The organism is Psychromarinibacter sp. S121 (genome assembly GCF_049801035.1).
Lineage (GTDB): Bacteria > Pseudomonadota > Alphaproteobacteria > Rhodobacterales > Rhodobacteraceae > Psychromarinibacter.
On sequence record NZ_JBNAGE010000002.1, the window covers coordinates 601,755 to 822,486 of the forward strand.

At 65.0% G+C, this 220,732-nt stretch carries 224 protein-coding genes and 2 tRNA genes (1 of these 226 running past the window's edge); 107 read left to right on the top strand and 119 right to left on the bottom strand.

Annotated elements, in window-relative coordinates; all coding sequences use genetic code 11:
- The 4 genes from ACP156_RS11270 to ACP156_RS11285 form a co-directional block, all read left to right on the top strand.
- Window positions 1-235: ribosome-binding factor A (locus ACP156_RS11270; RefSeq protein WP_425051423.1), on the top strand; the 235-nt coding region annotated here is incomplete at its 5' end.
- A 4-nt stretch (window positions 236-239) separates the two neighbouring features.
- Window positions 240-977, top strand: a complete 738-nt coding sequence (locus tag ACP156_RS11275) for a phosphodiester glycosidase family protein (protein ID WP_425051424.1) — start codon at window positions 240-242, stop codon at window positions 975-977.
- A gap of 53 nt (window positions 978-1,030) precedes the next feature.
- Window positions 1,031-1,936 carry a tRNA pseudouridine(55) synthase TruB gene (gene truB / locus ACP156_RS11280; protein ID WP_425051425.1) on the top strand — a complete coding sequence of 302 codons (906 nt, stop codon included), beginning with the start codon at window positions 1,031-1,033 and terminating at the stop codon, window positions 1,934-1,936.
- Entirely contained in the window at window positions 1,933-2,442 is a 510-nt protein-coding gene (locus ACP156_RS11285) for a DUF1643 domain-containing protein (RefSeq protein ID WP_425051426.1), read from the top strand. Before truB ends, ACP156_RS11285 begins: the two co-directional genes overlap by 4 nt.
- Here ACP156_RS11285 and ACP156_RS11290 read toward each other — a convergent pair.
- The 3 genes from ACP156_RS11290 to ACP156_RS11300 all read right to left on the bottom strand — a co-directional run bounded on the left by ACP156_RS11290 (window position 2,439) and on the right by ACP156_RS11300 (window position 5,162).
- The gene (locus ACP156_RS11290; RefSeq protein ID WP_425051427.1) at window positions 2,439-3,128 is read right to left on the bottom strand and encodes an anti-sigma factor; all 690 of its coding nucleotides are present in this window, start codon (window positions 3,126-3,128) and stop codon (window positions 2,439-2,441) included. The genes ACP156_RS11285 and ACP156_RS11290 overlap by 4 nt on opposite strands.
- On the bottom strand, window positions 3,125-3,667 hold the full coding sequence (locus ACP156_RS11295; protein WP_425051428.1) for a sigma-70 family RNA polymerase sigma factor: 543 nt from the start codon (window positions 3,665-3,667) through the stop codon (window positions 3,125-3,127). The genes ACP156_RS11290 and ACP156_RS11295 overlap by 4 nt, the downstream gene beginning before the upstream one ends.
- A gap of 85 nt (window positions 3,668-3,752) precedes the next feature.
- Window positions 3,753-5,162: an FAD-binding oxidoreductase gene (locus tag ACP156_RS11300; RefSeq protein ID WP_425051429.1), complete on the bottom strand. Its 1,410-nt coding sequence runs from the start codon at window positions 5,160-5,162 to the stop codon at window positions 3,753-3,755.
- 97 nt (window positions 5,163-5,259) lie between these two features.
- Between ACP156_RS11300 and ACP156_RS11305 the strand changes: the two genes are divergently transcribed.
- Window positions 5,260-7,299, top strand: a complete 2,040-nt coding sequence (locus ACP156_RS11305; RefSeq protein WP_425051900.1) for an FAD-dependent oxidoreductase — start codon at window positions 5,260-5,262, stop codon at window positions 7,297-7,299.
- Window positions 7,300-7,395: 96 nt separating this feature from the next.
- Here the strand turns inward: ACP156_RS11305 and hemN are convergent, their stop codons facing one another.
- Window positions 7,396-8,751: an oxygen-independent coproporphyrinogen III oxidase gene (gene hemN, locus ACP156_RS11310; RefSeq protein ID WP_425051430.1), complete on the bottom strand. Its 1,356-nt coding sequence runs from the start codon at window positions 8,749-8,751 to the stop codon at window positions 7,396-7,398.
- A 68-nt stretch (window positions 8,752-8,819) separates the two neighbouring features.
- Between hemN and fnrL the strand changes: the two genes are divergently transcribed.
- Window positions 8,820-9,560 carry a transcriptional regulator FnrL gene (gene fnrL / locus ACP156_RS11315; RefSeq protein WP_425051431.1) on the top strand — a complete coding sequence of 247 codons (741 nt, stop codon included), beginning with the start codon at window positions 8,820-8,822 and terminating at the stop codon, window positions 9,558-9,560.
- Between the two features lie 21 nt (window positions 9,561-9,581).
- Here the strand turns inward: fnrL and ACP156_RS11320 are convergent, their stop codons facing one another.
- Window positions 9,582-10,421, bottom strand: coding sequence for a universal stress protein (locus ACP156_RS11320; protein WP_425051432.1), 840 nt, complete (start codon window positions 10,419-10,421; stop codon window positions 9,582-9,584).
- Between the two features lie 207 nt (window positions 10,422-10,628).
- Here ACP156_RS11320 and ccoN point away from each other — a divergent pair, with 207 nt between their 5' ends.
- The 4 genes from ccoN to ccoP are packed head-to-tail and all read left to right on the top strand — an operon-like array spanning window position 10,629 to window position 14,092.
- Window positions 10,629-12,230 carry a cytochrome-c oxidase, cbb3-type subunit I gene (gene ccoN, locus ACP156_RS11325; protein ID WP_425051433.1) on the top strand — a complete coding sequence of 534 codons (1,602 nt, stop codon included), beginning with the start codon at window positions 10,629-10,631 and terminating at the stop codon, window positions 12,228-12,230.
- A 12-nt stretch (window positions 12,231-12,242) separates the two neighbouring features.
- Complete coding sequence (gene ccoO, locus ACP156_RS11330) at window positions 12,243-13,016, top strand: cytochrome-c oxidase, cbb3-type subunit II (protein WP_425051434.1); 774 nt, start codon at window positions 12,243-12,245, stop codon at window positions 13,014-13,016.
- 9 nt (window positions 13,017-13,025) lie between these two features.
- The gene (locus ACP156_RS11335) at window positions 13,026-13,208 is read left to right on the top strand and encodes a cbb3-type cytochrome oxidase subunit 3 (RefSeq protein ID WP_425051435.1); all 183 of its coding nucleotides are present in this window, start codon (window positions 13,026-13,028) and stop codon (window positions 13,206-13,208) included.
- Complete coding sequence (ccoP, locus tag ACP156_RS11340) at window positions 13,205-14,092, top strand: cytochrome-c oxidase, cbb3-type subunit III (protein WP_425051436.1); 888 nt, start codon at window positions 13,205-13,207, stop codon at window positions 14,090-14,092. Before ACP156_RS11335 ends, ccoP begins: the two co-directional genes overlap by 4 nt.
- Window positions 14,093-14,239: 147 nt before the next feature.
- Here the strand turns inward: ccoP and ACP156_RS11345 are convergent, their stop codons facing one another.
- The gene (locus ACP156_RS11345) at window positions 14,240-14,497 is read right to left on the bottom strand and encodes a hypothetical protein (protein WP_425051437.1); all 258 of its coding nucleotides are present in this window, start codon (window positions 14,495-14,497) and stop codon (window positions 14,240-14,242) included.
- A gap of 104 nt (window positions 14,498-14,601) precedes the next feature.
- Between ACP156_RS11345 and ACP156_RS11350 the strand changes: the two genes are divergently transcribed.
- The 6 genes from ACP156_RS11350 to ACP156_RS11375 all read left to right on the top strand — a co-directional run bounded on the left by ACP156_RS11350 (window position 14,602) and on the right by ACP156_RS11375 (window position 20,661).
- Complete coding sequence (locus ACP156_RS11350) at window positions 14,602-15,480, top strand: LysR family transcriptional regulator (protein WP_425051438.1); 879 nt, start codon at window positions 14,602-14,604, stop codon at window positions 15,478-15,480.
- A 142-nt stretch (window positions 15,481-15,622) separates the two neighbouring features.
- Window positions 15,623-17,161 carry a cytochrome c oxidase accessory protein CcoG gene (ccoG, locus tag ACP156_RS11355; RefSeq protein ID WP_425051439.1) on the top strand — a complete coding sequence of 513 codons (1,539 nt, stop codon included), beginning with the start codon at window positions 15,623-15,625 and terminating at the stop codon, window positions 17,159-17,161.
- Complete coding sequence (locus tag ACP156_RS11360; RefSeq protein WP_425051440.1) at window positions 17,158-17,616, top strand: FixH family protein; 459 nt, start codon at window positions 17,158-17,160, stop codon at window positions 17,614-17,616. Before ccoG ends, ACP156_RS11360 begins: the two co-directional genes overlap by 4 nt.
- Window position 17,617: 1 nt before the next feature.
- A complete protein-coding gene (locus tag ACP156_RS11365) occupies window positions 17,618-19,798 on the top strand; it encodes a heavy metal translocating P-type ATPase (protein WP_425051441.1) in 2,181 nt (726 codons plus the stop codon).
- Between the two features lies 1 nt (window position 19,799).
- Window positions 19,800-19,961, top strand: coding sequence for a cbb3-type cytochrome oxidase assembly protein CcoS (gene ccoS / locus ACP156_RS11370; RefSeq protein WP_425051443.1), 162 nt, complete (start codon window positions 19,800-19,802; stop codon window positions 19,959-19,961).
- Window positions 19,962-19,986: 25 nt separating this feature from the next.
- Complete coding sequence (locus ACP156_RS11375; RefSeq protein ID WP_425051444.1) at window positions 19,987-20,661, top strand: DNA-3-methyladenine glycosylase I; 675 nt, start codon at window positions 19,987-19,989, stop codon at window positions 20,659-20,661.
- Here ACP156_RS11375 and ACP156_RS11380 read toward each other — a convergent pair.
- From ACP156_RS11380 to ACP156_RS11390, 3 genes are all read right to left on the bottom strand, one after another.
- Window positions 20,658-21,503 carry a 4-(cytidine 5'-diphospho)-2-C-methyl-D-erythritol kinase gene (locus tag ACP156_RS11380; RefSeq protein ID WP_425051445.1) on the bottom strand — a complete coding sequence of 282 codons (846 nt, stop codon included), beginning with the start codon at window positions 21,501-21,503 and terminating at the stop codon, window positions 20,658-20,660. The two genes, ACP156_RS11375 and ACP156_RS11380, sit on opposite strands and share 4 nt — an antisense overlap.
- Window positions 21,496-23,205: a tetratricopeptide repeat protein gene (locus tag ACP156_RS11385; protein WP_425051446.1), complete on the bottom strand. Its 1,710-nt coding sequence runs from the start codon at window positions 23,203-23,205 to the stop codon at window positions 21,496-21,498. The genes ACP156_RS11380 and ACP156_RS11385 overlap by 8 nt, the downstream gene beginning before the upstream one ends.
- Before the next feature lie 218 nt (window positions 23,206-23,423).
- Window positions 23,424-25,070 carry an electron transfer flavoprotein-ubiquinone oxidoreductase gene (locus tag ACP156_RS11390; protein WP_425051447.1) on the bottom strand — a complete coding sequence of 549 codons (1,647 nt, stop codon included), beginning with the start codon at window positions 25,068-25,070 and terminating at the stop codon, window positions 23,424-23,426.
- A gap of 169 nt (window positions 25,071-25,239) precedes the next feature.
- On the opposite strand from ACP156_RS11390, the gene ACP156_RS11395 reads away from it, so the two are divergent.
- From ACP156_RS11395 to ACP156_RS11415, 5 genes are all read left to right on the top strand, one after another.
- Window positions 25,240-25,623 (top strand): VOC family protein, encoded by a 384-nt coding sequence (locus ACP156_RS11395; RefSeq protein ID WP_425051448.1) that lies wholly within the window; start codon window positions 25,240-25,242, stop codon window positions 25,621-25,623.
- 137 nt (window positions 25,624-25,760) lie between these two features.
- Entirely contained in the window at window positions 25,761-26,231 is a 471-nt protein-coding gene (gene greA, locus ACP156_RS11400) for a transcription elongation factor GreA (RefSeq protein ID WP_425051449.1), read from the top strand.
- 33 nt (window positions 26,232-26,264) lie between these two features.
- The gene (locus ACP156_RS11405) at window positions 26,265-27,278 is read left to right on the top strand and encodes a hypothetical protein (RefSeq protein WP_425051450.1); all 1,014 of its coding nucleotides are present in this window, start codon (window positions 26,265-26,267) and stop codon (window positions 27,276-27,278) included.
- Window positions 27,275-27,982: an AzlC family ABC transporter permease gene (locus tag ACP156_RS11410; RefSeq protein ID WP_425051451.1), complete on the top strand. Its 708-nt coding sequence runs from the start codon at window positions 27,275-27,277 to the stop codon at window positions 27,980-27,982. Before ACP156_RS11405 ends, ACP156_RS11410 begins: the two co-directional genes overlap by 4 nt.
- The gene (locus ACP156_RS11415; protein ID WP_425051452.1) at window positions 27,979-28,308 is read left to right on the top strand and encodes an AzlD domain-containing protein; all 330 of its coding nucleotides are present in this window, start codon (window positions 27,979-27,981) and stop codon (window positions 28,306-28,308) included. The genes ACP156_RS11410 and ACP156_RS11415 overlap by 4 nt, the downstream gene beginning before the upstream one ends.
- Window positions 28,309-28,324: 16 nt before the next feature.
- Here the strand turns inward: ACP156_RS11415 and ACP156_RS11420 are convergent, their stop codons facing one another.
- From ACP156_RS11420 to ACP156_RS11440, 5 genes are all read right to left on the bottom strand, one after another.
- Entirely contained in the window at window positions 28,325-28,921 is a 597-nt protein-coding gene (locus ACP156_RS11420; RefSeq protein WP_425051453.1) for a hypothetical protein, read from the bottom strand.
- Between the two features lie 25 nt (window positions 28,922-28,946).
- Window positions 28,947-29,081 carry an aa3-type cytochrome c oxidase subunit IV gene (locus ACP156_RS11425; RefSeq protein WP_425051454.1) on the bottom strand — a complete coding sequence of 45 codons (135 nt, stop codon included), beginning with the start codon at window positions 29,079-29,081 and terminating at the stop codon, window positions 28,947-28,949.
- An 87-nt stretch (window positions 29,082-29,168) separates the two neighbouring features.
- Window positions 29,169-29,681, bottom strand: a complete 513-nt coding sequence (locus ACP156_RS11430; protein WP_425051455.1) for a DUF6173 family protein — start codon at window positions 29,679-29,681, stop codon at window positions 29,169-29,171.
- Window positions 29,659-30,726 carry an MBL fold metallo-hydrolase gene (locus tag ACP156_RS11435; RefSeq protein ID WP_425051456.1) on the bottom strand — a complete coding sequence of 356 codons (1,068 nt, stop codon included), beginning with the start codon at window positions 30,724-30,726 and terminating at the stop codon, window positions 29,659-29,661. The genes ACP156_RS11430 and ACP156_RS11435 overlap by 23 nt, the downstream gene beginning before the upstream one ends.
- Entirely contained in the window at window positions 30,726-32,441 is a 1,716-nt protein-coding gene (locus ACP156_RS11440; RefSeq protein ID WP_425051457.1) for an acyl-CoA dehydrogenase, read from the bottom strand. Before ACP156_RS11440 ends, ACP156_RS11435 begins: the two co-directional genes overlap by 1 nt.
- 97 nt (window positions 32,442-32,538) lie before the next feature.
- On the opposite strand from ACP156_RS11440, the gene ACP156_RS11445 reads away from it, so the two are divergent.
- Window positions 32,539-33,480, top strand: a complete 942-nt coding sequence (locus tag ACP156_RS11445; RefSeq protein ID WP_425051901.1) for an L-threonylcarbamoyladenylate synthase — start codon at window positions 32,539-32,541, stop codon at window positions 33,478-33,480.
- Window positions 33,481-33,539: 59 nt separating this feature from the next.
- On the opposite strand, the gene ACP156_RS11450 is transcribed toward ACP156_RS11445, so the two are convergent.
- A complete protein-coding gene (locus ACP156_RS11450; protein ID WP_425051458.1) occupies window positions 33,540-34,115 on the bottom strand; it encodes a YqgE/AlgH family protein in 576 nt (191 codons plus the stop codon).
- Window positions 34,116-34,266: 151 nt separating this feature from the next.
- Here ACP156_RS11450 and ACP156_RS11455 point away from each other — a divergent pair, with 151 nt between their 5' ends.
- Window positions 34,267-35,058 (top strand): protein-disulfide reductase DsbD domain-containing protein, encoded by a 792-nt coding sequence (locus tag ACP156_RS11455; RefSeq protein WP_425051459.1) that lies wholly within the window; start codon window positions 34,267-34,269, stop codon window positions 35,056-35,058.
- A 17-nt stretch (window positions 35,059-35,075) separates the two neighbouring features.
- Here the strand turns inward: ACP156_RS11455 and ACP156_RS11460 are convergent, their stop codons facing one another.
- Complete coding sequence (locus ACP156_RS11460) at window positions 35,076-38,486, bottom strand: efflux RND transporter permease subunit (protein WP_425051460.1); 3,411 nt, start codon at window positions 38,484-38,486, stop codon at window positions 35,076-35,078.
- A 36-nt stretch (window positions 38,487-38,522) separates the two neighbouring features.
- Window positions 38,523-39,983, bottom strand: a complete 1,461-nt coding sequence (locus tag ACP156_RS11465; RefSeq protein WP_425051461.1) for an efflux RND transporter periplasmic adaptor subunit — start codon at window positions 39,981-39,983, stop codon at window positions 38,523-38,525.
- A gap of 167 nt (window positions 39,984-40,150) precedes the next feature.
- Between ACP156_RS11465 and ACP156_RS11470 the strand changes: the two genes are divergently transcribed.
- The gene (locus tag ACP156_RS11470; protein WP_425051462.1) at window positions 40,151-40,981 is read left to right on the top strand and encodes an oxygenase MpaB family protein; all 831 of its coding nucleotides are present in this window, start codon (window positions 40,151-40,153) and stop codon (window positions 40,979-40,981) included.
- An 80-nt stretch (window positions 40,982-41,061) separates the two neighbouring features.
- Here the strand turns inward: ACP156_RS11470 and moaB are convergent, their stop codons facing one another.
- The 5 genes from moaB to ACP156_RS11495 all read right to left on the bottom strand — a co-directional run bounded on the left by moaB (window position 41,062) and on the right by ACP156_RS11495 (window position 44,111).
- Window positions 41,062-41,604, bottom strand: a complete 543-nt coding sequence (gene moaB / locus ACP156_RS11475; protein WP_425051463.1) for a molybdenum cofactor biosynthesis protein B — start codon at window positions 41,602-41,604, stop codon at window positions 41,062-41,064.
- On the bottom strand, window positions 41,601-42,212 hold the full coding sequence (locus tag ACP156_RS11480; RefSeq protein ID WP_425051464.1) for a LysE family translocator: 612 nt from the start codon (window positions 42,210-42,212) through the stop codon (window positions 41,601-41,603). Before ACP156_RS11480 ends, moaB begins: the two co-directional genes overlap by 4 nt.
- Window positions 42,209-42,808: a metallophosphoesterase family protein gene (locus ACP156_RS11485; RefSeq protein WP_425051465.1), complete on the bottom strand. Its 600-nt coding sequence runs from the start codon at window positions 42,806-42,808 to the stop codon at window positions 42,209-42,211. The genes ACP156_RS11480 and ACP156_RS11485 overlap by 4 nt, the downstream gene beginning before the upstream one ends.
- A complete protein-coding gene (locus ACP156_RS11490; protein ID WP_425051902.1) occupies window positions 42,805-43,593 on the bottom strand; it encodes a uracil-DNA glycosylase in 789 nt (262 codons plus the stop codon). Before ACP156_RS11490 ends, ACP156_RS11485 begins: the two co-directional genes overlap by 4 nt.
- A 62-nt stretch (window positions 43,594-43,655) precedes the next feature.
- Window positions 43,656-44,111 (bottom strand): N-acetyltransferase family protein, encoded by a 456-nt coding sequence (locus ACP156_RS11495; protein ID WP_425051466.1) that lies wholly within the window; start codon window positions 44,109-44,111, stop codon window positions 43,656-43,658.
- A 339-nt stretch (window positions 44,112-44,450) separates the two neighbouring features.
- Between ACP156_RS11495 and ACP156_RS11500 the strand changes: the two genes are divergently transcribed.
- From ACP156_RS11500 to pyrC, 5 genes are all read left to right on the top strand, one after another.
- Window positions 44,451-45,407, top strand: coding sequence for an aspartate carbamoyltransferase catalytic subunit (locus ACP156_RS11500; protein WP_425051467.1), 957 nt, complete (start codon window positions 44,451-44,453; stop codon window positions 45,405-45,407).
- On the top strand, window positions 45,400-45,855 hold the full coding sequence (locus tag ACP156_RS11505; RefSeq protein WP_425051468.1) for a hypothetical protein: 456 nt from the start codon (window positions 45,400-45,402) through the stop codon (window positions 45,853-45,855). The genes ACP156_RS11500 and ACP156_RS11505 overlap by 8 nt, the downstream gene beginning before the upstream one ends.
- On the top strand, window positions 45,852-46,427 hold the full coding sequence (locus ACP156_RS11510; protein ID WP_425051469.1) for a hypothetical protein: 576 nt from the start codon (window positions 45,852-45,854) through the stop codon (window positions 46,425-46,427). Before ACP156_RS11505 ends, ACP156_RS11510 begins: the two co-directional genes overlap by 4 nt.
- The gene (locus ACP156_RS11515; RefSeq protein WP_425051470.1) at window positions 46,424-46,951 is read left to right on the top strand and encodes an aspartate carbamoyltransferase catalytic subunit; all 528 of its coding nucleotides are present in this window, start codon (window positions 46,424-46,426) and stop codon (window positions 46,949-46,951) included. Before ACP156_RS11510 ends, ACP156_RS11515 begins: the two co-directional genes overlap by 4 nt.
- Before the next feature lie 87 nt (window positions 46,952-47,038).
- On the top strand, window positions 47,039-48,316 hold the full coding sequence (pyrC, locus tag ACP156_RS11520; protein ID WP_425051471.1) for a dihydroorotase: 1,278 nt from the start codon (window positions 47,039-47,041) through the stop codon (window positions 48,314-48,316).
- On the opposite strand, the gene ACP156_RS11525 is transcribed toward pyrC, so the two are convergent.
- Window positions 48,313-49,308 (bottom strand): polyprenyl synthetase family protein, encoded by a 996-nt coding sequence (locus ACP156_RS11525; RefSeq protein WP_425051472.1) that lies wholly within the window; start codon window positions 49,306-49,308, stop codon window positions 48,313-48,315. The genes pyrC and ACP156_RS11525 overlap by 4 nt on opposite strands.
- A gap of 61 nt (window positions 49,309-49,369) precedes the next feature.
- On the opposite strand from ACP156_RS11525, the gene ACP156_RS11530 reads away from it, so the two are divergent.
- The 3 genes from ACP156_RS11530 (at window position 49,370) to ACP156_RS11540 (ending at window position 50,613) form a co-directional block, all read left to right on the top strand.
- Complete coding sequence (locus tag ACP156_RS11530) at window positions 49,370-49,585, top strand: DUF2007 domain-containing protein (protein WP_425051473.1); 216 nt, start codon at window positions 49,370-49,372, stop codon at window positions 49,583-49,585.
- A complete protein-coding gene (locus ACP156_RS11535) occupies window positions 49,578-50,351 on the top strand; it encodes a tRNA1(Val) (adenine(37)-N6)-methyltransferase (RefSeq protein ID WP_425051474.1) in 774 nt (257 codons plus the stop codon). Before ACP156_RS11530 ends, ACP156_RS11535 begins: the two co-directional genes overlap by 8 nt.
- A gap of 94 nt (window positions 50,352-50,445) precedes the next feature.
- A complete protein-coding gene (locus ACP156_RS11540) occupies window positions 50,446-50,613 on the top strand; it encodes a YdcH family protein (RefSeq protein WP_425051475.1) in 168 nt (55 codons plus the stop codon).
- A 196-nt stretch (window positions 50,614-50,809) separates the two neighbouring features.
- Here ACP156_RS11540 and phbB read toward each other — a convergent pair whose 3' ends face one another.
- The 4 genes from phbB to ACP156_RS11560 form a co-directional block, all read right to left on the bottom strand.
- The gene (gene phbB, locus ACP156_RS11545) at window positions 50,810-51,532 is read right to left on the bottom strand and encodes an acetoacetyl-CoA reductase (protein ID WP_425051476.1); all 723 of its coding nucleotides are present in this window, start codon (window positions 51,530-51,532) and stop codon (window positions 50,810-50,812) included.
- Between the two features lie 60 nt (window positions 51,533-51,592).
- Window positions 51,593-52,420, bottom strand: coding sequence for a patatin-like phospholipase family protein (locus ACP156_RS11550; protein WP_425051477.1), 828 nt, complete (start codon window positions 52,418-52,420; stop codon window positions 51,593-51,595).
- A gap of 36 nt (window positions 52,421-52,456) precedes the next feature.
- Window positions 52,457-53,632, bottom strand: a complete 1,176-nt coding sequence (locus tag ACP156_RS11555) for an acetyl-CoA C-acetyltransferase (protein WP_425051478.1) — start codon at window positions 53,630-53,632, stop codon at window positions 52,457-52,459.
- Between the two features lie 197 nt (window positions 53,633-53,829).
- Window positions 53,830-54,573, bottom strand: a complete 744-nt coding sequence (locus tag ACP156_RS11560) for an EAL domain-containing protein (RefSeq protein WP_425051479.1) — start codon at window positions 54,571-54,573, stop codon at window positions 53,830-53,832.
- Between the two features lie 219 nt (window positions 54,574-54,792).
- Between ACP156_RS11560 and ACP156_RS11565 the strand changes: the two genes are divergently transcribed.
- Window positions 54,793-55,371 carry a DNA-3-methyladenine glycosylase I gene (locus ACP156_RS11565; protein ID WP_425051480.1) on the top strand — a complete coding sequence of 193 codons (579 nt, stop codon included), beginning with the start codon at window positions 54,793-54,795 and terminating at the stop codon, window positions 55,369-55,371.
- Between the two features lie 4 nt (window positions 55,372-55,375).
- Here the strand turns inward: ACP156_RS11565 and ACP156_RS11570 are convergent, their stop codons facing one another.
- Window positions 55,376-55,939 (bottom strand): TlpA family protein disulfide reductase, encoded by a 564-nt coding sequence (locus ACP156_RS11570; protein ID WP_425051481.1) that lies wholly within the window; start codon window positions 55,937-55,939, stop codon window positions 55,376-55,378.
- A gap of 26 nt (window positions 55,940-55,965) precedes the next feature.
- Between ACP156_RS11570 and argH the strand changes: the two genes are divergently transcribed.
- The 3 genes from argH to ACP156_RS11585 are packed head-to-tail and all read left to right on the top strand — an operon-like array spanning window position 55,966 to window position 57,814.
- Complete coding sequence (gene argH, locus ACP156_RS11575; RefSeq protein ID WP_425051482.1) at window positions 55,966-57,357, top strand: argininosuccinate lyase; 1,392 nt, start codon at window positions 55,966-55,968, stop codon at window positions 57,355-57,357.
- Window positions 57,354-57,494, top strand: coding sequence for a hypothetical protein (locus ACP156_RS11580; RefSeq protein ID WP_425051483.1), 141 nt, complete (start codon window positions 57,354-57,356; stop codon window positions 57,492-57,494). The genes argH and ACP156_RS11580 overlap by 4 nt, the downstream gene beginning before the upstream one ends.
- 2 nt (window positions 57,495-57,496) lie before the next feature.
- A complete protein-coding gene (locus ACP156_RS11585; protein ID WP_425051484.1) occupies window positions 57,497-57,814 on the top strand; it encodes a DUF2834 domain-containing protein in 318 nt (105 codons plus the stop codon).
- On the opposite strand, the gene ACP156_RS11590 is transcribed toward ACP156_RS11585, so the two are convergent.
- The 5 genes from ACP156_RS11590 to ACP156_RS11610 form a co-directional block, all read right to left on the bottom strand.
- Entirely contained in the window at window positions 57,811-58,545 is a 735-nt protein-coding gene (locus ACP156_RS11590) for a glutamine amidotransferase (RefSeq protein ID WP_425051485.1), read from the bottom strand. The genes ACP156_RS11585 and ACP156_RS11590 overlap by 4 nt on opposite strands.
- Window positions 58,546-58,933: 388 nt before the next feature.
- Window positions 58,934-61,024, bottom strand: a complete 2,091-nt coding sequence (locus ACP156_RS11595) for a methyl-accepting chemotaxis protein (protein WP_425051486.1) — start codon at window positions 61,022-61,024, stop codon at window positions 58,934-58,936.
- Between the two features lie 68 nt (window positions 61,025-61,092).
- Entirely contained in the window at window positions 61,093-61,857 is a 765-nt protein-coding gene (locus ACP156_RS11600) for a LamB/YcsF family protein (RefSeq protein WP_425051487.1), read from the bottom strand.
- Window positions 61,854-62,861 (bottom strand): biotin-dependent carboxyltransferase family protein, encoded by a 1,008-nt coding sequence (locus tag ACP156_RS11605; protein WP_425051488.1) that lies wholly within the window; start codon window positions 62,859-62,861, stop codon window positions 61,854-61,856. The genes ACP156_RS11600 and ACP156_RS11605 overlap by 4 nt, the downstream gene beginning before the upstream one ends.
- Window positions 62,858-63,586 carry a 5-oxoprolinase subunit B family protein gene (locus ACP156_RS11610; protein WP_425051489.1) on the bottom strand — a complete coding sequence of 243 codons (729 nt, stop codon included), beginning with the start codon at window positions 63,584-63,586 and terminating at the stop codon, window positions 62,858-62,860. Before ACP156_RS11610 ends, ACP156_RS11605 begins: the two co-directional genes overlap by 4 nt.
- 132 nt (window positions 63,587-63,718) lie before the next feature.
- Between ACP156_RS11610 and mtnA the strand changes: the two genes are divergently transcribed.
- Window positions 63,719-64,801: an S-methyl-5-thioribose-1-phosphate isomerase gene (gene mtnA, locus ACP156_RS11615; protein ID WP_425051490.1), complete on the top strand. Its 1,083-nt coding sequence runs from the start codon at window positions 63,719-63,721 to the stop codon at window positions 64,799-64,801.
- A 150-nt stretch (window positions 64,802-64,951) separates the two neighbouring features.
- Here mtnA and ACP156_RS11620 read toward each other — a convergent pair whose 3' ends face one another.
- The 13 genes from ACP156_RS11620 to ACP156_RS11680 all read right to left on the bottom strand — a co-directional run bounded on the left by ACP156_RS11620 (window position 64,952) and on the right by ACP156_RS11680 (window position 77,555).
- Window positions 64,952-65,464: a CoxG family protein gene (locus ACP156_RS11620; protein WP_425051491.1), complete on the bottom strand. Its 513-nt coding sequence runs from the start codon at window positions 65,462-65,464 to the stop codon at window positions 64,952-64,954.
- A 69-nt stretch (window positions 65,465-65,533) separates the two neighbouring features.
- On the bottom strand, window positions 65,534-66,280 hold the full coding sequence (locus tag ACP156_RS11625) for a sulfite exporter TauE/SafE family protein (RefSeq protein ID WP_425051492.1): 747 nt from the start codon (window positions 66,278-66,280) through the stop codon (window positions 65,534-65,536).
- Between the two features lie 67 nt (window positions 66,281-66,347).
- Window positions 66,348-66,968, bottom strand: a complete 621-nt coding sequence (locus ACP156_RS11630) for an SOS response-associated peptidase (RefSeq protein ID WP_425051493.1) — start codon at window positions 66,966-66,968, stop codon at window positions 66,348-66,350.
- Window positions 66,969-66,978: 10 nt separating this feature from the next.
- Window positions 66,979-68,352: a dicarboxylate/amino acid:cation symporter gene (locus tag ACP156_RS11635; protein ID WP_425051494.1), complete on the bottom strand. Its 1,374-nt coding sequence runs from the start codon at window positions 68,350-68,352 to the stop codon at window positions 66,979-66,981.
- A gap of 132 nt (window positions 68,353-68,484) precedes the next feature.
- Window positions 68,485-68,919 carry a PACE efflux transporter gene (locus ACP156_RS11640; RefSeq protein WP_425051495.1) on the bottom strand — a complete coding sequence of 145 codons (435 nt, stop codon included), beginning with the start codon at window positions 68,917-68,919 and terminating at the stop codon, window positions 68,485-68,487.
- 21 nt (window positions 68,920-68,940) lie between these two features.
- Window positions 68,941-69,993 carry an ABC transporter ATP-binding protein gene (locus ACP156_RS11645; RefSeq protein ID WP_425051496.1) on the bottom strand — a complete coding sequence of 351 codons (1,053 nt, stop codon included), beginning with the start codon at window positions 69,991-69,993 and terminating at the stop codon, window positions 68,941-68,943.
- Complete coding sequence (locus ACP156_RS11650) at window positions 69,981-71,246, bottom strand: MGH1-like glycoside hydrolase domain-containing protein (RefSeq protein ID WP_425051497.1); 1,266 nt, start codon at window positions 71,244-71,246, stop codon at window positions 69,981-69,983. The genes ACP156_RS11645 and ACP156_RS11650 overlap by 13 nt, the downstream gene beginning before the upstream one ends.
- A 51-nt stretch (window positions 71,247-71,297) precedes the next feature.
- Window positions 71,298-72,515: a carbohydrate ABC transporter permease gene (locus tag ACP156_RS11655; protein WP_425051498.1), complete on the bottom strand. Its 1,218-nt coding sequence runs from the start codon at window positions 72,513-72,515 to the stop codon at window positions 71,298-71,300.
- Window positions 72,516-72,621: 106 nt separating this feature from the next.
- The gene (locus ACP156_RS11660; RefSeq protein WP_425051499.1) at window positions 72,622-73,869 is read right to left on the bottom strand and encodes a carbohydrate ABC transporter permease; all 1,248 of its coding nucleotides are present in this window, start codon (window positions 73,867-73,869) and stop codon (window positions 72,622-72,624) included.
- Window positions 73,870-73,945: 76 nt separating this feature from the next.
- Window positions 73,946-75,301 (bottom strand): ABC transporter substrate-binding protein, encoded by a 1,356-nt coding sequence (locus tag ACP156_RS11665; RefSeq protein WP_425051500.1) that lies wholly within the window; start codon window positions 75,299-75,301, stop codon window positions 73,946-73,948.
- Window positions 75,302-75,517: 216 nt separating this feature from the next.
- Window positions 75,518-76,324, bottom strand: coding sequence for a metal ABC transporter permease (locus ACP156_RS11670; protein ID WP_425051501.1), 807 nt, complete (start codon window positions 76,322-76,324; stop codon window positions 75,518-75,520).
- Window positions 76,321-77,082: an ATP-binding cassette domain-containing protein gene (locus ACP156_RS11675; RefSeq protein WP_425051502.1), complete on the bottom strand. Its 762-nt coding sequence runs from the start codon at window positions 77,080-77,082 to the stop codon at window positions 76,321-76,323. Before ACP156_RS11675 ends, ACP156_RS11670 begins: the two co-directional genes overlap by 4 nt.
- Window positions 77,079-77,555 (bottom strand): Fur family transcriptional regulator, encoded by a 477-nt coding sequence (locus tag ACP156_RS11680; protein ID WP_425051903.1) that lies wholly within the window; start codon window positions 77,553-77,555, stop codon window positions 77,079-77,081. Before ACP156_RS11680 ends, ACP156_RS11675 begins: the two co-directional genes overlap by 4 nt.
- 86 nt (window positions 77,556-77,641) lie before the next feature.
- On the opposite strand from ACP156_RS11680, the gene ACP156_RS11685 reads away from it, so the two are divergent.
- Window positions 77,642-78,601: a zinc ABC transporter substrate-binding protein gene (locus ACP156_RS11685; protein ID WP_425051503.1), complete on the top strand. Its 960-nt coding sequence runs from the start codon at window positions 77,642-77,644 to the stop codon at window positions 78,599-78,601.
- On the opposite strand, the gene ACP156_RS11690 is transcribed toward ACP156_RS11685, so the two are convergent.
- A complete protein-coding gene (locus ACP156_RS11690) occupies window positions 78,598-79,248 on the bottom strand; it encodes an exopolysaccharide biosynthesis protein (protein WP_425051504.1) in 651 nt (216 codons plus the stop codon). The two genes, ACP156_RS11685 and ACP156_RS11690, sit on opposite strands and share 4 nt — an antisense overlap.
- 287 nt (window positions 79,249-79,535) lie before the next feature.
- Between ACP156_RS11690 and ACP156_RS11695 the strand changes: the two genes are divergently transcribed.
- The 4 genes from ACP156_RS11695 to ACP156_RS11710 are packed head-to-tail and all read left to right on the top strand — an operon-like array spanning window position 79,536 to window position 85,376.
- Window positions 79,536-80,597, top strand: a complete 1,062-nt coding sequence (locus ACP156_RS11695; protein WP_425051505.1) for an efflux RND transporter periplasmic adaptor subunit — start codon at window positions 79,536-79,538, stop codon at window positions 80,595-80,597.
- Window positions 80,594-81,658: an efflux RND transporter periplasmic adaptor subunit gene (locus tag ACP156_RS11700; RefSeq protein WP_425051506.1), complete on the top strand. Its 1,065-nt coding sequence runs from the start codon at window positions 80,594-80,596 to the stop codon at window positions 81,656-81,658. The genes ACP156_RS11695 and ACP156_RS11700 overlap by 4 nt, the downstream gene beginning before the upstream one ends.
- The gene (locus ACP156_RS11705; RefSeq protein WP_425051507.1) at window positions 81,655-84,699 is read left to right on the top strand and encodes an efflux RND transporter permease subunit; all 3,045 of its coding nucleotides are present in this window, start codon (window positions 81,655-81,657) and stop codon (window positions 84,697-84,699) included. Before ACP156_RS11700 ends, ACP156_RS11705 begins: the two co-directional genes overlap by 4 nt.
- Complete coding sequence (locus ACP156_RS11710; RefSeq protein WP_425051508.1) at window positions 84,696-85,376, top strand: TetR/AcrR family transcriptional regulator; 681 nt, start codon at window positions 84,696-84,698, stop codon at window positions 85,374-85,376. The genes ACP156_RS11705 and ACP156_RS11710 overlap by 4 nt, the downstream gene beginning before the upstream one ends.
- Before the next feature lie 21 nt (window positions 85,377-85,397).
- On the opposite strand, the gene ACP156_RS11715 is transcribed toward ACP156_RS11710, so the two are convergent.
- From ACP156_RS11715 to ectA, 5 genes are all read right to left on the bottom strand, one after another.
- Window positions 85,398-85,889 (bottom strand): hypothetical protein, encoded by a 492-nt coding sequence (locus tag ACP156_RS11715; RefSeq protein ID WP_425051509.1) that lies wholly within the window; start codon window positions 85,887-85,889, stop codon window positions 85,398-85,400.
- A gap of 459 nt (window positions 85,890-86,348) precedes the next feature.
- Window positions 86,349-87,785, bottom strand: coding sequence for an aspartate kinase (locus tag ACP156_RS11720; protein ID WP_425051510.1), 1,437 nt, complete (start codon window positions 87,783-87,785; stop codon window positions 86,349-86,351).
- Window positions 87,786-87,788: 3 nt separating this feature from the next.
- Window positions 87,789-88,190, bottom strand: a complete 402-nt coding sequence (locus tag ACP156_RS11725; RefSeq protein WP_275631600.1) for an ectoine synthase — start codon at window positions 88,188-88,190, stop codon at window positions 87,789-87,791.
- Between the two features lie 5 nt (window positions 88,191-88,195).
- On the bottom strand, window positions 88,196-89,488 hold the full coding sequence (gene ectB, locus ACP156_RS11730) for a diaminobutyrate--2-oxoglutarate transaminase (protein WP_425051511.1): 1,293 nt from the start codon (window positions 89,486-89,488) through the stop codon (window positions 88,196-88,198).
- A gap of 55 nt (window positions 89,489-89,543) precedes the next feature.
- Entirely contained in the window at window positions 89,544-90,077 is a 534-nt protein-coding gene (gene ectA / locus ACP156_RS11735; protein ID WP_425051512.1) for a diaminobutyrate acetyltransferase, read from the bottom strand.
- Between the two features lie 226 nt (window positions 90,078-90,303).
- Here ectA and ACP156_RS11740 point away from each other — a divergent pair, with 226 nt between their 5' ends.
- Window positions 90,304-90,810, top strand: a complete 507-nt coding sequence (locus ACP156_RS11740; RefSeq protein WP_425051513.1) for a MarR family winged helix-turn-helix transcriptional regulator — start codon at window positions 90,304-90,306, stop codon at window positions 90,808-90,810.
- A gap of 94 nt (window positions 90,811-90,904) precedes the next feature.
- Window positions 90,905-90,981, top strand: a tRNA-Met gene (locus tag ACP156_RS11745).
- A gap of 752 nt (window positions 90,982-91,733) precedes the next feature.
- Here the strand turns inward: ACP156_RS11745 and ACP156_RS11750 are convergent.
- From ACP156_RS11750 to ACP156_RS11775, 6 genes are all read right to left on the bottom strand, one after another.
- Window positions 91,734-92,309: a hypothetical protein gene (locus ACP156_RS11750; RefSeq protein ID WP_425051514.1), complete on the bottom strand. Its 576-nt coding sequence runs from the start codon at window positions 92,307-92,309 to the stop codon at window positions 91,734-91,736.
- Between the two features lie 61 nt (window positions 92,310-92,370).
- A complete protein-coding gene (locus ACP156_RS11755) occupies window positions 92,371-92,547 on the bottom strand; it encodes a hypothetical protein (RefSeq protein WP_425051515.1) in 177 nt (58 codons plus the stop codon).
- Window positions 92,548-92,769: 222 nt separating this feature from the next.
- A complete protein-coding gene (locus ACP156_RS11760) occupies window positions 92,770-93,267 on the bottom strand; it encodes a hypothetical protein (RefSeq protein WP_425051516.1) in 498 nt (165 codons plus the stop codon).
- 68 nt (window positions 93,268-93,335) lie between these two features.
- Window positions 93,336-93,566: a hypothetical protein gene (locus ACP156_RS11765; protein ID WP_425051517.1), complete on the bottom strand. Its 231-nt coding sequence runs from the start codon at window positions 93,564-93,566 to the stop codon at window positions 93,336-93,338.
- A gap of 11 nt (window positions 93,567-93,577) precedes the next feature.
- Window positions 93,578-94,039, bottom strand: coding sequence for a hypothetical protein (locus ACP156_RS11770; protein WP_425051518.1), 462 nt, complete (start codon window positions 94,037-94,039; stop codon window positions 93,578-93,580).
- Between the two features lie 14 nt (window positions 94,040-94,053).
- Window positions 94,054-94,632 (bottom strand): hypothetical protein, encoded by a 579-nt coding sequence (locus ACP156_RS11775; RefSeq protein WP_425051519.1) that lies wholly within the window; start codon window positions 94,630-94,632, stop codon window positions 94,054-94,056.
- Between the two features lie 107 nt (window positions 94,633-94,739).
- Between ACP156_RS11775 and ACP156_RS11780 the strand changes: the two genes are divergently transcribed.
- The 3 genes from ACP156_RS11780 to ACP156_RS11790 all read left to right on the top strand — a co-directional run bounded on the left by ACP156_RS11780 (window position 94,740) and on the right by ACP156_RS11790 (window position 98,009).
- On the top strand, window positions 94,740-94,988 hold the full coding sequence (locus ACP156_RS11780; protein ID WP_425051520.1) for a helix-turn-helix domain-containing protein: 249 nt from the start codon (window positions 94,740-94,742) through the stop codon (window positions 94,986-94,988).
- A gap of 230 nt (window positions 94,989-95,218) precedes the next feature.
- Window positions 95,219-95,572, top strand: a complete 354-nt coding sequence (locus ACP156_RS11785; protein WP_425051521.1) for a thermonuclease family protein — start codon at window positions 95,219-95,221, stop codon at window positions 95,570-95,572.
- A 139-nt stretch (window positions 95,573-95,711) separates the two neighbouring features.
- Window positions 95,712-98,009 (top strand): DUF4114 domain-containing protein, encoded by a 2,298-nt coding sequence (locus ACP156_RS11790; protein ID WP_425051522.1) that lies wholly within the window; start codon window positions 95,712-95,714, stop codon window positions 98,007-98,009.
- A gap of 906 nt (window positions 98,010-98,915) precedes the next feature.
- On the opposite strand, the gene ACP156_RS11795 is transcribed toward ACP156_RS11790, so the two are convergent.
- Window positions 98,916-99,554, bottom strand: a complete 639-nt coding sequence (locus ACP156_RS11795; protein ID WP_425051523.1) for a GntR family transcriptional regulator — start codon at window positions 99,552-99,554, stop codon at window positions 98,916-98,918.
- Between the two features lie 220 nt (window positions 99,555-99,774).
- On the opposite strand from ACP156_RS11795, the gene ACP156_RS11800 reads away from it, so the two are divergent.
- Window positions 99,775-100,134, top strand: coding sequence for a hypothetical protein (locus ACP156_RS11800; RefSeq protein WP_425051524.1), 360 nt, complete (start codon window positions 99,775-99,777; stop codon window positions 100,132-100,134).
- Window positions 100,135-102,628: 2,494 nt separating this feature from the next.
- Here ACP156_RS11800 and ACP156_RS11805 read toward each other — a convergent pair.
- The 10 genes from ACP156_RS11805 to ACP156_RS11850 form a co-directional block, all read right to left on the bottom strand.
- Window positions 102,629-102,895 (bottom strand): hypothetical protein, encoded by a 267-nt coding sequence (locus tag ACP156_RS11805; RefSeq protein WP_425051525.1) that lies wholly within the window; start codon window positions 102,893-102,895, stop codon window positions 102,629-102,631.
- 497 nt (window positions 102,896-103,392) lie between these two features.
- Window positions 103,393-103,791 (bottom strand): DUF5681 domain-containing protein, encoded by a 399-nt coding sequence (locus ACP156_RS11810; protein ID WP_425051526.1) that lies wholly within the window; start codon window positions 103,789-103,791, stop codon window positions 103,393-103,395.
- A 13-nt stretch (window positions 103,792-103,804) separates the two neighbouring features.
- Window positions 103,805-104,092 (bottom strand): hypothetical protein, encoded by a 288-nt coding sequence (locus tag ACP156_RS11815; protein WP_425051527.1) that lies wholly within the window; start codon window positions 104,090-104,092, stop codon window positions 103,805-103,807.
- Window positions 104,093-104,249: 157 nt separating this feature from the next.
- Window positions 104,250-105,998, bottom strand: a complete 1,749-nt coding sequence (locus tag ACP156_RS11820; protein WP_425051528.1) for a hypothetical protein — start codon at window positions 105,996-105,998, stop codon at window positions 104,250-104,252.
- A gap of 192 nt (window positions 105,999-106,190) precedes the next feature.
- Window positions 106,191-107,744: a DUF3987 domain-containing protein gene (locus ACP156_RS11825; protein WP_425051529.1), complete on the bottom strand. Its 1,554-nt coding sequence runs from the start codon at window positions 107,742-107,744 to the stop codon at window positions 106,191-106,193.
- Complete coding sequence (locus ACP156_RS11830) at window positions 107,741-108,121, bottom strand: hypothetical protein (protein ID WP_425051530.1); 381 nt, start codon at window positions 108,119-108,121, stop codon at window positions 107,741-107,743. Before ACP156_RS11830 ends, ACP156_RS11825 begins: the two co-directional genes overlap by 4 nt.
- Entirely contained in the window at window positions 108,118-108,261 is a 144-nt protein-coding gene (locus tag ACP156_RS11835) for a hypothetical protein (protein WP_425051531.1), read from the bottom strand. Before ACP156_RS11835 ends, ACP156_RS11830 begins: the two co-directional genes overlap by 4 nt.
- 107 nt (window positions 108,262-108,368) lie before the next feature.
- A complete protein-coding gene (locus tag ACP156_RS11840) occupies window positions 108,369-108,587 on the bottom strand; it encodes a hypothetical protein (RefSeq protein ID WP_425051532.1) in 219 nt (72 codons plus the stop codon).
- Between the two features lie 78 nt (window positions 108,588-108,665).
- Window positions 108,666-109,427, bottom strand: a complete 762-nt coding sequence (locus ACP156_RS11845) for a hypothetical protein (protein WP_425051533.1) — start codon at window positions 109,425-109,427, stop codon at window positions 108,666-108,668.
- A complete protein-coding gene (locus tag ACP156_RS11850) occupies window positions 109,424-110,614 on the bottom strand; it encodes a tyrosine-type recombinase/integrase (RefSeq protein ID WP_425051534.1) in 1,191 nt (396 codons plus the stop codon). The genes ACP156_RS11845 and ACP156_RS11850 overlap by 4 nt, the downstream gene beginning before the upstream one ends.
- Before the next feature lie 372 nt (window positions 110,615-110,986).
- On the opposite strand from ACP156_RS11850, the gene ACP156_RS11855 reads away from it, so the two are divergent.
- From ACP156_RS11855 to ACP156_RS11875, 5 genes are read left to right on the top strand one after another with little or no spacing between them, the layout of a single operon-like run.
- Window positions 110,987-112,516: an ABC transporter substrate-binding protein gene (locus ACP156_RS11855; RefSeq protein WP_425051535.1), complete on the top strand. Its 1,530-nt coding sequence runs from the start codon at window positions 110,987-110,989 to the stop codon at window positions 112,514-112,516.
- Window positions 112,517-112,574: 58 nt separating this feature from the next.
- A complete protein-coding gene (locus tag ACP156_RS11860; RefSeq protein WP_425051536.1) occupies window positions 112,575-113,492 on the top strand; it encodes an ABC transporter permease in 918 nt (305 codons plus the stop codon).
- A complete protein-coding gene (locus ACP156_RS11865; RefSeq protein ID WP_425051537.1) occupies window positions 113,489-114,409 on the top strand; it encodes an ABC transporter permease in 921 nt (306 codons plus the stop codon). Before ACP156_RS11860 ends, ACP156_RS11865 begins: the two co-directional genes overlap by 4 nt.
- Window positions 114,406-116,037, top strand: coding sequence for an ABC transporter ATP-binding protein (locus ACP156_RS11870; RefSeq protein WP_425051539.1), 1,632 nt, complete (start codon window positions 114,406-114,408; stop codon window positions 116,035-116,037). The genes ACP156_RS11865 and ACP156_RS11870 overlap by 4 nt, the downstream gene beginning before the upstream one ends.
- Complete coding sequence (locus ACP156_RS11875; RefSeq protein ID WP_425051540.1) at window positions 116,034-117,368, top strand: lyase family protein; 1,335 nt, start codon at window positions 116,034-116,036, stop codon at window positions 117,366-117,368. Before ACP156_RS11870 ends, ACP156_RS11875 begins: the two co-directional genes overlap by 4 nt.
- Here ACP156_RS11875 and ACP156_RS11880 read toward each other — a convergent pair.
- Entirely contained in the window at window positions 117,365-118,294 is a 930-nt protein-coding gene (locus ACP156_RS11880) for a LysR family transcriptional regulator (RefSeq protein WP_425051541.1), read from the bottom strand. The genes ACP156_RS11875 and ACP156_RS11880 overlap by 4 nt on opposite strands.
- 525 nt (window positions 118,295-118,819) lie before the next feature.
- Here ACP156_RS11880 and ACP156_RS11885 point away from each other — a divergent pair.
- The 6 genes from ACP156_RS11885 to ACP156_RS11910 all read left to right on the top strand — a co-directional run bounded on the left by ACP156_RS11885 (window position 118,820) and on the right by ACP156_RS11910 (window position 124,521).
- Window positions 118,820-119,554: a GntR family transcriptional regulator gene (locus ACP156_RS11885; RefSeq protein ID WP_425051542.1), complete on the top strand. Its 735-nt coding sequence runs from the start codon at window positions 118,820-118,822 to the stop codon at window positions 119,552-119,554.
- A 20-nt stretch (window positions 119,555-119,574) separates the two neighbouring features.
- On the top strand, window positions 119,575-120,981 hold the full coding sequence (ligM, locus tag ACP156_RS11890; protein WP_425051543.1) for a vanillate/3-O-methylgallate O-demethylase: 1,407 nt from the start codon (window positions 119,575-119,577) through the stop codon (window positions 120,979-120,981).
- An 84-nt stretch (window positions 120,982-121,065) separates the two neighbouring features.
- Window positions 121,066-122,046, top strand: a complete 981-nt coding sequence (locus tag ACP156_RS11895) for a TRAP transporter substrate-binding protein (RefSeq protein ID WP_425051544.1) — start codon at window positions 121,066-121,068, stop codon at window positions 122,044-122,046.
- A 7-nt stretch (window positions 122,047-122,053) separates the two neighbouring features.
- Entirely contained in the window at window positions 122,054-122,563 is a 510-nt protein-coding gene (locus ACP156_RS11900) for a TRAP transporter small permease (RefSeq protein WP_425051545.1), read from the top strand.
- Window positions 122,560-123,864: a TRAP transporter large permease gene (locus tag ACP156_RS11905; protein ID WP_425051546.1), complete on the top strand. Its 1,305-nt coding sequence runs from the start codon at window positions 122,560-122,562 to the stop codon at window positions 123,862-123,864. The genes ACP156_RS11900 and ACP156_RS11905 overlap by 4 nt, the downstream gene beginning before the upstream one ends.
- Before the next feature lie 69 nt (window positions 123,865-123,933).
- Complete coding sequence (locus ACP156_RS11910; protein ID WP_425051904.1) at window positions 123,934-124,521, top strand: VOC family protein; 588 nt, start codon at window positions 123,934-123,936, stop codon at window positions 124,519-124,521.
- Window positions 124,522-124,606: 85 nt separating this feature from the next.
- Here the strand turns inward: ACP156_RS11910 and ACP156_RS11915 are convergent, their stop codons facing one another.
- The 4 genes from ACP156_RS11915 to ACP156_RS11930 are packed head-to-tail and all read right to left on the bottom strand — an operon-like array spanning window position 124,607 to window position 128,543.
- Window positions 124,607-125,344, bottom strand: a complete 738-nt coding sequence (locus tag ACP156_RS11915; protein ID WP_425051547.1) for an SDR family NAD(P)-dependent oxidoreductase — start codon at window positions 125,342-125,344, stop codon at window positions 124,607-124,609.
- Entirely contained in the window at window positions 125,337-126,494 is a 1,158-nt protein-coding gene (locus tag ACP156_RS11920) for a class I SAM-dependent methyltransferase (RefSeq protein WP_425051548.1), read from the bottom strand. Before ACP156_RS11920 ends, ACP156_RS11915 begins: the two co-directional genes overlap by 8 nt.
- 1 nt (window position 126,495) lies before the next feature.
- On the bottom strand, window positions 126,496-127,260 hold the full coding sequence (locus ACP156_RS11925; RefSeq protein WP_425051549.1) for a DUF1365 domain-containing protein: 765 nt from the start codon (window positions 127,258-127,260) through the stop codon (window positions 126,496-126,498).
- Window positions 127,257-128,543, bottom strand: a complete 1,287-nt coding sequence (locus ACP156_RS11930) for an NAD(P)/FAD-dependent oxidoreductase (RefSeq protein WP_425051550.1) — start codon at window positions 128,541-128,543, stop codon at window positions 127,257-127,259. Before ACP156_RS11930 ends, ACP156_RS11925 begins: the two co-directional genes overlap by 4 nt.
- Window positions 128,544-128,760: 217 nt before the next feature.
- Here ACP156_RS11930 and ACP156_RS11935 point away from each other — a divergent pair, with 217 nt between their 5' ends.
- Together ACP156_RS11935 and ACP156_RS11940 are read left to right on the top strand one after the other, a co-directional pair.
- Window positions 128,761-129,288 (top strand): sigma-70 family RNA polymerase sigma factor, encoded by a 528-nt coding sequence (locus ACP156_RS11935; RefSeq protein ID WP_425051551.1) that lies wholly within the window; start codon window positions 128,761-128,763, stop codon window positions 129,286-129,288.
- A complete protein-coding gene (locus ACP156_RS11940) occupies window positions 129,285-129,920 on the top strand; it encodes a ChrR family anti-sigma-E factor (protein WP_425051552.1) in 636 nt (211 codons plus the stop codon). The genes ACP156_RS11935 and ACP156_RS11940 overlap by 4 nt, the downstream gene beginning before the upstream one ends.
- 64 nt (window positions 129,921-129,984) lie before the next feature.
- Here the strand turns inward: ACP156_RS11940 and ACP156_RS11945 are convergent, their stop codons facing one another.
- Window positions 129,985-131,178, bottom strand: coding sequence for an alpha-D-ribose 1-methylphosphonate 5-triphosphate diphosphatase (locus ACP156_RS11945; protein ID WP_425051553.1), 1,194 nt, complete (start codon window positions 131,176-131,178; stop codon window positions 129,985-129,987).
- Between ACP156_RS11945 and ACP156_RS11950 the strand changes: the two genes are divergently transcribed.
- Window positions 131,177-131,851, top strand: coding sequence for a DUF1045 domain-containing protein (locus ACP156_RS11950; protein WP_425051554.1), 675 nt, complete (start codon window positions 131,177-131,179; stop codon window positions 131,849-131,851). The genes ACP156_RS11945 and ACP156_RS11950 overlap by 2 nt on opposite strands.
- Here the strand turns inward: ACP156_RS11950 and phnN are convergent.
- From phnN to ACP156_RS11990, 8 genes are read right to left on the bottom strand one after another with little or no spacing between them, the layout of a single operon-like run.
- Complete coding sequence (gene phnN, locus ACP156_RS11955) at window positions 131,833-132,375, bottom strand: phosphonate metabolism protein/1,5-bisphosphokinase (PRPP-forming) PhnN (protein WP_425051555.1); 543 nt, start codon at window positions 132,373-132,375, stop codon at window positions 131,833-131,835. The genes ACP156_RS11950 and phnN overlap by 19 nt on opposite strands.
- Window positions 132,372-133,055 (bottom strand): phosphonate C-P lyase system protein PhnL, encoded by a 684-nt coding sequence (gene phnL / locus ACP156_RS11960; RefSeq protein WP_425051556.1) that lies wholly within the window; start codon window positions 133,053-133,055, stop codon window positions 132,372-132,374. The genes phnN and phnL overlap by 4 nt, the downstream gene beginning before the upstream one ends.
- Complete coding sequence (locus tag ACP156_RS11965) at window positions 133,052-134,035, bottom strand: magnesium transporter CorA family protein (protein ID WP_425051557.1); 984 nt, start codon at window positions 134,033-134,035, stop codon at window positions 133,052-133,054. Before ACP156_RS11965 ends, phnL begins: the two co-directional genes overlap by 4 nt.
- 2 nt (window positions 134,036-134,037) lie before the next feature.
- Window positions 134,038-134,808: a phosphonate C-P lyase system protein PhnK gene (gene phnK, locus ACP156_RS11970; RefSeq protein WP_425051905.1), complete on the bottom strand. Its 771-nt coding sequence runs from the start codon at window positions 134,806-134,808 to the stop codon at window positions 134,038-134,040.
- A 4-nt stretch (window positions 134,809-134,812) separates the two neighbouring features.
- Window positions 134,813-135,214: a VOC family protein gene (locus tag ACP156_RS11975; RefSeq protein ID WP_425051558.1), complete on the bottom strand. Its 402-nt coding sequence runs from the start codon at window positions 135,212-135,214 to the stop codon at window positions 134,813-134,815.
- Window positions 135,211-135,726 carry a GNAT family N-acetyltransferase gene (locus ACP156_RS11980; RefSeq protein WP_425051559.1) on the bottom strand — a complete coding sequence of 172 codons (516 nt, stop codon included), beginning with the start codon at window positions 135,724-135,726 and terminating at the stop codon, window positions 135,211-135,213. The genes ACP156_RS11975 and ACP156_RS11980 overlap by 4 nt, the downstream gene beginning before the upstream one ends.
- Window positions 135,723-136,595 (bottom strand): alpha-D-ribose 1-methylphosphonate 5-phosphate C-P-lyase PhnJ, encoded by an 873-nt coding sequence (locus ACP156_RS11985; RefSeq protein ID WP_425051560.1) that lies wholly within the window; start codon window positions 136,593-136,595, stop codon window positions 135,723-135,725. The genes ACP156_RS11980 and ACP156_RS11985 overlap by 4 nt, the downstream gene beginning before the upstream one ends.
- Before the next feature lie 4 nt (window positions 136,596-136,599).
- Window positions 136,600-137,445, bottom strand: a complete 846-nt coding sequence (locus ACP156_RS11990) for an EamA family transporter (protein ID WP_425051561.1) — start codon at window positions 137,443-137,445, stop codon at window positions 136,600-136,602.
- Window positions 137,446-137,534: 89 nt separating this feature from the next.
- On the opposite strand from ACP156_RS11990, the gene ACP156_RS11995 reads away from it, so the two are divergent.
- A complete protein-coding gene (locus ACP156_RS11995; RefSeq protein ID WP_425051562.1) occupies window positions 137,535-137,798 on the top strand; it encodes a hypothetical protein in 264 nt (87 codons plus the stop codon).
- Between the two features lie 5 nt (window positions 137,799-137,803).
- Here the strand turns inward: ACP156_RS11995 and ACP156_RS12000 are convergent, their stop codons facing one another.
- The 4 genes from ACP156_RS12000 to phnG all read right to left on the bottom strand — a co-directional run bounded on the left by ACP156_RS12000 (window position 137,804) and on the right by phnG (window position 140,525).
- Window positions 137,804-138,148, bottom strand: a complete 345-nt coding sequence (locus ACP156_RS12000; protein ID WP_425051563.1) for an endonuclease domain-containing protein — start codon at window positions 138,146-138,148, stop codon at window positions 137,804-137,806.
- A gap of 255 nt (window positions 138,149-138,403) precedes the next feature.
- Window positions 138,404-139,492 carry a carbon-phosphorus lyase complex subunit PhnI gene (locus tag ACP156_RS12005; RefSeq protein WP_425051564.1) on the bottom strand — a complete coding sequence of 363 codons (1,089 nt, stop codon included), beginning with the start codon at window positions 139,490-139,492 and terminating at the stop codon, window positions 138,404-138,406.
- The gene (gene phnH, locus ACP156_RS12010; protein ID WP_425051565.1) at window positions 139,492-140,064 is read right to left on the bottom strand and encodes a phosphonate C-P lyase system protein PhnH; all 573 of its coding nucleotides are present in this window, start codon (window positions 140,062-140,064) and stop codon (window positions 139,492-139,494) included. Before phnH ends, ACP156_RS12005 begins: the two co-directional genes overlap by 1 nt.
- On the bottom strand, window positions 140,064-140,525 hold the full coding sequence (gene phnG / locus ACP156_RS12015) for a phosphonate C-P lyase system protein PhnG (RefSeq protein WP_425051566.1): 462 nt from the start codon (window positions 140,523-140,525) through the stop codon (window positions 140,064-140,066). Before phnG ends, phnH begins: the two co-directional genes overlap by 1 nt.
- Before the next feature lie 91 nt (window positions 140,526-140,616).
- Between phnG and phnF the strand changes: the two genes are divergently transcribed.
- The gene (gene phnF, locus ACP156_RS12020; protein ID WP_425051567.1) at window positions 140,617-141,348 is read left to right on the top strand and encodes a phosphonate metabolism transcriptional regulator PhnF; all 732 of its coding nucleotides are present in this window, start codon (window positions 140,617-140,619) and stop codon (window positions 141,346-141,348) included.
- Here the strand turns inward: phnF and ACP156_RS12025 are convergent.
- Complete coding sequence (locus ACP156_RS12025) at window positions 141,345-142,235, bottom strand: LysR substrate-binding domain-containing protein (protein WP_425051568.1); 891 nt, start codon at window positions 142,233-142,235, stop codon at window positions 141,345-141,347. The two genes, phnF and ACP156_RS12025, sit on opposite strands and share 4 nt — an antisense overlap.
- 175 nt (window positions 142,236-142,410) lie before the next feature.
- On the opposite strand from ACP156_RS12025, the gene katG reads away from it, so the two are divergent.
- The 3 genes from katG to ACP156_RS12040 all read left to right on the top strand — a co-directional run bounded on the left by katG (window position 142,411) and on the right by ACP156_RS12040 (window position 147,578).
- Window positions 142,411-144,591 (top strand): catalase/peroxidase HPI, encoded by a 2,181-nt coding sequence (katG, locus tag ACP156_RS12030; RefSeq protein ID WP_425051569.1) that lies wholly within the window; start codon window positions 142,411-142,413, stop codon window positions 144,589-144,591.
- Window positions 144,592-144,728: 137 nt separating this feature from the next.
- Window positions 144,729-145,295 (top strand): GNAT family N-acetyltransferase, encoded by a 567-nt coding sequence (locus tag ACP156_RS12035; RefSeq protein ID WP_425051570.1) that lies wholly within the window; start codon window positions 144,729-144,731, stop codon window positions 145,293-145,295.
- 435 nt (window positions 145,296-145,730) lie between these two features.
- Window positions 145,731-147,578, top strand: coding sequence for an amidohydrolase (locus ACP156_RS12040; protein ID WP_425051571.1), 1,848 nt, complete (start codon window positions 145,731-145,733; stop codon window positions 147,576-147,578).
- A 284-nt stretch (window positions 147,579-147,862) separates the two neighbouring features.
- Here ACP156_RS12040 and phnE (ACP156_RS12045) read toward each other — a convergent pair whose 3' ends face one another.
- The 9 genes from phnE (ACP156_RS12045) to ACP156_RS12085 form a co-directional block, all read right to left on the bottom strand.
- A complete protein-coding gene (gene phnE / locus ACP156_RS12045) occupies window positions 147,863-149,212 on the bottom strand; it encodes a phosphonate ABC transporter, permease protein PhnE (RefSeq protein ID WP_425051572.1) in 1,350 nt (449 codons plus the stop codon).
- Complete coding sequence (phnE, locus tag ACP156_RS12050; RefSeq protein WP_425051573.1) at window positions 149,209-150,090, bottom strand: phosphonate ABC transporter, permease protein PhnE; 882 nt, start codon at window positions 150,088-150,090, stop codon at window positions 149,209-149,211. Before phnE (ACP156_RS12050) ends, phnE (ACP156_RS12045) begins: the two co-directional genes overlap by 4 nt.
- A gap of 64 nt (window positions 150,091-150,154) precedes the next feature.
- Complete coding sequence (phnD, locus tag ACP156_RS12055) at window positions 150,155-151,072, bottom strand: phosphonate ABC transporter substrate-binding protein (protein ID WP_425051574.1); 918 nt, start codon at window positions 151,070-151,072, stop codon at window positions 150,155-150,157.
- Between the two features lie 47 nt (window positions 151,073-151,119).
- Window positions 151,120-151,932, bottom strand: coding sequence for a phosphonate ABC transporter ATP-binding protein (gene phnC, locus ACP156_RS12060; RefSeq protein WP_425051575.1), 813 nt, complete (start codon window positions 151,930-151,932; stop codon window positions 151,120-151,122).
- Window positions 151,933-152,136: 204 nt separating this feature from the next.
- Entirely contained in the window at window positions 152,137-153,372 is a 1,236-nt protein-coding gene (locus ACP156_RS12065; protein WP_425051576.1) for a Tm-1-like ATP-binding domain-containing protein, read from the bottom strand.
- Window positions 153,369-154,856, bottom strand: a complete 1,488-nt coding sequence (locus tag ACP156_RS12070) for an aldehyde dehydrogenase (protein ID WP_425051577.1) — start codon at window positions 154,854-154,856, stop codon at window positions 153,369-153,371. The genes ACP156_RS12065 and ACP156_RS12070 overlap by 4 nt, the downstream gene beginning before the upstream one ends.
- A gap of 9 nt (window positions 154,857-154,865) precedes the next feature.
- Window positions 154,866-156,389, bottom strand: coding sequence for a tripartite tricarboxylate transporter permease (locus ACP156_RS12075; RefSeq protein WP_425051578.1), 1,524 nt, complete (start codon window positions 156,387-156,389; stop codon window positions 154,866-154,868).
- The gene (locus tag ACP156_RS12080) at window positions 156,390-156,935 is read right to left on the bottom strand and encodes a tripartite tricarboxylate transporter TctB family protein (protein WP_425051579.1); all 546 of its coding nucleotides are present in this window, start codon (window positions 156,933-156,935) and stop codon (window positions 156,390-156,392) included. It abuts the gene before it with no gap.
- A gap of 103 nt (window positions 156,936-157,038) precedes the next feature.
- Complete coding sequence (locus ACP156_RS12085; protein WP_425051580.1) at window positions 157,039-157,989, bottom strand: tripartite tricarboxylate transporter substrate-binding protein; 951 nt, start codon at window positions 157,987-157,989, stop codon at window positions 157,039-157,041.
- Between the two features lie 130 nt (window positions 157,990-158,119).
- Here ACP156_RS12085 and ACP156_RS12090 point away from each other — a divergent pair, with 130 nt between their 5' ends.
- From ACP156_RS12090 to ACP156_RS12100, 3 genes are read left to right on the top strand one after another with little or no spacing between them, the layout of a single operon-like run.
- On the top strand, window positions 158,120-158,905 hold the full coding sequence (locus tag ACP156_RS12090) for an IclR family transcriptional regulator (RefSeq protein ID WP_425051581.1): 786 nt from the start codon (window positions 158,120-158,122) through the stop codon (window positions 158,903-158,905).
- 10 nt (window positions 158,906-158,915) lie between these two features.
- A complete protein-coding gene (locus ACP156_RS12095) occupies window positions 158,916-160,271 on the top strand; it encodes an aspartate aminotransferase family protein (protein ID WP_425051582.1) in 1,356 nt (451 codons plus the stop codon).
- A complete protein-coding gene (locus ACP156_RS12100; protein ID WP_425051583.1) occupies window positions 160,271-161,032 on the top strand; it encodes an SDR family oxidoreductase in 762 nt (253 codons plus the stop codon). The genes ACP156_RS12095 and ACP156_RS12100 overlap by 1 nt, the downstream gene beginning before the upstream one ends.
- 17 nt (window positions 161,033-161,049) lie before the next feature.
- On the opposite strand, the gene ACP156_RS12105 is transcribed toward ACP156_RS12100, so the two are convergent.
- A complete protein-coding gene (locus ACP156_RS12105; protein WP_425051584.1) occupies window positions 161,050-161,772 on the bottom strand; it encodes an aspartate/glutamate racemase family protein in 723 nt (240 codons plus the stop codon).
- 81 nt (window positions 161,773-161,853) lie between these two features.
- Here ACP156_RS12105 and ACP156_RS12110 point away from each other — a divergent pair, with 81 nt between their 5' ends.
- The 6 genes from ACP156_RS12110 (at window position 161,854) to ACP156_RS12135 (ending at window position 168,669) form a co-directional block, all read left to right on the top strand.
- Window positions 161,854-163,551 (top strand): thiamine pyrophosphate-binding protein, encoded by a 1,698-nt coding sequence (locus tag ACP156_RS12110; protein WP_425051585.1) that lies wholly within the window; start codon window positions 161,854-161,856, stop codon window positions 163,549-163,551.
- A gap of 22 nt (window positions 163,552-163,573) precedes the next feature.
- Window positions 163,574-164,815 carry an NAD(P)/FAD-dependent oxidoreductase gene (locus ACP156_RS12115; protein WP_425051586.1) on the top strand — a complete coding sequence of 414 codons (1,242 nt, stop codon included), beginning with the start codon at window positions 163,574-163,576 and terminating at the stop codon, window positions 164,813-164,815.
- Between the two features lie 49 nt (window positions 164,816-164,864).
- On the top strand, window positions 164,865-165,839 hold the full coding sequence (locus ACP156_RS12120; RefSeq protein ID WP_425051587.1) for a TRAP transporter substrate-binding protein: 975 nt from the start codon (window positions 164,865-164,867) through the stop codon (window positions 165,837-165,839).
- A gap of 74 nt (window positions 165,840-165,913) precedes the next feature.
- Window positions 165,914-166,444, top strand: coding sequence for a TRAP transporter small permease (locus ACP156_RS12125; protein ID WP_425051588.1), 531 nt, complete (start codon window positions 165,914-165,916; stop codon window positions 166,442-166,444).
- Between the two features lie 4 nt (window positions 166,445-166,448).
- Entirely contained in the window at window positions 166,449-167,762 is a 1,314-nt protein-coding gene (locus ACP156_RS12130; protein WP_425051589.1) for a TRAP transporter large permease, read from the top strand.
- 1 nt (window position 167,763) lies between these two features.
- Complete coding sequence (locus tag ACP156_RS12135; RefSeq protein WP_425051590.1) at window positions 167,764-168,669, top strand: hypothetical protein; 906 nt, start codon at window positions 167,764-167,766, stop codon at window positions 168,667-168,669.
- Here ACP156_RS12135 and ACP156_RS12140 read toward each other — a convergent pair.
- The 7 genes from ACP156_RS12140 to ACP156_RS12170 form a co-directional block, all read right to left on the bottom strand.
- Complete coding sequence (locus ACP156_RS12140) at window positions 168,666-170,294, bottom strand: calcium-binding protein (protein WP_425051591.1); 1,629 nt, start codon at window positions 170,292-170,294, stop codon at window positions 168,666-168,668. The two genes, ACP156_RS12135 and ACP156_RS12140, sit on opposite strands and share 4 nt — an antisense overlap.
- A 62-nt stretch (window positions 170,295-170,356) precedes the next feature.
- Complete coding sequence (locus ACP156_RS12145) at window positions 170,357-171,112, bottom strand: copper homeostasis protein CutC (protein WP_425051592.1); 756 nt, start codon at window positions 171,110-171,112, stop codon at window positions 170,357-170,359.
- A gap of 1 nt (window position 171,113) precedes the next feature.
- Window positions 171,114-172,322, bottom strand: coding sequence for an amidohydrolase/deacetylase family metallohydrolase (locus ACP156_RS12150; protein WP_425051593.1), 1,209 nt, complete (start codon window positions 172,320-172,322; stop codon window positions 171,114-171,116).
- Between the two features lie 45 nt (window positions 172,323-172,367).
- On the bottom strand, window positions 172,368-172,754 hold the full coding sequence (locus ACP156_RS12155; RefSeq protein WP_425051594.1) for a RidA family protein: 387 nt from the start codon (window positions 172,752-172,754) through the stop codon (window positions 172,368-172,370).
- Between the two features lie 39 nt (window positions 172,755-172,793).
- On the bottom strand, window positions 172,794-173,642 hold the full coding sequence (locus ACP156_RS12160) for a carbohydrate ABC transporter permease (RefSeq protein WP_425051595.1): 849 nt from the start codon (window positions 173,640-173,642) through the stop codon (window positions 172,794-172,796).
- On the bottom strand, window positions 173,632-174,555 hold the full coding sequence (locus tag ACP156_RS12165; protein ID WP_425051596.1) for a carbohydrate ABC transporter permease: 924 nt from the start codon (window positions 174,553-174,555) through the stop codon (window positions 173,632-173,634). Before ACP156_RS12165 ends, ACP156_RS12160 begins: the two co-directional genes overlap by 11 nt.
- A 77-nt stretch (window positions 174,556-174,632) precedes the next feature.
- Complete coding sequence (locus ACP156_RS12170; RefSeq protein WP_425051597.1) at window positions 174,633-175,883, bottom strand: ABC transporter substrate-binding protein; 1,251 nt, start codon at window positions 175,881-175,883, stop codon at window positions 174,633-174,635.
- A gap of 172 nt (window positions 175,884-176,055) precedes the next feature.
- Here ACP156_RS12170 and ACP156_RS12175 point away from each other — a divergent pair, with 172 nt between their 5' ends.
- The 6 genes from ACP156_RS12175 (at window position 176,056) to ACP156_RS12200 (ending at window position 182,549) form a co-directional block, all read left to right on the top strand.
- Window positions 176,056-177,231: a hypothetical protein gene (locus tag ACP156_RS12175; protein WP_425051598.1), complete on the top strand. Its 1,176-nt coding sequence runs from the start codon at window positions 176,056-176,058 to the stop codon at window positions 177,229-177,231.
- Between the two features lie 14 nt (window positions 177,232-177,245).
- Window positions 177,246-178,037, top strand: coding sequence for an SDR family oxidoreductase (locus ACP156_RS12180; RefSeq protein ID WP_425051599.1), 792 nt, complete (start codon window positions 177,246-177,248; stop codon window positions 178,035-178,037).
- A 1-nt stretch (window position 178,038) separates the two neighbouring features.
- Window positions 178,039-179,112, top strand: coding sequence for an ABC transporter ATP-binding protein (locus tag ACP156_RS12185; protein WP_425051600.1), 1,074 nt, complete (start codon window positions 178,039-178,041; stop codon window positions 179,110-179,112).
- Window positions 179,109-180,164 (top strand): alanine racemase, encoded by a 1,056-nt coding sequence (locus ACP156_RS12190; RefSeq protein ID WP_425051601.1) that lies wholly within the window; start codon window positions 179,109-179,111, stop codon window positions 180,162-180,164. Before ACP156_RS12185 ends, ACP156_RS12190 begins: the two co-directional genes overlap by 4 nt.
- Window positions 180,165-180,177: 13 nt before the next feature.
- Window positions 180,178-181,434, top strand: a complete 1,257-nt coding sequence (locus tag ACP156_RS12195; RefSeq protein ID WP_425051602.1) for an MFS transporter — start codon at window positions 180,178-180,180, stop codon at window positions 181,432-181,434.
- Between the two features lie 77 nt (window positions 181,435-181,511).
- Window positions 181,512-182,549, top strand: coding sequence for a LacI family DNA-binding transcriptional regulator (locus ACP156_RS12200; RefSeq protein WP_425051603.1), 1,038 nt, complete (start codon window positions 181,512-181,514; stop codon window positions 182,547-182,549).
- 21 nt (window positions 182,550-182,570) lie between these two features.
- Here the strand turns inward: ACP156_RS12200 and ACP156_RS12205 are convergent, their stop codons facing one another.
- Window positions 182,571-183,473, bottom strand: coding sequence for an ExeA family protein (locus tag ACP156_RS12205; RefSeq protein ID WP_425051604.1), 903 nt, complete (start codon window positions 183,471-183,473; stop codon window positions 182,571-182,573).
- A gap of 450 nt (window positions 183,474-183,923) precedes the next feature.
- Between ACP156_RS12205 and ACP156_RS12210 the strand changes: the two genes are divergently transcribed.
- Complete coding sequence (locus ACP156_RS12210) at window positions 183,924-184,526, top strand: sugar transferase (protein WP_425051605.1); 603 nt, start codon at window positions 183,924-183,926, stop codon at window positions 184,524-184,526.
- Between the two features lie 62 nt (window positions 184,527-184,588).
- Here the strand turns inward: ACP156_RS12210 and ACP156_RS12215 are convergent.
- The 4 genes from ACP156_RS12215 to ACP156_RS12230 all read right to left on the bottom strand — a co-directional run bounded on the left by ACP156_RS12215 (window position 184,589) and on the right by ACP156_RS12230 (window position 188,565).
- Window positions 184,589-184,664, bottom strand: a tRNA-Thr gene (locus ACP156_RS12215).
- A 49-nt stretch (window positions 184,665-184,713) separates the two neighbouring features.
- Window positions 184,714-186,273: a heme biosynthesis protein HemY gene (locus ACP156_RS12220; RefSeq protein WP_425051606.1), complete on the bottom strand. Its 1,560-nt coding sequence runs from the start codon at window positions 186,271-186,273 to the stop codon at window positions 184,714-184,716.
- Window positions 186,274-186,283: 10 nt separating this feature from the next.
- Window positions 186,284-187,726, bottom strand: coding sequence for a hypothetical protein (locus ACP156_RS12225; RefSeq protein WP_425051607.1), 1,443 nt, complete (start codon window positions 187,724-187,726; stop codon window positions 186,284-186,286).
- Between the two features lie 80 nt (window positions 187,727-187,806).
- A complete protein-coding gene (locus ACP156_RS12230) occupies window positions 187,807-188,565 on the bottom strand; it encodes a uroporphyrinogen-III synthase (RefSeq protein WP_425051608.1) in 759 nt (252 codons plus the stop codon).
- Window positions 188,566-188,581: 16 nt separating this feature from the next.
- Here ACP156_RS12230 and tsaD point away from each other — a divergent pair, with 16 nt between their 5' ends.
- The 4 genes from tsaD (at window position 188,582) to ACP156_RS12250 (ending at window position 191,581) form a co-directional block, all read left to right on the top strand.
- Window positions 188,582-189,679, top strand: coding sequence for a tRNA (adenosine(37)-N6)-threonylcarbamoyltransferase complex transferase subunit TsaD (tsaD, locus tag ACP156_RS12235; protein ID WP_425051609.1), 1,098 nt, complete (start codon window positions 188,582-188,584; stop codon window positions 189,677-189,679).
- Entirely contained in the window at window positions 189,676-190,641 is a 966-nt protein-coding gene (locus ACP156_RS12240; protein ID WP_425051610.1) for an NAD(P)H-dependent glycerol-3-phosphate dehydrogenase, read from the top strand. The genes tsaD and ACP156_RS12240 overlap by 4 nt, the downstream gene beginning before the upstream one ends.
- A gap of 66 nt (window positions 190,642-190,707) precedes the next feature.
- A complete protein-coding gene (locus ACP156_RS12245) occupies window positions 190,708-191,127 on the top strand; it encodes an EVE domain-containing protein (protein ID WP_425051611.1) in 420 nt (139 codons plus the stop codon).
- Between the two features lie 67 nt (window positions 191,128-191,194).
- Window positions 191,195-191,581, top strand: a complete 387-nt coding sequence (locus ACP156_RS12250) for a DUF1761 domain-containing protein (RefSeq protein ID WP_425051612.1) — start codon at window positions 191,195-191,197, stop codon at window positions 191,579-191,581.
- A gap of 278 nt (window positions 191,582-191,859) precedes the next feature.
- Here the strand turns inward: ACP156_RS12250 and ACP156_RS12255 are convergent, their stop codons facing one another.
- From ACP156_RS12255 to ACP156_RS12275, 5 genes are all read right to left on the bottom strand, one after another.
- A complete protein-coding gene (locus ACP156_RS12255) occupies window positions 191,860-192,201 on the bottom strand; it encodes a DUF2853 family protein (protein ID WP_425051613.1) in 342 nt (113 codons plus the stop codon).
- Between the two features lie 109 nt (window positions 192,202-192,310).
- On the bottom strand, window positions 192,311-193,279 hold the full coding sequence (locus ACP156_RS12260; protein WP_425051614.1) for a ketopantoate reductase family protein: 969 nt from the start codon (window positions 193,277-193,279) through the stop codon (window positions 192,311-192,313).
- Between the two features lie 108 nt (window positions 193,280-193,387).
- Window positions 193,388-194,086, bottom strand: coding sequence for a hypothetical protein (locus ACP156_RS12265; protein WP_425051615.1), 699 nt, complete (start codon window positions 194,084-194,086; stop codon window positions 193,388-193,390).
- A gap of 167 nt (window positions 194,087-194,253) precedes the next feature.
- Window positions 194,254-195,645: an adenosylhomocysteinase gene (gene ahcY / locus ACP156_RS12270; protein WP_425051616.1), complete on the bottom strand. Its 1,392-nt coding sequence runs from the start codon at window positions 195,643-195,645 to the stop codon at window positions 194,254-194,256.
- 91 nt (window positions 195,646-195,736) lie between these two features.
- The gene (locus ACP156_RS12275) at window positions 195,737-196,057 is read right to left on the bottom strand and encodes a hypothetical protein (RefSeq protein WP_425051617.1); all 321 of its coding nucleotides are present in this window, start codon (window positions 196,055-196,057) and stop codon (window positions 195,737-195,739) included.
- A 150-nt stretch (window positions 196,058-196,207) separates the two neighbouring features.
- Between ACP156_RS12275 and ACP156_RS12280 the strand changes: the two genes are divergently transcribed.
- From ACP156_RS12280 to ACP156_RS12295, 4 genes are all read left to right on the top strand, one after another.
- Window positions 196,208-196,804, top strand: coding sequence for an HD domain-containing protein (locus ACP156_RS12280; RefSeq protein ID WP_425051618.1), 597 nt, complete (start codon window positions 196,208-196,210; stop codon window positions 196,802-196,804).
- Entirely contained in the window at window positions 196,801-197,286 is a 486-nt protein-coding gene (locus ACP156_RS12285) for an N-acetyltransferase family protein (RefSeq protein ID WP_425051619.1), read from the top strand. Before ACP156_RS12280 ends, ACP156_RS12285 begins: the two co-directional genes overlap by 4 nt.
- A gap of 169 nt (window positions 197,287-197,455) precedes the next feature.
- Entirely contained in the window at window positions 197,456-198,685 is a 1,230-nt protein-coding gene (locus ACP156_RS12290; RefSeq protein ID WP_425051620.1) for a putative DNA modification/repair radical SAM protein, read from the top strand.
- A 3-nt stretch (window positions 198,686-198,688) separates the two neighbouring features.
- On the top strand, window positions 198,689-200,101 hold the full coding sequence (locus ACP156_RS12295; RefSeq protein ID WP_425051621.1) for a UdgX family uracil-DNA binding protein: 1,413 nt from the start codon (window positions 198,689-198,691) through the stop codon (window positions 200,099-200,101).
- A gap of 16 nt (window positions 200,102-200,117) precedes the next feature.
- On the opposite strand, the gene ACP156_RS12300 is transcribed toward ACP156_RS12295, so the two are convergent.
- A complete protein-coding gene (locus tag ACP156_RS12300) occupies window positions 200,118-200,957 on the bottom strand; it encodes an SDR family oxidoreductase (RefSeq protein ID WP_425051622.1) in 840 nt (279 codons plus the stop codon).
- A gap of 147 nt (window positions 200,958-201,104) precedes the next feature.
- Here ACP156_RS12300 and ACP156_RS12305 point away from each other — a divergent pair, with 147 nt between their 5' ends.
- The 6 genes from ACP156_RS12305 (at window position 201,105) to ACP156_RS12330 (ending at window position 205,857) form a co-directional block, all read left to right on the top strand.
- On the top strand, window positions 201,105-201,461 hold the full coding sequence (locus ACP156_RS12305; protein ID WP_425051623.1) for a winged helix-turn-helix transcriptional regulator: 357 nt from the start codon (window positions 201,105-201,107) through the stop codon (window positions 201,459-201,461).
- Window positions 201,462-201,530: 69 nt separating this feature from the next.
- A complete protein-coding gene (gene plsY, locus ACP156_RS12310) occupies window positions 201,531-202,118 on the top strand; it encodes a glycerol-3-phosphate 1-O-acyltransferase PlsY (RefSeq protein WP_425051624.1) in 588 nt (195 codons plus the stop codon).
- Window positions 202,115-202,339, top strand: coding sequence for a toxin-antitoxin system YwqK family antitoxin (locus ACP156_RS12315; RefSeq protein WP_425051625.1), 225 nt, complete (start codon window positions 202,115-202,117; stop codon window positions 202,337-202,339). The genes plsY and ACP156_RS12315 overlap by 4 nt, the downstream gene beginning before the upstream one ends.
- A gap of 199 nt (window positions 202,340-202,538) precedes the next feature.
- On the top strand, window positions 202,539-203,639 hold the full coding sequence (gene hisC / locus ACP156_RS12320) for a histidinol-phosphate transaminase (RefSeq protein ID WP_425051626.1): 1,101 nt from the start codon (window positions 202,539-202,541) through the stop codon (window positions 203,637-203,639).
- Window positions 203,636-204,556 carry a prephenate/arogenate dehydrogenase family protein gene (locus ACP156_RS12325; RefSeq protein ID WP_425051627.1) on the top strand — a complete coding sequence of 307 codons (921 nt, stop codon included), beginning with the start codon at window positions 203,636-203,638 and terminating at the stop codon, window positions 204,554-204,556. The genes hisC and ACP156_RS12325 overlap by 4 nt, the downstream gene beginning before the upstream one ends.
- Complete coding sequence (locus ACP156_RS12330; protein WP_425051628.1) at window positions 204,553-205,857, top strand: extensin family protein; 1,305 nt, start codon at window positions 204,553-204,555, stop codon at window positions 205,855-205,857. Before ACP156_RS12325 ends, ACP156_RS12330 begins: the two co-directional genes overlap by 4 nt.
- 18 nt (window positions 205,858-205,875) lie before the next feature.
- Here the strand turns inward: ACP156_RS12330 and ACP156_RS12335 are convergent, their stop codons facing one another.
- Window positions 205,876-206,664, bottom strand: a complete 789-nt coding sequence (locus tag ACP156_RS12335; protein WP_425051629.1) for a DUF2125 domain-containing protein — start codon at window positions 206,662-206,664, stop codon at window positions 205,876-205,878.
- A gap of 65 nt (window positions 206,665-206,729) precedes the next feature.
- Here ACP156_RS12335 and ACP156_RS12340 point away from each other — a divergent pair, with 65 nt between their 5' ends.
- The 4 genes from ACP156_RS12340 (at window position 206,730) to ACP156_RS12355 (ending at window position 211,558) form a co-directional block, all read left to right on the top strand.
- Entirely contained in the window at window positions 206,730-207,275 is a 546-nt protein-coding gene (locus ACP156_RS12340) for a gamma-glutamylcyclotransferase (protein ID WP_425051630.1), read from the top strand.
- A gap of 90 nt (window positions 207,276-207,365) precedes the next feature.
- Complete coding sequence (locus ACP156_RS12345) at window positions 207,366-208,547, top strand: biopolymer transporter ExbB (RefSeq protein ID WP_425051631.1); 1,182 nt, start codon at window positions 207,366-207,368, stop codon at window positions 208,545-208,547.
- Window positions 208,548-208,551: 4 nt separating this feature from the next.
- The gene (locus ACP156_RS12350) at window positions 208,552-211,140 is read left to right on the top strand and encodes a peptidoglycan -binding protein (RefSeq protein ID WP_425051632.1); all 2,589 of its coding nucleotides are present in this window, start codon (window positions 208,552-208,554) and stop codon (window positions 211,138-211,140) included.
- Between the two features lie 67 nt (window positions 211,141-211,207).
- On the top strand, window positions 211,208-211,558 hold the full coding sequence (locus tag ACP156_RS12355; RefSeq protein ID WP_425051633.1) for a DUF6614 family protein: 351 nt from the start codon (window positions 211,208-211,210) through the stop codon (window positions 211,556-211,558).
- Between the two features lie 78 nt (window positions 211,559-211,636).
- On the opposite strand, the gene clpA is transcribed toward ACP156_RS12355, so the two are convergent.
- Window positions 211,637-213,958, bottom strand: coding sequence for an ATP-dependent Clp protease ATP-binding subunit ClpA (gene clpA / locus ACP156_RS12360; RefSeq protein ID WP_425051634.1), 2,322 nt, complete (start codon window positions 213,956-213,958; stop codon window positions 211,637-211,639).
- A 187-nt stretch (window positions 213,959-214,145) separates the two neighbouring features.
- Window positions 214,146-214,907, bottom strand: coding sequence for a hydroxyacylglutathione hydrolase (gene gloB / locus ACP156_RS12365; protein ID WP_425051635.1), 762 nt, complete (start codon window positions 214,905-214,907; stop codon window positions 214,146-214,148).
- 63 nt (window positions 214,908-214,970) lie between these two features.
- Here gloB and ACP156_RS12370 point away from each other — a divergent pair, with 63 nt between their 5' ends.
- The 6 genes from ACP156_RS12370 to ACP156_RS12395 form a co-directional block, all read left to right on the top strand.
- The gene (locus tag ACP156_RS12370; protein WP_425051636.1) at window positions 214,971-215,714 is read left to right on the top strand and encodes a class I SAM-dependent methyltransferase; all 744 of its coding nucleotides are present in this window, start codon (window positions 214,971-214,973) and stop codon (window positions 215,712-215,714) included.
- Window positions 215,715-216,077: 363 nt separating this feature from the next.
- Window positions 216,078-216,644, top strand: a complete 567-nt coding sequence (locus tag ACP156_RS12375) for a F0F1 ATP synthase subunit delta (RefSeq protein ID WP_425051906.1) — start codon at window positions 216,078-216,080, stop codon at window positions 216,642-216,644.
- 1 nt (window position 216,645) lies between these two features.
- Window positions 216,646-218,184, top strand: a complete 1,539-nt coding sequence (atpA, locus tag ACP156_RS12380; protein WP_425051637.1) for a F0F1 ATP synthase subunit alpha — start codon at window positions 216,646-216,648, stop codon at window positions 218,182-218,184.
- A gap of 12 nt (window positions 218,185-218,196) precedes the next feature.
- Window positions 218,197-219,075: a F0F1 ATP synthase subunit gamma gene (locus tag ACP156_RS12385; protein ID WP_425051638.1), complete on the top strand. Its 879-nt coding sequence runs from the start codon at window positions 218,197-218,199 to the stop codon at window positions 219,073-219,075.
- 19 nt (window positions 219,076-219,094) lie between these two features.
- Complete coding sequence (atpD, locus tag ACP156_RS12390) at window positions 219,095-220,519, top strand: F0F1 ATP synthase subunit beta (protein ID WP_425051639.1); 1,425 nt, start codon at window positions 219,095-219,097, stop codon at window positions 220,517-220,519.
- 11 nt (window positions 220,520-220,530) lie between these two features.
- Window positions 220,531-220,732, top strand: partial view of a F0F1 ATP synthase subunit epsilon gene (locus tag ACP156_RS12395; RefSeq protein ID WP_425051640.1) — the 5' portion only. It continues 194 nt past the right edge of the window; 202 of the gene's 396 nt are visible here — the first part of the coding sequence; its start codon is at window positions 220,531-220,533; its stop codon lies beyond the right edge, outside the window.

Sequence of the window (220,732 nt, forward strand, 5' to 3'; positions counted from 1 at the left end):
GGACCTGAAGGTCGCCACGGCCTATGTCATGCCGCTGGGCGGCGGCAACCGGGACGAGGCGCTGGCGGCGCTGCGGCGGAACCGGCACGAGCTGCGCCGCGCGGTGAACAAGGGTCTGACCCTGAAGTATTCCCCCGAGCTGCGTTTCGTGATCGACGAAAGCTTCGACCGGATGGACGAGACGCGGCAGCTGCTGAACCGCGACGACGTGCGCCGCGATCTCGACGAGGACTGAGCCGATGCGCCTGCTGGCGTTTCTTCTCGGGCTGGCCGCGGCACCGGCCGCCGTCCACGCGGGCGCCTGCCACAGCGACAGTTTCGACGGCGCGCGCTTTACATGGTGCACCGTGGACCTTGCCGCCGAAGAGATGCGGCTGTGGCTGAACGATGCCGAGGCCGCGCCTTATGGCACCTTCGCCCGGATCGACGAGTCGCTGGCGCCGAAGGGCGAGCGGCTGGGCGTCGCGATGAACGCGGGCATGTACCATCAGGACCGCGCGCCGGTGGGCCTGTATGTCGAGGACGGGGTGGAACTGTCGCCGATCGTCACCTCGAAGGGACCCGGCAACTTCGGCATGCTGCCCAACGGGGTGTTCTGCCTTCAGGACGACGGGGCGCTGGTCGTCGAAAGCCGCGCTTTCGCCGCCAACCCGCCCGCCTGCCGCTTCGCCACCCAGTCGGGGCCGATGCTGGTGATCGACGGCAAACTGCACCCGCGGTTCTTCGCGTCCAGCAACAGCACCTATGTCCGCAACGGCGTGGGCGTTCGGCCCGGCGGCCGCGAACTGGTGCTGGCGATCTCTGACGAGCCGGTGAACTTTCACCTGTTCGCGCGGTTTTTCCGCGACATGGCCGGAACGCCGAACGCCCTGTATCTCGACGGCAATGTCTCGCGCCTGTACGCGCCGCAGTTGGACCGGATCGACGGCGGGCGGCCGATGGGGCCGGTGCTGGGCACGGTGGTGCCGGCAGGTTGACTTGACGCCCGCGCCGGGCTAGCCCGCGCGTTCGGTTTTCAACGGAGACGGTGATGGGACGCAGACGCAAGGGCCGCGACATTTCCGGGTGGCTGGTGGTGGACAAGCCCGCCGGCATCACCTCGACCTCGGTGGTCAACAAGGTGCGCTGGGCGTTCGACGCGAAGAAGGCGGGACACGCCGGGACGCTGGACCCCGAGGCGACCGGCGTGCTGGCGGTGGCTTTGGGCGAGGCGACGAAGACCGTGCCCTACATCACCGATGCGATGAAGGCCTACAGCTTCGTTGTCCGGCTCGGGCAGGCGACCAACACCGACGATGCCGAGGGCGAGGTGATCGCCGAAAGCGACGCGCGCCCCTCGGACGACGAGATCCGCGCCGCGCTGGGGCAGTTCACCGGCGACATCATGCAGGTCCCGCCACAATTCTCGGCGGTGAAGATCGACGGCGAGCGCGCCTACAAGCGGGCCCGCGACGGCGAAGAGATGGAACTGGCCGCGCGGCCGCTGTTTGTCGAGGAACTGAACCTTGTCGCGCGCCCCGATGCCGACCACGTCGAGCTGGAGATGGTCTGCGGCAAGGGCGGCTATGTCCGGTCCATCGCGCGCGATCTGGGTGCGGCGCTGGGCTGTAACGGGCACGTCGTGTCGTTGCGCCGCGTCTGGTCCGGTCCGTTCGAGGCCGAAGACGGCGTGTCGCTGGCGCTGCTGGACGAACTGGCGAAATCCGAGGAGCTTGATCAGTATCTGCGGCCGCTGGAGGAAGGTCTGGCCGACCTGCCGGAACTGCGGGCGACGGCCGAGGGCGCGGCGAAGCTGAAGAACGGCAACCCGGGCATGGTGCTGACGTCCGACGCGGAATACGGCGACGAAGCCTGGGCGTCCTATGACGGGCGCGCGGTGGCCGTAGGCACCTACCGCGCGGGCGAGTTGCACCCGAGCCGGGTGTTCAACCAGTGATCAGCCGAGATTTCCAGAAGGGCGACGCGCAGTCCACCGCCGTCTATTCCGACTGCGAGCAGTATCGCTATCTTCTGACCCGCACGTGGGAGCCGGCAGGCCGCAAGGCGCTGTTCGTGATGCTGAACCCGTCCACCGCGACCGAGGTGCAGAACGATCCGACCGTCGAGCGCTGCGAGCGCCGGGCGCGGGCGCTGGGGTTCGGAGCGTTCAGGGTCACAAATATCTTCGCGTATCGCGCCACCGATCCGAAGGTGATGCGCGCGGCTGTCGATCCGGTCGGGCCGGAGAACGACGCGGCCATCGCCGACAGCGCGCCCTGGGCCGACCAGATCGTCTGTGCGTGGGGAACGCATGGCGCGCATCTGGATCGCGGGCCGCAGGTGGAACGCCTGCTGCGGGAAACGGGGCTGCCGCTGTTCCATCTGGGGCTCTCGAAGCATGGGCATCCGAAGCACCCGCTGTACATCGGCTATGCGGTGCAGCCGGAGGCGTGGAGCCTTTAGGCCGCGGGCGAGATTTCCCCGACCGCCAGCACTTCGCCTGTGGGCGCGCCGGTCGGCGAGCCGCCTTCGGGTTCGTCGGACACCGCCAGTACCGCGCCCTGAAGCGCGGCGCGCTGTTCGGGGGCCAGCGTCAGCACGGTGACCTCGTCATCGCCCAGAAGGCCAAGCGAGATCGGGCCGTCGGCGCCTTCCGGGATCAGCCAGAGTTCCAGCGACCGGCCCGCGCGGGCGGCACCTTCGGTGCGGTGCAGGCGGATCTCGCCGGTGTCGTCGTCAAGCGTCGCCGCGATCAGCAGCGACCGGTCCTCGGCGGCGATCTGCGCCGTGTGGGTGGCGAGGGCGTCCGGCTGGTCGGGCGGGGTCAGGAACATCAGCCCGACGATCAGCGCCGCCGCAATGATCCCACCGGCCAGAGTGCCCTGCCACGGCAGCGGCCAGCGGCGGCGCGGCGCGCCGAACAGGCGGCGTTCCACCCGCGCCTGAATGGCGGGGGGCGGCGCGACCTCGGGGATTTCCGCCGCCAGCGGGATGAAATACTCGTCCCACTCGACGACAAGCCGGCGCATGTCAGAGGAATCCCGCAGGCGAAGTTCGAACCCGCGCAGGTCATCGGCGGGCAGCAGACCAAGGACGTATTCGCCGGCAAGGGCGACATCGTCGTCGTTATGGTCCGTCGCAGCGGTCATCGCGTCAGGCAATCCCTTAGGCTCAGCAGGCTGCGACGCAGCCATGTGCGCATCGTGTTCAGCGGGACGCCGTAGCGTTCCGCCAGATCCTTGTAGCTGTCCCCGTCAAGGTAGGCGCCGCGTACGGCGCCTGCCCGGTCCGCTTCCAGTTCCTCGAGGCAGTCCATGATTCGCTGCCGTTCGGATGCGGCGATCACTTCCCCCTCGGGCGTCAGCCCCGGCGAGGCGAGGTCCGCGGCTTCCTCGATGCCCGAAGACGGCGCCTTGCGCGCCCGCAGCTTGTCGATGGCGATATTGCGCGCCATCGTGATCAGCCACGTCATCGGGGAATAGCCGTTGGCGGAATACGCATCCGCCTTTTTCCAGATCCGCACGTAAACGTCTTGCAACGCCTCGTCGGCTTCCGCCCTGTTCTTCAAGACACGAAGGCAGACACCGTAGAGTTTCGCCGAAGTCTCGGCATACAGCGTCGAGAACGCCTGCCGATCCCGCAGTTTGACCCGCGCGATCAGTTCCTCGATTTCGTCCCGTGTCGCCATCGGCGTCCGATTTCCTCCCGGCAGGAAGGCCGCCGCCGCAGGCTGCGGCGCGGGCCCTCTGCTGGCCCAAGCCTAGCGTACCCGTTCAATCGGGCAAGACCTTGCCGGGGTTCAGCAGGTTCTGAGGGTCAAGCGCGGTTTTGATGGTACGCATCACGTCGATCGCCACGGGGTTCTTCCGCCGCGCCATCGAGGGCTTCTTGTACTGCCCGATCCCGTGTTCCGCCGAGAACGAGCCGCCAAGCGACAGCACCACGTCCTCGACCCGTTCGACCAGCGCGTCTTGCAGCGCCGGGTCCTTGCTGGAGGGGTAGGCGGTGTAGTGAACGTTGCCATCGCCAAGATGCGAGACGCAGATCCATTCGGCATCGGCGTCCAGTTCGGCCAGCACCTGTTCCATCCGGTCAAGGAACACGTGCACCTTGTCCAACGGCAGCGCGACGTCGCAGTTCACCAGCGGCAGGCGGCCCGTGGTGACCTGCGCGGCTTCCTCCCGGCGCTGCCACATCTCGCGGCGCTGCGCTTCGTTGCGGGCAACGACCGCGTCCAGCACGGCGCCCTCTTCCATCAGTTCCGCCAAAACCTCTTCGAGGTAGTCGACGATCGGGACCGAACCGACGTCGCCCGGGGTCGCATCGCGCGGCGCAAGCGCGCCGACCTCGACCATCACGTTGATGTCATGCGGGGCATCGAAGGGTTCGCGCTGGTCCGGGAAGCAGGCGAGGTGCCCCTCGATATAGCTGCGCGGCATGTATTCGAACGCCTCGACCGCGCCGCCGGTGGCGATCTGCAGGCGGTTCAGCAGCTTCAGCGCGTCCGGCAGCGAAGGCGTCGCGACCATGGCGGTCGCATAGGCGGCGGGCTTGGGAGACAGCTTCATCACGGCGGCGGTGATGATTCCCAGCGTGCCCTCGGCCCCGATGAACAGGTCCTTCAGGTCGTAGCCAGAGTTGTCCTTGTGCAGCTCGCTCATCAGGTCCATCACGCGGCCGTCCGCCAACACGACTTCCAGCCCAAGGCACAGCCCGCGCGTCGAGCCATAGCGCACCACGTTCGACCCGCCCGCGTTCGTCGACAGCACGCCGCCGATCATCGCCGAGCCTTTCGCGCCGAACGTCAGCGGGAACACAAGGTTCTTTTCTTCGCAGGCGTCGTGCAACTGGCTCAGGATCACGCCCGCCTCGACGATGGCGGTGCGCGCTTCGGGCCGGATTTCGCGGATCTTGTTCATCCGCTCGACCGACAGCAGGATCTGCCCGTTCGCCTGTGCGCCGCCGGTCAGGCCGGTGCGGCCGCTGGCGGGGACCACGGGCGTGCCCGCTTCGCCTGCCAGCTTCACGATGGCCGAGACTTCGGCGGTGTTGGCGGGGCGCACCACGGCCAGCGGGTCGGACGGGAACTTCTTGGTCCAGTCGTCGCGATACGGGGCGGTTTCCGCGCCGGTCAGCACCTGCGTGTCGCCCACGATGTCCTTGAGCCGTGCGATAAGATCCATGCGTCCCTCCCATGATGCGCGGATGAACCTTCACATGACGTTTTTCGCCCTGACCGGCAAGGGCTTGGCCGCTAGGGTCGCGCCCGGAGGTACTGCCATGTCCAACGATCCGTTGCTTCAGCCCTACCGCCTGAAGCACCTCACGCTTAAGAACCGCATCATGTCGACAGCGCACGAGCCGGCCTATTCCGAGAACGGGATGCCGACCGAGCGTTATCGCCTTTACCATCAGGAAAAGGCCAAGGGCGGCTGTGCGCTGACGATGACGGCGGGCTCCGCCGTGGTGTCGCGCGACAGCCCCGAGGCGTTCGGCAACCTGCTGGCGTGGAAGGACGAGATCGTTCCGTGGCTGTCCGAGCTGACGGACGCCTGCCACGAGGAAGGCTGCGCGGTGATGATCCAGCTGACCCACCTTGGCTGGCGGACCGGCTGGAACAAGGGCGACTGGCTGCCGGTCGTTGCGCCGTCGGCGCTGCGCGAACCGGCGCACCGGGCCTTTCCGAAGGCGATGGAGGACTGGGACATCGAGCGGATCGTGGCAGACTATGCCACCGCCGCCCAGCGGATGCAGGCGGCGGGCCTCGACGGGATCGAGTTCGAAAGCTACGGCCACCTGATCGACGCCTTCTGGTCGCCGTATCAGAACCGGCGCGACGACGACTATGGCGGGTCGCTGGACAACCGGCTGCGGTTCATGTGGCAGGTCATCGACGGCGTGCGAGATGCGGTGGGGCCGGATTTCATCGTCGGCTTGCGGATGGTCGCCGACGAACAGTTCGACAAGGGCGTCACGCGCGAGGAAGGTGCCGAAATCGCGCGTCGTGTCGCCGACAGCGGCAAGTTCGACTTCATCAACCTGATCCGTGGCCGCATCGCCACCGACGCCGAACTGACGAACGTGATCCCGGTACAGGGCATGGCCAGCGCGCCGCACCTTGATTTCGCGGGTGAGGTGCGCGCTGCTACGGATTTCCCGATGTTCCACGCCTCGAAGATCTCGGACGTGGCGACGGCGCGGCACGCGGTGGCATCGGGCAAGCTGGACATGGTGGGCATGACCCGCGCCCACATCGCCGACCCGCACATCGCGCGGAAGGTGGCGGCGGGGCACGAGGATCGCATCCGGCCCTGTGTCGGCGCGACCTATTGCCTTGACCGGATCTACGAAGGCGGCGGCGCGCTGTGCATCCACAACGCCGCAACCGGGCGCGAGGCCGACCTGCCGCATGACATCCCGAAGGCGGAAACGCCGAAGCGCGTGGTCGTCGTGGGTGCCGGGCCAACGGGGCTCGAGGCCGCGCGGGTGGCCGCCGAGCGGGGGCACGAAGTCGTCGTGTTCGAAGCCTCTGACCGCGCGGGCGGGCAGGTGAACCTGCTGGCCGCCAATCCGCGCCGCCGCGAGATGATCGGGATCGTCGACTGGCGGCTCGAGGAACTCGACCGACTGGGTGTCGAGATCCGCTATAACCTGTACGCCGAGGCCGAGGATGTGCTGGGCCAGCGGCCCGACGTGGTGATCGTCGCCACCGGCGGGTTGCCGCAGCCGCCCGAGATGCAGGGCGACGCGCTGACCGTCTCAAGCTGGGACGTTCTGTCAGGCGAAGCCAAGCCGGCGGGCCGCGTTCTGGTCTACGACGACAACGGCGGCCATCCCGGCATGAGCGCGGCCGAGATCATTGCCGCCACCGGCGCCACGGTCGAGATCGTCAGCCCCGAGCGCCAGTTCGCCCCCGAGATCGGCGGCATGAACCACGCGCCATACATGGCGGCGTTTCAGAAGACCGGCGTGCGGGTCACGATCAACACCCGCGTCATGGCGCTTCGGCGCGAGGGCAACGAGCTGGTGGCGGTTCTGGGGTCGGACTACGCGCCCGGCTACACAGAGGAGAGGCGCGTCGATCAGGTGGTGGTCGAGCACGGCACCGAGGCGCTGGACGAGTTGTATTTCGCGCTGAAGCCGATGTCGCGGAACCTTGGCGCGGTGGACTACGATGCGCTTGCGACCGGCAAGGGAGAGCTTCTGCCCGAGCGGAATGCGGACGGAGCGTTCCTGCTGTACCGCATCGGCGACGCGGTGGCCTCGCGCAACATCCACGCCGGGATCTACGATGCCGTGCGCTACGGGATCAGGTGGTAGGCGAAAAGGCGTCGCCTGCACACGGGCGGTCAGAACAAAAGAGAAAGCCGCGCGTATTCCGACGCACGGCTTTCTCTATTCAGGCATCGGCCGCCGTCAAACCGCGTGGCTGTGACCCGAAGCCGGGGCCGCGTAGGCGTCGAAGTGCCGTGCGATCATCCGCGCCAGCGGGCGGCCCTGTGGCAGGATCTCGACCAGACCGTCCTCGACCGTCAGCATGTCGGGGAACGCCTCGGCCAGTCCGTCGGTCAGCTTCCGCGCTTTCGCCGCATCCACGCCGGTTTCGTCCGCCGCCTGATCCACGTCGGCGCGGAAGTCGCACAGCAGCATCTCAATGATCCGGCCCCGCAGAAGGTCTTCGCTTGTGAAGGCGTGTCCGCGCGTGGTCGCCAGCACGCCGTCGCGCACGCGGCGCTGATAGCCCGAGGTCGACGGGTCGTTCTGCGCATAGCCCTGCGGGTAGCGTGAAATGGACGAGGCGCCGACCCCGATCAGCGTGGTCGAGCTGTCTTCGGTGTACCCTTGGAAATTGCGCCGCATCGAGCCCTCGCGCCACGCGACCTCCAGCCCGTCGCCAGGGCGGGCGAAGTGGTCGATGCCGATTTCCTCGAACCCGTCCCACAGGAACAGCCGCCGGGCGGTGTTGAACAGGGCAAGACGCTCTTCCGGTGCGGGCAGCGCGTCGGTTGGGATCAGGCCCTGCCGCTTCGCCATCCACGGCACATGGGCGTAGCCGAACAGCGCTACGCGGTCGGGGTTCAGCGACAGCAGTTTCTGCACCGAATCCGCGATCTTCGCCTCGGTCTGATAGGGTAGACCGTAAAGAATGTCGGCGTTCAGACTGTTGATGCCGCGCGCCCGCAGGCCGTCGACCGCATCGCGCGTGACGTCATAGCTTTGCGGACGTCCGATCGTTTCCTGGATCTGTGCGTCGAAGTCCTGAATGCCCAGCGAGGCGCGGTTCATCCCGGCCTCGGCCAGTGCGTCAAGGCGGGCTTCGTCGATCTCGTTCGGGTCGATCTCGACCGAGAACTGCGCCCCTTCCGCAAGCGGCGTGACGTCGAAGATCGCACGGGCGAGATCAAGGATCATGTCCCCCGACAGCAAGGTCGGCGTTCCGCCGCCCCAGTGCAGGTGTTCCAGCGTCACGCCCTCGGGCAAGGCGCGCCCGATGGTCGCAAGCTCGGTCTTCAGTGTCTCGATGTAGGCCGCGACCGGCGACAGCGTCGAAGTGCCCTGTGTTCGGCAAGCGCAGAACCAGCACAGGCGACGGCAAAACGGCACGTGAACGTACAAGGACACGCGACCGCCTGCAGGAACCGCCCGCAGCCACGACTGGGTTTCGTCGGCTCCGACAGCGTCGGAGAACTGCGGGGCGGTGGGGTAGCTTGTGTAGCGCGGAACGCGCGCGTCAAAGAGACCCAACCGCTTGAGTTGCGTTAACTGTTCCATGAGCGTAGCATTTCACGGCGCGATGGGGGCCACTTTGATCCGGATCAAGTGGCGGAAGAAAGACAGTCATGACCGAGTTGTTCCTGGAAGAACGGAATTGCGATACCTGCCCGATCCGACATCGGGCGGTGTGTTCCAAGTGCGAGGCGGACGAACTCGAACTTCTGGACAGTATCAAATACTACAGAACCTATGATGCCGGTCAGCCGGTGGTCTGGGCGGGCGACGAGATGGACTTCGTTGCTTCGGTCGTCAGCGGGATCGCGACCCTTAGCCAGACGATGGAAGACGGGCGCACGCAGATGGTCGGCTTGTTGTTGCCGTCCGATTTCCTCGGACGACCGGGCCGCGCCATCGCACCCTATGACGTGACCTCGAACAGCGACCTCACGCTGTGCTGCTTCCGCCGGAAACCGTTCGAGAAACTTCTGCACGACACGCCGTCCATCGCCCAGCGCCTGCTAGAGATGACGCTGGACGAACTGGACGCCGCGCGCCAATGGATGCTGATCCTTGGCCGCAAGACCGCGCGCGAGAAGATTGCGAGCCTGCTGATCATCATCGCCCAGCGCGAGGCGTCACTGCGCAAGCGTCGCCCGACCGACGGTTCCAGCTTTGAACTGCCGCTGACCCGCGAGGCGATGGCCGACTACCTTGGCCTGACGCTTGAAACCGTCAGCCGGCAGGTCTCGGCGCTGAAACGGGACGGGATCATCGAGCTGGAAGGAAAGCGCCTCGTAACCGTTCCCGATTTCGAGGCGCTTATGGCCGAGACCGGCGATGACTCGGATGGTGGCTTGCCGGTCTAGGCCGTTCGATGGCGCACTGTGTCAGTGCGCCATAAGAACCGGAATATCAGCGTTTTCCAGCATGTTGCGCGTCGCGCCGCCAAGAATCGCCTCGCGGAAGCGAGAGTGTCCGTAGGCGCCCATCACCACAAGGTTGGCGCCGCGGTCATCGCAGAGCCGCAGGATGATGTCCGAGATCTTCGGCATGGATTTCGCCAGCACGCTGATCTCGGTCCGGACGCCGTGGCGCACCAGAACCTGCGACAGTTCTCCGCCCGGGTCGGACCGGTCGGGCCCGTGCGCCGGCGGTTCGACGATGGCGATGCAGGTGTCGTCGGCCTGCTTCAGGAACGGCAGCGCACAGCGCACCGCCCGCAGCGATTCCGAACTTTCATTCCAGCCGATCACCACGTTCGAGAAGCTGGCGGGCAATTCGGTTCCATCGGGAATCACCAGCACCGGAACCGAGCCGTTGAACAGCGCGGCCTCTAGCACCGCTTCGGTTTCGACGTTCTTGCCCTCGCCATAGGGCTTGGGCAGCACGACGATGTCGGCCAGACGGGTGCGGTAGGCGACCAGCGGCGACATCGCGGCGATCTGAGTCGTGGACGCGCGGATTGCGAAGGGCAGACCCACCATCGCCAGCTTGGCCTCTACGGCCTTCTCCAGCGTCGCGACCTCGGCCTGCGCCTGAGCAAGGTTGTCCTGAAGCACGACGGCGCTGGCGCCGGAATAGTAGAAGCCCGGCTGCGTACGGTCGACGCCAAGGCAAAGCACATCAAGATGGGCCTCTTCGCGAGTCGCGAGCGCAATCGCCGCCTCCAGAGCCCAGCGGTCCTTTTCCAGATCGGTAACGATTGTGGCTATTGTTTTGTAGGACATGCTCCATTCCTCCGGAGATTGTTTTTTGGCTTTGCAGTCACGCAAAGCCCGATCCGTGCGGACAAATCCATATTGGCAAATTGGCCTGCCGGAGCCTTGACATGGATCAAGGAATTCCCGGCGGCGTGCGTGCAAATGCAGGATGTCGGAAAGGGACCGGCACACGGAAGATCCATGTGCCGGGATAAGGACAAAAGGGACGATTCCATGTGGAACACAGTGAAGCTGGTGGTGCTTGGACTCGTGGCGCTGTTCGCCGCGATCGCCGCCAACTACGGCCGTGACCTGTCATATCAGGTACACGCCGTGATCATCATGTTCGTCGCCGCCGGGCTGTTCATCTGGACACTGCGGCGCTTCGACGAACCGGTGGCGGTAGCCAATCCGAACGAATATCTGGACGGCCCGATCCGGGCCGGCGCAATCGCGACCGCTTTCTGGGGCGCGGTCGGCTTTCTGGCGGGCGTATTCATCGCCGCCCAGCTGGCCTTCCCGGTGCTCAACTTCGAGTGGGCGCAGGGTTATGCGAACTTCGGACGGCTGCGGCCGCTGCACACCTCGGCGGTGATTTTCGCCTTCGGGGGCAACGCGCTGCTTTGCACCTCGTTCTACGTGGTTCAGCGAACCTCGGCGGCGCGCCTGTTTGGCGGCAACCTCGCCTGGTTCGTGTTCTGGGGCTACAACCTGTTCATCGTACTTGCGGCCACCGGCTATCTGCTGGGCGGCACGCAGTCGAAGGAATACGCCGAGCCCGAGTGGTACATCGACCTGTGGCTGACGATCGTCTGGGTCGCCTATCTGGTCGTCTTCCTCGGCACGATCATGAAGCGCAAGGAACCCCACATCTACGTGGCGAACTGGTTCTACCTGTCCTTCATCGTCACCATCGCGATGCTGCACATCGTCAACAACCTGTCGATCCCGGTGTCGATCTTCGGCTCTAAGTCGGTGCAGGTGTTCGCCGGGGTGCAGGACGCGATGACCCAGTGGTGGTACGGCCACAACGCCGTGGGCTTCTTCCTGACCGCCGGCTTCCTTGGCATGATGTATTACTTCGTGCCGAAGCAGGCCGAGCGTCCGGTCTTCAGCTACAAGCTGTCGATCATCCACTTCTGGGCGCTGATCTTCCTGTACATCTGGGCCGGTCCGCACCACCTGCACTATACCGCGCTGCCCGACTGGGCCTCGACGCTGGGCATGGTGTTCTCGGTGATCCTGTGGATGCCGTCCTGGGGTGGCATGATCAACGGCCTAATGACCCTGTCGGGGGCATGGGACAAGCTGCGCACCGACCCGATCATCCGCATGATGGTCATCTCGATCGGCTTTTACGGCATGTCGACCTTCGAAGGCCCGATGATGTCGATCCGCGCGGTCAACTCGCTGTCGCACTACACCGACTGGACCATCGGTCACGTCCACTCTGGTGCGCTTGGCTGGAACGGCATGATCACCTTCGGCGCCCTGTACTTCCTGGTTCCGCGCCTGTGGAACCGCGAGAAGCTGTACAGCCTGTCGATGGTCAACTGGCACTTCTGGCTCGCGACGATCGGCATCGTTCTCTACGCCGCGTCGATGTGGGTCACCGGCATCATGGAAGGCCTGATGTGGCGTGAAGTCGATGCGCAGGGCTTCCTCGTGAACTCCTTCGCCGACACCGTGGCCGCGAAGTTCCCGATGTATGTCGTCCGTGCCCTCGGCGGGGTCATGTACCTCACCGGCGCGCTGATCATGTGCTACAACCTCTGGATGACCGTGCGGGCCCAGCCGAAAGTTTCGGATGAACCCGCCATGGTCCCGGCCGAGTAAGGAGTGCCGGAGATGGCTGATACCCAAGTCAACACGCCCGAAGCGCCGAAGCCGCGCAAGCAGGGCATCCTCGATCGCCACAAGATCCTCGAGAAGAACGCCACGCTTCTGCTGGTCTTCTCGTTCCTCGTGGTGACCATCGGCGGCATCGTCGAGATCGCACCGCTGTTCTACCTCGAGAACACCATCGAAGAGGTGGAAGGCGTGCGGCCCTACTCTCCGCTCGAACTGGAGGGGCGGAACGTCTACATCCGCGAGGGCTGCTATGTCTGCCACAGCCAGATGATCCGCCCGATGCGGGACGAGGTCGAACGGTACGGGCACTATTCGCTGGCGGCCGAGTCGATGTACGACCACCCGTTCCAGTGGGGCTCCAAGCGGACGGGGCCCGACCTTGCCCGCGTGGGTGGCCGGTACTCGGACGCGTGGCACGTCGCGCACCTTGTCGACCCGCAGTCGGTCGTGCCGGAATCGGTGATGCCAAAATACGGGTTCCTCAAGAACACCCTGATCGACGGCCGGTACATCGAGGACGTGATGGCCACCAACGCCTTCGTCGGCGTCCCGTACTCCGACGAGATGCTGGAAAACGGCCTTGCCGACTTCCGGGCGCAGGCGGATCCCGACAGCGACTATGACGACATGCTGGAACGCTATCCGGGCGCGCAAGTGCGCAACTTCGACGGCGAGCCGGGCATCTCGGAAATGGATGCGCTGATCGCCTATCTCCAGGTTCTGGGGACGATGGTCGACTTCTCGACCTTCAACCCGGACGAAAGCCGCTAGGGGGACACGATGGACTATCACATCCTTCGCGAAATCGCGGACAGCTGGGTTCTTCTGATCCTGTTCGCGTTCTTCGTCGGCGCCGTGCTGTGGGCGTTCCGCCCCGGCAGCCGCCAGGCACATCAGGACAGCGCGAACATCCCGTTCCGCCATGAAGACAGACCGATTGCGTCCAAGGAGAACCGGCCATGAGCAAGAAACCGGCCGATCAACCGACCAAGGTCGATACCACCGGCCATTCCTGGGACGGTATCGAAGAGTACAACAACCCCTTGCCGCGCTGGTGGCTGTGGACCTTCTACGCCACCATCGTCTGGGGTGTGATCTACACGCTGCTGTATCCGGCGTGGCCGCTGGTCGAGCGCGCGACGGGGGGCATCCTTGGCTTCTCGACCCGCGGTCAGGTGGAAGAGCAGATCGCCACCTTCGAGGCGCAGAACTCTGGCCTCGAAACCGAGCTTGCGAGCGTCGATCTGACGACGCTTGCGGACAACGGCGACCTGCACAACTTCGCCATCAACAAGGGCGCGGCTGTCTTCCGCAACAACTGTTCTCAGTGTCACGGCTCGGGTGCGCAGGGGGCGGAAGGCTTCCCGAACCTGCTGGACGACGACTGGCTGTGGGGCGGTGCGATCGACGAGATCGCCTATACGGTCACCAACGGCATCCGGAACGAGGACAGCTTTGACGCGCATTGGTCCGAGATGCCCGCCTTCGGTCGGGACGAGATCCTGACGGACGCACAGATTGCCGAAGTGGTGCAATACGTGCGCCAGATCTCTGGTCAGGACCACGACTCGGGCCTTGCGGCAAGCGGCGAGGAAGTGTTCCTCGAACAGTGCGCCGCCTGTCACATGGATGACGGCACCGGCGATGTCGGGCTGGGCGCGCCCAACCTGACCGATGCGATCTGGCTGTATGGCGGAGACGTCGCGACGCTTACCGAGACCATCACCAATTCGCGTTTCGGCGTGATGCCCGCGTGGTCGCAGGACTACCGCAGCGCCTTCGGCCTGTCGGAATCCGAGATCAATGCGGTCGCGGCCTACGTCCACCAGCTGGGCGGCGGTCAGTAAAAGAATTCTCCGCGGCTTCGGCTGCGGAGGAGGCGTCGGTTCCGGGATCCTGTTCGCGCGTTTCTTTCCGGACCCGACGCCGCAAATCAAAACCGGCCGTCCTTCTGGGCGGCCGGTTTCATTTTGTCTCGGTCGTGGGTCGCGGTGTCAAAGGCCGCGCAGTCCCGCCTCGGGGCGGCGGCCGAACAGACGGATGCCGGTCAGGCGCGGCAGACGGAACAGCGGGCGCCGGGTCTTGGGGGCGATGCCGGGCGCTTTTGCCGGGGTGCGGTTCACCTTCGGCGCGGCCAGCAGGCGCGGACGCAGTTCGCGGTCGCGGACATTGGCGAAGTGTTCGTTTTCCCAATAGGCGGAATGCCGGGTGCGGGTGGCGATCATGAAACTATCTGCAAGCGGGTTGATCATCGGTCTGGCTCCTGAATGCGCTGCGGTATGCTTGGAATATTGCGTTTTGGCGCTGTGAATGCGAATCAGAAAAAATTCGGATATGTAAGCTTGGGTTTCAGATCATGTTTCGAGAGCTTCCGCCCCTGTCCCAGTTGCGCGCCTTTGCGGCGCTTGCCGAAGCCGGGGGCATGTCGGCGGCGGGTGCGCTTCTGAATGTCAGCCATGCTGCCATCGGCCAGCAGGTCCGCGCGCTGGAAGAACGGCTTGGCGTCCAGTTGTTCGTGCGGGAGGGGCGCGGCATCGCGCTGACCGCCGAGGGCCAGCGGCTTGGCGGCGTCTTGCGGGATGCCTTCGGCACCATCGCGCGCGAGATCGACGATTTGACCGGATCGGACGCGGACCGCCCCTTGCAGATTACCACGACCCCCAGCTTCGCGGCCCGTTGGCTGATGCCCCGGCTTGGCAGCTTCCGCGCGCAACATCCCGAGATCGACCTGATGCTGAACCCGTCGGCGGACGTCATCGAACTGACGCCGGGCGGCGTGGAACTGGCCGTGCGGTTCGGCAAGGGCGACTGGAAGGGGCTGGAAAGCCAGATGTTCCTGCGCACGCCCTTCGTGATCACCGCCGCCCGCAGCCTGATCGGCGACCGCACCATCGACAGCCCCGCCGAGCTTCTGGATTTCCCTTGGCTGCAGGAGATCGGCACCGACGAGGCGAAGGAGTGGCTGACCGGGCAGGGCGTGACCGAGGGCCGCGTGCGCAACATGACCAGCCTGCCGGGAAACCTGTTGCAGGACGCGCTTCGCTCGGGCGAGGGCGTTGCGGCCACCGCTTTGGCCTTCGTCGAGCGCGAGGTCGAGAACGGCGATATCGTCGTTCTGTTTCAGGATGACGGCCGTGGACCCGGCTATTTCCTTGTCACCCGCCCCGGTGTGCAGCGCCCGGCTTTGCGCGCATTCATGCGCTGGCTGATGAAGGAAGCGCAGGCTGGGGCCTGACATATTCGCAGCCTTGCATGCGGCGTTCTGTCCTAGAGCCCTGAAAAGGTGACTTAAAGACACTTGATTCAGGTCAAGGACCGGTCCCTCGCCGCCTGCGAGAAGCGGGGACAGCCAGAATGCACCGAACGGAATCCGTTTCATGAGCAGCACAGAGCCACAAAGCCTTTACGCCGCGCGCGAGCCTGTCTTCCCGCGCCGGGTCAAGGGAAACTTCCGCCGCTTCAAATGGGTGATCATGGCGATCACGCTGGGCATCTATTATCTGACCCCGTGGATCCGCTGGGACCGTGGCCCGGAACTGCCGGACCAGGCGATTCTCGTCGACCTCGCCAACCGCCGGTTCTTCTTCTTCTGGATCGAGATCTGGCCGCACGAATTCTACTTTATCGCGGGCCTGCTGATCATGGCGGGGCTGGGGCTGTTCCTGTTCACCTCGGCGCTGGGCCGGGTGTGGTGCGGCTATACCTGTCCGCAAACCGTGTGGACCGACCTGTTCATCCTGACCGAGCGCTGGCTTGAAGGCGACCGCAACGCGCGGGTGCGCCTGTGGAAGGCGCCTTGGGATGCCCGCAAATGGCGGCTGCGGATCACAAAATGGGTGATCTGGGCCTTCATCGGTCTCGCCACCGGCGGGGCGTGGGTGTTCTATTTCACCGACGCGCCGACGCTTCTGGTCGACCTTGTGACGTTGAACGCGCATCCGGTCGCCTATACGACGATGGCGATCCTGACCTTTACCACGGTCCTGTTCGGCGGCTTCGCACGCGAGCAGGTGTGCATCTACATGTGTCCCTGGCCCCGCATTCAGGCCGCGATGATGGACGAGGACACGCTGACCATCGCCTACCGCGAGTGGCGTGGCGAGCCGCGCGGCAAGGGCAAGCGCCGGCGCGAGATCGCCGAGCAGGCCGAAGCCGTGACCTATGCCGCGGGCGACAAGCACGGGGGCACCTCGCCCAAGGTGCCGATGCCGGGCCTGCCGTCCGGTGTGGGCGGGCCGATCCCGACCAAGGATGGCTATGGCGATTGCATCGACTGCAACGCCTGCGTGAACGTCTGCCCCACCGGCATCGACATTCGCGACGGGCAGCAGATGGCCTGCATCACCTGCGGCCTGTGCATCGACGCCTGTAACGAGGTGATGGACAAGATCGGCAAGCCGCGCGGTCTGATCGACTATATGGCGCTGACCGACGAAACGCGCGAACGCGCGGGTCAGCCTCCGAAGCCGGTCATCAAGCACATCCTGCGCCCGCGCACGGTTCTTTACACGACGCTGTGGACGCTGGTGGGTGTCGGCCTGCTGGTGGCGCTGTTCATCCGCAGCGACATCGATGTAACCGTCGCCCCGGTGCGCAACCCGCTGTTTGTCACCCTGTCCGACGGGTCGATCCGAAACGCCTATGACGTGCGGCTGTTGAACAAGCACGGCGAGGACCGGCCGTTCCGGATCTCGATCACCGGCGACCCCGCGCTGCGCGTGTCTCTGGAAGGCACCCCGTACGAGACCGTCACGGTTCCGGCGGACGAAACCATGCTGCAGCGTGTATATGTCGTGGCGGCCCCCGACTCGGAAGCCGCAGACGGCGGACGCACGGACATCCGGATCTGGGTCGAAGACCTCGCGAACGGCGAACGAGCCTACAAGGACAGCACATTCCACGGGAGCGGCGAATGAGCGCGAAACCAATCACGGGCCGCAAGGTCTTTTTCATCACGGCCTCGGCCTTCGCGGTGATCATCGCGGTGAACGTGACGATGGCGGTCAAGGCGGTCGGGACATTCCCGGGGCTGGAAACCAAGAACTCGTACGTCGCCAGCCAACAGTTCGACGCCGCCCGCGCGGCGCAGGAAGCGCTGGGCTGGGACGTCGCCGCGACGGCGGACGGTGGGCAGGTCCGCATCTCGATCACCGGCCCCGACGGTGAACCCATCGAGCCGCCGGAAATCTCGGCGATGGTCGGCCGGACGACCGTCCGCGACCATGATGTGACGCCGGACCTGACCTTCGACGGCACCGCCCACATCGCAGATCTGGCGCTTGAGCCCGGCAAATGGGAACTGCGCGTCGCCGCCACCGCCGAGGACGGCACCGCTTTCCGTCAGCGGATCATCCTGAACGTCGAGGGCTGAATTGAGCGCGACCGTCCAGACCTCTGCCTGCCCGGCCTGCGCCGCGGCCCCCCTCGCGCAAGAGGTGGCGGGCCGCGCGCCTTCGGGTGGCGACGAGGTCATGCTGTCTCTTCCCGCGATCCACTGTGCCGCCTGCATCTCTGGCGTCGAGCGTAGCCTGTCCGCCATGCCGGGCGTTCGCCGCGCGCGGGTGAACCTGACGCTGAAGCGGGCGATGATCGACGTCGATCCCGGCACCGAACCCGCCACGCTGGCGCAGGCGCTGACGTCCGAGGGGTGGGAGGCGCACGAACTCGACGCCGCCACGCTGGCCGGCACGCAGGTCGACCGCACCGGGCGCGACCTGCTGATGCGGCTGGGCGTCGCGGGCTTCGCGATGATGAATGTCATGCTGTTGTCAGTCGCGGTCTGGTCCGGGGCCGAAGCGGCAACGCGCGACCTGTTCCACTGGATCAGCGCCACCATCGCGATCCCGACCATCGCCTTCTCGGCGCAACCCTTTTTCCGCAACGCGTGGACCGCCCTGCGCGCTGCGCGTCTGAACATGGACGTCCCGATCTCGCTGGCGATTCTGCTGGCGGCGGGGATGTCCGTCTACGAAACCGCGCAATCCGGCGAGCACGCCTATTTCGACGCGGCGCTGTCGCTGACGTTCTTCCTGCTGGCGGGACGATACCTTGACTACCGCACGCGATCCGTTGCGCGCTCTGCCGCGCAGGAACTCGCCGCGCTGGAAGTGCCGCGCGCGCTGCGAGTGGCCGCGGATGGCGAGGCGATGGTGCCGGTATCCGAACTGGCGGTGGGCGACATGGTGCGCGTTCTGCCCGGCGCGCGGGTGCCGGTGGACGGCATCGTGACCTCGGGCGCAAGCGAGATCGACCGCTCGCTGCTGACGGGCGAGAGCCTGCCGGTGGCGACCGGGGAAGGCGCAGAGGTGAACGCGGGCGAGGTCAACCTGACCGGCGCGCTGACGGTGCGCGTGACGGCCGCGGGCGAAGACAGCACGCTGCATCGCCTTGCCGACCTTGTCGCCGTGGCTGAAACCACGCGCAACCGCTATACCTCGCTCGCCGACCGCGCCGCGCGGATCTATGCGCCGGCGGTACACCTGCTGGCCTTCGCGGCCTTCGTCGGCTGGCTGTGGATCTCGGGCGGCGACGTTCGGCTTTCGCTGAACATCGCGGTCGCGGTGCTGATCATCACCTGTCCCTGCGCGCTGGGCCTCGCGGTGCCCGCCGTGACCACCGCCGCCAGCGGCCGCCTGTTCAAGCGCGGGCTGCTGATCAAAAGCGCCACCGCGCTGGAACGTCTGGCCGAGGTCGACACGGTCGTCTTCGACAAGACCGGCACACTGACCACCGGCGCGCCCGTGGCCGAGAACCTTGGCGACCACGCGCGCCGCGATCTGGAACTTGCGCTGGCGCTGGCCGAGGGGTCCGCGCACCCTCTGGCGCAATCGCTGGCACAGGCTGCCCGTACCGCCGGGGTCCGGCCCGCCAATGTGACCGACCTGCGCGAAGTGCCGGGCCACGGCGTCGAGGCGGTGTGGCAAGGCCAGCGCGTCAGGCTTGGCCGCGCCGACTGGACCGGTGCCGACGCCGCCGCGCAGACCGCGACCTATCTTCAGGTTGGTGGCCGGGTCCTGACTTTCCGCTTTGCCGACCGTCTGCGCGACGGCGCGGAACAAGCGGTCGCCGCGCTTCAGGCGCAGGGGATGCGCGTGCTGCTGCTGTCCGGCGACAACGCGACGGCGGTGGCAGAGCTGGCCGGACGCGTGGGCATCGACACCTTCGAGGCCGGTGTGCTGCCGCAGGACAAGGCCGCGCGGGTCGAGGCGCTGATGGCCGATGGCCGCCGTGTCCTGATGGTCGGTGATGGGCTGAACGACACCGCGGCACTGGCCGCCGCACATGCGTCCATCTCGCCCGCCTCGGCGCTCGAGGCGACGCGGGTCGTGTCGGATATCGTGCTGCTGGGCGGTTCGCTTGCGCCTTTGGGCGACACCCTGGCCACCGCCCGTTCGGCGACGCGCCGCATCCGCGAGAATTTCGGTATCGCCGCGATCTACAACATGATCGCGATCCCGATAGCCCTGACGGGCTTCGCCACCCCGCTTGCGGCGGCGCTGGCGATGTCCGGTTCGTCGATATGCGTGTCCCTGAACGCGCTGAGGCTGCGCTGAGATGGAAGTGCTCGTCTACCTCATCCCGATCTCGCTGATCCTTGGCGGGCTGGGCTTGGGTGCTTTCGTCTGGACGCTGAAATCGCGGCAATACGACGATCCCGACGGCGACAGCCAGCGTATCCTGTCCGATCAGTACGACGACAAGCCGAAGCAAGATTGACCCGACGCGACCTGCCGGTGTTACCATGGCCGGTATGAGGAGCTTTGCCGAGATCTACGAGATTGCCGCCGACCGAAAAGGTGGCGAAGACGTGCTGGAGTCGCTGCTGGACCGGCCGAAGTCGCCCGACGAACTGGCGGCGATCCCCGATGACCGGTGGCTTGCGAAGTTCACGCAGATGATCTTCAACTCCGGCTTCAACTGGAAAGTGGTCGAGGCGAAGTGGCCCGGTTTCGAAGAGGCCTTCGCCGGGTTCGACGTGGGCCGCTGTTCGATGATGGACGACGACTGGTTCGACGCGCTGCTGAAGGACACCGGGATCGTGCGGCACGGCGCAAAGATCCGGTCGGTGCGCGACAACGCGGTGATGCTGCGCGACCTTGCGGACCACCACGGCAGCGCGGGCCGGTGCTTTGCCGAATGGCCGCGCGAGAATTATGCAGGGCTTCTGGAACTGCTGAAGAAGCGGGGCAACCGGCTGGGCGGCAATACGGGGGCCTATGCGCTGCGGTTCATGGGCGTCGACAGCTTCATCCCCTCGCAAGACGTCGTCGCCCGGCTGGTGGCCGAGGGAGTCATCGACAAGCCGCCGACGTCGAAGACCGCGATGGCGCGGGTTCAGAGCGCGTTCAACGAATGGGCCGCCGAGTCCGGCCGCAGCTTTACCGAGATCAGCCGCGTTCTGGCGATGAGCGTCTAGGCGGCGCTGGCGCTGTAGGGCGCGGCGGCGGCGATCCACCAATCCGGGTGCAGGTCGGCAAGGACCGACGCGGCGGCTTCTGCCTCTGTCAGTGTTTCGTACAACGCGAAACAGGTCGCTCCGGATCCCGACATGCGCGCCAGCAGGCACCCGTCCGTCGCGCCCAGGCGGGACAGCGTGACGCCGATGGCGGGCGCGATGCCGCGCGCCGGGCCTTCCATGTCGTTGCGTTGCTCACCCAGCCAGCGCGCGAAGGCACGGGCGTCAGGCCAGTTCGGCAAGTCTGCGGGCATCGGGGCATTGTCGCGGCTGGACAGCGCGGCGAATACCGCTCCGGTCGGGACCGAAACGCCGGGGTTCGCCAGTACCATTCCAAAAGGCGGCAGCGGCGGCAGCGGGTCGACACGCTCGCCGATTCCGGACATGCGCGCCGGCTCGGCGGCCAGACAGACCGGCACGTCCGCGCCCAGCGACAGGCCCCGGTCGGCGGGAAGAGGGGCGCCGCTGACCTCTGCCAGCAGACGCAGCGCCGCCGCCGCGTCGGACGAGCCGCCCCCGATCCCCGCTGCGGCGGGAAGATGCTTTTGCAGGTGAAAGCCGATATCGCTGAGCCCCATCGCCTGCGCGGCGCGCAAAACGAGGTTGCTGTCGTCAACCGGGACGCCCTTGGCCATCGGTCCGGACACGCGCAGCGACGGTCGGTCTGACGGAAACACTTCCAGAAGGTCGCCGATGTCCGCGAAGACGACCAGCGAGTCGAGCAGGTGATACCCGTCGTCCCGCCGGCCTGTGACGTGAAGTGTCAGGTTGACCTTTGCCGGGGCAAACCCCGCGTCAGCCATCCGATTGTGTCATGCGGATCGGCTCTTCGCCTTCTTCCGTCAGGACCGCGTCCAGCCCGACCTCCAGCTTGCGCCGGATACGCTCGGCTTCTTCCTCTTCGGGGTCGAAGGACAGCGCGCGTTTCCACTGGAACTCGGCTTCCGTGACGCGACCCACAGCCCAGTAGGCATCGCCGAGGTGGTCGTTGATCACCGGATCCACCGCCATCAGTTCCGCCGCGCGTTCAAGGTTCACGACGGCCTCGTCATAGCGGCCCAGCTGGAACTGCACCCAGCCCAGCGAGTCGATGATGTAGCCCGAGTTCGGAGCGGCGGCGACGGCCTCTTCGATCATCTTCAGCGCTTCGTCGTAGTTCCGGCCCATCTCGACGAAGGAATAGCCGAGATAGTTCAGCACCTGCGGCTGGCCGGGGTTCAGTTCCAGCGCCTTGCGGAAATCGGCCTCTGCCGCTTCCCACCGCTTTTCACGTTCATGCGTGATCCCGCGGGCGAAATACAGGATCCACTGACCGATCTGCGGCTCGTCGAACAGTTCGAGGGCGGCATCATAGGCCTTGGTGGCCTCGTCATAGCGTTCCAGCCCGCGCAGCGTATCGCCAAGGGTGACGAAGACTGCCGGATTGTCGGGCTCGGACCGGGTCAGTTGCTCCATAACCTCGACCGCGGCCTCGGTCTTGCCGGACTTGCGCAGCGCTTCGGCGCGGCCAAGTTCCGCGGCGGCGAATGCCGGATGGTTGCGCGGGATGCTGTTGTAGGCTTCTGTCGCCAGTTCATAACGCTCGAGGCTTTCCAGCAGACCGGCCGACAGCAGGATCGCGTCGACATGGCCGGGACGCAGGTATTCCGCGATGCGGCTGTAAAGCAGGGTGTAGCTGTCCGCGGTCTCGCCCGACAGCGCGCCGGCGACGACAAGGAACACCTCTGCGGCGCCGTCCTTGGCGTTGCGGACGGAATCGAACGGCAGCACTTCGCCGTCCTCGAGGTCAGCCAGAATGCCTTCCAGCTCGGCGTCGAGGCTTTCGCCGAATGCCTGTTGCAGCAGTTCGATGGCGTCCGCGTTGCGTTCCAGCTGGCTCAGTACCTCGGCGTAGGCGATGATGCCGCGGCGCGTCAGGTTCAGCGGGCCCGCGGTCTCTCCCGACAGGATTTCCTCGGCACCCTCGAAGTCGCCCACCGTCGCAAGCGCCATGGCCTTGTGGTACAGGCCAAACAGTTCCATCCCGTCGTTCTGCGCGAGTTCGTCGAAGGTCGCGATGGCTTCGGACATGCGGCCGGCGCCGATCTGGGACCAAGCGCGGATCAGCGGATCCATCGCCTCGCCAATCGACAGGCCGCCTTCCATGTCATCGATGACGGTGTCGAAGCTTTCGGATTTCAGTTCCTCGGCCAGCAGCGCCATGTTGGCGATCTGGCTGCTGACGCCCAGCGAGCTTAGCCGGCGGGCCACGGCGGCCGCCTTGTCGACGTCACCCAGCGCGATGTAGGACATCGCGGCGCTTTCCAGCAGCGCGGGGTTCGACGGGTCTTTCATGATCGCCTGCCCGTAGTAGTCGGCGGCGGCACGGAAATCGCTGAAGATCGACGCGTGGCGGGCGGCCAGATAGGGCCCGGCCACGCCCTGCGCGGCGGCCGGCGCCGGTGCGCTCAGCCCAAGGCCGGCAAGGGCGAAGGCGATCACTTTCACGGAAAAACGGTCGGACACGGTCAAGCCTCTTTCTACCAGTCGGCGAAGACTAGACCCGGAGGGGTTACGACGCAATGAGCGGCGCCGCGACGGCAGGCCGCCACACGGGAGTGTTACCCTGCGGAACCAGCATTTGAAGGGAAATGCGCAGGTTTCCGCCCGGAAATGCCCGGAAACGCGGCGAACGGCCCGCGAAACAGCCCGAGAAACGGTTCTTCGCCGCGCCGGTCATCCGGTCACATGTTGGGATAGTTCGGCCCGTCCCCGCCCTGCGGCGTGGTCCAGTTGATGTTCTGGCTGGGATCCTTGATGTCGCAGGTCTTGCAGTGGACGCAGTTCTGGAAGTTGATCACGAACTCGGGCTTGCCGTCCTTCTCGACCACCTCGTAGACGCCTGCGGGGCAATAGCGCTGCGCCGGCTCGTCGAACTCGGGCAGGTTGACCTTGATCGGCACCTCCGGGTCTTTGAGCCGCAGGTGGCAGGGCTGGCTTTCCTCGTGGTTGGTCATCGAGAAGCTGACCGAGGTCAGGCGGTCGAAGCTGATGGTTCCATCCGGCTTGGGATAGTCGATCGGCTTGAAGCTCGACGCTTTGCCGGTCGCGGCGGCGTCGGTCTTGCCGTGCTTCAGCGTGCCGAACAGGGATAGGCCGAACAGGTTGTTCGTCCACATGTCGAACCCGCCCAGCGCCAGCGAGGCGGCCAGACCGAACTTCGACCACATCGGTTTCACGTTGCGGACCCGCTTCAGGTCCTTGCCGACCGGGCCTTCCTTCAGCTCGGTGGCGTAGCTGTCCAGCACGTCCCCCTCGCGGCCAGCCTTCAGCGCCTCATAGGCGGCTTCGGCGGCGGCCTTGCCCGACAGCATCGCGTTGTGATTGCCCTTGATGCGCGGCACGTTCACCAGCCCGACCGAGCAGCCCAGCAGCGCGCCGCCGGGGAACACCGGATGGGGCATCGCCTGATAGCCGCCCTCGGTGATGGCGCGGGCGCCATAGGCGACGCGCTTGCCGCCTTCCAGCAGGTCCGCGATCACCGGATGGTGCTTCATCCGCTGGAATTCCTGATAGGGGCGCAGGTACGGGTTCTTGTAGTTCAGGTGAACCACGAACCCGAGGAACAGCTGGTTGTTCTCGGCGTGATAGGCGAAGGACCCGCCGCCCGCGTTCGACCCAAGCGGCCAGCCCATCGTATGGGTGACCGTGCCCTCGCGGTGCTTCTCGGGGTCGATGTCCCAGATTTCCTTGATACCGATGCCGTATTTCTGGGGGCCGCTTTCCTTGGACAGGTCGTACTTGGCGATCAGCTCTTTCGCGAGCGATCCGCGCACGCCCTCGGCGATGAACACGTACTTGCCGTGCAGTTCCATCCCCGGCTCTGTGTTCGGGCCATAGCTGCCATCGGGCTCCAGCCCGAAGACGCCGGCCACGACACCCTTCACGCGGTCGCCGTCATAGACCAGTTCCGAGCACGCCATGCCCGGGAAGATCTCGACGCCCAGTTCCTCGGCCTGTTCGGCCATCCAGCGGCAGACGTTGCCCATCGAGACGATGTAGTTGCCGTGGTTGTTCATCAGCGGCGGCATCGGCCAGTTCGGCACCCGCATGTGACCGCCTTCGCCCAGAAGGTAGAAGTTGTCCTTCGTCACCTTCGTCTTGATGGGTGCGCCCTTTTCCTTCCAGTCCGGGATCAGCGCGTCGATGCCCGACGGGTCCAGAACGGCGCCGGACAGGATGTGGGCGCCGACTTCGGACCCTTTCTCTAGGACAACGACGCTCAGGTCGGAATCGAGCTGTTTCAGGCGGATGGCGGCGGACAGGCCGGCGGGGCCTGCGCCCACGATGACCACGTCATATTCCATCGACTCGCGTTCGATCTCCGCCATGCCTTGCGTCTCCCTGTCCTGCTGTCCGCGTGGTGCGCTGAGTTGGAACACAGGTAAAGTCAGGCGCGGCGGGGGTCAATCGGGACACGGCGTAGCAGGGCGCTTGACCTCAAGCGGACTTGAGGAACTACAACTCGATTCGGACCCGAAAAGCAGAGAGGAGATTTTCGTGACCCGTTCCGTACTCGAGCACACCAATTTCACCGTCGCCGATCCCGATGCCACCGCCGCCTGGCTGTGCGATGTGTTCGGCTGGAAGATCCGCTGGCAGGGCGACGCGATCCATGGCGGCCGGTCGATCCACGTGGGCACCGACGACAGCTATCTGGCGATCTACAATCCCGGCGGCGCGCGTCCCGCGACCGACGACAACTATCACACCATCGGCGGCCTGAACCATGTGGGCATCGTGGTCGACGACCTCGACAAGACCGAGGCCAGGGTCAAGGCGCAGGGGTTCGAAACCCACAGCCATGCCGACTATGAGCCCGGACGCCGCTTCTATTTCCACGACGGCGACGGCATCGAGTTCGAGGTCGTCAGCTACGCATGACACCTGCCGGCGGTCTGTTGCGTCCGCCCGGCGGCGCCGCGCCTGTCCGGGTGCGGCGCTTGACTTTCGCGGCCCATGCTATGAGGTAGTGCGCCAAGGCAAATCCAATCCCCAATCTAAATCTGGCCGCCGGACGCATGGAAAAGATACCGCTGACCCGCGCGGGTTACACCGCGCTGAACGACGAACTGAAGACGCTGAAGTCGATCGAACGGCCCGCCGTGATCCGGGCGATTGCCGAGGCGCGCGAGCATGGCGATCTGTCGGAGAACGCCGAGTATCACGCTGCCCGCGAAAAGCAGGGCTTCATCGAGACGCGGATCAAGGAACTCGAAGCGATCATCGGCCGCGCCGACGTGTTCGACCCGGAAAAGCTGTCGGGCACCATCAAGTTCGGTGCGACGATCAAGCTGGTCGACGAGGACACCGACGAAGAGAAGGTGTATCAGATCGTCGGCGAGCCCGAGGCGGACATCGCCGCCGGCAAGCTGAACATCGCCTCGCCGCTGGCGCGCGCGCTGATCGGCAAGGACGAAGGCGACAGCGTCGAGGTTCGCACCCCCGGCGGCGAGAAGAGCTACGAGGTTCTCTCGATCGAGTACAAGTAGGCTGCGGCCTCTTCTGGAAGCGTTGACACCGGCATGGCCGATACCGACACGAAGACCAGGCGACCGGCGGTGCCGCGGCAAGACACGCCTTACCGGATAACGGCGGCCGAGATCATCGCCATCGTCCTGTCGGTCATGTGGATCGCCAGCGTCGGCCTGTTCTTCCTGTTCACCAGCGGCGACCGTCCGTCCGTCGACTCCGGCAACTTCGTGATGACGCTGATTGCGATCTTCATGCCGGTCGCGGTGATCTGGGTCGCCGCTGCGACCGCCCGCGCCAGCCGCGTCATGCGCGAGGAGAGCGCGCGGCTTAACGCCACCATCGACGCCATGCGCAACACTTACATGCAGCAGCAGTACCCCGGCGGGCTTCCGCGCCCGACGGTCGAGGACAAGCTGGACGAGATCGCCCGCGCCGCCCGCAAGACGGAAACCGCGCTGGCAACCTTCACCTCGATCCGCGAGCCGGTCGAGATCCATACCCGCCACCTGCCGCCACCCGCATCGGCTTCCGCCGCCGCGACGGACGACCAGCCGGCGCTTGCGCTGGGGACTTCGGCGGAAGATATCGCCGAGCCGGTCTCTACCCCCGATTTCCTGCGGGCGCTCAACTTCCCGGAAAACGGCGAGGACAAGGAAGGCTTCCGCGCGCTGCGCCGTGCGCTGCACGACCGGCAGATCGCGCAGCTGATCACGTCGGCGCAGGATGTGCTGACGCTGCTTGCCGAGGAAGGCATCTATATGGACGATCTGGTGCCGGACCGGGCGCGCCCCGAGATCTGGCGCCGCTTCGCCCAGGGCGAGCGGGGCAGGGCGGTGGCCGGGCTTGGTGGCGTGCGTGACCGGTCCTCGCTGGCGCTGACGGCGGGGCGGATGCGGCAGGACCCCACATTCCGCAGCGCCGCGCACCAGTTCCTTCGTCGCTTCGACAAGATGCTTGCCGATTTCGAACCCCGCGCCAACGATAGCGAGATTGCCCAGTTGTCGAACACGCGCACCGCGCGCGCGTTCATGCTGCTTGGCCGTGTAACCGGCGTCTTCGCGTGACATCGCAGGTCCGGTCCGCCTATTGGCGCGGGTTCCGCGCTGGCGTGCCCTTCCTTGTGGTGCTGATCCCATTCGCGATGGTTTTCGGCGTCGTCGCGACCGAAGCGGGCCTGTCTGTGGCCGAGGTGCTGGGATTCTCGGCGCTAGTCATCGCGGGGGCGGCGCAGATCACCGCTTTGCAGCTGATGCAGGACAACGCGCCCGTGCTGATGGTGCTGGCCGCCGCGCTGGCGGTGAACCTGCGGATGGCGATGTATTCCGCCGCGCTGGTGCCGCACCTTGGCGCCGCGCCCCTGTGGCAGCGCGCGGTCATCGCCTATTTCAACGTCGACCAGACCTTCGCGCTGGCGCAGGCCGAGTACGAAAAGCGGCCCGCGATGACGGTGCCGGAACGCGTGGCGTTCTTCCTTGGCGTCGCGACGCCCGTCTGTCCGCCGTGGTATCTGTTCACGTGGATCGGCGCGGTTGTCGGCGCGCGTATCCCGCCCGAGTTGGCGCTGGATTTCGCTGTTCCGATCACCTTCCTCGCGATCATCGCGCCGGCGCTGCGCACGCTGGCTCATGTGGCGGCGGCGCTGACCTCGATCGTCATGGCTTTGTTGCTGGTCTGGATGCCGTCCGGCGTGGGCGTGCTTCTGGCGGCACTGGCGGCGATGGTCGTCGGCGCAAGGGTCGAACTTTGGCTGGAGGCGCGCAAGGCATGACCTACTCGTCCGCCGCGATCTGGGCGATTATCGTTCTTCTGGGCATCGGAACCTTCCTGATCCGCTTCTCGTTCCTTGGGCTGATCGGGGACCGCAAGCTTCCGGCTTGGGTGCTGCGCCACCTGCGCTATACGCCGGTCGCCGTTCTGCCGGGCCTGTGCGCCCCACTGGTGATCTGGCCAGAGGCGACCGGCGGCCAGCCCGACGCCGCCCGCATGACGGCGGCTGCGGCGACGTTGCTGGCGGGCTATTTCACCAAGAACTTCATGGCCGCCGCCGGATCGGGGGCGGTGGTTCTGGTCGTGATGCTGTACTTCTTCGGCTGAGAAAAAGCCGCGGCGCTTACAGCACCGCGGGAGCCTTGATGAAATCGTTGTTCGCGGGCGAGTCGTCGCGGAACACCGATTTTTTCACGCCAGGGATATTGTCGAAGGCGTTCATCACGGCAATCGGGCTGAAGGTCTGCGGCACATGCTGGAAGCCGGGCAGGTCGTTCAGGATGGACGAGGTTGCCTGCGCGCACATCGCCTTGGGCACCGCGCCGTAGGACTGGATCCGCTGAAGCGCGGCCTCTGCCACCTCGGGAGACACCACGACATCCTGCCGCACCACGTGCCACGTCACCCGAGCGTGGTAGTCGTTGTAGAACTGCACCGCCTTGTCGCTCATGCCGAACACGACATCGTTGCGTTCTGGAAGGGCGGGGTGCTGGAAGGTCCCGGCGGGGTCGAAGATGGCGCGGTGCGACCCGTTGACCATGATCGCGGAATGCCCGCCGGATCCGTTCTGGTTGGAAATGACGGTGAACAGCGTGATGGTCGGTGGCCCGTCGTGCCGATACAGCGAACGCTGCACCGCGTCGTCGGGCGCCCAGGTCGGTTCTGCGCCACAGGCGGCCAGAAACAGCGGCATCAGCAAAACAAGGGCTATCCGCCGCATCGCGCGTCTCCCGTCAGGTTCGGACTTAGCCGTTAATCATCGCAAGAAGCACAAGGAAGACCAGGATGCAGACAGCACCCCAACCCACGGCCTTGATGAACCCGTGGAAGGTCTTTTCCTGCTCGGTGATGTCCATTTCGCCCGGCTTGTAGTCGCCCATATCGCAAGTTCCCGATCGAGTTGTGTCTTTGTCGAACCGGGGTTTAGACGATTCCGCCCCCCCTGTCACGTGGCGCTGCGCCGCAGATCAGACCTGATCCGGCGTGGCCTCGTCGGCAGCGGACGCGTCTTCTTCGAGATCGGCGGCAAGCCGGAACCCGATACGCCTTGGCGCGTCCTCGGCAGTGCGTTTCGGCACCGCGCGCAGCAGCACGTTCAACTGGCTGACGTGTTGGATCAGCTGGTTCCGCCCACCGGCCGGGTCGGTGCCGTAAAAGGTAACGATATCGGGGTCGTAGTACCCGATTCCCTCGATCCGGATCACCCCGGCTTCGGCCCCGGTGAAGCCCATCGCGACCTCGTGCTGGTTGTCGAGCTGTTTCTCGAAATTGCGGATGTAGAGGATAAGCCGCTCATAGGCCCAACGGGCCGGGCTTTTCGCCGAAAGTGGCCTTTCCGCCACGACCTCGGGGATCTCAAGCGCGCAGTTCCGTGCCTCTTCCTCGGGGTCGGCATGCACGGAATGCGCGCGCGGAATGGCGTCGTCCTCGTGCGCTTCGGCGGTGGTCCTGATCTCGTCAGTGGTCCGTTCGTTGGTCATGGCCGGACCCTATCCGCTGCCACAGCCATGCACCATCCCCGCGCCGCTGACGCGAGACCTTGCCAAGGAACAGCAGGTGGTTCAGGTGCGCCACCGCCTCGACAAGGGCAAGGCCATAGTTCCCCTCGTTGATGGTCGAGCGGAACAGAACCGAGAAGCAATCCGCAGCGGTCTTCGGCGTATCCAGAGAATCCAGCAGCCGGGCCAGCGCCTCGTGATGGTTGTCCAGCAGTTGCACCATGCGGGTCGGCAAGCCGGTGTAGGGCAGCTTGTGCCCCGGCAGCACAAGCTGTTCGTCCACAGCAAAGGGCGCAAGGCGCAGGCAGCTGTCCAGCCATTCGCCCACGGGGTCAGCGTTCGGTTCGGTCGCATAGACGCCGAGGTTGGGCGAGATCGACGCCAGCAACTGATCGCCGCCAAGGACAAGCTCGCCATCCCGGCTCCAGAGCGTTGCATGCTCGGGCGCGTGCCCGTCACCCATCCGCACGTCCCAGTCGCGCCCGGCCAGATGCAGCACGTCGCCCTCGCGCAGGCGTGTGAAGCCCAGTGGCAGCGGCTCGACCACGTCGGCAAAGTTGAACGGGCGTTCGTCCTTCGCCTTCTCCAGCAGCTCCGCAGCCATGCCGGCAGCGCGCCAGAACTCTAGCTGCTCGGTCGCGGGCCGGTGCTGTTCGTCAAGAACCAGCATCCGCGCAAGAAGCCATGCGGTGCGGGGGATGATCAGCTCGGCCCCGAGTTCCGACTGGAACCAGCCGGCAAGCCCCACGTGGTCGGGGTGGTGATGCGTCACCAGAAGCCGCTTGACCGGTCGCGCCGACAGCGGCCCTTCAAGGGCCTCGCGCCAGTACCGCTTGGTCCGGTCGTCGGACACGCCGGTGTCCACGATGGTCCAGCCATCGTCATCCGCCAATGCGTAGCAATTCACATGGTCCAGCTTCATCGGCAGCGGCATGCGCAGCCACAGCACCCCCTTGGCCATCTCGACGGCCTCGCCGGGTTCCGGCGCCGTCTCGTGCGGGAAGCGAAGGGGGGCGGAGCCGTCCATCAGACTGCCAGCGCCTCGGTCGTCACGTCGTACAGCCCGGTCGAGCCCTGCCGGACATGGGCGCACAGCCCTTTGTGTTCAGGCAGCAGCCGCCGGATGTGGAAAGCGGCCAGCGGGCTGTGATCGCCCGCGCCGTCCTCGGCGAACGCCGCGCGCAGCAGGTAATGCGCGCCTAGCACCCGTGCCCACGCCTTCAGGAAGGGCACCGCGACGGCGAAGCGCTCGGACATCTCTTGCCCGGCCAGCCACTCGGTCGTTTCGCGAAGGTTCTCGGCGGCGTCCCAGACCTCTTGCGCAAGGTCGGCCATCACGCCGCGGGATTCCTCGGCGCAGGACTGGATTTCGTCCAGCAGGCGGTAGGCGCACTCGCCGCCGTCCATCATCTTGCGGCCGACAAGGTCCATCGCCTGAATGCCGTTGGTGCCCTCGTAGATCGCGGTGACGCGGACGTCGCGATAGTACTGTGCCGCGCCGGTCTCTTCGATATAGCCCATGCCGCCGTGAACCTGCACGCCAAGTTCGGCGACGGTAACGCCGGTGTCGGTGCCATAGGCCTTGGTGATCGGGGTCAGGAAAGCGGCGCGGGTCTTCCAATCCGCCTCGCCGGTGGCGTTTGCCATGTCGATGGCGATGGCGTTCGACAGGGCGATGGCGCGGGCGGCGAAGGTCTCGGCCTTCATCGTCGCCAGCATTCGCCGCACATCGGCATGATCGGCGATGGTGCCGGTGCCGTTCTGGATCGGGCTGCGGCCCTGCGTGCGCTCCAGCGCGTATTCCAGCGCCTTCTGCGTCGCCGCCTCGGCCACGGACAGACCCTGCACGCCCACGCCAAGCCGGGCGTTGTTCATCATCGTGAACATCGCGGCCATGCCGCCATGCTCGGGGCCGACCAGCCAGCCGGTCGCGCCGCTGTATTCCATTACGCAGGTGGGCGAGCCGTGCAGGCCCATCTTGTGTTCAAGGCTGACGACACGCAGGTCGTTCGCCTTGCCGGGATTGCCTTCGGCGTCCGGGATGTACTTGGGTACAAGGAACAGGCTGATGCCCTTCGTTCCCGGCACGCCATCGGGCAACCGCGCCAGCACGAGATGGCAGACGTTGCCTGTAAAATCGTTGTCACCCCAAGAAATATAGATCTTCTGGCCGCTGATCGCATAGGTGCCGTCGCCGTTCGGCTCGGCCTTGCTGCGCAGTGCGCCCACGTCCGATCCGGCCTGCGGCTCTGTCAGGTTCATCGTGCCGCACCATTCGCCAGAGATCAGCTTGGGCAGGTACAGGGCCTTGAGCTCGTCGCTGGCATGCGCCTCCAAAGCTTCGATCTGGCCCTGACTCATCAAGGGGTTCAGTTGCAGCGCGAGACAGGCAGAGCCCATCATCTCGTTGACCGCCGTCGTAAGGGTCAGGGGCAGGCCCATGCCGCCGTACTCGACGGGCGCGCTGGTCGAGATCCACCCGCCCTCGGCAATCGCGGCGTAGCCATCGGCGAAACCGGGCGAGGTGCGGACCACGCCGTTCTCAAGCCGGGCCGGGTTCAGATCGCCGGGCCGCTGCAGGGGCGCGAGCTTGTCCTCGCACATGCGGCCGGCCTCGGTCAGGATGGCGTCGACGACATCGGTCGTGGCGTCGGCGAAGGTTTCGGTCTCGGCCAGCTGTGCGAACCCCACCACGTGGTCGAACAGGAACCGGAACTCGGCGACAGGGGCGCGATACGGCATCCCAGGCCCTCCTCTCTTGCGCAGCGGGGACCCATCCCGCTACATCCCACGGAACCTAACATGCGGTTTCGCACCGCCGCAGCAAGGACGCAGCGTCATAACCGAATACCGGACCGAACACCTGCAACCCGATACCAAGGGGCTGGCCCGCGCCGCTGAATTGCTGCGCTCTGGCGCGCTGGTCGCGTTGCCGACAGAGACGGTCTATGGCCTTGGCGGAGACGCCACCGACGACACCGCCGTCGCGCGGATATTCGAGGCAAAGGGCCGTCCCAGTTTCAACCCGCTGATCATCCACCTCTCCGACGCCGCCAAGGCCGAGCGTTATGTCGAGATGGACGAAGACGCGCGGCGGCTGGCGGATGCGTTCTGGCCCGGCGCGCTGACGCTGGTATTGCCACTGAAACCGGACGCGGGCATCGCGCCGCTGGTGACTGCGGGCCTGCCCACGGTGGCGGTCCGCGTGCCCGAGCATCCGCTGGCGCGCGACCTGCTGCGTCTGACCGGACGGCCTGTGGCGGCACCCTCGGCCAACCCTTCAGGGCGGATCAGCCCGACCACGGCGCAGCATGTGCTGGACGGTCTGGATGGCCGTATCGCCGCCGTGCTGGATGGCGGGCCTTGCCCGGTGGGTGTGGAATCGACCATCGTCACGACCCAGCCGGAACCGACGCTGTTGCGTCCGGGCGGTCTGCCGGTCGAAGCAATCGAAGCCTGCCTTGGGGCGCCGCTGGCCGCCCACGGCGGCGGGATCAACGCACCGGGGCAGATGACGTCGCACTATGCGCCCGAGGCGGCGATCCGGCTGGAGGCCGACTCGGCGCGTCCGGGGGAAAGCCTGCTGGGTTTCGGACACATGGACTGCGACCTGAACCTGTCGCCTGCCGGCGACCTTGTCGAAGCGGCGGCGAACCTGTTCTCGGCAATGCGAAAGCTGGACGAGATCGGCAAACCCATCGCGGTGGCGCCGATCCCGGACCATGGGCTTGGCCGCGCGATCAACGACCGCCTGCGCCGGGCCGCCGCACCCAAAGACTGACGTAAAACGATCATCCGAAAGATCGCGCTTAGCCGATTATCCCGGAATGGTCCGAGGCGTCAGGCGTGACCGGCTTCCGCCGAGAGCGACAGCGGGTCGATGCCCAGCGAGGCCAGCGCCGCCGACCATTTGCCGCCGTTGTCCGCCGCGAACACGATCTCGGGCGTCGCGTCACAGGTCAGCCAGCCGTTCTGCTGGATCTCGTCCTCAAGCTGCCCCGGGCCCCAGCCGGAGTAGCCCAGCGCAAGAATGCGCTTCTCGGGACCGCCGCCGCTGGCCATGTCCTGCAGGATATCCAGCGTCGCGGTCATGCCGAACCGGTCGTCGACCTGAAGCGTCGAGGACTGCGTCGCGTAGTCGCCGCTGTGCAGGACGAAGCCGCGCCCGTGCTCGACCGGGCCGCCGAAGTGGACACCCACGCCTTCGCTTGCCGCGCCGCGCGGAATGTCGAGCTGTTCCAGAAGATCGTCCATCGCCACGCCGGGGGCGGGCTTGTTGACGATCAGCCCCATCGAGCCGTCGTCGGAATGGGCGCACATGAAGACGACGCTTTTCTCGAATCGCGGATCGCCCATTCCGGGCATCGCGATCAGAAGTTTGCCGCTCAGATCGTTGAAATGGCTGTCGGGGACCATGGTGCCATTCTCCGCAGATTCCGGTCCGTGCCGCAAGTGGGTGATTTAACACACCCACGATGGCATCGCCCGAATGTGATTTCCGGTTTCGCCGGTGATGCATAAGTTGGCGGCGATGATTAAGAAGCTGTGCGCATACGCCCTTTTGTCAATGGCGGCCGTCGGGTCGGGCAATGTTCTGCCCGCTCCCGCAGCCGCGCAGGCCGTCCTGCCCGAGCAGGCCGCGCAGGTGACGGTGCTGCCCGGATGGCGCACGCCTTCGGGCACGCGGATGACCGCGCTGCGCATTCAGTTGTCGCCGGGGTGGAAGACCTATTGGCGTGCGCCCGGCGATGCGGGCATCCCGCCGCGCTTCGACTGGCACGGCAGCAGCAACCTGCGGACGGTGGCGTTTCACTGGCCCGTGCCGTCCGTGTTCGACGTCAACGGCATGCGAACCATCGGCTACAAGCACGAGTTGATCCTGCCCATCGAACTGACCCCGGAACGCCCGGATCAACCCATCGTCCTGAATGCGGCGGTCCAGCTTGGCGTCTGCCACGACGTCTGCCTGCCGCTGAACGTGACGGTCTCCGCCGACCTGTCCGAGCCGGGGCAGGCCGATCCCCGCATCCGCGCTGCGCTGGCGGCGCAGCCGTTTTCCGAAACCGAAGCCAGCGTCGCCTCGGCCCGCTGTTCGGTCGAACCGATCAAGGATGGTCTGCGCATCACCGCGACCCTGTCGATGCCCAGCCTCGGGCCCGGAGAAGTCGCCGTGTTCGAGCATCCGGATCAGACGATCTGGGTCGCCGAAGCCGAAGCCCATCGTGACGGTGGCGCCCTGACCGCGGTAACAGAGATGGTGCCGCCCAACGCCAAGCCGTTCTCGCTGGATCGCTCGAAGCTTCGGATCACGGTTCTGGGCAATGGCCGCGCGGTCGACATTTGGGGCTGCACGGGCTGAACCGCCCGCGCCCCTGATCACTCTGCCGGTGTCGCCCCGCCGCGCCGGGCCGTGACCAGCGCCAGCACCACCGACACCAGCCACACCGCCAGCACCCAGATGGCCGTTCCCGCAAGGAACAGCACCAGCGCGACGGTCATGCCTTCTGCGCCCTCGGGCAACAGACCACTCAGCGGCTGCGGCAGCCCGCCAGTCGCGATCGTCCACCCAAGCGTTCCGACCAGCAGTGCGACGACCCCCAGCCCCGCGACCACCGCCGCTGCCGACACCGCGCGGCCCTGCGACGGCATCCGCAGCGCGCGGCGCAGCGCGCCCGTCTGCCGGGCAACGTCCTGCTGCATCGCCATCAGCGCCGGCACCACCATCAGCACCAGCACCATGCCGAAGCCAAGCCCGTAGACCAGCGTGACGACGGTGGGTTTCAGAAACTGCGCATCCTGCGAGCTTTCGTACAGCAGCGGCGCAAGGCCAAGTACGGTGGTGAGCGTGGTCAGCATCACCGCCCGCAGACGGTCGCAGGCGCCGTCCACGATGGCCGGGAAAAGCCCACGCTCGGCGGCGTACTCGTCGACCGTGGTCACCAGAACGATCGAGTCGTTGATGATGATCCCCGTCATGCCGATCAGGCCCACGACCGAGAACATCGACAGCGGCACCTCCCACAGGATGTGGCCGTAGAACGCCCCGATCAGGCCGAAGGGGATGATCGACATCACCACGACCGGACGCGTCCAGCTGCCGAAGATCCATGCAAGCACAAGGTAGATGCCCAGCAGGCACAGAAGGAACCCGGTGCGGGCGTCGTTCAGGAACTCGTTCTCCTGCTCCGACAGCCCGGCCAGTTGCGAGGACACGCCGAAGCGTTCTTCCAGCGCGGGCAGGATCACGTTTTCCAGTTCGGTCATCACCAGCGCGGCGCGGGCCGGATCGTCTTCGGACAGGTCGCCGTTGACCGAGATCAGCTGCAACCCGTTCTCGCGTCGAACGGTCGAGAAACCGGCCTCGCGCTGCACCGTCACGATATCCGCCAGCGCCACGTAGTCCCCGGCGGCCGACCGCATGCGGGTGCGTTCAAGGAAATCGGCGGTCAGTTCGCCGGGCGGCAGTTCGACCATGATCGACGCGGTGCGCGGACCGTCGGGATAGGTCGCGGCCTCGATCCCGTTCAGACGGTTGCGCAGAACGCTGCCAAGCTCGCCGATGGTGAAGCCAAGCGCCTGCCCCTGCGGCGTCAGTTGCAGGATCATTTCTTCCTTGTCGTAGGACAGCGAGTCCTCCAGCGCAGAGACCTCGGGATACTGCGCCAGCGACTGCTTCAGGCTTTCGGCGGCCTCTTTCAGGACATCCGCCGATGCGCCGTACAGTTGCACGTCGATGGCATCGCCGCCGGGCCCGGACCGCCAGCCGCGGAAGCTGACCGTCTCGGCCATCGGGTGCTGGCGTACCTCTTCCTGCAGCATCGCGACGAACTCGAAGCTGGAATAGGGCCGCAGGTCGGCCCCGATCAGCTCTATCGCGATGGACCCAAGCTGGTAGTCCTCCTTGTTCTCGGTCCCGGCCAGCCCGCGCCCGGTGTTGCCGCCGATCTCGGCGATCACATAATCCAGCGGGTTGGCGCCGTGCTCTTCCGCCAGACGTTCGGCGACGGCATCGGTGGCGCGCTGCATCTCGCGCATCATCGCCATCGTGTCCTCGCGCGTGGCGCCGGGCGCCATGGCAAAGTTGCCGGACACCGACCCCTGCTCGGGCGAGTTGAAGAACCGCCACTGAAGATCGCCTCGAATAAACGCCGCCGCCTGCAGCGCCAGCAGGACCACCGCCAGCGCCACCACCGGATACCGCGCCCAGACGACAAAGCACATGAACGGGCGGAACAGCGTCTCGCGGAACCAGCGGAAGCCCTTGTTCACCGTGCGGCTGGGCCAGTCGTACCAGTGCTCCTTGCCGGAATGGGCGATGGAGTGCGCCATGTGGTTCGGCAGGATCAGGAAGCACTCGATCAGCGAGGCCAGCAGGACCACGATGACCGTGAATGGAATATCCGCGATCATCTCTCCAAACCGCCCGCCGATGGCGACGAGGCCGAAGAAGGCGATAACGGTGGTGATGGTGGACGAGAACACCGGCGGGAACATCTTGCGCGCCGCGTTCTCGGCGGCCTCGACCGGGGATTCCGGCAGCCTGCGGGCGCGGTGATCGGCGTGTTCTGCAACGACGATGGCGTCGTCCACCACGATGCCCAGCGTGATGATCAGCGCGAACAAAGAGATCATGTTGATGGTCAGCCCGAAGGCATACATCATCGCGATGGCGCTGGTCATCGCCACCGGGATGCCGGCCGCCACCCAGAATGCGCTGCGGGCGTTCAGGAACAGGAACAGCAGAAGCAAAACCAGCCCCAGCCCCATCAGCCCGTTGTCGGTCAGGATGTTCAGGCGGTTGGTGATCGCCTCGGCCCGGGTGCGGATCAGGTCTATGGACACGCCGGCGGGCAGGGTGGTCTCCATCTCGGCGGCGACCTCTTCGACCTGCTGCTGAATGCCGATGGCGTCGCCCTGATCCGACCGGTCCACCCGGACCGAGATCGCGGGGTTCGGACCCACGAAATAGGCCCGCTCGCGGTCCACCCTGCCGACCGTCACCGTCGCCACATCCCCGATGGTCAGCTTCGAGCGGTCTTCGTTGGTGCGCAGCACGATGCCCGCGATCTCGTCGGCGCGCGTCTTGGCCACGCCGGTGCGCACCCGCGCATTCGCGCCGTCCACGTCGCCAGAGGGGTTCGCCTCTGCCTCGGCGGCGATGGCGTCGGCGATCTCCTGCATGGAGATGTCATGCTCGATCAGCGCGATGGTTGGCACCTCGACCACTGTCTCGGGCGCTGCAACACCGCGGATCGTGGTGCGTGTCACGCCCTCGGCGAACAGCCGCGTCACGAACTCGTCGGCAAAGCGGCCCAGCTGGTCCACGCCCACCGGCCCTGTGATCACCACGTCGGTCACGCGGTCGCGCCAGCCGCCCCGCGACACGCGCGGGTCGTCCGCGTCCTCCGGCAGGTTGCTGACGCTGTCCACTGCCGTCTCGACATCGTCCAGCGCGCGCGCCATGTCCCATCCGGGCTCGAACTCAAGGTCGATCCGCGCGCTGCCTTCCGACGACCGCGCTTCGGTCGACGCGACGCCTTCGACCGCCATCAGCACCGGCTCCATCAACTGAACGATGGCGCGGTCCACGTCCTCGGCCCCGGCACCGTCCCAGCTGACCGAAACCTCGATCTCGTCGACGATCACGTCCGGAAAGAACTGCGCCCGCATCCGGGGGAAGGCCAGAACGCCGGCGGCGATCAGCAGCACCAGCAGCAGGTTCGCCGCGGTGGCATGGCGGGTGAAGTAGGACAGGATGCCGCCGACCTGTCGGAAACGTTCAGCCATTCTCGCCTCTCATTCGGGCGCGCCTCCCTTGGGAGGTCAGCCGCCCATGCGGGATTCGATCCGTTCCACCGTGGCGACAGGCACCATCGGCTGCGCCAGCTGCGCCAGCACGCGGTCCTTCGCGGCCTGCGGCATGAACTGGTTCGCCTCGACCAGCGCCACCAGTTCCGCGCGCCGCTCGTCGCTTAGCTCGACCATCGCCGGCGCTTCGGCCTCGGCACTTTCAAGCTCGGGCGACACCGGCCGCACCTTGATGCCGGCTCCCAGCAGGGGCGACCGCTCGGCGACCACCAGTCGTCCGTCCAGCCCCGCGCCGCGCACGATCACGTCGTCGCCCTGTCTCCGCAGCAGGTCCACCTGCGCGACTTCCAGCCGGTCATCGTCACCGACGACAAGCACCGTGTTCGCCGCGTCCAGCGCGGTCGACGGCAGCACGGCCACGTTGTCCAGTTCCGGCTCGTTCACGTGAACGCTGACGAAATCGCCGGGCCGGAAGCCGCGCGGCGCATCGATCCGCGCGAAGATCAGCCGCCCGGTCGTGCCGGTCCCGACAGAAGCGCTTTCGCGGGTGATCACACCTTCGGTCACAAGGTTGCCGCCCAGCACGTCCAGCGAGATCCGAACCGGCGACCGCATCAGGTCGCCCGAGGCATCGAGGATCCGGGCGTATTCGGTGTTGGAGATCCGGAACGAGACTTCCAGACGATCCGGATCGACAAGGTTCGCCACCTGCTCGTTGTTCTGCACCAGCCGTCCCTCGACCACCGCCACGTCGGATAGAGTACCCGCGAACTCGGCATGAAGCTCGGTATCGGCCAGCGCCCGTTCGGCGTCGGACAGCGCGATCTCGGCGCGCGCCAGCGCGTTCTGGGCGCTGTCCACCCGCGCCTCTGCATCCGCCAGCGCCTGCCGGCGCGACAGGATCGCCTGCTTGGCAGAAGCTTCGGCCAGCGCGGCGTCGTCCACCGCAGCCTCGGTCCCGATGCCGCTGGACGCCATGTTGCGCGCCCGCGCCAGCGCCTGCGTCCTCAGCGCCGCCTGTTCCTCTGCCGAGGTCACATCGTCCCGCGCCAGCACCAGCGCGCGGCGCGCATCGCGCAACTCGGCCTCGGCCTCTGCAAGGTCGGTCTTCGCCACTTCCAGCGCGGCCTCCGCCGTGCGCGGGTCGACCCGCAGCAGCAACTCGCCCTGGCTGACCGAGCCGCCATCCTCGAAATCCTCCGCCAGTTCGACGACGGTGCCGGACGCGGTCGCCCGCACCTCCAGCGTGCGCCGGCTGCGGACCTCGCCAAAACTGGTCAGAACCGGGGTTACGGACACGGGTTCGTAGGCCCGCACGTTCACCGCGAAGACACGCTCGTTCGCCGGGCGCACGCGTTCCTCGCGGTTCCACACGGTTTCCAGCGCGCCATAGACGGCATAGCCGGCATAGGTCAGCAGCCCGACGGTCACCGCCATCAGGAAAAGGCCCACGAGGGATCGGCGCAGAAATCGCATTGGGGGGAGCAACCCTTGTTCTTGCTGTCTCAAACTACCCACAGCCCGGCTTAACGCCAAGCCACAACGGTGTTACGGCCCGCGCCGCGGATTCCGTCGCGGAAATTTCCCGCGCGGTGTGATAATCGCGATGCGACATTCCAAGTAAAGGAGCATCGCAGGTGCGCATGCGCGACAAGATCGCCCGTCTCGACCCGGCCACCGACGCGCGCGAGATCGTGTTCCTGCTGGGCGCGTGGGAGTTCCCGTGGGACATCGAAAAGGCGCTGGAATTCGCGCTGTTCCGCACCTACGCGGTCCCGTCGATCTCGGGCCTGCTCGCCCGCACCGGCGAATTCGAGCATCGCCCGGCGAAGCGTTACGACGACACCGCCCTGATCCTCGCCGAGATCCTCGAACATGGCGCCGACAGCGACCGTGGCGCGGCGGCGCTGGCGCGGATGAACGCGATGCACGGGCGATTCCGGATCGCGAACGAGGATATGCTCTACGTCCTGTCGACCTTCGTGATCGAGCCGATCCGATGGATCGCGCGCTTCGGCTGGCGCGACCTGACACCGGCCGAAACGCAGGCAATCTTCACCTTCTATCGCGACATGGGCGTCCGGATGGGCATCACGGACATCCCGGCGGACATCACCGCCTACGAGAGGTTCAACCGCGACTACGAGGCGCGTAACTTCCGGCGCGCCGACAGCAATGCGCTGGTCGGCAGCCGCACCCGCGACTTGCTGCTCGGCTTCTACCTCCCCAAACGCCTGATCCCCATGGGCCGCCCCGTGGTCCACGCCATGATGGACGACCCGCTGCGCAAGGCGATGGGGTTCCCGCCTGCGCCCCGCTGGCTGCGCGCCGCCGTCCCCGCCGGTCTCCGCCTTCGTGCCCGCGTGCTGCGCCTGCTGCCGCCCCGCCGCAAACCCTACCTTCAGACCGGGAAACGCCGCGCCACCTATCCCGACGGCTACGAGATCGACCGCCTCGGGACCTTCCCCCGCTAGGTTTCTTCTCTTTTGAAATACCTCGGGGAGTCGCGCAGCGACGGGGGCAGCGCCCCCACGGACGCGGCCGGTAAAGGGCGTTACTTCCGCCGCAGATGCTCGTCCAGACGCGGCATGATCTCGACGAAATTGCAGGGCCGGTGCCGGTAATCCAGCTGTCTCTCAAGGATCTCGTCCCACGCATCCTTGCAGGCCCCGGGCGAGCCCGGCAACGCGAACAGGTAGGTCCCGTTCGCCACCCCGCCGGTCGCGCGGCTTTGCACCGCCGAGGTGCCGATCTTCTGCATCGACACGATGGTGAACACCGTCCCGAAGGCGTCGATCTCTTTCTCGTAGACGTCGCGATGGGCCTCGACGGTCACGTCCCGCCCGGTCAGCCCGGTGCCGCCGGTCGAGATCACCACGTCCACCCCCGGATCGGCGCACCACTCTCTCAGCTTGGCCGCGATTTCTCCGCGCTCATCCCGCAGGATCTCCCGCGCGACGACTTCGTGGCCCGCTTTCTCGATCCGCTCCACCAGCACTCCGCCCGAGCGGTCCTCGTCCAGCGCGCGCGTATCCGACACCGTCAGCACGGCGATCCGCACCGGCACGAAATCCTTGGTCTCGTCGATCCGGCTCATGCCTTCTCCATCACAGCAAGCCGCAGCGCCAGCGCCGCGAACACCCCGGCGCTGACCCATCCCAGCGTCCTTGAAAACCGTTCCGACCGTGCCACCGTTCGGCCGATTCCGCCCGCGAACACGCCGACTGCGCCGTTCACGAAGAAGCCGCCCACCGACAGCACGCCCGCGAAGATCAGGAACTGCGGCAGCACCGCGCGGGACGGATCGACGAACTGCGGCACGAAGGCCAGCATGAACAGCACGATCTTCGGGTTGGTCAGGTTCACCACGAAGGCCTCGCGGAACGCATGGTGCGACCCGCCCGGTACATCGCGCACCGGCCCGCTGCGCAAAGCCTGCACCGCCAGCCACAGCAAATAGCCGACACCGACCCATCGGATCACGTCGAACAGCCACGGCAGCCCGGCCACCAGCGCGCCCAGCCCCAGCCCGGCCACCAGCCCGTGCGCCAGTCCGCCCATCGAGATCCCGGCGCTGGCGGCCACCGCCGCGCGCGGCCCATGGCGCAAGCCCTGCCCAAGACAGAACATCATGTCCGCCCCCGGCGTCAGGTTCAGCGCCAGAGAGGCCGGGACGAACGCCAGCAGCAGCAGCGGTTCGATCATGGCGCCACCTCGAACCGGTTCGGAACCGGGCCAAGGTTCACCACCCGCGTCCCGCCGATCATCCCCTCGGCGCCCCAGCTGTCGTGAATATGTCCACAGACCGCCAGCTTGGGCGCGATCCGCGCGATGGCGTCCCGGATCGCCACCGAGCCCACCGACTGCCCGCCCGAGGTCACGTCGGCCACACCCTTCGGCGGTGAATGCGTCACCAGCACGTCCGCCGCGTCGCACCCCGCCAGCTTCGCGACGGCCTCTTTCTCCGACAGGTCGCAGGACCACGCGCCGAACGGCGTCACCGGCACGCCATAGCCCAGCCCGAACAGGCGCAGCCCGCCGATCTCTGTGCCCTCGCCATGCAGCACGGTCACGCCGCCGGGCGCGGCGGCGCGCAGCTCGTCCGCGCTTTCGGCATTGCCCGGCACCACGACGAAGGGCGCCGCGATATCGGACAGCAAGGCCATCGCCTCGGGCAGACCCTTGCGCATGTTGCAGAAGTCCCCGGCGCCGATCACAAGGTCGGCCTCCGCCGCGGCGTCGACCAGCAACGCGGCGCGCGGCGCCGACAGGTGCAGGTCGGAGAACGCCATGATCTTCATTCGCCGCCCCTCAGCCGGTGCTGCAGCATCAGCAGATCGTGCCACGCGTCGCGCTTTGCGTGGGAATTCCGCAGCAGATAGGCCGGGTGGAACATCGGCAGCGCCGGCTTCCCCAGCGCCTCGGTCCAGGTGCCCCGCAGCCGCGTGATCCCCTTCCGCCCCAGCAAGGCGAGGCACGAGATATTGCCCATCAGCACCAGCACATCCGGGTCCGCCAATTGCACATGTCGCGCCACGAAGGGCAGCATCATGCCGATCTCTTCCGGCGTCGGGTCGCGGTTCTGCGGCGGGCGCCACGGCAGGATGTTGGTGATGTAGACCGACTGCAGCGCATCCGGATGGGCGCGCCCCATGCCGATGGCGTCCAGCATCCGGTCCAGCAACTGCCCGGCCCGGCCCACGAAGGGCTTGCCCTGCATGTCCTCGTCGCGCCCCGGCGCTTCGCCCACGATCATCACCCGCGCGGCGGGATTGCCGTCCGAGAACACCGTGTTCCGCGCCCCGCGCTTCAGGTCGCAGTGGTCGAAGGCGGCAATCGCCTCGGCCAGCGCCTCCAGCGAGCCCGCCTTGGCCGCATCGGCGCGGGCGATCCCGGAAGCATCGACCTTCTGCACCGGGACCGGCCCGGTCGCTTCGCCCTTCGCCGCCGCCTCGGCGGCGGGTTTCGGCGGTTTGTCCGGGATCTCATAGCGGTTGATGGGCGCTTCGCAGATGGCCTCGGTCGCGCCAAGCTCGACCTGCCATTCCAGAAGCGCCCTCAGCGCATAGTGATCCATCGATTCCACCTGCATGCCGCCATGCTAGGCCGCGCGGCGGGAAAGTTGAATGGCCCGCGACGCGCCTGCCGTCACGCCAGCCGCTTCCTCAGCCGCAGGGGGTCATGCGGCAGCGGCTCGTAGCCACAGGCAACGTAGGCCCCGCGCGCCGCCGCGTTCTCCGCCTGCGTGCCGATGGTAACGAAACTGCCGCCCAGCCGCCGCGCCGAGGCTTCGACCGCCGACAGCATCCGCCGCCCCACGCCGAAGCCGCGCCGGTCCGCGTCGACGTACAGGTGCTCGACCTCGATCCCGCGCAATCCATCGGCCAGCTTCGCGCGGCGCCCCATCGCGGCATAGCCGACACAGGTGCTGTCATCCTCGGCCACCAGCAGGGTCAGCCACGGCGTCGGCCCGAACAGGTCCCGCCGCAAATCGGCAACCGTGACCCCGGCCCCCTCACCATGGTGCGCGGCAAGCGCCATGATCATGTCGCGCACCTTTGGCAGGTCGCGCTGCTCTACCTGTCTGATCCTGATGTGTTCCATGTTCTTTTCCTTCTCCAGGCCGGAGGCGGAAAAGAAAAATGGCCGCCTTCCGGCGGCCATAAACTCACGTCACGACACCGCCCCGCTATTGCAGGACGAAATAAAAGCGCGTGTTGTGAAGACGTGTATCCATAACTGTCTTTTCCAGCGCGCCCGGCATTCTGTCAAGCACAAGTACACCTTCTTTTTTTTCCAAGTACCTCGGGGGAGTCGCAAAGCGACGGGGGCAGAGCCCCCACTCCGCCCTGTCGGCCCGAAATCCCGCTTGCGACCGGCCGCGGCTTCTTGCCCGCGCCGTCCGGGATTTCTATAAACGGGCAAGGCACCGCCGGGGGGCACATGAATTTCCGCCAGAAACACCTTCTTGGGATCGAAGAGCTTCACCCGCTCGAGATCACCGAGATTCTCGACCTTGCCGACACCTACGTCGACCTGAACCGGTCCGAGACAAAGCATGGCGACGTGCTGAAGGGTCTTACCCAGATCAACATGTTCTTCGAGAACTCGACGCGTACACAGGCGAGTTTCGAGATCGCCGGCAAGCGGCTGGGCGCGGACGTGATGAATATGGCGATGCAGGCCAGCTCGATCAAAAAGGGCGAGACCCTGATCGACACCGCGCTGACCCTGAACGCGATGCACCCCGACCTGCTGGTGGTGCGGCACCCGCATTCCGGCGCGGTGAACCTGCTGGCCGAGAAGGTGAATTGTTCCGTCCTGAATGCAGGAGACGGGCGCCACGAGCATCCGACGCAGGCGCTGCTGGACGCACTGACGATCCGCCGCGCAAAGGGGCGGCTGCACCGGTTGAACATCGCGATCTGCGGCGACATCGCCCATTCGCGCGTGGCGCGGTCGAACCTGCTGCTGCTGGGCAAGATGGAGAACCGCGTGCGCCTGATCGGGCCGCCGACCCTGATGCCCTCGCAGATCGGCGAGTTCGGGGTCGAAGTCTATCAGGACATGGAACAGGGGCTGAAGGATGTCGACGTCGTGATGATGCTGCGCCTTCAAAGGGAACGCATGGACGGCGGCTTTATTCCGTCCGAGCGCGAATATTATCACCGCTTCGGCCTTGATGCCGAGAAACTGGCATTCGCCAAGCCCGACGCCATCGTGATGCACCCGGGCCCGATGAACCGCGGGGTCGAGATCGACGGCACCATCGCCGACGACATCAACCGCTCGGTCATTCAGGATCAGGTCGAGATGGGCGTCGCGGTGCGGATGGCGGCGATGGACCTGCTGGCCCGCAACCTGCGGGCCGCCCGTGCCGGAGCGCTTGCCCATGCCTGACGGCGGGAACCGCACCCCCTCTGTCCCGCTGCGGGACGACGAGGAGATCGTGCACTCGTTCCGCCCGTCGCGGTCGGCATACATCCGCGACAACGCATGGATGGCGGCCATCGCCATGGCGGGCGGCATGCTGGTGCTGTGGATCGCGGGCAATCCGCATGTCTGGACCGGGGCGATCGGCGGGCTTGCCGCGATCGGCCTGCGCGGCTGGTATCTGGCGTCCGAGGAGCTTGCCGTGCGCTGGGATCTGACCCACCGCCGCCTGCTGGGTCCGGGCGGGCGCGAGATGCGGCTGGCCGAGATCACCAAGCTGCGGACCTTCGCAAGCACGGTGCAGGTCGTCACCGCCGGCGGCGACAAGCACCTGATGAAATACCAGCCCGACGTCACCGACACGCTTACCCGCCTGCGCGAAGCGGTGGAACGCGCCGGGGGGAACGCGGCATGACGGGCGATCCGCTTCACGTCCCGGCTGGCGAGGCCGAGGTGGTGCGGGTCTTCGCGCTGGACCTTCCCGAGGATCAGGCCGAACGGCTTGCGGATCAGCCCGCGTCGAACGGACGACCCTCTCCACTGGCCGAGCTTGCCGGGGTGCCGTTTCTTGACCGCGCCCATGTCGAGGTTTTCCCGGTCTCGGACCTGCGCGGGGTCGGTCTGGCGGGCTATCTTGTCGACGGCCTTGGCATCGACGACGCCGAGGTCGAACCGGCCCGCATCGGGCTGGAAGCCGAGACCGGGTATATCGTGATCCTGCATTCGCGGGCTTTCGGCGGCGGGGACGTGACCCTTGCGCCGAAGATGGGGCTTCGGTGGCTTGGCACGTACCACATGGCGCAGGCCGATCCGGCGGGACAGATGCCGCGCGTCGCCTCTGCCGAACGGCCCGAACCGACCGAACCGGAGCAGGAAACCACGCCGCCCGTCGGTCGTCTGCCGCGCGTTGCGATGTTGCTGATCCTGCTGGCCGCAGGGGTGCTGGTCTTGCTGCTGGCGTTCCTGTTCGGGAGCAGCCGCGGATGAGCACGGTGCCTGCGGGCTGGGAAGGCATTCTCGAAGAAGGCGAAACGATCCTGTGGCAGGGGCGGCCCGGTCAGCGGGTGGTGTTCGGCGTGGCCCAGATCGGCGCGATGATCTTCGGTCTGTTCTTCTCGGGTATCGCGCTGTTCTGGATGATCCTGGCGGCGCAGGCGGGCGGCTTCTTCTGGATGTTCGGCCTGATCCACTTTTCTGTCGGCCTGTCCATCGGCGTCCTGCCCCCGTTCTGGAGCGCATGGAGCCGTCGCCACACGTGGTACACGCTGACCAGCCGCCGGGCTTTCATCGCCACCGACATTCCGCTGATGGGGCGCAAGCTGAAGGACTATCCGATCGAGTCGCAGACCGCTTTGACGTGGGACGACGGCGAACCTGGCAACGTCTGGTTCGCCAGCGAATACCGCAAGACCAAGAAAGGCTCGCGCAAGATCCCCATCGGGTTCGAGCGGATCGTCGGCGCGCGCGAGGTCTACGATCTGTGCCGCAAGGTGCAGACCGGAACCGGATGACGACCGCACCATGAAGACTGTGGTCTTCCGGCGGGAATTGCGGCAGGACACGCCTGCCTACCCCGACCGCCAAGAAGGGAAACGCCCATGACCGGCACGCTTTTCACCAACGCCCGCCTGATCGACCCCGAGGCCGGGACGGACACGATCGGCGCTCTGCGTGTCACCGGCGGACGGATCGCCGAGATCCTGGCGGGCCCCGCCGACGCCACCGGAGACATGGTGATCGACTGCGGCGGCAAATGCCTTGCGCCGGGCATTGTCGATCTGGGCGTGAAGATCTGCGAACCGGGCGAGCGCCACAAGGAAAGCTTCCGGTCCGCCGGACGCGCCGCCGCGGCGGGGGGCGTCACGACGATGATCACCCGGCCCGACACGCTGCCGACGATCGACAGTCCCGAGCAACTGGAATTCGTCTCGCGCCGCGCCTCCGAGGCCGCGCCCGTCCGCATCCATCCGATGGCCGCGCTGACCAAGGGCCGCGAGGGCCGCGAGATGGTCGAGATCGGCTTTCTGCTGGATGCGGGCGCCATCGCTTTTACCGATGCCGACAGCGTCGTGGCCGACACGAAGGTCTTCACCCGCTGCCTGACCTACGCCCGGTCTCTTGGCGCGCTGGTCATCGCCCACCCGCAGGAGCCGATCCTGTCGAAAGGCACGGCGGCGACCTCGGGCAAGTTCGCCTCGCTCAAGGGCATCCCGGCGGTGTCGCCGATGGCCGAGCGGCTGGGGCTGGAACGCGACATGGCGCTGGTCGAGATGACAGGCGCGCGCTACCACGCCGACGCCTTGTCCACCGCCGCCGCGCTGCCCGCGTTGGAACGCGCGAAAGCCGCAGGGCTGGACGTGACCGCCGGTGTCGACATCCACCACCTGACGCTGAACGTGCTGGACATCGGCGACTACCGCACCTTCTTCAAGATCAAGCCCCCGCTGCGGGACGAAGACGACCGGCTGGCGATGGTCGAGGCCGTCGCTTCCGGCCTGATCGACATCATCAGTTCGATGCACACGCCGCAGGACGAGGAATCGAAACGCCTGCCGTTCGAAGAGGCGGCCTCGGGCGCTGTCGGGCTGGAGACGCTGCTGCCAGCGGCGCTGCGGCTGTACCATGCGGGCGCGCTGACGCTGCCGCAATTGTTCCGCGCGATGGCGCTGAACCCGGCGAAGCGGCTGGGCCTGCCGACCGGGCGGCTTGCGGCGGGCGCTCCGGCCGACCTTGTGCTGTTCGATCCGGACGCGCCCGTTGTTCTGGACCGCTGGACGCTGAACTCGAAGTCGAAAAACACGCCGTTCGACGGCGCGCGGCTTCAGGGCAAGGTGCTGAAAACCTACGTTGGCGGGTCCGAGGTCTATGCGGCTTAGCTGATCCGCGCGACCACGTAGTCGGCAAGGCCGTGCAGCATATCGCGAAGGTCGCTGGCGGGCAGGGTGCCGATGGCGGTCTTCGCCTTTTCGGACCATGCCAGCGCATCGGCGCGGGTCGCTTCCATCGCCCCGTGTTTGGCCAGCAGATCCAACGCGTGGTCAAGGTCGCCTTCACGCTGGTCGCCCTTTTCGATGACCCGCTTCCAGAACGCCCGTTCTTCCTCGTCCGCCGCGGCGACCGCCTTGATCACCGGCAACGTCAGTTTGCGCTCGCGAAAATCGTCGCCCACGTTCTTGCCGGTCGCGGCAGTGTCGCCGCCGTAATCCAGCAGGTCGTCGACGATCTGGAACGCGATCCCAAGCGCATCGCCGTAGTCGTACAGCGCCTGCACCTGTTCTTCGGGCGCGGCGGCGATCACGCCGCCCACCTGCGTTGCGGCCGAGAACAGCGCAGCCGTCTTGCCGCGCACCACCTGCAGATAGATCGCCTCGTCTGTCTTCAGGTCTTGCGCCGCGGTCATCTGCAGCACCTCGCCCTCGGCGATCACGGCGGCGGCGTTGGACAGGATATCCAGCACCCGCAGGTTGCCCGGCTCGACCATCAGCTGGAACGACCGGGCGAACAGGTAGTCGCCGACCAGCACGCTGGACTTGTTGTCCCACAGAAGGTTCGCCGTCGGACGCCCGCGCCGCTGGCGGCTTTCGTCGACGACGTCGTCATGCAGCAGCGTCGCGGTGTGAATGAACTCGACCGTTGCGGCAAGGTGCACGTGGTAGGGGCCGTCGTAGCCACACAAACGCGCCGCCGCGAGGGTCAGCATCGGGCGCAGTCGCTTTCCGCCGGCCTCGACAAGGTGCGCCGTTACTTCGGGAATACGCGGCGCATGCTCGGACGCCATCCGGGTCCGGATCAGGGCGTTCACCGCATCCATGTCACCGGCCAGCGTCTCGGCCAGTTGCTCGTGCGGTTTCAGCGGTGCGTCACGCATCGGTCTCACCATTCCGTCAGCCTACTCGACATCGGCCCCTTCTTATCCCTTAATCCACAGGATGAAAGAGCTTTTGCGCACCAATGATCCCACAGTCATCGCTTACGCTTCGGCACTTCTGGATGGCGAAGAGATCGACAGCTTCCAGATGGACGTGCACATGAGCGTGCTCGAGGGGTCCATCGGCATCCTGCCCCGCCGCCTGATGGTGCGCGACGAGGATCTGGACCGCGCCCGTATCGTCTTGCGCGACAACGACATTGCCGTGGATGACTGACGCGGAACTGACCCGCGACGGATTCCTTGGCGGACGGCTTCACGTATATCAGCCCGCGAAAGGCTACCGGGCCGGAGTCGACCCGGTGCTGCTTGCCGCGGCAGTCACGGCGCGGCCCGGTGACGCAGTTCTGGAACTCGGCTGCGGCGCCGGCGTCGCAAGCCTGTGCCTGCAATCACGGGTAGGCGGTCTGGATCTGGCGGGGCTGGAGCTTCAGCCGCTGTATGCCGGGCTGGCGCAGCGGAACGCTGACGAAAACAGACTGTCCATGGATGTGGTCGAAGGCGACATTTCCCATATGCCCCCGAGCCTGCGTGCGCGAAACTTCGACCATGTATTAGCCAATCCGCCTTACTACCTGCGCGATAGCGGCACCGCAGCACAGGGCAGCACGCGAGAGACGGCGCTGGGCGAGACGCTGCCGCTGGCCGCGTGGGTCGACGCGGCAACGCGGCGTCTGAAGCCTCGGGGAGTGCTGACGATGATTCAGCGCGCGGATCGCCTTCCCGACCTGCTGTCCGCCTGTGACGGAAGGTTGGGTGATCTGGCGGTACAGCCCATCGCTCCGCGCGAAGGCAAGCCTGCCGAGCTGGTTTTGATGAGGGCGCGCAAGGGCGCGCGCGGGCCGTTTCGCCTGCATTCTCCGATTGTGCTGCACAGCGGCGACCGACACGAGCGCGACGGCGACAGCTATACGCCGCAGATTCGCGGTGTCCTGCGCGACGGCGAACCGCTGCCGACCGGGTGGCAGACCGAATTAGGGTGATTAACTAATCGTTTACGTCCACGGGTGACAGTAGCGTGACAAAATCAGAATTTTGTGGTGCACTTGTCCCTATCAGCAGAGAAGGAGGACGGCGATGAGCTTGAGTTCACATCTCGAGGAACTCCGTAGAAAGCACGAAAATCTGTCGGCGCAGGTCGAAACGGCCTTACAGAGGCCAGGCACCGACGATTTGGAAATCACCGCACTCAAGAAGCAAAAGCTTCGCCTGAAGGAAGAAATTCACCGTCTTAGCAGCGCCTGAGCACAAAGCCACGCAAGACCGCTGCGGGCTGCGCGAGTGGCCCGGGCGCCCGCTTCACCGGCAAGATCGGTTCGGCGAAAGACCTTGGGCTACCGGCCGGCGTCATTAAAAGGCGCGGCGACAGGCGGCCAGCGAAAACGCCGGTCCCCAAGGGGACCGGCGCACCGCAAAATCCAGACTTTGAACAAGCCGCGTCTCAGACGAAGAACTGCGCCCCGTTGGCAGAGATCGTCGAGCCGTTGATGAAGCCCGCATCGTCCGACGCAAGGAACGCCACGCAGCGCGCGATCTCTTCCGGTTCGCCAAGACGGCCGGCGGGGATCTGGCCGATGATCGCTTCGCGCACCTTCTCGGGCACCGCCATCACCATCTCGGTCGCGATATAGCCGGGGCAGATCGCATTCGCCGTGATGTTGTAGCGCGCGCCTTCCTGCGCCAGCGACTTGACGATGCCAAGGTCGCCCGCCTTCGTCGCGGCATAGTTCACCTGCGCGAACTGGCCCTTCTGGCCGTTGATCGAGCTGATCACGATGACGCGGCCGAACTTACGCTCGCGCATGCCGGGCCAGATAGGATGAACCGTGTTGAACACGCCGGTCAGGTTCGTGTCGATCACGTCCTTCCATTGTTCCGGGGTCATCTTGTGGAACGGCGCGTCCCGCGTGATGCCGGCATTGGCGACGACGACGTCAATCGGCCCGAGATCGGCTTCGACCTTCTCGATACCGGCCTTGGACGCGTCATAGTCAGCGACGTTCCATTTATAGGTCTGGATCCCCGTCGCTTCGGTGAAGGCCGCGGCCTTCTCGTCGTTGCCCGCGTACGTGGCCGCGACGTCGTATCCGGCGGCTTTCAGGGCCTTCGAGATGGCCTCGCCGATGCCCCGGCTGCCACCGGTGACAAGCGCTACTTTACCCATGGAATTCCTCTCCTCTCCTCCACACTTCTGACGTTACGAAACTTTTTGCGTTCGCTCAAATCAGGCGTGGCCCTTTGGGTCAAGGAATCTACGCGCGTCATTTTCGCCCTGCGCCCATGTGTCCCGCAGCTTCTGCCCGTCGGTGAAATCAATCTTGTCCGCCGGGGTCTCTTCGGACGGCATGACATAGCGCCGTCCGTCGACCTCTGGCAGCGACTTGTAGCGCCGGGTGAGTAACACCAGCGTGTCGCCCTCATCAGGATCGGGCATCGGCGCCTGATCCGCCATTCCTGCGTCGATCACCGGTTTGCCGTCCCACTCGGCGGGCTCGAACACCGGGGGAATCACCGCCGCGCCGCAGACCAGTTCGGCCAGCTTGCCGTCGCGCGCCGCGGCGTTGGCGTCGATCAGGCGCGCGGTTAGGCCGACCTTCTCGGCCCAGTCGAAATGCGGCGATCCGACGATGTGCAGTTCCGCCTCGTAGGCCAGTGTCATCGCGGCGCCGGTCAGGATGGGCGAGGGGCGTTCCGGCGGATGCGCGATCAGGATCTGGAACGACGGGCCCGCCGCCACCTTTTCCTGCGCCTCGGCATCCAGAACTTTCTCGACCACTTCGCAGTACAGGCTTTGATGTGGGGTCAGGCCCTTGTCGCCGTCATGGAAGAGGTCGACGTTGCTGCCCTTGGTCTCGAAGACCTCGCACATCGTTTCAAGCAGTTGCCGTTCCCGGCCCGCAAGCCAAGCCGACCCGGCAAGCGCACCACCGCTGACGCCGGTCACGCGCTCGGGCCGCAGCGGGTGTTCTTCGTCCAGAACGGTCATGAAGCCGCCCTGCCAGAAACAGCGCAGGCCGCCACCGGAGAATACGATCTGTTTTGTGTTTTCCATATGAAAGGGGCGGGCACGTGGCCCGCCCGGTTCAGCTTACGGACGCTCGACGCACAGGGCGACGCCCATGCCGCCGCCGATACACAGCGTGGCAAGGCCCTTCTTGGCGTCGCGGCGCTTCATCTCGAACAGCAGCGTGTTCAGCACGCGGCAGCCCGACGCGCCGATGGGGTGGCCGATGGCGATGGCGCCGCCGTTGACGTTCACGATCGACGGATCCCAGCCCATGTCCTTGTTCACGGCGCAGGCCTGCGCGGCGAAGGCTTCGTTGGCTTCGACAAGGTCAAGGTCGCCCACGGACCAGCCGGCTTTTTCCAGCGCCTTGCGCGAGGCGTGGATCGGGCCGACGCCCATAATCGACGGATCGAGACCGGCGGTGGCGTAGGACGCGATGCGGGCCAGCGGCTCAATGCCGCGCTTCTCGGCCTCGGCGTCGGTCATAAGCAGCACGGCAGCGGCGCCGTCGTTGATGCCCGAGGCGTTCGCGGCGGTGACCGAACCATCCTTGGTGAAGGCCGGGCGCAGCTTTTGCATGGCGTCCAGCGTGGCGCCGTGGCGGATGTACTCGTCCTTGTCGACCACGATGTCGCCCTTGCGGGTCTTGATGGTGTAGGCGATCACCTCGTCATCGAACTTGCCGGCCTTCTGCGCGGCCTCGGCCTTGTTCTGGCTGGCGACGGCGAATTCGTCCTGCTGGTCGCGGCTGATCTGCCACTTCTCGGCGACGTTCTCTGCGGTCTGGCCCATGTGGTAACCGTTGAAGGCATCCCAAAGGCCGTCCTTGATCATCGTGTCGATGAACTTCATGTCGCCCATCTTCTGACCCTGACGGATGTTCTGGGCGTGGGGCGACATCGACATGTTTTCCTGGCCGCCGGCGGCGACGATCGCGGCGTCGCCCAGCATGATGTGCTGCGCGCCCAGTGCGACGGCGCGAAGGCCCGAACCGCAGACCTGGTTGATGCCCCACGCAGCCGCTTCCTGCGGCAGGCCGGCGTTGATATGGGCCTGGCGCGCCGGGTTCTGGCCCTGCGCGGCGGTCAGCACCTGACCAAGGATCGTTTCGCTGACGTCCGCTTTGTCGATGCCGGCACGTGCGACGATGGCCTCCAGAACGGCGGCGCCGAGGTCGTGGGCCGGGGTGTTCGCGAACGAGCCGTTGAAGCTGCCGACCGCGGTACGCGCGGCGGATGCGATTACGACATTGGTCATGACTGATCTTCCTCCATCAGGGTCGCCGGGCGGAGGCCGGTCCCCATGGTCAGAAAGCGTCGACGTTCCGCCCGTTTCGCATTCGGTGGTATGCGGTGGCGCAGGTCAATGCAAGAGATTGACGTGGGTGCAACAACCGGTCGCGGGGAAGCCCGACCGAGGTCGCCCCGCGCAACGCGTATCCGCGAGGCGCGTCGTCAGCCGACTTGCAGGTCGTCGGATTTCACGGTCCAGAAGGGCCGGGTCGTCGGCGCGCCGAAATAGTAGCCCTGCATGCAGTCGATGCCGATCGCGCTCAGGAACTCTGCATCCTCGGCGGTTTCGACGTATTCCGCGACGGTGAACATCTCGAAATGCCGGGCGATCGAGATCAGCGCCTGGGTCAGTACCTGGTTGTCGGGATTGTCGTGGATGTTGCGGATGAACTGGCCGTCGATCTTCAGGATATCGAAATAGAACTCTCGCAGATAACGGAAGGCGGTATAGCCCGCGCCGAAATCGTCCAGCGCGAAGGACAGGCCGCGATGCTGCATGTCGGCCATGAAGACCTGCACGGTGTCGGGCATCACCATGGCGGAGGATTCCGTAATCTCGAGGATCAGCCGTTCCGCCACCGTCGGATCGCGCCGCAACCCGCGATCCAGCGTTTCGGTCCAGCGGGGATAGCCGATGGATCGCGCGCTCATGTTGATCGAAAGGCGCAGGCCGGGGTGGTCGGCCAGCGTCGCAAGCCCGAGTTCAAGCGCAAGGCAGTCGATCTGGCGCCCGAGTTCGGTGGTTTCGACATCATTGATGAAGTCCCTTGCGGGAATGACCCTGCCGGAACTGTCGAGAATGCGGATCAAACCTTCCCAGAAGGCGGGGCGATAGGGCTCTGCCGCCTGCACGACAGGCTGGAACGCCAACAGTACGTTGCGATGCGCAATCGCGTCGCGAACCATTCCCTGGATACCCCTGTCGCGTTCCGTAACTGCGTGAACAAGCGGGCTTTCCGGTTCGTCCAAGGCAGGGACGGCAGGTCTGTCCGTCTGGGGCATCTCACACTCCGTTCAGTCCTTCGTACGGTGCGCGATGGATGTTTACATAAGGTGAAGTTTCTGGTTTGTTCTAATTTGAAAAGGATGCCCGAATTCTTTTATCTATTTGATGGAGAATGATAAATGGACGGCCGGTGCAGTTGGTGCGGGGACGACCCGCTTTACGTCGCCTACCACGACACCGAATGGGGCGTTCCCGAATACGACAGCCGCGCGCTCTGGGAAAAACTGATTCTCGACGGCTTCCAGGCGGGGCTTTCCTGGATCACCATCCTGCGCAAACGCGACAACTTCCGCGCCGCTTTCGAGGGGTTCGATCCCGAGGTCATCGCACGTTGGGGAGAGCCCGAGGTGGCACGACTTCTGGCCGATCCCGGCATCGTCCGTCATCGCGGCAAGATCGAAGCCACCATCGGCAACGCCCGCGCCTATCTTGATATAGAGGCGAGCGAGGGGTTCTCGGACTACCTGTGGAACCGCGTCGGCGGAACGCCGATCCAGAACGGATTCGCCTCGATGGCCGAGGTGCCGGCAGAAACGCCGCTGTCGCGTCAGATCTCGAAAGATCTCAAGAAAGCGGGTTTCAGGTTTTGCGGGCCGACCATCGTCTATGCGTGGATGCAGGCCTGCGGCATGGTCAACGACCACATGATCGGTTGCCCGCGCCACGCCGAGGTCGCGGCGATGGCCAAACCGATCTGATCCGTCAGCTGTCGCCCCCGATCAGCGCCGACACGATGGCCCGCGCACTGTCGCCGTGCCAGTCCGCGTCGCCCATCAGCCGCGCGATCTCGCGCCCCTCGGGGTCGAGGATCACGCTGACCGGCAGCGCCAGAACCGCCATCTGCCGGGCCAGCTGCTGCTTGGGGTCACGGTACAGCGGCAGGTTGTCGACGCCGACCTCTTCAAAGAACCGCCGCATCCCGGCGACCGGATTGCGGCCCGTTGCGATGGTGACGACCTCGAAACTGTCTCCGACGAACTCTTCCTGAAGCGCCGAAAGCGACGGCATCTCTTTCCGGCAGGGCGCACACCACGTGGCCCAGAAGTTCACCAGCACGTATTTGCCCCGGAACTGGTCCAGCCCGACCTCGGCATCCGCAGCGTCGACAAAGCTGACCTCGGGCACCGCTTCCGGCTCGGGATGAACCACCAGCTTGCGCATGTCGCCCTCGCGCATCGCCTCCAGCGCCGACGGATCGGCCGCCAAGGCGCCATTTGCGCCGAGGCCGAGGCAGGTGTAGAGGACGGCGAACCGGAACCAGCGCATGTAATTTTCCCTCCGAGGGTCAGCCAATGAACGACACGAAATCGAATGCCATGTGGGGCGGACGCTTCGCCGCGGGACCCGACGCCATCATGGAGGCGATCAACGCCTCGATCGGCTTCGACAAGCGGCTCTACGCCCAGGACATCCGGGGCTCGCGCGCCCACGCCGCGATGCTGGCGGCGCAGGGCATCCTTACCGATAAAGACGCCGAGGCGATCCGGGAAGGCCTGCTCACCGTTTTGTCAGAGATCGAAGGCGGCAGCTTCGAATTCTCGACCGCGCTGGAAGACATCCACATGAACGTCGAGGCACGGCTGAAGGCGTTGATCGGCGAACCCGCCGGCCGCCTGCACACCGCACGGTCCCGCAACGATCAGGTGGCGCTGGATTTCCGTATGTGGGTTCGTGACCAGTGCGACGCCGCCATTGACGGGCTGACCGCGCTGATGACCGCCCTGGTGGCGCAGGCCGAGGCCGGTGCCGATTGGGTGATGCCGGGCTTCACCCACCTGCAGACCGCGCAGCCGGTGACATGGGGCCATCACATGATGGCTTATGTCGAGATGTTCGCCCGCGACCGCAGCCGCTTTGCCGACGCGCGTGTCCGGATGAACGAAAGCCCGCTGGGCGCCGCGGCGCTGGCTGGCACCTCGTTCCCGATCGACCGCCACGCGACCGCCGAGGCGCTGGGCTTCGACCGCCCGTCGGCGAACTCGCTGGACGCCGTGGCCGACCGCGACTTTGCGCTGGAATTCCTGTCCGCCGCCTCGATCTGCGCCATGCACCTGTCGCGTTTCGCGGAAGAGCTGGTGATCTGGTCGTCGGCGCAGTTCCGCTTTGTCGCGCTGTCCGACCGGTTCTCGACCGGATCGTCGATCATGCCGCAGAAAAAGAACCCCGATGCCGCCGAACTGATCCGCGCCAAGATCGGACGCATCCTTGGCGCGCAGGTGGCGCTGTTCACCATCATGAAGGGCCTTCCGCTGACCTATTCCAAGGACATGCAGGAGGACAAGGAACAGACCTTCGACGCCGCCGACAGCCTGATGCTGGCGCTGGCGGCGATGGAAGGCATGGTCAAGGACATGGAAGCCAACCGCCCCAGCCTGGAGGCCGCGGCGGCGTCCGGCTTCTCGACCGCGACGGATCTTGCCGACTGGCTTGTCAGGGAACTGGACCTGCCGTTCCGCGACGCGCATCATGTGACCGGAACGCTGGTGGCCATGGCCGAGAAGAAGGGCTGCGATTTGCCCGACCTGACGCTGGCCGAGATGCAATCGGTACACGAGGGCATCCGCGAGGACGTCTTCGGGGTGCTGGGCGTACACAACTCGGTCGCCAGCCGGATGAGCTATGGCGGCACCGCGCCGGAACAGGTCCGCGCGCAGGTGGCGCGCTGGAAGGAGATGCTGGGATGAAACCGGTCTGGGCGCTGCTGATCCTGACGCTGGTCGCGGCCTGCGGGGTCGACGGCGCGCCCGTGCCGCCGGGGTCGGGCATCGACCCGCGCAACATCACCGATCCCAGCCAGATCGACCCGGACGGTTTCTTCTAGGGATGTCGCCGCTGCGCCTGATCTATCTTGGCCTCGCCGTGTGGGGCGCCGTACATCCGATGTGGTGGTTCGTGCGTCACTGGCGCGAGGAAGGCCTGTCGCTGGGGGGGCTGATCGACAGCTGGTTCGTGAACGCGGGCAGCACCGGGCTGGTCTGGGATCTGACAATCGCGGCCATCGCGCTGACCGTCTTCGTGCTGGCCGAGACATGGGTGCGCCGCAACTGGGTCGCCCTGTGGGCGATTCCGGCGACCTTCTGCATCGGCGTCAGCTGCGGCCTGCCACTCTACCTGTTCCTCAGAACGCGGCCCGTGACCTAACCGTAGCGCGCCACGAAATTCCGCAGGATCAGTTCCGGCGCGTGTACCTTTGCCGCGTCGATCATCGCGTGCAGATCGTCGGCCTCTTCCGGGCGGAAATAGCCGCGATGGCGATAGATATCGATCCGAACATGGAACCCCGCGGCATCCGCCTCGGGGTGGAACTGGGTCGCGTAGACGTTGGCGCCGTGGCGGATCATCTGGAACGGGCAGGCGTCTGACGCCAGCAGATGCGCCGCCCCGTCCGGCAGGTCCTGCGCGGCTTCCTTGTGGCCCACGAAGGCCTCGAAGCTTTGCGGCAGACCCGCCAGCAGCGGATCGGCGGCGCCGTCTTCGGTGATGCGGCACAGCGAGGTTCCCACCGGCTCGCCGAACTGCTTTTTCGAGACTTCCGCGCCAAGGTGGTGGGCAAGGATGCCAATCCCGTAGCAGCAGCCCAGAAACGGCAGGTCGCCTTCCGTGATCTGCGGCATCAGCGAAAGCATCGTGTGTTCGATCCGCGCTTCCACCTCCGTTTTCTTCTCGGGCGGGTCCGACACGCAGCCCGGCCCGCCACCGACGATGGTCCCGGCATAGCGGCCAAGGTCGAGATCGGTCGGCAGCGGTTCGCAATCAAGCCGGATCCGATGCACCCGGTCGGGCGACAGCGCACCTTTAGACAGGAACGCCTCGAACTCGTTGTCGGCGGCGTCCGTTTCGGGCCGCAGTTGCAGGATCAGGAAGGGTTTCATCGCAGGCGCCACCGGGTAGGGATCTGGCCCGGTGATGGCCGAGGATCAGGGTGCGGTCAACAGGCCGTGCGTCGCAGCCAAAGGGTTGCTTCTGCTGTCGAGGGGTGTCTCTTCGTCGCTCCCGTCGCTCCCGTCGCTCCCGTCGCTCCCGTCGCTCCCGAAGTTCCAAGTGCTGCCGGTGTTCCCGAAGCTCTCGAAGCTCCTGAAGCTCCCGACGTTTCCGGCGCTCCTACCGTTCTGGCCGCGCGGTGAAACTCTGGCCAACTCGCGACCCTCTGGCCACCTCGCGCTCTACCAGTCCGTGCCACTACCCGGTCGCGGTACAGCTGCCGCCTTGGCGATGTACAACTTCCCGCCGCGCCGGTGGGGTGGCGCGCACCCAGCTTCGTCAGGCGCTTCGTCGTGCGGCCGAGTCCTCGCCTTCGTCCCAGGCGTCAGCGTCGTCATCTTCGCTCAGCGAGAACTGGCGGGTGCTGTCCGACAAATCCTTTACTTCGCGCTTCAGCGATTGTGTCGCCGCAGTGGTTTCCTGGAACATCGCCGCGTTCTGCTGGGTGACCTTGTCCAGTTCGCCCGCCGCCGCGTTGATGTCGTCCAGCCCGCGCGACTGCTCTTGCGCGGCAGAGGCGAGGCCGGCCACCTTCAGGCGAATGTCGGCCACGAAGGCCGCGATCCGTTCCAGCGCCCCGCCGGAATCGTCGACCAGCTTGACGCCCGCCTGTATCTGGCTGGAGGTCGAGCGGATGAGATCGGCGATTTCCTGAGACGCTTCGGACGACCGCTGCGCAAGCTGCCGCACCTCGGATGCGACGACCGCAAAGCCGCGCCCGGTCTCGCCCGCGCGCGCCGCTTCCACCCCGGCGTTCAGCGCCAGAAGGTTGGTCTGGAAGGCCAGCGCGTCAATCGTGTCGGTGATGCGTGATACTTTGTTCGAGCTGTCGGCGATCTCGTTCATTGCCGCCACCGCGCGTTTCACAGTCTCGAGCCCGGTTGTCGTGCTGTCTTCAGCCGAGGTGGAAGTCGCCGCGGCCTCTTCCGCGCTGGCCGCCGCGTCGCGTACCGATCCGGCCATCTGGTCCAGCGCCGCGGCGGTTTCTTCAAGCGTGGCCGCCTGCCGTTCCGTCCGCACGCTGAGATCGTCGGCGGCCGATTCGATCTGGGCCGCATCCGACAGGATCCTGTCCGCCCGTTCCGAGATGCCGGCGATCACCGTGGAAAGCGCGTCCAGCGACTGGTTGAACTGGGATTTCAGCGCCTCGAATTCTGGCGGAACTTCGACCGCAAGGCGCACTGTAAGATCGTTCGACGCAAGCCGCGACATCGCGTTCTGGAACGCCGTGATCGCTGTCTTCGATCCGGTAATGTCGTTCGCGAATTTCTCGACCCGGAACACGCGCCCCTCGCTGTCGGCGATAGGGTTATAGGTGGCCTGCAGCCAGACTTCGCGATTGCCTTTCCCGATCCGCCGGAATTCGCCGGCGTGGAAGTGACCCTGCCGCAACTCGTCCCAGAACTGCGCATATTCAGGCGTCCCGGCTTCTTCCGGCGGCATGAACATGCGGTGGTGCTTTCCGCGTATGTCGTCCAGCGAATACCCGACGCAGGTCAGAAAGTTCTCGTTCGCGTCCCGGATCGTGCCGTCGGGTTCGAACTCGATGATGGCCTGCGCGTTGCTCAGCGCCTCGAGACGCGACTGTGACAGCAGCGAGTCGAGCTTTTTCGCCGTGATGTCCGACGCGATCTTGACGATCCCACGCGTGCTGCCGCGCGGTCCAAGGATCGGGTTATAGCTGGCCTGAAGCCAGATTTCGCGCCCGCCCTTGCCAAGGCGGCGGAACTCGCCAGACCGGAACTCGCCCTGCGCCAAAGCGGCCCAGAACTGGGCATAGTCGGTGCTTTCAGCAAGCTCCGGGTCGCAGAACATCCTGTGGTGTTTGCCGATGATCTCGTCCCGGGTATAGCCGACGACCTTCAGGAAATTGTCGTTGGCCATCCGGATCGTACCGCTCGGGTCGAATTCAACGCGCGCCTGGGACCGGTCCAGCGCATCCAGCCGGCTTTGCGCCTCGGCATCGCCACGCACCGCTTTCGTCACGTCCCTTGCAAACAGGATGACGCGTTGCAGGCTGCCATCCTCGCCCATGACCGGGAAGTAGTTCGCACCGATCCAGACCGCGTTGCCGCTGCTGTCGATGCGGGGAAAGGCGTCGTTGCCGCAGGTCTTTCCCGCGCGAAGATTGTCCCAGAATGCGCCATACTCGGAACTGCCGCGATCTTTCGGTTCCAGCAGGTCGTCGTGCGAGATGCCGGCCATGGTGCCTTCGTCATAGCCCAGCAGGCCACAGAACCGGTCGCTCGCATCCTCGATCCGACCCTCGGGAGAGATCCAGGCGACGGCCATATTACCCCGGACCGCTTGTGCAAGGTCGCCCGACAGCCCGCTGGCCTGCCCGGCGCCGCCCCGTTTTCCAGTCCGCATCACCCGCGTCTCCTTCACAAGGTTTCCGGGGGGCATAGGCGGATTCGGGTTAACAGCGGGTGTGCGTTTCAGCCACCAATGGGCCGGATGGCGATGTCCGCCTGTTCCAGCGCGTCGCGGACCGCGGTGCTAAGCGCCACGGCTTCGGCGTTGTCGCCATGGACGCAGATGGTGTCGATGCGTGTCGGGATTTCCTTGCCGCTTTCGCACAGGATCGCGCCCGCCTTCACCATCTTCACGATCCGCTCGGCGCCGTAGGCCGCATCATGGATCACCGCGCCGGGCTGCGACCGGTCCACCAGCGTCGCGTCGTCATTATAGGCCCGGTCGGCGAAGATCTCGGCGGCATAGGCGCAGCCCAGCGTCTCGGCCGCGCGCTGCTGGGCGGTGGCGGCGATCACCATGATCGTCAGGTCGGGGTCGACGTCCAGCGCTGCCTCGTAACAGGCGCGCGCCATCGCTTCGTCTTCCGACGTCATGTTGCCCAGCGCGCCGTGCAGCTTCAGGTGCCGGACCGCGCCGCCCACGGACCGCGCCATCGCCTGCGCCGCACCAAGCTGGTAGCGGACCCAGTTGGCAAGCGTGGCATGCGGTACCTGCATCCTGCGGCGACCGAAGCCCTGCAGGTCCAGCAGGCCGGGATGCGCACCGATGCCGACGCCGTTTTCGACCGCCAGCCTCATCACCCGCGCCATGTGATCCGGATCGCCCGCGTGGAAGCCGCAGGCGATGTTGGCGGAGCTGATGATCTTCAGCAGCTCGGCATCGTTCCCCATCGGCCAGGGGCCAAAGCTTTCGCCCATGTCGGCGTTCAGGTCCACGGAAAGGGTCATGTCTCGTCTCCGGCTGTGACACCTCCGATCAGCTGATAGCTCAGAAGGTCGGGAATGTCGTGCGGGTTGCGGATGCGGGGGCGCGGCGCGCGCGGAAGCCGCGCAATATGGTCGGCATGGGCGCGATGCGCGGCAAGCGCCTGCGCGCGGCTGACGAAGACGAACCGGACCGGCGCGCCGGGACCGGCCTGCGCGATGCGCGGCAGGTCGGCCGGGATCACGGTGGCGATCCGGGGATAGCCGCCCGTGGTCTGGCATTCCGACAGCAGGACGAAAGGCGCGCCATCACCGGTGGCCTGAATGTCGCCGGGCACGATGATCTCGGACAGGATGACAAGCTGATCCTGCGCGGCGAAGGGCGCGCCGTCGAAGCGCATCTTCACGCCCATCCGGTTGCCGCGCGGATCGCGGGAGAAGGCGGTTTCCTCGAACCGCCGAAGGTCGCCGGGGGCGAACTGGTCGGTTTGCATCGACGGGATCACCCGGACGGTGCCGCCCGAGAACCGGTCGGCGACGTCCAGCGTCAGCCCCGTCTCGCCCGCGCGGTCCTGCCCAAGCGGCAGCGTGTCGCCCTCGGTCAAACCGGCCCCCAGACCAGCAGCCAGATGTGCGGCGCGCGAGCCCAGAACCGGCTCGGTCGCGATGCCGCCGCCGATGTGAAGATATCCGTAGGCGCCACGCTCCGCCCCGCCGATGGCAAGGTGCTGACCCGCTTTCAGGTGGTGGCTGGTGTTCCAGTGCAGCCGCTCGCCATCGACGGTCGCCTGCATCGGCGCGCCGGTCAGCGCGATGCGCAGATCGCGATCGGCGGTGAACACGCCGCCCATGCCGGCCATCTCGATCGCGGCGGTCTCGGGCAACTGGCCAAGCAGCGCGGCCCCCTCGGCCAGCGCCAGCGGATCGGCGGCACCGCCGCGCGACAGGCCGGTGGCAAGGTGACCGGGGCGCCCCATGTCCTGCACGGTGACGCCCGGACCCGCGCTGATGACGGTCAGGCGGCTCATGCTATGGGCTCTGACGTGGCGCCGATACCGTCGCTTTCCGCCAGACGGGCGATGGCTTCGGGCGTGGCGGGCTCGAACCGGATCTCGTCGCCGGGCGTCAGCGGGAAAGGCGTGTCTGTCCCGGGCCGGAACGAGTGGAAGGCGGTCTGCCCGATATGCCGCCAGCCGGTCGGGGTGGTCCGCGCGAAGACGATCAACTGTCGGATCGCGGCCACCAAAGCGCCCTGCGGCACGTTGGGCGACAGCTGCCGCAGGCGAGGGATGTTCCAGTGCGCGGGCAACTCGCCCAGATACGCCTGCCCGGGTGCGAAGCCGATCGTCAGCACGCGGGTCCGCGCGGCTGCGATCTCTTCGGTGGCCTTTTCGGGGGTCAGCCCCGCCGCCTCGGCCGCCTCATCGAACTGCGGCCCGCTGTCGCCGCCAAGGGCGACGGGAATGGTCCACAACACGCGCCCTTGCGGCAAGGGTTCCGCCAGCCAGTCGCGGCCCGCCAGCATCTCGGTCAGCCGGTCCTTCAGCGCGTCGTGGTCCAGCGTCAGCGGATCGAACCGGACGAAGGCCGACGCGAGAGAGGTCGCCGTCTCCTGCACCCCGTCCCAGCCGGCATGGTCCACCGCCGCGCGAAACGCCAGCGCGGCGCGGTTCGCGGGCTCTGACAGACGGTCGGCGAAGGTGACGAGCATGCCGGACAGGCCGACGTCGCGGATCAGGGGGGTGGCGGTCATGGCAGGGACCGTCGCGCGCGGCGCGGCAGAGTGCAATGGGGTTCGGACATCGGACGGCCTGCCTTTCCACTTGATGCAAGCCCGGCCACGGGCGAGACTCCGGACGACACCCTGCAACCACGGGAGGCCCGCATGAAGGTCGGCGACACCCACTACCGCTCTATCTGGCTTGAAGACGGCGAGGTCCGGATCATCGACCAGCGCTGGCTGCCGCACGAGTTCCGCATCGTGCCGCTGGAAAGCCTTGACGATTTCGCCACCGCGATCCGCGACATGTGGGTACGGGGCGCGCCGCTGATCGGGGCGACGGCGGCCTATGGCGTGGCCTGCGCGATGGCGCGCGACGCGTCGGACGGCAACCTCGCCACGACCTGCGAGACGCTGAACGCCACGCGCCCCACCGCGGTGAACCTGCGCTGGGCGCTCGAGGCGATGCAGGCCGCGTTGCGCCCGCTGCCGGTCGGCGACCGCGCCACGGCGGCCTTCGCGAAGGCGGCGGCGATCTGTGACGAGGATGTCGAGACCAACCGGATGATCGGCGTGCATGGGCTGGAACTGATCAAGGAGATCGCGGCGAAGAAGGACGGGCCGGTCAACGTCCTGACCCACTGCAACGCCGGCTGGATCGCGACGGTCGACTGGGGCACCGCGACCTCGCCGATCTACCAGGCGCACGAGGCGGGAATTCCGGTGCATGTCTTCGTCGACGAGACTCGCCCCCGCAACCAGGGCGCTTTGCTGACCGCGTGGGAACTGGGCGGCCACGGTGTCAGCCACGACCTGATCGTCGACAACGCGGGCGGGCACCTGATGCAGCGGGGCGAGGTGGACCTCGTCATCGTCGGTACCGACCGCACCACTGCGCGCGGCGACGTTTGCAACAAGATCGGCACCTACCTGAAAGCGCTGGCGGCGCAGGACAATGGCGTCCCGTTCTACGTGGCGCTGCCTTCGCCGACCATCGACTGGACGATCTCGGACGGCTTCGACATCCCGATCGAGGAACGCGGCCCTGCGGAAGTCACCCACGTGCAAGGCAAGCTTGCCGACGGGACGGTGACGCAGGTGCAGATCTCGCCCGACACCACTGGCGCGCGGAACCCGGCCTTCGACGTGACCCCGGCCCGTCTGGTCACCGGCCTGATCACCGAACGCGGAATCGCCGCTGCCTCGCCCGAGGGGCTGGCCGCCCTGTTCCCCGACCGCGCGGCCTGATCGCCGGCGACGGAAGCGAGGGGCCTGCCCCTCGCGCTCCCCGAGGTATTTCGGAAGAGAAGAAGGCGAAGGGTGCTGCTTCTTCTCTTTTAAAATACCTCGGGGGAGACGCGCCGAAAGGCGCGGCGGGGGCAGAGCCCCCAACCGGCGTCAGCCTTTCAGGCGCGACAGCCAGCCTTTCTTTTTCTCTTCCTCCGGCGCATCGTCCGGCACGTCCTCGGCGGTGCCTTCGATGGCGGTCTGGAAGCGTTCGAAGAACTGGTCGGCCATCTTCTTGGCGAAGCCGTCGATGATGCGGCTGCCCAGCTGGGCCAGCTTGCCGCCGACCTTCGCGTCGACGTCGTAGCTCAGCAGCGTGCCGGTCTCGGTCGGCGTCAGCTTCACGTCGGCCGAGCCCTTGGCGAAGCCCGCAGGGCCGCCCTTGCCTTCGCCGACGAGCGTCAGGCTTTCGTGCTCGACCCGGTTGTCGACAGAGACCTGTCCCTTGAAGGTGGCTTTCACCGGGCCGACCTTTTGGACCACGGTCGCCTCGAAGCCCTCGTCGGCATTGCCGGACATCTCGGTGCAGCCGGGCACGCAGGCCTTCAGCACTTCGGGGTCGAGGATCGCGGCCCAGACTTCCTCGGGCGGGGCGGCGATCTCGCGTTCGGAACTCATCTGCATGGGGCGGTCCTCCTGTGACTGAGCGTCGAAGATATACGGGCGAACGGAAGTGGCAAGTGGGCGCGGCGGTCAGACGACCACGTCGTAGATCAGTTTCAGCGACAGGATCAGCAGCGCCGTCTCGACGAAGGCAAAGAACAGCTTCTCGGGCAGGATCTGCGTGAGACGGAACCCGGACCACGCGCCGAACAGCGCCACCGGGGTCAGCCAAAGGATCACCGACAGGCTGTGCAGCGTGATCTGCCCGGCGATCACATAGGGCGGCACCTTCATGATGTTCACGCAGGCGAACAGGATGGTCGAGGTGCCGGCGAACACCATCTTCGGCATCTTCTGCGGCAGGGCGTATGCCTGGAACGGCGGTCCGCCGGCGTGGGAGATGTAGCTGGTGAACCCCGCCAGCGCGCCCCAGAACAGCCCGCGCGGCACATCGGCGGGCCGGGGCGGAATGCTGGGGTTCAGCCGCCGCCGCAGCTTGTCGGCGAGATAGTACAGCCCGGTCAGCGCCACCGCGAGCTTCACCGCATCCTCGGGCACCCACGCCACCGTGGCGAAGCCCAGCGCGATGCCGATGGCGGCTGCGGGGATCAGGATCTTGAGGTTGCGCGCCGAGAACTCCCGCCGGTACAGCCAGACGCCATACACGTCCGAGATGATGTAGACCGGCAGCAACAGCCCGGCCGCCGCGGCGGCGGGCATCACGAACGACAGGATCGGCACCGCCAGCAGCGCGATGATCGGCAGGCCGCCCTTCGACATGCCGACGAACAGCGAGCCGAGCGCGGCGAGGATCCAGAAGGTCGCGGTGAGTTCCATGCCGGGATCATTGAACTGGCCGTGGGGGAAAGGAAAGCGGGATTAACGACAGTGCGGCGCGGACGCCTCAGGGCGCGGTCCAGTCGACGCCGGTCGCCTCCGTCACCGCGAGGCTGCCGTCCGGGTAGGGGCGCATCAGGGCCGCCGCCGCTTCGGTGTCGTCGCCCAGCCATGTCGCGAACTGCGACGGTTCCAGCAGGACGCCCATCCGGTCGTGGATGTCCTTCACATCGCCCGAGGGCGGGCAGGTGACGGTGGCCAGTTGCGGCAGCTGGATGCCGCCGGGTCCGTTCCAGACATCGTAGATCGCTGCGAAAGCCAGCAGGCGACCGTCGGGGCGGGCAATCCGCCATGCGGTCTTCTTCCGTTTCTCGCCGGTCCATTCGTACCAGCCGTTCACGGGCACCAGCGCACGGGTGACGCCTTCGAATGCGGATTTGGTGAAGACCGTCTCGGATCGCGCATTGACGATGGTTTCCATCACCGGCCGGCCACGCGCGTTCACCCGGCCCACGGGGATCATCCCCCAACGCATCTTCGTCAAAGCCAGACCGGGCGGGCAGGCGATGACCTGCTCGCCCGGGGCGATGTTGAAGCGGGGCGGGTCCGGCGCCACTCCGCCGGGGTCGGCGCCGAGGAAATCGGCGACCTCCTCCAACGGAGCGGTCAGAAACAGGCGCCCCGGCATGTCGCGCGGATCACTCTGCCGGTGCGCTCCGGGGTGGGTGCGCCGCGTCGGCCAGACGGGCCTCGGCCTCGGGGTCGATGTCCAGATCGTGATCGGTGATCACGCCCGCGTCGGGGTCGTTGAACACCGCCATGTCCAGCTTGCCCTCGGTCTTCGCCACGATGGTCGAGACGACGGCGTCGCCGGTGATGTTCACCGCGGTCCGGATCATGTCCATCAGGCGGTCGACGCCGAGGATCAGCGCGATCCCCTCGATCGGCAGGCCGACCTGACCCAGCACCATCGTCAGCATGACAAGGCCAACGCCCGGCACGCCCGCCGTGCCGATGGAGGCAAGCACCGCCATCGCGATCACGGTCAGGTAGCCGCCGATGCCAAGGTCGATGCCATAGACATTGGCAAGGAACACCGTCGCCACGCCCTGCATGATCGCGGTGCCGTCCATGTTGATCGTCGCGCCGAACGGCACGGTGAACGAGGCCACCGAGTTGTCCGCCCCGATGCGCTGTGTCACGCAACGGAAGGTGACCGGGATCGTCGCGTTCGACGAGGCGGTCGAGAAGGCGAAGATCTGCGCCGGGCGGATCTTGGTCATGAAGGTGAAGGGGTTCAGCCCCGACAGCACCTTGAGCATGATCATCAGCGTCACGAAAAGGTGGAAGAACAGCGCCACCGTCAGCGTGCCGACATAGGCGAGCACCGGCACGAACAGCTCGATCCCCTGCTCGGTGAAGGTCTTGGCGATCAGGCAGAACACGCCGTAGGGGGCGAAGGCCATGACGATGCCGACGACCTTCATCATCAACTCGTTCATGTATTCACAGGCTTCGATGAACGGCTTCGACCGGTCGCCCATCATCAGCGCGGCGATGCCGACGATGATGACGTAGAAGATGATCTGCAGCATCTCGCCGCTCGCGAAGCTGGCGATGGGATTGGTGGGAACGATGCCGGCGAAGACTTCCCACACGGTCGGCGCCTCGCGCCCGGTGACGCCCGAGGTGTCGACGCCGGTCATGTCGAACCCGTCGCCCGGCGCCACGACCAGCGCCATCAGGATGGCGATGGCGATCGCGACGGCGGTGGTGAACAGGTACAGCCCGAAGGACTTGCCGCCGACGCGGCCAAGGACCCGGATGTCGCCGATCCCGGTCACGCCGCAGATCAGCGAGAAGATCACCAGCGGCACGACCAGCATCTTCAGGGCGTTGACGAACATGCTGCCGACCATCGCGAACAGGCCGCCGACAATATGCGTGGCGATGAAATCGGACCCGATGGCGTTGAAGATGACACCGACGATCAGGCCCGCGACCATCCCGATCATGACCTTGACGGTCAGTGACATTCCCTTGCCTTCCGAAGCGGGGGTGCTGTCGGACATCTCTCTCTCCATCACTTGCTAAAACACTTCAATTCTGGCCCATCAATTGCCTGGGTCAAAGAACTTTTCGCAGCAGGGTTGTGCGGCTGGCCCGCGGCAGGCCCGGTTCCGGCGCAGGATTGTGCGGCCCGGTCAGGCTTTTGGCGATGCGGGCGCGGGCGGGATGGGGAACACCGCGTCGTAGGCGATGTTGTAAAGGAAGGTATAGACAAGGAAGAACCCGGCCAGCGACACGTCCATCGCCAGCGCGACCCAAAGCGTCACGCCCAAGTGCCACGCGATGAACGGCACCAGAAGGGCCAGAAGCCCGGCCTCGAACAGCACCGCGTGCAGAACGCGATGGCGAAGGGATTTCGCCGTGCCGCCGGTGGCGCGGAACATGGCCCGGTCGAACCCGATGTTGAACGCGTAGTTCCACAGCATTGCGACCATGCTGCTGACCAGAGCAACCGTACCGAAGTCGAACATCGGCACGCCGAACACCAGCGCGCCAAGCGGCGTGATGATCAGCAGCGCGAAGAATTCGAGCAGCAGCGAATGGCGGATACGGTCGGCGGTGGTTCTCATGGCCGTTCCGTATAGGGCGGCTTAGTGCCGGACCGCCAGCCCTTTGTCGTCGAAGAAATGCAGCCGGTCCTCGCGGAACTTCAGGCCGATTTCCTGGCCTGGCTCCGCCTCTTGCTCGCCATGGCTGCGGATCGTCATCTGGCCCAGCGGACCTGCATCGACGATCACGTAGCTGTCGGCCCCGAGGTACTCCAGCACGTCGACGCGGGCATCGAGTTGGCCCTCTCCCGGTGCGCCGATGTCGATGTGCTCGGGCCGGATGCCCAGCTGGACCGCGCCATGGTCGCCGGTGTAGACGCCGCCGCGCCCGCCTTCGAGCGCATAGCGGCCGTCCGACGTGGTGCAGGGCACGATGTTCATGGCGGGCGAGCCGATGAACTGCGCCACGAACAGGTTCGCGGGGCGCTCGTACAGCTCTTTCGGCGTGCCGACCTGCGCGATGGTGCCGAATTCCAGCACCACGATCCGGTCGGCTAGCGTCATCGCCTCGACCTGGTCGTGGGTGACGTAGATCATCGTCGCCTCAAGTGCCCGGTGCAGCTTGGCGATCTCGTAGCGCATCTCGACCCGCAGGGCGGCGTCGAGGTTGGACAGCGGTTCGTCGAACAGGAAGGCGGTGGGCGCGCGCACGATGGACCGCCCGATGGCGACGCGCTGGCGCTGGCCGCCCGACAGCGCCTTGGGCCGGCGGTCGAGATAGGGTTCCAGTTTCAGGATCGCCGCGGCGCGGTTCACCTTCTCTTCGATCTCGGACTTCGGCGCGCCCGCGGTCTTCAGCGAGAAGCCCATGTTGTCGCGCACCGACATATGCGGGTACAGCGCGTAGCTTTGGAACACCATCGACAGGCCGCGCTGGTGCGGCGGCTGGTCGGTGACGTCCTTGCCGTCCAGCAGCAGCTTGCCGCGCGACGTCTCTTCCAGCCCGCCGATCATTCGCAGCAGCGTGGACTTGCCGCAGCCCGAGGGGCCGACGAACACGACGAATTCGCCATCGTGTATGTCAAGGTCGATACCCTTAATGACCTGAAGATCGCCGAACCATTTCTCGACGCTTTGAAGGCTTATGCTGCCCATGGTGTTTTCCCCGTGTTGGGAGAGGCCCAAGCCAGCCAGACGGCGGCCGTCCATGTAAAGTCGCGCCCGCCCGCGGGGGCGCCGTTGGTCGGGTCGAAGTATTCCGCGAACCCGTTCTTCGAGATCAGCGCGCGGGTGTTCTCGGTCAGCGCTTGCGCGCGGTCGGTGTGGCCCGCCTCGCCCAGCCCGGTGGCGATCAGCATGTTCATCATCGCCCAGACCGGCCCGCGCCAATAGCGTTTCGGCTCGTAGGCCGGATGCGCCGGGTCGGTGGACGGGACGTAGTACTTGGTCAGCCCGGCGATGCGGTCGAACTGGTCGAGCATCCGGCCGCCGCCGACACCCGCGTACCATGTCAGGAACGACGCGTTCGAGACGACGCCGGTGTGCTTGCCCGCGCGGATATCATAACAGTCGTAGGTCCCGGCCTCGGCGTTCCACAGCCGTTCGGACCCTTCCTCCATCTCGGCGATCCAGCGGTCGAGTTCGTCCACCGGTTCTCCGAACCGTTCGGCCAGCACCTTCAGGTCGCGGGTCGAGCGCAGCAGCGTGAAGGTCATCGTCGGGTCCGCCACGCGGAAGGGCGTGGTGTCCTTCAGATAGGCCTCGTCCCAGCCACTCTCGGCTCCCAGCTTCACGAGGTACAGGTAGCGGTCATAATCATAGCGCCGCGGACGTTCCTCTTCGACGACGTGGGTGGTGTCGCGGCGATAGTACTGTTCGACGCCCTCGGGTTCGATCGCGGCAAAGGGGCCGTCCCAGTCGGGGCAGTTGTCGCGGCCGGTTTCCCACGGATGGGTGACGACGATGGCGCCGCCCTCGTTGCGCCATGTCATGAACCAGCGGTGCCAATCCATCAGCGGCTTGAACAGCGCGCGAGCGCGGGGCTGGGCGCCGGGGTTTCGGTCCAGAAGCCAGCGCACGAAGGTGCCCGCGATGGGCGGTTGCGAGATGCCCGAAGACGGGATCGGTCCGACGCCGCCCCACACGTCGGGGCCGGGGAAATAGCCGGGATCGACCTGGTGGAACAGGATGTGCGGCACCATGCCGTTGGGCCACTGGCCGCGGAACAGAGTCTCGATCTCGCTCCACGCGCGGTCCATGTCGTGCTCGGCAAAGCCAAGGGCGGCGAACACGCTGTCCCAATTCCACTGGTAGGGATAAAGCCCCGCCGTCGGCACGGTGTACCCGCCGCGATCGTTCTTCGCGAGGATGGCGCGGGCTTCGCGGTCGCAGGTGGTGGCGTCAGCCATGGGCAGGCGTGTCCTTTGCGTTTCGTGTCCGGTCGGTGGCGGCCAAGGTCGTCATCCTTTCACCGACCCGGCGGTCAGGCCCTTGGTCATGAACTTCTCCAGCCCCAGGAACAGCACCATGATCGGCACCGTCGCGATCACCGCGCCGGCCATCAAATGCTGGCGCGGAATCTCGGACGAGTTCAGCATCGCGACGCCACGGGTCAGGGTGAACTTGGAGGGGTCGTCCAGCAGCATGAAGGCCAGCAGGAACTCGTTCCACGCGATCATGAAGACATAGAGCGAGACCGAGGCCAGCGCGGGCAGCGACAGGGGCAGGGTGATCTTCCAGATCACCTTGAGCCGGGTCAGCCCGTCCATCAGCCCGGCTTCCTCGACCTCTGCGGGCAGGCCGCGGAAATAGCCCTGAAGCATGTACAGCGCGACGGGAATGGTCGTGACCGGGTAGATGATGACGATGCCGAAGATGGTGTTCCTGAGGCCGGTCATCGAGAAGACGATGTAGATCGGCAGCGCCAGAACGATCATCGGCACCATGTAGATCAGAAGGATCGAGCGCGAGAACGCCGTCCGTCCAGCGAAGCGCAGCCGCGCGACGGCATAGGCGCCGGGTACCGAGAACAGCAGCGTGATCGCGACGGTCAGGCAGGACACGTAGAACGAGGTCCACAGGTAGCTGCCGAAGTTGAACTGCCCGAACAGCTCGACATAGCTGGAAAACAGGCCCCAGCCTTTCGAGAGGTCCAGCGAGAAGTCGAGAGGGTTCTGCACCAGCTGCTGCTGGTTCTTCAGGCTGGTCATCACCATCACGTAGAACGGGATCGCGACGATGGCGGTGAAGACGATATAGCCGGTGCCGGTCAGGAACCGGATCACCGCGGCCTCGAACACGTGCCGGGTCAGCGCGCCGGTCGACATGGTGCCGAGGATGCGCGTCATCGACCACCCGAAGGCAAGGCCCAGTACCCCGTTGGTGACAGCCAGAAGCAGCGGTGTGGTCGCGTCGGTGCCGACGATCGGAGCCAGTTCCGCCGCGCCGAGAGCGGCGAAAACGACCGTGACGCCCGCCCACAGCACCGGGGGCGCCAGCCGCAGGGCCACGCAGGCCAGCCCCGTCACGGCGCCCAGCACCACGATAAAGGGGATCGCCGGGCGGATCGCGGCGCCGGCGCCGAACGCCACAGCCACGGCCACCGCGACGGCGAGGACGAACAGCCAGAGCACGCCGATGACAAGGCCGGTCAGCCATCCGTGACGCAGGGCGCTCATCGGGACACCTCCGCATGGATGGGCCGGGCAGGGGGCTCTGCCCCCACCGCGCTGGCGCGCGGCTCCCCCGGGATATTTCCGGACAGAAGAAGCGGCGAAGCGGTCATCACAGGCCCTCCTCGCGGCTTACGTATTTCAGGAAGAAGATCGAGAAGACCAGCAGCACGCAGAAGATCACCACCGCGACCGCGGCGCCGGCGCCGATGTTCGAGACGGCAAACGCCTGTTCGTAGACGTTGACCGTCAGCGTCCGCGTCCCGGCGTTGCCGCCGGTCAGCAGGAAGATGTCGTCGAACTTGTTGAAGGTCCAGATGAAGCGCAGCAGGAACAGCACCGACAGGATGCCCAGAAGCTGCGGCATAGACAGGTACCAGAACTGCTGGAACGGCGAGGCGCCGTCCATGTCGGCGGCTTCGTACATGTCGTGGTCGATCGACTGCATCCGGGCGAGGATGAACAGGAAGGACAGCGGGAAATAGCGCCAGATCTCGAACACGGTGACCATGATCAGCGCCAGCGGGCGCTGGCCGAAGAAATTGATCGGGCTGTTCACCACGCCCATTTGCACCAACAGCGCGTTGGCCGAGCCGGAGAACGGATCGAACAGCGTGACCCACGTGAAGGCCACCGCGATCACGGGGGCCACGTAGGGGAACAGGTACAGCCCGCGCAGGATGCCCTGCCCCTTGAATTCCTTGTTCAGCAGCATCGCCGCGAACAGGCCCACCAGTAGCGCGCCGACGGTGCCGAACACCGTGTAGAAGATCGTGGCCCAAAGCACCGTGAAGAACTCGTCGCCGCGGAAGATCCGGGCGAAGTTGTCCAGCGTGAACTCGGAGTTGGTCAGGATGTTGTCGGCGCGACCTGTGATCTCGGGCACGGTGCGCTCGACATCGGCGCCGCTGTCGAAATAGGCGGCCTCGGCGATGACCGGGATCTCGATCGTCTCGCGCTGGCCACCTTCCAGATCGCCGAAGTCGCAGAACAGGGCCCGGTCGTCGAGGGTGCAGCGCGGGTCGATGTCGCCGGTGACGGTCAGCCCCTCCGGCAGGGTGTCCGACAGGGTGACGCCGAGGATCGGCTTGTCCTGGGACGAGTTGCGCAGACGGTACTGCACCTCGCCCTCGTCGCCCGCCGCCTCGGGCCGGCCGCGCAGCGACTCGCGCACCACGGGCGCGGGCGGGCGCAGGTCGGCGAGGCCGATGGGTTTGAAGCTGATCCAGAAAATCGACAGCAGCGGCAGGATCACCACCAGCGAGACCGAGAGGATCGTGGGCAGCAGCAGGCCCCAGGCCAGCCGCGCCTCGCGGCGGGCAAGCGGGCCGCGGCCCGTCGGTGGTGTGGCTGAGGTCATGCGTCGCGTCCGGCTTGTGGGGACATCCCCCTTTGTGACCCTCCCCCCCGGTTGTGGGGGGAGGGCAGTATCTGCCTTACTCGATGGCGGACAGTTCGGTGTTCATCGCCTCGACAGCGGCGGCGGCTTCGATCTCGCCGTCGATGTACTGCCGCACGATCCGGTTGATCGCGCCAGAGTTGATGATCTTGGACGCCAGCGCCAGTTGACCGTCGTCGACGCCCCAGCGTTGCGCCACGTCGAGACCGCCGACGACCTCGTCGATCATCTCTTGCGCATAGACGTCACCCATCGGCGCCTTGCGGTCGACGCCCATCGGCAGGGTCGCCCAGGCTTCGATGAACTCGGTCGGGTTCTCGGCGGTGCCGTTGCGGACCGGGAACTTGCCTTCGGGCGCGATCGACAGGGTCGAGGTGTAGCCGGTGCTCATCGAATACTCGACGAACTGCATCGCCTCTTCGATGTCGGCGTCCACGGTGATGCCGAAATAGCGGATGTCGGCCCAAGCCGCGCCGTCCGGGTTCGAGGGGCCGGCGAAGTTGGTCACGATGCCGGTCTTCGACGCCAGTTCGGGCGAGGTGGGATCGTCGGTGATCGTGGGCGGAGCGCTGTCACGCAGGCCCGCGAGTTCGTCGAGGATGAACGGCGACCAGATGATCATCGCGGCCTGCCCGGCGAAGTAAAGCGTGCGCGACTGGTCCCAGTACAGCTCGCCCGGCGGCGAGGCTTCGGCGATGGCCTTGTAGAACTCCAGAACCTCGGTGGTCTTGGCCTCGTCGAAGCCGGTGAACCCGTCCGGGCCGACCGGCGTCGCGCCGTTGGCGAGGAACACGTGCTCCAGCACCTGGCTCATGAAGTTCTCGTCGACCTTGGTCGCGGCCACGAAGCCGAACATCTCGGGCGGGTTGTGCAGCGCCTCGAGCGCGGCAAGGACGTTGGCGTAGGTGCTGGGCGGCTCCAGCCCGGCCTCGTCGAAGAGATCCTTGCGGTAGATGATCATCTGCGTCCAGCCGTCGACCGGGACGCTGGCCCAGCCTTCGTCGACCGACGCCATGCCCAGTGCACCGGGGGCGAAGGTGTCTTCGCCGAGCGCTTCGATCACTTCGGTCGCGGCGTCGGAATCGAGGATGCCGGCCTCGTACCACGGCAGGGCGTATTGCAGCGTATGATAGATCACGTCGGGCAGGTCACCGGCCGCGAAGGCGGCGGTCGTGCGGGTGCCCAGATCGCTTTCGGTCACCGGAATGACCTCGACGGCGATGCCGGTTTCTTCCTCGAAGGCAGCCGCCATCTCCTGTTGCTTGGCCAGGCGTTCGGGCTGTTCCTCGGTGGTCCAGAACCGGATGTCGGCAAGCCCGGCGGTCGCAGTCAGCGCCAGCGCCATTGCGCCGCCGAGCAGATATCGCGCCCGAATAGAATGTCCGAAATGCATATGAAGGTCTCCCTGTTGGTACGTCGTCCGTAGCGTCTGTGCGAGAGGCCATCCCGTCCCCGAAACAGGGCAGAAGAATGCTCGCGGCGACCGGCCTCTGACGGGCCTTGATCACGGTCGACGGTACGAGCCGGGGATGCCTTCCATTCCTCCCAAGCGCATACTTGCGGCCCAAACCGCTTTGGGCAAGAAAATTTTTGAAATAATTTCGCTGCGTTAGCGAAATAGACGGCGGCGCAGAAGGTCGCCGGTGCTGGTGATCGCGAACAGGATCGCGGCGACGCAGACGATGGTCGGACCGGTGGGCGTGTCGAGCAGATAGGCGAACTGCATGCCCCCCGCGGCAGAGGCGACGCCCATCCCGGCGGCGACCAGCGCCATGCCTTCCGGGGTGCGGGCAAAGGGGCGCGCGGCGGCGGCGGGGACCAGCAACAGCGCCACGATCAGCAGGACGCCGACCACCTTGATCGCGACGGCGACGACGATCGCCAGCGCTACGGTCAGGACCATTTGCTCGCGCCGCGGGTCGATCCCGGCGGCATGTGCAAGATCGGGGTTCAGGGTCGCCGTCAGGATCGCCGACCACCGCCACCACATCAGCCCGAGAACCAGAACCGCGCCGCCCCAGATCAAAGCGAGATCGACGCGCCCGACCGCAAGAATGTCACCGAAGAGATACGCCATCAGGTCGATCCGCACGCCGTCGAGGAAGGACACGGCGACCAGACCGAAGGCCAGCGCCGAATGCGCCATCACGCCCAACAGCGTGTCCATCGCAAAGCCCCGCCCGGCCAGTACCGAGACCGAGGTCGCCATCGCAAGCGCGGCCAGCAGGACGCCGCCGAAGACCGGAACGTCGAAGGTCAGCGCCAGCGCCACGCCAAGGATCGAGGCGTGCGCCGTGGCGTCGCCGAAATAGGCCATGCGGCGCCAGACCACGAAGCAACCAAGGGGCGCGGCAGCCAGCGCGGTTCCGATTCCGGCCAGAGTGGCGCGGGCAAGGAAGCTGTCGAGAAGGCTCATTCGGCGTGCTCGTGGTCGTGGTGGCCGTGGTGGTCGTGCGCATGGTCGTGGTCATGGCTGTGCGTGTGCTCGTGCCGGTACAGTGCCAGCGCGCCGCGCGTTCCGGTGCCGAACAGTGCCCGGTATTCCGGGGCCGAGGCGACGTGTTCCGGCGCGCCTTCGCAGCATATATGTCCGTTCAGGCAGATGACGCGGTCGGACGCCGCCATCACGACATGCAATTCGTGACTGACCATCAGCACGGCGCAGCCAAGCTCGGTGCGCACTTTCTCGATCTGACGGTAAAACTCGGCAGAGCCCGGCTGGTCCATGCCCTGCGTCGCCTCGTCGAGGATCAGCAGATCCGGACGCGCCAGAAGCGCGCGGGCCAGCAGCACGCGCTGGAATTGCCCGCCGGACAGGTCGGCCATCTGCCGCGTGCCGAGGTCGCCCGCGCCGGCTTCGGTCAGCGCCATCTGCGCTTCGTCATCGCTGACGGGATGCGGCAGGCCTAGGAACCGGCGTACGGTGATCGGCAGGGTCGGGTCGATGTGCAGCTTCTGCGGGACGTAGCCGATGCGCAGCCCCGGCTTCAGCGCGACAAGGCCCGCGGTGGGCCGGACAGCGCCGACGATGCTGCGCAGAAGGGTGGACTTGCCCGACCCGTTCGGACCGACCACGGTGACGATCTCGCCGGGTTCGATGGCGAAGGCGACATCGTGCAGGATCTGCCGACCGCCGGCCCGCACCGCAAGCCCGCGGATATCGACAAGACTCACGCGGCCTCCCGGCAATTCGGGCAGACGCCTTCCGCCTCGACCACGGCGCGCTCGATCAGGAACCCCGTTTCTTCCGCGGCGCGGCCCAGCATGCCGCTGGCGGGATCGGCGCTGGCCTCTGCCACGCTGTCGCACAGGCGGCAGATCAGGAACGCGGGCGTATGGCTGGCGCCGGGATGAGCGCAGGCGACGAAGGCGTTCAGCCGTTCGATCCGGTGCGCGAAGCCGTGCTTTGTCAGGAAATCGAGTGCCCGGTACGCGACCGGGGGTTGCGAGCCAAGGCCTTCCTCACGCAGCACGTCAAGGATCTCGTAGGCGCCCAGTGCGCGGTGCTTTTCCAACAGGATCTCAAGCACCCGCCGCCGCGAGGCGGTGAACTGCAGGCCGTTCTCGGCGCAGAAGGCATCGGCGGCCGCGACGCCGTCGGCGATGCAGCTGTGATGATCGTGGCGTTCGAAACCGACAGGCTCCATCGTCATGCCCTCCGTGGATTCATGCTTGATATGTTATAGTGTATCAATTATCAACCCCGCTCGTGTTGGTTCCGGAGACCCATTCCATGTTCAGACAGACTGCCCTGACCGCCCTGCTTTCCGCAACTCCGCTGGCGGCTTTTGCCGATGTTCCCGTGGTGGTTACGGACATTGGACCGGTGCATTCGCTGGTGTCCATGGTGATGGGTGATCTGGGCGAGCCGGGATTGATTCTTCCGCCCGGTGCGAACCCGCATTCCTACTCGATGCGGCCGTCCGAGGCGAGCGTGCTGGAACAGGCCGATCTGGTCTTCTGGGTCGGCGATGCGCTGTCGCCTTGGCTGGTCGCGCCGCTGGGCACGCTTGCGGGTGGTGCCGAACAGGTGGCGCTGATGGAGGCCGCAGGGACAGAGGTGCTGCCGTTCCGCTTTGGCGGGGAAGACCATGACGAAAGTGCCGAGGACGGCGAACACGATCATGATCACGACCATGACCATGAGGCGCACGACGAGGCCGAGGGCGCCGACGAACACCACGATCACGGTGCTTACGATCCTCACGTCTGGCTGCTGCCCGCCAACGCGCTGACCTGGCTGGATCTGATCGCCGCGCAGTTGTCTGATCTCGACCCGGACAATGCCGAGACCTACCAAACAAATGCCCAAGCGGCGCGGGATCGACTGTCGGCGCTGTTCGCGGAACTGTCGGACACGCTTGCGCCGATACAGTCGGTTGATCTTGTCCTCTATCACGACGCGACGCAGTACTTTGAAAAGGGCTTCGGCCTGCACGCCGCCGGCACGATGACGGTCGGTGACAGCGCGCCAAGCCCTCGCAGTTTGAAAGAGCTTGCGGGAAGGGTCGCAGAACTCGATCAGGCCTGCATCGTGATGGAACCGCATGTCAGCCCGGGTCTGGCGCGTGCCGCGGGGGCCGATGTGCCCTATGTCGTCGTCGATCTGCAGGGCGCCGAATATCCGACCGGGCCGGACTTTTATGTCGAATTGATGCGCGGGATCGCCACCGACCTTGAAGGTTGTCTTTAGACGACCAGAACGTAGCCCAGCGTCGCCGCACAGGCGACCACGGCAAAGCCGAACACGGCGATCAGTCCGTCGCGCACCAGAAGCGACAGCGAGAACATCGTGACCGCGCCGCCGAGGATCGACGAGGTGAACGGCAAGAGTTCGAGGAACGGCATCGAGAGCCCGCAAAAAAGACAGGCCAGTTCTGTGATCCACGAGAACGGGCGGTCGACCAGAAAGCTGATGCGTTCGCGCGACATGCGGTCAAGGAAGCCAGCAGGTTTGCGAAGCCATTGGGTCGCCTTGCGCAGCGACTCGGTCTTGACCTTGCGCCGCATCATCCAGTCCGGAAGCCAGAGGTGGTCGCGGTTCAACAGAAGCTGGATCGCCACCAGCGCGATGGTGATGCCGCAGATCGACGAGAACACCGGGACGCCCGACAGCGGGGAAACGACCGCCAGCGCCGGCGCCATCAGGACCGGCACGAACGACGCTTCACCCAGTGCCGACACCACGTCGCGCAAGGTCGTCTCGGACCCCTCGGCCGCATTCTCCATGCGGTCGATCACCTCGGAGACCGAAGCGGGCCCAGAGTCGTGCGTCCCGTCGCGGTGAGCCGCGCCGTTGGCAATCGCGCTTTGACCCAATTGGGTGTCGGTGCTGGTCAATCTCGTGTCCTCGGACAAATAACCGTTCGGTACTCGCGGGGCCCCGCGTATGCCGGGCATATGTGGCGCGCGTCGAACCGGTGCAAGTCACGGTTTTCCAACGCTTAGGTCTCGGCGAAGCGTCGCGCACGCGCCGACTGGACAACGCACACGGGCGCGCGGGGTTCCGCGCGGCCCGTCGACGCGGGCGGGAAGCGGCCGACGGACTGTTTTTAAATGTAGTATTGACAGAAGTGTCATTTTGACCATTTTCCACCCGCGGGCCATTCGGTCCGGAGGTTGGGATAATGATCAAGACGTTGCACGCCGCGCTTGCGGTCGGGCTTGTCGTGGCAACTGCCGCGTCCGCCATCGCCGAAACGGCGCTTCCCGTACAGATTGCCACCGTGACGACGCGCTCGCTGCCGCGCGAGCATGTGCTTATCGGGTCTATCGAGGCGCAGAACAGCTATCCCGCAGGGTTCCGCACCGGTGGCCGCATCGTCGAAATCGCTGTCGAGGTCGGTGACCTCGTGGCGCGGGGCGAGTTGATCGCGCGCGTCGATCCGGCGCAGGCCAACGCCTCGCTCAGCGCTGCCGAGGCCTCGCTGGCCGCAGCCGAAGCGGCGTTGGTGCAGGCGGAACAGGCGCGCGACCGGGCGGCCAACCTTGTCGAACGCGGCGTGGGCACGCAGTCGACGCTGGACGAGGCGGAAGAGGCGCTGACCTCGGCGATCTCGTCCCGCGATCAGGCCTCTGCGCAGCTGGCCCGCGCCCGGCAAGCGGTCGAGGACACCGAGATCCGCGCCATCGAGGACGTGATCGTGATCGAACGTCTTGCCGACGTGGGCGAAGTGGCGACCGCAGGCACCGCCGTGGTGACGCTGGCCAGTCAGGGCAAGCGCGAGGCGGTGTTCTACGCCCCCGACGTGGGCGGTCTGTCTTCCTTCGTGGGTCACAGCTTTACCGTGTCGCCGCGCGACAGCGACGAGGAATTCAAGGCCCGCGTCCGCGAGGTGTCGCCGGTGCTGACCGACAGCGGCACCGTCGAGGTGCGCGCCGAGATCCCGGACGAACTGGCCGAAGCGATGGTGATCGGCGCGTCCGTCACCGGGTCGGTCACGATTGCAAGCATGCCCATCATGCGGGTTCCGTGGAACGCCCTGACGGCCACGGCGGACGGTCCCGCCGTCTGGCTGGTCGATCCCGAGACCATGCGGGTCAGCCTGTCCAGCGTCGAGGTCGGCGCCTATGCGGACGTTTTCGTGGCGGTGATCGGCGGACTGGAGGAAGGCGATTTGGTCGTCGGTGCGGGCTCGCAGTTCATGTACGAAGGGCGGCTGGTCGAAGCCGGGGAGGGGTCGGAATGAAGCGCCTGATCCTTGTGCTTTCGCTGCCCCTGCTGGGTGCGGCACCCCTCTTGGCCGAAGAACCCATCGTCGAGGCCGACGTGCCGCGCCCGGTGATCTCGGAAATCGTGTCGGAAGGGCAAAGCACCGAACGCGGTTTCGCGGGTGTCGTGCAGGGCGAGAACATCGTGACGCTGGCGTTCCAGACAAGCGGTCGCCTGTCGACGCTGGACGTGGACGCGGGCGATGTCGTTGCGCGCGGTGACGTGCTGGCGACGCTGGACGGTATCACGCTGGAAGAAGACCTTGCCGCGGCACGCGCCGCCGTCAGCGCCGCCGAAGCCGAGGCGCGGCTTGGCCGGCAGCAGTTCGAGCGCACGACGCGGCTGGTCGAGCTTGGCGTCGCCACGACCGCCGCGCTGGAACAGGCACGCGCCAACCGTGACGCCGCCGCCGCCAGCCTTCGCAGCGCCGAGGCCGAGCTTTCGCAGGCCGAAGACGCTGCCGCCTATGGCACCCTGACGGCGCCGCGCGACGGCATCATCCTGTCGACGCAGGCCGAAGCGGGTACGCTCGTCTCGCCCGGGACAGCGATCCTTGAACTGGTCGACGTGCGTGGCCGCGAGGCTGTGATCGACGTACCTGCCGAATATGTCGCCCTGTTGCCGCGCGGCGCGGTCTTCGACGTGCGGCACCATTCCGACACCGTCACGCCGGTCAAGGCGATCCTGCGACTGGTAGAGCCGGTGGCGGACGCCAACCTTGAAACCCGGCGGTTGCGCCTGACGTTGCAGGACCCACCGGACGATTTCCGCATCGGCAGCCTGATCACCGCGACCTACGCCACCGAAAGCGCGCCGGTCATTTCGGTGCCTGCGACGGCCATCTCCGGCACGGACGATGCGCCGGGCGTCTGGCGCGTCGGCGCGGGCCGCGCGGTCGAATTCGTCCCCGTGGAACTTGGCCCGGTGGTGGGCCGCCGCGTTGTGGTCACCTCGGGCGTCGGTGACGGCGACGAGATCATCGTGCGGGGCGCGGCAAGCCTCGAAGAAGGACAGATCGTCGGGGAGCATCTGCAATGAAGGGTTTCAACCTCTCCGACTGGGCGCTGGGGCACCGGTCCTTCGTCTGGTTCCTGATGCTGGTGTCGCTGGTCGGCGGCGCGCTGTCCTACCTGTCGATGGGGCGCGAGGAAGACCCCTCGTTCACCATCCGCACCATGGTCGTCTCGGCCTCGATGCCCGGAGCGACCGCGGAAGAGACGGTGACGCAGGTGACCGACCGGATCGAGCGGAAGTTGCAGGAACTGGACGTGCTCGACAGCACGCGGTCCGTCACCTATCCGGGGCAGGCCGTCGTCTATGTCGACCTGCGCGACGACATGGATTCGTCCGAGATCCCGATTGCGTGGAACAAGGTCCGCAACATGATGTCGGACATCCGGGGCGAATTCCCGGACGAATTCGCGGGCTTCGGGTTCAACGACAACTTCGGCGACGTCTACGGCAACATCTTCGCCTTCACCGCCGACGGATACCGTCCCGAAGAGCTGAAGGATTACGTCGAAGACGTGCGCGATGCAGTTCAGCAACTGGACGCCGCCGGCAAGGTCGACCTGATCGGAACGCGGGAACAGGTGATCTATCTCGAATTCTCGTCCGAACGCATGGCGGCGCTGGGCCTGAACGCGCAGACCGTGCTGAACACGCTGGCGGCCCAGAACGCAATCGTCCCATCCGGCACCATCCATACCGAGGGCGAGCGCCTTCTGATCCGTGTCGGCGGCCAGTTCGACGAGGCCGAAGACCTTGCCGCCGCGCCGCTTCGGTCGGACGATATCTTCTTCACCCTTTCCGACGTGGCAGAGGTGAGCGAGGGCTATATCGACCCGCCCGACTCGCTGGTGCGCTACAACGGCGAGCCGGCCATCGGCTTGATCATCGGCATGCGCCCCGGCGAGAACATCCTCGACTTCGGCGAAGAGATCGACGCGCTGATGGCCGAGATGATCAAGGAACTGCCGATCGGGATCGAGGTGCACAAGGTCGCCGACCAACCGCATGTCGTGGACGAGTCGGTGGGCCACTTCGTGCAGGCGCTGGCCGAGGCCGTGATCATCGTGCTGGCGGTCAGCTTCGTGTCGCTGGGCGTCCGCGCCGGGTTCGTCGTCAGCCTGTCGATCCCGCTGGTGCTGGCGCTGACGTTCCTGATCCTGAACGAGATGGGCATCACCCTGCAGCGGATCTCGCTTGGCGCGCTGATCATCGCGCTGGGCCTGCTGGTGGATGACGCGATGATCGCCATCGAAACGATGATCTCGCGGCTGGAGCGCGGCGAAAGCCGGACCAAGGCGGCGTCCTATGCGTGGACGACCATCGCATGGCCGATGCTGACCGGCACGCTGATCACCGTGGCGGGGTTCATTCCCATCGGGCTGAACGGCAGCCAGGCGGGCGAATACACGATCTCGCTGTTCTACGTCATCGCAATCTCGCTGGTCCTCAGCTGGATCGTCGCGGTGCTGTTCGCCCCGGTGCTGGGCGCGACCTTCCTGCCGAAGAAGTGGAAACACACCCATGGCGAGCCGGGCTGGCTGCGCCGCCGGTTCCATGGCGTGCTGCGGCAGGCGATGCGGTTCCGCTGGCTGACCATCCTGATCACGGTCGCGGCCTTCGCCGCCTCGGTCGTCGGCATGTCGAAGGTCGAACAGCAGTTCTTCCCGACCTCTGACCGGACAGAGATCGTGGTCGACGTCACCCTGCGCCAGAACGCCAGTTTCAACGCGACCAACACCGAGATGGCGAAGTTCGAGGCATGGCTGGCCGAGCAGGAGGAACCGTCGTTCTGGACCGCCTACATCGGCGACGGCGCGCCCCGGTTCATCCTGACCCACGACGCGCCCACCGCCGGGCCGAACATCGGGCAGGTCGTGATCATGACCCCCGACCTCGACGCGCGGAACGCTTTGACCGAGAAGATCCGCGCCTATTCGATGGCGCATGTCGCGGTCGAGTTCTTCCCGAAGTTCATCGAACTCGGGCCGCCGGTCGGCAAGCCGGTTCAGTACCGTGTCGCCGGTCCCGACTATGCCGTGCTTCGCGACGAGGCGCTGAAGCTGGCGGCGGTCCTGTCCGCGGATCAGCGGCTTGACGCGATCAGCCTCGACTGGAACGAGCCCAGCCGCGTGATCCGCGTCGATCTTGATCAGGCGCGTCTGCGGCAACTTGGGCTGACGCAGGCCGATGTGGCCAACGTTCTGACCAGCCTGTTCGAGGGTACTACCGTCACCCAGCTGCGCGACGAGCGCACGCTGATCGACGTGCTCGCCCGTGGCGAGGCGCAGGACCGCTCGACCCTGTCGTCGCTGGAAGATCTTCAGTTCGCCGGCGGCGACGGTACGCCGATCCCGCTGTCGTCCATCGCCAGCCTCACATGGACGACCGAACAGCCGATCATCCGGCAGGAGGACCGCAAGCCGGTCATCACCGTGAAGGCGGCCGTCATCAGCGACGATCAGCCCGCGACCATCGTCACCGACCAGACCGAAGCGGTCGAGGCGTTCCGGCAGGAACTGCCCACCGGCTACACGGTCGAAATCGGCGGCACGGTGGAATCCAGCGCCGAAAGTCAGGCGCCCATCGTGGCCGTCGTGCCGATCATGATCCTGATCATCCTGACGCTGACGATGATGCAGATGCAAAGCTTCCGTCTGATGGCCATCGTGATGGCCGTCGCGCCGCTGGGGCTGATCGGTGTGGTCGTGGCGCTTCTGGGGTCGGGTGCGCCGATGGGCTTTGTCGCGGTGCTGGGGGTGCTGGCGCTGGTCGGCATCCTGATCCGCAACTCGATCATCCTCGTGCAGGCGATTCAGGATCTTCTGGATGCCGGCCGAAACCGCTGGGACGCGGTGTTCGAGGCGTCGGACCAGCGCGCGCGGCCGATCCTGTTGACCGCGGCGGCGGCCAGCCTCGCGCTGATCCCGATCTCGCGCCAGATCTTCTGGGGGCCGATGGCCTTCGCGATGATGGGCGGGATCATTGCAGGGACGCTGATCACCCTGCTGTTCGTGCCGGCGCTGTATTGCGCCGTGTTCAATGTGAAACGACCGGAGAAGGAAGCATGACCGTGATGGGGGATCACCGCTCGCGCGTGGCCGAGCAAAGGCGGGTGAAGATGCGGCGGAGGCTGATCGAGGCCGCCACCCGCGTTTTCGCGCGGCAGGGGCCCGAGGGCACCGTGATCGAGCACGTCATCGAAGAAGCCGGCGTTGCGCGCGGCACGTTCTACAACCATTTCCGCAGCATCGACGCGCTGCTGGAGGCCGCCAAGAACGAACTGGGCTGCGAGATCATCCAACTGGCGTCGTCCTCTGCGAAGAAATACAGCGGCGACGCCCGCGCGCAGATGGTGCAGGGCCTGAAGGGCTTCATCGACGTGGCGCGGCGCTATCCGCTGTTTCTCGAGTTCCTGTCACGCCTCGGGATGCGCGGCGCCGGACCGGGCAGCTATGTCCGAGAGGTGACGCCGAAGTACCTTGAGGAAGGGGTCAAGGCCGGTCTCTTCCGCCCGATCCCGCCTCAGATCGCGATCGACATCCTCGAGTCCAGCTCGCTTGCGCTGCTGCGCCGCCTGCACAAGGGGGGCGAGGTCGACGTCGACGCCTTCGTCGCCGCGATGCTGCGGGCGATGGGTGTGGACCCCGACGACGCCGAACGCCTTGCGGCGGTCCCGCTCGACAAGCTGGACGTCCCGGAAGACAGCATGATCGCGCAAAGCGACGCGCTGCGGTCGGTGGGGTAAGGGCTGGCGTTCGAAAGGCCGTCAGCCCTCAAGGCTCAAGCGCGCGTTGATGCGCTGCGCCGCCGGTGCCGCCGCGAACCAGGCACGCGCATCTTTCAAGGCGTCTTTGACCTTGCCCGACTGCGTGTCGAGAACGGACAGCATCTCGGACGCCCGGTATAGCCCACCGATGGACGGCGGCGGCAGGTCACGTTTCTGCAAGGCCTGCCGCGAGACCTGAAGTCGCGCGGCAACATCGCCCTGACTGACGAGGTCAGGTTTTACCTCACGCAGGCGCGAGCCCTTGGGAAGGGCGTCGGTGGCCGACTGTATCGCGTCGCAGATCACGGCCTCGGCGTCCGGACCGCTGCGCAGAAACGCCAGCCCGACCATACCCGCCGCGCCAAGCCCAAGCAGCGCGTCATCGCAGCCGACCTCGAACAGGGCGTCGCCAACGGCATCCATGTCGATTGTTTTCGACGGAAGGGCGAACACCAGTTCAAATTCGAACTCGGTATCGGGCTCACTCGTCACTATCGTCATTCCCCTTTACGGCAACGCATCCTTTCGCCATCCGAACAAGCTGGCGCGCGTGAGAGCCGGGGTTCCTCGGCGTGCTCCAGACCTGGTTCCGGCAAAAGACGCCATTCCGGCACATGTGCCTTGCATTCTCCGGATACAGGACGAAACCCCAAGCATGAGCGCTTCTGCCGCTCGCCTTCTTGACGATCCAGCCAAGGGTTTCGAGTTCCGCCAGAGCAGCTTCGATGTCCTTGTCGGGGTGTCGTTGTCTTCCCATAATGGTCTTTCCGGCGGGTTGTCAAGTGACAACCGCCTCCGCTCGTGGTCTTACCCGCGTGTGAGCATTCGCCTGGACCGCTAAGGTTCTGTTAATCGGTGCGTGGACGTGAGCGGCGCGGGTTCAGCAGGTGCAAAGGAAAAAGGCCGCCCCTATCGGAGCGGCCTTCTCAGGTCTCTGTAACCCGTGACGCTTTACGCGGCCTTCTTGGGGAAGGCGACGGGTTGGTCTTCGATCAGTGCGCCATGCAGCGCCTTGATCGCCGGTTTCAGGTCGTCGCGTTCCAGCACGTACAGCACGTCCACGTTGCGCGGGCCCTGCGAAGCGCCGATGGACTCGAGCCCGGCATCGGCGATGGCTTGCAGGCCGCGTGTCAGGACGGACAGCCCGCGCAGGTCGCGGCCGATGACCGAGGCGACGCTTAGCGTGCGCGACCGGATCTCGGCCGACGGGTAGCGCTCTGCCAGATCCCGCTCTACCCGGCGCATCGTCTTCAGCGATGCGTCGACGTAGTGGGTGATCGTGTTGGCGTTCGACACTTTCGACACGATCCGGACGTTGTGGCGCGTGAGCACCTCGAGGATCGTCGCGTCGTAGCCTTTCACCCCGACCATGTCCTGCTCGAACAGTTCAAGCGCGATGATGTCGAGGCCGGTCACGATCTCGACCGCAGCTTCTTCAGCCGGCTGGTCGTCGATCAGCGTGCCCGGGTCGCCGGGTTCGAACGCGTTGGTCACGCGCAGCGGCACGTCGGCCTGTCGCAGCGTCTTGGCGGCTTTCGGGTGGATCGCTTCCATGCCCATGTTCGACAGCTGGTCGGCCACGTCATAGTTGGTCCGGCCCAGCTTGCGCACCGCGTTCTGCCCGACAAGGTTCGGGTCGGCGGACGACAGGTGGAATTCCTTGTGGATGATCGCCTCGCGCGCGCCCGTCAGGGCGGCGAGCTTCGAGAAGGTCACCTCGGAATAGCCGCGGTCGAACTCGCGCATCAGGCCCTCGGCGCATTGCGCATAGCCCGTCACGATCGCCATTTCGGTCGCCGGATCGACGCCCTCCATCGCGGTGGTGATGCGTTCCTCGAGCGACACGTCGCCCTGATCGCGCCAGCCCGACAGGTCCACGAGACGCGCATTCACGCCCGCGCGTTGAAGCATCTGGACCGTGACGAAGGCGGAATGCGCCTCGCCCAGTCCCGACAGCAGTTCGCGGATCTGCAGCATGTGCTCGGACAGGCGGAAGTGCCCGTAAGAGCACAGACGCTGCAGGTCGATCAGGCAGTTGCGCGCGCCTTCGATGCGTTCGCGGACAAAGCCGTCGGACCGTTCGATATCGGCCGAATGGTCCAGCACCTTTCGGTGCGCCTCGGTCATGGCCTCGGCCACCTTGTCCAGCGCCTCGTGCCAGCCGTGGTCGTTGTCGGAATTGGCGAACCGGGCATAGACGCCCGCGTCGCCGGTCTTCTTGTGTTCCAGCAGCAGGTTGGTGATGCCACCGAAAGCCGACACGACGAATACGCGGCCATACAGGTCGGCGCCCGCGCGCTCGCCGATGAACAGCGTGTCCCGCAGTTCATCGACGCGCGACATCGAGGTGCCGCCGATTTTCTCGACTGTGTGCATGTTCTGGGTCATGGCTTAGTCGGCAAGTTCCTTCGCCGGGGCGTAGGACCCGTCTTCCTGATGCACCTCGGTGCCGGTGACGGGCGGATTGAAGCAGCACGCCATGACCAGTTCTTCCTCGGCCTTCAGCGTGTGCTTGTCATGTTCGTTCAGCGCATACATGACGCCGGGCGTGATCTCGTGCGTCTCGCCGGTGGCGAGGTCGGTGATCGTACCCTTGCCCTGCATGCAGTAAACGCTCTCGAAGTGGTTCTTGTAGTGGAACGTGTGTTCCGAACCGGCTTCGAGGAAGGTGATGTGGAACGAGAAGCCCATGCCGTCCTGGGCCAGCAGCATGCGCACGCTGGTCCAGTTGGCGTCGGACACCACGCGGTCGCGCTCGTCCTTTACGATCTTGTTGAAGTCACGAACGATCATGTGGGTTACTCCGCAGCAATAGTGTTGTGGGCGGTGACGTCGCGAGCCGCATCGAGAACGATGTTCAGGCCCTTGCGGAACGTCTCCTTCGGGGTGGTCAGCGGCGCCAGCACTTTGACGACTTCGTCGTCGGGGCCGGAGGTCTCGATGATAAGACCTTTCTCGAACGCGCGACCGCAGATTTTCGAGGCCAGCTCGCCCGAGCCGACATCGACGCCGCGCATCAGGCCGCGGCCCTTCAGTTTGCCGTCGCCGACGATCTCGGCCAGATCGGCCAGCGCCTGCGTCAGGATCTCTTCCTTCTCGGCCAGCTCTTTTTCAAAGCTGTCGTCGGCCCAGAACTTCTCGATCGCCACGCGGGCGGTTACGAAGGCATGGGTGTTGCCGCGGAAGGTGCCGTTGTGCTCGGCCGGGCCCATCACGTCGTGTTCGGGGCGCACGAGGACAAGGCCCAGCGGCAGGCCGAAGCCCGAAACCGATTTGGCCATCGTCACGATGTCCGGCTGGATGTCCATCTTCTCGAACGAGAAGAAGGTGCCGGTGCGGCCACAGCCCGCCTGGATGTCGTCGACGATCAGCAGCGCGCCGTGTTCCTTGGCCAGCTTGGCGACCTTCTGAACCCACTCGGTGCGGGCGGCGTTCAAGCCGCCTTCGCCCTGCACGGTTTCCAGCAGGATCGCAGCCGGGGCGTCGACACCCGACGAGGCGTCTTTCAGCACGGCTTCAAGGAACTTCGTCGTGTCGCAGTCTTCGCCCATATAGCGGTCGAAGGGCATGCGCGTGACACCGGTCAGGGCGGCGCCGGCGGCGCCGCCACGGTGGTACCCGTTGCCGGTCGCGGCAAGCGCGCCCATCGTCACGCCGTGGAAGCCGTTGGTGAAGGCGATGATGTTGGTGCGGCCGGTGACCTTGCGGGCGATCTTCATCGCAGCCTCGACGGCATTCGCGCCGGTCGGGCCGGTGAACATCACCTTGTGGTCCATGCCGCGCGGCTCGAGGATGTGCGTCTCGAACGCGCTCAGGAAGTCGCCCTTCGTGTCGGTGTGCAGGTCAAGGCCGTGGGCCAGACCGTCCGACGAGATGTGGTCGATCAGCGCGCGCTTCATGTCCGGATCGTTGTGGCCGTAGTTCAGCGACGAACAACCGGCCAAGAAGTCGATGTAGGTGTTGCCTTTGTCGTCAGTCAGTTCGGAACCGGACGCGCTGGCAAAGGACGTCGGGAAGCCGCGGCAGTAAGAGCGCGCTTCGCTTTCGCGACGTTCATAGATCTCATAGCTTTTGTTCATGTCTTTCGGCATGTCATGCTCCTTTCAGGAAGGAATTTCTGTCAGGGGAAACCGGGTGCGGCGGCGCTTATGCAGCGCGCGCCAGCGGGGCCGGTTGGGGCAGCTCGATCGTCACCATGTGCTCGGTGTCGTGCTGGCCGCCAAAGTGTTCTTCGCTCTCGAAATGCGGCTCGTCCGACAGGTCGCCGCCGACATGGCGAGCAAAGCTGCGGAACAGGCCCCACGAGGCGTCGTTGTCTTCGGTGATCGTGGTCTTCAGATGCGTCGCGCCTTCGCACTCGTCACGGTTCACAAGCTCAAGCAGCATCTTGCGCCCGAGGCCGAGGCCGCGCGCCTTGGCGCCGACAGCCACCTGCCAGACGAAAAGCTCTTCCTTCGCCGGGATCATGTGACCCGAAATCCAGCCCACGATTTCGCCGTCCAGTTCCGCCACCACGCAGGTGTCGCGGAAATGATCGGCCTGAACCAGATTGCAGTACATGGAGTTTTCGTCGAGCGGCTTGCAGGCTTTCACCAGCTCCCAGATTTCGGCCCCGTCCGTCGCGTCCGGCTTGCGCAGAAGGGGCGTCCGCGATCGGGGTGTGATGGTGTCTTTCGGCATCGTTTTGACCGTTCCTCGCATTTCGTTCGGTAGACTAAATAGATTGGAGGGCATTTGGTTTCAACGAATGAAAGAAAAATCCACGAATTTGTTGCGAAAATGGCTATTGACGGAAAAAATCTTTCACATAGCGAAGGAATATGGCCCGAAAAGTCCTTCGCATTATGAAGGATGTGTCGTCGGCAGGGTGTTGCCGACCTGCACGGACCGGGGATAAACCGGGTCCATGGCCGAAGATCTAAGCCCCCGGACCGACCAAAGCCTGATCGCGTTGCGAAGGATTCTGCGCGCGACAGAGCTGTACGAACGCACCCTTGCGCAGGCGGCGGGGCTGACGCCTGCGCAGCTTCGCGTGTTGCAGTTGGTGGCTGGCGGAAAGAACGCCGGGGTGACGCCGAAAGAGCTGGCAAGCCGGATGGGCGTCAGCCAGGCGACGGTGACGGCGCTGGTCGACAAGCTGGTGGCCCGTGGCATGGTCACCCGCTACCGGTCCGAGGCCGACCGCCGCCAGACCGACGTGGTGATCACCGACGCGGGCCGCGCCGCGGTCGATACGGCGCCGGATGCGCTGCAGCAGCGCTTTGTGAAGTCCTTCGAGTCGCTCAAGGACTGGGAACAGGCGCAACTTATCTCGTCGCTGGAACGTGTGGCGTCGATGCTCGATGCCGAGGAAATGGATGCCTCGCCCGTGCTGACCTTTGGCGAGATCAAGTCTGGCGCGCCCAAGCGCTGAACGCGCCGCGGACGCCATTTGCAAAATCCGCCACGCGGGCGGTTTTTCCCGCTTGACGCCCCCCGCAGCCTCGCATACCTACGCCGGCGGTTCCGGCGGAGTAGCTCAGTTGGTTAGAGCAGAGGAATCATAATCCTTGTGTCGGGGGTTCAAGTCCCTCCTCCGCTACCATAACACCTAAAAAATCTCATTATTATCAGATAATTACCGCCGCCGGCGGTGGCGGCTACCATTTAATCTACCATTTTTGATCTCAAGAATGACGATGCTGCGCGCTCCGCGCCGGTTTTGGTGAGATCCAGCCGAGCCTCTCCCGCGACCTGAGTGCAGCTCGGGCGGTGGGTGAACGCGGCACAATGACCGCATCAGGTTGACGGGCCTTCTAAACGGCTCGGGAAGCGATGAAATGACTGGCTCGACCTGCCGCCTGTCGTCAGGGGTAGCCATCCCGCCGGTGGAGCGTATCCGTGGGGGCGAGCAATCGTGAGGCGCGGTTGGGGGACATATGGGGACAATCATGCCCTCCAATGATCTGATACGGTGCCAATTTCGACGAAAACCGTTCCATCCGTTTGGCGCAGTGTCGCCACCCCGCCACAAGGCAATACAAGATGATAGACTAGGCGCTGCGGAATCAGATCATTCGGGAGCACCGCTAGGGGCTGGAACACGTCGAGGCGATTCTGGCGATCCGGCAAGTTCGTAACCCCAACGTACTGCTCGGCTAGGGCGCTGACGCGGCGCGCGACGGCGTAATTGTCGTTAGAAACGCGCCCAGAATGCAGCGGGAACTGGTGGAGCATGTTGCTTCTAGCATGCCCAAGATACCGCCGGGTGGCCCTATTGGCGCACCGACGTGGTGCTGTCAAAGCTTCGCCTAAGGGGTTATTGCACCGCGATGGGCGAACGTGGCGTGCATACGTCTAAATCTCGCCGTTCTTTCTGCTTTGCAGCATGTCGAAACGACATATCATCTCCGCCACCTCCGGATGCAAGTCTTGAGCGGCGGCTATCGCAGCAACATCCATTCCGGATTTCAAATAGCGTTCAACGGTGTAGTGCGGAAGAATAACCTCAGCAGCGGCCAGGATCGCACTGTTGTCCGCTGCCACACTCGCACCATAACGCCCAGACGTTTTGCACAGCGCCTCAACGAGATTGGAGGCATCCGACGGCGTACCGGTGTAATGCTTGCCAGGGGTGAAGCAATGCATCATCTCCTTTACCGCGACGAACTCTCCCCAATGGGGCGGTAGTTCGCTATCGACGTACACTGCGGCTATTTCGCCGGTCCCGTCTACCTTCCCAAGTCGCGCAAACAAGCCATCCAACGGCGTGGGCAGCGCAGCCTTGTAGTACCGGATTTCTGTAATTGGCGTCTTCGGGGAGTCGAGTACGCTCTGCCAAACCTCAGCCATACGCATTGCGCCACCGACGACTCGGCCAGACCGCTCCGCCCGCAACTCGTGTAGGTGTTGAGATAAGTCAACGTACTTCATTTGCAACCCCTAGCGATTTTCGCTAGGGGCTTATACAAATTGTTGTATGGAGTCTAGCGCCCTACTTAAACGCTTCCAGCGGAAATGGCCCTTCCGCAGCTAGAATAGCGTCTGAAAACGCGTCATCCAATTCGGTTGCGCTTTGATCCGCAACCACATGTTGATTTGCCAGCAGTTTCACGTCCAGCACGTCGTAGCCGGGGTGCTGGTCGCGAATAGCTTGGAAAAGCTTTTCCATAGCGCACCTCCTTCGAGCGGTTATTGATTCTAACGGGTATCTAGCGATTCTGTTCCCTCCATACTAGGGGACTATGGCAAAAATATCCACGCTAGAGAGGAAACGCTGCGAGTATGTGATTACGCCGCGCGCTGCCAACACCCTTTTCAGTTCCGGCTGAAAGGCGCGCCCATTGGGCTCGGTTTTCTTCGTCACTGCGCCACCGAAGGCGGCCATCTCTGATCACCGGCGACTCGCGACCACCAAAGGCGGGTTCGATGGGAAAGACCGAATGTCGAACCACTTGAACCGCGTACCGTCCGGGTTCGTCCGGTCTCCGCAACGGATCGGATGCCCATTCGTTGCCTGCCGTATCAGCCCAGCGCGGAACGCGCGGAGGTCGATCAGCCACCAGGACGCAAGCTTATGTCCGCTCGTGTCGGCGTGGCCATAGAACATCCAGTCACCTTTGCCATTCACTATCTTGGATAGCTCGGTCTCTTTGCCTGACGGCACCTGGGCCCGGATGGTGAAGTCGAAAGGAAAAGCGTCCGCATAACCGGGCCTTCTGACACGCGCGGCAATACGCAGATCTCTCGCCTCCATCATCAAGAGGTCTGTGGCGTCGTACATATCCAGATTGTCTGGCGCGACTGACAAAAGATGCGCCCCGACAATCCTTTGGATCTCGGGAATGAAGCGATTGGACCAGTTTCTGTTGATGCTGTAGACTTGATTCACCTAGTCCACCGCTCACAAATGTAGGGGCCGCGACTTTGCGCGGCCCCTGTCGTGCTGCAGAGCCACGGCTATCCCATCACCCCCTCTCCATTCGCGTCTCCTTGCAGCGCGCGCTTCAATTCCGTCTCTGCCTGCGCAAGGCGATCATCGATCACCGCAGCCAAAGCGCTGATGCCGTGCAGGTCGCCATCAGCCCGGCCCGCAGATCGGCTCACCATATCGAACATTCGGTTGAGGTTGCGGACCTCGCCAAGTTTATCGAGGCCGTCGAGGATGAGGGGTTTGATCGGTTCTGGCATTGTCGCGTCTCTTACTCTGCAAAAGCGTTTTGTCTGGGCTGAATGATCGCGTCCCATTCCGACTGGCGTAGATCTGCAATTGCCTCCAACCGTTCCTTGATGGTTGTGATGAGGCCCATGAGCGCCATGCCCTCATCGGTCGGATTGCAGATGCCGTCAGCTTCCCGCCCGATGTCGTATAGGGCGCAGGCGAGACCGATCGTTGTGGTCAGATGATAGTCCACGGCGTTGTGTGCATCGCGGAAGTCCGTCTCGTCGAACTCCTTCGGCTTGCTCGCGACGGCATGGATCAGGGGCGTCACATCACCGGTGTAGATGTAGTCGAGGCTGGCACCGTGCTTTTCGCAGAAATCGATAACCTCGCTCGACGGTCCGCCATCCTCGTTGATAATGGGGCGAGGAACCTCGACGCCGACCGCTTGTGCGTAGAGCTTCAAGCGTTTCAGGACCTTTCCCACTTCTTTGACACTCATGTCTTTTCTCCTGTTTAGACTGCGTGGAATTCATGGATGTGGCCGTTCACAGCAATCCGGCTCACGGTCGCGAGATTGACCGAACGCGGGGCCTTGGCTTCCGTGTCCCAAACCGGCAGCAGGTGTGGATGACGCGCGGCACGCGTGGCGCTGGCCCGCCGGGCTGGCTCGCTGGCAGCATCACCCTTCACGTGGAATTTCAGCTTTGCGGGCTGCACTTTCATGGTGCGTTCGCTGCCGTCCTTCTTGGTGAAGGTGACGGCGCAAATCCGGCCCTTAGCGCTGTCGATCAGGTCGCGTTTTTCAGCCATCCGGGCCGCACGCTCTGCGGCGACGATCTCGCGCAACGCATCCATGCGGCGAAGGTCGGCAGTCATGGGGGTCCGCTGGTTCTCCAGTGTGACCAACTCACGTTCAGCAGTGCTGAGGTCCGCGACGGGGCGGGCGGCGGCGTACTTCGCTTCTGCCTTGGCCTCCCGCCATGCTGCGCTCAGGGCGCGGCTCTTGATGAGGCTCAATCCATGGCGCGCGACGTCGGCTTTCCGGATGATTTCCCAAGCGCGGCGCATGATGGCGGAACGATTGTAGGTCATTGCGTGGCCCCATGTTTACATTTGGCTCTTATGCGAACTAAAATAGGTCACATCCAGCCCGGTGTCAACCATTATGGATCACAAAAGAACTAAAATAGGTCACGGACATGATTACAGGCGCACAAATCCGTATGGCGCGCGGCTACGCGAAGCTTTCAGTCAAAGACCTTGCAGACGCTTCCGGGGTAGCTTCGTCAACGATCAAGAGGATGGAAGCAGCCGACGGAGTTCCCGCTTCTTCAGGTGCAAATCTCGATAAGGTGCTACGCGCACTCGAAGAGCAGGGCATCCAGTTCCTAGATGATGGCGACATTGCCGGTGGCCCCGGGGTCGCAATGAGAATGTCCGAGGTGTAAAGCTGACGGTCTGTCGCTGTGAAAGAAACTCCCGCGTTGAGCTTGCGTTCGTTCCGGATTGGACCTTGGTCAATGTTCTCCTTTTGCGCCCTGTATCGTTAAGAGATTGTTTCCGGGACGTTCCAGGAACACTTGCCTTGAGTTTTTGCTGCGTTTAGCGTGGTGCCATGTCGAGACCCCTCATCACATCTCTAGTCTTCTGCGCTTCTTTTGGTGTTGCACTACCCGGCATGGCCTACGAGATGTGTGGATCGGGCAAACGCGTGACCTGTATTGTCGACGGAGACACCTTCTGGCTTAAGGGGGAAAAGTTTCGTTTGGACGGCTACGACACACCGGAACCGCAGAACAACATCTGTGGCGGCGACGTCGAAAGGGCCCTAGCGCATAAAGCTAGCGCAGCTTTTATGGAATTAATGAACAGCGGAGTCGTCACCATTAGCCGTACCGGGAAGGACAGGCATGAGCGCACGCTCGCCCATGTCTATGTTGACGGCGTGAATGTTGGCGAAACTCTAGTCGCTATGGGTTTCGCTCGGCGTTGGCCCGACGGTTGCGAGTTTTGGTGCAATTTGTGTGAGTGATTAGCCGCCCCCGCGGCTCGCCTCAATCACTCAGGCATGCTCTAATTAGCAATCTTTGGTTGCGGGCCTCGGGACTCCCCACAACCCGCTCTGCTGCGTATCCTTCCCTTGGGTCAATTAGCTTTCTGGGGGGATTCGTATGGCTTGGCTGAAGCTCCAACTCGATTTTAACGTCACCTCTGTTGCATACGGCTCGGATTTTCCGGAGGTCGACAATACGCCACTTGCGTACAACGGCGAGCCGATCCCGCATCTTTGGGGGCTGCTCCCAGGACAATCTACAATGACCGATTACGGTTGGGACTCGGTTCTACACGCAACCGAGATTCCCATTGGGCCAAATGGCAAGCCGGATGAGGCCGATTTCTGCACCTTTGACACCTGCTGGATTGCTTCAGGGTATTCCTTTCTTATCTACGATTTCTCAATTGGCGAAGTCATCTCGGACGCGGAATTTGAAGCACGAGGCACACCAGACCCAGCGCCGATCCAGGTTTTTCACGAGGTAGACTACCTTGGCTACGTCTCTCACTACGAGCAGCCAACATATAGATGGTACCAGATTTCGGTTGATGAAGAAGACGATGTCAGCGTTTCGGTCAGCTATGCTGGAGGTGGGAGAGAGTTCGCCTTCGATGAAGGCGGCGAGAATGCCGTGGTTACGCTCAAAGTCTCGGAGGCGGTCGACTACGCGATACGAGTAGTACCAACGATCACCGACCCAGAGCTTTCCGCTGATCTGAATATTCAAAACTTGATCATACCTGCGGGTAAGACGAGCGTGGACATACCTCTCGGGTTCGCAATGTACGGAGATGGCGTTGAAGAAGGTATTGAATCTGGGTCGATCGAGTTTTCCGCAGAAGGCGATGGGGAAGAAATATCTATCGAAGGAAGCTCGACGCTAAACTTTAAGATTTACGATGAAGTATACCGGCAGGATGGAAAGCACACGCCGGAAATGGAAGATCCGTACGATTGGGGCGATTTAGTTAAGGGAACGTTGGACGCAGCGAGCTTCGTGGACAAATTGACCAGAACGGTCGATCCAGATTTGGCGAAGGAGCTTTTTACCAAAAAGATCGTCAAAGGCCTGAAGTTGGCCGATCTTGGGGTCGATGTTGGCGAAGAAATTCAGGAATACGGCGAACGGCTAGAATCAGCAAATGCTGAGTACGGCGCGTCCGACCGGGGGATCCAGGCCAAAGAAAAATATGCCAATGCGAGATACGACGCCTACATCGACGCAAACGTTAACATTAAAACGAAAATCGCAGATCACTTCTTTGTCGCGGGCGGAACGGCGAGTGGTATGGCTTTCGTTGCCGGGGTGGCGGGGTATGCTTCGACCGCTGCACTAGTTGCAGCCTCTCCCTTTCTGGCAGGCGTCGTTGGTGTCGTAATCGTTGGTGCAGCGGTAAAACTGGCCTATGACGCCGTGCTAAAAGACAAGGTCGGAGAGATCATTCGAAATGAGACAGAATCAAAGATCCCACGCGCGGAGTTCGTAGAATCCATTCTGGAAAATCTGAAGGAGGAAGACACGAACCCAAACCCTGAATTCATAAAGATGGAAGAGGATGATCCGGACCTAAACACCGACCTTTCCAACCTTGATGGCGACACCGTGGAGGGGTTCGATGACGGCAAAAAAATAGTCATTCAAGACAAGATCATTTCGGCAGAGAACATATCCTGGGTCTCGGGTTCGGCAATAATATCCATTGATGCTGATCTCGATGGGGAGTCCGATAGCACGTTTACGTTGCTGGGCGACTTCTCTGACGGCGACTTTATGGTCACGTCCAATGGAACCGGCTCAATTATAACCTTCGAAACATTTCTGCCGGATTTGGGCGAAGGCGTCGCGGTTGAAGCGGAGAGTGTCAACGGCATCAACAACCAAGAGTTTCTTACTGGAGACGGCGAGCGTGGTTTCCGCGTTGAGCTTAGCAAGGCGCTTTCTGCGGCCAGCTATTCTAACTCGCTCGGCGTCTACGAGGTGGATTTTGAAGGCAACATCGTGGACGTTCAGCTGCTAGTGTCCGACACGAAATCGAACCCGTCAGCTTCCATCGAGATCACGGACGTGGAAGATGGAAACATGCTTGGATTCTTCGTGATTCAAGATGGTGCCGAGTTGGTTGGTGATTTGAGTGCCAGTGATACGCTGGAATTCATTGATAGTGCAGATGGCGAACTGGCGAACGTAGGCGACGAAGGCAGCGTTGCCCTAACGCTAAACGGAAGTAAGGTTACCGAGGCGGTTTTTCACAGTTTCGCGAAGGCCTTAAATAGCGATGGCAAAGAGCATGCCCTGTCCGGCGTGGTGCCGGGCGGTGACGCGATTTCCGTCGGTTTCGAGGACTTGGAAGATCGCGGCGACAAAGACTTTCAGGATGTCGTATTCTCGGTCTCAGTCTTTGAGATCGTCTAGGCGGGGGCGTTTGTGTGCATTTGACTTAAACCTTTCAATGCGAGCCCAGCTGCTAGTGGGGATCTGAGGCTTAGCGCGCTCGATCGGGCCACACAATTACGCACTCCTGGCTCGTCCTCGCTATGAGAAAGTCTGGTAGCGGAAAAAGACGGACACCAAAGTGATCAAGGTGCAGCAGAATCAGCCAGCCAAAGGCGTTTAGGTGTGGGCCACTTGGTTGGATCGTGGGGGTGAGGAGATCAAATCCCGCCTACCAAAAACAACCTAGGCCCAAGCGTAGGCAACAGATCTCTGCCAGCCCCCCGCGTGGTTCGAGCCCCGAGGGCAATGGCGGAATCGGACGGGCTTGGAGCGCGCATGACGACAATCACCGTCGCGTCTCTGGCGCCACAGACTGCATCAATTGGACAAGCTCCGCCTGACGATCTTCGATCTGTGCCCGCAACTGCTTGGCCTCGTCTAGCTTTCCCTGGCTCTCACAGCGCTCAGCGCGGGCCGTCATTACCTCGATCAAGCCCTTTAAAACTTGGATGTGACGCTCCCTAAGCTCTGGCATAAGTCTATCGCCCTCTATTGCATCGAGATAGCTCCAAGGGTTGCGTCGAATTCATTGATTCCACAATCTTTAACTACTCAACTAGATCACGCAGGCCGTCGAGTTAGCGGCATCGGACTGGTAAGAAATCAACGCACTGATGACCGGCATGTGAGATAGATCTCTCGGACTTGTGGCCGCAGAAGCCCTCCTTTCAATCAGTATGGTTCCCGGGTCTGGCGCTTGCCGTTCAGGCGATAGGCACGGAATGGCGGCTCCCTATTCGCTCATAGCTTCGAGCATTCCGTTTGCCAGTTAGCACTACTCACTTACGGGAGAGTGTATTGGCCGCCCGAACTGCCGCGAAATGCTCAGGCGGTACTTACAACCTGCGGCGAAAGAAACCTGCCCGAGATCCCGGCGGCCGTCCGGAGCACGACTGCAGCGTCGTCGCTCACAAGCGAGTCCGCTACAGCCTTCACATTCACCGCCAACGAGTTCCACGTCTCATCGGGTCGTTCTATGAAATCGCGAGTTCTCCAGCGCATAACGCGCCAGTGCGCGATGCTCATCGCATGCTTTAAGACCGGATCTCGAACCAAATCGCTCATGGCTGAACCGACATGCCCGAACACCCTCACGTAGTCAGCGGCTGACCGATTCCGCGTGTAGGCAATGAGGCCCGTCAGGCCGCCCAGTTCAACATGTACGTCGTCGGAAATGCTGTACCCTTCCGAGCAGTTTGCGGCTGCGGCCGCGAGTTCCTGATAGACTTTGAAAGCCGCGAACCTATCTGGCTCTACCAGTTCAGTGGCCACGGTGCCGACGCCTACACGCACTTCAACGAAGCCCTCAATCTCGAGCCTTTGAAGCACTTGGCGAACTGGCGACCTTGAGACGCCGTGGGCCGCTGCAAGCTCGCCCTCGTGGATGACATATGGCCTCCCCACAGGCGCAAGACAAATCCGAGCTCTAACGTCTTCCAGAATTTCTGCGCGGCTCTCGTCCAATGCCTCGCTCCCTAGCCACCCCAACCTGTACACACCTACATCGCACCAAGGCATTCCGCAACGTAGGATTGCACGCACCTCTAATTTGCGGGCTTTCGTCCGCTAATCGCCCCAGCTTCGCCGCACCTTCGCCATCTTTGGGCGGATACCTGTACACAGGTTAAGCAAAACACCGACGAAACACTTGCAAAGTAGCCGTGCCAAAAGAAGGTTCGTACCGATGCGCAGAAACAATCTGGTCGAAAAGCTCTTGAGGGAAACGAATGCATCGGATCGTGATGCACGACAAACGCAGGCGGAAAGAGGTCGACGCCGCCTTGCACGCGCGCGGAAAGGCGTGCTCGAAGCCCTCGACGCACGGGTCGTCTCCTCCGAATGGCAGGGTCACTCCGACCGCATTTATGCGGTCGTGGAGGTAGATCTGATGGATCACATGCAAAGCGACGTCATGTCGGTCGAGGTCCTGTCAAGTACTCCGACGAAGCCGAATGCGACCTCAGAAATGATCGAGAGCAAGGTGATCTGTGAAGCCGTCAGCTTCGCTCTCGCCGCATTTCAAGTGCAATCACAGTGCCACTAAGGGCCAACGATTTCGGAGCTCAGCCGAACATAAGACGTGTGACAAACGCGCCGGAAGATTCCGCGCGCTCGAACAAGCCTGTGCACCCTGGGGATACGATCGTGCAGCCTAAACGCACGCGTTACTGACTGCACTGTAAAGAACAACTTTTGACTGACCGGCTGTAGACGGAAATCGCTAAAACGAATAGGAGGATAGAGGCTCGCGCACTCTCTCCCTGCGAGCACAGCGCCCGAGTCTCTCCCTCATTGATTGCTCGGGCGCGAGCCTATCCCCGCAATCGATAGCCTGAACCCAATCGACCAGATTGGCATCGTGACACGCGGGATAAATCGTTAACGAAGCCCGCGCGACAGTCTTAGGCACTGAATTTTACTCGAAGCATCGGGTATTGGCCTGACCGGCAAACGACAGTCTGACGTCGGCCTTTCACGCAATGGGGTTAGGCCACCCCAAGTAGAGGGTGGGCTCAAGGGCCATCGACAAATTGGAAAGATGGGCGCAAAGTCGTAAAGTTCGCGACTCAAGACCACTGCGAACCCTGTGGCCGGGCCACTTCGCCCCAATGCTCGCCCGGTCGCGCAATCGGCTCAGGGCTCCGATAGCGAGTGATTCGCGCCAGCCGATTACTGACCGCTTGACGGACTAGAACCTCGTCGTGTCAGCTACGTCCAAGCTAGCTGGCCGCGCTTCAAACACGCAAAAACGTTTGGAACCAAATAACCAAGATCGTTCAGCCTTCATCTAGGATAGTCGGAGATCTTCTGCCCTCAGCCCGGTAGGCGTCACGTGCTGCGTCCAATAGCGCCTCGGCCTTCGTTGCACGCCAATCACCCCAATCCACGGGTCGCCATTTCCATAGTAGTAAAAGCGCGCGGCAGCGCTTCTCGGCCCGGTATGAAACCGAAGGCTGCGTATCACCTTTGTTCGACTTAGTGGCGGATCGCGTCTTGATTCGATAGACGACTTCGCCGTCCCGAGAGCTGGCCTTTCTATCCATCCTTGTTTCAACCCGTGGACGAGACATTGCGATGAAACGCAATTGTATGATATGTGAAATTTGCCATTAACGAGTTCATTGTTTGTGCCCCGGCGCGAATCTAGGCGTCGGGGCTTATTTTTTTGAGCCATGCTTGGCAACCCCAAGACTACTAAATTCATCCTTGAGTTGCCGAGAGACGCTTGCGTCAGGACGAAGGCTTTACGGAGAGCGGAGGATGGCCGAAGTAGCGATCCGTCTAAAAGAAACAGATCAATGCGTCGGCGCGATCCAATGGAAAATGAGTTGAGCAGCATCAATTATCTGCCCGTCTGGGAAGCCGAGAGACAATTTGCCAAGGTGTGCGACCGGACGGATTTTTGATGGGGTTCCGCCCGGCCGCGTTGCCCGCCTCGCAATAGGCTTAGCAGGTCGTTGCGGTGTTAACTTTCCACATGCGCTTTGTCGACGGAACATTCGCGTCATAGGCGATTGCGCGCGCATCGGCATGGCCGCGCGCATCGGCATGACAATGCACTTCACTTATGTAGCAAGGCTAGGACGGAGAAGATCTGGTCCCTGCCCAACACGGCTCTTGTGAGGCACGACAGTGAAATGCGAATTTTTTTGCATCATGTCGGCTACCTAGAGCCGAGTTTGAATTAGTGCCAGAGCCTCTGAGAGGGTCTCTGCCTCCCGACTAGATCGATGGTACACAGGGTAGGTAATCGTCCCGCGCGCCAAGCCGTAGGCATCCCCGGACAGTCTCTTGAATGGCCAAACCAAGAACCGAAACAGAGCAAAGACGACCGTTATAACGAAACCTGCCGCAGTCGATACAATGACAAAGACCGCGTTGCGCAATTCAGGCAACGCATTTCGATACGCCAACACAAAACGCAACCAATCTTCCGCCCCTGAAATTATCTCCTTAAAGGGTTTCCTTCGCATGATAAGCAAGTGCAAAAGTAACGTGACGTCTCAAGGCGCATTTTCGCTTCACAATTCGTGCAGGTTTCAATACGCAAGCCGACACTTCCACTCACGGACGGGATATGGCTTCAGTTACTTGAACGCTATCCCAATAGATCGGGCCGGCCATTAAGCGCCGGCCTGATCGTTTAGATGTGGCCGAACTCTGAGGCTCGCCGCGCCTTTCCAGTCGTAATCTGGTAATTGAAGCTCGACGCTCCTCTGAGCTTTCGGATCATCAGAAGATTTGCTCGGAGAATGACGCGGCGCGCATTCCTGACGCTTCCCTGCCGATGGAGACGGCTCGAAGTGCGATGCCTGAACCCCAATAAGGGCAGTGATAATCGACGTCGGTTGGCCGAGCTCGGACATGGTCAAGCGATACAAGGGGGGCTTCTTGGATTCTCGCCGGAATTGCAGCGCTTAAGCACTTGCAGATTCCGCCCGTTCCACAAGCTCATCCGGCGTCTCGCCCGGTAGCCGCGCCAAAGTGTGCCGCTCACCATTTGCATAAAATGACACGGCCTCGGCAAACGATCGTGTTTAACCGTCGGAGCGCGGCTTTCCGATACACTTTCCATCGCGCGTACTTAATTCTCGCGCTGCACGCTCACGGAACTCCTCGGCACTCTCACCTTTCACCGACAGGATGGACGCGAAGCCTCCTATACCGGATCGGCGGTACGCCCTGCCGGTGGCAAAGTCGCTGGTCCCGTCCTTCTTTTCATAGTGCGTCATGAAAAAAAGAATCTCCTCCTCACCCACTCCGCGTTTCCTTTCGGCGTTTCTCAGTCGCTGCTTGATAGTCATGCCGATTGGTCCCTCATGCCTGCAGTCATCCTCCCGCACTCTGCGTTGACCGCCCGCCAGAAATCCTCGTCATCCGCATATTCGGAGCGATAGACGCAAGGCGGTTCGCGACCGACGATAGATGCGGCGTAAATTCCGTCCGCTGTCTCTGGCCTTGCGCCGCAACTGCGAAGAAGGACCACCAGCATTTCGGGGTTCAGGCGTTCTTCCAACTTCTCCAATCGTCGGTGAAAGTGCATCTCACCGTTCCTCCTGTGCTGCGGCCTTAGTGTAATGGTCAAGGCGGCCGCGAAACGCTGCTTCTGTCTCGCGGTCTTCCCGACTGATCCCGATCATGCCTGTCCCCATGCCGACTGGGATTGCCGTTTCGGCTCGGCGCACCAAGTTGCCGTTTCCATCACGGCCCGACCCAACGCCAACAAGAATGATCGCCCTAACGGGATCGCCCTCTGGGGCCGACTTGCTCTCCAACCGCTCAATCCGCTTTCCCAACACATTCATCTCGCGTTCTCCAATGCCGTCAGCCGCGCTTCCAGCTCGGTGGTTTCCAACGTCTTCCTGTAGCCCTCAACAAGCGCCATAACGCTCGCACCCTCCATCGGAGTCAGGTCACCGCCGGAGACGGCCTGCAACACTGCCTGCGCGGTTTCCATAGCGGGAAGGTTGAATTGCACAGGTGTGTCCTTCTTGGGGGGCGCAATGCGCTCCAGACAGAGCCTGAGAGCCGTCGTGTCGCCATCTAGTGCCAGTTCGACCGCCTTGCGGGTCAAACCTTCCGCTTCTCCGTGAAGAAGGTCTTCGACGGCCAGTGTCGTCTTGTGACGCGCACCCTTCGGTCGGCCCGGATTCCCGGGTGCAAATGTTCCATCCGTATTGCGCCCGTTGTTGCGGTTCATCCTTTGAGCTCCCTCAATGTACGCCCTTCGGTGCGCTAGGAATGTGCTCCTGAACGGCTTGTTCCCGACGATGTCGGATGAAGTCAGCGAGCACGTCGGCTTCGGCCTGACATTGCCGCCCGAATTCGTTCAACCGTGCGGCTACGGTCAGTGCGTCGCCGCCAAGATAACGGCAAGTAGAAAGCACTTGTGCAGTGAACCGGCCCACCTCGGCTTCGACCAACTTCAGATCATCCGTGCTCAGTTCGACGTGTTCTGACATTTTGTCCCTTCCTATTTTCCCCTGAGTCACCATCTCCATTGCATGATTTCCTTTATCTGCGCCGTTGGCCTCGCCATCTGCCTTATGGTCATGTTGCTGGCCCCTGTGTTCGCCGTACCCGCCGGTATCGTCGCACTGGTGCTGCTAGTGATCGCCATGGGTGACCCGCCGTACCGAGACAAGGAGCTTGAGCGGCTCATGGGCCGGTCAACTCGCCGCGACCGGTAGATGCTTTCATCAACTCGGCTGCGATGGCTGCGAGTGTACCTTCTGCCGATCTCATCTCCGGCTTGCCGCCCCCGTTTAGCAGTATGTCCACCAACTGTCTGACGTGGCCCCCTGCCGCCCTTTCCGCGAATGGTTTCGCAGCCAACCCGGCCATGCCCATGGCCGCTGGCACCGCGTATAGGTTGCCTGCCCCGGGGGAGAAAACGCCCCCCATCACGCCGCCTCCTGTCAGCAATGCGCCCATGGTCGAGCTTGTCGGAGATAGCTTGCCGATGTTGCGCAGGGTGTTTGAGACTGGCGTTCCCTTCACAACCTTTTCCATCGCAGCGAGTTCGTCGGGCGTGAAGCCAGACCGCTTGCCGGGGCGCAGAGAGGTTTCTCGGTCAAAGATCGGGCGCACGTTTTGCCGAACCGAGTTGACCTGATTGCCACCTGTTCCGGACGTTGCTGCGCGGGTGTTCCCGCGATTGGCCGCATCCAGGATTGTTTCCGCTTTTGCCTTCTGGTGCGCCAACCTGCGGGCGTCCGACAGATTGTCGAGAAGGGTCGGATCACCGCCGATCAGATCGCGCTCCGATAGCCCCGAGAGGAACCGATCAATTCGACCCTTGAGCGCATTGCCATGCTTCTGCAGCTTAGGATTATTGGCGACGTTCTCCTGAATAAGCCTACGCCACTTCTCGATGTCCCAGATCCCGCCGCCGGAAAGCTCCGTGCCGCGTGTCGCTTCTCGAATGACAGGGCCGAACGTATCCACATCGATGTTCTTGTTTGGGTCGATGCCCTTTTCCGTTAGATAGTCGGTGAGCTCCTTGTTGATACGCTGCCATGCTTCCGGCGTCAGCTTCGCGCCCGATTGCTCAATTGGCAGGTACTTCGCATCTACGGTCGCCTTCAGCTCGTCGAGTGTTGGAACCGGGGGCTTGCGACGCGTTGCAAGGTTGAGACCTGCAGCCGTTCCCACGCCCCCGGCAAGTGTGGCGAGGTAATCTGCCATCGGGCTGTCAGGGAATAGTTCGGCGGCAGTCTGTCCCGCCGCGCCTGCGCCAACATCGCTGGCCGTTGATGCGGCCATGTATCCGGGGAAGCTTCCCCGAGCCATTGCACCGACTCCGGGGAGAGATGCCATTGTCAGTGCCGCCGGTGCACCGAAGCCGATTTCCTGGCCGATTCGACGTGCGTATCGCTGCCCCGATCCTGTAGGCTCCTCTTCTGTGGTGAAGGGGGAGAGCAGTTCGCCTATGGATTGGCTGCCGCCTACCGGGTTTTCGATTTGAGGTATATCCCAACCCGTCACGTTGTTCAGCCCCGCAACGCCCTTGTTAATGCCGGAGGTCACCAAGTCGACAGGCATGCCTGCAAATGAAGCCAACCCCTCGTTGAGACCACTGCCGAATTGCTCGGCTCCGGTAGTGCCGCTTCCCGGTTTCTCAGCGGTGAGTTCCTCCAAAAGAGCGACGGCGGCAGGCGATAATTCGACCCGCTTACCTTCCTCCGCCCGCAACGCGATCAGCGCGTTTAGTGTCGGATCATCGGTCGGTCCAGCCATCCGCTCCGGCATTTGCCCTTCAGATGGGGGGAGGGCCTTCGCCGGAGTGCCGTTCCCGGCAGGAACAAGCCCGCGCCTCCGCGCCTCATCTAGTGCTGCCCTTTTCTCGGGGGGGAGGATGCCCCGGCGTTCTGCTTCCAGCAGAAGCTTCAACTGTTCCTGGTCCATTACGCTGCCTCGTTGGTTTCTTGGTGTTGTTGGGACCCGTCGAGACGGGCCGATGTTTTTTCTAATCGCTTCACCTGACACGTGGACAAAAGTAGACAAAAGCCAGCTTCACGCCTCGTTTCGGGGCTTCTGTCGCCTTCTGTCGCCGTGTCACCTTGGCGTTTCTTTTTTCGTCGTTGGTCAGCCGGAGGTTCATTTCACGTCCTCCAACCGGGGATTCACCGTGTACTCGGCCCTGCTGCGCCCACCCGTCTTGCTGTCGCGCGGTGCCAGCCAGTCGGCATCCACAAGCACATCCATGGCCCGCCTGAGTTCGTCAGCGGTCTGAAGCCCCGCCAGGTGCCTCCGTTGTATGTCTCGGCGTCGCACTATCTTGAGCTTCTCCCGGACGATGACCTCTGCGAGCTTACGCGCGTTCTTCTGCTCAGTGGGCAGCGCCGCTGCGCCGTAGGCACGGTAGGCATGGCCTCGGAGGTGCTCACCGACGTAGTGACGGGCGCGGGCTATGTGCTCCTGCTCAATGTTGCTGACGCGAGGCCGATTTGCCGCGAATGCCCAGTCCAGATGGGCGAGGACGCTGGCAACACGCACCACCAGCCCGGGCATCTTGCCGATGTGCCCCCGAAGCAATCCGTTGGCCTCAGTCTCCCACTCCTGACACTGCAAGCGGAATGCCTGAAGCATCGCCCGGCCTTCCTCGGTCAGGTGGATGAAGTAGGGGCGCTTGTGCCCGCTCTCATCGACCGCAGGTGCAAGGCTGCGCAGCCGTTTCAGCGCAGCTGTCGGCGTTTCCTCGTCCAGGTTTTCCGTCGGGCGCTTCGGAGGCACAGGCTTCGGATAGACCGTCAGGAACCGCGCCAAGAGCCCGTCGTCGTCGGTCCGAACCAGCAGCGTGTCCAGCTTGTCCGGCTGGGTGCCCCCGATGACCGCAACCGTCAGGTGCTCCACCGTGATCGGCTCGGGGCTGGACTTGCGATCGATGCTGTAGGCACGCCCGCCGTAAGCTTCGAGCCAGAAGGGCCGATCACCGCCGCCGTTGTAGCGATCCATGCTGCCGATCCATCCGGACAGTTCGTCTCGGCAGAGAAGCAGGCCGCGCCAGGTCGACGACAGAAGGTCCGCAACCTTCTCAGTCGTCGCGTCCGAGATCTGTACGCGGTCACGCACCGGGCGCGCACCCGGATCTGCGTCGCAAGGCTTTTCTGGAGGTGTGCCGCCTTCCGCGATTGCCTCCTTAGTGCGCTTCTTCCACTCTCCTTCGATCATCCCGGCCATCTCGTTGCGGTCGTTCCACTCGGCAAGCTCGGTCTTGTAAGTCTCTGTGAGTTCACGCTCGATGGTGCGGACCGGGTCAAGAATGGCATCGAGGGCAGGGCTTTTCCCGGCGGACGGATTGCCGACCAATGCCCCCCAAAGAACGGGCGGCTCTTTCCACCCATCCCACGGCACAGCCCAGCGCGCGTTGCCAATGGCGGCGCTGGCTGTCACCAGCAGGGATACCGCCACATAGTCGGGATGCGCGCCTTTCGCCTCGCTGGCATTCCTGATCCAGGTTGCCCAGTCTCCGAAGACCTCGTTGAATTTATCCTCTGTCATTTCGGGTGCGTCCGGGCGATCCGGGCAGATGACCGACATATCCGGCTCAGGCCAACCTGCTGCCGAGTGGATGGGAACCACGTCAGACGTGGCCCCGATTTCCTTCAGGTGTTTATGGTACTGCCCGTCCATTGCTGCGAACTGGTTCATGCGGCGATCCCCTCCCAGACATAGGAGCGGAACGCGCACCGGTTTTCCTCGGACATCGCGTTATAGGTCGCGAGGCAGTAGGCCTTCTTTTCATCCTCGCTTGCGCCGTCCGTCCAGAACGCCGCTTGATCCATGGCGCTCAGAAGCGGGGGCATCGGCTGCCCCGCGCCCTGTTTGGCTACGGTGTCGAGGAAGAAGCCGCGCTGATCTGCGTCGAGGCTCCAGTAGAAGCTACATATGGCCCTGGCGCGGTCGGCGGGCTTCAAGCGGACGTGTGCCACTGCTGCGAGTTGCCAACAGGCCTCTTCGGTGCCGAGGGTGAGGGCGTGGGCCAGCATTTTGCTGACCCGGTTGATGTTGTCCTGTTTCTTGGTCATTTGCGCACCCCATAAGCGAAGCCAGCGATCTCGCGGGCGAGATGATCCGGCAGTCCGGTTTGCCAGCGAACGCGCCGCGTCTGGCGATCTGCCGTCACTGCGGACCCTGTGGCCGGTGTGTACTTGAGATTGATTTGCATTGTCGGTCGTTCCTTCTTGAACGGACCGGGCTGCTTCGCTATTCTGAGGTTGGCACACCGTTACGAATAACACCCCTGCCGCCCGATCGGGTTGGTGGGGGTTTTTCTTACGCGGCTTCAACCAGATGGCTTTCCAGCCAAGTGTCGAGGTCAGCGCGGCGATAAACGATGCAGCCCGCGACCTTGACGAACGGTGGTCCGGCGGGCCGGTTCAGCTCCATGCGAAGCTTCGCGAGTTTGGAATTCGACAGGCCGAGATAGCTTGCCGCGAGCGCCGGACGCATGTTGTCCGGCCAGTTGTCGGGGGTAAGGTCTTTCTTGGTCATGCCTGACACGCTCCATCGGTTGATGTGGTGTCAGGAGGTTGCCCACGGGGCGGCGTTACATCACTAGCGATGTAACAACTATCTCGCGCTGCGATACCAAATACCCCTGTTGCCGGCGACCGACGTGCCGAACCCCTGGCGAAGCGCGGATTTCGCCGCGCGGCTAACGTTGTTCCCGACGCTTGGCATTATTTTCTTCATTGCAGCCAACGTCTTTTGGGTGTCGCCGCGCTTGGCAGAGTTCGTCGCCGCCGCCCCGCTGCGCCGGTCACGCAGGTCCTTCTTTCCCCGCAAGGCGTCACTCTCATGCTCGAACTTCAGCCGCCGCTCGCCGTCTAGTCGCCCAAGTTCCAACCCGACAGCCGCAGCTTCCAGGGCACCTTGAGCTTTGTCTTTCAGGCCCGCGTCCAGCTTCGCCAAAAGCACATGAAGCCGTGTAAGTTCCGCCGCCAGCCGCGCGGCGTACCATAGTGCCGAGTGATCCTCCGCCGGGCAGAAAAGATGGGCAGTCAGGAAGTAACCCATATCCATGCGGCTCTTAAGATATGCGTCGCCCTTGGGTAGGACTTCGTCATAATCCATTGGCCTGAATTTCCCGCCGGGGTGTATGAAGCTAAAGGGGTCGGGCAGGTCCGCTTCGGCGAATGTATCGCGGCAGTACGCGCTAACCCTGCCTTCGAAGTCCTCCAGCGGCTCCGCCGGTGATACTCGCATCCCGCTGGGAAGCAGGGCTCCACTGATTGCCTTTTCGCGATATGGATCATCACCGATGTATGGCGTTCGCTCGCGTTTGGTTATGCCAGAGCCGACCTTAACCTTCTTCCCGGCGTCGTCTCTCATGCGCGTACCATCTCCACCACGTCGCCGGTCGCACCGACGCAGTACCGCCCCCACGAAGTCATCAACTGCCGCCTGCGTTCAAACAGATCCGAGCGCGCGTAGGCACGTTCAACCTTGCTGCCGACTGTGTGCGCCAGCGCCGCTTCGGCAACTTCGCGGTCGGCCCTCGCGAATTCACCGCACCAATCCCGGAAGGTTGAGCGAAAACCATGCGCCGTGAGGTCCGTCCAGCCCATGCGATCCATCAGCGCCTTGAATACGGTGTCGGACATGGTGCGTTCTTTCTCCCGTCTAGGCTTCCCGCGCCTCGGTGCCGACGACGGAAATACAAGGTCATTGCCAATCCCACGGACACTTTCGAGGATAGCCAGTGCTTCCGGGCTGAGAGGAACCCTATGTTCCTTGCCGGTCTTCATGCGGTCTGCCGGTATGGTCCAAGTATCGCCATCAATCTCAGACCAGCGGATTCCCCGAAGTTCCCTTGAGCGCGTCGCGGTCAGGATCAGGAAGCCGAGCGCCCGCGCCGACACGGCCTCGCGCTTTTCAAGTCCCTCCATGAACTTGGGGACATCGCGCCATGGCAGCGCGGCCATATGTTCAGGGACGGCGCGCACAGTGGGCAGAGCCTTCGTCAGCCCGTTCACGGGATTCTCGGCGGCGTAGTGCCCGGCACCTTTGGCCCAGTCGAACACTGACGAGATCCGCTGTTTGATGCGCTTGGCGGTGTCATTCTTCTCGGTCCATATCGGCGATAGAACAGACAGCACGTCCGAAGATCCGATGGTATCCATTGGCCGTTCGCCTATGAGCGGGAATGCGTATTGTTCCAGCGACGCCAGCCATCTCTGGCCGTGACCGGCACTCCGCCACGTTGGCAAGAGTCCTTCGTGAACTCGCCGGGCGGCCTGCTCGAACGTCAGGACCTGTTTGCGGCGCTCTAACCGGGGGTCTCCGCCATTGCGCGCGACCTTCCGAAGCTTGGCGCACTCCTCGCGCGCCTCATCGAGGCGGGTATAGGAACAGCCGCCCAGCCCGAGGTCCGTCTGCTTCCCGTGAATGGTAAGGCGGGCCACCCATTGCTTCGCGCCAGACGGGGCCACGACCAGGAACAAGCAGTTCCCATCTGCATATCGTCCTGGAGAGGACAGGCTGTTGATCTTCGATACGGTCAGCTTGCCCTTCGGCATGGTGGCCCTCATGTGCGACTACCATGAAACCTACCATGAATATCATGGTATCTCTAGGGGGCTGTGTGACACGGCGTGAAAAGAGGTGAAGGCAAGGCGCTGATAACAAAGGCGTGAATGGAACCCTATCAAACGATAGGAACGCGAGTTGGTTAGCCTCCTCCGCTACCACCACCCCTTCAGTCATCAGTATCAGATACGGCGACGACGCTTCGGCGTCGCGCGGTGACATTTGCGTTCGCCGCGGTGGCGCGCGGAGGATCGGTGTGTTCCGCGCAAAGGATGCAATATTTGCAAGTGAAGGTCGTATCTTTGCAATTTTAGCATCTAGCTGGCGGCGCTAGTGTCGGCGGTACCGAAAGGGAGGAAACCATGAGAATGTCACGTTGGCGCAGTGTCTGCGCCGCGAGTGCCCTTGCGCTCGCCACGTCCTTCGCCCCGGCCCACGCCAGCCCCGAAGACGACACGCTTCGGGCCGCGATGGCCGAAGAGATCCTGAACCTCGATTACAACTACACCACCAAGCGCGAGTACATCATCCTTGCGCAACTGACCGATGCGACGCTGTTCAACATCGATCCCGAGACGCAGGAGGTGAACCCCTCGATTGCGACCGGGTACGAGTGGATCGACGACACGACGCTGGATGTCACGCTGCGGGACGACGTCAAATTCCACGACGGCAGCGCGCTGACCCCCGAGGACGTCGCCTATACCTACAACTGGATCGCCAATCCCGAGAGCGAGTCGAACGCCACGGGCGTCGTCGAGCGCTGGCTGGACAACGCCGAGGTCACGGGTCCGAACACGGTGCGGTTCCACCTGAAGTCGGTTTATCCGCTGGTGATCCGCGACATGGCCAACCGGATCATGATCCGCAAGGACGGCACCTATAACGAAGGCGGCGAAATCGACCGTGACGCGATGTCCAGCGATCTGATCGGCACCGGTCCCTATCGCGTCGTCAGCTTCGAGCCGGGCACCGAGCTGGTGCTGGAGCGGTTCGACGACTACTTCGGCGAGGCGCCGGCCATCGGCAATATCGTGGTGCGCAACATTCCCGATGTCGGCACCCAGCAGGCAGAGCTGATGTCCGGCGGCATCGACTGGATGTTCAAGGTGCCGCTCGATCTGGCGGAAAGCCTTGGCGCAACGCCGATGGCGTCGCATCTCAGCGGTCCGGACCTGCGGGTCGGCTTCCTTGTTCTGGACGCGGGCGGCTACACCGATCCGGATGGCCCGCTGACCAACGTGCTGGTGCGCCGCGCCATCAACCACGCGCTGAACACCGAAGAGATGGCCGAGTTCCTGATCGGCGGGTCGGCCGAGGCGATCCACACCGCGTGCCACCCGGCGCAGTTCGGTTGCGATCAGGACGCGGTGGCCTATCCCTACGATCCCGAGAAGGCGAAGGCGCTGCTGGCCGAAGCCGGCTATCCCGATGGCTTCCCGCTGGAACTGTGGGCCTACCGCGACAAGGCCGCGGCAGAGGCTATCGCGTCTGACCTGACGAAAGTCGGCATCGACGTCACCCTGCGCTACGTGAAGCTTGAAAGCCTGAACCAGGCCCGCGCCGCGCGCGAGATCCCGGCCTACTTCGGCACGTGGGGCTCGGGCGGCACCGCCGACACCGCCGCCATCGCGCGGATCCATTTCTCGGGCGAATCCGATCGCGACATGTCGGGCGACACGGATCTGGCCGACCTTGTGCTGTCGGCAGAGCAGACCAGCGATCAGGAAGAGCGCAAGTCGATCTATTCCGACGCCATTGGCAAGATCGCGGACGAGGCCCTCTGGGCCCCGCTGTTCTCGTACTCGGCGAACTACCTCGTTTCGCCCGACCTCGACTTCCCGCTGGATCCGGACGGGCTGCCCCGTCTGCAGAATTCCAGCTGGAAGTGACACGTCCCACGCAGGGGCCGATAGTGTCGGCCCCTGCGCCTGAAAGGACCCTTGTCTCATGTTGCGTTACATCGCCCTGCGCGGCCTTCTCGCGCTTCTTGTCGCTTTCACCGTCTCGCTGGCCGCGTTCCTGCTGCTGAACGTTGCGGCCGACCCCGCTCAGGCCATCGCCGGAGAGGACGCGACCCCCGACGTGGTCGAAGCGATCCGCGCCCGCTATGGGCTCGACCGGCCACTGTCCGTCCGCTACTTCGACTGGCTCGGCGGCGTGCTGCAGGGCGACTTCGGCGAAAGCTATTACTGGCACAAGCCGGTCGCCGAACTGGTGGCCGACCGCGCGGACGAAACGATCACGCTGGCGCTGTCGGCGCTGGCCCTCACCATCCTGATCGCCATCCCGCTGGGCGCGCTGGCCGCGCTGAACCCCAACAGCTGGATCGACCGTTTCGCGCTGGGCGTCGCCGTGTCGGCGCAGGCGGTGCCAAACTTCTGGTTGGGCCTGATTATGATCATCCTGTTCGCGGTGATGGTTCCGATCTTCCCGGTTTCGGGTGACGACACGTGGATGCACTTCGTCCTTCCGGCTTTCGTGCTGGGCGCGTCCTCGGTCCCGGCGGTGATGCGCCTGACCCGGACCGGCCTGATCGAGGTGATGGGCGCAGACTATGTCCGCACCGCCCGGTCCAAGGGCTTCCGCGGCTGGCAGCTTCTGCGCCGCCACGCGATGCGCAACGCGCTGCTGCCGGTGATTTCGGTCCTCGCGGTGCAACTGGGCCAGAAATTCGGCGGCTCGGTCATCACCGAGTCGATCTTCGCCATCAACGGGCTGGGACGGCTGGCGCTTGAATCGATCCTCGGCGCGGACATTCCGACCGTGCAGATGCTGATCTTCGTCTTCGCCATCGTCTTCGTCGCCATGAACCTTCTCGCCGACATCCTGAATGCGGCGCTGGACCCGAGGATCCGGATCGGATGACCAGTACAGACTTTTCCATTCCCGTGACGCCCGCTGAAGACGGTGCAGAGACCGCGCTGACTCCGGGCCAGATCTTCCGCCAGCGGCTGTTCGGCCACACCGGTTTTCTGATTGGCGCAGGGCTGATCCTGATAATCGTCGTGATCGCGATCTTAGCGCCACTGATCGCGCCGCACGATCCCTTCGCACAGTCGCTGTCGGCCCGCATGCTGCCCCCGGTCTGGGTCGAGGGCGGCAACTGGGACTACTTGCTGGGCACCGACCAGAACGGCCGCGACTATCTTAGCCGGCTGATCTACGGAACCCGCGTGTCCATCACCATCGGCCTTGGCGCGGCCACCGTCGGTCTGTTGATCGGCGTGACTCTGGGGGTCATCGCCGGGTATTTCGGCGGCTGGGCGGACCATGCCATCAGCTTCCTTCTGACCGCGCAACTGGCGCTGCCGGGGCTGCTGCTGGCGATGGCGCTGGTGTTCATCATCGGGCCGTCGATCTGGGTCGTGATCGGCATCGTCGGCGTGTTGCACTGGACCTATTACCTGGTCGTCACCCGCGCCGCGACGCAACGCATCCGCAGTCAGGATTTCGTCGCCGCCGCCGCCGCGTCGGGCGCCAGCCCGCGCCAGATCATCTGGCACGAGATCATGCCCAACCTGCTAAGCGCGATCATCGTCATCTTCACCTTCGAGCTGGGCATCGCGATCCTCGCCGAAAGCTCGCTGAGCTTCCTCGGCGTAGGCATACAGCCGCCCACGCCGTCGTGGGGTCTGATGATCGCCGAGGGCAAACAGGCGATGTTCTATCGTCCGTGGCTGGTCATCCTGCCGGGCATCTGCCTGTTCCTGCTGGTCATCGGCGCAAACCTGATGGGCGACGGCCTGCGCGACATCACCTCGCCGGAGGGCCGCAACGAATGACCCGAGTTCTGGACATACGAAACCTCGATATCTCGCTGGCGCTGCCCGGCGGCATGCTGCACGCGGTCAAGGACGTCTCGCTGACGCTGGACCGGGGCGAGGCGCTGGGGATCGTTGGCGAAAGCGGCTCTGGCAAGTCGATGACCGCGCTGGCGCTGATGCGGCTTCTGCCACGCAGCGCCCGGCTGAAGGCGGCGCGGCTGGCCTTCGACGGTCAGGACCTTCCGGATCTCGACGACCGGACCTTCGCGGCGACCATCGCCGGGCCACGCATCGGCATGATCTTCCAGGAACCGATGACCTCGCTGAACCCCGTCTACACGATCGGTCGCCAGATGACCGAAGCGGCCATTGCGCGCGGCCTGTTGTCCGCGTCGGCGGCACGAAAGAAGGCGGTCGATCTGCTGGACCGTGTCGGCATCCCGGACCCCGAGGGCCGGATGGGCCAGTTCCCGCACCAGATGTCCGGCGGCCAGCGCCAGCGCGTGATGATCGCGATGACGCTGATGCTGGACCCGGACCTGCTGATCGCGGACGAGCCGACGACGGCGCTGGACGTGACGGTTCAGGCGCAGATCCTCGACCTGCTGGACGACCTGCGGCGCGAACGGCAGATGGGTCTGATCCTGATCTCGCACGATCTGGCCGTCGTGGCCGAGCGGACCGACAAGGTCGCCGTGATGTACGCCGGCGAACTGGTCGAGCAGGGGCCCGCGAAACAGGTCATGTTCGCGCCGCAGCACGACTATACGCGAATGCTGCTGGACTCGATCCCGCGGCTGGACGGCGAACCGGCACATGTCGCCCCGGTGCGTAAGACGGACGACGAGGTGATCGCCGCCCGCGACATCACCCGCCTGTTCACGTCGCGCAAGGGCCTGTTCGGGCCCCGGCGCGAGATCCGGGCGCTGGACGGCGTCAGCCTGTCGGTGAAGCGCGGCGAGACGCTGGCGCTGATCGGCGAAAGCGGGTCAGGCAAGTCGACGCTGGCGCGCATCCTTCTCGGGCTGGACCAGCCGAGCTCGGGCGAGGTGTCCATGCTGGGCCGCCCGCTGGCAGAGCTGCCCGCGACGGAACGGGCGCGGTTCGTGCAACCGGTGTTTCAGGATCCCTACACCTCGCTCAACCCGCGTCGCCGTCTGTCCGAGATCATCGCGCGGCCGCTGGTGCTTCGGCGCGAGGGCGACAGCGCATCGCGCCTTGCCGCGGTGAAGGAGGCGATGGAGCACGTGCGCCTGCCCGCACGCCTGCTGCATGCCTATCCCTCGCAACTGTCCGGCGGCCAACGCCAGCGCGTCGCCATCGCCCGCGCATTGGTCACCCGGCCCGAGGCGTTGATCTGCGACGAGCCGACCTCGGCGCTGGACGTGTCGGTGCAGGCGCAGATCCTGAAGCTGCTGGAAGACCTGCGCCGCGAGATGGGTCTGACGACCTTGCTGATCACGCATGACATGGCGGTGGTTCACGAAACCGCCGACCGGGTCGCGGTCATGTACCAGGGCCGGATCGTCGAGGAAGGCACCGCGGCGGACGTCCTGTCGAACCCCACCAACGACTACACCGCGCGCCTGCTGGCCGCCGCGCCGCGCTTCGGAGACGGGGCGCCGGTCACCGAGGATGCCCGATGAAGCTTGGAACCCCGAACCTGACGCCGGACACCCTGTTCGCGCGGGAAACGCTTTGGCAGTCGTGGCTGGACGTCGAAGCGGCCTTGGCCGAGGTGCAGGCTGACATGGGCATGATCCCCGACTGGGCCGCCGAGGGCATCCGCGCCGCCGCGCGTCTCGACACCATCGGGATCGAGGCGCTGCAGGCCGACATCCGCGTCACCCACGCGCCGATCCTGTCGCTGACCCGGCTTCTTGGCCGCGCCGCCGGTGACGCCGGGGCTTGGGTCCATTGGGGCGCGACGACGCAAAACGTCATCCAGACCGGGCGCATCCTGCTGGTGCGCGAGGCGGACCGGGCAATCCGCAAGGCGCTGCGGGCGGTGCTGGAGCAACTGGCCGATACGGCGGCGGCGCATGCCGAGACGTTGATGGCTGGGCGTACCAACCGCCAGCATGCCCTGCCGATCACCTATGGCTTCAAGGTGGCGGGCTGGATCGAAGAGATGACACGCGCCGTCGACCGGCTTGACCACGGTGGCCGTCGCCTGTTCGTGCTGCCCTTCGGCGGCGCGGTGGGCGCGATGCACGCCTATGGTGCCGGCGGGCAGGAGCTGAACGCACGGCTTGCCGCGCGGTTCGGGCTGGGCGAATTGTTGGTGCCGGGGCGCGCGATCAATGACCTGTTCGCCGATTACGTGCTGCAACTGTCATTGCTGGCGATGACCATCGAGCGGATCGCGTCCGAGCTTTACCTTCTGATGACCGAGGAGATTGCCGAAGTGTCCGAGACGCTGGACGCCGGAACCGTCGGGTCGTCGACCATGCCGCACAAGGTCAACCCCAAGTACGTCGTGCGCGTGCTGGCCGAGGCAGCGGAACTGCGCGGGCTGGCCGGATCGGCGCTGGAAACCGGCGCGTCCAGCCACGAAGGGGACGCGGTGCGCAACCAGTTGGTGAACATCGTGCTGGACCGCGCCGTGCCTCTGGCGTGGAGACTGGCGGGGAGCTTCGATGCCCTGCTGCGCCGGATCGCGGTGGACACTTCGCGGATGGAACGGAACCTGCACGCCAGCGGCGGCGCCATCGCCACCGAGCGGCTGATGATGATGCTCGCGCCGCGAACCGGGCGTGCCGAGGCGCACGACCTGATCCATCACGCATTGGACCACCGCGCCGAGGGGCTGTCGGTGCTGGACGCTCTGCTGACGGACGACGCGGTGCGCCAACATATGACCGAGGCAGAGATCCGCGATGGGCTGGACCCCGCCGGATATTGCGGCGACAGCGCGCGCATCGCCCGGGATGCGGCGGCCCTTGCGCGCGCCCGCGCCAAGGAGATGGCGGTTTAGATCAGATAGACGCTGTCGGCGAGGCCGGGTTCGGTCGCGCGCCGGTCCTCGACATGGGCCATGATGCCGTCAAGAAAGACCTCGGACAGTTCAGCGCGTGGCCCCTTTGCGTGGACGCTGGCGTAGGTGATCCAGTGGTCCCCCGCCAGCGGCCGCAGCGCCATGCCCTGCATCGTCGCCGGGGTCATCACCATCGGGTCGATCAGCGTCAGTCCAAGACCCTGCCGCACCATCTCGACCGTCACGATGGTCGATCCGGTTTCGAACGCGATCTCGGGCCGCAGGCCGGCGGTGCCCATCACGTCTTCCAGCCGGTCGCGCCACCGCTGACCCGCCGCAAGCGACACCAGCGGGCTGGCGGCCAGATCCTCGACCCCGACTTCGGTCGCGCGCTCAAGCGCATGTCCCTTGGGCATCAGTACGCACAGCCGCGACCGCAGAACCGGCATGATGTCGATCGGAATGATCTCGTTCTCGACCGGCAGCGAGATGAGGCCCATGTTGTAGCCCCGCGCGGCAACTTTGCTTTCGATCTCGAACCGGCTTTCGACGTGAACCGTGCATTGCAGGTCCACCCCCTCGCGCCGCAGCCGTGCAATGGTGGGGACGACAAGCCCATTCGCCAGCGGCGCGGCGGTAACGACGGACAGCCAGTTGCGGGTGCGGGTGCGAATGTCGCGGGCGATGACGGGAATTTCGTCGATCCCGTCCAGCGTGTTCGAGATCTGCTGATAGAACAGCGCACCCTCGTCCGTCAGTTCGAGGTTCCGGCGCGAGCGCGAGAACAGCGTCAGCGACAGTTGCCGTTCAAGCTGTGTCAGCAGGCGGCTGGCGGCAGAGGGCGACAGGTTCAGCCGGTCGGCGGCCTCTGACAGCGACCCGGTGGCGACGACATAGCGGAACAGGCGCAGGCCCTTGAGGTTCATGGCAGGCTCGGAATTGCGAAACTTGCAACTATTAGCCGCTTCGGTGCGCTAGTGTCAAAAGCCAGCGGAGATCTGCCCGGCATGCCGTTGGCTTTGCCCGATGGGCGTGGACAGCGTCGCGACAAGGACCGCGCCGACGATAAGCAACGCCGACCCCGAGGCCAGAATCACGCCGCGGGATTGCAATACGTCCTTCCGGGCATGGCACCGGCCGCACAAGTGCCCGCCCAATCGCATCCGATGACCGCACTCGCGGCATCGAAAGAGCCTGAATTCTACCAACACGGTTGTCTCTCCAGCTGTTGACGCTAAGCGTCCCAACGCCCCGGAAAATCACCAATCTCGGTTAAATTTGGCTTAACTGCACCCGAAGTCATACGGGGCGAAAAAGCGGCCGTGCCCCGGCGGGGCAGATCAGTTCTGTATACACAAGCGGTGATTGGCCGCCCCATGTTGGCGCTTCGTTATTCTTTGACAGAAAAATGTATACAGAATACCGTCCTGGCAACGGCAAAGGGAGGAGCCATGCCGACGGAGGAGAGGGTCTCTCAATATGAGAAGGCGCTGCAGGAGTTGCGCGCGCTCATCCTGAACGGCGGAGTCGAGGCAAACGCCCGGCTGGCCGAAACGGCGCTTGCCGAACGTTTGGGAATCTCGCGGACGCCGCTGCGGCAGGCGATGGACCGGCTGGTCGAGGAAGGCCTGCTGGAACGCGCCGAGACCGGGCGCTGCCGTGTTGCAAGCTTCACCATGGACGACATCATCGACGCCATCGAAATGCGCGGCGTCGTCGAAGGCACCGCCGCCCGCCTTGCCGCCGAACGCGGCGCGGACCCGGTGCTTGCGCAGGAGTGCCGCGTCGTGCTGGACGCGCTGGACCGCGCCACCGCTTCGGCGGACGCGATTGATTTCGAGGCCTACGTCCCGCTCAACGCCCGCTTTCACGACCTGATCGCGGCGCTGTCGGGCAGTCGCGTCGTGCAGCGCGAGGTGGAACGCGCCACACGCCTGCCGCTCGCGTCGCCCAGCGCGTTCCTGCAGGGGCAGGAGGTCGTCCACGACTTCCGCGCCTCGCTGCCGCGCGCGCAGCGCCAGCACCGCGCCCTGTTCGACGCAATCATCGCCCGCGAAGGCTCGCGCGCCGAGGCGCTGGCCCGCGAACACGCCCGCCTTGCGCGGATCAACCTCGAATACGCCATGCGGGCCGGTCCGGACATCGCCGAGCGCGTGCCCGGGCTTGCGCTCGTTTCCGAAAATTGACCCTAAGGGAGGATCTCAGAATGCCCAGTCTCAGTGACGCGATTGCCAAGGCCGGCAACCCGGTCGACTTGCTTCGGAATTCGAAGATCGGGATGTATGTCTACCCGGTCGTCGCCCCCGAGTTCACCAACTGGCGCGATGAACAGCGCGCATGGCGCGAAACCGCCGTGCTGTTCGACCAGACGCACCACATGGACGAACTGATCGTCGAGGGTCCGGACGCCGAGGCGTTTCTTGCCCATGTGGGGATCAACGGGTTCGGCAATTTCGATCTGAACCGCGCCAAGCACTTCGTTCCGGTCACCCCGGCGGGTCACGTGATCGGCGACATGATCATTTTCCGCGAGCGGCAGGACAAGTTCATCCTCGTCGGTCGCGCGCCCACCGCGAACTGGACCAAGTTTCAAGCTGCCATCGGCAGCTGGAAGGTCCGTCTGATCCACGACCCGCGCTCTGACAGTCGCCCGGACGGCGAGCGCGTTCTGCGCACCCACTACCGCTTCCAGATCCAGGGCCCCGACGCGCCGAAGATCTTCGAGGTGATGAACGGCGGGCCGGTTCCGGACATCAAGTTCTTTCACGTGGACTGGATCAAGATCGGCTCGAAAGACGTGCAGGCGTTGCGTCACGGCATGTCCGGCGCGCCGGGGCTGGAGGTCTGGGGGCCGTACAAGGACAAGGCCTATGTCCAGTCGGTGATCCTTGAATCCGCCGAAAAGGCCGGCGTGAACCTCGTCCGCTGCGGCAGCCGCGCCTATTCCACCAACACGCTGGAATCCGGCTGGATCCCCAGCCCGCTGCCGGGCATCTACACCGGCGACGGCATGATGCAGGAATACCGCGACTACCTTGGCGCAGACGCCTACGAGGCGGTGGGCTCGATTGGGGGCAGCTATGTCAGCGACAACATCGCCGACTATTACGTGAACCCGTTCGAACTGGGTTATGGGTTCTACATCGGTTGGAAGAAGGACGACTTCATCGGCAAGGACGCCCTGACCAAGATGAAGGAAGGCCCGAACCGCAAGAAGGTCACCTTCGAGTGGAACAAGGAGGACGTGCTGAAGGTCATCGCCAGCGGCTTCGAGGACGGCACGCCGTTCAAGTGGATCGACTTCCCGCAGCCGAACTACGCCAGCTCCAGCGCCGACATGGTGATGCAGGGCGACAAGATGGTCGGGATGAGCATGTTCAACGGCTATTCCTTCAACGAACGCTGCATGCTGTCCCTGGGCGTGGTCGATGACAGCGTTCAGGAAGGCGACGTGCTGACGATGAAGTGGGGCGAGCCGGACGACACCGGCAAGACCTCGACCGAGCCGCACAAGCAGGCCGAGATCCGCGTGCGCGTGTCGCCGACGCCCTATTCGCGCGAGGCGCGCGAGGGCTACGCGACCGACAGCTGGCGGACCAAGGCCGCGGAATAACGAAGAATTCTATTTTCGCGGGGGCGGCCAGAGGTTAGGTTCGCCCCCGTCAACATCACTGGTGACACCAGGGGAGGAAACGACATGAAATTCGACAAACTGATCGCCGCTGCCGCACTTGCGGTCGGGCTTGCCGGGACGGCCTCGGCGCAAGAGCTGAAGTTCGCCAACTTCACGCCGCCGTTCCACACGATCAACGCAAGCGTCATCGAGAAGCTGAATGCCGATGTCTCGGCAGCCACCGACGGCGCGCTGACGGTGCGCGGCTATCACGGCGGCGAACTGGGCGCGGGTCCGCTGGAACAGTATGTCCGTGTGGTGCAGGGCGCCGCAGACATGGCGTGGGGACTGCCGGGCTATACCTCGTCGCAGTTCGAGAAGACGATGATCGCCGAACTGCCGGGCGCGATCCCCGAAGAGATGCCGGGCTACGAAGCCCTGTGGGCCGCTTTCGACAGCGAACTTTCGGGAGAGTTCCCGGCCACCAAGGCGCTGGCGCTTTGGACGTCCGAGCCGAACATCTTCATCATGCGTGACAAGCTGATCAACTCGCCCGCCGACCTTGCCGGTCTGAAGGTGCGCGTGGCCGGCGCGACCGCCGCCGACGTCGCCTCGGCGCTGGGGGCGACCCCGGTGCAGATGCCGATCAACGAGGTCTACAACGCGATGCAGACCGGCCTGATCGACGGGGTCATCACCGGCGCCTCGACCCTGTCGGACTTCAAACTGAACGAGGTCGCCAAGGCGCTGACCGTCGGCGCACCGCTGGGCCGCCTGACGTTCTACACGGTGATGAACGAGGGCGTGTACAACGGCCTTGGCGACGCCGAAAAGGCCGCGCTGGACGAGGCCATCGGCATGGGCCTGTCGAAGAGCGCCGAGGACGCGTGGTACGCCGCCGCGGATGCCGCGCTTGAAGCCGCCCGCGCCGACGACTCGATCGAGGTGCTGGACCTGTCCGACGATGCGAAGCAGGCCTTCTCGGATGCCGTCGCTGGTGTCGTCGACAGCTATGTCGAAGGCGTCGACGGTGCCGCCGCGCTTGCGGCGCTGCGGGGCGAGTAACGGCTGAATGCACGCGATACGAAAACTGGCGGACGGGCTGATCGGCCTGTCCGCCATCCTCGGCACGCTCGGCCTTCTGGCCGAGCTTGTCGTTATCCTGATCGATGTCATCGGCCGCGCCTTCGGGGCGCCGCTATACGGCTCGCAGGACGTCACCACGATGGCGATGGTCATCCTTGTGTTCGGCGCGATGGCGCTGTGCGACCGCAACGGCGGGCATATCTCTGTCGACCTTCTGGAACACCGCTTTCCGAACTGGCTGAACCGCGTCTTCGACGTGGCGGCGGCGCTGATCGGCGCGGTGATCTTCGCCGGGCTCGCCTGGGCCGTGCTTGAAAGCGCCAAGCTGTCGGTGATGCTGAACCTCTCGACCAATCTCATCAAGCTGCCGAAGGCGTGGTTCCAGTACGCCCTGTCGGCCTTCGCCGTCATCACCGCGCTGGGCATGCTGCTGCGCGCGGTGGAACTGACCTTCACCGGTCGGGACGTGCGCAAGGAAGGAACCCCCGAAGCATGACCCCCGCCGCGACCGGCCTTGTGGGCATCATCGCCCTGTTCGTGCTGCTGGCCCTGCGCATTCCCGTGGCCTTCGCCATGTTCGTCGTCGGGTTCATCGGCATCGCCGTGCTGAACGGCATGAATGCCGCGACCTCGCTGCTGGCCTCGGAAGCCTTCACGCTGGGCTCATCCGCCGAGCTGGTGGTGATCCCGCTATTCATCCTCATGGGCAACGTCGCCTCTGTCACCGGCATGAGCCGCCGGCTGTACGACGCGGCCTACGCGGTGATCGGCCAGCTTCGCGGCGGCCTTGCCTCGGCCACCGTGATCGGCTGCGGCGGGTTTGCCGCGCTGTCGGGCTCGTCGGTCGCCGCGGCGCTGACCATGGGCCGCGTGTCGCTGGCCGAGATGGACCGCTTCAACTACGACACCCGCCTGTCCACCGGCGTCGTCGCCGCGGGCGGCACGCTGGGCATCCTGATCCCGCCGTCGACCGGCTTCGTGATCTACGCGATCCTGACCGAGCAAAGCATCGGCCGCCTGTTTCTTGCCGGCGTCCTGCCCGGCATCCTGCTGCTGTCGCTGTTCCTGCTGGCCATCACCATCATCTGCTGGCTGCGCCCCGAGATGGGGCCTTCGGGCCCGCGCACCACGATGGCGGAAAAGACGAAGGCGATGGCCGGCGCGGTTCCGATCCTCGCCGTCATCGTGCTGACCATCGGCGGCATCTACGGCGGCCTGTTCTCGCCCACCGAGGCGGCTGCCGTGGGCGCGGGCGCGGTCATCCTGATCGGTTTCGCCATGCGGTCGCTGTCACTGGCGTCACTGTGGAAAGCCAGCCGCGATTCCATCGTCACCACGGCCACGGTCATGCTGATCCTGATCGCGGCGCACATGATCAACCCGTTCCTTGCCCTGTCCCATATCCCGCAGGCGGTGGGAGACATGCTGACCGGGCTGAACCTGCCGGTCACCGGCGTGCTGATCATCATCCTGCTGATCTACCTTGTGCTTGGCTGTTTCCTCGAGGGCTTCGCGATGCTGGTCCTGACGCTGCCGATCTTCTTCCCGGTGGTCACGCAACTGGGCGTCGATCCGATCTGGTTCGGCGTTCTGGTGGTTCTGACGCTGGAGATGGGCCTGATCTCGCCCCCGGTGGGGATCAACGTGTTCATCGTGAAATCGGTGGCGCAGAACGTCTCGCTGGGCCGGATCTTCCGCGGCGTGCTGCCGTTCTGGCTGGCGATGCTGGTGGCGGTGGCGATCCTGCTTGCCTTCCCGCAGATCTCGCTGTTCCTGCCGGACACGATGATCCGCTAGGTGGCAAACCCTTCCCGACGGGCTAAGCTTTGATGCGAAACCGAAGGGGAGGGCGCCATGGCCGATGACATCCGGAAGATCCAGACGCAGGGGGTCCATCACATCACCCTGATGGGGGCGGACCGGCAGACGTCGATCGACTTCTGGGAGGGCGTGCTGGGCATGCCGTTCATCTTCGACCAGCCGAACCTTGACGATCCCGAGCAGGGGCACCTGTATTTCGATCCCGGCGACGGGCGGCTGATCACGATCTTCACCAAGGAAGACCGGCCCGTCGATCCGCAACGCACACCCACCGACACCGGCTGTGTTCACCACATCGCCTTCAACGTCAGCAAGGCGAGCTTCAGCCAGGCCGTCGAACGGCTTGAGGCGCGGGGAATCGGCCACTCGGGACCGAAGGACCGGGGCTTCATGGACTCCATCTATTTCAAGGACCCGCTTGGGCTGCTGATCGAACTGGCCTGCTATCGCTTCGAGCCCCCCGAGGGCCACCGCCACGCCGACGTGATGATCGAGGCGCACCGCATCCGGGTGGCGCGGGGCGACGACCATATCCAGGAAGTGCATCTGGCGGATGCGATCGAGTTGCTGGTGGAGCGGTCGCAGCAGTCTCTGTCGGAAGACCGGGGCGCCAAGAACCCCTACAGGCGGTAGTCTTGGCGGGCGGACGGAGGGGGCTCTGCCCCCGTCGCTGCGCGACTCCCCCGAGGTATTGGTAAAGAGAAGAAGCCGGCGTCGGTCAGGTGAAGATTTTCTGGAACCAGAACAGGGGCAGGTGGCGTCCGACGGTGAAGAGCCAAGCGAAGGGCTTCGGGAAGCTGTGAGAGAAGCGGCCGGAGCGGATGCCTTTCAGCACCTTCTGCGCGGCGTCCTCGGGTTCCATGATCTGCGGCATCCGGAAGTCGTTCTTGTCGGTCAGGCGGGTGCGGATGAAGCCGGGGTTGACCCGCTGGACCGTTACGCCGGTGCCCTTCAGATCGGCGCGCAGGTTCTCGGCCACATGCATCACCGCCGCTTTCGATGCGCCGTAGCCCACCGCGCCGGGAAGGCCGGCGAAGCCGGACAGCGAGCCGATCAGCACGATGCGGCCCTTGCCGCGCCGGAGAAGCGCCGGAACGGCGGCGCCAAGCACGTTCAGGCAGCCGGTGAAGTTGACCTCTGACATCATGCGCACTGCGCCGGGGTTCCAGTCGGTGGCCTTCACCGGTTCGTAGAACCCCGCGCCGTAGATGATCCCGTCGAAGTCGCCCGCAGTCACCGCCGCCGCCTGCACCGCGTCCGGGTCGGTGACGTCAAGCGGCAGCGCGCGGGCATCGGTGAGGGTGGCGGCGAGTTCGGTCAGCCGCTCCTCGCTGCGGGCGGACAGGATCAGCTTTGCACCCTCGGCGTCCAGCGCCTCGGCCACGGCGCGGCCAAGACCCTCGGACGCGCCGACGATCCACCACGTCTTTCCCCTGAACAGTTCGGTTTCAGGCATGGACGAGTTCGACCTGCACGACATCGGTATTCTGCGCAGCGAAGGAGGCCGAGCAGATGCCGAGGTAGTAGCGCCACGAACGCAGGAACTTCTCGTCGAAGCCAAGCGCGAGGATGCGCGAGGACTGGGCGTCCAACCGGTCCTGCCATTCGGCGCAGGTGCGGGCATAGTCCTGCCCGAACGAGAACACGTCCTTCACCGCCAGCCCGGCGCGGCGGGCCTGTTCGGCGATCCGTTCGTTCGACAGCAGCATGCCGCCCGGGAAGGTGTATTGCCGGATGAAGTCCGATGTCCGCCGGTACAGGTCGAAGCGCTGATCCGGCACGGTGATCGCCTGCACCACCGCGCGGCCGCCGTCGGACAGGCGGTTCTTCAGCGTTCCGAAATAGGTGGGCCAATAGGCTTCGCCCACCGCCTCGATCATCTCGATCGATACGATGTGGTCGTATTTGCCGTCGCTCTTGCGGTAGTCCTGCAGCCGGATGTCCGCCCGCCCGTCGAGCCGCGCGTCGGCATAGCCTTTCTGCGCGTGCGAGATGGTCAGGCCGGTCACGTGCCGCCCCTGATCGGCGGCGCGCTCGGCGAAGCCGCCCCAGCCGCAGCCGATCTCGAGGATGCGCTCGCCATCGGGCAGGCGGTCGAGAATGCGGTCGTACTTGCGGTCCTGCGCGCGCGACAGGTCACCGTCGTCGGCGGTGTAGAGCGCTGACGAGTAGGTCATGCCGGGGTCGAGCCACAGCTGGTAGAATTCGTTGCCCACATCGTAATGCGCGCGAATATTGCGCGAGGCGCCGGTCTGCGAGTTACGCCGCAGAATGCGGTCGGCGATGCGGAATTTCAGCGTCTGCCAGAAGCCCGCCTCGGTGAAGCTGCCGAACTCGTCGTAATTCTCCAGCGCCAGGCCGATCAGCGTTGCGATAGAGGGCGTGTCCCACAGCCCCTCGACATAGGCCTCGCCCAGCCCGACGTCGCCGCGCGCGGCGGCGGCGGTCACGGCGGACCAGTCGTGGATCTCCATCACCGCTTCGGGTTCACCCGACCCGAAGGTCAGCCACTCGCCCTCGGGCGTTTTCAGGCGCAGGGTGCCGCCGGTGATACGCGCACAGCTGTCGAGGAATTCGCGCCGGACGCGGTCGCTTAGAAACGGCATTTCAGGTGATCTCCTTGGCGGGTGGCTCCGGTCTTGGACGGTAGCGCGCGCCTTTCAGTTTCAAGACAAGGGCCTGCCAGTAAATCAGCGCGATGGTCCGCATCGCGCCAAGAGGGCGCCGGAAGGTGGCCGCAACGATCCCGCGCGAAGTCAGCGGACGGCGCGGCCCGGTCAGGGTCGCGATCAGGCCTTCGTCCCCGTTGCGGTGGGTGATGCGGATCGCGATCCGGCCGGGACGGATGTCGAAGGCGAACTCGTAATTGCCGGCGACATCCTGAAACGGCGAGACGTGCAGGTGCTTCGGCGCGGTGATCCGGTCGAAGCGGGTGATCGGGGAGAAGCCGGCGTTGTGGCAGAGATAGCTGTGGCGGTCGTGGAACGGGGTCGAGACCTCGGCAATGACCGCGCGCAGGGTGTCGTTCTCGAAGGCCAGCCAGAAGCTGACCGGGTTGAAGGAATAGCCGAGGAACGCGGGCTGCGTGAGCAGAAGCAGCCTGCGGTCCGGATCGCCTGCGGGGACGGCGAAGCCATGCGCCGCCAGCGCCTCGCGCGCCCAGTCCGCGCCCCGGCCATGATCCAGCGGGCCGCCGTGGTCGCGGTCGCGGACCGCCGACAGGTTCCGCGCATTGCGCGAGAACAGCCATGGGCCGCCCCGGTGTTCAGGGTCGATCAGCACGTAGTCCACACCATAGCGGAACGTGTTGCCGATCAACCCGCGCCGTGCGTGAGTGGTGGCGCCTGGAATATGTTCGGGGGCGAGCGTCACGCGGCCTGCGCCTGCGAGGCGGGCTGCATCGCGCGCGCGATGCGGACCGCGCTGGCGAAACCGTCCTCGTGGAAGCCGTGCCGTGTCCATGCGCCAGCATACCACGTCCGGTGCGCGCCCTGCATCCCGTGCAGCCGTTGCTGCGCAGCGAGAGCGGCCTCGTCGAAGACCGGATGGCGGAACGTCGTTTCATCGTAGGTCAGCGCCTCGTCCACCGGGGTAGAGGGGTTCAGCGTGACGAACAGCGGATCGCTTTCCGGGATATTCTGCAGGCGGTTCATCCAGTAGGTCACGCCGATTGCCGTCTCGGGGCGGCTGGTGTCGGCCTTGTAGACCCAGCTGGACCACGCCTGCCTGCGGCGCGGCATCTGGCGGATGTCGCGGTGCAGCACCATGCGATTGTCCTGAAACCGGATCGCGCCAAGTGCCGCGCGTTCGTCCTCGGTCGGCTGCGCCAGCAGACGCAGCGCGGCGTCGGAATGGCAGGCAAGGATGACATCGTCGTATCGCTCGGCGCCATCGGCGGTGTGGATCGTCACGCCGGCCGCGTCGCGCTCGACCGACTGCACCGGAGTCCCGGTCCGGATCCCGACGCCGTGACCGCGCAGGTGACGTTCCAGCCGGGTGACGTATTCGCGGCTGCCACCGTCGACCGTCCACCACTGGTGCTGGCCGCCTGCGGACAAAAGCGCGTGGTTGCGGAAGAACTGCACCAGCGCGCGTGCGGGAAACTCGCGGATCTTGTCGGTCGGGGTCGACCAGATCGCGCCGCACAGGGGCGTCAGGTAATAGCGCTGGAACCAATCGCCGAGGCGCAACTCGTCCATAAGCTCGCCGATGGTGCCGCTGCCTGCGTGGCTTTCGGCGCGGGCGTTGAACCGGAAGATGTCGCGCACCATGCGCGCGAAGCCGGGGCGCAGGGCGTTCCGCGGTTGCGCCAGCATCGCGCGAAGGCTGCGCAGGGCATACTCGATCCGGCCGTCGTCGATGGTGGCGCCAAAGCTCATGTCGCTTTTGACAACCGGCACGTCGAGGTCCTGGAACATGCGCGTCAGGTGCGGATAGGTCGCGTAGTTGAACACGATAAACCCGGTGTCGACGGGCTGGTCGCCGTTCAGCCCGGCGGTCACGGTGCGGGCGTGTCCGCCTAGGCGCGGCGCGGCTTCGTAGACGGTCACCGGGCGGCCGGGGGCCAGTAGATAGGCCGCGGCAAGGCCGGAGATGCCGCCGCCGATGACGGCGACGCGGCCCGGCGGCGTGGAGTTGACAAGGTCGAGCGACATGGATTTCCCCTTGGGGTGGTTTCCTCGATTACGCGCCGCGAAGGTTCACGGATCAAATTTTGATCCAGACCTTTATATGCGCCGTAACAGCGGTATGTTGACCGGAAACGTGGAACCTGCCGAATACGAACTGCCTGACTTTTCAGGGGTTCTTTCGGCGCAAGCAGGGGCCCGGACGACTGTGACTAGTAAGCGGGCCGAGTATTCGGACCAGACTATGTGGATGCTGGCGGTGCGCGACAATCGCGACCGGGTGGCATTCGGTCGGCTGTTCGACCATTTCGCACCGCGCCTGAAGGCGGTGGTGCTTCGGTCGGGCAGCGGCGACGGACAGGCCGAGGAAATCGTCCAGGAGGTCATGCTGACCGTCTGGCGAAAGGCCGCACAATTCGATCCGGAGCGGGCGCAGGTCTCGTCCTGGATCTATCAGATCGCGCGGAACCGTCAGATCGACGTGCTCCGCAAGGAAAACCGGCCTGTGCCGGAGGAACTAGGGTACGAAGCAGAGGCCGAACCGGACGCCAGCCGGGTCGTCGCCGTCGAACAGGAATCCGGGAAGCTGCGCGCCGCGCTGGGGGCCCTGACCCCCGAGCAGCGCATGGTGATCGAGAAGGCCTATTTCGGCGAGATGACCCATCAGGACATCCGCGACGACACCGGGCTGCCGCTGGGCACCATCAAGTCGCGGATCCGGCTGGGGCTGGAACGGCTGCGCCACGAACTGAAAGGACTGCGAGACGAATGACGCAGATTGTGCATCACGTACCGGAACGGTTGCTGGTGGCTTATGCCGCTGGCACGTTGCCGCAGGCGTTTTCGCTTGTGGTCGCGGCGCATGTGTCGATGTGCGACGAATGCCGCGCCGCGTTGGAGGCTCACCAAGCGGTGGGCGGAGCGTTGCTGGAAGACGAACCGCTTATCAATCTGTCCGGCGATATGAAGGCCGACCTGATGGCCCGGCTGGACGATGCCGTGCCGGATGAACCGGTCTACCGCCGCGACGGACCGTTCCCGGCGCCGGTTGTCGCCGCGATGAAGGGCCGTGGCCCGCGCTGGACGAAACTGGGCGGCGGGGTGAAGCAAAGCATCCTGTCGGCGGACGCGACCGGCTCGGTGCGGCTGCTGTCGATCCCCGGCGGGCAAGCGGTGCCCGACCATACCCACGGCGGGCTGGAACTGACGCTGGTGCTTCAGGGCGCCTTCGCGGACGAGACGGGGCGTTTCGGCGCTGGCGATCTTGAAGTCGCGAACGACGATCTGGAACACAAGCCCATTGCAGAGCCGGGGCCGGACTGTATCTGCCTTGCGGCGACGGATGCACCGCTACGGTTCCGGGCCCTGGTGCCCCGGCTGTTGCAGCCGCTATTCCGGATCTGACAAGGAACCGCGCACCACGATCTTTCGCAGGATCGTGGTGCGCAGGTTCGTCTGGCAATTCCCGCTAGCCCACCTGCTGACCGCGCGACCAGCTTCCACGGATCACCGGGAAGGTGTCGGTCTTTCGCACCCGAACGAAGTCGGCTCGCTTGCCTTCTTCAAGCGCGCCGCGGTCGGTCAGGCCCGACGCTGTCGCCGGGGCCGCGCTGACCGTTCTGATCGCGCGCGGCAGGTCGTCCCAGAACGCGCCCAGCCGGAACGCCGAAAGCATCAGCGCGGCAGGCACATAGTCCGAAGATACCACGTCCAGCAGGTCCAGCCCGGCAAGCTCCAGCGCGGACACGTTCCCCGAGTGCGAGCCGCCCCGGATGATGTTCGGCGCGCCCATCATGATCGCAATGCCCTGCTCGCGGCAGGCGCGGGCAGCTTCGACCGTGGTCGGAAACTCGGCCAGCCGGATGCCGTGCGCGGCCGAGGTGGCGACGTGGTCCGCCGTGGTGTCGTCGTGGCTGGCCAGCACCGCGCCATAGCGCGCCGCCTCGCGCACCGCCAGCGCCTCGTGCCGGTCGCCATAGGCGTCGCGCAGGGACTTGAGGTGGGCGAAGTGTTCCTCCACCTCGGCCTCGGTCATGTGCTTCTTGCCCATTAAGTAGTGCCGCAGCTTCGACACGTCGCGGAACTGGCGCTGACCCGGGGTGTGGTCCATCAGGCTGACGATGCCGACCCGGTCGCTGGGGCCGAATTCTTCCATCTCTTCCGCCAGCGTGGCCGAGCAGATCTCGGCCCGCAGGTGCAGGAAGTGGCTGATCTTCGTCAGCCCCGCGTCGCGCAGGCGCAGGATCTCGGACGCGGTCGAGCGGGCGTATTTGTCGTATCGCCCCTTGCCTTCGGTGATCGAACCCACGCGCAGCGCGTCGAACACGGTGGTGATGCCCGTCGCCGCAAGCTCGCCGTCATGGGCAAGGATCGCGGGCGCCAGCGGCCAGTCGACGCCGGGCCGTGGCTGGATGTGGCGTTCGAGATTGTCGGTGTGCAGTTCAACAAGTCCGGGCACAAGATAGTCGCCCTCGCAATCCAGCGCGCCCTTCGGCACGTCGGGCGTTTCCTCGACCGAGACGATGGTGTCGCCGTGGAAGGTGAGGCGCCCGTGCGCCACGCGGTCGGACAGGACAATGCGGGCGTTGGCGAGGCAGGTTTCCTGTGACACAGGACTGTCATCGGTTTCTGCGATCCGGGACGGCGGGAAAGGGGAATTCATGTCAGACTACACCCGATATGCGATCTACTATCTGCCGCCCGAGGGCCCGCTTCAGCGGTTCGGAGCGGAATGGCTTGGTTGGGACGTGGGGCGCGGCGAAGCTGTGCCGCAGCCGGATGTGGAGGGGATCGCCGATGTCACGGCGACGCCCCGCAAGTACGGTTTCCATGGCACGTTGAAGCCGCCGTTCCGGCTGGCCGACGGATGCACGCCCGAAGGACTGCATGACGCTGTGACGGCCATGGTCGCCGACCAGACCACCGTCGTGCTGGATGCGCTGGTGCCGGGTGCGCTGGGCCATTTTCTTGCGCTGAAGCCCGCAGGGGACACCGCCGCCTTGGCGACTTTGGCCGGGCGCTGCGTGTTGGAACTCGACGGCTTCCGCGCGCCCGCTCCCGAGGCCGAACTGGAGCGTCGGCGCAAGGCGGGGCTGAGCGCACGGCAGGAAGAGATGCTGCTGCGCTGGGGCTATCCCTACGTGTTCGACGAGTTCCGCTTCCACATGACCCTCAGCGGCCGCCTGCCGCCCGATGCCTTGACCCCTGTGCTGGCCGAGGTCGAAGCGCGGCTGCCCGTGTTGCCCAAGCCCTATGTGATCGACCAGATCGCGCTTGCGGGCGAGCGCCCGGATGGGATGTTTGAACTGATCCACCGCTACACCTTCACCGGATAAAGGGCGTCCAGCGCGTCCTCGACCGTTTCGGCCAAAGAACCGTCGTTCGAGATCTCGATCACCGGTACGCCCTCGGGGATGCCAAGGGCCGAGCGTTCCAGCCGTTTCGCGATGCTTTCCGGCGTCTCGCGGCCACGGCCCTGCAGGCGGCGGGCCAGCGTATCCGGGGTCGCCGTCAGCGATAGGATGGCCGATGTCGGGAAGCTGCGCTTCATCTCGGGCAGGACCGAGCGCGACAGGTTGACCAGCAGGTCTGTTCCCTCGGCCAACCGATCCCGCACGGTGGCCGGGATGCCGTACAGCAAGCCATGCGCCGCCCAGTGCAGGCAGAACGCGTCGGCGGCAAGCAGTTCGGCAAAGCGATCCTCGGTCACCGGTTCGTAATCCTCGCCGCCGAGGCCGGGGTCACGGGTGATGACCCGGCGCACCAGTTCGATGGACGGACGCCGCGCGGCGAGCGCCGACATGACGCTGTCCTTGCCGACGCCCGAGGGTCCGACGACTGCGATCAGCCGCCCGGTCATGCGGCGCGCGCCGGGGTGAAGGCCGAGACGTCGATCTGCCGGTCGCAGACCCGGTCCCGCGCCTCTGCGTCGTGGAAGATCCCGACGATGGCCGCGCCGCGCGCTTTGGCTTCCTCGATCAGCGTCAGCACCGTCTCTCGGTTGGTGGCGTCAAGGCTGGCGGTCGGTTCGTCCAGCAGCATCGCGGGGTAGGCATAGGCGAAGCCGCGCGCGATGTTCACACGCTGTTGCTCGCCGCCCGAGAAGGTTGTGGGCGACAGACCCCACAGTGTCTGCGGAATATTCAGCCGGGTCAGCAGCTCTTCGGCCCGCGCCTTCGCCTGTTCGACCGGGGTGCCGGTGGCCAGCAGCGGCTCCATCACCACGTCAAGCGTGGGCACTCGCGGCACCACGCGCAGGAATTGCGAGACGTAGCCCAGCACCGTGCGCCGCAATTCGAGGATCTCCCGCGGCTCGGCGGCAGCGACATCTGTATCGCCCACCATGATCGAACCGGATGCGGCAAGGTAGTTGCCGTAGATCATCCGCATCAGCGTGGACTTGCCCGCGCCGGACGCGCCGGTGAGGGCCACGCATTCGCCGGGGGCGACGGTCAGGGTCGCGCCCTGCATCACCGGGATCGCGGCGCCGCCCTGATTGTGCAGGCGGAAGGTCTTGGAGACATCGCGGATGTCGATCATAGCCACTTGTTCCATTTGAAGAATAGGTACGTCCCAAGCGCCGACAGGACCATCGCGCCAATCGCCAGCGGATAGCCGTAGTGCCAGTGCAGTTCGGGCATGATGTCGAAGTTCATGCCATAGGCCGAGGCGACCAGCGTCGGCGGCATGAACAGCACCGCGACGACCGAGAAGATGCGGACGACGCTGCTTTGGTTGATGCCGATCAGACCGATGGTGGCGTCCACCGTCAGCCCGATCCGCGATGACAGGTAGTCGCTGTGCACCTCCAGCGCCTTGATGTCGCGCATCTGGCTTTTCACCAGTGTCACGACCTCTTTCTCGCGCGGCTTGGTGGTGAAGAAGATCAGCATCCGTTGCAGGGTCAAAAGCGCCAGCCGAACCCGGCCGATCAGTTCTCCCTGCCGCCCGACCTGCTGCAGGGTCTTCTCAAGCTTCTGGTCGTCGCGTTCCTGTTCCTCGCCGAACAGGATCTGCGCCGCCTCGTCCAGCACCCGGCCCGCGGCTTCAAGCAGGTCGGCAAGCCGCGCCACGATCTCGTCGATCAGCGCGATGAACATCCGGTCCACCGTGCCGCAGCCGCCGGCGTTGCGTTCGGCATGTGCGGCGAAGGTCTCGAACGGGCGCGGGTTGTGGTGGCGGACCGTCACCATGCGCTCGGGCGTCAGGATGAAGGTCACGGGTCCGGTGCTGGCCTGCTGGGTCGAGGACATGCCCGGCAGCACTACGGTCAGATAGTCGACGCCGTCCTCGCGATAAAGGCGGGACGAAATCTCGATCTCTTCCATGTCGGCGAGCGTCGGCACATCGATCCCCAGCGCCTCGACCGCCGCGACCTGTGCGGGCAGGGGGCGGTACAGGTCGATCCACACGGCCCCGGGCGGGAAGTCGACCGCGCCGTCGCGATCCTTCGCCAGCGAGTTCCGTGTGGTCGGCAGGGGCGCAAGGCCCTTTCCGGATCGTCCGTATGCCGTGAGCATCGTCACACCTGCAGAACCGAGCTGACCAGAAGCTGCGTATAGGCATGCTGCGGGTCGTCCAGCACCTGATCGGTCAGCCCGGTTTCGACCACGTGGCCGTCCTTCATCACCATCAGCCGATGCGCAAGAAGCCGGACGACCGCCAGATCGTGCGTCACGATGATGGCGGACAGACCCATGTCGCGGACCAGACCGCGCAACAGGTCGAGAAGCCGCGCCTGAACGCTGACGTCCAGCCCCCCGGTCGGTTCGTCCATGAACACCAGCCGCGGCCCGGTCACGAGGTTGCGCGCGATCTGAAGCCGTTGCTGCATTCCGCCGGAAAAGGCGGTGGGCCGGTCATCGACCCGGTCGGCGGCGATCTCGACGCGGCCCAGCCAGTCGATCGCCTTGTCGCGAATGTCACCGTAGTGCCGCGCGCCAACCGCCATCAGCCGCTCGCCCACGTTGCCGCCGGCAGAAACACCCATGCGCAGCCCGTCACGGGCGTGCTGGTGGACGAAGGCCCAATCGGTGCGGCCCAGCATCCGGCGCTCGGGTTCGGACATGGAAAGCGTGTCGCGCGGACCCTCGGCGCGTGTGTCGAAGATCACCTCGCCACCGTCCGGCGGCAGGTGTCCGGCAAGGCAGTTCAGCAGCGTCGACTTGCCCGAGCCGCTTTCGCCCACGATCCCCATGACCTCGCCCGGATATAGGTCGAAGGATACGTCGGCACAGCCGATCCGCGCGCCATAGCGCTTGGTCACGTCGCGGACCGACAGCAGCGGGGTCACGGTGTCATCGCGGGTCATAGCTGAACTCCATCCGGGCGCCGCCCGGTTCGTTGATCATGAAATGCACCTTCGGACCCTTGCCGGAGAACTCTGGCGCGAACTCGACCGCGACGCCGGGCCAGCCAGAAACGCGATCGTAAAGACGGTCCAGCGCCTCGCGCGTCGGCACCTTCAGCGCGACGTGATGCAGGCCGACGTTCGCGTGCCGGTCGAAGTCATGCAGGTCGTCGCCCTTCTGTTGCCAGAGCGTCAGCTTGGCATGCCCGTTGGTGACATAGGCCGCCGGATAATCCGCATTGCCGCCGAACTGCGTCCAGCCAAGCCCGTCGACGAAGAACCGGACCGAGGCGTCGAGGTTCGAGACGGTCAGGCCAAGGTGGTCGATACCAAGATGATCTTCGGTCATTGCGCGTCCTCTCCGTAGGCGGGCGCGGGGCGGATCCGCCCCATGACAAGGCTGTCTTCCAGCCGCCCGTTGTTGATGACATCGGCGCGCTTCAGCCCCTCGCGCTGGAACCCGTGCGCTTCGTACATCGCGATGGCGCGGGTGTTGTGCGTCGCGGCTTCCAGCCCCACGCGGGTCAGCCCGTACCAGTTGTCGGCAAGGTCCAAGAGAGCCGACAGCAGCGCCCGGCCCAGACCGCGGCCCCAGTAATCGTCGTGGATGAACAGGAACACCTCTCCGGCATGGCGGCGGCGTCCCCGGTTCAGCATCAGCGAGCCCTGTCCGACGGCCAGCCCGTCCCAGCAGGCGACCAGTTGGTGCACGTCCGGCGACGGCTTGGTCAGCCGCTGGCGGATGAGATCTTCGGTCGTGAACGGCAGCCGCAGCGTGCCGTTCCGGACGCCGGGCCGGTTGGTCGCCTCGGTCAGCGGGCCGATGTCGGTCTCGGGGCGGGGGGCGCGGATCTCGATCATGCGGCGTCCTCGGTCAGCGAACCGGTGTGCCCGGCGGCCCGGCGGCTTTCGCAATAGTCGGTGTCCGAGCAGACGAACATCCGCCCGCCCTGATCGTCTGTGATCACCTCGTCCAGATAGCTGTCCGCCGCGCCGCACAGCCCGCAGGGATGCGGCGCCTTCGACGGATCGAAGGGGTGATCCTCGAAGTCGAGACTGACGACCTTCGTGTAAGGTGGCAGCGCATAGATCCTTTGCTCGCGTCCGGCGCCGAACAGCTGGATCGCCGGCATCTCCATCTTCGGGTTGTCGAACTTAGGGATCGGCGAGGGGTCCATCACGTAGCGGTCCTGCACCTTCACCGGATAGGCGTAAGAGGTCGCGATATGGCCGTGGCGCGAGATGTCCTCGTACAGCTTCACGTGCATCAGCCCGTATTCCTCGAGCGCGTGCATCTTCCGCGTCTCGGTCTCGCGCGGTTCGAGAAACCGCAGCGGCTCGGGGATCGGAACCTGGTAGACGAGGATCTGATCCTCGGTCAGGTCGTCCTCGGGGATGCGGTGGCGGGTCTGGATCACCGTCGCCTCGGCGGTGCGGGTGGTGGTGGCGACGCCGGCGGTTTTCTCGAAGAACTTCCGGATCGAAACCGCGTTCGTCGTATCGTCCGCGCCCTGGTCGATGACCTTCAGCGTGTCGTCCGGCGTCAGCGTCGCGGCCGAGACCTGCACGCCACCGGTGCCCCAACCGTAGGGCATCGGCATCTCGCGGCTTGCAAAGGGCACCTGATAGCCGGGGATCGCCAGACCCTTCAGGATCGCGCGGCGGATCATCCGTTTCGTCTGCTCGTCGAGATAGGCGAAGTTGTAGTCGGCAAGGGTGTCGTCGGTCATGATCCTAGTTCCGATGAAGGCGCAGCATGATCGCGCCCGAGATCGTCATCGCCGTGGATGCGACCTTGGCGAGGTTGATGCGTTCGTTCAGCACCGTGACCCCGATCAGCAGCGCGAAGACGATCGAGGTTTCGCGAAGCGCGGTGACATGGGCGATGGGCGCTTGGGTGAAGGCCCACACGACCAGAAGGTAGGCGGTGAACGAGGCTCCGCCGCCGAGGAAGAAGTGCTTGCGCAGCCGCAGCGCGTCGCGAACCACGCTTGGGCGCACCAGCCCCCAGCCGATCAGGAACACGATCCCGTCGATCGCCGCAAGCCAGCCGTAGAAGCCCAGCGCGCTGCCCGCGAGCCGTGCGCCGTGGCCGTCGATGATGGAATAGCCCGCGATGAACCCCCCGGTGATCAGCGCCAGCAGCGCGGCCTTGCCTTGAAACAGCCCGTCCGCCCGGCGGGCGAGACTGGTCGAGGCGATGCCAACCGAGATGATCAGGATCGAGGCGAGTTCGAAGGTGCTGAAGCTCTGGTGAAAGAACAACGCCGTTCCCAGAACCACCAGCAAGGGCGAGGCGCCGCGTGCGATAGGGTAGACCTGCGTCAGGTCGCCAAACCGGTAGGCCTGGATCAGGAAGACGTTATAGCCAAGATGCAGCACCACGCCGGCCAGCAGCCATGGCCAGACCTCGGGCGCGGGGAAGCTGGCGAAGGGCAGCAGGACCAGCGCGAACAGACCCTGTCCGACGATGACTGCGGTCATCGCCGCGGCCTTGTCGGCGCCGCCTTTGACCATCGCGTTCCACCCCGCATGCAGCAGGGCCGCCAGCATCACGACGGCGAATACGGTCCCGGTCATCGGGTCTCTCCTTTGTACGGTCCGCGTCGCGCCAAAGTTGCGCCGCGTTCTTCATTCATGGTGGTGCCGAGCCATCCGAAGGACGTTCGATGTTCCAAGCCGTACCCTGCCGCGAGACGGTCAGCCTGCTTTGGTCGCTGCTGTTCGGCGCGGGCGATGCCTGCGTGTCGCTGTCGATGTGGTCGATCCTCAGCGCGATCATCCCGTTCGCCGTGGTGGTCTTCGGGCTGCAATGGGCGCTGAAACGGCTGCTGTTCGGCCGGCGCGAGACAGCGGCTCGTCGTCCGGCCACCACACCGCTCAAGGCCGGCCAGCGCCGCGCGGCGCATCTGCGCGAGGCCGAGGGGGACTGACGTCTTCAGGCGGTCCTGCGGCGCAGGTCCTCCAGCACGCCCTGCAAATTGCCCAGAACATCCGGGTTCCAGTAACGCAGCACCGTATATCCCCGCGCCGCCAGATAGGCGTCGCGTGTGGCGTCCTGCGGGTTGTCGGCATGCTGGCCGCCGTCCACCTCGATCACCAGCTTCTGCGCGGGGATCAGAAAATCCACGATATAGGGCCCGATGGGTGCCTGCCGCCTGACCGAGAGGCCGAAGAACCGGTGCGCGCGCAGGTGATGCCACAGGCGTTTTTCGGCCTCGGTCATGTTGCTGCGCAACTGTTTCGCGCGCGCCTTCTGGGTCGCGTGGCGGAAGCCGGTCAAGCGTGATCCCCTGCGGGTTGGACAAGGGGAAGGGTGGCGTGGTTTGGGTTAAGGCGGGGTTAAGTTGCGGGTGGGGGGAAGGGCCCCCTCCCTGACCCTCCCCCTTTGCAGGGGGAGGGAAGTCGAGCCTTCGAGATGGCGATAGAGAACGCTTGGTCGCTGCCAGACCATATCGAAAGCGGAACAACGCCTCGGCATGGCAAATTTCCCTCCCCCTCCCAAGGGGGAGGGCCAGGGAGGGGGGGGCAACAAACCTCATTCCGCAGCCTCGGCCAAAGCACCTGCCCCGGCCTCTCGCCGCAGCTTCCGGATCAGTTCCAGCTCTGACTGGAAATCCACGTAATGCGGCAGCTTGATATGCTCCAGGAACCCCGTCGCCTGAATATTGTCGCCGTGGTACAGCACGAATTCCGTATCCTGCGCGGGCGCGCCGACATTGTCCTCGCCCAGCTCTTCCCAGCGCAACGCCCGGTCGACCAGCGCCATCGAGATCGACTTTCGCTCTGACTGGCCGAACACCAGCCCGTAGCCACGGGTGAATTGCGGCGGCTCGGTCTTCGAGCCCTTGAACTGGTTCACCGTCTCGCACTCGGTCAACGTCACCTCGCCGATCTCGATGGCGAAGCCCAGTTCCGGCACGTCCATCTCTACCGCGACCGCCCCGATCCGCAGTTCGCCGACGAAGGCGTGGTTGCGCGCATAGCCGCGCTGTGTCGAGTAGGCGAGACCCAGCGTGAACCCCTCGTCCGCCCGGGTCAGCGCCTGAAGCCGCAACGCCCGCTCGGCCGGCAGTTCCAGCGGTTCACGGGTCAGGTCGGGCGGCGTCGTATCGTCCGCCGGCGCTTCCTCGATCAGCCCTTCGCGGTTCAGGAACTCGGTCACGTGAGGCACCCGCTCGGGCGACGGCTCGCGCACCGGCGCGTCGGGCACCTCGCCGTCGGCGGCGAGTTTGAAATCCAGCAGGCGATGCGTGTAGTCGAAGGTCGGCCCCAGCACCTGCCCGCCGGGCAGATCCTTGAACGTCGCCGAAATCCGCCGCTCGCAGGCCATCTCGCCCGTATCCACCGGTTCGGAATAGCCGAAGCGGGGCAGGGTGGTGCGATAGGCGCGGATCAGGAACACCGCTTCGATCAGGTCGCCGCGCGCCTGCTTGATCGCGAGCGCGGCAAGGTCGGGGTCGTACAGCGACCCCTCGGCCATCACGCGGTTCACGGCCAGCGTCAGCTGTTCCCGGATCTGCGCGACGCTCAGTTCCGCGACAGAAGTATCGCCGCGCCGCTCCTCGGCCAGCCACGCATGGGCATTGTCGATGGCGCGCTCGCCGCCTTTCACCGCGACATACATCAGCAGACCTCCGTCGTGCGGGGCAGCGCGGCAAGCCGGTCGCCGCAGGTGAACACGAAATCGAGGCCCAGCGGGAACAGCGCCCGGTTGGCGCGGAACGCATCCGTTTCGGGAAGCGACAGCCTGGCGGTATCGCGGATGCCGGGGCCGCGCAGGGTCGCGCCTTCCGCGTCAAGCCGGTCGGTCTCGACGATCAGCGTGGCAGAGCGGTCGGGATATTCGGAGGTGCCGATGGCAAAGCGGTTCAGCGGCAGCGCGTTCCAGCGGCCGACCGCGAACGTCGCCCGGTCCGGTCCGGTGAGCGGCGCGCCAAGATGAAACCGGATCCAGTCGCGTACAGGCGCACAGTCGGCATCACCGGCAAGATGCACCGGGGTATCCGCATCGCACAGCGTCAGCAGCACCGCCCCGGCGGCGGGCGATAAGGGGGCGGGCGGCGTCGCGCCCGAGACGGCCTCGATCCGGCCCGGACGGGCCATGGCCGACATGATCGCGCGAAACGCGGTGGCGGCTTGCGGTGCGGGATGGGCGAAGCCGCCCTCAAGATGCGCGGTGGCGCTTGCGGCGGGCATCAGTCCTCTCCCCTCACCAGCGTGAAGAACTCGACCTTGGTCGCGGCGGCCTTTGCCGCGCGGGCGGCGCGGCGTCCGGTCTCTTCGGTCTCAAGCGGATCGAGAACGGCAGCCCGAACCTGATCCGAGGCATCGGTCTGCATCAGCGCGTCCACCAACGCCGCCGCTTCGGCATCCGCCTTGCGACGCCCCTGTACATAGCCATGTCCGACGGTGCCGTCCGCCAGCTTCAGCGAACAGCGGGTGACGGTCATCTCACCAAGGTTGAACGGCCCACCGGTGCCACCAGCGCGTCCGCGCACCATCACCGCGCCGATCTCGGGCGCGCGCAGCCAGTCAAAGGCGCGCGGCAGGTCGGCGGACAGGGCTGCGACACGCCCCTCGGGCGCACGCGCCAAGAGGCCCATCCAGTGCCGGCGGACGGCTTCGTCCGCTTTCCCGTTCGTGGAGTGATCGAGCATCTCGACAGCTTTCGAGTTTACTATACAACTAGACACATCCTGCCTCAGCAGGACGGTTTACACCACCCCAGTTGTATGAACTTTTGGCGACATGACGACGAAGACTTCCCAGAAGACGCCGCTGTGGCAGGCGATTGCCGAAGCGCTGAAGGGCGACATCTCGGACGGGCGGTATCGCGAGGGCGACAAGCTGCCGACCGAGTCGGAACTGGCCGAGCGGTTCGGCGTGAACCGTCATACCGTGCGGCATGCGTTGTCGTCGCTGGTCGAGGACGGGTTGATCCGGACCCGGCGCGGCGCCGGCGCCTTCGTCACGGCGCGGCCGACGGACTATCCGCTTGGAACACGGGTGCGGTTCAACCAGAACCTGCTGGCTGCCGGACGGACGCCCGACCGCAAGATCCTGCAGGTCGAAGACGCCGTGCCTGCCAGCCGCGTGGTCGCCGAGCGGCTTGAGATCGCGGAAGGCGACATGGTCTGCGTCTATCGCGGGCTGTCGCTGGCCGATGGGCAGCCGGTGGCCTTGTTCGAAAGCCACTTCCCGGTCTCGCGGTTCGACGGCATCGGCGCGTCGCTGGTGGAACTGCGCAGCGTCACGCAGGCTCTGGCGCGGTTCGGGGTGGCCGACTATGTGCGGCGGGCGACACGCCTTTCGGCACGGGCGGCGGACGCGACGCAGGCGTTGCATCTCGGGCTGACAGAAGGGGCGCCTCTGTTGTATTCCGAAAGCGTCAATGTCGATGCAAAGGGCGCGCCGGTGGAGTTCGGCCGCACATGGTTCGCAGGCGAGCGCATCACCCTGACGCTGGGCGAAGACCTCTAGGGACGCGGCAACGCGCGCACCGCGTCGGCGATCTCGGCGAATTGCGGGCCCATCGGGCTGCTTTTGCGCCAGACCATCCCGACGGTGCGTTTTGGCCGGGGCGCGCTTAGCCGGGCCACCGCGACGTCAGCCGATTTCGTCTCGGTCGCGACCGCCATCTCGGGGATCAGCGTAACGCCGATCCCGGCGCCGACCATCTGCACCAGCGTCGACAGCGAACTGCCCTCCATCAGGTCGCGCGGCCCGGTCGTCGTGGCCTTGCAGAACGACAGCGCCTGATCGCGGAAGCAGTGTCCTTCCTCCAGCAGCAATAGCCGCATCTCGCGCAGCCTCTCCGGGTTCGGCACCGGCAGGTCCGCGTCGTCGGACGGGCGGACCAGCACGAAGTCCTCTTCGAACAGCGGTTCCTCGTGCAGCGCGGCCTCTGACACCGGCAGGGCCACGACGGCAAGGTCCAGCTTCGCCTCGTTCAGATCGCGGATCAGCGAGCCGGTGATCGCCTCGCGCGGGCGGATGTCGAGGTCGGGGTTCATCGCGCCAAGCGTCTTGATGATGTCCGGCAGCAGGTAGGGCGCGACGGTGGGAATCACCCCGATCCGCAGCCGCCCGGTCAGCACCCCCTGCGCGGCACGGGCAAGGTCGTTCAACTCGTCGACGGCGCGCAGGATCTCTTTCGCGCGCTCTGCCAGTTCCTCTCCAAGACCGCTCAGCCGGATCTGCCGCGCCCCGCGTTCAATGAGCGGCGCGCCAAGCAGGGTCTCCAACTCCTTGATCTGTACGGAAAGCGCCGGTTGAGAAATCCCGCAGGTCTCGGCCGCGCGTCCGAAATGCCCATGGCGGGCAAGGGCCACGAAGTAGCGCAGGTGTTTCATCGTGAGTCCATTCATAAGCTCCATCTATCATAAACATTTAAACTTTGAAATTCCCTTTATGGATTTGAGTGGTATTGTTGGCCCCGGATGACAGGGATTCGGACTCGCGCCGCCTTTGAGGAGGGGTCGCGCTTCGATCCGTCTCTCCAAGGCCCCTTGGCCAGACAACAAGCAGAGGAGAGCCCCCAAGATGGACGGCAATGACATGAGCACCGGCGGGAAATGCCCCGTCATGCACGGCGGCAACACCGCCCTCGGATCGACGGTGACCGGATGGTGGCCGAACGCACTGAACTTCGACATCCTGCACCAGCACGACGTGAAATCGAACCCGCTGGGCGCCGACTTCAACTATCGCGACGAGCTTAAGAAGCTGGACGTCGAAGCGCTGAAGGACGACCTGCGCAAGCTGATGACCGACAGCCAGGAATGGTGGCCTGCCGACTGGGGCAGCTATGTCGGCATGTTCGCCCGCGTGGCGTGGCACGCTGCCGGTTCGTACCGTCTGGCCGATGGCCGTGGCGGCGCCGGGACCGGCAACCAGCGCTTCGCGCCGCTGAACAGCTGGCCGGACAACGTGAACACCGACAAGGGCCGCCGCCTGCTGTGGCCGATCAAGAAGAAGTACGGCAACAAGATCAGCTGGGCCGACCTGATCGTCCTGTCCGGCACGATCGCCTACGAGGTCGCGGGCCTGAAGACCTATGGCTTCGCCTTTGGCCGCGAAGACATCTGGCACCCCGAGAAGGACACCTACTGGGGTGACGAGAAAGAGTGGCTTGCGCCGTCGAACAGCCGCTACGAGGACATCGAGCGTCCCGACACGATGGCCAACCCGCTGGCCGCCGTGCAGATGGGCCTGATCTACGTGAACCCGGAAGGCGTGAACGGGCAGCCCGACCCGATGAAGACGGCGGCGCAGATCCGCGAGACCTTTGCCCGGATGGCGATGAACGACGAAGAGACCGTCGCGCTGACGGCTGGCGGCCACACCATCGGCAAGTCGCACGGCAACGGTCTGGCCGAGAACCTGTCGCCCGACCCGGAAGAGGCCGACGTCGAGTATCAGGGCATCGGCTGGGTGAACACCAAGGGCCGCGGCATCGGCCGTGACACAATGGTGTCCGGTATCGAAGGCGCGTGGACCTCGGACCCGACCAAGTGGGACATGGGCTATTTCGACATGCTGTTCGGTCACGAGTGGGAGCTGACCAAGTCGCCCGCCGGCGCCAACCAGTGGAAGCCGGTCCAGATCGACGAGAAGGATATGTCGCCCGACGTCGAGGATCCCTCGATCATGACGATGCCGATGATGACCGACGCCGACATGGCGATGAAGGTGGACCCGGTCTACAACGAGATCTGCCAGAAGTTCATGGCGGACCCCGAGTACTTCTCGGAAACCTTCGCCCGCGCGTGGTTCAAGCTGACCCACCGCGACATGGGTCCGAAAGCCTGCTACGTCGGTCCCGACGTGCCGGAAGAAGACCTGATCTGGCAGGATCCGATCCCCGCCGGCCCGGTGAACTACGACATCGGCCACCTGAAGGCGAAGATCGCCGACTCGGGCCTCAGCCTGTCGGACATGGTCGCCACCGCTTGGGACAGCGCCCGGACTTTCCGTGGCTCGGACAAGCGCGGCGGCGCCAACGGTGCGCGCATCCGTCTTGCCCCGCAGAAGGACTGGGCGGGCAACGAGCCCGAGCGTCTGGCCAAGGTGCTGGCCGTGCTGGAGCCGCTGGCGGAAGAAGCCGGCGCCTCGATCGCGGACACCATCGTGCTGGCGGGTAACGTCGGCGTCGAGATGGCCGCCAAGGCCGCGGGCTATGACGTGTCGGTTCCCTTCGAGCCGGGTCGCGGCGACGCCACCGACGAGATGACCGACGCGGACTCGTTCGAGCCGCTCGAGCCGCTCGCCGACGGCTTCCGCAACTGGGAGAAGGAAAGCTACGTCGTCTCGCCGGAAGAAATGCTTCTGGACCGGGCGCAGCTGATGGGCCTGACCGCGCACGAGACCACCTGCCTGGTGGGCGGCATGCGCATGATGGGCGCCAACCACGGCGGATCCGAGCTGGGCGTGTTCACCGACAAGGTCGGCGCGCTGACGCAGGACTTCTTCGCCAACCTCACCGACATGGGCAACACCTGGGCCCCGGTGGAAGGCAAGATGGTCTACGAAATCCGCGACCGCGTGTCGGGCGCCGTGAAGTGGACCGCCAGCCGCGTGGATCTGGTGTTCGGCTCGAACTCGATCCTGCGCGCCTATGCCGAGGTCTACGCCCAGGACGACAACGCCGAGAAGTTCGTGAAGGACTTCGTGGCTGCCTGGGCCAAGGTGATGAACGCCGACCGGTTCGACCTGAAGGCCTGATCTTCGGGTGAGAATTGAGAAAGGGCCGTCCTTCCGGGCGGCCCTTTTTCGTTGGGTGGTTGGCGGGTATGCGGACGAAGGCAGGTTCGCCGCCTGCGGGCGAATGTCTGCTGTCGAATAGATTTGCGACGGCAAGCATGCCATTCTTCAGTATGCGTCATGAAATTCCCGAGCTGAGCGGGCCGCGCGTTCGCCTCCGACCCTTCCACCAATCGGATGTTGCCGGACGGTTGGCCCTTGGACGCTCGCCGGAGATTGTGCGGAGCTTTGGCGGCAACCCAAATGGCCTTTCCCCATATGGCGAGAGTGATGCGCGGTCTTGGGTAGAGAAGAACATCAACCACCCTCTGTGTTGGGCGGTCGAAGTTGATGGACGTTTGCTGGGCGAAGCACGTCTCGACAGTCTTGACCTACATGACAGCCGAGCGCGCTTGGCAACCGGACTTTATGACGTTGCACAGCTTGGGAAGGGTTTGGGGCGAGAGTTGATCAAACTGGTCTTGTCGCATGCCTTCGGACCGATGGGACTACATCGGGTCGATCTACGGGTCCTGGCATTCAATGAGCGGGCAATTCGCTGCTATCGTGCCTGCGGTTTCGTCGAAGAGGGACGAGAACGCGAGGCCGCCCGGATCGGCGAGGTCTGGCACGACGACATCATCATGGGGATCTTGGCAGAAGAGTTTCGCGGTCAGGCGAAATGATCACTTCTTTCAGCAAAGCTGAATTTGGTGCGATCCGCAGAAAATCGACAGGATGGAGGCGGAGCTGACCTCCGCTACTTGCCGAGGCCCGTGGAGTCGTCCGAACGTCGGGTGAGTGGACAATGCGGACGTTCACCACCATGCCCAAATTTTCCCGAGTTTGCGAAAGGTTTCTGAAAAGTGCGGAAAATTGGCCCCGTTGCATGGTGCCGCGATGTTCGAATCCTTTTAACTGCCGTTTTGTTCAAAACGTTCTTTGATGCATGTCAAAGCGACCGCCAGCTAGGGGATTACCTTGAATGTACCCTAGGTGGCTTCCATTGCAGGTGCTTCTTGGAGGCAGACGTTTATAGGGCCTCGACAGAGACTGCTATACCTAGCCCGCGTTAGTCGTGCGATGAGCCCCAAAAATGCGTGTCGCTCAGGAGGATTTCTATGGCCCACGACACCCACGGTTGCCTTTGCTGCAGCCCGATCATCGGTCAGGTTTTCAAGAACACACCGGCGGCTGCAGGTGTTTCGGAGCCGACGTCTTGCTGCGATCACTCAGGTCCTTGTTCGAACGAGCACGCCGCCATAAGCCGTCGTAGCTTCAATCAGGGCAGCCTTGCTGTGGCGAGTATGGCGCTCATGGCCGGCCTCGCCCCGAGACCCGTCCGGGCGCAGGAGGAAACAACGCGTGTTTTCACCGGCGGTACGATCCTGACCGTCGACGAGACTTTCAGTGAAGCGAACGCGATTGCCATTCGAGGCAATCGGATCCTCGCTGTCGGAGATCGTGACGAAGTCGTCGGTGCGGCGGGATCCGAAGCCGAAGTCATAGATCTCGACGGTCGAGTCATGCTGCCCGGATTTGTCGAAGCTCACACCCACATGATGTCTGGTTCGCTGATTGCCAGCCTCATGGAATATGTCGGTGTCGCGCGATTCTCCACAACCGCGGAAGTGATTGACTACCTGCGGGAATTTGCGTCGACGAAGGCTCCTGGCGAATGGATCGTCGCACGCAATTTCGATCCTTCTTTGCAAGAGGGGCCGGAGGCTCTGACTTTTGCCGAACTCGACAGCGTGTCCACCGAGCATCCTGTTTTCGTCCTCAATGCTTCCGGCCATCTGGCATATGCCAATCGCGCCGCCTTCGAAGCAGCGGGGCTGGGGGAAGATGTCGAGAACCCGGACGGGGCGGAATTTGTCCGCGATGCCTCCGGCAACCTGACGGGTACAATCAAGAACAACGTCGCATACCTCCGCATCATCGAACATTATCCGGCCATGCAAACGGCCAACCCGGTTGAAGCGCTCCTCCAGATAACCGCGGATTTTTCGAAGGTGGGGCTCACGACGCTAAGCGATCTCGCGATGGGGGGCCTTTTCGAAGCACTCGATTGGGAGAACTACCAAAGGGCTGGGGCGTCCGGGCGCCTGACGGCCCGAATGCGCCTCTTTCCAATCTACACTGTCGACGACGCATGGGATGAAGCCGACCTAAGCCCCGGAGAAGGGGATGAATTGGTTCGGCTGTCAGGCTTCAAGATCATCGCCGACGGCTCCAACCAAGGCTACACCGGCTTGCAGCGGGAGCCTTACATAAATTCGACGAGTACGGGTTTGGCCTACCTGCAGCCCGAGGAATTGAAGCACTTCATCGCCAAGCGTGGCGGGCAAGGCTGGCCGCTGGCCATTCACGGGAATGGTGACAAGGCGATCGACAACATTCTCGATGCCCTGCAGGCCGCGAAGGATGAAGGTCTCGATGTCGCGAGCCTCCGGCCCCGCATCGAGCACTGCTCGATCCTGCATGACGAACAGATTACGCGCATCAAGGACCTTGGGGTGTCGCCAAGCTTCCTGATCGGTCATGTCCACTACTGGGGAGTGGCCATGCGCGACGATGTCTTCGGCCCGGAGAAGGCAATGCTGCTCGACCGCTGTCGCAGCGTCGAGGAGGCTGGCATCGGCTTCACGATCCATTCCGATTTTTTCGTCACCGATCCCGATCCTCTGCACATGATCGAGATGGCGGTGACCCGTCGGACGTGGAAGGATCCGGACTTCGTGCTGGCGCCCGACGAAACCATCTCGGTCGAGTCCGCCATCCGCGCCATAACATCCGAGGCGGCATGGCAGCTTTCTTCCGAGCATGAGATTGGGAGCCTCGAAGTGGGCAAGCTGGCAGATTTCGTGATCCTCGATAAGGATCCCCGGAGCGTCGACCCCGATACGATCAAGGACATCCGGGTCACCGAGACTTGGATGGATGGAAAGCAAGTCTATTCGGTTTGATTGCTTGAGGTGGAAGCGAAAGACGCTGGCACCAAAGACTCAGCGTTCGAGCTAGCACTTGTCGGATGTATGTCTTTTCGAAACACGCCTGCCTAAGGGGCGAGCGCCCGCATTGGGCACGACCGCACCAAAACGCGCCATGCTGCGCGCGCTAACTCGCGTCCGCTCACAACTGTCAAAGTGGCCTCACCCCCGACGCTGCCCCCCGCGCTCCGTGGCACTCCCAAGGACCGTCTTTTACAACGGACCACGCAAAGGGACGGTACCCTCCCGATCCCACAACCTCAGTGCTTGTCTTCGGACCCGCCGATCAGTTTTGCGCGCAGCCAGCCCGACAGCCAGTCCATCGCCATGACCATCAGAATCACGAGGATGATGTAATAGGCGACTTCTTCCCAGTCCTTCTGGGTCTGGATCGCCTGGGTCAGCAGAAGGCCGATGCCGCCGCCGGTGATCGCGCCGATGATCGTGGCGGACCGGGTGTTGGACTCGAAGAAGTACAATATCTGCGACAGCAGCACCGGCACCACCTGCGGGATCACCCCGAAACGGTAGCGTTGCAGCGGTTTGGCGCCGGTCGAGGACACGCCCTCGATCTGTTTCTCGTCGACGTTCTCAAGCGCCTCTGAAAACAGTTTGCCGAAAGTGCCGGTGTCGGTGATCAGGATTGCCAGCGCGCCGGTCAGCGGGCCGGGGCCGAAAGCGCGCGACAGGACGATGGTCCAGATCAACCCGTCCACGCCGCGCACGAAGTCAAAGATCCGCCGCATGCCGAAGCGCACGGCCATCAGCGGGCTGAACCGCTTCGCCGCGAGGAACGCCAGCGGCAGGGCGACCAGCGCCGCGCCGAAGGTGCCGAGGAAGGCCATCAGGATCGTCTCGCCGATCGCCCATGCCACGTCCGAGTGCCGCCACATCGGGTTGTGCCAGAAGTCGTTTGCCGCGCCTTCGATGTTGCCGCGATCCGGGTCCCACTGATCGCCGAAGACGATCTGGGCGAAGCTTTTGCCGTAATAGGGGCTGTCGAGGGTGAACCAGAACAGTTCCCAGCCGGGGAAATACCGGAACACCTCTGTCTTTGAACGGGTGATCGTCACGCGGCCCGCGTCCGTCGTGATTGCGACACGCCGGTCGCCGGCGTTGATCCAGTCCGGCGGCATGTCGCCAAGGTTGGTCACGATCCGCCCGCCGTCGAAATGCGCTTCGATCATGCCGAAGCCGGGCACGTCGTACTCGGTCCGGTTCTCGGGAAGGATGCGCACGACGTGTCCGTCGCCCAGATCGACCACGGTGGTGTCTCCGGCATCCGACACCCAGTCGGGACGCATGCTTTCGGGGTACATGCCCTTGCGCTCGCCCTCGATGGCATAGGCGATGTCGCCCGAGCGGTGGTCGCGGGTGACGTGGGTCTTGTAGGACCAGCTGTCGGACGCCAGCGTCACCGCATTGTCCAGCCGCGCGCGCTGGGCCAGCCCGGCGATGTCGAAGGCGAAGAAGATGTAGGCGAGGTAGGCCAGCACGATGGCGGGAAGGCCGAAGTTGAACAGCCGCTTGCGCTGGAACAGGCGGTCCGCCGCGTCCTTGGCCGACCCGAGACGGTCGCCGTTGCCGGAAATCATGGTGGCGTCGGTCATGCGTGGCCCCCCTCGGTCAGGCGGTTGCGGTAACGGCTGGAGATCTGATCGAACAGCACGATGGCGGCGAACAGCAGGATGAAGATCGCGGCGGCGGCGTCGAACTGGCCGGGGCCCCACGACATCGCGTTGCGCAACTCATAGCCAAGCCCGCCCGCGCCGACGAAGCCGAGGATGGCCGAGGCGCGGATGTTGATCTCGAAGCGCAGCAGCGAATAGCTGAGAAAGTTCGGCGCGACCTGCGGAACCACGCCAAGGATCATGCGCTGGCTCCAGTTCGCACCGACCGAAGACAAACCGTCTACCGGTTTCAAATCGGCGTTCTCCGCCACTTCCGAGAACAGTTTGCCCAGTGCGCCTGCGGTGTGGAAGGCGATGGCGATCATCGCCGGCACCGGGCCGCCGCCCAGCATGAAGATCAGCACCAGCGCGATGACGATCTCGGGGACGGCGCGCATGATGTCCATGATCCGGCGGAACACCGGCACAAGACGCGGCCAGCGCGCCAGTCCGCGGGTCGACAGGAACGACAGGACAAGGCCGATCATCGCGCCCACCAGCGTGGACACGGCGGCGATATTCAGCGTTTCGACCAGCGCGGGGAAGAATTTCACAAGGTTCGCGGGCAGTTCGGCGCGTTTCTCCCACGCTTCCGAAATCACCGCGGCGGGGTAGTCCCCGACATTCGCCAGCCCGTCCCAGAAACCGCCCGCGTTGCGGCTGTCGGCGACCATGAAGCCGGACACCAGCAGCAGCACGAAGACGACAAGCGTCAGGCCGCCATAAAGCCGCTTTTTGCGGGCGAGTTCCATATAGCCCGATTGCAGATCGGCGATGCGCTGCGGGGCCGCGGCGGCGGGGTGCGAGATGTCAGTCATGGGGATCCGGGTCTGAACGAAACCGGGGGCCCCGATGGGACCCCCGGCGAAGGCATGGGCTGGATCAGCCGCCGATCTTGGCTTTGCGAGCCTCGATCACCGACAGATAGGCGTCGTGGGTGATCGGGTCGAAGCCCAGCGTGTCGCCGGCGGCGACGCCGTAGGCGCAGTCCGGGTCGGTTTCCTGCAGGTTGTCGACGAGGCCGATCATGGTGGCCTTCACCTCTTCCGGCAGCGCGGTGCGGACGACGACGGGGCCTTCCGGGATGACTTTGGATTTCCAGATCTCGACCAGTTCGTTCATGTCGACGAGACCCGCGTCCACGGCCTTGCGCAGCGCACCCGAGTTATAGCCGTCTTCCCAGTTGCCCTGCGCGTCGGCCCAGGTGACGCCGCCGTCGATGTCGCCGTTGAACACCGCGACGATGGTCTGCTCGTGGCCGCCGGTGAATTTCACTTCACCGAAGTAGTCGCCCGATTCCATCGACGCGCCGGTGGCTTCCGGGATCTCGATCGAGGGGATCAGGTAGCCCGAGGTCGAGTTCGGGTCGCCGAAGCCGAAGACCTTGCCCTGCATGTCTTCCAGCGAGGTGACGCCGCTGTCCGCACGGGCGAAGCCGATCGAGTGGTAGCCGTAAGAGCCGTCGAGGTTGATCTTGACCAGAACCGGGGTCACGGCTTCCGGGTCTTCCAGATACACGGCGGCATAGCCCGAAGCGCCAAGCCAGGCCATGTCAAGCGTGCCGCCCAGCAGGCCCTGGATCACGCCGTTGTAGTCGGCGGGGGCGAACAGCTTGACCGGAACGCCAAGGGCTTCTTCAGCATAGTCCTGCAGGCAGGCATAGCTGTTCATGCGGTCCTGGGCGTTCTCGCCGCCGAGGATGCCGATGCGGAATTCTTCGATGTCCTGCGCGAAGGCGCCGGACGCGAGGGCCGTGGTGGTGAGGGCCAGAGCAAGGCCAGAAACGAGGCGAGTCTTCATCACTGTCTCCATGGTTGGTTGCCCGTCTTTACGGGCGGGTTCAGGGATCAGGCGTAGGCCGCAGCGGCCAGTTCGGTCCTGTCCAAGGCTTCGATTTCGGTCGAGGTGGCGCCTTCCGAGAAGTCGTCTCCGGCGCCGTAGATCTCGCGCGCGGCATCGGTCGTCAGCGCATCGGGCACGCCGTCGAACACGATGCGCCCGTCGCGCATGCCAATGACGCGGTCGCAGTAGCGGCGCGCGGTATCCAGCGTGTGCAGGTTGCAGACGACCATGCGGCCGTCTTCCTCGTGGATGCGGCGCAGCGCCTCCATCACGATCTGGGCGTTCATCGGGTCAAGCGAGGCGATCGGCTCGTCCGCAAGGATGATGTCGGGGTCCTGCATCAGGGCGCGCGCAATGGCGACGCGCTGCTGCTGGCCGCCCGACAGCGCCTCGGCCCGCTTCGACGCATGCTCGGCGATGCCGAGGCGGTCGAGGATCTCGATGGCGCGGTGAATGTCGGACTGGGGATACAGGTTGAACAGCGTGGCGAAGGTGGAACGCTTGTTCAGGGTGCCGTGAAGGACGTTCGACACGACGTCCATGCGGGGCACGAGATTGAACTGCTGAAAGATCATCGCGCAGCGCGACTGCCACTCGCGGCGCTGGGCGCCCTTCAGCCCCGTGATCTCGCGGCCTTCGTAGGTGATCGACCCGTCGCTGGCGTCCGCCAGCCTGTTCATCATCCGCAGAAGCGTCGATTTGCCCGCGCCGGACCGGCCGATGACGCCGATCATGCACGGCTTGTCCACGTTGAACGAGATGTTGTCTACTGCGGTTCTTTCTCCGAACCGCTTCGTCAGCGACGATACGTGCAGCATGCATGCCCCCTGAAGTCGGGGGGACTGGTACGTGCGGACGGAGTCGGTTTTGTTAAGCTTTTGCGACGCTTTTCTTGCGGTTGCGTAACCGATTCATGACAGCCGGTTTCGCAGGCGGCGTGCCCCGCGAATACGCGCTGAAATGCAATATTTACTGGCGTTTTTGCGCTTGGCTTCCTGTCGCAACGTTACATGCGATGGGCGTCAGGCCCGCGCAATGGTCCCGTCCGCCAGCCACCCGTCGAAGATCTCAAGCACCTTCTCTGCAAACTCCGGGTCGTTGATGTGGGCGTTCAGATCGACCCGCGTACAGGTGTCGGGACAGGTGGCGCGCATTTCGCCGAGGAAGGCGGCAAGCCCCCCGGCGTCGTGCAGGTCCGCGCCGGGGCGGTCCCATTCGTTGCAGCCCCCTTCGGGCAGCAGCAGGACGGTCGGCCCCTTGGCCTGCGCCAGTCTCTCGGCATGCGCGCGCGCGACGGCGCGGCGGCGGTCTGCATCCAGCACCACAGAGGTCAGCAGACGGTTGTGGGCGTGGCTGGGCAGGTCTGCAAGCGCGTCGGGGACCGGCTGCCATCCGACGAGGTCCACCAGATCATAGCAACCGGGCGCGACCATCTGTGGCGTGCCGTTGCGGCCCGCCGCGGTCAGCCGGTCGGCGCCGGCAGAGATCGCCGAGCCGTGGATGTGGTTGCCCACCTCTTGCGTCGCGAAATCCATGACGCAGGCGAAAGCGCCCTGCGACGCCAGCGACTCGAAAGCGCGTCCGCCCATGCCGGTTGCGTGGAAGACGGCGACCTCGAACCCGCGCTTTTCCAGCGCGGGTTTCAGCGTCACCATATAGCGCAGCACGGTCTTGCCGAAGCTGGTCATCCCGATCAGCGGCTTCGTCCGGTCTGGTCGTTCCACCGCGCGCGCCGCACCCAGAACCGCGCCCGCCGCCTGCGACAACGACGCCTTGCAGACCGAGTTCAGCCCGTACAGACCGCCCGCCCAAAGGATCATCTGCACGTCGGCGGGAATGCGGTCGGGCGGCATCAGCGGCGAGAAGCTAACGGTCGAGACGATGTACTTCGGAACCCCCAGCGGCAGCGCCGAGGCGACGTCAAGCGCAAGGTCGGTGCCCATCGTGCCGCCAAGGATCAGGACGCCATCGATCTTCCCCTCGGTATGCAGCCGTGCGGCCAACAGCGACGCGCCCTTCGCCATGATCTGCATCGCAAGGTTTTCGTCGCCGCCGTCGATGGCTTCCTTGATCGTATGCCCGCCCTCGGCCGCGACCTCGTGCTTGGAGTGATCGGTCGGCTGCGACGGGTCGCCCAGCACGCTGACGTCCATCGTTCGCACCCGACCGCCCTGCGCCCGGATAACCGAGGCGAGATAATGCAACTCGTCGTCCTTGGTGTCCCATGTTCCGACGATCAGGATGGTGGGTTCGGTCACAGCTTGATCCATGCGGTCTTGAGGTCGAGGTACTTGTCGAAGGCGTGCAGCGACTTGTCGTGCCCGTTGCCGGACTGCTTCACGCCGCCCAACGGAACCGTCAGGTCGGCGCCGCCATAGGTGTTCACGTGAACGACGCCGGCCTTGATCTTGCGGATCATCCGGTGCGCCCGCGACAGGTTGGCGGTCCAGACCGCCGCGGCAAGACCATAGTCGGTGCCGTTGGCGATGCGCAGCGCCTCTTCTTCGGTGTCGAAGGGGATGACGGCCAGCACGGGGCCGAAGATCTCTTGCTGCGCCAGCCGGTCGGTCGGCGCGACGCCGGTCACGATGGTGGGCGCCATGTAGTAGCCGCCGGTCTCTTCGAGGATGCGGCTGCCGCCGATGCGGATCTCGCGGCCCTGCGCGCGGGCCTCGTCGACGAAGGCGAGGTTCTGGTCCAACTGGCGCTGCGAGTTCACCGCGCCCGCGTTGGTGGTGGGGTCCAGCGGATCGCCGACCTTCATCTTTCGCGCGGCCTCTGCCAGCAGGTCGACGAATTCATCATGGATCGACCGTTCCACCAGCAGGCGCGAGCCGGCAACGCAGACCTGTCCGGAGTTGCGGAAGATGCCCGCCGCCGAGACCTTTGCCGCTTCGGCAAGGTCGGGTGCGTCGGCGAACACCACGTTGGGCGACTTGCCGCCAAGTTCGAGGTACACCCGTTTCATGTTGGATTTGGCCGAGGCCTCCAGCAGCCGGCGGCCGGTGGGGCCGGAACCGGTGAAGACCAGCACGTCGATATCCATCGACTCGGCGATGGCCGCGCCGACGACGTGGCCCTCGCCGGTCACGACGTTCAGCACCCCCGGCGGCAGGCCGGCGTCCAGCGCCAGTTCCGCGATCCGCAGCAGCGTCAGAGACGCGGTCTCGGCCGGTTTCAGCACGACAGAGCAACCGGCGGCCAGCGCTGGGCCAAGCTTCCACGTGCCGATCATCAGCGGAAAGTTCCACGGCACGATGGCCCCGACGACGCCCGCCGGTTCGCGGTGGACGAGCCCCAGCGCATCCGGGGCGGTCGGTGCGATCTCACCGTACAGCTTGTCGATCGCCTCGGCGTAGTAACGGATGTTGGCAACGGCGGTCAGCGGTTCGGCCTTCAGCGCCATGCCGATCTCGGTCCCGTTGTCGCGCACGCCGAGCACGGCCAGTTCCAGCGCCTCTGCCTCGATCAGGTCGGCCCATTTCAGCAGCACCTTCTTGCGCGCGGCGGGGGCAAGCCCCGACCAACGACCGTCGTCGAACGCGGCGCGGGCGCTGGCGATGGCGGCCTCGGCATCGGTGGCCGTACCCTTTGGCACGGTCGTCAGCACCGCTCCGTCGAGGGGAGAGATCACCTCCATCGTCGCGCCGTCCGAGGCGGGGCGGCTTTCACCGTCGATGATATGCGCACCGGCGGCGACGGGGGCGTCGCGCAGGGCGTCGATACGGGATTGGTCCAGCATGGTCTCCTCCTACCGTGTCTGGCTGTCGTGGATGTCGTGGTCGTGGGCGTCTTCGGGCAGGTTGTTGCGGTGCTCGCGGATCACGCCGCGGACGTGCAGCACGATCAGCGCCACGATGGCCAGCGCCAGCATCGCCGCGATGGGCCGGTCGACGAAATCCAGAGGCGTCTTCACCCGCGCCATGGCCGACCGAAGCTTCACTTCCATGATGCCGCCAAGGACCATGCCCAGAACGATGGGCACCACCGGCAGGTTCTGCCGCTTCAGGATCAACCCGAACACCCCGAACCCCGCCGCGATGGCGCAGTCGGTGATCGAGTTGCGCAGGCTGTACACGCCGACGAAGGACAGCGTCAGGATCGTCACGCCAAGGAACCGGGTCGGCACCCGGATGATCTTCATCAGCCAGTTCGAGGCGAACAGCATGAACACCACCACGATCACGTTCAGCGCGATCATCGCGATGTACAGGGCATAGACGAAGTCCAGCTGGTTCTGGAACAGCCCCGGACCGGGGATCACGTTGTGGACGTAGAACACAGACAGCATCATCGCTGTCAGAGCCTCGCCCGGAATGCCAAGCGCCAGCAGCGGGATCATCGCGGCGGCGGGCACGGCGTTGTTCGCGGACTCGCTGGCGACCAGCCCCTCGGGCGAGCCATTGCCGAACGCATCGGGGTCCTTCGAGGTCTTCTGCGCGTAGGTGTAGCTAAGGAACTGTGCGGTGAATTCACCCACGCCGGGGATCATGCCCATCAGCACGCCAAAACCCGACCCGGCGGCGGCGATGCGTTTGTGGCGGAACACCTCGCGCATGGCGCGGCCCATGCTGCCCTTGATCCGCTGCGTGTCAGGCGCGGATTCCGGGTCGGTCAGCAGCACGAACGCCTGCGACAGCGCGAACAGGCCCAGCACGACCACGATCAGGTTGACGCCCGAGGCAAGCCATTCCTGTCCGAAGGTGAAGCGCTGGGTGTATTTCACCGGCTCCAGCCCCACGGTTTGCAGGAACACCCCGAAGGCCGCCAGCATCCCTGCGGCGAAGGTCTGGCCCCGGTGCGCCAGCACCACCAGCACAAGGCCCAGCAGGGCGGCAAGGAAGATCTCTCGGCTGCCGAACATCGGTGCGATCTTCGCCAGCAAAGGCGCAAACAGGATCAGCGCCACGATGGACAGGATGCCGCCCATGAAGCTGGCGCCGTAGGCTAGGCCAAGCGCCCTTAACGCCTCGCCTCGCTTGGTCATCGGGTGGCCGTCGTAGGTTGTCAGCGCGTTGACGGCCGTGCCCGGCGTGTTGATCAGGATCGCGGGCAGCGCGCCGCCGAACATCGACGAGCCGTAGATGCCCAGCAGCATCGTCAGCCCGACCAACGGATCGAGCGAGAAGGTTGCGGGCAACAGGATCGCGATGGCGACGGCTGGGCCGACACCGGGGATCGCGCCAATGATCACGCCACCGATCGAGCCGATCAGCAGGGCGAAGGCAACATCGAGGCGGGCCAGAAGGTCGAGGCCGGAAAGGAAGGCGTCCATCTAGAGATACGTCATCATAAAGCTGCGGAAGGCGCCGGGAGGCAGCAGACCATAGATCTCGCCCGCCGGGATCTTGACCTGCAACAGGCCCTTGAAGACCACGACCGTGGCGATGGCGAAGACCGCCGCGACGCCCATCCAGCGCGCCGAGCGATAGCCAAGGCGGAAAGCGAGCACGCAGCAGAAGGCGATGGTGGCCAGCAGATAGCCGATCCACGGCACCAGCAGGACATAGGCCATGAACCACCCCGCGTATTCCAGCGAGCGCGCCCAATAAAGCGCCTCTGCCAGCCGCCCCGGAATGCGCTGCGACACCACTGCGCCGGCAAGGTGCAGGGCGGCGAACAGCGTCATCAGCCCAAGCGAGATCGCGGGCCAGAAGGCGGGTTGCGCGAACAGCGCGGTGCGCTTTTCCACCCACGTGGTCTGGAACGGCAGGTTCAGCAGCAGGAACAACGCGAAGGCGAAGAAAGCCAGCGCGAAGACCATGTCTCCGGGGCGGCGGTATCGCTTGAACAGGTCCTGAAAGGTTTGCAGGCGGCGCATTGTGTCCCCGGTGATCGGCGAGGGTTTCGCGGTCCGGGCGGGAATGGTCCCGCCGGGGAGAGACTGGACAGGCGCCCCGACCTCAGCCGGGGCGCCTGCGCGATCAGTTGTCGATCAATTCGAGAACGGTGCCGAGCGTCGTGGCGTCTTTCTCGATCTGCGCCGTCGAGGCGGCTTCGTCCTGCCAGTAGATCAGCGCGCCGGTTTGCGCGGCCAGTTCCTTGGCGGCGTCCGAGTTGATCACCTCGACCGCGACAGCGGCGATTTTCTCGCGCACGTCGGCGGGCGTGTCCTTGTGGACGAACAGACCGTTCCACAGCGCGATGTCCAGTTCCGGGGCAAGTTCGCCCACGGTCGGAGCATCCGGGGTCAGCGGGATTCGTTCGGCACCGATCGAGGCAAGCACCTTCACGTCGTCGAGGCAGGGCAGGATCAGTTGCAGCGTGGTGTTGATCACGTCCGCGTCGCCCGAGGCCAGCGTGTTGCAGTCAAGCGCATCGAATGCGGCGTCGGACCCGTATTCGAAGCCCATCGTCTCGGCCAGCGCCAGCGTGACCTGCGTCGGGATCAGGACCGACCCAAAGTGCCCCAGCGCGACGTCGTTCTCGGCGGCATAGCCGGCCAGTTCGTCCATCGTCGAATAGGGCGCGTCGCCTGCGGTGGCGATTACGAAGGGGTAGGTCAGGAAGATGCCGACCGGCTCGAACGGGTTCGGGTTCAGCGCCGGGATGCCGACCTCGGGGCCGATCAGCGGCACGCCGATCACGAAAGAGCCGATGGTATAGCCGTCCGAGCCAGCCATCGCGACTTCGGCCGCACCGGGGAACGGACCGCCGCCGCCGCCGGGCTTGTTCACGACCGCTGCGGGGACGCCGTAGGCCTCTTGGAATTTCTCGGCGATCATCCGGGTCAGCACGTCCTCAAGGTCGCCGGGCGGGAAGGGCACGACGAATTCGACGGGCTGTTCGGGATACTCGGCCTGCGCCGCCGTCGGCGCGGTCACGGGCAGGGCCAGAGACAGCGCAATGGCGCTGGTGGCAAGAAACTTGTGCATCTGCACCTCCTGTTGGATCGGTTCATTATTTGAACCCGTGGTATCAAAAAATATTGCCCGTCCGCCGGATTTCTGTCAACGTTTCTGTGAAGCCGCCGGTGCTGAAATGCCGGGCAGACTGGGAACCTTCATGGGCACGATTACCAAAGCTCTTGATTTGCTGAACTTTTTCTCTCGCAAACGGCCCGCGATCGGGTTGAGCGAGTTCGTGAAGCTGTCGGGGCGGGACAAGGCGACGGTGCACCGGCACCTCACGGAACTGGAGGAAAACGGCTTTCTCCAGCAGAACCCCGAGACTCGCGCCTATCGGCTCGGGCCGGCGATTCTTCGGCTGTCGGGCGTGCGCGAGGCGACCTATCCCATGCGCTCCGTGCTGCGCCCGGTGGTGCGCGATCTTGCGGATACGGTGGGCGAACTGGTTCATGCCTCGGTGCTGCAGGGCGAAATGCTGTCGCCGGTGGTCCACGCCGATCCGCTGGGCCACGGCACGCAGGTGCATTTCGACGAGGGTGAGATGCTGCCGCTTCACGCGACCTCGTCGGGACTGGCGGTCATGGCCTTCGCGCCCGACGCCTTCGTGTCCCGCGTATTGAAGGCCGGGCTTCCGGGAATCACGCAGCGGACGCTGACGGATGCGGGCGCGGTGCGGTCGCTGCTGAACGAGGTTCGCGCGACCGGAGTCGCTCGGCTGGACCGGGCGTTCGACGAAGAGGTCAGTTCGCAGGGGGTGCCGGTGTTCGGCCCCTCGGGCGAGGTTGTCGGTGCGCTGTCGGTGGCGATCCCCGCCGTCCGCGCAAGCGAAGAGAAGATGAACGCGATCCTGCCTGCGCTGTGCGATGGCGCAGTGCAGGCGACGCGGGCGCTGGGCGGTCAGATGCCGCCGGAACACGCCGCCAAATGGGCGGCCAATGCTTGAGGAGATCCCCATGAAGGACATGAACTTTCTGAAGGAAAACAACGCCCGCCACCTGTGGCACCCGATGGCGCATCCCGCCGACTGCCAGGCGAACCCGCCCGACATCATCGTCGGCGGCGAAGGTTGCCGGATCACCGATGTCGACGGGCACACCACCATCGACGGCGTCGGCGGCCTGTGGAACGTTAACCTCGGGTATTCCTGCCAGCCGGTGAAGGACGCCATCACGGAACAGCTGGAACGGCTGCCCTATTACTCGATTTTCCGGGGCACCACGAACGACGCCGCGATCGAGCTGTCGTGGATGCTGCGCCAGTTCTTCGCCGAGGACGGCATGGGCCGGGCTTTCTACACCTCGGGCGGTGGCGACTCGGTCGAGATCGCGCTGCGGCTGGCGCGCCAGTACCACAAGGTGCGCGGCGAGGCCGGGCGCGTGAAGTATCTGTCGCTGAAAAAGGGCTATCACGGGACCCACACGCTGGGCGCGTCGGTGAACGGCAACGCCAACTTCCGCACCCAGTACGAGCCGCTGATGCCCGGCTGCTATCACATCCCGGCGCCCTACACCTATCGCAACCCGTTCAACGAGACCGATCCCGAGAAGCTGGCGCAGCTTTGCCTTGCCGCGCTGGAGGACGAGATCAAGTTCCAAAGCGCCGACACAATCGCGGCCTTCATCATGGAGCCGGTGCTGGGTGCGGGTGGTGTGATCCCGCCGCATGAAAGCTTCATGCCCGGAGTGCGCGAGATTTGCGACCGCTACGGCATCCTGCTGATCGCGGACGAGGTCATCACCGGCTTCGGGCGCACCGGCGACTGGTCGGGTTCGCGACACTGGGGCGTGAAGCCCGACATGATGACAACCGCGAAAGCGATCACCAACGGCTACTTCCCGTTCGGCGCGGTGATGATCTCGGACGCGGTGGCCGAGGTGTTCGAATCCGACACGTCGGGCCGGGCCGCCATCGGGTCGGGCTATACCTACTCTGGCCATCCGGTCGGTGCGGCGGCGGCCATCGCCTGCCTGAAAGAGACCGAGCGGCTTCAGGTGAAGGACAACGCGGCGGCACGCGGCGCGCAGATCTTCGCGGGTCTTCAGGCGCTGAAGGAAAAATACGACCTGATCGGAGACGTGCGCGGCGGTCACGGGATGATGAGCGCCATGGAACTGGTGTCCGACCGCGCCACCAAGGCCCCGATCGACAAGGATACGATCAGCCGCGTCCAGCGCACCGCCTACGAATCCGGCGCGATGGTCCGGATGTCGGGCAACAACCTGATCCTGTCGCCGCCGCTGATCCTGTCGGAAGCAGAGACGGATACGATCCTCTCGGCGCTCGACGCGGGCTTCGCGGCGGTGTCCTGATGGATCTTGGCATCGCGGGCCGCCGCGCGCTGGTCTGCGGCGCGTCTGCGGGTATCGGCTTTGCCTGCGCCAAGGTGCTGGCAGAGGAAGGGTGCAAGGTGGTCATGGTCGCGCGGGACGCCGCGCGGCTGGACGCCGCGGTTGCGCAGATACCCGGCGCGCGGGGCGTCGCGGCGGATCTCGGGGCCGAGGGCGTCGAGGCGCGTCTGCTGGCAGAGGTGGGTCCGGTCGACATTCTCGTGACCAACCCGGGCGTCAGTCCGGCCGGTTCGCTGACCGACGCGGCAACCGTGATGGCCGCGACCGAAGCCGTGCCCGCTCGGACAATGGCGCTGATCGGCGCGTTCCTTCCGGGAATGCGCGAAGGCGGCTGGGGGCGGGTGGTCAACATCACCTCGTCCGGCGTCTTCGCAAGCGGCCCCGCGCTGGGCCTTTCCGGCGCGGTGCGGGCGGCTTTGACCCACATGGCCGCGAGCCTCGCCCAAGAGGTCGCGCCGGACGGGGTCACGGTGAACTGCATCGCGCCGGGGCCGGTGGACACGGCGGGGCTGCAGCATTTCGTCGAACGCCGCGCGCGCGAAACGGGGCAGACCATCGAAGAGGTCCGGGCCGCGCGGCTGGCAAGCCTGCCGACCGGCCGGTTCTCGGAGCCGGACGAGGTCGGCGCGCTCTGCGCCTTCCTCGCCTCTGGCCGGGCCGCGAACATTACCGGGCGGACAGTTCTGGCGGACGGCGGCGCGAACGCGTTCCCGTTCCTCTAGGGGCCGCGCTTCGCGCGCTACACCGGATCCGGATAGCGCGGCGGGTCAAGGCTCGACTGAAACCACGTCACGAAGCTGGCGATGGAATAGGTCGGCAGCCCCGTCGCCGCGCGAATGTCGGCGGCGTAGGGGATCATGTTGGTGCATTCCAGCACGATGGCGCCAAGATCGGGGTGTGCCGCCTGCAGGTCCAGCGCGGCGGCCACGTTGTCGGCGCGCGCCGCGGTGACGTCGAGTTCCAGTTCGTTGCCAAGGATGGCGCGGGTGAATTCCGTGCCGCCCTCGGTCGAGCCCACGGGCGTGCCCTTCGGCACCCCGGCACGGGCAAGGTGGGTGTCGGTCAGGGTGCTTGCCGAGATCGTCAGGATGCCCGCGCGCCGGCCCGGCGGCAGCGTCGCGTTGACCATGGCGACCTGCATCAGCGAGGACGTCGCCACCGGCACGCCAACCGCCTTTGCCAGTTCCGGCTGGAACAGCGACAGGAACCCGCAGTTGGTGGTGATCCCGTCCGCACCGTCCGCGACCAGTTCACGCGCCGCATCGATGAACGCGGGCAGCAGCCCCGGCGCGCCCTGCCGCACCACCCGGTCGGGCGAGGCATCGCGCACCACCTTGTAGAGCACCGGAAAAGGCCACGTCAGCGCGTTGCCCATATCTCCCGGAATGCGGGGAAACCGCGCCTCTAGCATCAGGATGCCCACCGATGCGCCGTAGACCGCCTTGCCGCCTCGGATTTTCATGCCGTCCCTCCGACCAGTCCCGCCCCCGAGATTGACACCGCTTCGCGGGCATATCCAGATGGGCGCGAAGGAGATCCCCGGATGAAAGACGCACAGACCAACCAGATGACCGGCGCCGAGGCGATGGTGCGGATGCTGCAGGCGCATGGCGTGAAGCACATGTTCGGCCTGTGCGGCGACACCACGCTGCCGTTCTACGACGCGTTGGCGCGGCTTGACCACGGGATCACCCATTTCCTGACGCGGGACGAACGGCACGCGTCGTACATGGCCGACGCCTATGCGCGCGTCACGGGCAAGCCCGGCGTGTGCGAGGGGCCGTCCGGCGGCGGTGCGACGTATATCCTGCCGGGCGTGGTGGAGGCGTCGGAAAGCTCGGTGCCGATCCTTGCGATCACCACCGACGTCTCGACCGCATCGCGCGGGAAATACCCGCTGACGGAACTGGACCAGCAGGCGCTGTTCCGTCCGGTGTCGAAGTGGAACACGTCGCTGGACAACGCCGCGCGGCTTCCGGCGGCGGTGCGGCAGGCGTTTCGCGCAATGACCACGGGGCGACCCGGGGCCGTGCATCTGGCGCTGCCGTTCGACACCCAGAAAGCCCCGGTGGACGAGGCAGAGGTCTGGGCCGACCCGCGCCACCACGCCTTTCCGGCCGAACGCGCCGCGCCCGATCCGCAGACCATCGCGGATGCCGCCGAGATCCTTGCCGGCGCCCGCCGCGCGGTCGCGATCTGTGGCGGTGGCCCGGTGATCGCAGGCGCCGAGGATGTGCTGCGGCGGCTGGCCGAGGCGCTGGACATGCCGGTCGCCACGACGGTCAGCGGGCAGGGCGCCATCGCCGAAAAGCATCCGCTTGCGCTGGGCGTGGTGGGGTCGAACGGCGGCGTCGCCTCGACCCGCGCGGTAGTGGACGAGGCGGACGTGGTGCTGTTCATCGGCTGCCGCGCGGGGTCGGTGACGACGGAACGCTGGCGCTCTCCGCCGACGGGCACCACGGTCATCCACATCGACAGCGACCCGATGGTGATCGGCGCGAACTATCCGACCGAGGTGGCGATTTGTGCCGATGCGCGGCTGGCGCTGGAGGCGTTGTTGTCCGAGATCGAGCCGGGCAACGTCGCGGGCTACAACGGGACGCAGCGGGCGGCGGCCGCGTGGGACGCGAAGCTTGCGGCGTTCCATCCGCTGGCGACCTCTTCCGAAACGCCGATCCGCCCCGAAGCCGTGGTCGCCGCGCTGATGGATATCCTCGACGACGACGCGGTGATCTGCGCCGATCCCGGCACACCGTGCCCCTATTTCAGCGCGCACTACCGCTGGCGCACCTCGGGCCGACAGTTCATCACCAACCGCGCTCACGGCGCGCTGGGCTACTCGCTGGCCGCCGCGATGGGCGCGCAGGTGGGTCGGCCCGATGCGAAGGTGCTCAGCGTGATGGGCGACGGGTCGTTCGGCTTTTGCTGCGGCGAGTTCGAGACGCTGGTGCGGTACAACCTGCCGATCACCTCGATCGTGTTCTCCAACAGCGTCTTCGGCTGGATCAAGGCTGGGCAGAACGCGGGCTTCGGGCAGCGGTTCTACAACGTCGACTTCTCGCGCACCGATCACGCAGCGGTGGCGCGCGCGTTCGGCGTGAAGGCGTGGACTGTGGAAGACCCGGCAGACCTGCCGAGGATCCTGCGCGAAGCGATTGCCCATGACGGGCCGACGCTGGTCGATGTGATCAGCCAGCCGCTGCACGAGGCGGCGGCGCCGGTTTCGGAATGGGTTGCGTGACGGCAGGGAAAAAGGGGGACGCATGGTGAAGGTGGCGATCGTCGGGGCAGGGATCGTGGGCGTGTCCACGGCCCTGTGGCTACAACGGGACGGGCACGAGGTCGTACTGGTCGACCGCGCCGGTCCGGCTGAAGGAACCAGCTATGGCAATGGCGGGGTGCTTGCCTCGTCCGGGATCGTTCCGGTCACGACGCCGGGGCTGATGCGCAAGGCGCCGGGAATGCTGTTCGACCCGAAGCAGCCGCTGTTCCTGAAGTGGGGCTATCTGCCAAAGCTGATGCCGTGGCTCGCGCGGTATCTTACCCACGCGAACGCGAAGGACGCGCGGCGCATCGCGTCGGCTGTGGCGGGGGTCGTGGGCGACAGCTATGCCGAGCACCTGTCGCTGGCCAAGGGAACGCGCGCCGAGAAGTGGCTGATCCCGTCCGATTACGTGTTCATCTACGACGACCGTGCCGCCTTCGAGGCCGACGCCTTTGGCTGGGGCGTCCGGCGCGAAAACGGGTACACGTGGGAAGAACTGGATGGCGCTGCCTTCCGCGCTTACGACCCGGCCTTCGCGGACCATCTTGGCTTTGCGGTTCGCCTGCCGGATCATGGCCGGATCGCGGATCCCGGCCAGTACGTCAAGGATCTCGCCGCCGAGGTCGAGGCGGCAGGCGGGCGCATCCTGCAAGCCGATGTCGAGGACTTCGTGATCGAAAGCGGCCGGGTGACCGGCCTGCGCGCGGGGGGAGAGACGATTCCCTGCGATGCGGCGGTCGTGGCCACCGGCGTCTGGTCCGGGCCTCTGACCAAGGCGCTGGGCCTGAAGGTGCCGCTTGAATCCGAACGCGGCTATCACATGGAGTTCTGGAACCCCTCGGTCGCGCCGAAGTCGCCCGTGATGGTCGCGGGCGGCAAGTTCGTCATCACCCCGATGGAGGGCCGCATCCGCGCCGCCGGGATTGTCGAGTTCGGCGGCCTCGAGGCAGGCCCCAGCGAAGCGCCGTTCGAGCTTTTGCGGAAGAACGTCGCCGCCGCGCTGCCGGGCCTGACCTATGACGAGGTGACGCAGTGGATGGGCCACCGGCCCGCGCCCGCCGACTCGATTCCGGTCATCGGCGAGGTTCCGGGCGCGAAAGGCGTCTTCACGGGGTTCGGACATCACCACATCGGACTGACGGGTGGCCCGAAAACCGGGCGGCTTCTGTCTCAGCTGATCGCCGGGCGAAAGCCGAACATTGACCTGTCGCCATATTCTCCGGCACGTTTCGCAGGGTAAGCCGCGCTCAAGACGGCATTTCCAGAACCAACAACCGGGAGACAGACCTATGAAGACCATGACCGGACTTTTGGCCGCCACGGCCCTGACCGCTGCCGCGACCGTTGCGGCGCAGGCCGAGACCTGGGACATGCCGCTGGCCTATGCGGCAACCAATTTCCACTCCGAGACCGCAGCCTCGTTCGCGGCCTGCGTGACCGAGGGCACCGGCGGCGAGCTTGAGATCGTCACCCACCCGTCGGGATCGCTGTACGGCGGGGCCGAGATCAAGCGCGCGGTGACAACCGGGCAGGTGAACATCGGCGAGCGACTGCTGTCGGCGCACCAGAACGAAAACCCGCTTTACGGCATCGACTCGATCCCCTTCCTTGTCTCGTCCTTCGACGAGCACGAAGCCCTGTGGGACATCGCAGAACCGGCGGTGTCGGATGCGCTGGCGGAAGACAACCTGCACTATCTTTACTCGGTGCCGTGGCCGCCGCAGGGGCTTTACATGAACAAGGCGGTCGAGTCGGTCGACGATCTGGCCGGCGTCAAGTTCCGCTCTTACTCGACGGCCACCGCGCGTATGGCCGAACTGACCGGCATGCTGCCGGTGCAGGTCGAAGCCGCCGAACTCAGCCAGGCGCTGGCGACCGGCGTGGCGGAAAGCTTCATCTCGTCCGGCGCCACCGGCTATGACCGCAAGGTCTGGGAACAGCTCAGCCATTTCTACGTGGTCGACGCATGGCTTCCGCGCAACGCGATCTTCGTGAACATGCAGGCGTGGGACGGTCTGTCCGATGAAACCAAGGCGGTGATGGAAGGCTGCGCCGCGGACGCGGCGGCCGCCGGGCTCGAGGCTTCCAAGGCCTATACGCAGTTCACGCTGGACGGCCTTGTGGAAGGCGGCATGGAAGTTGGCCCGGCCAGCGATGCGCTGATGGGCGGACTGAAAGAGATCGGCGAGACCATGACGACCGAGTGGTTGGAGACCGCGGGCGAGGATGGTGCGGCGATCGTCGACGCCTACAAGGGCCAGTGATCCGCTAGGTTCGGAACCATGCACAGGGCCGGGGCGACGCGTCTCGGCCCGTCAACAGATCCGGGGGACGGGGCATGCCTGCCGCACGGGCGCTTCGGCGCATTCTCGATACATTGTACCTTGCGGGAGGCGTCGTCGCGGCGCTGTTCATGATCGCCATTCTCGCGATTATTGTCCTGCAGATGCTGGCGCGGTGGACGGGTTTCGTCTTTCCCGGCGCATCGAATTACGCGGGCTACTGCATGGCCGGCGCGTCCTTCCTTGCCTTCGCCTATGCGCTGAACCACGGCGCGCACATCCGGGTGTCGCTGGCGCTGAAGGCGCTGGGGCGGTTCCGCTGGTGGGGGGAGCTTTGGTGTTTCGGCATCGGCGCGGTGATTACCACGTGGATGGCGTGGTACGCGTGGAAGGGCACCTACTGGTCGTGGAAACTCAAGGAACTCAGTCAGGGGCTGGACGCCACCCCGGTCTGGATTCCCCAGATCACGATGGTTGTCGGGACCATCCTGCTGGCGCTGTCGTTCTGGGACCACCTTCTGCGGCTGATCGTAACCGGCGACCACGGCATCAAGACCGACGTCGTCGACCAGAGCCACGCGGAGTAGGGGCATGGAACAACTCGCCCCGATCCTGATATTCCTGTTCGTTCTGTTCATGCTGCTGGGTTCTGGCGTCTGGGTCGGCCTTGCGCTGATGGGCGTGGCCTATGTCGGTATGGACCTGTTCACCTCGCGTCCGGCGGGCGATGCGATGGTCACAAAGGTCTGGTCGTCCTCGTCGTCGTGGACGCTGACCGCGCTGCCTTTGTTCATCTGGATGGGAGAAATCCTGTACCGCACCCGGCTGTCCGAGGACATGTTCAAGGGACTGTCGCCGTGGATGGCGCGGTTGCCGGGCGGCCTGGTGCACACCAACATCGTCGGCTGCACCGTGTTCGCGGCGGTGTCCGGTTCGTCGGCGGCGACGCTGACAACCGTGGGCAAGATGTCGATCCCGGAACTGCGCAAGCGGAATTATCCCGAGACGATGGTGATCGGCACGCTCGCGGGTGCGGCGACGCTGGGCCTGATGATCCCGCCTTCGCTGACGCTGATCGTCTACGGGGTCACCATCAACGAGAGCATCACCAAGCTGTTCATGGCGGGCGTCTTCCCCGGTCTGGTTCTGGCGCTGATGTTCATGGCCTATGTCGCGGTGTCGTCGAAGGTCATGAAGGATTTCGACCCGACACCCGAGCCCGCGATGAGCTTTATGGAGAAGGTGAAGAACTCGCGCTTCCTGCTGCCGGTGATCTGCCTGATCCTTGTGGTGATCGGGTCGATGTACATGGGCTTTGCCACCGCGACCGAGGCGGCGTCGTTCGGCGTCATCGGCGGGCTGGTGCTGGCGGCGGCGCAGGGCTCGCTGACCATGGGCACCTTCATCGAAAGCCTGATGGGGGCGGTCCGTACAAGCGCGATGATCGCGCTGATCCTTGCGGGCGCATCCTTCCTGTCGCTGTCGATGGGCTTCACCGGCCTGCCGCGCGGGCTTGCGGACCTGATCGCCAGCTTCGACCTGTCGCGGTTCGAACTGCTGATGGCGTTGCTGGTGTTCTATATCGTACTGGGCTGCTTCCTTGACGGCATCTCGTCGGTGGTACTGACGATGGCGGTGGTCGAGCCGATGATCCGCGAGGCGGGGATCGACCTTATCTGGTTCGGTATCTTCATTGTCGTGGTGGTCGAGATGGCGCAGATCACGCCCCCGATCGGGTTCAACCTGTTCGTCCTGCAGGGCATGACCGGCCACGAGATGAGCTTCATCGCGAGGGCGGCGATCCCGATGTTCCTGATCATGGTGGTCATGGTGTTCGTGTTGATCGCATGGCCGGACCTTGCCACATGGCTTCCCGACAACATCCGAAGCAGGCCGGGCGGCTGACGTGATCGCGAACGGCTTGCGGCGGATCGGTCGCCACGGGCGGCTGGCGCTGATCGTCGGACTGGCCGGAGGCTTGGCGCTGCCGTCGCTGTCGGCGGCGATGAAGCCCGCGCTGCCGTGGCTGGTGGCCGGGCTGATCTTTCTGAGCGCTCTCAGGATCGGGATGCGCGCGGCGGTCGGCAACCTTGGAGAAGCGCGGGCGAGCCTTGGGCGCGTCCTTGTGCTGCAGGTGGCGGTGCCTGTCGTGGGAGTCGCGCTGCTGATCGCTGCGGGTCTTGCGGACACACCGGCGGGTCTGGCGCTGACGCTGGCATTGTCGGCCCCGTCCATCGCGGGAAGCCCGGCCTTCGCGGTCATGCTGAGCCGCGACCCGGCGCCGGCGATGCGGCTGCTGATCCTTGGGACCGCGCTGTTCCCGCTGACCGTGCTGCCGGTCCTGTGGCTGTCGCCCGCGCTGGGCGGGTTTTCCGAAGTCGCGGGGGCCGCGCTGCGTCTGGTGGCGGTGATCCTTGCGGCGACCGGCGCGGCATTCGCGCTGCGGCGGCGCTTCTTCCCTGAACCCTCGCCGGACACCGTCGGCGTGATCGACGGGCTGCTTGCCATCGCGCTGGCCGTGCTGGTGGTCGGGCTGATGTCGGCGGTGGTCCCGGCGCTGTCCGGCGATCCGCTGCGGTTCCTCGGCTGGCTGGCGCTGGCCTGTGCCATGAACTTCGGCCTGCAATTCGCCGCCCATGCCGCGGGTCTGCCGCCCGGCGCCTGTATCGTCGCGGGCAATCGCAACGTGGCGCTGTTCCTTGTGGCGCTGCCTGCGGCCACGACGGACCCGGTGCTGATCTTCATCGGCTGCTATCAGGTGCCGATGTATCTGACCCCGATGCTGATGGGGCGGGTGTATCGCACGGGCTAAAGCAGGAAGTCGCTTTCGCTCAGTCCCGTCGTTCCGGACAGTCTGATCCGCAGATCGACGGACCCGTCGCCGTCTGCGTCCACCCACAACAGCGTGTCACCGGCCGTCGACTCGCTGGTTCGCAGGGACGGGGCGCCGGCGGTGTAGCTTCCCAGCAGCGACAGCTGGAGCGTGCCATGCACCAGCCCGGTGAAATCGAGCAGGTCTTCCCCCGATGCGAAATCCGTGATGACGTCGCCGGCGGTCGGGGGGCTGTCCGAAGCGCGTGTGAAGACGAAGACGTCCTGCCCCGCGCCGCCGGTCATGTCATCCTGCCCGCCGCCGCCTTTCAGCGTGTCGTCCCCGTCGTCGCCGAACAGGTTGTCCTTGCCGATCCCGCCGAACAGAAAGTCATCGCCTTCGCCGCCTGTCAGGTTGTCGTTCCCCGCGCGCCCCGCGACACGGTCGTCGCCGTTGCCCGCATCGACGATGTCGTTGCCGCGCCCACTGTCGATGGTGTCATGGCCTCCGCCGCCCTCGATCACGTCGCGCGAGCCTTCGCCCGCCAGACGGTTGTCGCCCGCATTGCCGACGATGGTGTTCTGCCAGTCCGTGCCCGTGCCGGACACATCGGCCGCGCCGGTCAGGATCAGATCCTCGATATGGTCGGCCAAGGCGTGATCCGAGGCGCTGCGCACGGTGTCGCGTCCGCCGGTTTCAACCTCTGCCAACGACACGGCGGGGTCCGACACGATGTACAGGTCATCGCCCGCGCCACCGCCGATGAGGCCGGTGACGATGCCGCCGCGAAGATCCAGAATGTCGGCCCCGTCGCCCGCGTCGACCGAGCCGTCGACAGTGCCGCCCGTCAGCCGAAGCACGTCGGCCCCCGCGCCGGTGCGAATGTCGCCAGCGACAAGACCGTCGGTCACCAGCACCTCATCGGCGCCGCCGCCGGTGTCTATCGCGCCGCTCATCGTGCCGCTGTTGCGAACCACGTCGACCGCATCGCCGCCAAGAAACGCGCCGGCCTGCCCGGAAAGGCTGCCGGTGTTGGTCAGCGTGTTTCGCGCCCCGGGATCGCTGCCCGAGAAATGCACCGCGTGATCGGCGCTGATCACGGTGCCCGCGTTCTCGACAAGGCTGCCGCCGCCCTCCAGCCGGATGCCGGGCAGGTCCGCGTTGATGGTGCCGGTATTGACGAAGGTCGAGCCGGCGAAGTCTTGCAACAGCGCACCGGGGCCGACTGCTGTCATCGTTCCGGCGTTGATGAACATCCCCGACCCGGTGACCCACAGCCCGAAACTGCCGGACTGGATTGTGCCGCTGTTGGTCAGCTGGTTGCCCGTGCCGTCAAAGGCGACCCCCGCCGCGCTGCCGGACAGGACGGTGCCGTTTGCGCTGATGGTGACCGAGTTGTCGTTCGACGCCAGCAGGATCGCTTCCGCCAGTTGCGAAGCGACGGTGCCGCCGACCGTGACGTCGATGCTGCCCACGGCGGCATAGATGCCGCGCGCGCCGGTGCCGCTGGCGGCGGCGACACGGTCGGGCTGCACCAGAACGACGTCGCCCGCATAGGTCACGTCGACCGCATGATCGCCTGCCGCGGTCGTCGAGACGCTGGTGATGATGATGTGGATGGACATTCTGCCCTTCCCGGCCGTTTCGCGGTCGGACAGAGCTATGGCACAGCGCGATGAATCAGGGCTTAAAGCCCGCGGCTTTCCTTGATCTTCGCGGTCAGTCGCGTGACGTCGATCACCCGCCGTTCGTATTCCGCATCCCCGTCGTCGGTGCCCATGAACACGTCCGGGTTGCGGTATTCCATCGGGCCGGGTTCGACCGTTGCGTCGGCGAAATGGAACTCGTAACCGGTCAGCCCCTCGTCATGCGGGTCGATCTCGGACGGCGACAGTTGCCCGCAGACAAGGATCTCGATCCGGCCGGCCGCGTGGCGGATCAGACCGCGCAGAAGTTCCAGCCCGTCGCGGGCGTCGGCTTTCTGGCCGCTGGTCAGCACGCGGCTGACCCCGCAACGGATCAGGGCATCCAGCGCCTCGAACGCGTCGGGGGTCATGTCGAAGGCGCGGTGGCAGGTGACGTCCATCGGACCGGCCGCCTTGACCAGTTCGCTCATGCGCGGCTCGTCAATGGTGCCGTCGGCGTTCAGGCAACCGCAGACCATGCCCGGCAGTCCGGCTTCGCGGATCGCGGCGACATCGCCCAGCATCACCGCGTATTCGGCGTCAGAGTACAGGAAGTCGCCCTTGCGCGGGCGCACGATGGCCATGACCTGTGCGGTCTTCACCCGCGCCGCCGCCTCGCGCAGCAAGCCGGGCGACGCGGTCAGCCCGCCTTCCGACAGGGCGGTGCACAGTTCCACGCGGTCGGCACCGGCCTCGGCGGCTAGAACCGCCTCGTCAATGCCTTCCACGCAGATCTCGATCTTCGGGACGAACCCCATATCAGTGCGTCCCGCAGGGGCAGGGCTGCATCACGTAGTTGCCTTCCTCGAACGGTCGCCGGGCGATTTCGGACTCGCGACCGGCCATGTAGACGGCCACCGGGTAGAACAGCTTGTTGCCGTCGCGCTTGATCCCGCGCACGTCGCTGAAGGTGATCCGGGCCTCGTTGACCTGAAGCACGGTGATATCGGCGACAGCGCCCACGCCAAGGTGGCCCAATTCGGGCCGGTTGATCGCCAGCGCCGGGCGGTTCGATGACCGCGCCAGCGTCTCCGAGACGGTCAGGCCGCAGTTCATCAGTTTCGACATGGTGTGCAGCATGTCGTACGCCGGACCCTTGATCGCGACGACATGCACGTCGGACGAGATCACGTCGGGTTTGAAGTCGTGCCGCAGCGCGACCTCGGCGCTTTCGTAGCCGAACGCGCCCATGCCGTGCGCAATGTCGAACAGCACGCCGCGTTCACGGGCGGCAAGAACCTCGGGCAGGATCTCTCCGTTCTCGGTGATCGCCGAATTCGGCTCGGGCCGGTAGCAGTGGGTCAGGATGTCGCCCGGACGCAGCATCGACACGACGTCGGCATAGGACGGGGGCGGGCCGCCGATGTGCGTCATCAGAGGCAGGTCGACGGCGTTCGCAGCTTCCAGCGCCAGTTCCAGCGCGCCAAGCCCGAATTTGCCGGTGACGGGGCCGCCAATGCGAACCTTCACGCCGACGATCTTGTCGCGGTTTTCCTCGATCTTCTGAACACAGCGGTGCACCGGCAGCATCTCTGCCAGCGTCGCCTCGCCGATCTGCACGTCCTTGTCGAAGCCGAAGATGCCCGGGAAGGACACGTTCAGGAAGGCGAGGATGTTATAGGGAGAATGCTTCATCACATAGTCGCGCAGGCCGTCGTAATTGCCCGCGCCCGCGCTGCCCGCGTCGACCAGCGTCGTGGTCGCCGAGCGGCGCGATATGAAATCGGGGTCGACGCCCAGCGACGTCGCCTTGTGATAGACATGCGTATGGATGTCGATGAGCCCCGGGCTGACATAGCAGCCCGAGACATCGCGGACGGTGGCGCCTTGCGGGTCGAGATCCTTCCCGACCGCCGCCACCTTGCCAGCCTTGATCGCGATGTCGGTGACACCGTCGATCCCGTTCCGCTCGTCGACCAGATGGCCGCCTTTCAGCACCAGATCGTAGGTCTTGGCTTGCGCCGTCATGGTGTTGTCCTTGTTCTTGTCCGTTGTCCCGGTGCTGGCGGGAGCTTAGCCGAGCGGCTTGTAGGCGATTGCTTCGACTTCCACGAGGATGTTCGCCATCAGGCGGCTTTCGCAGGTCGTCCGGGCCGGAAAGCCGTTCGGGAAGAACGAGCCGTAGGTCGTGTTGAACTTGCCGAAGTCGCGGGCGTCATCCAGCCAGACGGTGGTCTTGCACACGTCGTCCATGGTGCAACCGGCCAGCGCCAGAGCGGCTTCGATGTTCTTCATGACCTGCTTGGTCTGGCCGATGATCTCGTGGCCGACGATCGCGCCATCGGGACCGGCGGGCACCTGACCCGAGACGAAGACGTAGTCGCCGGCGCGCACGGCGGGGCTTAGCGGCGGGGTGCCGGTGGCGCCAGAGTGGGTGAAGTGTTCGATGACCTTGGTCATGCTGTCCTCTTTTCTTTCTGTCAGAGGGTTGGTTTCGGCTCAGCCCTTGACCGCACCGCCCGACAGGCCGGCGATCAGGTGGCGCTGAAGCCAGATGAAGATGATGGAGACGGGGATCGTCGCCACGAAGGTGGCCGCCATCACGTGATGCCATTCGATCTGGTAACGGCCACCCGTCAGCGCCGCGATCTTCAGCGGCAGGGTGTAGGTTTCCGACGACCGGATCAGCGCCAGCGCCAGCGCGTACTCGTTCCATGCGCCGATGAAGGTGAACAGCGCGACCACCGCCATCGCTGGCGCGGCCAGCGGCAGGAACACCTTGCGCAGCGTGTAGGCCTTGCTGGCGCCTTCCAGCCAAGAGGCGTGTTCCAGTTCGATCGGGATCGACGCGAAGTAGCTTTGCAGCATCCAGATCGCCACGGCGATGTGGAAGCAGCAGTACAGCACCGACAGCGCCACCAGCGAGTCCAGCAAGCCAAGCCCGACGATCAGGGTGAACAGGCCGATCACCAGCACCACGGGAGAGAACATCTGGGTGATCAGCAGAAAGATCCGGAACGCCTGCATGCCTTTGAACGGCCGCCGCGCCATCGCGTAGGCGGCGGGAACGGCCACTAGAACGGTCATCACCGTGGTGATGAAACCGACGACAAGCGAGTTCACCAGCGCGGTGCCGAAGCCCACCGTTTCCCACATGTCCGAGAAGTTTTCCCACGTCAGGCGGGAGGGGATCCATTGGGTGCCCTGCGCGTAGATGTCCTGTTCCGGCGTCAGCGCCGTCGAGATCATCACCGCGAAGGGAAACAGGTTGCAGATCAGCAGGGGCGCCAGTGCCAGCCACATCAGGAACGAGCGGCGCACCATGGGATCGACGGTCTTAGCTGCCATAGGTCTGCTCCCGCGAGATGAGGCGTAGATAGATGATCGAACAGATCAGCAGGAAGACGACCATCAGCAGCGACACGACCGAAGCCTCGCCAAGTTTCCCGTACTTGAACGCGATCTTGTAAAGATACGTCACAAGGATATCGGTCGAGTTCGCCGGCCCGCCCTCGGTCAGGATCCAGATGATCGGGAAGCTGTTGAACACGTTGATCATGTTCAGGACGACCGCGATGTTCACGAAGGGCCGCATCAGCGGCATGGTGATGGTGCGGAACTTGTGCCAGGGCGTCGCGCCCTCCATCGTCGCCGCCTCGTAGATGTCCTGCGGCATGGCCGACAGGCCGCCCAGAAGGATCGTGGTGGTGAAGGGGATCGACACCAGAATGCCGATGAAAATCTCGACGGTGAAGGCGATGGTGCCGTTGCCCAGCCAGACCACCGGCGCGTCAAGTATGCCCATCTGCATCAGCGAATGGTTCAGAAGGCCGCTTTCGGCGTTCAGCGCCCAGCGCCAGACGACCGCCAACAGCGACAGCGACACCGACCACGGCAGCATGACGATCACCCGCGCGATGGCGCGGCCATAGAACTGGCGGTGCAGGATCAGGGCTGTCACGACCGAGATCAGCAGCGTGCCGCCCACGACCGAACCGGTCCAGATGACCGACCGCCAGATCGCCGCGTGGAACAGCGGGTCAGAGAAAACCTCGGTGAAGTTCTCGAAATTGTTCAGGTCGCGGATCATCCCGAACCGGTTGACCTCGCGCAGGGACGTGTTGATGAGCGCGTAGAACGGATAAAGGATGATGAAGCAGGCAAGGATCAGCCCCGGCGCGATCATCAGGTAAGGCGCCATGACGTAGGCTGCGCGCGACTGCGCTCGTGCCGGGGTCATGGTCTGGGTTTCGGCGGCCATCGTGTGTCGCGTCCTGTCCGGTCTGAAAAACCAAAAAGTACGGGACCCTGCCGAAACAGGGCCCCGCAGTCAGGGGATCAGTCGAGGATGCCGTTCACGGCAGCTTCGATCTCGGCGAGGGCGTCGGCCGGTTCGGCCTGGCCCAGGTAAACCGCCTGGAGATTGGTCAGGGTCGCGTCGGCGATCTCTTCCCAGCCGCCCACGAGCGGTGCGAAGTGAGCGTCGGCCAGCAGCGAGGTGAAGACCTTGAGGTCCTCGTTGTCGGCGAACTGCGGCTGTTCCGCCTCGAAGCGGTTCACCGGCAGGAAGCCTTCGGCCTCGTCGAACTTCACGCGCTGTTCGTTGGAGAACAGGAAGTCGAGGAAGGCCCAAGCCTCTTCTTTCACTTCAGAGTTCTCGAACATCACGATCGAGTCGGTGACGCCGTAGGTCGCGAAGTTGGTGCCTTCCGGAACCTTGGCGAGGCCATAGTTCAGGTCAGGCGACTGTTCCTGAATCTGCTTCGACACGAACGGGCCGGTGATGATCATGCCCAGCTTGCCCTGCTTGAACAGGGTTTCGATGTCGGCGCGTGCGTAGTCGACGACGCCCGGCTGGGTGTAGCCGTTCTCGATCATCTCCTTGTACATCGTCAGCGCGGTCAGGCCGGCTTCGGTGTTGACGTTGGACTTGCCGTCCTCGGTCAGGATGGTGCCGCCGTAGGACCACATCGGATAGTAGAAGTAGACGTCGGTTTCGGTGCTTTTGCCCTGCAGGCCGTAGGCGAACACGTCATCCGGCGCGGATTCCTTGATCGCGGCCGACACTTCCATCAGCTCTTCCCAGGTCGCGGGAGGCGCGTCGTAGCCGGCGGCCGAAAGGATGTCCTTGTTGTAGAACATCGCGCGGGCCGAAGCTGCGATCGGCAGGCCGTAGTTGGTGCCGTCGATCACCGACGGGGTCAGGAACACTTCGAAAAAGCGCGACGAGAATTCCTCGGTGATGTAGTCGTCCAGCGGCTCGATCACACCCAGCTCGGCATAGTCGAGGATCCAGCGGGTGCCGATCACGGCGAGGTCGGCGTTCACGCCGCCCGAGATGTCGGTTACCAGCTTCTGCTGCAGCGCGGTCCACGGCACCATTTCCAGTTCGATGGTGGTGTCCGGGTTCTCGGCCATGAAGGCTTCGGCGGCCTGCTCGAAGTAGGGCAGGGTGTTGGAGCTGTACTCCGGAATGGTCACGCGGACGGTGCCGGCTTCGGCGGCAGCCGCCATCATGCCAAGCGTCGCAGCGCCGGCCAGAAGCCCGGTGCGGACGCTTCCGGAGCGGGTCAGGAAATGGGTGGTCATCAGATTCTCCCGGTTGGTTTTCGCAGTTGTGATATTGTTGTTATGACCGAACGGTAGGAGCGGTTTCGCAAATCCGTCAAGAAAATTTTTGCATTTGCGCAAATCCATTTTCATGGCTAGCCTCGACGTCAAGGCGGCAGTTCAGACCGCGAAGACAACAGGACGGAATGCAATGGCCGAACCAGCGCCCTACCGCGCAATGTACGCCTATACGTGGGACCTCGTGGAAGAGGGGCCGGACGCTTTTGCCGACAGCATGGCGGGCATCGGCGTCAACACCGTGGCCGTGGCCGCATCCTATCACGCGGGCAAGTTCATCCGGCCCAAGGGGAAGTCGGGCAAGGTCTACTTCCCCGAGGATGGCGTTGCGCACTGCCGCGTGAATCCCGGGAAATACAAGGGAATCAAGCCTGTAATCGGCGAATTGGCGCAGTCCGACGACGTCATGGGGCGTATGTGCGATCATGGCGGGCTGACCGTTCAGGCGTGGACGGTTCTGCTGCACAACAGCCGGATCGGCGCCCTGCATCCCGAGGCGATCACCCGCAACGTCTATGGCGATCCGCTGCACTACAGCCTGTGTCCGTCGGCCCCTGAAGTGCGGGATTACGCGACGACGCTTTGCGCCGATATCGCCGATAGCTATGACATCGCCGGTCTGTCTTTGGAGACCCCCGGTTGGCTTCCGTACCGCCACGGCTATCACCACGAGTTCGCATTGATCGGTGATTCTCCCCGGCTGGAATTTTACTTGGGGCTGTGTTTTTGCGCAAATTGCAAACGGCTTGCGCAAGAGGTGGGCATAGATGTGAACGGTCTTCAGAATCGGGTGAAGGCCCGGATCGAGTCGGCCTTGTCCGCGCCCGAAGAGACCGACCCGGCAACGGACCGCCTATGGCTGGAAAATGACCTGCTGCTGGACCCGGACCTTGGTGAATACATCCGGATGCGCAACGGTGTGGTGACCTCATTGGTGGCCGAGATCCGCGAAGCCGTGCGCAAGGACGCCACCGTTCACATCATTCCGTCCGTCAATCAGCCGCTTGCGTTGTCGTGGATGGAAGGCAGCGACCTTGCCGGGATCGACAAGGCCTGCGACGGGCTTGAGGTCTGTTTCTACAGCAAGGCGGCGCTGACGGATCACGCGATGGTCTCGCAGCACATCGGGCATTCCGACATGCGTGTGGTGTTGCGCCCGACTTCGGCCGAGCACCGTGCCGAAGGATCATTCGCCGCGACGGTCGCCGGCTTTGCCGACGCGGGCGTCGATGGCTTCGCTTTCTACAACTATGGCCACATGCGGCAGTCCGGTCTCGACCGGATCGGCCGTGCGCTGGCCGCCATATGATGGGACAGGGTCAGGTGAAACGACTGGACGGAAAAGTTGCGCTGGTGACTGGCGCGGTGGGTGGCATCGGAACGGCCGTGGTCAAGGAGTTCCTTGCCGAGGGCGCCAAGGTCATCGTGATGGACATCAAGGACGATGCGGTTCAGGCCGCCGTCGACGCCTACAAGGCCGAGGGGCATCCGGTCGCCGCCGCGGCCGCCGACATCCGGGACACGGATGCGGTGAAGGCCGCTGTCGACAAGGCCGTGGCAGAGCTTGGCCCGGTCAGCATCGTCGTCGCCAACGCGAACACCGGCGGCGCGTCGACCACGCTGGACAAATCCACGCCCGAAGCGTTCCGCACCGAGATCGCCGACAACATGGCGGGGCAGTTCAACACCGTCCACGCCTGTATCGACATGCTGAAGAAGACCGGTGGCTCGATCGTCGTGGTGGGCTCGGTGAACGGCCTCGCAACCTTCGGACAGCCGGGCTACAGCGCCGCCAAGTCGGCGCTTCTGTCCTACACCCGGACGATGGCGACTGAATACGGCGAGTACAACATTCGCGCGAACATCGTCTGCCCCGGCACCGTCCGCACCCCGGCGTGGGATGCGCGGCTGGCCAAGAAGCCGGACGTGATGGACGGGCTGAAGCGCTGGTATCCGCTGGGCCGCGTTGCATCCCCGGAAGACATCGCCAAGCCGATCGCCTTCCTTGCGTCGGACGACGCCGCATTCATCTCGGGCGCGATGCTGCCCATCGACGGCGGACTGATGGCGGGCAACCACCAGATGGCCCGCGAACTGACCCTGGAGGACGTGTGACATGGCCGATCTTCGCATGGTGCGGGTAAGCAAAAGCTACGGGGATCAAGAGGTCCTGCAGGCGCTGGACCTTCTGATCCCCGAAGGCGAGTTCGTGGTGCTGGTCGGCCCCTCGGGCTGCGGCAAGTCCACGCTGCTGCGGATGATCGCGGGTCTCGAAGAGATCACCGATGGCGAGGTCTTCATCGCGGGCAAGAAGTGCAACGAAACGCCCCCGCAGAAACGCAACATCGCAATGGTGTTTCAGTCCTACGCCCTGTTCCCCCATCTGAATGTCCGCGAAAACATCGCCTACGGGCCGAAGTTGCGCGGCGAAGATGCCGCTGCCATCGACCGGAAGATCGCTTGGGCGGCCGAGATCCTGAACCTCTCCCCGTATCTCGACCGCTTCCCGAAACAGCTCTCTGGCGGGCAGCGGCAACGGGTGGCGATGGGCCGCGCCATCGTGCGCGAGCCGTCGCTGTTCCTGTACGATGAACCTTTGTCGAACCTCGATGCGCAGCTGCGGGTGCAGATGCGGACCGAGATCAAGGCGCTGCATAACAAGGTCGGCACCACCTCGATCTACGTGACGCACGACCAGATCGAGGCGATGACGTTGGCGGACCGGATCGTCGTCATGAACGCGGGACGGATCGAACAGATCGGCACGCCGCTGGACCTGTTCGACAAGCCCGAAACGGTGTTCGTGGCGAAGTTCATCGGCTCGCCGTCGATGAACATGATGCCCGCGACCTGCAAGGACGGGATGCTGGTGCTGGACAGCGGCGCCGGTTCCGTGCCGGTGCCGGCGGCCTACAAGGTTGCCGAGGGCGGCAAGGTTCTGGCGGGCGTCCGCCCCGAGCATCTGGACATCGTTGCGTCCGGCGGTTTCGCCTTTGACGCGAATATCGTAGAGCAAACCGGTACTGACACCTACGTCTACGGAAGCATTGGCGGCGTCGAGTCGACGGTGATGTTCCGTGAACGGACTGCAATCGAGGACGGGTCCAGCCTGAACGTGATGCCACGCCCCGGCCACCTGCACCTGTTCGATGCCGCCACTGGCGGCAGACTACCGGAGATTGACGCTTGAGCCTCAACGAACTCGAAACCCCCGTGCCGGTCGTCGACCTTGCCAAGGTCGACGCCAATCTGAAGCGGATGCAGAATTACTGCGACACGCACGGGATCAAGCTTTGGCCCCATATCAAGACGCACAAGATCGTCGAGATGGCGAAGCGCCAGCTGGCGCTGGGGGCCGAGGGGCTGGTGTGCCAGAAGCTGACCGAAGCCGAAGTGATGCTGGACACCGGCTGCAAGGACATCCTGATCTCGTATCCGCTGATCGGGATGGAGAAGGCGCGCCGTCTGGCCGCCATCGCGGGCAAGGCGCGGTTTACCGTCGCCGCCGACAGCGTCAACGCCGTCGACACGCTGCGCGAAGCTGCCGCGATGTCCGGGGCCGAGATCGGAGTTCTGGTGGAATTCGACAGCGGCATGGGCCGCACGGGCGTGGTGACCACGAAAGCGGCCTACGAGCTTGCCGAACTGATCAACGACACGGACGGCCTGCGCTTTGCCGGCCTGATGACCTATCCGTCCAACGAGAACTCGGTCGCCTTCCTGAAGGAACTGAAACCATTGCTGGACGCCGCGGGCCTTGGCCTTCCCGTGTTCTCGGGCGGCGGAACGCCCAAGGCCTTTCACCAGCATGAACTTGGCATCGTCGATCAGCTGCGGGTGGGGACCTACATCTACCACGACCGCAACACGGTCGCGGCCGGGGCCGCCAGCCTAGAAGATTGCGCGCTGCACGTGTTGGCGACGGTCATCAGCACGCCGAAGCCCGGCCACTTCGTTCTGGACTGCGGAACCAAGACGCTGACCAGCGATCCGGTCGCCGCGCCGAACAAGGGCCACGGTCTGCTTGTCGATTATCCCGATGCGGTGATCGAGCGGCTGACGGAAGAGCACGGCATGGTCACCATCGACCCGGACCTTCCTGGTCCGCGCGTCGGCGAGAAGGTTCTGATCCTGCCCAACCACGTCTGCCCGGTCAGCAACCTGCACGATCAGGTCGCGGTGAAGCAGAAGGACGGCAGCTTCGAGTTTTGGGACGTCTCTGCCCGAGGCTGTACAAAATGAACTTTGGGCATGGATGGGTTTCGCAGCCGGTGGCTGGGGGGCGTCCATGCCCGTGATGCACGACCTTCGTGTGTTGGGCGGTGACGTCAACTTCGACATCTACACCGCAGGCAACATCGCGACGCAGCTGTCCTACTGGATGCTGCGCACCGTCAGCGGCTGGCATGCCTGGGCGCTGACCGGGCAAAGCAGCTGGGTTGGCGTGGTCGTTGCCGCCGACATGCTGCCCGCCTTGCTGATCGGACCATGGGCCGGCGTATTGGCAGACCGGATCGAGGTGCGCCGCGTGCTGCTGGCCTGCTATGGCGCCGCCACCGCGCTGTTCTGCGTGATGGCCCTGCTGGCCGGGCAGGACGCGCTGCGGATCTGGGTGCTGACCGGGATGATGGCCGCGAACGGGATCGTCACCGGCTTCGTCCAGCCGGCCGCCCATGCCGCGATCACGGGCGTCTGCGCGCGGCCTCAGCTGGGCACCGCGATCTCGCTCCATTCGATCCTGTTCAACGTGGCCCGTTTCATCGGCCCCGCCATCGCCGGTGTTCTGATCGCCATGTCGGGCGTCGCATTGGCCTTCTGGGTGACGGCCGCCCTGATGGCGCTGTCGTGGCTGGGCTTTGCTTTGGTGCGGTTCGCGCCGCTCGACAGGATGACCAGCTCTGGCTCGGTACTGGCCGAGACATGGTCCGCCTTCCGCTTCGTCGCGACCGCGCCCGGCTCTGGCCCGATCTTCGCGCTGTTCGTGGCGGCGGCTTTCCTGCTGCGACCGATTGGTGAATTGCTGCCGGAACTGGCAGACGTCACCCTGTCGGGGGATGCCGAGACTTTGGCGCGGCTTAGCTCTGCCATGGGCCTTGGCGCGATCATCGCGGGTTTCGCCAACATGCTGGGCGGGGTCGGCGGGCTGGTGCGCCTGTCCTACGCCGGCGCGGGTGTGGCGGTCGTGGGCGGGATCGGGCTGGCGATGTCGCAGACGGCGACGGCGGCCATCGCGTTCTCGGTGCTGTACGGCGCGGCCATCGCTGCGGGTGGTGTGTCGGCGCAAACGGTGATGCAGGTGTCGGCCCCGGCCAACATGCGCGGCAGGATCATGAGCCTGTTTGGCATGACCTTCCGCGCGGGCCCCGCGATTGGCGCGATGGCGATGGGCGTGCTTGCGGACCGCCTTGGGCTGGCCCCGGTCTCTGTCGCTGGCTGCATCGGAATGCTTGTGATCGTGGCCCTGCTGGCACGGCACTATGGAACGGCGCGTGATTCAATGAAAGCAGTCTGAGTTTTGGCGGCAGAGCGGGTTGCAAATTTCCGGCACTTGCGCAAATCAGCCGCTGACCCGTGGGAGGACAGATATCCATGAGCGAGAGCCGCGCAAAAACTGCCGCCGCGCCGCGCAAGATCAACCAGGCGGACATCGCCCGGCGCGCCGAGGTGAGCATCAGCACGGTCTCGCGTGCCCTGTCCGGTGCTCCGGGCACCCGGCCCGAGGTGCGCGCCCGCATCCTCGAGATCGCCAGCAGCATGGGATATTCCGTCCCCGAGGCGCTGGTGTCCGAACGGGTCGCCGTGTTCCTGCCGATGCACCCTGTCACGGGCGGTCTGCACCAGGTGTTCCAGGAGAACTTCGATGGGGTGAAGGACGCGGCAGCCGAGCACGGCGTCGACATCTTCCCATACCTGATGCCCGAGGCGGACATCACGCTGGATCGCATCCGGGGCATCATGGACGACCATCAGACCCGCAACGCGATCTGTTTCTACGCCGACCTGCCGGACGACCTGTCCGAGTATTTCCGCGACGAGGGCACGATGGTCATCGTGAACAATATCGACCCGAAGATGCGGTTCGATGCGATCCTGCCCGACAACTATTCCGGCTCGGCGATGATGACCGAGCACGTGATCGCAGCCGGGCACCGCAAGATTGCGTTTCTCGTCGGGAACCTGCGCCAGAACCCGAAACTGAGGCTTGCCGCATTCCGCGACGTTGCCGCCGCACATCCCGAGGTCGAGGCCGAGGTGATCAATATCGGCTACGACCGCGAGGAAACCGCCTACGAGCACTTCCGCCGCTTCTTTGCCACCCATGGCAAGCCCGAATGGACGGCGGCGGTGTGCGCCAACGACCTGATGGCGCTGGGTGTGTTGCAGGCGGCGTGGGAGGCGGGCCTGAAAGTGCCGGACGATTTCTCGGTCACCGGTTTCGACAACATCGGCTGGAGCCAGATGGCGACCCCGCGGCTGACAACGCTGGACGTCGACCGGCGGGAAATGGGGCGCGAGGCGGTGCGGATGCTGCGCCGTCGCATCGCCACGCCGGACGCGCCGGTTCATACCGTGCTGCAAGGGTGCACCTTCCTTGCCGGCGCTTCTGTCGCGCCGCCGGCAGACTGAACCGACGCGCCGGGCGGCGTGTCAGACCACGGGGGACGTTCCCGGGTAACTCGTCCGTAGTTTCAGGCTGGCGACGCTGGGGTCCAGATCGGGGTCATGGCCGCGGAAGAACACGCCGTCCGCCAACACGTCGCCCACCGTACTGGCATCGACGCGTTTCACCTTGCCGGCCCACGCATACAGCAGGGTGAACTCGCACAACTGGTTCACCAGCCGCGGCACGCCCTTCGTCGCGTCGTAGATCGCGTCGCAAGCGCAATCCGAGAATTCGTCCCCGGTGCCGCCCGCGATCCGCACGCGGTGCCGGATGTAGTCCGCGGCATAGCGCTTTTCGAGCTTCTTCAGATGATAGCTGGCAGCCACGCGCTGCAGCAGTTGATGCATGCCGGGCCGGTTCACCATCTCGCGAAGTTCCGGCTGGCCGACGAGGACAAGCTGCACCAGAACATCCTTGCGCGAGTTCAGGTTGGTCAGCATGCGAAGCTCTTCCAACCCGTCCTCGGACAGGTTCTGCGCTTCGTCGAAGATCAGCACGATCCGGCGGCCCGCTGCGTATTCGCGCAGGATCACCTCTTGCAGCCGCTCGAAAGTCTGGACGTGGCCCGCGTCGGCGCGGAAGTCCTCGCCCAGCGAATAGAGGATCCATTGCAGCAGTTCGCCGCGGTCGCCCTGCGCGTTCGACACAAGCCCGACCGTCACGTCCGAGTCGAGCTTCGGCAGCATCGCCTGGATCAGCGTGGTCTTCCCGGCGCCGATTTCCCCGGTCAGCAGCGTGATCGGAGCCAGCGACATGATACCGAATTCAAAGATCGCGAAGGCTTCCCGGTGCTGCGGCGACCAGTACAGGTACTCCGGATCAGGGACGAGCGTGAACGGGTTGTCCTCGAACTTGAAGAAATCTGTATAAAGCTTAATGCGCGCCATGCCATTGCCCGTTGGACCAATGGCGCGACGCTTACCACTTTGTTTCCAAAGTGCGAACGGACCCCGGGTCAATCGGCGGATTACAGCTTGCGCCAGCGGAAAACTGCCGATTCCCGCGCCAAGTGTTGCGATTTGGCACCCCAGATTCGCAGGGCGCTAGGTGCGTCAGGTTAAGAAATGGTTGCGGAAAACTTATGAAAACTTTCGGTAAAAGTGCATACACCGCGCCGACATTGTGGTATCTCCGTGGCGAAATCGAGGCGTGTCCAGTGGTTAATTTGGGGTTCACATTTCGCTTCGGTTGAATGCTGTGTCTGTGACTTCTGTTTAGATTGATGGGTGCGAGTTTTGACTGTTCAAGATCACAAGGCGTTTCACGCGGTAGCCTCGCGTGATGACAGAAATACTGTCCGAGACGGACTTTTTGCTTGGGAACGGTTCAAAGGCCGATTGTATCGCCGGGCCGGCAAGCGCGTCCTCGATATTGCGCTTGTGCTGGCGCTGGCTCCGTTCGCCATCGTTCTGATCGCAGGCCTTGCCGTCCTCGCAGTGACGGACGGGCGCAACCCGTTTTACAGCCAGTCCCGCGTCGGGCGGCTTGGTCGCGAGTTCCGCATGTGGAAGATCCGGACGATGGTGCCCGATGCCGACGCGAAGCTGGACGCCTATCTGGAGGCGCATCCGGATGCCCGTGTCGAGTGGGACACCAAGCAGAAGCTGGACCACGACCCCCGCATCACGCGGTTTGGGCATTTCATGCGCCGCTCGTCGATGGACGAGCTGCCGCAACTGTGGAACGTGCTGCGGGGCGAGATGTCGATTGTCGGACCGCGCCCGATGATGCCCAGCCAGAAAAGCCTGTATCCCGGCAGGGCCTATGCCCGGCTTCGTCCCGGCATCACCGGCAACTGGCAGGTGTCGGACCGCAACGCCAGCAGCTTCGCCGCCCGTGCGGACTTTGACGCCAGCTACCTTGGATCGCTGTCCTTGCGGCAGGACATCGCGATCCTGCTGAAGACAGCGGTCGTCATGGTGAATCGCACCGGACGCTGAGCAAGGCGCGGCGCCAAAAGGCGCCGCCTGTCCGGTCCGACTTTGACTGTCTTGGAAAGTCGTGGTGCCGCTGAAGGGACTCGAACCCCCGACCCCATCATTACGAATGACGTGCTCTACCAGCTGAGCTACAGCGGCCACTGGCGGGCCGTTTAGCACCGCCCGCCGCGCAAGTGTAGCCCCAAAATCAAGGTTTTTTGTCGGCGTCGTCCTCGACGATTTCGGCGTCCGCGACTTCGGTCGGCGCAGGCTCTGCCGTGTCCGCGGCGGGGGCCTCGGGTGCGGGCTCGGGCGCCGGATCCGCAGGCGGCGCGACGGGGTCCGCCACCTGTGCGTCGGGTACCGTCGCGGGCACATCGGCGGGCTGCGAGGGCTTGCCGACAATCAGCGGCAGCATCCCGGTCGAGCCGGGCATCGCCACCTCGCCTTCCGCCGGGACACGCCATGCCAGCGTGTCGAAGGCCGAGCAGTTGCTGCACACCGGGGCCCAGTGGGCGTGGATCGACTGGCAATTGTCGCAGACCCACTGAGGCCCGCGAGACGCCGTCAAGGCCCGCGCGAGATAGGCGCGCACGACCGACTCGTCGGCGCCCTCGCCGCGTTCCACAGCGGCCATGATCGCCAGCGACCGGGCGGTCGGCTCGGACTGGGCAAGATCGCCAAGCGCGCGGCGCGCGGCAGGGAAATCCTCGGCGGCAAGGTTCAGTTCCGCCAGAAGCATCCGGGTCTCGGGATGGTCGGGCTTCAGCCGGGTCAGCGTCTGGAACCGCTTGATGCGTTCCTGCGGGGTTTCGTCCGGCGCGATCTCGGCGAAAGCGGCGGCGAGGTCGGGGTGCGGCTGCACCTCCCATGCCTTCTTCAGCACCCGTGCGGCGTAGCGCGGCTTGTTCTGGTCGATGTAGCCCTGCGCCGCCAGCACGGCGGCAGGGATCAGGTCGGGCGACAGGCGGTTCGCCTCGATCGCAGCTTCGCGCGACTCGACGCTTTTATCCTCGTCCAGCACGTCCTTCGCCTCGGACAGCGCTAGCACCGCGTCGCGGCGACGGAACACGTCGCGCGGCAGGCTGCCGTGCTTCAGCTTGGCGCCAAGCGTATGGCGCGCGCCGGCCCAATCGCCTTTCTCGGCCTGCAGGCGCAGCAGTATGTCCTGCACCTCTTCGTGCTTGGGCTTCAGGGCAAAGGCTTTCTCGGCCAGCTTCAGCGCGGTGTCGGTTTCACCTTCCGCCAGCTTTTGCTTCATGATCCCGCGCACACCTACGAACCGGGTGCGGTCGTCGGACAGCAGCCGCTTGTAGGTTTCTTCCGCCTTGCGACGGTCGCCCGCCATCTCGGCCGCTTGCGCGGTCAGCAGGTTGGTCAGTTCGGGACGGTGCAGGTATTTCTCGGCCTTCTGCGCCTTGGCCATCGCAACGCGGCCCTCGCCCGAGGCCAGCGCCATCATGCCGTCGGCCAGTGCCTGGAACCCTTTCCGCTCGCGGTTGCGGGCGAAATAGCGCGAGATCGCGGTCTCGTCGCCGTTCAGGAACCGCAGGCAGGCGACCAGCAGGCCCACCAGCTTGATGAACAACCAGACCACCACGACTAGTAGGATCATCGCGATCACGGCCTGAAGCGGGCCAAGGTTGAATTCGGTGTTGGCGACGGAGACCCGGATGCCGCCGTCGGTTTCCATCAGGTATCCGGCACCCAGCGTCGCGGCGGCAATCAGCGCGACGAACAGGACGACCTTCACAAGAGACCAAAGCATTCCGTCGTCCTCAATTCGTTGTCAGTTGTTCTGAAAGCTGTTCGGCGGCCGCCAGCACGTCACGGCGCAAGGTAGCCTGCGCCACCCAATCGGCCATGGCATCCTGTCCGACCTGCGGCAGAGCCTGCAATTCGGTAAGTGCGGTATCCAGATCGGCGGCGGCGACAGCGGCCTCGGCCCGCGACAGCACGGCGTCGGGGTCATTTCCCTCGCGGGGCTCAAGCGAGCGCGCGCCGACCTGCGTGCGCAGGAAGGCCTCGAATGTGCTGAGTTCGCCATCTTCGGCAGCGGCCCGCGACGACACCGTCAGCGCGGCACGGGCGGCTTCCGGGAAGCTGTCCTGCAAAGCGTCCAGAGACGGAATGCCCTCGGCAGCGTTTGCCGACAGCGGCTCGGGAACCTCTGCGCCCGACAGTTCGGCGACCTGATCCAGCGGTTCGGCATAGGCATTGCCGGTCTCAAGCGCGGTGGTGACGACCGAGAACGCGGCGCGGGCCTCTGCCATCTGCGCGGCGGCCATGGCGGCGGCTTCGGCCTCGGACGCGGCAGAGCGGGTGGCGTCCAGTTCGGCCAGCCGTTCGTCAAGCGCGCCCTGCATCTCGGTAAAGCGGCCGTCGATGGTCGCCAGAAGATCGGCCAGCTTTTCGTCATAGGCGTCTGAAATCGCGGCGGGCAGTTCCGCCTCGGGGATCTGCTGCACGGCAACGTCGGACAGGCGCTGGTTGGTGTCGTCCAGCGTGCCGGACAGCGCGGTCAGATCGGCGCGGACGCTTTCGATCTCTCCGGTCACGGCGGACAGGTCAGGTTCCGCTTCGGACAGTGCGGCGACCTCGTCCTGTGCGGCGGTCAGGGCCGAGCGTGTATCGGCGAGTTCCGTCTCAAGCTGGTCGATGCGCGCAATCGTTTCATCGTCTGCACCGCCGAACGACAGCAGGCCAATCGCCTGCGCGAACACGACGACCGCAGCGCCGATCAGCGCCGCAAGCACGCCGCCGATGAGCATCCCACCGACGCCGGACGCCTGTGCCGGAGCCGGCGCGGGCTGGGTGGGGGACTCGCTAGGCGTCGCCGCTATCGGCGGCATCTCGGAGGCGGGCGGTGTGTCCGCCGCATCCTCGATCTTGGCCGCTTCGGGTTCCGACTTGGGCGCCGCTTCGGGCTTCGCCTTGGTCGCGGCGTCAGGCGTCACCTTGGGCGCGGCGTCAGGCGTCGCCTTGGGCGCGGCGTCGGCTTTCGTCTCGGGCTTCGCTGCGGCGGCGGCCGCTGGCTTGGTCGTAGCCGCAGGCTTCGCGGCTTCTACCCGCGACTCGCTCTCGGGGCCGATTTTGGCGGCAGGCGCATCCTTGGGGCTGGGCTTCGGATCCGGCGCCTTCTTCGGCGCGGTCTCCGGCTCGATTGCGGCGTCCGGCTTGGAATCGGCGCTCGTGTCGCCTTTCTTTGGTGTCTTAGCCACCTGGTGCAGCCCCCTTCGTTGTGCGACCGGATTGCCGGGCGCCTATCGCAAAGTCAAACTAGTGCGCCGCCCTATAGGTCTCAACCCGACCATTCTGCGCAGATTTTCCCGATCTCGTCCAAGATTGCCTCTGCCTTGGGCCGCGCCGCGACGACAAGCCGCGCGGGGATGGGACCGTTCCACGCTTTTGCCGCGACCTTGCTGATCGCAATGACCGCCAAAGCGGCACGCGAGTCACAAGCGGCTTCCGACAATAGTGCCGCGCTGCGCGCCGAGAACAGGGGCAGGATCACCGGGGCGGTCTTGGTCAGCAAATCGCGGGCCTCCGGCGTCAGCGATGCGGGTTGCTGGTCGTAGACGACAATCTCGCGCACATCGAGCCCGGCCCGCGCCAGACTGCCGGCGACGTCGCCCCGGCTGTGGCGTCCGCGCATGTGGACAAGCGGTTCGGCCACCGGATTGGACTGAAGCAAGCGCACCAAGGCATCCGCATCGCCATCGGCGGAAACGGCGTGCATTCCGGCGGCTTTGGCCGCCTCTGCTGTCCGGTCGCCGACGCAATAGGCGGTCCGGCCCGCCAACAGTCTCGGATCAATGACGCCAAGTGCGCTGGCAGAGGTCAGGATAACGTCCTCGCCGTCCCGCAATTCAGGCGTGTCGGCAGGCACGATCCGCAAAACGGGCGAGATCACGACCGGCAAATCGGGAAGCGTTTCGCCGACCATCGCGGCGAACCGTTCGGACTGGGGAAGCGGTCGGGTCAGAAGCAGCGTGGTCACGGTCAGGCCGCCGGGATTGTAGGACGCATGGGCAGGTGTTACCTGCCGTCCGGTATTCACGCAACATGGCTGGCGGATGACCAAGACGCTGACAGTACTGGGACTGGAAAGCAGCTGCGACGACACCGGCGCGGCGGTGATCCGCCACGTCGACGGCGCAGCGGCCGAGATCCTGTCGAACGTGGTGGCGGGGCAGGGCGACCTGCACGCAGCGTTCGGCGGCGTGGTCCCCGAAATCGCGGCGCGGGCCCATGCCGAGAAGCTGGACCTGTGCGTCGAGCAGGCGCTGGACGCGGCGGGGCTGACGCTGGACGGTGTGGACGTCATCGCCGTCACCGCAGGGCCGGGCCTGATCGGCGGCGTTCTGGCTGGCGTGATGTGCGCCAAAGGGCTGTCCGCCGGAACCGGTCTGCCGCTGGTGGGCGTGAACCACCTTGCCGGTCATGCCCTGACGCCCCGGCTGACGGACGGGCTGACCTTTCCCTACCTGATGCTTCTGGTCTCGGGCGGGCATTGCCAGTTCCTGCTGGTGCGCGGGCCCGAAGATTACAGCCGTCTGGGCGGGACCATCGACGATGCGCCGGGCGAGGCGTTCGATAAGACCGCAAAGCTTCTTGGTCTGCCGCAGCCCGGTGGTCCCTCTGTCGAGGCAGAAGCGAAATCCGGCGATCCCCGCCGCTTTGCCTTCCCGCGTCCGCTGTTGGACCGTCCGGGCTGCGATATGAGCTTTTCCGGCCTGAAGACGGCGCTGTTGCGGACCCGCGACGCTTTGGTCGCCGAGAAGGGCGGGTTGACGGTGCAGGACCGCGCCGACCTCTGCGCCGGGTTTCAGGCCGCGGTCACGGACGTGCTGGCCGAAAAGACCCGCCGCGCGCTGACACTGTACCTCGACGATGCGCCCGAGGTGCCGATGCTGGCGGTTGCGGGCGGCGTCGCGGCCAACAGCGCGATCCGGGCGGCGCTGGAACAGGTGGCGGAAGACGCGGGCGCAGGCTTCACCGCGCCGCCGCTGGCTTTGTGTACCGACAACGCCGCGATGATTGCATGGGCCGGGCTGGAACTGTTCCGGGCGGGCAAGGTTGACGACATGACACTGTCCGCACGCCCGCGCTGGCCGCTCGATCAGTCGAGCGCCCCCATGCTGGGCAGCGGCAAACGGGGAGCCAAGGCATGAGCCTCGCCGTACTCGGAGCAGGCGCGTTCGGGACCGCCTTGGCGGTGGCGCTGGCGCGCGAAGGCGACCCGGTGCGCCTGTGGGCACGCGACCCTGAACAGGTGCGCACGATGTCCGAGGCGCGCGAGAACGCCGAGCGCCTGCCCGGCGTCGCCTTGCCGGACACGGTCGAACCCGTCGCCGATCTGGCTCGCGCCGCCGAGGCAGAGATCCTGCTGCTGTCGGTGCCGATGCAGTCGCTTTCCCAGTTCCTCAAGGCCGCGCCAAACCTCTGGCCGGGCAAACAACTGGTGGCCTGCTGCAAGGGTGTCGATTTGTCCTCGGGTCTTGGCCCGTCCGGTGTGATTGCCGCCGCAGCGCCCGGTGCGGTGCCGGCGCTGCTGTCCGGCCCAAGCTTCGCCATCGACATCGCGCATGGCCTGCCCACCGCTCTGACGCTTGCCTCGACGGATGAGTCAGCGGCGAAAGCGATGCAGGAAAGGCTGTCGACCCCGGTTCTGCGGCTGTACCGCAGCACCGACATGGCGGGCGTGGAATTGGGTGGCGCGCTGAAGAACGTGATCGCCATCGCATGCGGTATGGCGATCGGTGCGGGCCTTGGCGAAAGCGCCCGCGCGGCTTTGATGACCCGGGGCTATGCCGAGATCCTTCGGCTGGCGATGGCGCGCGGCGCGCAGCGCGACACGCTGGCTGGGCTTTCGGGGCTGGGCGATCTGGTGCTGACCTGCACCTCCGAAAAGTCCCGCAACTACGCCTATGGTCTTCGCCTTGGAAAGGCGGGCAAGGCCGAGACGCTTGCCACGACCGAGGGCATCGCGACGGCCCGCGCCGTTTCGGCGCTTGCGGCGCGCGAGGGGCTGGAAATGCCGATCACGACCGCCATCGCGGCGGTGCTGGATGGATCGTGGACGGTCGAACAGGCTGCAGACGCGCTATTGGCCCGCCCGCTTCGGCCGGAATAGGCGGCTTGCCGGGCGGGCAGGATCTTCCTAGGTATTCCCCGTATCGCTGACTGCGGGAGACGCGCCATGGCCTATTGGCTTTTCAAATCCGAACCCTCGACATGGTCGTGGGACGACCAGGTGGCCAAGGGCGACACGGGCGAGGAATGGGACGGCGTCCGCAACTATCAGGCCCGCAATTTCATGCGCGAGATGAAGCTGGGCGACCGTGGCTTTTTCTATCATTCGCAGAAGGAAAAAGCCGTCGTCGGCATCGTCGAGGTCTGCGCCGAAAGCCATCCCGACAGCACCACCGATGACGACCGCTGGGACTGCGTGGACATCAAGGCGGTGAAGCCGGTGAAGACGCCGGTCACGCTGGCCGACATCAAGGACGACCCGCGCCTTGGCGATATGGTGTTGGTCAACAACTCGCGCCTGTCGGTCCAGCCGGTCACGGAAGCGGAGTGGAAAGCCGTCTGTGGCCTGGCCGGCATCGACCCCTGAAGCTTGCAGTAGCCCGACAGCGCGCCCTGCGGCATACTTGCCGGAAACGGGAACCAGGGAGAGTTGAATGGGTATCATCAGTGTCATCCTCGCCGCCGCCGCCGCGTGGATCTTCGGGGCCGTCTGGTACGGCGTGATCGGGACGCGGTGGATGGAGGCGCAGGGTCTGACGGAAGAGACGATCGACCGCTCAAACCCCGTGCCCTATATCGGCAGTTTCCTGTGCTGCATCGTGGTCGCGGGCATGACCCGGCACGTGCTGGCGATGTCGGGGATCGACACGGTCGGCAAGGCGGCGATCACCGGGCTTGGGCTTGGTCTGTTCATCGCCGCGCCATGGATCGCGACCAATGTCCTGTTCAGCAACAAGTCGAAGTCGCTGATCTGGATGGACGGTGTCTATCCGGCGGCGGGCATGACCCTGATGGGGATCGTGCTGGGCATCTTCTACTGACGGACCGGCAATAGGCGTTCAGCGTCCGGAGATTTTGTGATGTGGAGGGCCCCGGCAAAGGTCGAGACCCTCCAGCTTCCCACGCGATCCTCACACCCCCGATGGGGCACCCCGCGTGTATCGGATAAGGTCCCGATCCTTCTGATCGGTGTCGCAATGACCATGCGCCCACGACCTGCACGAAGCAAGCGGAAGCTATTTCGAATTCTACAGAGATCACCGCCAGAACGCTGGCGAAGCGGCGGCCGGCGGCGTGCGCGCCGGCCGCGAAACAGGCGTCAGGCGTAGACGGATTCCTTGCCGAAATGCTTGACGAGAAGGTAGTAGACGACGGCGCGGTACTTGTTGCGTTCCGACTTGCCGTAGGTCTCGATGACCTTGTCGATCCCGGACATCAGTTCCGGACCATCCGACAGGCCGAGCTTCTTGATCAGGAAATTGTTCTTCACGGTCTCAAGTTCGCCTTCCTGACTGGAAGCGACGGTCGACGCGTCGGCATCGTAAATCGAGGGACCGCAGCCGATGGTGACCTTTGTAAGAAGGTCCATGTCCGGCGTCATGCCGCACTTTTCCTTCAGATCTTCGGCGTATTTTTCAATCAGTTCGTCACGTTTTCCCATAGGTCCCTCTCTCGCGGGTTCTTGGTTCGGCCGAATTGTTTCCAGCCCGTTAATGCAAGTTAACGTTAGACGCGAATGTTGCGTGCGGAAAGGATAAACGTGCGGCGGATCAGGCGTCGACGTAGGCGGTCAGTTCTTCCAGCGTCATCGACCCGGCCCCTTTGCCGCCGCCAAGAAGCTCTGCCGACAAGGTGGTCAGACGATCGTTCACGGGCGTGGGAATGCCGTGGAGCCGCCCGATCAGGGAAATCTCGCCGTTCAGGTAATCGGTTTCTACGCTGCCAGAGCCGCGGGTCAGGCTTTGCGTTGTCGAGCCGCCGACGTAGGTCTCGCCCTCCAGCTTGACCGACCGCATGAACTTGTCGCGGCGCGGGTCGTCTGCTCCGACGTCCAGAAACGGGATGCCGGCGCCTTTCAGCGCGGCCTCGCCCTCGGCGCGGGCGCGTTTCGAGATCGAGCTGCCGTCCACATCGACACCCACGGCAGCCTGAACGATGTTGCCAAGGTTCATGATCAGCTTGCCGTATTTAGACGCCATCACGTCTTCCATCGGGAAGGCGGCGACGTTGGCGGCTTCCAACGCTTCGGCAAAGGCACGGTCGGCGTCATCCATGCCGCCGGGGAAGCGCCCGATATCGAACATGCCGAACTTCGGCTCGACGAAGATCGCGACGCGGCCGGGGTCAAGGTAGGTGGCGGGCATCATCACTGTGACCCCATGGACGTTCGGGAACAGCCGCAGCGCCTGCCGTTCGTTCGCGACGCCGTTCTGGCAACAGAAGATCGCCTGCTCGCGGACGCCCGCGTTGCGCAGGGCATGCAAGGCTGCGCCGGTGTCCTGCCCCTTCATCGTCAGCATGATGATGTCGTCCGGGCGGAAGTCGATCTCTGCCGGGCTGGCCACGCAGTCGAACTGCGCCTGCTCGGTGCCGCGGCTGCTGCGAAGGCTCAGGCCGTCCTTGCGGATCGCGTCCAGCATGCCGCCCCGCGCGATGCCGACGACCTCGCGCCCGGCGAGGGCCAAGGCCGCGGCTACGACCCCGCCGATCGCTCCTACTCCGTAGACGATAATGCGCATCCGAGCCTCCCTGTTCGCGGTTGCCCGGACCTTCGGGGATAGGTCCCGGACATGCAAGAGGCGCGCCGGATGCGGCGCGCCTCTGCCTTACAACAACGCGGGATCGCGTCAGTTGCTCATGGTCGTCATTTCTTCGTCGGTCGCTTCGTCGGCGCTGTTCTCGACGACTTCTTCCGACTCCTCGACCGGCATTTCCTCGGTCTCGGCGGTTTCTTCTTCGGCCGCCGGCATGTCGGTCGCGGCCGGGTCGGCTTCCGAGGTCTCGTCAACCGGCGCCGCTTCGTCGGTCACCGGGGCCGGGGCGCTTTCCGCCATCAGGTCGGCGATCGGCATGTCGTCGGGCAGGCCCTCGACATTGGCCTCATCGAACTCGGGCTGCGACTTCAGGGTCTCCTTGTCGGTCGCGAGGGTGAAGAAGGTGCCGTCTTCGCTCAGCTGGAAGTCCTCCAGCGGCAGGGCTACGGTGTATTCACCCAGACCCAGGAAACCACCGATACCAAGCACGGCCGCAGCGCCGTCAGCAGGGTTCACGACATAGTCGATCTCGGCGATCTTGGTGCCTTCGGGGTCGTAGGCCACCATGCCGACGACATCACCGACGGTCATTTCCTCGATGCTGGCGAAGACCGGGGCCTGCTCGGCCGCCGTGCCGTCCATCATGTCGGTTCCGTTCGCCATATCGCCACCGTCGGTCATCGCCGGCGGTTCCGTGGCCATGTCGGTTTCGGTGCTGGTGTCTTGAGCAAAGGCACCGCCGGCAACCAGAGCTGCCAGGGCCGCGCCCATCGTCAGGTTCTTCAGTTTCATCTGTGCCTCCATTGGTCACTGTATGACGACCCAAGGCACAAGGCGGTGTTTCCGTTCCCCCAAACGAGAAACGCCCCGTGGAATGGCGAACCATTGCCAGCGGGGCGTTTTCGAAGGGGCCGGTTCCCGCCGACCGTGAAGTCGGCGGAAATCGGCATATTCGCGGATCAGTAGCGGTAGTGTTCCGGCTTGAACGGACCGTCGGCGTTCACACCGATATACGCAGCCTGCTCGGTCGTCAGCTTGGTCAGCTTGGCGCCGACCTTCTCGAGGTGCAGGGCCGCAACCTTCTCGTCGAGGTGCTTCGGCAGAACGTAGACTTCGTTCTTGTACTCGTCGCCACGGGTCCAAAGCTCGATCTGGGCGAGGGTCTGGTTGGTGAACGAGGCCGACATCACGAAGGACGGGTGGCCGGTGGCGTTGCCGAGGTTCAGCAGACGGCCCTCGGACAGCAGGATGATCTTGTTGCCCGAGGGCATCTCGATCATGTCCACCTGGTCCTTGATGTTGGTCCACTTGTGGTTCTTCAGCTGAGCCACCTGGATCTCGTTGTCGAAGTGGCCGATGTTGCCGACGATGGCCATGTTCTTCATCGCGCGCATGTGCTCGATGCGGATCACGTCCTTGTTGCCGGTCGTGGTGATGAAGATGTCGGCGCTGTCGATCACGTCTTCCAGCGTCACGACTTCGTAACCGTCCATCGCGGCCTGCAGCGCGCAGATCGGGTCGCTTTCGGTGACCTTCACGCGGGCGCCGGCGCCGGACAGCGAGGCGGCAGAGCCTTTGCCCACGTCACCGTAACCGCAGACGACGGCGACCTTGCCGGCCATCATGGTGTCGGTGGCGCGGCGGATGCCGTCGACCAGCGACTCTTTACAGCCGTACTTGTTGTCGAACTTCGACTTGGTGACGCTGTCGTTGACGTTGATCGCCGGGAACGGCAGCTGGCCCTGCTTCATCAGCTCGTACAGGCGGTGAACGCCGGTGGTGGTCTCTTCCGAGACACCCTTGATCAGGCTGCGCTGCTTGGTGAACCAGCCCGGGTTCGCGGCCATGCGCTTCTTGATCTGGGCGAACAGGGCTTCTTCCTCTTCGCTGGTCGGGACGGCGATCAGGTCCTCTTCACCCGCTTCGACGCGCGCGCCGATCAGGATGTACAGGGTGGCGTCGCCGCCATCGTCGAGGATCATGTTGGCGCCATCTTCAAAGTCGAAGATCTTGTCACAATAGTCCCAGTATTCGACCAGTGTTTCGCCCTTGACGGCGAACACCGGCACGCCGGCGGCGGCGATTGCTGCGGCTGCATGGTCCTGAGTCGAGAAGATGTTGCACGAGGCCCAGCGGACGTCCGCGCCAAGGGCGACGAGCGTCTCGATCAGCACCGCGGTCTGGATCGTCATGTGGAGCGAGCCCGCAATCCGCGCGCCTTTCAAGGGTTTGCTCTCGCCATACTCTTCGCGCAGGGCCATCAGGCCCGGCATTTCGGTTTCGGCGATATCGAGTTCCTTGCGGCCAAACTCGGCGAGGGAAATGTCCTTGACGATGTAATCTGTTGCCATCTCGGGCGGCTCCTGGTGGTTCCGGTCACGACGCCTCTAGCATCGTACCGTAACCCGGGCAACCAGACCTAAAGGACAGTAGGGAGCCGTTTTACATACGGGTGCCGGCCGGAACGGCATCGGGCAGGCCCTGGTGCCAGTTTTCTCCGCTGCCCACGATGCAGCTGGTGCCGTCGGCGAAGGTCATAAGGGCGGTCCACGTGCCGGTGTCCGGAGCCGACCAGATCTCCAGCAACTGCTCTCGCGACATGACGCCGCCGCCGGTGGGCTGTTCGCCGAAATCGGCGCCCAGACGTTCGACGATGGCATCGCGTTTGGCGCAGACGATATCATCCTGCTGGGCGAGTGCTGCGGGTGCAAAAAGAGCGGTCAGGCCAAGGGTGGACACGGCTAGGGTCACGGGCGTCTTCATGGCATGTGTCTCCGGGTGCGGTTGCAGGTTGAACGCCCGTCGCGGCGGTTTCGTTCCCCGGATGTGACCGCCAGGCCGAATGCGGCTTCCAATGGCGGGCGCGGCTGTGGCAGGACAAAGCCGCGAACCGAGCAGCACGAAGGACGACGGATGCCCCCCCAGACCCGCGCTTGGCAAAGGATGCTTTCCGGCCGTCGGCTAGACCTGCTGGACCCGACGCCGATGGATATCGAGATCGAGGATATCGCCCACGGTCTTGCCTTCGTGGCGCGTTGGAACGGCCAGACGCGCGGGGATCACGCCTATTCTGTCGCCGAGCATTCCTTGCTGGTGGAAGAGATCTTCAGCCGTCAGCACCCCGACGCCCCTGTGAAATGGCGGCTGGCCGCGCTGTTGCACGATGCGCCGGAATACGTGATCGGCGACATGATCTCGCCCGTGAAGGCGGCTGTCGGACCAAGCTACGGTGCGCTGGACGACCGTTTGACGGCGGCGATCCACATCCGGTTCGGCCTGCCCGCGCAGATACCTGCAAAGGTCAAGAAGCAGATCAAGCAGGCCGACAAGGTTTCGGCCTGGCTGGAGGCGGTGCAGCTTGCCGGTTTCAGCGAAGCGGAAGCGACGCGCTTTTTCGGGAAGGCGGCAGCCGAGCAGGCAGAGGGCCTGACCCTGCACCTGCGCGAACCCAAGATCGTGCGGAAGGCGTTCACGGATCGCCACGCGGAACTGATGGGGGCGATGGGATGACCCTGCACGTGCGCCGCGCCGGAGCGCTGGATGCCGCAGGCATGGCGGAGATCCTGAACGAGATCATCGCGATCGGCGGCACCACGGCGATCACCGAGCCTGTCACCGTCAGCGACCTGACAGAGTGGATGCGCGGCGACCCGCGCTCGATCTGGCACGTGGCTGAAGACGACGACGGCACGATACTGGGCTTTCAGTGGGTCGATCCCCATCCGAAGCTGGGGGAGAAGGTCGCGCAGATCGCCACCTTCGCGAAGGTCGGGCGCACCGGACTGGGCGTAGGGTCCGCCTTGTTCCGCGCCACCGCGACTGCCTGTCGCGCGGCTGGCTATGCTTGGATCAACGCGGAAATCCGTGCCGACAACGCCAGCGGGCTGACCTATTACCAAAGTCGCGGGTTCGAGGACTACGGCCGGATCGAGGACTATCGCATGGGCAATGGCCAACGCGTCGACAAGGTTCTGAAGCGCTACGATCTCTAGCGCCGCGCCTGTGCCGGCATCCAGCCACGAACAGGCAACCAGCGGACAACAACAGCGAGCGTCGGCTTATGTCTGGCTTGACGGTCTGTCGGCGCAGCTTCCGCACCCCGTCGAAAATGTGATCGGCCAGCCCGTTGCGGGGCGCGGAATGTGAACATATCATGAACGCATGCCTTTGACCCTGCAACAGAAACTGGCGATTCTTTCCGACGCGGCGCGGTACGATGCCTCTTGCGCGTCGTCCGGCACGACCCGGCGCGACAGTCGCAAGGGTGGTCTGGGCTCGACCGAGGGCTCGGGGATCTGCCACGCCTATGCGCCGGACGGGCGCTGTATCAGTCTGCTGAAGATCCTGATGACGAACTTCTGCATCTACGACTGCGCCTATTGCGTGAACCGCGTGTCGTCCAACACCCCGCGCGCCCGCTTCACGCCTGAAGAAGTGGTTCACCTGACGATCGAATTCTACCGCCGCAACTACATCGAGGGGCTGTTCCTGTCCTCGGGCATCATCCGCTCGCCCGACAAGACGATGGAAGACATGGTCCGGATCGCCCGGTTGCTGCGCGAGCGCGAGGGGTTCCGGGGTTACATCCATCTCAAGACCATCCCCGACGCCGCGCCGGAACTGATCGAACAGGCCGGGCTGTACGCCGACCGTCTGTCGGTGAACATCGAACTGCCGACGGTGCGCTCGCTGGAAGCCTACGCGCCCGAGAAGGATGCGGGCACGATCCGGGCGGCGATGGCCGAGGTGAAGGCCAAGCGCACAGCGTCCAAGGACCGGACCCACACCGGCAAGCGCCCACCCCGTTTCGCGCCCGCCGGCCAGTCGACCCAGATGATAGTCGGCGCGGACGAGTCGACCGACCGGACCATTCTTGGACAGTCGACGCAGTTGTACGGCGATCACGGTCTGAAACGGGTGTATTACTCGGCCTTTTCCCCGATCCCCGAAAGCTCTGCCAAGCTACCGCTGATCAAGCCGCCGCTGGTGCGGGAACATCGACTGTATCAGGCCGACTGGCTGCTGCGCTTCTATGGCTTCGGCGTCGACGAGATCACCGGATCACGGCCCGACGGGAACCTCGATCTCGAGGTCGATCCGAAACTCGCATGGGCGCTGGCGCACCGCGACCGCTTTCCCGTCGACGTGCAAAAGGCCGAGCGAGAGTTGCTGCTGCGCGTGCCGGGCTTCGGCGCCAAGACGGTGAAGCGCGTGCTAGCGACGCGGCGGCATCGCACCCTGCGCTACGAAGACCTGCAGCGCATGGGCGCGAACCTGAAACACGCGCGGCCCTTCATCGTGCTGCGCGACTGGCGCCCCGGCGCCCTGACCGACAGCGACGATCTGCGCGCCCGGTTCGCGCCGCCGCCCGAGCAGTTGTCGCTGTTCTGAGCCATGCGCACGATACAGCTTCCCCGGATCGGTACATGGACCGCGTGGCGCGACGCCGCGCGCGGCCTGCTGGCCGATGGCGTTCCGGCGGAAGCCGTCCTGTGGCGCTTTGGCGAGGACGCGCCCGACGACCTGTTCGGCGGTGCTGTTACGCCTGCGCCGTCCTCGGCGGATGTCACCGTTCCCAAAGGCTTCGTCGACCTCGCATCGCGCGTTGTCTGGCATTCCGACCCGGAGCGGTTCGCGCGGCTCTATGCCTTCCTGCTGCGCGTGAAACGCCAGCCGCGCCTGTTGTCGGATCGCGGCGATGCCGACCTTGCGCGGTTGCGGGCGATGGAGAAGAACGTCAACCGCTGCGCCCACAAGATGAAGGCTTTCGTCCGGTTTCGTGACATCGGCGCGGGCAGCGGCGGTCGCCGCGCCTTTGCCGCGTGGTTCGAGCCGTCGCACCACACGGTCGAGCCCACTGCGCCCTTCTTCGCCCGCCGGTTTGGTGACATGGACTGGATCATCGCGACGCCCGACGTGACTGCCCGGTTCGAGGCGGGAAAGGTCAGCTTTGCCGAGGGCCAGCCGCGGCCCGAACTGCCCGAGGACGGGGCCGAGGCGCTGTGGGGCACTTACTTCCGCAACATCTTCAACCCGGCGCGGGTAAAGGTGCAGGCGATGACGTCCGAGATGCCGCGCAAGTATTGGAAGAACCTGCCGGAAGCACGCCACATCCCCGAACTGATTGCCGGGGCAGAGGCGCGTGCCGCCGAGATGCGCGCGGCGATGCCCGCGCTGCCTCCGGTCCGGGCAGAGCGCATCCTCGGCCGGGCCCGCGCCGCGCGGCCTGTTGCGTGGGACGAGTTGCGGACACGCGCCGCCGAGGCGAGCCGCGATTTGCCCGAGGGGCTGGGTCGGATCGTGTTGGGCGAGGGCCCCGCCGACGCGCGGCTGATGGTGGTGGGCGAGCAGCCGGGCGATCACGAGGATCAGCAGGGCCGCCCCTTCGTCGGTCCCGCCGGGCAGTTGTTCGACAAGGTGGCGGGGCAGGCCGGTCTGGACCGGCAGGCAGCCTATGTCACGAATGCGGTCAAGCAGTTCAAGTTCCGCCGCAGCGGCAAGCGGCGGCTGCACGAGCCGCCGAACCGGACAGAGATCGAACACGCGAAATGGTGGCTGGAGGCAGAGCTAAAGCTGGTGAGACCCGAACTGATCCTGTCCATGGGCGCAACCGCGCTGCAAAGCCTGACCGGCCGTCGAGACGGTCTTCTGAAGCGGCGCGGAGCCGTGGAGGAAACGCCCCACGGCCCCGTGTTCGTAACGGTTCACCCGTCGTACCTGCTGCGGCTCCCCGACCCGGTGCGCCGGGCCGAGGAAACTGAACGGTTCCGCGAGGACCTTGTCGCGGCATGCGGAAGGATCGTCTGATAGATCCTGCCGCGCGTCAGGCCAGCGCGGCCTTGACCGCGTCCGACAGGGGTGTCGTCGGGCGGCCGATCAGCCGCGACAGTGTCTTGTCGTCGGAATAAAGCGCGCCTTTGGCGGCCTCGACGTCGAACGAGGCGATCGCCCCGGCCATCCCGGCATCGAGCCCGATGCTTTCCAGAGCCTTCGCGTATTCTTCGGCCGGCATGTCGACGTAAGGGATGTCCTTGTCGGTCTGCGCCGAAACCTCTGCCGCAAGATCGGCCAGAGTATAGGCTGCATCGCCCGCCAGTTCGTAGGTCTTGCCCTCGTGTCCGTCACCCGTCACGGCCTCGACCGCTGCGGCGGCAAAGTCCGCGCGGGTCGCAGAGGCGATGCGACCCTCACCGGCGCTGCCGACAAAGGCGCCGTTGGCAACGGCGGGAGGGACCGACCCCGTGTAGTTCTCGGTGTACCAGCCATTGCGAAGCAGCGTCACCGACAGGCCGGAGTCGGCCAGCAGGGCTTCGGTCGCGCGGTGTTCCTCGGCCAGCGACAGCGTGCTGGTCGGCGCGTTCAAAAGCGAGGTGTAGACGATGCGCGTCACGCCCGCCGTCTTGGCGGCCTCGATCACCGCCGCGTGCTGGCGCGCGCGCTGACCGATCTCGCTGCCAGAGATCAAAAGCAGGGTGTCGACACCTTCCAGCGCCGGGGAAAGCGTTTCGGGCTTGTCGTAGTCGGCAAGCCGAACCGGCACGCCCATACCGCTGGCTTTCGCCGGGTCGCGGACCAGCGCAATGGCATCCGCGCCCTTTTCCTTCAGTCGCTCGATGACGAGGCGTCCGAGTTGGCCTGTGGCTCCTGTTACCGCAATTGTCATTCGTCTGTCCTTTCAGTCCGGTCGTTCGTTGGATGGGCGGAACCTAAAAGCCTTGCTTACGAATAGTAAGTACTTACATAATAGTAAGTGGGCCGGGAGGCGAGAGACCGTCCCCTGCGCATACGCACAACCCGACCGGAGGGCCGCATGACCGACACCCCGATGACGCCCGACGTCCTTGCCGCCCAGTGTCCTTCGCGCGAGGTGCTGCGCCTGCTGACCAGTCGCTGGGCCCCTCTGATCCTGATCGTCTTGAAAGACGGGACGTTCCGTTTTGCCGAGATCCGCCGCAGCATCGGCGGCATCTCGGAACGGATGCTGGCCGAGACGCTGACGAACCTTTGTGCCGCCGGGATGGTCCTGCGCACGGATCACGGGGAAATCCCCCCGCGCGTCGACTATCGCCTGACGCCGCTTGGGGTCGAGGCCGCGGACCGGCTGCGCGAGTTTGCCGACTGGGTCGAGCAGAGCTTGCCGCGCTTTGCCAATGCCGGGGCCGACTGACACCGAAAGCAGCCCTTTCCTCGGCGCGCGTTTTTGGACAGATTGGCCGCGCGACGAACGGGGGGTGCGATGTTCCTTTTGATCCTGACAGCGGTGCTGGCCTATTTGCTGGGCTCGGTGTCCTTCGGCCTGCTGATGGCGCGGGTATTCGGGCTGGGCGACCTGCGCAGCGTGGGGTCCGGCAACATCGGCGCGACCAACGTCCTGCGGACCGGCAACAAGCTGGCGGCTCTGCTGACACTGATCGGTGACGCCGGCAAGGGTGCGGCGGCGGTGCTGCTGGCGCGCTGGCTGGTGGGCGAGGATGCGGCGGGCGTCGCCGCACTGTTCGCGATGGCGGGGCACCTGTGGCCCGTGTTCCTGGGCTTTCGCGGTGGCAAGGGCGTGGCGACGTTCCTTGGCACCCTGCTGGCGCTGAGCTTTCCCGTGGGCCTTGCCGCCTGTGCGACTTGGCTGGTTGCGGCGTTGATCTTCCGGTTCTCCTCGCTTTCGGCGCTGGCAGCATCCGCGCTTGCGCCGGTCTATGCGCTGTTCTTCTACCACTGGCACGGTGCGGTGCTGATCCTGCTGATGTCGGCGCTTGTCTGGGTGAAGCACCGGTCGAACATCTCGCGCCTGCTGGCGGGGACCGAACCGAAAATCGGCGCGAAGAAATGACCGACGACGGTCCGTTCGAGAAGCTGCACCGCGACGGATCGCTTTGGGTCCGGGGGCATCGCAAGGACGGACGCGAGCACGGCTATTTCGAGTTCTTCCGGAAAGACGGCACGCTGATGCGGTCAGGGCATTTCGACATGGGCGCGCAGGTCGGGGAATGGACGACCTACGACCGCACCGGCGCGCCCTGCAAGGTCACCATGATGAAGCAACCGGGCTAGGCCGGGTTGCATCTCCGGCAATTTCGCGTCGTATCGCGGCGGCGAGTGCGGCGCTGTCATCATCGGGCGCAAGACCCTGCCGGCGGTCTGGCGGCGGGCGGCCAAGCTTTTGCTTCCACCGGACAATCCGCCGCGCCGGATTGACGCTGGCGCCGCCGCAACCGGGCGGATATGACGACCGCTGAAGGAGACCGCGAAAATGACCGGCATTCAGCCACAACCCGGCATCATGGACATCAAGCTTTACGTCAGCGGCCAGTCCTCGATCGAGGGCCGCGAAGACGTCGTGAAGCTGTCGTCGAACGAAAACCCCTTTGGCCCCAGCCCGAAGGCGATGGAAGCGCTTAAGCGGTCCGCGCACCTGATGCATCGATATCCGTCCACCGATCACGCCGGCCTGCGCGCGGCGATCGGCGAGGTTCACGGGCTGGACCCCGACCGCATCATCTGCGGCGTCGGGTCGGACGAGATCATCCACTTCCTGTGCCAGTGCTATGCCGGTCCGGGAGACGAGGTGATCTACACCGAGCACGGTTTCTCGATGTACAAGATTTCCGCCCGTGCTGCCGGCGCGACCCCGGTCGTCGCTCCCGAGCGCGAGCGGCGGGTGGACGTCGACGCGGTGCTGTCGGCCTGCACTCCGCAGACGCGGCTGGTCTTCATCACCAATCCGGGCAACCCGACCTCGACCATCCTGACCGACGCGGAACTGGCGCGGCTGGCCGATGGCGTGCCGGACACCGCGATGCTGGTGATAGATAGCGCCTATGCAGAGTTCGCGCGGGGTTATGACGGCGGCGTGTCGCTGGTGGATGCGAAGCCGAACGTCGTGATGCTGCGGACCTTCTCCAAGGCCTACGGGCTGGGGGGGCTTCGGGTCGGCTGGGGCTATGCCCACCGCGAGGTGATCGACGTGATGAACCGCATCCGCGGTCCGTTCAACCTGTCGGTCCCGGCGCTGGCTGCCGCCGAAGCCGCCGTGCGCGACCGCACCTTCGTCGAAAAGTGCCTGTCCGAGAACACCCGACTGCGGACATGGCTGGCCGAGGCTCTGGCCGCCAAGGGCGTGCCCTCGGACCCGGCGCATGCCAACTTCATCCTCGCTCGGTTCTCGTCCGAGGACGAGGCAGGCGCCTGTGACGCCGCGCTGAAAGAGGCCGGCATCCTTGTCCGGCGCGTGGGGGGCTACGGCTTCCCCGACTGCCTGCGGATCACCGTCGGCGACGAGGCCTCGTGCCGCCGGGTGGCGCATGTCATCGGCGGTTTCATGGAGGCACGGACCGAGGGAGCCGGCGTATGAGTCAGGTCTACGAACGGGTTGCCCTGATCGGTCTGGGTTTGATCGCGGGGTCGATGGGTCTTGCCATGAAAGCGCACGGACTGGCGGGTGAGGTCGTGGGCACCGCCCGCTCGAAAGAGACCCGCGACGTGGCTGTCGGGCTGGGCCTGTGCGACCGCGTGACGGAAACCGCCGCCGAGGCTGTGAAGGACGCCGACCTCATCGTGCTGGCCGTGCCGGTTGGCGCGATGGGGCCGCTGGCCGCCGAGATCGCCCCGCACCTGAAGCCCGGCGCAACGGTTACCGATGTCGGCTCGGTCAAGAAAAACGTGGTCGAAGCGGTGGCGCCGCATCTGCCCGAAAGCGTCCATTTCGTGCCCGGTCACCCTTTGGCGGGGACCGAGCATTCCGGCCCGCACGCCGGTTTCGCGACCTTGTTCGAGAACCGCTGGTGCCTTCTGATCACCGATGCGGGCTGTGACGCCGATGCTGTCGCGAAGCTGCGGACACTGTGGGAAGGGATGGGCGCCAACGTCGAAGAGATGGACGCGGACCACCACGACCTTGTTCTCGCGGTCACAAGCCACACCCCGCACCTGATCGCCTACACGATGGTCGGCGTGGCGGATGACCTGCGACGTGTCACGGATTCAGAGGTTATCAAGTATTCTGCGGCAGGTTTCCGGGACTTCACCCGGATCGCCGCGTCGGACCCGACGATGTGGCGGGACGTGTTCCTGACCAACAAGGAGGCGACGCTGGAAATCCTCGGCCGGTTCACGGAAGAGCTATTCGCCTTGCAGCGCGCGATCCGGACGGGTGACGGCGAGCAACTGTTCGATTACTTTACACGCACCCGCGCGATCCGACGCGGGATCATCGAAGCGGGGCAGGACACCGAAGCGCCCGACTTCGGCAGAGGAACGAGCCGGAAATGAACTTCCGTTACCTGATCTTACCCATGGTTCTGGCCGCTGGCGCGGTTCCGGCGATGGCCGAAGCGCCCGCCGTTTCGATGCTGCCCGAGACGCGCCCGGACCCGGAAGGCGCGCTGTTGGCCGCCGTGCTTCCGGTGCGCCGGCCCACCGATCTGGTCGCGGAAACCGCCGAAGCCACTCCGATGGGCGAAGATCCGCTGCCCACGGCAGAGGCCGATCTGGCAGAGGTCGAGGTGCCGGTTCCCTTCGCGGAAGGCGATGCCTCTGAAGACCTGAGTGACGCGGAAGTCGCCGCCATCGCCGCCGAAGCGGCAGAGCCCGAGGTCGAGACCGACGCGGAGGCGCCGGTTGTCGCCGAGGTCGAAACCGACGCGACGCCCGTCGAAGATGAAACCGTCGTCACCGACACTTCGCCCGAGGACGCGGCAGCCGATGAAACCGCCGTGGTCGCCGGGGTTTCGTCCCGCCTGCCGATGCTTCGGCCCGCGGACCTTGTCCCGGCAGAGTTTCTGCCCGAGGCGAATGCAGCTGAAGAGGTCGAGACGCCCGAGGCCGACGCCGAAATCGCCGTGGTGAACCGCGGCCTCATCCTGTCGCCGATCCCGGTCCCCCGTCCGCGCGTCGTCGTTCGCGCGCCAGAACCCGAGGCCCCGGCCGAAGTCGTGACGACAGCCGCGGCACCCGTCGTCACGCCCGCGCCGACCGCGCCTCCGGGTCGTCCCAAGGGGCTGTTGGCCACGATCTTCCGCGCGCCCAACAAATCCAAATACCCGACCGAAGGCTCGGTCTGCGGCGATCCGGCGATCCGGGGGCAGGCGATCCCGGCGATTCCCGCCAAGCTGCAAGGGTGCGGGTTGCAGAACCCGGTGCGGATCACCGCCGTCGACGGCGTCGCCCTGACGACCCCTGCCACGATCAGCTGCGAAACCGCGGTCGCGCTGCGCAGCTGGGTCACCAACACCGTGATCCCGACGGTGGGCAAGACCGGCGGCGGGATCGCCGCGCTGCGCGTTGCCGGAAGCTACACCTGCCGGACGCGGAACCATGTTCCGGGTGCTCCGGTGTCCGAGCATGGGCGTGGCAAAGCCATCGACATCTCGGCGCTGATCCTGAAGGACGGCACTGTGCATACGGTGCTGGCCGGCTGGCGCGACAAGGTTGCCGGACCGATCCTGCAAATCATCCACGCCCGCGCCTGCGGCACTTTCGGCACCGTTCTTGGCCCGCGCTCCGATGCGCAGCACCAGGATCACTTCCACCTCGACGTTGCAAAGCACGGATACGGCCCCTATTGCCGCTGAGGCTGGCGGCCGATCCGGTCAGTAGGGCAGGGGCAGCGGCATGATCGGCAGCGGCCCGATGTCGACGCCGCCAAGGCTGACCCTGCCATTGGTCAGGATGACCGTCATCTGCACACGTTCTTCAGTCGGCTGCGACAGCAGGTCGAACTGATCCGGCGTGACGGCTTCGAGCGCCCGCAATAGCGCCAGGAACGACGGCCAGTGGCCGACTTTCAGCAAAAGCTCGCCGCTTGGCTGACCATCCGCGCCTTCCGTCACCACGCCCTGCAGATGCACATCCGAGGTGACGCCGTCGAATTCCAGCGTCCGAAGGTCCAGACCGACCTCTGTTCCGCCGCTGTCGGGGCGCGTGGCGAACAGCATCGTGTTGGCGGTCGCGGTCCAGCCGGCCGAAGACGCCAGCGACGGCGCGTCGATCACGAAGCTCGACCGCAGCGTGCCCCGATCCCGGGCGACACTGGCGCGCGCCTGCTCGGCCGTCAGCGTCATCACCTGAACGCCGGTGTCGATCCGCTGCGTCGTGTCGAAAACAAGGATATAGCGCCCGGGGCGGTAGGACAGCCGCAGGATCTGCATGAACTCCGCCGACCAGTCCATCCGGTCGCCCTTCAGCTCGGGGCCGGTCAACGTGGTGTCGAACCGGTTCGGATAGCCCGACGTCGACACAACCCGGGCGCTGGCGCCATCGGTCCGGCCGATCCACGCCGCGATCGTGCGCTCCTCGACCGTCGAGCCATACCACCACCAGCCGGACCAAAGGATGGCCGCCACGAAGATGGCGAAGACGCCGATAAAGAAAGAGCGCATGCCGACCCCTTTGCCCTGCCTGCCCGGCCGTGTTTATAAGGCGCGGATGCAAAAGGGCAAACGACATGACTGACGCACCGCTGTGGGTCTTCGGCTACGGCTCGCTGATGTGGAACCCGGGTTTTGAACACGACCGCCGGGAACTGGCCACGCTCAGGGGCTATGCCCGCACCTTCTGCATGTGGTCGATCCATCATCGCGGCACGCCCGAACACCCGGGCCTTGTGCTGGCGCTGGACCCGCATGACGACGCGGAATGCCACGGGCTTGGCTTCCGCGTGCCGGATCTGCACCGCGAACAGACGCTGGACTACCTGCGCGAACGCGAACTGATCTCGTCGGCCTATGTCGAACGGATGCTGCCCCTGCAGCTTGCGGATGGCGAAGAGGTCGAGGCGGTCGTCTACGTCGTCGACACCGATCACGTACAGTACTGCGGCGGCCTGACTTTGGAGCGGCAGGCCGAGGTGATTTCCTCGGCGGTTGGCGGGCGCGGCCCGAACACCGAGTACCTCTACAACACCCAATCGCACCTGCAGGAACTGGGTATCGAGGACGCGGATCTGCTCTGGCTGTCGCAAAGGGTCCGCACCTTGGCGGAATCCGCCTGATTAGAGTGCTTTAATCCCGCCACAGGTGTTGGCACTCGGCACAATCCCCAATATCGTTCCGACAAAAGGCATTCCCGGGAAACGCCCCAAATGGTGCAGACGGAGCGCGAGGCCGCGCCGTATTTTTCACAGCCGATCCGGCAGATCGTCTTGATGGTGATCGTCTTGGGCCTCGTCGCATTCGGGGCCTATCTCGCCTTTCCGCGGGTCGAGTCGGTTTTTCTGGCCAACCTCTACCTGAACGGTTTCATCGCGCTGGTGTTCTTCATCGGGATCGTCGCGTGTTTCGCGCAGGTGTTTCAGCTTGTCCGGTCGGTAAACTGGATCGTCGGCTTCGCAGGCGGCGACCCCGAGGTTCGTTCAGGCCACGCCCCACGTCTGCTGGCGCCGCTGGCGGCGCTGCTGCGGCGGCGCGACACCCGGATGCAGATCAGCGCGGCCTCGTCGCGGTCGATCCTCGACTCGGTCGCCACCCGCATCGACGAAATCCGCGACATCACGCGCTATATCACCAATCTCCTGGTGTTCCTCGGCCTGCTCGGCACCTTCTTCGGCCTCGCCACGACGGTGCCCGCGGTCGTCGACACGATCCGCTCGCTTGCGCCGACAAGCAACGAATCCGGGCTAGAGGTGTTCAACCGACTGATGACCGGGCTCGAGGCGCAGCTGGGCGGCATGGGCGTCGCCTTCTCGTCCTCGCTGCTGGGTCTTGCGGGCTCGCTGGTCGTCGGTCTGCTGGAATTGTTCGCCGGTCACGGGCAGAACCGCTTTTACCGCGAGCTGGAAGAATGGGTGTCGACCATCACCCGGCTTGGCATCTCGTCCGGCGACGCCGAAGCGACGACCGAGCAGGACGCGGTGATCGCGGTGCTCGAACATATGGATACCCAGATGGAAGGCCTGCGCGACATCATCGCGCAGTCCGACATTGCCCGCAGTCAGGTCGATCAAAGGCTGGGCTCGCTTTCGGAAAGTCTTGAGCGCGTCGCCTCGCAGCTGGACCGCGAGGATTCGAGCGGCCGCATGCTGGAACGCGTGGTCGATGGACAACAGAGGCTGGTCGAGGTGCTGGACCAGCAGGCGTCGCAGGGCGGTGGCGGCGGCATGGACGCCGAAAGCCGGATGCGCCTGCGGTCGATCGACGTGCAATTGCTGCGCATTCTCGAGGAAATGTCCGCCGGCCGGCAGGAATCGACCGTGAACCTGCGGTCGGACATCGCCGCGCTGACCGAGGCCGTCCGAGAACTGACTCGCGCGGCGACCGAGGGCTAGGCCGATGCCCCTGACCCGCCGATCCGTCAACCGCATGTCGGGCAACATCTGGCCCGGCTTCGTCGACGCGATGACGGGTTTGCTGCTGGTGCTGATGTTCGTGCTGACCATCTTCATGGTCGTGCAATTCGTCTTGCAGGAACAGATCCACGGACAGGAAGACGAACTTGACGCGCTGGCCACCGAGGTCAACGTGCTGGCCCGCGCCTTGGGCGTCGAAGAACGCCGCAGCGAGGCGCTGGAAGGCGAATTGAGCACTCTCAACGCGACGTTGGCAGATGCCCGCGCGCAGGGCGAGGCGCAGGCGTCGCTGATCGCAGAACTGCAATCCGAAATCGCAGGCCAGACCGAGGAACTGGAGGCCCGCGCCGCGCGGATCGCCTCGTTCGAGGAACAGGTCGCCAGTCTGCTGGCGCAGCGCGACGAGGCGCTTGCCGAGGGCGAGGCGCTGGCCGCGGACCTGTCCGAGCTTCAGGGCGAGAACGCGGAACTGATCTCGGAGCAGGAGGCGCTGCAACTGGCCCTTGCGCAAGCCCGCGACGAGATCGACGAACAGACCGAAGCCGCCCGCCTTGCCGCGGCCCGCCGCGAAGCGCTGGAAGCGCTGGTGGCCGAACTGGAACAGAAGGTGTCCGACCGCGATGCCTCGCTGGTCCGGTCGCTGGCGCAGCTTGAAGGCGCCCGGAACGAGAATGCCAACCTGAACGACCGGCTGGCCCTGATGCAGTCCGCGCTGGATGAAGAGCGTTCGACGCTGGCCACGGCGCAGGACGAGGCCGCCAGCCTGCGCGAGCAGATCGTGGCGCTGACCGCCAGTCTGGCCGAGACGACCGACAGCCAGCAGGCCACACTGGAGCAGCTGGCCGCGCTGCGGGACCGGCTGCTTTCGGAAGAAGAAACGGCGGCGGCGGCGACGGCAGAGAACGAGACATTGGCCGAGCGCATCGTGCGTCTGGAAGCCGAGCTTTCGCAACGCGAGGCGGACGCGGAACAGACGGCGTCCCTGCTGCGCGATCAGCTGGAAGACACGCAGGCCGAACTAAGCGAGGCCGAAGCCGAGCAACTGGCGCAGCAGGCGGCGGCAGAGGCCCTGCGCGCCCGCCTTGCCGCGCTGGAACAGACGGTCGGCGAAACCGACGCCGCCCGCATCGCGCGTCTGGCCGAGGTCGAGCAACTGCGCCGCGCGATGGAGAACATGGCGACGCAACTCAGCGACGCCGAGGCGGCGCGGCTGGCGGAACAGGCCGCGCTCGAGGAACTGCGCCGGCGGTTCGAGACGGCCGAGTCCGATCTGGACGAGGCGGAGAAAGCCCGGCTGGCAGAGGAAGCCGCCGCCGCCGAACTGCGCGCGCGTCTCAACGCGGCCGAGGCCGAATTGACCGACGCGGAAGCCGAGCGGCTGGCAGAGGCGGCCGCGGCAGAGCAGCTTCGCGAACAGCTTGAAGGTGTCGAAACCGCGCTGTCGGAAGAAGAGGCCGCGCGGCTGGCGGATCAGGCGGCGGCAGAAGCTCTGCGTGCGCGTCTGGAGGAATCGGACGCGGAACTGACCGCGATGTCGTTGGCATTGGAGGAAAAGCGGCGCGAGGCGGAAGAAACGCTGACCCTTCTGGCGGCGGCCCGTGCCGCGGAAAGCGACCTGACCGAACGGCTGGAGGCCGCCTTGGCCGCGCAGGCCGAAGCCGAGGCTACGCTTGACAACGCACAGGCGGAACTGACGTCGCTGCGCGGCTCTGCCGAGGTCAGCGAAGAGGATCTTCGCAACCAGTTGGCCGCCGCGCTGGCCGCACAGCGGCAGGCCGAGCGCGCGGCCGAGGCCGCGCTGACAGAGCAGGAGCGCAACGACCTATTGCTCGCCACCGCCAACGACAAGCTGGGCGAGGCCGAGGCCGCCTCTGCCGCCGATCAGCGCCGGATACAGGTGCTGAACGAGCAGGTGGGTGAGCTTCGCCGCCAGATCGCCACGCTGCAATCCATGCTGAACCTTGCCGCCGAAGAGGATGCGCAGTCCGACGTGCAGATCGAGGCGCTGGGCGCCCAGTTGAACGCGGCGCTGGCGCGCGCGGCGCAGCAGGAACGCCTGCGCGCCGATGCGGAAGAAGCGCTGCGGCTGGAACTGGAACGCCAGAAGGAAGAACTGGAACGCTACCGGTCGGAATTCTTCGGCCTGCTGTCGCAGCTTCTGTCGGGGCGCGAGGGCGTCCGCATTCAGGGCGACCGCTTCGTGTTCTCGTCCGAAGTACTGTTCCAGGTGGGCGACGCGGAACTGTCGGACGCCGGCAAGGAACAGATCGCGGGCGTCGTCGAGATCCTGCGCGACGTGGCCGACCAGATCCCTTCGCAGATCGACTGGGTGCTGCGGGTCGACGGGCATACGGACGACACCGCCGTGCGTGGCGGGCGCTGGGAAGACAACTGGCAGCTTAGCCAGGCCCGTGCGCTGTCCGTGGTGCGCTTCATGATCGACGATCTGGATTTCCCGCCCGACCGGCTGGCCGCGACGGGCTTCGGCGAGTGGCAGCCCATCGCGGAAGGCGACAGCTCAGAGGCGCGCGCCCAGAACCGCCGGATCGAACTGAAGCTGACCGAGAAGTAACAGCCGCCGCCGTTTACGCCTTCTCAACCTGCCACTGGTACGCCGCACCGGCGGGAGGCTTTGGCGGATGAACCTGTATCACTGCATGATCGATTTGAAGAACGATGCGAAGGCCATCGTTTTTGCCGCTGCGCTGGAACGGTGGATGGACCATCTGGTGTCGCAGGGGCTTGTCCTGCGGTGGCGTCTGTTCCGCCGCAAGCTGAACCTTGCATCCGGTCGGCACCGCGACTTCGTGCTTGAGATCGAGGTGGAAGGGCTTGCCGCGCTGGACGCGATTTTCAGCCACGCCTGTTCCCGGTCCGAGGATGTGGCGGACCTGTACGAGAAGGTGCATGGAATGATCGACGCCGTCGACTATGGCCTGTACCGCCCCTTCCCGGATCCCGAACGGGTCGAACGCGTCGCCATTCTGTAACCATGAACCGTCCGGGCGTGCCCGGAACGAAAAAGGGCCCCACAACGGGGGCCCTTTCCGATGTTCTGTTGCTGCCGGTCAGTCGGCGGTCAGAAGCGGCGGCTTCTTCGAGGCGATGCGCGGTGCGCCGGCCTCTTCGACCCGCAGGTCGATCTTGCCGTCCTTGACGCCAACCTTCACCACGCCACCCTTGGCGAGCTTGCCGAACAGCAGCTCTTCCGCCAGCGGCTTCTTGATGTTCTCCTGGATCACGCGGCCAAGCGGGCGGGCGCCCATCTTGTCGTCGTAACCCTTCTCGCCCAGCCATTCGGCTGCCGGCTTGGTCAGCTCGATCGTCACGCCGCGGTCCATCAACTGGGCTTCCAGCTGCAGCACGAACTTCTCGACGACCTGCAGGATGACCTCTTTCGGCAGCGCGCCGAACGAGATGACCGCGTCAAGACGGTTGCGGAATTCCGGCGTGAACTGACGTTCGATCGCAGCGGTATCCTCGCCCTCGCGGCGGTCACGGCCGAAGCCCATCGCCTCTTTCGCCAGTTCCGCGGCCCCGGCGTTCGAGGTCATGATCAGGATCACATTGCGGAAGTCTACCGTACGGCCGTTGTGGTCGGTCAGCTTGCCGTGGTCCATCACCTGCAGAAGGATGTTGTACACATCCGGGTGCGCCTTCTCGATCTCGTCCAGCAGCAGCACACAGTGCGGGTGCTGGTCGACGCCGTCGGTCAGCATGCCGCCCTGGTCAAAGCCGACATAGCCCGGAGGCGCGCCGATCAGCCGCGAGACCGCGTGCTTCTCCATGTACTCCGACATGTCGAAGCGCAGCAGTTCCACGCCCAGCGAGTCCGCCAGCTGGCGCGCGACCTCGGTCTTGCCGACGCCGGTCGGGCCCGCGAACAGGTAGTTGCCGATCGGCTTCTCCGGTTCGCGCAGGCCGGCACGGGCCAGCTTGATCGCAGAGGACAGCGCCTCGATCGCGGCGTCCTGACCGAAGACCACGCGCTTCAGCGTACCCTCCAGATCCTTCAGCACCTCGGCGTCGTCCTTGCTGACGTTCTTCGGTGGGATACGGGCGATCTTGGCAACGACGGCCTCGATCTCCTTCGAGCCGATGGTCTTGCGACGCTTGCTGTCCGCAACCAGGTGCTGCGCGGCGCCGGCCTCGTCGATCACGTCGATGGCCTTGTCCGGCAGTTTCCGGTCATGGATGTAGCGGGCCGAGAGTTCCACCGCCGACTTGATCGCGTCAGAGGTGTACTTGATCTCGTGGTGCTTCTCGAAATAGGGCTTCAGACCCTTCAGGATCTTCACCGCGTCATCGACCGTGGGCTCGTTCACGTCGATCTTCTGGAAGCGCCGCGACAGCGCGCGGTCCTTTTCGAAGTGCTGGCGGAACTCCTTGTAGGTGGTCGAGCCCATGCAGCGCAGCTTGCCGCCCTGAAGCGCGGGCTTCAGAAGGTTCGATGCGTCCATGGCACCGCCGGACGTGGCGCCGGCGCCGATCACGGTGTGAATCTCGTCGATGAACAGGATCGCGTCCGGGTGCTCTTCAAGCTCGGAGACGACGGCCTTCAGCCGCTCTTCGAAGTCGCCGCGATAGCGGGTGCCGGCCAGCAGCGCCCCCATGTCGAGCGAGTAGATGGTCGCGCCCTTCAGCACGTCGGGAGTTTCGCCGCCGACGATCTTGTGGGCGAGCCCCTCGGCGATGGCGGTCTTGCCGACACCGGGGTCACCGACCAGAAGCGGGTTGTTCTTGCGCCGGCGGCACAGAACCTGGATGCAGCGCTCGACTTCCTGCGCGCGGCCGATCAGGGGGTCGACATCCCCCTTCTTCGACTTCGCGTTCAGATCGACGCAGTATTTCGCCAGAGCGCTTTCGCCCTTGGAGTCATCCTCGGCCGTTTGGGTTTCCTCCTCTGCCTCGGTGGCGCCCTGCACGGGGCGCGATTCACCGTAGGACGGGTCCTTCGCCACGCCGTGCGCGATGAAGTTGACCGCGTCATAGCGGGTCATGTCCTGCTCTTGCAGGAAGTAGGCGGCATTGGATTCGCGTTCGGCGAAAATCGCGACCAGCACGTTTGCGCCGGTAACCTCGGTCCGGCCGGAAGACTGGACGTGGATCGCGGCGCGCTGGATGACACGCTGGAACGCGGCGGTCGGCACGGCCTCGGACCCGTCAACATCGGTGACAAGGGTCGAAAGGTCGTCGTCGATGAAATCCACCAGCGTCTTGCGCAGCGCATCCAGATCGACGCTGCAGGCCTGCATGACCTTGGCCGCGTCGGGTTCGTCGACGAGAGCCAGAAGCAGATGCTCCAGCGTCGCAAGCTCATGGCGGCGGGCGTTCGCCAGCGCCAGAGCCGAATGAATGGCTTGCTCGAGGGTGTTCGAAAATGACGGCACCTGTCGTGCTCCTTCGCTTGGGCGGAGAGGGCCTGGGCCCCGTTCTCCACCGTGACCTCATACCTTTAAGGTTCGGTTCTTTTTCCCGCGCTTCAAGGGTTTTCTCGTGGGGGACGGTCACATTTTTATTCACGCGACCGGAATTTGGGCAGGAGGGCAACGCGGGCTGCCCAAGGTTGCGACGTTGTCAGAAGGAGTCCTTGCGCCTGCGGATCTCCGCAAAGACTTCGGCGTCGGGCGACGACTCCATATTTAGGAGCGCCTTAACCTCGTGCAAGTGCGCCCGAAGAAAGGGGTTTGTTTCCTTTTCCTCACCAATGCTGGCTGGCACGGTGGGTTCGTTTCGCGCTCGCTTGGCTTCGATGTCCCTGGCCCGCGCCTGCAACGCCGCGTTGTCCGGCTCGATGGTCAGCGCAAAGCGGGCGTTGGACGCGGTGTACTCGTGGCCGGAATACACCAGCGTGTCATCCGGCATCGCCAGAAACTTCTGCATCGAGTCCCACATCATTTCCGGCGTTCCCTCGAACAGTCGCCCGCAACCGAGTGCCATTAGACTGTCGGCCGAGAACACGGCCTTGGCTTTCGGGAAATGGAAAGCGAGGTGGCCCAGCGTGTGGCCCGGCACCGCAAGCGGCACGGTATAGGCGTCGCCCTCGCCGCCGTTCATGCCTTCCTCCAGCGCCATGTCGAGTTGCGGCAGTTTGTCGGCCTCCGCCTTGGGGCCCATCACCTTGCAGCCGTACTTCGCGCGCAGTTCCTCGACGCCATCGACGTGATCGTGGTGGTGGTGCGTGATCAGGATCGCGCCAAGGTCCCAGCCGCGGCTTTCGAGCGTGTCGATGATCGGCCCGGCCTCGGGCGCGTCGATCAGGCAAACGCCGTCGGGCCCTTTCACAAGGTAGGCGTAATTGTCGCGCAGGCAGGGGACGGTGACGATCTCGAGGGGCATGGTCTTTCCTTCTTGCTGCGGTATTCTTCGCCCCGACCCTCGCCGATACGCCAACGGGCTGCAATGCATCTGGACGTTCTGGACCTGCGCAACTTCTACTACCGCTCGGCTTTGGGCCGGTCGGCGCAGCGTGCTATCCGCAATCAGGTGATCGAGATGTGGCCGGACGCACCGGGCGAGACGGTGGTCGGCTTTGGCTTCGCCGCCCCCCTGCTGCGGCCTTACCTGACGACCGCACAACGGGTCGTCGCGCTGATGCCCGGCCAGCAGGGCGTGATGCCGTGGCCCGGCGGCCAGCCCAACGTCTCGGTGCTATGCGAGGAAACGCTGTGGCCGCTGCAGACGGGGCAGGCGGACAAGCTGATCCTGTTGCACGGGCTGGAGACAAGCGAGAACGCGTCAAAGCTTTTGGACGAATGCCGCCGGGTGCTGGTGCCGGGCGGCAAGGCGCTGTTCATCGTGCCGAACCGCGCGGGGCTTTGGGCGCGGCGCGACGGCACGCCTTTTGGTTTCGGCCGGCCCTATTCGCTGTCGCAACTCGAAACGCAGCTAGAGCGCCATTCGCTTGAACCGGCCCGCAGCAGCGCGGCGCTGTACCAGCCTCCGTCCGCCGCGCGGTTCTGGCTGAAGACCGGGAACTTCTGGGAACGGACCGGCCGCCGCCTGTCGATGAGCTATGCCGGGGGCGTGCTGATCGTCGAGGCGACCAAGCGGGTATCGGCGCCGACGAAGGGTATCAAGGAGCGCGTCCGGAAGCCGCTGCGCGTGCTCGAAGGGCTGACCCAGCCGGAAGCAAAGCCGGTCTGACGGCGCCGCAAAAATCCTTCATGTATGAAGTTCTGGCGCAGGCCCGACACGCCTTGTGCGGGACGGTGGCGCTAACAGCCGCGAGGCTGGAAAAATCGCGATAATCAGGGGATTCGCGGGTCCGACGGCAGAAATTCGTGACTATTTCGCTACTTTATTTGGCGGCAATCGGACGCGGAATCGCCAGCGCCTTGTTTTGCTAGGGTTTCGGCATTCCGGAAAGCGGGCTAAGAATGTTGCGGGCGGGTGAGGGCTCTGCTAGACCGGCGCCGATTTTGGAGGCTGGGCCACTGGGCCTTGCCACTTGGGCTGCCTCGGCCCGCGTCATGCGTGGGGGGGAACGGGGCTTCAACACTCGGAAGGATCGACGTGTCCGAAACAGCTTCGATTTCGACCGGCATCGCTGCGCGCTACGCGACGGCCGTCTTTGAACTGGCCAAGGAAGACAACTCCATCGCCAAACTCGAGTCCGACGTGGACGCGCTGGAAGCCGCACTCGCCGAAAGCGCCGATCTGCGCGACCTGATCAGCTCGCCGATCTACAGCCGGGACTCGCAGGGCGCTGCGATCACCGCGGTGGCGCAGAAGATGGGCCTGTCGCCGACGATGACGAACGTACTGGCCCTGATGGCGTCGAAACGCCGCCTGTTCGTCCTGCCGTACATGCTGCGCAACCTGCGCGACCGCATCGCCGCCGAGAAAGGCGAAGTGACCGCGGACGTGATTTCGGCCAAGGCGCTGACCAAGACCCAGTCCGAGAAGCTGGCCAAGACCCTCGCCTCGACCGTGGGCAAGGACGTGAAGATCAATACGACCGTCGATGAAAGCCTCATCGGTGGTCTCGTCGTTAAGGTGGGCTCGAAGATGATCGACACATCGATCCGCTCGAAGCTCGCCAACCTACAGAACGCAATGAAAGAGGTCGGATAAGATGGCGATCCAAGCTGCGGAAATTTCCGCAATCCTTAAGGACCAGATCAAGAACTTCGGCCAGGAGGCCGAGGTGGCCGAGGTTGGCCGCGTGCTGTCCGTCGGCGACGGGATCGCCCGCGTGTTCGGCCTGGACAACGTGCAGGCCGGCGAGATGGTCGAGTTTCCGGGTGGCATCATGGGCATGGCCCTGAACCTGGAAAGCGACAACGTCGGCGTCGTGATCTTCGGCTCTGACCGGGACATCAAGGAAGGCGACACCGTCAAGCGCACCAACGACATCGTGTCGGTGCCGGTCGGCGACGCCATGCTGGGCCGCGTTGTTGACGGTCTGGGCAACCCGATCGACGGCAAGGGCCCGATCGCCACGACCGAGACCCGCGTCGCGGACGTCAAGGCGCCGGGCATCATCCCGCGTAAATCGGTGCACGAGCCGATGGCGACCGGCCTGAAAGCCATCGACGCCATGATCCCGATCGGCCGCGGCCAGCGCGAGCTGATCATCGGTGACCGTCAGACCGGCAAGACCGCCGTCGCTCTGGACACCGTGATCAACCAGAAATCCTACAACGAAGCCGCCGGCGACGACGAAAGCCAGAAGCTTTACTGCGTCTACGTCGCCGTGGGCCAGAAGCGCTCGACCGTCGCGCAGCTGGTGAAGCGTCTCGAAGAGACCGGCGCCATCGAATACTCGATCGTCGTCGCCGCGACGGCCTCGGACCCCGCGCCGATGCAGTACCTCGCCCCCTACACCGCGACCGCGATGGGCGAATACTTCCGCGACAACGGCCGCCACGGCTTGATGATCTATGATGACCTGTCCAAGCAGGCCGTCGCCTATCGTCAGATGTCGCTGCTGCTGCGCCGTCCGCCGGGGCGTGAAGCCTACCCGGGCGACGTTTTCTACCTGCACTCCCGCCTGCTGGAGCGTTCGGCCAAGCTGAACGAGGACAACGGTGCCGGCTCGCTGACCGCGCTGCCGATCATCGAAACCCAGGGCGGCGACGTGTCGGCGTTCATTCCGACCAACGTGATCTCGATCACCGACGGCCAGATCTTCTTGGAAACCGAACTGTTCTTCCAGGGCATCCGCCCGGCCGTGAACACCGGTCTGTCGGTGTCGCGCGTTGGCTCCTCGGCCCAGACCAAGGCGATGTCCTCGGTTGCCGGTCCGGTGAAACTGTCGCTCGCCCAGTACCGCGAGATGGCCGCCTTCGCCCAGTTCGGTTCCGACCTCGACGCCGCGACCCAGCAGCTGCTGAACCGTGGTGCGCGTCTGACCGAGCTGATGAAGCAGCCGCAGTACTCGCCGCTCACCAACGCGGAAATCGTCTGCGTGATCTTCGCGGGCACCAACGGCTTCCTCGACAAGCTGCCGGTGTCCAAGGTCAAGGAATTCGAGGCCGGTCTGCTGAACCACATGCGGAACAACCGGAAAGACATCCTCGACTGGATCACCACCGAGGATCCGAAGATCAAGGGCGAGCCGGCTGACAAGCTGAAAGCCGCGATCGAGGAATTCGCCAAAGACTTCGCGTAAGGGGGAAGGCGAATGCCGTCTCTGAAGGACCTGAAAAACAGGATCGACAGCGTCAAGTCGACGCGGAAGATCACCAAGGCCATGCAGATGGTGGCCGCGGCCAAACTGCGCCGGGCGCAGGAGGCCGCGGAGGCCGCGCGCCCCTATGCCGAACGGTTCAATGCCGTGATGGCTGGCCTCGCGGGGTCGGCGCAGGAGCTGGGGCAGGGCCCCAAGCTTCTGACCGGCACCGGCAAGGACGACGTACAGCTTCTGGTCGTCATGACCTCGGAAAAAGGGCTGTGCGGCGGCTTCAACACTTCGATCGTGCGGCTTGTCCGCTACCAGATCGAAAAGCTGCGTGGTGAAGGCAAGACCGTGAAGATCCTCACGGTCGGCAAGAAAGGCCGTGAACAGCTGAAGCGTGACTACGCCGATCTGTTCGTGGGTCACATAGACCTGAGCGAGGTCAAGCGCATCGGCTATGCCAACGCGCAGGACATCGCGAAGGACGTGCTGGCGCGTTTCGATGCCGGCGAGTTCGACGTGGCCAAGATCTACTACTCGAAGTTCGAGTCGGTGATCAGCCAGAAGCCGCAGGAGCTGCAGGTGATCCCTGCCAAGTTCGAAGGCGAGGCCGCCGAGGCCACGACGTCGAACCTGTACGACTACGAGCCCGACGAGGAAGCGATCCTCGCCGACCTGCTGCCGAAGTCGATCGCCACGCAGATCTTCGCGGGTCTGCTGGAGAACGGCGCCTCGGAACAGGGCGCGCGGATGACCGCGATGGACAACGCCACCCGCAACGCGGGCGACATGATCGACCGGCTGACCATCGAATACAACCGCTCGCGTCAGGCCGTGATCACCAACGAGCTTATCGAAATTATCTCGGGCGCCGAGGCGCTCTAACCGAACCGGAGACACTTACATGGCAAACGCGAAAGGCAAAGTGACCCAGGTCATCGGCGCCGTCGTCGACGTGCAGTTCGACGATCACCTGCCCGAAATCCTCAACGCGCTTGAAACCGAAAACCACGGCAACAAGCTGGTCCTCGAAGTCGCTCAGCACCTTGGCGAAAGCACCGTGCGCTGCATCGCTATGGACGCGACCGAAGGTCTGGTCCGTGGTCAGGTGGTGACCGACACCGACGGCCCGATCATGGTGCCGGTCGGCAACGCCACGCTGGGCCGCATCCTGAACGTCGTGGGCGAGCCCGTCGACGAAGGCGCGCCGATCACCTCCGACGAGAAGCGTGCGATCCACCAGCCCGCTCCGAAGTTCGAAGAGCAGGCCACCGAGTCCGAGATCCTCGTGACCGGCATCAAGGTCATCGACCTGCTGGCCCCCTACGCCAAAGGCGGCAAGATCGGCCTGTTCGGCGGCGCCGGCGTGGGCAAGACGGTTCTGATCATGGAACTGATCAACAACATCGCCAAAGTGCACTCGGGCTACTCGGTGTTCGCCGGCGTTGGTGAACGGACCCGCGAAGGCAACGACCTGTACCACGAGATGATCGAATCCAACGTTATCAAGCCCGATAACCTGGAAGACTCGCAGGTGGCGCTGGTCTACGGCCAGATGAACGAACCGCCGGGAGCCCGTGCCCGTGTTGCGCTGACCGGCCTGACGCTGGCCGAGCAGTTCCGCGACCAGTCCGGGACCGACGTTCTGTTCTTCGTCGACAACATCTTCCGCTTCACGCAGGCGGGTTCCGAGGTGTCGGCGCTTCTGGGCCGTATCCCTTCGGCGGTGGGCTACCAGCCGACCCTCGCGACCGACATGGGCGCGATGCAGGAACGCATCACCTCGACCAAGCAGGGCTCGATCACCTCGATCCAGGCCGTGTACGTGCCGGCGGACGACCTTACCGACCCCGCGCCCGCCACGACCTTCGCCCACCTCGACGCCACCACCGTTCTGTCGCGTGCGATCTCGGAACTCGGCATCTACCCGGCCGTGGACCCGCTCGACTCGTCGTCGCGTCTGATGGACCCGGCGGTTCTGGGCGAAGAGCACTACCAGGTTGCCCGTGACGTGCAGGGTATCCTTCAGCGCTACAAGTCGCTGCAGGACATCATCGCGATCCTCGGGATGGACGAACTGTCGGAAGAGGACAAGCTGACCGTGGCCCGCGCCCGGAAGATCCAGCGTTTCCTCAGCCAGCCGTTCGACGTGGCGAAGGTGTTCACCGGCTCGGACGGTGTGCAGGTTCCGCTCGAAGACACGATCTCGTCCTTCAAGGCGGTCGTGGCCGGCGAGTACGACCACCTGCCCGAAGGCGCCTTCTACATGGTCGGCGGCATCGACGAGGTGAAGGCCAAGGCCGAGCGTATGGCCGCGGAAGCGGCGTAAGGTAGGGCAAGATGGCCGATACCATGCAATTCGACCTCGTGTCCCCGGAACGGAAGCTGGCCTCTGTGAAGGCCACTGCCGTGAAGATCCCGGGCACCGAGGGCGACCTGACCGCGATGCCGGGCCACGCGCCCGTCATCACGACGCTGCGTCCGGGTGTGCTGTCGGTCGAAGGGCCGGAAGGCACGCAGGACTACGTGGTGTCCGGCGGTT

Bases quoted from the DNA above. Each gene is read 5' to 3' on its own strand.
- ACP156_RS11275 (WP_425051424.1), top strand. From the start codon at position 240: ATGCGCCTGCTGGCGTTTCTTCTCGGGCTGGCCGCGGCACCGGCCGCC.
- truB (WP_425051425.1), top strand. From the start codon at position 1,031: ATGGGACGCAGACGCAAGGGCCGCGACATTTCCGGGTGGCTGGTGGTG.
- ACP156_RS11290 (WP_425051427.1), bottom strand. From the start codon at position 3,128: ATGACCGCTGCGACGGACCATAACGACGACGATGTCGCCCTTGCCGGC.
- ACP156_RS11295 (WP_425051428.1), bottom strand. From the start codon at position 3,667: ATGGCGACACGGGACGAAATCGAGGAACTGATCGCGCGGGTCAAACTG.
- ACP156_RS11300 (WP_425051429.1), bottom strand. From the start codon at position 5,162: ATGGATCTTATCGCACGGCTCAAGGACATCGTGGGCGACACGCAGGTG.
- ACP156_RS11305 (WP_425051900.1), top strand. From the start codon at position 5,260: ATGTCCAACGATCCGTTGCTTCAGCCCTACCGCCTGAAGCACCTCACG.
- hemN (WP_425051430.1), bottom strand. From the start codon at position 8,751: ATGGAACAGTTAACGCAACTCAAGCGGTTGGGTCTCTTTGACGCGCGC.
- fnrL (WP_425051431.1), top strand. From the start codon at position 8,820: ATGACCGAGTTGTTCCTGGAAGAACGGAATTGCGATACCTGCCCGATC.
- ACP156_RS11320 (WP_425051432.1), bottom strand. From the start codon at position 10,421: ATGTCCTACAAAACAATAGCCACAATCGTTACCGATCTGGAAAAGGAC.
- ccoN (WP_425051433.1), top strand. From the start codon at position 10,629: ATGTGGAACACAGTGAAGCTGGTGGTGCTTGGACTCGTGGCGCTGTTC.
- ccoO (WP_425051434.1), top strand. From the start codon at position 12,243: ATGGCTGATACCCAAGTCAACACGCCCGAAGCGCCGAAGCCGCGCAAG.
- ACP156_RS11335 (WP_425051435.1), top strand. From the start codon at position 13,026: ATGGACTATCACATCCTTCGCGAAATCGCGGACAGCTGGGTTCTTCTG.
- ccoP (WP_425051436.1), top strand. From the start codon at position 13,205: ATGAGCAAGAAACCGGCCGATCAACCGACCAAGGTCGATACCACCGGC.
- ACP156_RS11345 (WP_425051437.1), bottom strand. From the start codon at position 14,497: ATGATCAACCCGCTTGCAGATAGTTTCATGATCGCCACCCGCACCCGG.
- ACP156_RS11350 (WP_425051438.1), top strand. From the start codon at position 14,602: ATGTTTCGAGAGCTTCCGCCCCTGTCCCAGTTGCGCGCCTTTGCGGCG.
- ccoG (WP_425051439.1), top strand. From the start codon at position 15,623: ATGAGCAGCACAGAGCCACAAAGCCTTTACGCCGCGCGCGAGCCTGTC.
- ACP156_RS11360 (WP_425051440.1), top strand. From the start codon at position 17,158: ATGAGCGCGAAACCAATCACGGGCCGCAAGGTCTTTTTCATCACGGCC.
- ccoS (WP_425051443.1), top strand. From the start codon at position 19,800: ATGGAAGTGCTCGTCTACCTCATCCCGATCTCGCTGATCCTTGGCGGG.
- ACP156_RS11375 (WP_425051444.1), top strand. From the start codon at position 19,987: ATGGCCGGTATGAGGAGCTTTGCCGAGATCTACGAGATTGCCGCCGAC.
- ACP156_RS11380 (WP_425051445.1), bottom strand. From the start codon at position 21,503: ATGGCTGACGCGGGGTTTGCCCCGGCAAAGGTCAACCTGACACTTCAC.
- ACP156_RS11390 (WP_425051447.1), bottom strand. From the start codon at position 25,070: ATGGCGGAGATCGAACGCGAGTCGATGGAATATGACGTGGTCATCGTG.
- greA (WP_425051449.1), top strand. From the start codon at position 25,761: ATGGAAAAGATACCGCTGACCCGCGCGGGTTACACCGCGCTGAACGAC.
- ACP156_RS11405 (WP_425051450.1), top strand. From the start codon at position 26,265: ATGGCCGATACCGACACGAAGACCAGGCGACCGGCGGTGCCGCGGCAA.
- ACP156_RS11415 (WP_425051452.1), top strand. From the start codon at position 27,979: ATGACCTACTCGTCCGCCGCGATCTGGGCGATTATCGTTCTTCTGGGC.
- ACP156_RS11420 (WP_425051453.1), bottom strand. From the start codon at position 28,921: ATGCGGCGGATAGCCCTTGTTTTGCTGATGCCGCTGTTTCTGGCCGCC.
- ACP156_RS11425 (WP_425051454.1), bottom strand. From the start codon at position 29,081: ATGGGCGACTACAAGCCGGGCGAAATGGACATCACCGAGCAGGAAAAG.
- ACP156_RS11430 (WP_425051455.1), bottom strand. From the start codon at position 29,681: ATGACCAACGAACGGACCACTGACGAGATCAGGACCACCGCCGAAGCG.
- ACP156_RS11435 (WP_425051456.1), bottom strand. From the start codon at position 30,726: ATGGACGGCTCCGCCCCCCTTCGCTTCCCGCACGAGACGGCGCCGGAA.
- ACP156_RS11440 (WP_425051457.1), bottom strand. From the start codon at position 32,441: ATGCCGTATCGCGCCCCTGTCGCCGAGTTCCGGTTCCTGTTCGACCAC.
- ACP156_RS11450 (WP_425051458.1), bottom strand. From the start codon at position 34,115: ATGGTCCCCGACAGCCATTTCAACGATCTGAGCGGCAAACTTCTGATC.
- ACP156_RS11455 (WP_425051459.1), top strand. From the start codon at position 34,267: ATGGCGGCCGTCGGGTCGGGCAATGTTCTGCCCGCTCCCGCAGCCGCG.
- ACP156_RS11460 (WP_425051460.1), bottom strand. From the start codon at position 38,486: ATGGCTGAACGTTTCCGACAGGTCGGCGGCATCCTGTCCTACTTCACC.
- ACP156_RS11465 (WP_425051461.1), bottom strand. From the start codon at position 39,983: ATGCGATTTCTGCGCCGATCCCTCGTGGGCCTTTTCCTGATGGCGGTG.
- ACP156_RS11470 (WP_425051462.1), top strand. From the start codon at position 40,151: ATGCGCGACAAGATCGCCCGTCTCGACCCGGCCACCGACGCGCGCGAG.
- moaB (WP_425051463.1), bottom strand. From the start codon at position 41,604: ATGAGCCGGATCGACGAGACCAAGGATTTCGTGCCGGTGCGGATCGCC.
- ACP156_RS11480 (WP_425051464.1), bottom strand. From the start codon at position 42,212: ATGATCGAACCGCTGCTGCTGCTGGCGTTCGTCCCGGCCTCTCTGGCG.
- ACP156_RS11485 (WP_425051465.1), bottom strand. From the start codon at position 42,808: ATGAAGATCATGGCGTTCTCCGACCTGCACCTGTCGGCGCCGCGCGCC.
- ACP156_RS11495 (WP_425051466.1), bottom strand. From the start codon at position 44,111: ATGGAACACATCAGGATCAGACAGGTAGAGCAGCGCGACCTGCCAAAG.
- ACP156_RS11500 (WP_425051467.1), top strand. From the start codon at position 44,451: ATGAATTTCCGCCAGAAACACCTTCTTGGGATCGAAGAGCTTCACCCG.
- ACP156_RS11505 (WP_425051468.1), top strand. From the start codon at position 45,400: ATGCCTGACGGCGGGAACCGCACCCCCTCTGTCCCGCTGCGGGACGAC.
- ACP156_RS11510 (WP_425051469.1), top strand. From the start codon at position 45,852: ATGACGGGCGATCCGCTTCACGTCCCGGCTGGCGAGGCCGAGGTGGTG.
- ACP156_RS11515 (WP_425051470.1), top strand. From the start codon at position 46,424: ATGAGCACGGTGCCTGCGGGCTGGGAAGGCATTCTCGAAGAAGGCGAA.
- pyrC (WP_425051471.1), top strand. From the start codon at position 47,039: ATGACCGGCACGCTTTTCACCAACGCCCGCCTGATCGACCCCGAGGCC.
- ACP156_RS11525 (WP_425051472.1), bottom strand. From the start codon at position 49,308: ATGCGTGACGCACCGCTGAAACCGCACGAGCAACTGGCCGAGACGCTG.
- ACP156_RS11530 (WP_425051473.1), top strand. From the start codon at position 49,370: ATGAAAGAGCTTTTGCGCACCAATGATCCCACAGTCATCGCTTACGCT.
- ACP156_RS11535 (WP_425051474.1), top strand. From the start codon at position 49,578: ATGACTGACGCGGAACTGACCCGCGACGGATTCCTTGGCGGACGGCTT.
- ACP156_RS11540 (WP_425051475.1), top strand. From the start codon at position 50,446: ATGAGCTTGAGTTCACATCTCGAGGAACTCCGTAGAAAGCACGAAAAT.
- phbB (WP_425051476.1), bottom strand. From the start codon at position 51,532: ATGGGTAAAGTAGCGCTTGTCACCGGTGGCAGCCGGGGCATCGGCGAG.
- ACP156_RS11550 (WP_425051477.1), bottom strand. From the start codon at position 52,420: ATGGAAAACACAAAACAGATCGTATTCTCCGGTGGCGGCCTGCGCTGT.
- ACP156_RS11555 (WP_425051478.1), bottom strand. From the start codon at position 53,632: ATGACCAATGTCGTAATCGCATCCGCCGCGCGTACCGCGGTCGGCAGC.
- ACP156_RS11560 (WP_425051479.1), bottom strand. From the start codon at position 54,573: ATGGTTCGCGACGCGATTGCGCATCGCAACGTACTGTTGGCGTTCCAG.
- ACP156_RS11565 (WP_425051480.1), top strand. From the start codon at position 54,793: ATGGACGGCCGGTGCAGTTGGTGCGGGGACGACCCGCTTTACGTCGCC.
- ACP156_RS11570 (WP_425051481.1), bottom strand. From the start codon at position 55,939: ATGCGCTGGTTCCGGTTCGCCGTCCTCTACACCTGCCTCGGCCTCGGC.
- argH (WP_425051482.1), top strand. From the start codon at position 55,966: ATGAACGACACGAAATCGAATGCCATGTGGGGCGGACGCTTCGCCGCG.
- ACP156_RS11580 (WP_425051483.1), top strand. From the start codon at position 57,354: ATGAAACCGGTCTGGGCGCTGCTGATCCTGACGCTGGTCGCGGCCTGC.
- ACP156_RS11585 (WP_425051484.1), top strand. From the start codon at position 57,497: ATGTCGCCGCTGCGCCTGATCTATCTTGGCCTCGCCGTGTGGGGCGCC.
- ACP156_RS11590 (WP_425051485.1), bottom strand. From the start codon at position 58,545: ATGAAACCCTTCCTGATCCTGCAACTGCGGCCCGAAACGGACGCCGCC.
- ACP156_RS11595 (WP_425051486.1), bottom strand. From the start codon at position 61,024: ATGCGGACTGGAAAACGGGGCGGCGCCGGGCAGGCCAGCGGGCTGTCG.
- ACP156_RS11600 (WP_425051487.1), bottom strand. From the start codon at position 61,857: ATGACCCTTTCCGTGGACCTGAACGCCGACATGGGCGAAAGCTTTGGC.
- ACP156_RS11605 (WP_425051488.1), bottom strand. From the start codon at position 62,861: ATGAGCCGCCTGACCGTCATCAGCGCGGGTCCGGGCGTCACCGTGCAG.
- ACP156_RS11610 (WP_425051489.1), bottom strand. From the start codon at position 63,586: ATGACCGCCACCCCCCTGATCCGCGACGTCGGCCTGTCCGGCATGCTC.
- mtnA (WP_425051490.1), top strand. From the start codon at position 63,719: ATGAAGGTCGGCGACACCCACTACCGCTCTATCTGGCTTGAAGACGGC.
- ACP156_RS11620 (WP_425051491.1), bottom strand. From the start codon at position 65,464: ATGCAGATGAGTTCCGAACGCGAGATCGCCGCCCCGCCCGAGGAAGTC.
- ACP156_RS11625 (WP_425051492.1), bottom strand. From the start codon at position 66,280: ATGGAACTCACCGCGACCTTCTGGATCCTCGCCGCGCTCGGCTCGCTG.
- ACP156_RS11630 (WP_425051493.1), bottom strand. From the start codon at position 66,968: ATGCCGGGGCGCCTGTTTCTGACCGCTCCGTTGGAGGAGGTCGCCGAT.
- ACP156_RS11635 (WP_425051494.1), bottom strand. From the start codon at position 68,352: ATGTCCGACAGCACCCCCGCTTCGGAAGGCAAGGGAATGTCACTGACC.
- ACP156_RS11640 (WP_425051495.1), bottom strand. From the start codon at position 68,919: ATGAGAACCACCGCCGACCGTATCCGCCATTCGCTGCTGCTCGAATTC.
- ACP156_RS11645 (WP_425051496.1), bottom strand. From the start codon at position 69,993: ATGGGCAGCATAAGCCTTCAAAGCGTCGAGAAATGGTTCGGCGATCTT.
- ACP156_RS11650 (WP_425051497.1), bottom strand. From the start codon at position 71,246: ATGGCTGACGCCACCACCTGCGACCGCGAAGCCCGCGCCATCCTCGCG.
- ACP156_RS11655 (WP_425051498.1), bottom strand. From the start codon at position 72,515: ATGAGCGCCCTGCGTCACGGATGGCTGACCGGCCTTGTCATCGGCGTG.
- ACP156_RS11660 (WP_425051499.1), bottom strand. From the start codon at position 73,869: ATGACCTCAGCCACACCACCGACGGGCCGCGGCCCGCTTGCCCGCCGC.
- ACP156_RS11665 (WP_425051500.1), bottom strand. From the start codon at position 75,301: ATGCATTTCGGACATTCTATTCGGGCGCGATATCTGCTCGGCGGCGCA.
- ACP156_RS11670 (WP_425051501.1), bottom strand. From the start codon at position 76,324: ATGAGCCTTCTCGACAGCTTCCTTGCCCGCGCCACTCTGGCCGGAATC.
- ACP156_RS11680 (WP_425051903.1), bottom strand. From the start codon at position 77,555: ATGGAGCCTGTCGGTTTCGAACGCCACGATCATCACAGCTGCATCGCC.
- ACP156_RS11685 (WP_425051503.1), top strand. From the start codon at position 77,642: ATGTTCAGACAGACTGCCCTGACCGCCCTGCTTTCCGCAACTCCGCTG.
- ACP156_RS11695 (WP_425051505.1), top strand. From the start codon at position 79,536: ATGATCAAGACGTTGCACGCCGCGCTTGCGGTCGGGCTTGTCGTGGCA.
- ACP156_RS11700 (WP_425051506.1), top strand. From the start codon at position 80,594: ATGAAGCGCCTGATCCTTGTGCTTTCGCTGCCCCTGCTGGGTGCGGCA.
- ACP156_RS11705 (WP_425051507.1), top strand. From the start codon at position 81,655: ATGAAGGGTTTCAACCTCTCCGACTGGGCGCTGGGGCACCGGTCCTTC.
- ACP156_RS11710 (WP_425051508.1), top strand. From the start codon at position 84,696: ATGACCGTGATGGGGGATCACCGCTCGCGCGTGGCCGAGCAAAGGCGG.
- ACP156_RS11720 (WP_425051510.1), bottom strand. From the start codon at position 87,785: ATGACCCAGAACATGCACACAGTCGAGAAAATCGGCGGCACCTCGATG.
- ACP156_RS11725 (WP_275631600.1), bottom strand. From the start codon at position 88,190: ATGATCGTTCGTGACTTCAACAAGATCGTAAAGGACGAGCGCGACCGC.
- ectB (WP_425051511.1), bottom strand. From the start codon at position 89,488: ATGCCGAAAGACATGAACAAAAGCTATGAGATCTATGAACGTCGCGAA.
- ectA (WP_425051512.1), bottom strand. From the start codon at position 90,077: ATGCCGAAAGACACCATCACACCCCGATCGCGGACGCCCCTTCTGCGC.
- ACP156_RS11740 (WP_425051513.1), top strand. From the start codon at position 90,304: ATGGCCGAAGATCTAAGCCCCCGGACCGACCAAAGCCTGATCGCGTTG.
- ACP156_RS11750 (WP_425051514.1), bottom strand. From the start codon at position 92,309: ATGAAGTACGTTGACTTATCTCAACACCTACACGAGTTGCGGGCGGAG.
- ACP156_RS11755 (WP_425051515.1), bottom strand. From the start codon at position 92,547: ATGGAAAAGCTTTTCCAAGCTATTCGCGACCAGCACCCCGGCTACGAC.
- ACP156_RS11765 (WP_425051517.1), bottom strand. From the start codon at position 93,566: ATGCCAGAACCGATCAAACCCCTCATCCTCGACGGCCTCGATAAACTT.
- ACP156_RS11770 (WP_425051518.1), bottom strand. From the start codon at position 94,039: ATGAGTGTCAAAGAAGTGGGAAAGGTCCTGAAACGCTTGAAGCTCTAC.
- ACP156_RS11775 (WP_425051519.1), bottom strand. From the start codon at position 94,632: ATGACCTACAATCGTTCCGCCATCATGCGCCGCGCTTGGGAAATCATC.
- ACP156_RS11780 (WP_425051520.1), top strand. From the start codon at position 94,740: ATGATTACAGGCGCACAAATCCGTATGGCGCGCGGCTACGCGAAGCTT.
- ACP156_RS11785 (WP_425051521.1), top strand. From the start codon at position 95,219: ATGGCCTACGAGATGTGTGGATCGGGCAAACGCGTGACCTGTATTGTC.
- ACP156_RS11790 (WP_425051522.1), top strand. From the start codon at position 95,712: ATGGCTTGGCTGAAGCTCCAACTCGATTTTAACGTCACCTCTGTTGCA.
- ACP156_RS11800 (WP_425051524.1), top strand. From the start codon at position 99,775: ATGCGCAGAAACAATCTGGTCGAAAAGCTCTTGAGGGAAACGAATGCA.
- ACP156_RS11805 (WP_425051525.1), bottom strand. From the start codon at position 102,895: ATGACTATCAAGCAGCGACTGAGAAACGCCGAAAGGAAACGCGGAGTG.
- ACP156_RS11810 (WP_425051526.1), bottom strand. From the start codon at position 103,791: ATGAACCGCAACAACGGGCGCAATACGGATGGAACATTTGCACCCGGG.
- ACP156_RS11815 (WP_425051527.1), bottom strand. From the start codon at position 104,092: ATGGAGATGGTGACTCAGGGGAAAATAGGAAGGGACAAAATGTCAGAA.
- ACP156_RS11820 (WP_425051528.1), bottom strand. From the start codon at position 105,998: ATGGACCAGGAACAGTTGAAGCTTCTGCTGGAAGCAGAACGCCGGGGC.
- ACP156_RS11825 (WP_425051529.1), bottom strand. From the start codon at position 107,744: ATGAACCAGTTCGCAGCAATGGACGGGCAGTACCATAAACACCTGAAG.
- ACP156_RS11830 (WP_425051530.1), bottom strand. From the start codon at position 108,121: ATGACCAAGAAACAGGACAACATCAACCGGGTCAGCAAAATGCTGGCC.
- ACP156_RS11835 (WP_425051531.1), bottom strand. From the start codon at position 108,261: ATGCAAATCAATCTCAAGTACACACCGGCCACAGGGTCCGCAGTGACG.
- ACP156_RS11840 (WP_425051532.1), bottom strand. From the start codon at position 108,587: ATGACCAAGAAAGACCTTACCCCCGACAACTGGCCGGACAACATGCGT.
- ACP156_RS11845 (WP_425051533.1), bottom strand. From the start codon at position 109,427: ATGAGAGACGACGCCGGGAAGAAGGTTAAGGTCGGCTCTGGCATAACC.
- ACP156_RS11850 (WP_425051534.1), bottom strand. From the start codon at position 110,614: ATGCCGAAGGGCAAGCTGACCGTATCGAAGATCAACAGCCTGTCCTCT.
- ACP156_RS11855 (WP_425051535.1), top strand. From the start codon at position 110,987: ATGAGAATGTCACGTTGGCGCAGTGTCTGCGCCGCGAGTGCCCTTGCG.
- ACP156_RS11860 (WP_425051536.1), top strand. From the start codon at position 112,575: ATGTTGCGTTACATCGCCCTGCGCGGCCTTCTCGCGCTTCTTGTCGCT.
- ACP156_RS11865 (WP_425051537.1), top strand. From the start codon at position 113,489: ATGACCAGTACAGACTTTTCCATTCCCGTGACGCCCGCTGAAGACGGT.
- ACP156_RS11870 (WP_425051539.1), top strand. From the start codon at position 114,406: ATGACCCGAGTTCTGGACATACGAAACCTCGATATCTCGCTGGCGCTG.
- ACP156_RS11875 (WP_425051540.1), top strand. From the start codon at position 116,034: ATGAAGCTTGGAACCCCGAACCTGACGCCGGACACCCTGTTCGCGCGG.
- ACP156_RS11880 (WP_425051541.1), bottom strand. From the start codon at position 118,294: ATGAACCTCAAGGGCCTGCGCCTGTTCCGCTATGTCGTCGCCACCGGG.
- ACP156_RS11885 (WP_425051542.1), top strand. From the start codon at position 118,820: ATGCCGACGGAGGAGAGGGTCTCTCAATATGAGAAGGCGCTGCAGGAG.
- ligM (WP_425051543.1), top strand. From the start codon at position 119,575: ATGCCCAGTCTCAGTGACGCGATTGCCAAGGCCGGCAACCCGGTCGAC.
- ACP156_RS11895 (WP_425051544.1), top strand. From the start codon at position 121,066: ATGAAATTCGACAAACTGATCGCCGCTGCCGCACTTGCGGTCGGGCTT.
- ACP156_RS11900 (WP_425051545.1), top strand. From the start codon at position 122,054: ATGCACGCGATACGAAAACTGGCGGACGGGCTGATCGGCCTGTCCGCC.
- ACP156_RS11905 (WP_425051546.1), top strand. From the start codon at position 122,560: ATGACCCCCGCCGCGACCGGCCTTGTGGGCATCATCGCCCTGTTCGTG.
- ACP156_RS11915 (WP_425051547.1), bottom strand. From the start codon at position 125,344: ATGCCTGAAACCGAACTGTTCAGGGGAAAGACGTGGTGGATCGTCGGC.
- ACP156_RS11920 (WP_425051548.1), bottom strand. From the start codon at position 126,494: ATGCCGTTTCTAAGCGACCGCGTCCGGCGCGAATTCCTCGACAGCTGT.
- ACP156_RS11930 (WP_425051550.1), bottom strand. From the start codon at position 128,543: ATGTCGCTCGACCTTGTCAACTCCACGCCGCCGGGCCGCGTCGCCGTC.
- ACP156_RS11935 (WP_425051551.1), top strand. From the start codon at position 128,761: ATGTGGATGCTGGCGGTGCGCGACAATCGCGACCGGGTGGCATTCGGT.
- ACP156_RS11940 (WP_425051552.1), top strand. From the start codon at position 129,285: ATGACGCAGATTGTGCATCACGTACCGGAACGGTTGCTGGTGGCTTAT.
- ACP156_RS11950 (WP_425051554.1), top strand. From the start codon at position 131,177: ATGTCAGACTACACCCGATATGCGATCTACTATCTGCCGCCCGAGGGC.
- ACP156_RS11945 (WP_425051553.1), bottom strand. From the start codon at position 131,178: ATGAATTCCCCTTTCCCGCCGTCCCGGATCGCAGAAACCGATGACAGT.
- phnN (WP_425051555.1), bottom strand. From the start codon at position 132,375: ATGACCGGGCGGCTGATCGCAGTCGTCGGACCCTCGGGCGTCGGCAAG.
- phnL (WP_425051556.1), bottom strand. From the start codon at position 133,055: ATGATCGACATCCGCGATGTCTCCAAGACCTTCCGCCTGCACAATCAG.
- ACP156_RS11965 (WP_425051557.1), bottom strand. From the start codon at position 134,035: ATGCTCACGGCATACGGACGATCCGGAAAGGGCCTTGCGCCCCTGCCG.
- ACP156_RS11975 (WP_425051558.1), bottom strand. From the start codon at position 135,214: ATGACCGAAGATCATCTTGGTATCGACCACCTTGGCCTGACCGTCTCG.
- ACP156_RS11980 (WP_425051559.1), bottom strand. From the start codon at position 135,726: ATGATCGAGATCCGCGCCCCCCGCCCCGAGACCGACATCGGCCCGCTG.
- ACP156_RS11985 (WP_425051560.1), bottom strand. From the start codon at position 136,595: ATGACCGACGACACCCTTGCCGACTACAACTTCGCCTATCTCGACGAG.
- ACP156_RS11990 (WP_425051561.1), bottom strand. From the start codon at position 137,445: ATGACCGGGACCGTATTCGCCGTCGTGATGCTGGCGGCCCTGCTGCAT.
- ACP156_RS11995 (WP_425051562.1), top strand. From the start codon at position 137,535: ATGTTCCAAGCCGTACCCTGCCGCGAGACGGTCAGCCTGCTTTGGTCG.
- ACP156_RS12005 (WP_425051564.1), bottom strand. From the start codon at position 139,492: ATGTATGTCGCGGTGAAAGGCGGCGAGCGCGCCATCGACAATGCCCAT.
- phnH (WP_425051565.1), bottom strand. From the start codon at position 140,064: ATGCCCGCCGCAAGCGCCACCGCGCATCTTGAGGGCGGCTTCGCCCAT.
- phnG (WP_425051566.1), bottom strand. From the start codon at position 140,525: ATGCTCGATCACTCCACGAACGGGAAAGCGGACGAAGCCGTCCGCCGG.
- phnF (WP_425051567.1), top strand. From the start codon at position 140,617: ATGACGACGAAGACTTCCCAGAAGACGCCGCTGTGGCAGGCGATTGCC.
- ACP156_RS12025 (WP_425051568.1), bottom strand. From the start codon at position 142,235: ATGAATGGACTCACGATGAAACACCTGCGCTACTTCGTGGCCCTTGCC.
- katG (WP_425051569.1), top strand. From the start codon at position 142,411: ATGGACGGCAATGACATGAGCACCGGCGGGAAATGCCCCGTCATGCAC.
- ACP156_RS12035 (WP_425051570.1), top strand. From the start codon at position 144,729: ATGCCATTCTTCAGTATGCGTCATGAAATTCCCGAGCTGAGCGGGCCG.
- ACP156_RS12040 (WP_425051571.1), top strand. From the start codon at position 145,731: ATGGCCCACGACACCCACGGTTGCCTTTGCTGCAGCCCGATCATCGGT.
- phnE (WP_425051572.1), bottom strand. From the start codon at position 149,212: ATGACCGACGCCACCATGATTTCCGGCAACGGCGACCGTCTCGGGTCG.
- phnE (WP_425051573.1), bottom strand. From the start codon at position 150,090: ATGACTGACATCTCGCACCCCGCCGCCGCGGCCCCGCAGCGCATCGCC.
- phnD (WP_425051574.1), bottom strand. From the start codon at position 151,072: ATGAAGACTCGCCTCGTTTCTGGCCTTGCTCTGGCCCTCACCACCACG.
- phnC (WP_425051575.1), bottom strand. From the start codon at position 151,932: ATGCTGCACGTATCGTCGCTGACGAAGCGGTTCGGAGAAAGAACCGCA.
- ACP156_RS12070 (WP_425051577.1), bottom strand. From the start codon at position 154,856: ATGCTGGACCAATCCCGTATCGACGCCCTGCGCGACGCCCCCGTCGCC.
- ACP156_RS12075 (WP_425051578.1), bottom strand. From the start codon at position 156,389: ATGGACGCCTTCCTTTCCGGCCTCGACCTTCTGGCCCGCCTCGATGTT.
- ACP156_RS12080 (WP_425051579.1), bottom strand. From the start codon at position 156,935: ATGCGCCGCCTGCAAACCTTTCAGGACCTGTTCAAGCGATACCGCCGC.
- ACP156_RS12085 (WP_425051580.1), bottom strand. From the start codon at position 157,989: ATGCACAAGTTTCTTGCCACCAGCGCCATTGCGCTGTCTCTGGCCCTG.
- ACP156_RS12090 (WP_425051581.1), top strand. From the start codon at position 158,120: ATGGGCACGATTACCAAAGCTCTTGATTTGCTGAACTTTTTCTCTCGC.
- ACP156_RS12095 (WP_425051582.1), top strand. From the start codon at position 158,916: ATGAAGGACATGAACTTTCTGAAGGAAAACAACGCCCGCCACCTGTGG.
- ACP156_RS12100 (WP_425051583.1), top strand. From the start codon at position 160,271: ATGGATCTTGGCATCGCGGGCCGCCGCGCGCTGGTCTGCGGCGCGTCT.
- ACP156_RS12105 (WP_425051584.1), bottom strand. From the start codon at position 161,772: ATGAAAATCCGAGGCGGCAAGGCGGTCTACGGCGCATCGGTGGGCATC.
- ACP156_RS12110 (WP_425051585.1), top strand. From the start codon at position 161,854: ATGAAAGACGCACAGACCAACCAGATGACCGGCGCCGAGGCGATGGTG.
- ACP156_RS12115 (WP_425051586.1), top strand. From the start codon at position 163,574: ATGGTGAAGGTGGCGATCGTCGGGGCAGGGATCGTGGGCGTGTCCACG.
- ACP156_RS12120 (WP_425051587.1), top strand. From the start codon at position 164,865: ATGAAGACCATGACCGGACTTTTGGCCGCCACGGCCCTGACCGCTGCC.
- ACP156_RS12125 (WP_425051588.1), top strand. From the start codon at position 165,914: ATGCCTGCCGCACGGGCGCTTCGGCGCATTCTCGATACATTGTACCTT.
- ACP156_RS12130 (WP_425051589.1), top strand. From the start codon at position 166,449: ATGGAACAACTCGCCCCGATCCTGATATTCCTGTTCGTTCTGTTCATG.
- ACP156_RS12140 (WP_425051591.1), bottom strand. From the start codon at position 170,294: ATGTCCATCCACATCATCATCACCAGCGTCTCGACGACCGCGGCAGGC.
- ACP156_RS12145 (WP_425051592.1), bottom strand. From the start codon at position 171,112: ATGGGGTTCGTCCCGAAGATCGAGATCTGCGTGGAAGGCATTGACGAG.
- ACP156_RS12150 (WP_425051593.1), bottom strand. From the start codon at position 172,322: ATGACGGCGCAAGCCAAGACCTACGATCTGGTGCTGAAAGGCGGCCAT.
- ACP156_RS12155 (WP_425051594.1), bottom strand. From the start codon at position 172,754: ATGACCAAGGTCATCGAACACTTCACCCACTCTGGCGCCACCGGCACC.
- ACP156_RS12160 (WP_425051595.1), bottom strand. From the start codon at position 173,642: ATGGCAGCTAAGACCGTCGATCCCATGGTGCGCCGCTCGTTCCTGATG.
- ACP156_RS12165 (WP_425051596.1), bottom strand. From the start codon at position 174,555: ATGGCCGCCGAAACCCAGACCATGACCCCGGCACGAGCGCAGTCGCGC.
- ACP156_RS12170 (WP_425051597.1), bottom strand. From the start codon at position 175,883: ATGACCACCCATTTCCTGACCCGCTCCGGAAGCGTCCGCACCGGGCTT.
- ACP156_RS12175 (WP_425051598.1), top strand. From the start codon at position 176,056: ATGGCCGAACCAGCGCCCTACCGCGCAATGTACGCCTATACGTGGGAC.
- ACP156_RS12185 (WP_425051600.1), top strand. From the start codon at position 178,039: ATGGCCGATCTTCGCATGGTGCGGGTAAGCAAAAGCTACGGGGATCAA.
- ACP156_RS12195 (WP_425051602.1), top strand. From the start codon at position 180,178: ATGGGTTTCGCAGCCGGTGGCTGGGGGGCGTCCATGCCCGTGATGCAC.
- ACP156_RS12200 (WP_425051603.1), top strand. From the start codon at position 181,512: ATGAGCGAGAGCCGCGCAAAAACTGCCGCCGCGCCGCGCAAGATCAAC.
- ACP156_RS12205 (WP_425051604.1), bottom strand. From the start codon at position 183,473: ATGGCGCGCATTAAGCTTTATACAGATTTCTTCAAGTTCGAGGACAAC.
- ACP156_RS12220 (WP_425051606.1), bottom strand. From the start codon at position 186,273: ATGCTTTGGTCTCTTGTGAAGGTCGTCCTGTTCGTCGCGCTGATTGCC.
- tsaD (WP_425051609.1), top strand. From the start codon at position 188,582: ATGACCAAGACGCTGACAGTACTGGGACTGGAAAGCAGCTGCGACGAC.
- ACP156_RS12240 (WP_425051610.1), top strand. From the start codon at position 189,676: ATGAGCCTCGCCGTACTCGGAGCAGGCGCGTTCGGGACCGCCTTGGCG.
- ACP156_RS12245 (WP_425051611.1), top strand. From the start codon at position 190,708: ATGGCCTATTGGCTTTTCAAATCCGAACCCTCGACATGGTCGTGGGAC.
- ACP156_RS12250 (WP_425051612.1), top strand. From the start codon at position 191,195: ATGGGTATCATCAGTGTCATCCTCGCCGCCGCCGCCGCGTGGATCTTC.
- ACP156_RS12255 (WP_425051613.1), bottom strand. From the start codon at position 192,201: ATGGGAAAACGTGACGAACTGATTGAAAAATACGCCGAAGATCTGAAG.
- ACP156_RS12260 (WP_425051614.1), bottom strand. From the start codon at position 193,279: ATGCGCATTATCGTCTACGGAGTAGGAGCGATCGGCGGGGTCGTAGCC.
- ACP156_RS12265 (WP_425051615.1), bottom strand. From the start codon at position 194,086: ATGAAACTGAAGAACCTGACGATGGGCGCGGCCCTGGCAGCTCTGGTT.
- ahcY (WP_425051616.1), bottom strand. From the start codon at position 195,645: ATGGCAACAGATTACATCGTCAAGGACATTTCCCTCGCCGAGTTTGGC.
- ACP156_RS12275 (WP_425051617.1), bottom strand. From the start codon at position 196,057: ATGAAGACGCCCGTGACCCTAGCCGTGTCCACCCTTGGCCTGACCGCT.
- ACP156_RS12280 (WP_425051618.1), top strand. From the start codon at position 196,208: ATGCCCCCCCAGACCCGCGCTTGGCAAAGGATGCTTTCCGGCCGTCGG.
- ACP156_RS12285 (WP_425051619.1), top strand. From the start codon at position 196,801: ATGACCCTGCACGTGCGCCGCGCCGGAGCGCTGGATGCCGCAGGCATG.
- ACP156_RS12290 (WP_425051620.1), top strand. From the start codon at position 197,456: ATGCCTTTGACCCTGCAACAGAAACTGGCGATTCTTTCCGACGCGGCG.
- ACP156_RS12295 (WP_425051621.1), top strand. From the start codon at position 198,689: ATGCGCACGATACAGCTTCCCCGGATCGGTACATGGACCGCGTGGCGC.
- ACP156_RS12300 (WP_425051622.1), bottom strand. From the start codon at position 200,957: ATGACAATTGCGGTAACAGGAGCCACAGGCCAACTCGGACGCCTCGTC.
- ACP156_RS12305 (WP_425051623.1), top strand. From the start codon at position 201,105: ATGACCGACACCCCGATGACGCCCGACGTCCTTGCCGCCCAGTGTCCT.
- plsY (WP_425051624.1), top strand. From the start codon at position 201,531: ATGTTCCTTTTGATCCTGACAGCGGTGCTGGCCTATTTGCTGGGCTCG.
- ACP156_RS12315 (WP_425051625.1), top strand. From the start codon at position 202,115: ATGACCGACGACGGTCCGTTCGAGAAGCTGCACCGCGACGGATCGCTT.
- hisC (WP_425051626.1), top strand. From the start codon at position 202,539: ATGACCGGCATTCAGCCACAACCCGGCATCATGGACATCAAGCTTTAC.
- ACP156_RS12325 (WP_425051627.1), top strand. From the start codon at position 203,636: ATGAGTCAGGTCTACGAACGGGTTGCCCTGATCGGTCTGGGTTTGATC.
- ACP156_RS12330 (WP_425051628.1), top strand. From the start codon at position 204,553: ATGAACTTCCGTTACCTGATCTTACCCATGGTTCTGGCCGCTGGCGCG.
- ACP156_RS12335 (WP_425051629.1), bottom strand. From the start codon at position 206,664: ATGCGCTCTTTCTTTATCGGCGTCTTCGCCATCTTCGTGGCGGCCATC.
- ACP156_RS12340 (WP_425051630.1), top strand. From the start codon at position 206,730: ATGACTGACGCACCGCTGTGGGTCTTCGGCTACGGCTCGCTGATGTGG.
- ACP156_RS12345 (WP_425051631.1), top strand. From the start codon at position 207,366: ATGGTGCAGACGGAGCGCGAGGCCGCGCCGTATTTTTCACAGCCGATC.
- ACP156_RS12350 (WP_425051632.1), top strand. From the start codon at position 208,552: ATGCCCCTGACCCGCCGATCCGTCAACCGCATGTCGGGCAACATCTGG.
- ACP156_RS12355 (WP_425051633.1), top strand. From the start codon at position 211,208: ATGAACCTGTATCACTGCATGATCGATTTGAAGAACGATGCGAAGGCC.
- gloB (WP_425051635.1), bottom strand. From the start codon at position 214,907: ATGCCCCTCGAGATCGTCACCGTCCCCTGCCTGCGCGACAATTACGCC.
- ACP156_RS12370 (WP_425051636.1), top strand. From the start codon at position 214,971: ATGCATCTGGACGTTCTGGACCTGCGCAACTTCTACTACCGCTCGGCT.
- atpA (WP_425051637.1), top strand. From the start codon at position 216,646: ATGGCGATCCAAGCTGCGGAAATTTCCGCAATCCTTAAGGACCAGATC.
- ACP156_RS12385 (WP_425051638.1), top strand. From the start codon at position 218,197: ATGCCGTCTCTGAAGGACCTGAAAAACAGGATCGACAGCGTCAAGTCG.
- atpD (WP_425051639.1), top strand. From the start codon at position 219,095: ATGGCAAACGCGAAAGGCAAAGTGACCCAGGTCATCGGCGCCGTCGTC.